This window comes from Marivita cryptomonadis, from assembly GCF_002115725.1.
Classification (GTDB): domain Bacteria; phylum Pseudomonadota; class Alphaproteobacteria; order Rhodobacterales; family Rhodobacteraceae; genus Marivita; species Marivita cryptomonadis.
The window spans coordinates 1-230,024 of record NZ_JFKD01000001.1 but is presented as its reverse complement, the minus strand read 5'-3'; the positions used below and the strand labels follow the sequence as shown (position 1 = coordinate 230,024).

At 57.2% G+C, this 230,024-nt stretch carries 218 protein-coding genes and 2 tRNA genes (1 of these 220 running past the window's edge); 114 read left to right on the top strand and 106 right to left on the bottom strand.

Annotated features, from left to right (window positions below; genetic code table 11):
* Both MCRY_RS01095 and MCRY_RS01090 read left to right on the top strand, forming a co-directional pair.
* On the top strand, window positions 1–34 hold the 3' portion of the coding sequence (locus MCRY_RS01095) for an ABC transporter ATP-binding protein (protein ID WP_085627609.1). 1,022 nt of this gene lie to the left of the window's left edge; 34 of the gene's 1,056 nt are visible here — the last part of the coding sequence; the start codon falls outside the window, past its left edge; it ends in the stop codon at window positions 32–34.
* Between the two features lie 24 nt (window positions 35–58).
* Window positions 59–685: a glutathione S-transferase family protein gene (locus MCRY_RS01090; protein ID WP_085627608.1), complete on the top strand. Its 627-nt coding sequence runs from the start codon at window positions 59–61 to the stop codon at window positions 683–685.
* Between the two features lie 24 nt (window positions 686–709).
* On the opposite strand, the gene MCRY_RS01085 is transcribed toward MCRY_RS01090, so the two are convergent.
* From MCRY_RS01085 to ectA, 4 genes are read right to left on the bottom strand one after another with little or no spacing between them, the layout of a single operon-like run.
* A complete protein-coding gene (locus MCRY_RS01085; RefSeq protein WP_085627607.1) occupies window positions 710–2,134 on the bottom strand; it encodes an aspartate kinase in 1,425 nt (474 codons plus the stop codon).
* 1 nt (window position 2,135) lies between these two features.
* Complete coding sequence (locus tag MCRY_RS01080) at window positions 2,136–2,537, bottom strand: ectoine synthase (RefSeq protein WP_085627606.1); 402 nt, start codon at window positions 2,535–2,537, stop codon at window positions 2,136–2,138.
* Between the two features lie 5 nt (window positions 2,538–2,542).
* Window positions 2,543–3,832: a diaminobutyrate--2-oxoglutarate transaminase gene (gene ectB / locus MCRY_RS01075; RefSeq protein ID WP_171046056.1), complete on the bottom strand. Its 1,290-nt coding sequence runs from the start codon at window positions 3,830–3,832 to the stop codon at window positions 2,543–2,545.
* Window positions 3,833–3,881: 49 nt separating this feature from the next.
* Complete coding sequence (ectA, locus tag MCRY_RS01070) at window positions 3,882–4,415, bottom strand: diaminobutyrate acetyltransferase (RefSeq protein ID WP_085627605.1); 534 nt, start codon at window positions 4,413–4,415, stop codon at window positions 3,882–3,884.
* 230 nt (window positions 4,416–4,645) lie between these two features.
* Here ectA and MCRY_RS01065 point away from each other — a divergent pair, with 230 nt between their 5' ends.
* Window positions 4,646–5,143: a MarR family winged helix-turn-helix transcriptional regulator gene (locus tag MCRY_RS01065; RefSeq protein WP_085627762.1), complete on the top strand. Its 498-nt coding sequence runs from the start codon at window positions 4,646–4,648 to the stop codon at window positions 5,141–5,143.
* Here MCRY_RS01065 and MCRY_RS01060 read toward each other — a convergent pair.
* The 6 genes from MCRY_RS01060 to MCRY_RS01035 are packed head-to-tail and all read right to left on the bottom strand — an operon-like array spanning window position 5,140 to window position 11,032.
* Window positions 5,140–5,514, bottom strand: a complete 375-nt coding sequence (locus MCRY_RS01060) for a Na+/H+ antiporter subunit G (RefSeq protein WP_085627604.1) — start codon at window positions 5,512–5,514, stop codon at window positions 5,140–5,142. The genes MCRY_RS01065 and MCRY_RS01060 overlap by 4 nt on opposite strands.
* A gap of 11 nt (window positions 5,515–5,525) precedes the next feature.
* On the bottom strand, window positions 5,526–5,795 hold the full coding sequence (locus tag MCRY_RS01055; protein ID WP_085627603.1) for a K+/H+ antiporter subunit F: 270 nt from the start codon (window positions 5,793–5,795) through the stop codon (window positions 5,526–5,528).
* A complete protein-coding gene (locus tag MCRY_RS01050; RefSeq protein ID WP_085627602.1) occupies window positions 5,792–6,283 on the bottom strand; it encodes a Na+/H+ antiporter subunit E in 492 nt (163 codons plus the stop codon). Before MCRY_RS01050 ends, MCRY_RS01055 begins: the two co-directional genes overlap by 4 nt.
* Before the next feature lie 3 nt (window positions 6,284–6,286).
* A complete protein-coding gene (locus MCRY_RS01045; RefSeq protein ID WP_085627601.1) occupies window positions 6,287–7,819 on the bottom strand; it encodes a monovalent cation/H+ antiporter subunit D in 1,533 nt (510 codons plus the stop codon).
* Window positions 7,816–8,169, bottom strand: coding sequence for a Na+/H+ antiporter subunit C (locus MCRY_RS01040; RefSeq protein WP_085627600.1), 354 nt, complete (start codon window positions 8,167–8,169; stop codon window positions 7,816–7,818). Before MCRY_RS01040 ends, MCRY_RS01045 begins: the two co-directional genes overlap by 4 nt.
* A 1-nt stretch (window position 8,170) precedes the next feature.
* Window positions 8,171–11,032 (bottom strand): monovalent cation/H+ antiporter subunit A, encoded by a 2,862-nt coding sequence (locus MCRY_RS01035; protein ID WP_085627599.1) that lies wholly within the window; start codon window positions 11,030–11,032, stop codon window positions 8,171–8,173.
* 401 nt (window positions 11,033–11,433) lie between these two features.
* On the opposite strand from MCRY_RS01035, the gene MCRY_RS01030 reads away from it, so the two are divergent.
* The gene (locus tag MCRY_RS01030; protein ID WP_085627598.1) at window positions 11,434–12,729 is read left to right on the top strand and encodes a sensor histidine kinase; all 1,296 of its coding nucleotides are present in this window, start codon (window positions 11,434–11,436) and stop codon (window positions 12,727–12,729) included.
* A gap of 87 nt (window positions 12,730–12,816) precedes the next feature.
* Here the strand turns inward: MCRY_RS01030 and katG are convergent, their stop codons facing one another.
* On the bottom strand, window positions 12,817–14,997 hold the full coding sequence (katG, locus tag MCRY_RS01025; protein WP_085627597.1) for a catalase/peroxidase HPI: 2,181 nt from the start codon (window positions 14,995–14,997) through the stop codon (window positions 12,817–12,819).
* A 117-nt stretch (window positions 14,998–15,114) separates the two neighbouring features.
* Here katG and MCRY_RS01020 point away from each other — a divergent pair, with 117 nt between their 5' ends.
* The 7 genes from MCRY_RS01020 (at window position 15,115) to urtE (ending at window position 22,898) form a co-directional block, all read left to right on the top strand.
* Entirely contained in the window at window positions 15,115–16,014 is a 900-nt protein-coding gene (locus MCRY_RS01020) for a hydrogen peroxide-inducible genes activator (RefSeq protein WP_085627596.1), read from the top strand.
* Between the two features lie 104 nt (window positions 16,015–16,118).
* The gene (locus MCRY_RS01015; protein WP_139834080.1) at window positions 16,119–16,577 is read left to right on the top strand and encodes a hypothetical protein; all 459 of its coding nucleotides are present in this window, start codon (window positions 16,119–16,121) and stop codon (window positions 16,575–16,577) included.
* A gap of 304 nt (window positions 16,578–16,881) precedes the next feature.
* Window positions 16,882–18,162 carry an urea ABC transporter substrate-binding protein gene (gene urtA / locus MCRY_RS01010; RefSeq protein ID WP_085627761.1) on the top strand — a complete coding sequence of 427 codons (1,281 nt, stop codon included), beginning with the start codon at window positions 16,882–16,884 and terminating at the stop codon, window positions 18,160–18,162.
* A gap of 86 nt (window positions 18,163–18,248) precedes the next feature.
* Window positions 18,249–20,207: an urea ABC transporter permease subunit UrtB gene (gene urtB / locus MCRY_RS01005; RefSeq protein WP_085627594.1), complete on the top strand. Its 1,959-nt coding sequence runs from the start codon at window positions 18,249–18,251 to the stop codon at window positions 20,205–20,207.
* Between the two features lie 3 nt (window positions 20,208–20,210).
* Window positions 20,211–21,464 (top strand): urea ABC transporter permease subunit UrtC, encoded by a 1,254-nt coding sequence (urtC, locus tag MCRY_RS01000; protein ID WP_085627593.1) that lies wholly within the window; start codon window positions 20,211–20,213, stop codon window positions 21,462–21,464.
* The gene (urtD, locus tag MCRY_RS00995; protein ID WP_085627592.1) at window positions 21,461–22,201 is read left to right on the top strand and encodes an urea ABC transporter ATP-binding protein UrtD; all 741 of its coding nucleotides are present in this window, start codon (window positions 21,461–21,463) and stop codon (window positions 22,199–22,201) included. The genes urtC and urtD overlap by 4 nt, the downstream gene beginning before the upstream one ends.
* Window positions 22,191–22,898: an urea ABC transporter ATP-binding subunit UrtE gene (gene urtE, locus MCRY_RS00990; protein ID WP_085627591.1), complete on the top strand. Its 708-nt coding sequence runs from the start codon at window positions 22,191–22,193 to the stop codon at window positions 22,896–22,898. Before urtD ends, urtE begins: the two co-directional genes overlap by 11 nt.
* A gap of 52 nt (window positions 22,899–22,950) precedes the next feature.
* Here the strand turns inward: urtE and MCRY_RS00985 are convergent, their stop codons facing one another.
* From MCRY_RS00985 to cuyA, 7 genes are all read right to left on the bottom strand, one after another.
* Window positions 22,951–23,775 (bottom strand): DUF2189 domain-containing protein, encoded by an 825-nt coding sequence (locus MCRY_RS00985; RefSeq protein WP_085627590.1) that lies wholly within the window; start codon window positions 23,773–23,775, stop codon window positions 22,951–22,953.
* 87 nt (window positions 23,776–23,862) lie between these two features.
* The gene (locus MCRY_RS00980; RefSeq protein WP_085627589.1) at window positions 23,863–25,449 is read right to left on the bottom strand and encodes an ABC transporter permease; all 1,587 of its coding nucleotides are present in this window, start codon (window positions 25,447–25,449) and stop codon (window positions 23,863–23,865) included.
* Entirely contained in the window at window positions 25,442–26,479 is a 1,038-nt protein-coding gene (locus tag MCRY_RS00975; protein WP_085627588.1) for a quaternary amine ABC transporter ATP-binding protein, read from the bottom strand. Before MCRY_RS00975 ends, MCRY_RS00980 begins: the two co-directional genes overlap by 8 nt.
* Window positions 26,480–26,576: 97 nt before the next feature.
* Window positions 26,577–27,539, bottom strand: coding sequence for an ABC transporter substrate-binding protein (locus MCRY_RS00970; protein WP_138487785.1), 963 nt, complete (start codon window positions 27,537–27,539; stop codon window positions 26,577–26,579).
* 30 nt (window positions 27,540–27,569) lie between these two features.
* A complete protein-coding gene (gene cuyB / locus MCRY_RS00965; protein ID WP_171046057.1) occupies window positions 27,570–28,313 on the bottom strand; it encodes a cysteate racemase in 744 nt (247 codons plus the stop codon).
* A complete protein-coding gene (locus tag MCRY_RS00960) occupies window positions 28,313–29,515 on the bottom strand; it encodes a DegT/DnrJ/EryC1/StrS family aminotransferase (protein WP_085627586.1) in 1,203 nt (400 codons plus the stop codon). Before MCRY_RS00960 ends, cuyB begins: the two co-directional genes overlap by 1 nt.
* Window positions 29,516–29,524: 9 nt before the next feature.
* Window positions 29,525–30,559, bottom strand: a complete 1,035-nt coding sequence (gene cuyA, locus MCRY_RS00955) for a D-cysteate sulfo-lyase (RefSeq protein WP_085627585.1) — start codon at window positions 30,557–30,559, stop codon at window positions 29,525–29,527.
* Between the two features lie 105 nt (window positions 30,560–30,664).
* Between cuyA and MCRY_RS00950 the strand changes: the two genes are divergently transcribed.
* Both MCRY_RS00950 and MCRY_RS00945 read left to right on the top strand, forming a co-directional pair.
* Entirely contained in the window at window positions 30,665–31,558 is an 894-nt protein-coding gene (locus MCRY_RS00950) for a LysR family transcriptional regulator (protein WP_085627584.1), read from the top strand.
* A gap of 135 nt (window positions 31,559–31,693) precedes the next feature.
* Window positions 31,694–32,983, top strand: a complete 1,290-nt coding sequence (locus MCRY_RS00945) for a methyl-accepting chemotaxis protein (RefSeq protein ID WP_085627583.1) — start codon at window positions 31,694–31,696, stop codon at window positions 32,981–32,983.
* Between the two features lie 145 nt (window positions 32,984–33,128).
* On the opposite strand, the gene MCRY_RS00940 is transcribed toward MCRY_RS00945, so the two are convergent.
* The 7 genes from MCRY_RS00940 to ltnD form a co-directional block, all read right to left on the bottom strand.
* Entirely contained in the window at window positions 33,129–33,887 is a 759-nt protein-coding gene (locus MCRY_RS00940; RefSeq protein WP_085627582.1) for a hydroxypyruvate isomerase family protein, read from the bottom strand.
* Complete coding sequence (gene otnC, locus MCRY_RS00935) at window positions 33,884–34,534, bottom strand: 3-oxo-tetronate 4-phosphate decarboxylase (RefSeq protein ID WP_085627581.1); 651 nt, start codon at window positions 34,532–34,534, stop codon at window positions 33,884–33,886. Before otnC ends, MCRY_RS00940 begins: the two co-directional genes overlap by 4 nt.
* Entirely contained in the window at window positions 34,531–35,793 is a 1,263-nt protein-coding gene (gene otnK, locus MCRY_RS00930; RefSeq protein ID WP_085627580.1) for a 3-oxo-tetronate kinase, read from the bottom strand. Before otnK ends, otnC begins: the two co-directional genes overlap by 4 nt.
* Window positions 35,794–35,821: 28 nt before the next feature.
* Window positions 35,822–37,318, bottom strand: a complete 1,497-nt coding sequence (locus MCRY_RS00925) for a tripartite tricarboxylate transporter permease (RefSeq protein ID WP_085627579.1) — start codon at window positions 37,316–37,318, stop codon at window positions 35,822–35,824.
* A 9-nt stretch (window positions 37,319–37,327) separates the two neighbouring features.
* Window positions 37,328–37,777 (bottom strand): tripartite tricarboxylate transporter TctB family protein, encoded by a 450-nt coding sequence (locus MCRY_RS00920; RefSeq protein ID WP_085627578.1) that lies wholly within the window; start codon window positions 37,775–37,777, stop codon window positions 37,328–37,330.
* Between the two features lie 65 nt (window positions 37,778–37,842).
* A complete protein-coding gene (locus MCRY_RS00915) occupies window positions 37,843–38,799 on the bottom strand; it encodes a tripartite tricarboxylate transporter substrate binding protein (RefSeq protein WP_085627577.1) in 957 nt (318 codons plus the stop codon).
* Window positions 38,800–38,858: 59 nt separating this feature from the next.
* A complete protein-coding gene (gene ltnD / locus MCRY_RS00910) occupies window positions 38,859–39,755 on the bottom strand; it encodes an L-threonate dehydrogenase (protein WP_085627576.1) in 897 nt (298 codons plus the stop codon).
* Window positions 39,756–39,946: 191 nt separating this feature from the next.
* On the opposite strand from ltnD, the gene MCRY_RS00905 reads away from it, so the two are divergent.
* The gene (locus MCRY_RS00905; RefSeq protein ID WP_085627575.1) at window positions 39,947–40,927 is read left to right on the top strand and encodes a LacI family DNA-binding transcriptional regulator; all 981 of its coding nucleotides are present in this window, start codon (window positions 39,947–39,949) and stop codon (window positions 40,925–40,927) included.
* Between the two features lie 200 nt (window positions 40,928–41,127).
* Here MCRY_RS00905 and MCRY_RS00900 read toward each other — a convergent pair whose 3' ends face one another.
* Window positions 41,128–41,814, bottom strand: coding sequence for a fumarylacetoacetate hydrolase family protein (locus MCRY_RS00900; RefSeq protein WP_085627574.1), 687 nt, complete (start codon window positions 41,812–41,814; stop codon window positions 41,128–41,130).
* A gap of 180 nt (window positions 41,815–41,994) precedes the next feature.
* On the opposite strand from MCRY_RS00900, the gene MCRY_RS00895 reads away from it, so the two are divergent.
* The 14 genes from MCRY_RS00895 (at window position 41,995) to MCRY_RS00830 (ending at window position 55,398) form a co-directional block, all read left to right on the top strand.
* Complete coding sequence (locus tag MCRY_RS00895) at window positions 41,995–42,684, top strand: FadR/GntR family transcriptional regulator (RefSeq protein WP_085627573.1); 690 nt, start codon at window positions 41,995–41,997, stop codon at window positions 42,682–42,684.
* Between the two features lie 83 nt (window positions 42,685–42,767).
* Window positions 42,768–43,745 (top strand): ABC transporter substrate-binding protein, encoded by a 978-nt coding sequence (locus MCRY_RS00890; protein ID WP_085627572.1) that lies wholly within the window; start codon window positions 42,768–42,770, stop codon window positions 43,743–43,745.
* A 74-nt stretch (window positions 43,746–43,819) separates the two neighbouring features.
* Window positions 43,820–44,581: an ABC transporter permease gene (locus MCRY_RS00885; RefSeq protein ID WP_085627571.1), complete on the top strand. Its 762-nt coding sequence runs from the start codon at window positions 43,820–43,822 to the stop codon at window positions 44,579–44,581.
* The gene (locus MCRY_RS00880) at window positions 44,568–45,368 is read left to right on the top strand and encodes an ABC transporter ATP-binding protein (RefSeq protein ID WP_085627570.1); all 801 of its coding nucleotides are present in this window, start codon (window positions 44,568–44,570) and stop codon (window positions 45,366–45,368) included. The genes MCRY_RS00885 and MCRY_RS00880 overlap by 14 nt, the downstream gene beginning before the upstream one ends.
* A 10-nt stretch (window positions 45,369–45,378) precedes the next feature.
* On the top strand, window positions 45,379–46,131 hold the full coding sequence (locus MCRY_RS00875) for an ABC transporter permease (protein ID WP_085627569.1): 753 nt from the start codon (window positions 45,379–45,381) through the stop codon (window positions 46,129–46,131).
* A gap of 22 nt (window positions 46,132–46,153) precedes the next feature.
* A complete protein-coding gene (locus tag MCRY_RS00870) occupies window positions 46,154–47,146 on the top strand; it encodes a substrate-binding domain-containing protein (RefSeq protein WP_203276012.1) in 993 nt (330 codons plus the stop codon).
* A 1-nt stretch (window position 47,147) separates the two neighbouring features.
* Window positions 47,148–47,933, top strand: a complete 786-nt coding sequence (locus MCRY_RS00865; protein ID WP_085627568.1) for a sulfite exporter TauE/SafE family protein — start codon at window positions 47,148–47,150, stop codon at window positions 47,931–47,933.
* 85 nt (window positions 47,934–48,018) lie between these two features.
* Window positions 48,019–49,014: a tripartite tricarboxylate transporter substrate-binding protein gene (locus MCRY_RS00860; RefSeq protein WP_171046058.1), complete on the top strand. Its 996-nt coding sequence runs from the start codon at window positions 48,019–48,021 to the stop codon at window positions 49,012–49,014.
* 75 nt (window positions 49,015–49,089) lie between these two features.
* Window positions 49,090–49,602: a tripartite tricarboxylate transporter TctB family protein gene (locus tag MCRY_RS00855; RefSeq protein ID WP_085627566.1), complete on the top strand. Its 513-nt coding sequence runs from the start codon at window positions 49,090–49,092 to the stop codon at window positions 49,600–49,602.
* Window positions 49,595–51,109 carry a tripartite tricarboxylate transporter permease gene (locus MCRY_RS00850; RefSeq protein WP_085627565.1) on the top strand — a complete coding sequence of 505 codons (1,515 nt, stop codon included), beginning with the start codon at window positions 49,595–49,597 and terminating at the stop codon, window positions 51,107–51,109. Before MCRY_RS00855 ends, MCRY_RS00850 begins: the two co-directional genes overlap by 8 nt.
* Complete coding sequence (locus MCRY_RS00845) at window positions 51,106–52,365, top strand: LVIVD repeat-containing protein (RefSeq protein WP_085627564.1); 1,260 nt, start codon at window positions 51,106–51,108, stop codon at window positions 52,363–52,365. The genes MCRY_RS00850 and MCRY_RS00845 overlap by 4 nt, the downstream gene beginning before the upstream one ends.
* Window positions 52,362–52,841 (top strand): OsmC family protein, encoded by a 480-nt coding sequence (locus MCRY_RS00840; protein ID WP_085627563.1) that lies wholly within the window; start codon window positions 52,362–52,364, stop codon window positions 52,839–52,841. The genes MCRY_RS00845 and MCRY_RS00840 overlap by 4 nt, the downstream gene beginning before the upstream one ends.
* On the top strand, window positions 52,838–53,293 hold the full coding sequence (locus MCRY_RS00835) for a (2Fe-2S)-binding protein (RefSeq protein WP_244897869.1): 456 nt from the start codon (window positions 52,838–52,840) through the stop codon (window positions 53,291–53,293). Before MCRY_RS00840 ends, MCRY_RS00835 begins: the two co-directional genes overlap by 4 nt.
* Window positions 53,290–55,398, top strand: coding sequence for a molybdopterin cofactor-binding domain-containing protein (locus MCRY_RS00830; protein ID WP_085627561.1), 2,109 nt, complete (start codon window positions 53,290–53,292; stop codon window positions 55,396–55,398). Before MCRY_RS00835 ends, MCRY_RS00830 begins: the two co-directional genes overlap by 4 nt.
* Window positions 55,399–55,497: 99 nt before the next feature.
* Here the strand turns inward: MCRY_RS00830 and MCRY_RS00825 are convergent, their stop codons facing one another.
* The 5 genes from MCRY_RS00825 to MCRY_RS00805 all read right to left on the bottom strand — a co-directional run bounded on the left by MCRY_RS00825 (window position 55,498) and on the right by MCRY_RS00805 (window position 60,731).
* Complete coding sequence (locus MCRY_RS00825) at window positions 55,498–56,601, bottom strand: GlxA family transcriptional regulator (RefSeq protein ID WP_238939585.1); 1,104 nt, start codon at window positions 56,599–56,601, stop codon at window positions 55,498–55,500.
* Window positions 56,602–56,781: 180 nt separating this feature from the next.
* Window positions 56,782–56,857 (bottom strand) — tRNA-Thr (locus MCRY_RS00820).
* A gap of 87 nt (window positions 56,858–56,944) precedes the next feature.
* The gene (locus MCRY_RS00815; RefSeq protein ID WP_085627559.1) at window positions 56,945–58,447 is read right to left on the bottom strand and encodes a heme biosynthesis protein HemY; all 1,503 of its coding nucleotides are present in this window, start codon (window positions 58,445–58,447) and stop codon (window positions 56,945–56,947) included.
* A 12-nt stretch (window positions 58,448–58,459) separates the two neighbouring features.
* On the bottom strand, window positions 58,460–59,935 hold the full coding sequence (locus MCRY_RS00810; protein WP_085627558.1) for a COG4223 family protein: 1,476 nt from the start codon (window positions 59,933–59,935) through the stop codon (window positions 58,460–58,462).
* 61 nt (window positions 59,936–59,996) lie between these two features.
* Window positions 59,997–60,731 carry a uroporphyrinogen-III synthase gene (locus tag MCRY_RS00805; protein WP_171046059.1) on the bottom strand — a complete coding sequence of 245 codons (735 nt, stop codon included), beginning with the start codon at window positions 60,729–60,731 and terminating at the stop codon, window positions 59,997–59,999.
* A 74-nt stretch (window positions 60,732–60,805) separates the two neighbouring features.
* Here MCRY_RS00805 and tsaD point away from each other — a divergent pair, with 74 nt between their 5' ends.
* Genes tsaD through MCRY_RS00780 form a run of 5 tightly spaced genes read left to right on the top strand, consistent with a single transcriptional unit; the run spans window position 60,806 to window position 63,944 of the window.
* Complete coding sequence (tsaD, locus tag MCRY_RS00800) at window positions 60,806–61,876, top strand: tRNA (adenosine(37)-N6)-threonylcarbamoyltransferase complex transferase subunit TsaD (RefSeq protein ID WP_085627556.1); 1,071 nt, start codon at window positions 60,806–60,808, stop codon at window positions 61,874–61,876.
* A complete protein-coding gene (locus MCRY_RS00795; RefSeq protein ID WP_244897868.1) occupies window positions 61,873–62,832 on the top strand; it encodes an NAD(P)H-dependent glycerol-3-phosphate dehydrogenase in 960 nt (319 codons plus the stop codon). Before tsaD ends, MCRY_RS00795 begins: the two co-directional genes overlap by 4 nt.
* Window positions 62,833–63,108, top strand: coding sequence for a YciI family protein (locus MCRY_RS00790; protein WP_085627555.1), 276 nt, complete (start codon window positions 62,833–62,835; stop codon window positions 63,106–63,108).
* Window positions 63,105–63,524: an EVE domain-containing protein gene (locus tag MCRY_RS00785; RefSeq protein WP_085627554.1), complete on the top strand. Its 420-nt coding sequence runs from the start codon at window positions 63,105–63,107 to the stop codon at window positions 63,522–63,524. The genes MCRY_RS00790 and MCRY_RS00785 overlap by 4 nt, the downstream gene beginning before the upstream one ends.
* A 24-nt stretch (window positions 63,525–63,548) precedes the next feature.
* The gene (locus MCRY_RS00780; protein WP_085627757.1) at window positions 63,549–63,944 is read left to right on the top strand and encodes a DUF1761 domain-containing protein; all 396 of its coding nucleotides are present in this window, start codon (window positions 63,549–63,551) and stop codon (window positions 63,942–63,944) included.
* A gap of 221 nt (window positions 63,945–64,165) precedes the next feature.
* Here the strand turns inward: MCRY_RS00780 and MCRY_RS00775 are convergent, their stop codons facing one another.
* Window positions 64,166–64,507: a DUF2853 family protein gene (locus tag MCRY_RS00775; protein ID WP_085627553.1), complete on the bottom strand. Its 342-nt coding sequence runs from the start codon at window positions 64,505–64,507 to the stop codon at window positions 64,166–64,168.
* Window positions 64,508–64,690: 183 nt separating this feature from the next.
* Here MCRY_RS00775 and lysM point away from each other — a divergent pair, with 183 nt between their 5' ends.
* Window positions 64,691–65,110 (top strand): peptidoglycan-binding protein LysM, encoded by a 420-nt coding sequence (lysM, locus tag MCRY_RS00770; protein ID WP_085627552.1) that lies wholly within the window; start codon window positions 64,691–64,693, stop codon window positions 65,108–65,110.
* Between the two features lie 130 nt (window positions 65,111–65,240).
* Here lysM and MCRY_RS00765 read toward each other — a convergent pair whose 3' ends face one another.
* A complete protein-coding gene (locus tag MCRY_RS00765; protein WP_138487787.1) occupies window positions 65,241–66,101 on the bottom strand; it encodes a hypothetical protein in 861 nt (286 codons plus the stop codon).
* Window positions 66,102–66,320: 219 nt separating this feature from the next.
* The gene (ahcY, locus tag MCRY_RS00760) at window positions 66,321–67,709 is read right to left on the bottom strand and encodes an adenosylhomocysteinase (RefSeq protein ID WP_085627550.1); all 1,389 of its coding nucleotides are present in this window, start codon (window positions 67,707–67,709) and stop codon (window positions 66,321–66,323) included.
* A 124-nt stretch (window positions 67,710–67,833) separates the two neighbouring features.
* On the opposite strand from ahcY, the gene MCRY_RS00755 reads away from it, so the two are divergent.
* Together MCRY_RS00755 and MCRY_RS00750 are read left to right on the top strand one after the other, a co-directional pair.
* The gene (locus tag MCRY_RS00755) at window positions 67,834–68,430 is read left to right on the top strand and encodes an HD domain-containing protein (RefSeq protein ID WP_085627549.1); all 597 of its coding nucleotides are present in this window, start codon (window positions 67,834–67,836) and stop codon (window positions 68,428–68,430) included.
* Window positions 68,427–68,915: a GNAT family N-acetyltransferase gene (locus MCRY_RS00750; protein WP_085627548.1), complete on the top strand. Its 489-nt coding sequence runs from the start codon at window positions 68,427–68,429 to the stop codon at window positions 68,913–68,915. Before MCRY_RS00755 ends, MCRY_RS00750 begins: the two co-directional genes overlap by 4 nt.
* Here MCRY_RS00750 and MCRY_RS00745 read toward each other — a convergent pair.
* Both MCRY_RS00745 and MCRY_RS00740 read right to left on the bottom strand, forming a co-directional pair.
* A complete protein-coding gene (locus tag MCRY_RS00745) occupies window positions 68,912–69,466 on the bottom strand; it encodes an ActR/PrrA/RegA family redox response regulator transcription factor (RefSeq protein WP_085627547.1) in 555 nt (184 codons plus the stop codon). The genes MCRY_RS00750 and MCRY_RS00745 overlap by 4 nt on opposite strands.
* 79 nt (window positions 69,467–69,545) lie before the next feature.
* A complete protein-coding gene (locus tag MCRY_RS00740; RefSeq protein WP_085627546.1) occupies window positions 69,546–70,169 on the bottom strand; it encodes an SCO family protein in 624 nt (207 codons plus the stop codon).
* Window positions 70,170–70,286: 117 nt separating this feature from the next.
* Here MCRY_RS00740 and regB point away from each other — a divergent pair, with 117 nt between their 5' ends.
* From regB to hslU, 10 genes are all read left to right on the top strand, one after another.
* The gene (gene regB, locus MCRY_RS00735; protein ID WP_085627545.1) at window positions 70,287–71,672 is read left to right on the top strand and encodes a sensor histidine kinase RegB; all 1,386 of its coding nucleotides are present in this window, start codon (window positions 70,287–70,289) and stop codon (window positions 71,670–71,672) included.
* A gap of 255 nt (window positions 71,673–71,927) precedes the next feature.
* Window positions 71,928–73,262, top strand: coding sequence for a PAS-domain containing protein (locus MCRY_RS00730; RefSeq protein WP_171046060.1), 1,335 nt, complete (start codon window positions 71,928–71,930; stop codon window positions 73,260–73,262).
* A gap of 51 nt (window positions 73,263–73,313) precedes the next feature.
* Window positions 73,314–73,787 (top strand): tRNA (adenosine(37)-N6)-threonylcarbamoyltransferase complex ATPase subunit type 1 TsaE, encoded by a 474-nt coding sequence (gene tsaE, locus MCRY_RS00725; protein WP_085627543.1) that lies wholly within the window; start codon window positions 73,314–73,316, stop codon window positions 73,785–73,787.
* Window positions 73,784–74,752: an aminoglycoside phosphotransferase family protein gene (locus tag MCRY_RS00720; protein ID WP_171046061.1), complete on the top strand. Its 969-nt coding sequence runs from the start codon at window positions 73,784–73,786 to the stop codon at window positions 74,750–74,752. The genes tsaE and MCRY_RS00720 overlap by 4 nt, the downstream gene beginning before the upstream one ends.
* Window positions 74,749–75,429 (top strand): nucleotidyltransferase family protein, encoded by a 681-nt coding sequence (locus MCRY_RS00715; RefSeq protein WP_085627541.1) that lies wholly within the window; start codon window positions 74,749–74,751, stop codon window positions 75,427–75,429. The genes MCRY_RS00720 and MCRY_RS00715 overlap by 4 nt, the downstream gene beginning before the upstream one ends.
* Window positions 75,422–78,367: a double-strand break repair protein AddB gene (gene addB / locus MCRY_RS00710; RefSeq protein WP_085627540.1), complete on the top strand. Its 2,946-nt coding sequence runs from the start codon at window positions 75,422–75,424 to the stop codon at window positions 78,365–78,367. The genes MCRY_RS00715 and addB overlap by 8 nt, the downstream gene beginning before the upstream one ends.
* Window positions 78,364–81,756 carry a double-strand break repair helicase AddA gene (gene addA / locus MCRY_RS00705; RefSeq protein ID WP_085627539.1) on the top strand — a complete coding sequence of 1,131 codons (3,393 nt, stop codon included), beginning with the start codon at window positions 78,364–78,366 and terminating at the stop codon, window positions 81,754–81,756. The genes addB and addA overlap by 4 nt, the downstream gene beginning before the upstream one ends.
* Before the next feature lie 48 nt (window positions 81,757–81,804).
* Window positions 81,805–82,125, top strand: a complete 321-nt coding sequence (gene trxA, locus MCRY_RS00700; RefSeq protein WP_085627538.1) for a thioredoxin — start codon at window positions 81,805–81,807, stop codon at window positions 82,123–82,125.
* A gap of 114 nt (window positions 82,126–82,239) precedes the next feature.
* Complete coding sequence (gene hslV, locus MCRY_RS00695; RefSeq protein ID WP_085627537.1) at window positions 82,240–82,797, top strand: ATP-dependent protease subunit HslV; 558 nt, start codon at window positions 82,240–82,242, stop codon at window positions 82,795–82,797.
* 38 nt (window positions 82,798–82,835) lie between these two features.
* Window positions 82,836–84,146 carry an ATP-dependent protease ATPase subunit HslU gene (gene hslU / locus MCRY_RS00690; protein ID WP_085627536.1) on the top strand — a complete coding sequence of 437 codons (1,311 nt, stop codon included), beginning with the start codon at window positions 82,836–82,838 and terminating at the stop codon, window positions 84,144–84,146.
* 72 nt (window positions 84,147–84,218) lie between these two features.
* Here the strand turns inward: hslU and MCRY_RS00685 are convergent, their stop codons facing one another.
* The 5 genes from MCRY_RS00685 to pip form a co-directional block, all read right to left on the bottom strand.
* A complete protein-coding gene (locus tag MCRY_RS00685; protein WP_085627756.1) occupies window positions 84,219–85,763 on the bottom strand; it encodes an ABC transporter substrate-binding protein in 1,545 nt (514 codons plus the stop codon).
* Window positions 85,764–85,825: 62 nt separating this feature from the next.
* Window positions 85,826–87,472 carry an ABC transporter ATP-binding protein gene (locus MCRY_RS00680; protein WP_085627535.1) on the bottom strand — a complete coding sequence of 549 codons (1,647 nt, stop codon included), beginning with the start codon at window positions 87,470–87,472 and terminating at the stop codon, window positions 85,826–85,828.
* Window positions 87,469–88,671 (bottom strand): ABC transporter permease, encoded by a 1,203-nt coding sequence (locus tag MCRY_RS00675; protein WP_085627534.1) that lies wholly within the window; start codon window positions 88,669–88,671, stop codon window positions 87,469–87,471. The genes MCRY_RS00680 and MCRY_RS00675 overlap by 4 nt, the downstream gene beginning before the upstream one ends.
* Window positions 88,668–89,663: an ABC transporter permease gene (locus MCRY_RS00670; RefSeq protein WP_085627533.1), complete on the bottom strand. Its 996-nt coding sequence runs from the start codon at window positions 89,661–89,663 to the stop codon at window positions 88,668–88,670. Before MCRY_RS00670 ends, MCRY_RS00675 begins: the two co-directional genes overlap by 4 nt.
* 82 nt (window positions 89,664–89,745) lie before the next feature.
* Window positions 89,746–90,717, bottom strand: a complete 972-nt coding sequence (gene pip, locus MCRY_RS00665; protein ID WP_085627532.1) for a prolyl aminopeptidase — start codon at window positions 90,715–90,717, stop codon at window positions 89,746–89,748.
* 56 nt (window positions 90,718–90,773) lie between these two features.
* On the opposite strand from pip, the gene ubiG reads away from it, so the two are divergent.
* Window positions 90,774–91,511, top strand: coding sequence for a bifunctional 2-polyprenyl-6-hydroxyphenol methylase/3-demethylubiquinol 3-O-methyltransferase UbiG (gene ubiG, locus MCRY_RS00660; protein ID WP_085627755.1), 738 nt, complete (start codon window positions 90,774–90,776; stop codon window positions 91,509–91,511).
* 77 nt (window positions 91,512–91,588) lie between these two features.
* Here ubiG and MCRY_RS00655 read toward each other — a convergent pair whose 3' ends face one another.
* The 4 genes from MCRY_RS00655 to MCRY_RS00640 are packed head-to-tail and all read right to left on the bottom strand — an operon-like array spanning window position 91,589 to window position 93,890.
* On the bottom strand, window positions 91,589–92,038 hold the full coding sequence (locus MCRY_RS00655) for a MarR family winged helix-turn-helix transcriptional regulator (protein WP_085627531.1): 450 nt from the start codon (window positions 92,036–92,038) through the stop codon (window positions 91,589–91,591).
* Window positions 92,038–92,868 (bottom strand): carbon-nitrogen hydrolase family protein, encoded by an 831-nt coding sequence (locus MCRY_RS00650; protein ID WP_085627754.1) that lies wholly within the window; start codon window positions 92,866–92,868, stop codon window positions 92,038–92,040. Before MCRY_RS00650 ends, MCRY_RS00655 begins: the two co-directional genes overlap by 1 nt.
* A 5-nt stretch (window positions 92,869–92,873) precedes the next feature.
* On the bottom strand, window positions 92,874–93,131 hold the full coding sequence (grxC, locus tag MCRY_RS00645; RefSeq protein ID WP_085627530.1) for a glutaredoxin 3: 258 nt from the start codon (window positions 93,129–93,131) through the stop codon (window positions 92,874–92,876).
* Between the two features lie 30 nt (window positions 93,132–93,161).
* Window positions 93,162–93,890 carry a ComF family protein gene (locus MCRY_RS00640; protein WP_085627529.1) on the bottom strand — a complete coding sequence of 243 codons (729 nt, stop codon included), beginning with the start codon at window positions 93,888–93,890 and terminating at the stop codon, window positions 93,162–93,164.
* A 14-nt stretch (window positions 93,891–93,904) separates the two neighbouring features.
* On the opposite strand from MCRY_RS00640, the gene MCRY_RS00635 reads away from it, so the two are divergent.
* Entirely contained in the window at window positions 93,905–94,726 is an 822-nt protein-coding gene (locus MCRY_RS00635) for a methyltransferase domain-containing protein (protein ID WP_085627753.1), read from the top strand.
* Window positions 94,727–94,782: 56 nt separating this feature from the next.
* Window positions 94,783–95,847, top strand: coding sequence for a ferrochelatase (hemH, locus tag MCRY_RS00630; protein ID WP_085627528.1), 1,065 nt, complete (start codon window positions 94,783–94,785; stop codon window positions 95,845–95,847).
* An 80-nt stretch (window positions 95,848–95,927) separates the two neighbouring features.
* Here hemH and MCRY_RS00625 read toward each other — a convergent pair whose 3' ends face one another.
* Entirely contained in the window at window positions 95,928–96,119 is a 192-nt protein-coding gene (locus tag MCRY_RS00625) for a ferrochelatase (protein WP_085627527.1), read from the bottom strand.
* Window positions 96,120–96,266: 147 nt separating this feature from the next.
* Window positions 96,267–96,866 (bottom strand): L,D-transpeptidase, encoded by a 600-nt coding sequence (locus MCRY_RS00620; protein ID WP_085627526.1) that lies wholly within the window; start codon window positions 96,864–96,866, stop codon window positions 96,267–96,269.
* A gap of 172 nt (window positions 96,867–97,038) precedes the next feature.
* Here MCRY_RS00620 and dalA point away from each other — a divergent pair, with 172 nt between their 5' ends.
* On the top strand, window positions 97,039–97,593 hold the full coding sequence (gene dalA / locus MCRY_RS00615; protein WP_085627752.1) for a divisome-associated lipoprotein DalA: 555 nt from the start codon (window positions 97,039–97,041) through the stop codon (window positions 97,591–97,593).
* 65 nt (window positions 97,594–97,658) lie between these two features.
* Here the strand turns inward: dalA and MCRY_RS00610 are convergent, their stop codons facing one another.
* The 9 genes from MCRY_RS00610 to hslO form a co-directional block, all read right to left on the bottom strand.
* Entirely contained in the window at window positions 97,659–98,144 is a 486-nt protein-coding gene (locus tag MCRY_RS00610; RefSeq protein WP_085627525.1) for a L,D-transpeptidase family protein, read from the bottom strand.
* An 86-nt stretch (window positions 98,145–98,230) separates the two neighbouring features.
* Window positions 98,231–98,995, bottom strand: a complete 765-nt coding sequence (locus MCRY_RS00605) for an ion transporter (RefSeq protein WP_085627524.1) — start codon at window positions 98,993–98,995, stop codon at window positions 98,231–98,233.
* Between the two features lie 12 nt (window positions 98,996–99,007).
* Window positions 99,008–100,228 carry a class I SAM-dependent RNA methyltransferase gene (locus tag MCRY_RS00600; RefSeq protein ID WP_085627523.1) on the bottom strand — a complete coding sequence of 407 codons (1,221 nt, stop codon included), beginning with the start codon at window positions 100,226–100,228 and terminating at the stop codon, window positions 99,008–99,010.
* Between the two features lie 39 nt (window positions 100,229–100,267).
* The gene (locus tag MCRY_RS00595) at window positions 100,268–102,097 is read right to left on the bottom strand and encodes an ABC transporter ATP-binding protein (protein ID WP_085627522.1); all 1,830 of its coding nucleotides are present in this window, start codon (window positions 102,095–102,097) and stop codon (window positions 100,268–100,270) included.
* Window positions 102,094–103,950, bottom strand: coding sequence for an ABC transporter ATP-binding protein (locus MCRY_RS00590; protein ID WP_085627521.1), 1,857 nt, complete (start codon window positions 103,948–103,950; stop codon window positions 102,094–102,096). The genes MCRY_RS00595 and MCRY_RS00590 overlap by 4 nt, the downstream gene beginning before the upstream one ends.
* On the bottom strand, window positions 103,950–105,794 hold the full coding sequence (locus MCRY_RS00585; RefSeq protein WP_085627520.1) for an ABC transporter ATP-binding protein: 1,845 nt from the start codon (window positions 105,792–105,794) through the stop codon (window positions 103,950–103,952). The genes MCRY_RS00590 and MCRY_RS00585 overlap by 1 nt, the downstream gene beginning before the upstream one ends.
* A 141-nt stretch (window positions 105,795–105,935) precedes the next feature.
* Entirely contained in the window at window positions 105,936–107,081 is a 1,146-nt protein-coding gene (locus tag MCRY_RS00580; RefSeq protein WP_085627519.1) for a CCA tRNA nucleotidyltransferase, read from the bottom strand.
* Complete coding sequence (locus tag MCRY_RS00575) at window positions 107,078–107,674, bottom strand: CoA pyrophosphatase (RefSeq protein ID WP_244897867.1); 597 nt, start codon at window positions 107,672–107,674, stop codon at window positions 107,078–107,080. The genes MCRY_RS00580 and MCRY_RS00575 overlap by 4 nt, the downstream gene beginning before the upstream one ends.
* The gene (hslO, locus tag MCRY_RS00570) at window positions 107,667–108,656 is read right to left on the bottom strand and encodes an Hsp33 family molecular chaperone HslO (protein ID WP_085627517.1); all 990 of its coding nucleotides are present in this window, start codon (window positions 108,654–108,656) and stop codon (window positions 107,667–107,669) included. The genes MCRY_RS00575 and hslO overlap by 8 nt, the downstream gene beginning before the upstream one ends.
* A gap of 86 nt (window positions 108,657–108,742) precedes the next feature.
* Between hslO and MCRY_RS00565 the strand changes: the two genes are divergently transcribed.
* Complete coding sequence (locus MCRY_RS00565; protein ID WP_085627516.1) at window positions 108,743–109,207, top strand: NUDIX domain-containing protein; 465 nt, start codon at window positions 108,743–108,745, stop codon at window positions 109,205–109,207.
* On the opposite strand, the gene MCRY_RS00560 is transcribed toward MCRY_RS00565, so the two are convergent.
* On the bottom strand, window positions 109,175–110,440 hold the full coding sequence (locus MCRY_RS00560; protein ID WP_085627751.1) for a PP2C family protein-serine/threonine phosphatase: 1,266 nt from the start codon (window positions 110,438–110,440) through the stop codon (window positions 109,175–109,177). The two genes, MCRY_RS00565 and MCRY_RS00560, sit on opposite strands and share 33 nt — an antisense overlap.
* Before the next feature lie 151 nt (window positions 110,441–110,591).
* Between MCRY_RS00560 and MCRY_RS00555 the strand changes: the two genes are divergently transcribed.
* Window positions 110,592–110,924 (top strand): Hpt domain-containing protein, encoded by a 333-nt coding sequence (locus MCRY_RS00555; protein WP_085627515.1) that lies wholly within the window; start codon window positions 110,592–110,594, stop codon window positions 110,922–110,924.
* Here MCRY_RS00555 and MCRY_RS00550 read toward each other — a convergent pair.
* Genes MCRY_RS00550 through MCRY_RS00540 form a run of 3 tightly spaced genes read right to left on the bottom strand, consistent with a single transcriptional unit; the run spans window position 110,921 to window position 113,759 of the window.
* Window positions 110,921–111,733 carry an SDR family NAD(P)-dependent oxidoreductase gene (locus tag MCRY_RS00550; RefSeq protein ID WP_085627514.1) on the bottom strand — a complete coding sequence of 271 codons (813 nt, stop codon included), beginning with the start codon at window positions 111,731–111,733 and terminating at the stop codon, window positions 110,921–110,923. The two genes, MCRY_RS00555 and MCRY_RS00550, sit on opposite strands and share 4 nt — an antisense overlap.
* Window positions 111,733–112,959 carry a threonine ammonia-lyase IlvA gene (gene ilvA, locus MCRY_RS00545; RefSeq protein WP_085627513.1) on the bottom strand — a complete coding sequence of 409 codons (1,227 nt, stop codon included), beginning with the start codon at window positions 112,957–112,959 and terminating at the stop codon, window positions 111,733–111,735. The genes MCRY_RS00550 and ilvA overlap by 1 nt, the downstream gene beginning before the upstream one ends.
* Window positions 112,960–112,997: 38 nt before the next feature.
* Complete coding sequence (locus MCRY_RS00540) at window positions 112,998–113,759, bottom strand: hypothetical protein (protein ID WP_244897865.1); 762 nt, start codon at window positions 113,757–113,759, stop codon at window positions 112,998–113,000.
* Window positions 113,760–113,852: 93 nt separating this feature from the next.
* On the opposite strand from MCRY_RS00540, the gene MCRY_RS00535 reads away from it, so the two are divergent.
* Window positions 113,853–115,076 carry an argininosuccinate synthase gene (locus MCRY_RS00535; protein ID WP_085627512.1) on the top strand — a complete coding sequence of 408 codons (1,224 nt, stop codon included), beginning with the start codon at window positions 113,853–113,855 and terminating at the stop codon, window positions 115,074–115,076.
* 55 nt (window positions 115,077–115,131) lie between these two features.
* Here MCRY_RS00535 and MCRY_RS00530 read toward each other — a convergent pair whose 3' ends face one another.
* Entirely contained in the window at window positions 115,132–115,545 is a 414-nt protein-coding gene (locus MCRY_RS00530) for a DUF7282 domain-containing protein (RefSeq protein WP_085627511.1), read from the bottom strand.
* 66 nt (window positions 115,546–115,611) lie between these two features.
* Complete coding sequence (locus MCRY_RS00525; protein WP_085627510.1) at window positions 115,612–116,343, bottom strand: sulfotransferase-like domain-containing protein; 732 nt, start codon at window positions 116,341–116,343, stop codon at window positions 115,612–115,614.
* 160 nt (window positions 116,344–116,503) lie between these two features.
* On the opposite strand from MCRY_RS00525, the gene msrA reads away from it, so the two are divergent.
* Window positions 116,504–117,166 (top strand): peptide-methionine (S)-S-oxide reductase MsrA, encoded by a 663-nt coding sequence (msrA, locus tag MCRY_RS00520; protein ID WP_085627509.1) that lies wholly within the window; start codon window positions 116,504–116,506, stop codon window positions 117,164–117,166.
* On the opposite strand, the gene MCRY_RS00515 is transcribed toward msrA, so the two are convergent.
* Complete coding sequence (locus MCRY_RS00515) at window positions 117,163–118,038, bottom strand: ribokinase (protein ID WP_085627508.1); 876 nt, start codon at window positions 118,036–118,038, stop codon at window positions 117,163–117,165. The two genes, msrA and MCRY_RS00515, sit on opposite strands and share 4 nt — an antisense overlap.
* Window positions 118,039–118,041: 3 nt before the next feature.
* Window positions 118,042–120,297, bottom strand: coding sequence for an NADP-dependent malic enzyme (locus tag MCRY_RS00510; RefSeq protein ID WP_085627507.1), 2,256 nt, complete (start codon window positions 120,295–120,297; stop codon window positions 118,042–118,044).
* Window positions 120,298–120,412: 115 nt separating this feature from the next.
* Between MCRY_RS00510 and mutS the strand changes: the two genes are divergently transcribed.
* Window positions 120,413–123,040, top strand: coding sequence for a DNA mismatch repair protein MutS (gene mutS, locus MCRY_RS00505; RefSeq protein ID WP_085627506.1), 2,628 nt, complete (start codon window positions 120,413–120,415; stop codon window positions 123,038–123,040).
* On the opposite strand, the gene MCRY_RS00500 is transcribed toward mutS, so the two are convergent.
* A complete protein-coding gene (locus MCRY_RS00500; protein ID WP_085627505.1) occupies window positions 123,037–123,603 on the bottom strand; it encodes a nucleotide exchange factor GrpE in 567 nt (188 codons plus the stop codon). The genes mutS and MCRY_RS00500 overlap by 4 nt on opposite strands.
* 4 nt (window positions 123,604–123,607) lie before the next feature.
* Window positions 123,608–124,648 (bottom strand): heat-inducible transcriptional repressor HrcA, encoded by a 1,041-nt coding sequence (hrcA, locus tag MCRY_RS00495; protein WP_409643799.1) that lies wholly within the window; start codon window positions 124,646–124,648, stop codon window positions 123,608–123,610.
* A 135-nt stretch (window positions 124,649–124,783) separates the two neighbouring features.
* On the opposite strand from hrcA, the gene rph reads away from it, so the two are divergent.
* From rph to hemW, 3 genes are read left to right on the top strand one after another with little or no spacing between them, the layout of a single operon-like run.
* Complete coding sequence (gene rph, locus MCRY_RS00490) at window positions 124,784–125,497, top strand: ribonuclease PH (protein WP_085627503.1); 714 nt, start codon at window positions 124,784–124,786, stop codon at window positions 125,495–125,497.
* Complete coding sequence (rdgB, locus tag MCRY_RS00485) at window positions 125,494–126,105, top strand: RdgB/HAM1 family non-canonical purine NTP pyrophosphatase (protein ID WP_238939588.1); 612 nt, start codon at window positions 125,494–125,496, stop codon at window positions 126,103–126,105. Before rph ends, rdgB begins: the two co-directional genes overlap by 4 nt.
* Window positions 126,098–127,243: a radical SAM family heme chaperone HemW gene (gene hemW, locus MCRY_RS00480; RefSeq protein ID WP_238939589.1), complete on the top strand. Its 1,146-nt coding sequence runs from the start codon at window positions 126,098–126,100 to the stop codon at window positions 127,241–127,243. The genes rdgB and hemW overlap by 8 nt, the downstream gene beginning before the upstream one ends.
* On the opposite strand, the gene MCRY_RS00475 is transcribed toward hemW, so the two are convergent.
* Genes MCRY_RS00475 through rho form a run of 6 tightly spaced genes read right to left on the bottom strand, consistent with a single transcriptional unit; the run spans window position 127,244 to window position 134,014 of the window.
* A complete protein-coding gene (locus tag MCRY_RS00475) occupies window positions 127,244–128,155 on the bottom strand; it encodes a ParB/RepB/Spo0J family partition protein (RefSeq protein WP_085627501.1) in 912 nt (303 codons plus the stop codon).
* 9 nt (window positions 128,156–128,164) lie between these two features.
* Window positions 128,165–128,977, bottom strand: coding sequence for a ParA family protein (locus MCRY_RS00470; RefSeq protein WP_085627500.1), 813 nt, complete (start codon window positions 128,975–128,977; stop codon window positions 128,165–128,167).
* On the bottom strand, window positions 128,970–129,557 hold the full coding sequence (gene rsmG / locus MCRY_RS00465) for a 16S rRNA (guanine(527)-N(7))-methyltransferase RsmG (protein WP_085627499.1): 588 nt from the start codon (window positions 129,555–129,557) through the stop codon (window positions 128,970–128,972). Before rsmG ends, MCRY_RS00470 begins: the two co-directional genes overlap by 8 nt.
* Window positions 129,554–131,437 carry a tRNA uridine-5-carboxymethylaminomethyl(34) synthesis enzyme MnmG gene (gene mnmG, locus MCRY_RS00460; RefSeq protein ID WP_085627498.1) on the bottom strand — a complete coding sequence of 628 codons (1,884 nt, stop codon included), beginning with the start codon at window positions 131,435–131,437 and terminating at the stop codon, window positions 129,554–129,556. The genes rsmG and mnmG overlap by 4 nt, the downstream gene beginning before the upstream one ends.
* Window positions 131,438–131,440: 3 nt before the next feature.
* Window positions 131,441–132,724, bottom strand: a complete 1,284-nt coding sequence (gene mnmE / locus MCRY_RS00455; protein ID WP_085627497.1) for a tRNA uridine-5-carboxymethylaminomethyl(34) synthesis GTPase MnmE — start codon at window positions 132,722–132,724, stop codon at window positions 131,441–131,443.
* 21 nt (window positions 132,725–132,745) lie between these two features.
* Window positions 132,746–134,014, bottom strand: coding sequence for a transcription termination factor Rho (gene rho / locus MCRY_RS00450; RefSeq protein ID WP_085627496.1), 1,269 nt, complete (start codon window positions 134,012–134,014; stop codon window positions 132,746–132,748).
* 509 nt (window positions 134,015–134,523) lie between these two features.
* Here rho and MCRY_RS00445 point away from each other — a divergent pair.
* From MCRY_RS00445 to dnaQ, 4 genes are read left to right on the top strand one after another with little or no spacing between them, the layout of a single operon-like run.
* Entirely contained in the window at window positions 134,524–135,123 is a 600-nt protein-coding gene (locus MCRY_RS00445) for a Maf family protein (RefSeq protein WP_085627495.1), read from the top strand.
* On the top strand, window positions 135,120–135,953 hold the full coding sequence (locus MCRY_RS00440) for a shikimate dehydrogenase (protein ID WP_085627494.1): 834 nt from the start codon (window positions 135,120–135,122) through the stop codon (window positions 135,951–135,953). The genes MCRY_RS00445 and MCRY_RS00440 overlap by 4 nt, the downstream gene beginning before the upstream one ends.
* A complete protein-coding gene (gene coaE / locus MCRY_RS00435; RefSeq protein ID WP_171046062.1) occupies window positions 135,950–136,543 on the top strand; it encodes a dephospho-CoA kinase in 594 nt (197 codons plus the stop codon). Before MCRY_RS00440 ends, coaE begins: the two co-directional genes overlap by 4 nt.
* On the top strand, window positions 136,536–137,225 hold the full coding sequence (dnaQ, locus tag MCRY_RS00430) for a DNA polymerase III subunit epsilon (RefSeq protein ID WP_085627492.1): 690 nt from the start codon (window positions 136,536–136,538) through the stop codon (window positions 137,223–137,225). The genes coaE and dnaQ overlap by 8 nt, the downstream gene beginning before the upstream one ends.
* A 3-nt stretch (window positions 137,226–137,228) precedes the next feature.
* Here dnaQ and secB read toward each other — a convergent pair whose 3' ends face one another.
* Window positions 137,229–137,735 carry a protein-export chaperone SecB gene (gene secB / locus MCRY_RS00425; protein ID WP_085627491.1) on the bottom strand — a complete coding sequence of 169 codons (507 nt, stop codon included), beginning with the start codon at window positions 137,733–137,735 and terminating at the stop codon, window positions 137,229–137,231.
* A 66-nt stretch (window positions 137,736–137,801) separates the two neighbouring features.
* Window positions 137,802–138,296 (bottom strand): FxsA family protein, encoded by a 495-nt coding sequence (locus tag MCRY_RS00420; RefSeq protein WP_085627490.1) that lies wholly within the window; start codon window positions 138,294–138,296, stop codon window positions 137,802–137,804.
* Window positions 138,297–138,400: 104 nt separating this feature from the next.
* On the opposite strand from MCRY_RS00420, the gene MCRY_RS00415 reads away from it, so the two are divergent.
* From MCRY_RS00415 to MCRY_RS00405, 3 genes are read left to right on the top strand one after another with little or no spacing between them, the layout of a single operon-like run.
* Window positions 138,401–139,063, top strand: coding sequence for a Tim44/TimA family putative adaptor protein (locus tag MCRY_RS00415; protein ID WP_085627749.1), 663 nt, complete (start codon window positions 138,401–138,403; stop codon window positions 139,061–139,063).
* A complete protein-coding gene (gene mltA, locus MCRY_RS00410) occupies window positions 139,060–140,103 on the top strand; it encodes a murein transglycosylase A (protein WP_085627489.1) in 1,044 nt (347 codons plus the stop codon). Before MCRY_RS00415 ends, mltA begins: the two co-directional genes overlap by 4 nt.
* A complete protein-coding gene (locus tag MCRY_RS00405; protein WP_085627488.1) occupies window positions 140,100–140,684 on the top strand; it encodes a Smr/MutS family protein in 585 nt (194 codons plus the stop codon). Before mltA ends, MCRY_RS00405 begins: the two co-directional genes overlap by 4 nt.
* On the opposite strand, the gene bchO is transcribed toward MCRY_RS00405, so the two are convergent.
* Genes bchO through crtA form a run of 4 tightly spaced genes read right to left on the bottom strand, consistent with a single transcriptional unit; the run spans window position 140,651 to window position 144,942 of the window.
* Entirely contained in the window at window positions 140,651–141,526 is an 876-nt protein-coding gene (gene bchO / locus MCRY_RS00400) for an alpha/beta fold hydrolase BchO (RefSeq protein ID WP_238939590.1), read from the bottom strand. The genes MCRY_RS00405 and bchO overlap by 34 nt on opposite strands.
* Window positions 141,516–143,204, bottom strand: a complete 1,689-nt coding sequence (locus MCRY_RS00395) for a magnesium chelatase subunit D (protein ID WP_085627487.1) — start codon at window positions 143,202–143,204, stop codon at window positions 141,516–141,518. The genes bchO and MCRY_RS00395 overlap by 11 nt, the downstream gene beginning before the upstream one ends.
* Window positions 143,201–144,205: a magnesium chelatase ATPase subunit I gene (bchI, locus tag MCRY_RS00390; RefSeq protein WP_085627486.1), complete on the bottom strand. Its 1,005-nt coding sequence runs from the start codon at window positions 144,203–144,205 to the stop codon at window positions 143,201–143,203. Before bchI ends, MCRY_RS00395 begins: the two co-directional genes overlap by 4 nt.
* Window positions 144,202–144,942, bottom strand: coding sequence for a spheroidene monooxygenase (crtA, locus tag MCRY_RS00385; RefSeq protein WP_085627485.1), 741 nt, complete (start codon window positions 144,940–144,942; stop codon window positions 144,202–144,204). The genes bchI and crtA overlap by 4 nt, the downstream gene beginning before the upstream one ends.
* A 90-nt stretch (window positions 144,943–145,032) precedes the next feature.
* Here crtA and MCRY_RS00380 point away from each other — a divergent pair, with 90 nt between their 5' ends.
* Genes MCRY_RS00380 through tspO form a run of 3 tightly spaced genes read left to right on the top strand, consistent with a single transcriptional unit; the run spans window position 145,033 to window position 148,108 of the window.
* Entirely contained in the window at window positions 145,033–146,583 is a 1,551-nt protein-coding gene (locus MCRY_RS00380) for a phytoene desaturase (RefSeq protein ID WP_085627747.1), read from the top strand.
* Window positions 146,580–147,620 (top strand): 15-cis-phytoene synthase, encoded by a 1,041-nt coding sequence (gene crtB, locus MCRY_RS00375; RefSeq protein WP_085627484.1) that lies wholly within the window; start codon window positions 146,580–146,582, stop codon window positions 147,618–147,620. The genes MCRY_RS00380 and crtB overlap by 4 nt, the downstream gene beginning before the upstream one ends.
* 5 nt (window positions 147,621–147,625) lie before the next feature.
* Window positions 147,626–148,108, top strand: a complete 483-nt coding sequence (gene tspO, locus MCRY_RS00370) for a tryptophan-rich sensory protein TspO (RefSeq protein ID WP_085627483.1) — start codon at window positions 147,626–147,628, stop codon at window positions 148,106–148,108.
* Here the strand turns inward: tspO and crtC are convergent.
* The gene (crtC, locus tag MCRY_RS00365) at window positions 148,105–148,977 is read right to left on the bottom strand and encodes a carotenoid 1,2-hydratase (protein ID WP_085627746.1); all 873 of its coding nucleotides are present in this window, start codon (window positions 148,975–148,977) and stop codon (window positions 148,105–148,107) included. The genes tspO and crtC overlap by 4 nt on opposite strands.
* The gene (crtD, locus tag MCRY_RS00360) at window positions 148,932–150,524 is read right to left on the bottom strand and encodes a 1-hydroxycarotenoid 3,4-desaturase CrtD (RefSeq protein WP_238939847.1); all 1,593 of its coding nucleotides are present in this window, start codon (window positions 150,522–150,524) and stop codon (window positions 148,932–148,934) included. Before crtD ends, crtC begins: the two co-directional genes overlap by 46 nt.
* A 72-nt stretch (window positions 150,525–150,596) precedes the next feature.
* Here crtD and MCRY_RS00355 point away from each other — a divergent pair, with 72 nt between their 5' ends.
* The 13 genes from MCRY_RS00355 to dxs all read left to right on the top strand — a co-directional run bounded on the left by MCRY_RS00355 (window position 150,597) and on the right by dxs (window position 163,645).
* Complete coding sequence (locus MCRY_RS00355; protein WP_085627482.1) at window positions 150,597–151,472, top strand: polyprenyl synthetase family protein; 876 nt, start codon at window positions 150,597–150,599, stop codon at window positions 151,470–151,472.
* Window position 151,473: 1 nt separating this feature from the next.
* Complete coding sequence (locus MCRY_RS00350) at window positions 151,474–152,616, top strand: methyltransferase (protein ID WP_085627481.1); 1,143 nt, start codon at window positions 151,474–151,476, stop codon at window positions 152,614–152,616.
* A gap of 147 nt (window positions 152,617–152,763) precedes the next feature.
* A complete protein-coding gene (gene bchC / locus MCRY_RS00345) occupies window positions 152,764–153,702 on the top strand; it encodes a chlorophyll synthesis pathway protein BchC (RefSeq protein ID WP_085627480.1) in 939 nt (312 codons plus the stop codon).
* Window positions 153,702–154,706: a chlorophyllide a reductase iron protein subunit X gene (locus MCRY_RS00340; RefSeq protein ID WP_085627479.1), complete on the top strand. Its 1,005-nt coding sequence runs from the start codon at window positions 153,702–153,704 to the stop codon at window positions 154,704–154,706. Before bchC ends, MCRY_RS00340 begins: the two co-directional genes overlap by 1 nt.
* A gap of 45 nt (window positions 154,707–154,751) precedes the next feature.
* Window positions 154,752–156,326, top strand: coding sequence for a chlorophyllide a reductase subunit Y (gene bchY, locus MCRY_RS00335; RefSeq protein ID WP_085627478.1), 1,575 nt, complete (start codon window positions 154,752–154,754; stop codon window positions 156,324–156,326).
* Window positions 156,320–157,786: a chlorophyllide a reductase subunit Z gene (gene bchZ, locus MCRY_RS00330; RefSeq protein ID WP_085627477.1), complete on the top strand. Its 1,467-nt coding sequence runs from the start codon at window positions 156,320–156,322 to the stop codon at window positions 157,784–157,786. The genes bchY and bchZ overlap by 7 nt, the downstream gene beginning before the upstream one ends.
* Complete coding sequence (pufQ, locus tag MCRY_RS00325) at window positions 157,783–158,010, top strand: cytochrome PufQ (RefSeq protein WP_085627476.1); 228 nt, start codon at window positions 157,783–157,785, stop codon at window positions 158,008–158,010. The genes bchZ and pufQ overlap by 4 nt, the downstream gene beginning before the upstream one ends.
* Window positions 158,011–158,130: 120 nt before the next feature.
* On the top strand, window positions 158,131–158,280 hold the full coding sequence (gene pufB / locus MCRY_RS00320) for a light-harvesting antenna LH1, beta subunit (RefSeq protein WP_072778079.1): 150 nt from the start codon (window positions 158,131–158,133) through the stop codon (window positions 158,278–158,280).
* Window positions 158,281–158,295: 15 nt separating this feature from the next.
* Window positions 158,296–158,451: a light-harvesting antenna LH1, alpha subunit gene (gene pufA, locus MCRY_RS00315; RefSeq protein ID WP_085627475.1), complete on the top strand. Its 156-nt coding sequence runs from the start codon at window positions 158,296–158,298 to the stop codon at window positions 158,449–158,451.
* 133 nt (window positions 158,452–158,584) lie between these two features.
* Window positions 158,585–159,424: a photosynthetic reaction center subunit L gene (pufL, locus tag MCRY_RS00310; protein ID WP_085627474.1), complete on the top strand. Its 840-nt coding sequence runs from the start codon at window positions 158,585–158,587 to the stop codon at window positions 159,422–159,424.
* Window positions 159,425–159,426: 2 nt separating this feature from the next.
* Complete coding sequence (gene pufM, locus MCRY_RS00305) at window positions 159,427–160,410, top strand: photosynthetic reaction center subunit M (RefSeq protein WP_085627473.1); 984 nt, start codon at window positions 159,427–159,429, stop codon at window positions 160,408–160,410.
* Window positions 160,411–160,412: 2 nt separating this feature from the next.
* Complete coding sequence (gene pufC / locus MCRY_RS00300) at window positions 160,413–161,528, top strand: photosynthetic reaction center cytochrome PufC (protein WP_085627472.1); 1,116 nt, start codon at window positions 160,413–160,415, stop codon at window positions 161,526–161,528.
* 191 nt (window positions 161,529–161,719) lie between these two features.
* Window positions 161,720–163,645, top strand: a complete 1,926-nt coding sequence (gene dxs, locus MCRY_RS00295; protein ID WP_085627471.1) for a 1-deoxy-D-xylulose-5-phosphate synthase — start codon at window positions 161,720–161,722, stop codon at window positions 163,643–163,645.
* A 3-nt stretch (window positions 163,646–163,648) separates the two neighbouring features.
* Here the strand turns inward: dxs and MCRY_RS22760 are convergent, their stop codons facing one another.
* The 7 genes from MCRY_RS22760 to MCRY_RS00260 all read right to left on the bottom strand — a co-directional run bounded on the left by MCRY_RS22760 (window position 163,649) and on the right by MCRY_RS00260 (window position 171,351).
* Complete coding sequence (locus MCRY_RS22760; protein WP_138487789.1) at window positions 163,649–165,046, bottom strand: DUF4214 domain-containing protein; 1,398 nt, start codon at window positions 165,044–165,046, stop codon at window positions 163,649–163,651.
* A gap of 88 nt (window positions 165,047–165,134) precedes the next feature.
* Window positions 165,135–165,683 (bottom strand): isopentenyl-diphosphate Delta-isomerase, encoded by a 549-nt coding sequence (idi, locus tag MCRY_RS00285; protein WP_085627470.1) that lies wholly within the window; start codon window positions 165,681–165,683, stop codon window positions 165,135–165,137.
* The gene (locus tag MCRY_RS00280; RefSeq protein WP_085627469.1) at window positions 165,680–166,864 is read right to left on the bottom strand and encodes a geranylgeranyl diphosphate reductase; all 1,185 of its coding nucleotides are present in this window, start codon (window positions 166,862–166,864) and stop codon (window positions 165,680–165,682) included. Before MCRY_RS00280 ends, idi begins: the two co-directional genes overlap by 4 nt.
* A gap of 2 nt (window positions 166,865–166,866) precedes the next feature.
* A complete protein-coding gene (locus tag MCRY_RS00275; RefSeq protein ID WP_085627468.1) occupies window positions 166,867–168,147 on the bottom strand; it encodes a BCD family MFS transporter in 1,281 nt (426 codons plus the stop codon).
* A complete protein-coding gene (gene chlG / locus MCRY_RS00270) occupies window positions 168,147–169,052 on the bottom strand; it encodes a chlorophyll synthase ChlG (RefSeq protein ID WP_085627467.1) in 906 nt (301 codons plus the stop codon). The genes MCRY_RS00275 and chlG overlap by 1 nt, the downstream gene beginning before the upstream one ends.
* Before the next feature lie 92 nt (window positions 169,053–169,144).
* The gene (gene ppsR, locus MCRY_RS00265) at window positions 169,145–170,566 is read right to left on the bottom strand and encodes a transcriptional regulator PpsR (protein WP_085627466.1); all 1,422 of its coding nucleotides are present in this window, start codon (window positions 170,564–170,566) and stop codon (window positions 169,145–169,147) included.
* Window positions 170,566–171,351, bottom strand: coding sequence for a cobalamin B12-binding domain-containing protein (locus tag MCRY_RS00260; RefSeq protein ID WP_138487790.1), 786 nt, complete (start codon window positions 171,349–171,351; stop codon window positions 170,566–170,568). The genes ppsR and MCRY_RS00260 overlap by 1 nt, the downstream gene beginning before the upstream one ends.
* A 294-nt stretch (window positions 171,352–171,645) precedes the next feature.
* Here MCRY_RS00260 and bchF point away from each other — a divergent pair, with 294 nt between their 5' ends.
* From bchF to MCRY_RS00180, 16 genes are all read left to right on the top strand, one after another.
* Window positions 171,646–172,155 (top strand): 2-vinyl bacteriochlorophyllide hydratase, encoded by a 510-nt coding sequence (bchF, locus tag MCRY_RS00255; protein WP_085627464.1) that lies wholly within the window; start codon window positions 171,646–171,648, stop codon window positions 172,153–172,155.
* Window positions 172,152–173,438, top strand: coding sequence for a ferredoxin:protochlorophyllide reductase (ATP-dependent) subunit N (locus MCRY_RS00250; RefSeq protein ID WP_085627463.1), 1,287 nt, complete (start codon window positions 172,152–172,154; stop codon window positions 173,436–173,438). The genes bchF and MCRY_RS00250 overlap by 4 nt, the downstream gene beginning before the upstream one ends.
* Window positions 173,435–174,991: a ferredoxin:protochlorophyllide reductase (ATP-dependent) subunit B gene (bchB, locus tag MCRY_RS00245; RefSeq protein WP_085627462.1), complete on the top strand. Its 1,557-nt coding sequence runs from the start codon at window positions 173,435–173,437 to the stop codon at window positions 174,989–174,991. Before MCRY_RS00250 ends, bchB begins: the two co-directional genes overlap by 4 nt.
* The gene (locus MCRY_RS00240; RefSeq protein ID WP_085627461.1) at window positions 174,981–178,550 is read left to right on the top strand and encodes a magnesium chelatase subunit H; all 3,570 of its coding nucleotides are present in this window, start codon (window positions 174,981–174,983) and stop codon (window positions 178,548–178,550) included. The genes bchB and MCRY_RS00240 overlap by 11 nt, the downstream gene beginning before the upstream one ends.
* 175 nt (window positions 178,551–178,725) lie before the next feature.
* A complete protein-coding gene (gene bchL / locus MCRY_RS00235; protein WP_238939601.1) occupies window positions 178,726–179,544 on the top strand; it encodes a ferredoxin:protochlorophyllide reductase (ATP-dependent) iron-sulfur ATP-binding protein in 819 nt (272 codons plus the stop codon).
* Complete coding sequence (gene bchM, locus MCRY_RS00230) at window positions 179,544–180,215, top strand: magnesium protoporphyrin IX methyltransferase (protein ID WP_085627459.1); 672 nt, start codon at window positions 179,544–179,546, stop codon at window positions 180,213–180,215. Before bchL ends, bchM begins: the two co-directional genes overlap by 1 nt.
* Window positions 180,212–181,651: a PucC family protein gene (locus MCRY_RS00225; RefSeq protein WP_085627458.1), complete on the top strand. Its 1,440-nt coding sequence runs from the start codon at window positions 180,212–180,214 to the stop codon at window positions 181,649–181,651. Before bchM ends, MCRY_RS00225 begins: the two co-directional genes overlap by 4 nt.
* Before the next feature lie 26 nt (window positions 181,652–181,677).
* Window positions 181,678–182,457, top strand: a complete 780-nt coding sequence (gene puhA / locus MCRY_RS00220) for a photosynthetic reaction center subunit H (protein WP_085627457.1) — start codon at window positions 181,678–181,680, stop codon at window positions 182,455–182,457.
* 52 nt (window positions 182,458–182,509) lie between these two features.
* Complete coding sequence (gene puhB, locus MCRY_RS00215) at window positions 182,510–183,148, top strand: photosynthetic complex putative assembly protein PuhB (protein WP_085627456.1); 639 nt, start codon at window positions 182,510–182,512, stop codon at window positions 183,146–183,148.
* A 12-nt stretch (window positions 183,149–183,160) separates the two neighbouring features.
* Window positions 183,161–183,628, top strand: coding sequence for a photosynthetic complex assembly protein PuhC (puhC, locus tag MCRY_RS00210; protein ID WP_085627455.1), 468 nt, complete (start codon window positions 183,161–183,163; stop codon window positions 183,626–183,628).
* 18 nt (window positions 183,629–183,646) lie between these two features.
* A complete protein-coding gene (locus MCRY_RS00205) occupies window positions 183,647–183,943 on the top strand; it encodes a hypothetical protein (RefSeq protein ID WP_085627454.1) in 297 nt (98 codons plus the stop codon).
* Window positions 183,940–185,091 carry a magnesium-protoporphyrin IX monomethyl ester (oxidative) cyclase gene (gene acsF / locus MCRY_RS00200; protein WP_085627453.1) on the top strand — a complete coding sequence of 384 codons (1,152 nt, stop codon included), beginning with the start codon at window positions 183,940–183,942 and terminating at the stop codon, window positions 185,089–185,091. The genes MCRY_RS00205 and acsF overlap by 4 nt, the downstream gene beginning before the upstream one ends.
* A gap of 88 nt (window positions 185,092–185,179) precedes the next feature.
* Window positions 185,180–186,001 carry a putative photosynthetic complex assembly protein PuhE gene (puhE, locus tag MCRY_RS00195; RefSeq protein WP_085627452.1) on the top strand — a complete coding sequence of 274 codons (822 nt, stop codon included), beginning with the start codon at window positions 185,180–185,182 and terminating at the stop codon, window positions 185,999–186,001.
* Entirely contained in the window at window positions 185,991–187,205 is a 1,215-nt protein-coding gene (gene hemA / locus MCRY_RS00190; RefSeq protein WP_085627451.1) for a 5-aminolevulinate synthase, read from the top strand. The genes puhE and hemA overlap by 11 nt, the downstream gene beginning before the upstream one ends.
* A 107-nt stretch (window positions 187,206–187,312) precedes the next feature.
* Window positions 187,313–187,762: a c-type cytochrome gene (locus tag MCRY_RS00185; protein ID WP_085627450.1), complete on the top strand. Its 450-nt coding sequence runs from the start codon at window positions 187,313–187,315 to the stop codon at window positions 187,760–187,762.
* Between the two features lie 132 nt (window positions 187,763–187,894).
* Window positions 187,895–189,211: a UDP-glucose dehydrogenase family protein gene (locus MCRY_RS00180; RefSeq protein ID WP_085627744.1), complete on the top strand. Its 1,317-nt coding sequence runs from the start codon at window positions 187,895–187,897 to the stop codon at window positions 189,209–189,211.
* Window positions 189,212–189,668: 457 nt separating this feature from the next.
* Here the strand turns inward: MCRY_RS00180 and MCRY_RS00175 are convergent, their stop codons facing one another.
* Window positions 189,669–190,235: a TlpA family protein disulfide reductase gene (locus MCRY_RS00175; protein ID WP_085627449.1), complete on the bottom strand. Its 567-nt coding sequence runs from the start codon at window positions 190,233–190,235 to the stop codon at window positions 189,669–189,671.
* Between the two features lie 23 nt (window positions 190,236–190,258).
* Here MCRY_RS00175 and argH point away from each other — a divergent pair, with 23 nt between their 5' ends.
* From argH to MCRY_RS00155, 5 genes are all read left to right on the top strand, one after another.
* Window positions 190,259–191,650, top strand: coding sequence for an argininosuccinate lyase (argH, locus tag MCRY_RS00170; RefSeq protein WP_085627448.1), 1,392 nt, complete (start codon window positions 190,259–190,261; stop codon window positions 191,648–191,650).
* Window positions 191,647–191,820: a hypothetical protein gene (locus tag MCRY_RS22755; protein WP_171046063.1), complete on the top strand. Its 174-nt coding sequence runs from the start codon at window positions 191,647–191,649 to the stop codon at window positions 191,818–191,820. Before argH ends, MCRY_RS22755 begins: the two co-directional genes overlap by 4 nt.
* Window positions 191,820–192,137: a DUF2834 domain-containing protein gene (locus MCRY_RS00165; RefSeq protein WP_085627447.1), complete on the top strand. Its 318-nt coding sequence runs from the start codon at window positions 191,820–191,822 to the stop codon at window positions 192,135–192,137. Before MCRY_RS22755 ends, MCRY_RS00165 begins: the two co-directional genes overlap by 1 nt.
* Window positions 192,138–192,289: 152 nt before the next feature.
* Window positions 192,290–193,555: a diaminopimelate decarboxylase gene (lysA, locus tag MCRY_RS00160; RefSeq protein WP_085627743.1), complete on the top strand. Its 1,266-nt coding sequence runs from the start codon at window positions 192,290–192,292 to the stop codon at window positions 193,553–193,555.
* A gap of 36 nt (window positions 193,556–193,591) precedes the next feature.
* A complete protein-coding gene (locus MCRY_RS00155) occupies window positions 193,592–196,198 on the top strand; it encodes a TIGR02302 family protein (protein ID WP_085627446.1) in 2,607 nt (868 codons plus the stop codon).
* A 75-nt stretch (window positions 196,199–196,273) separates the two neighbouring features.
* Here the strand turns inward: MCRY_RS00155 and arfB are convergent, their stop codons facing one another.
* The 6 genes from arfB to MCRY_RS00125 form a co-directional block, all read right to left on the bottom strand.
* Window positions 196,274–196,696: an alternative ribosome rescue aminoacyl-tRNA hydrolase ArfB gene (arfB, locus tag MCRY_RS00150; protein WP_085627445.1), complete on the bottom strand. Its 423-nt coding sequence runs from the start codon at window positions 196,694–196,696 to the stop codon at window positions 196,274–196,276.
* Between the two features lie 251 nt (window positions 196,697–196,947).
* The gene (locus MCRY_RS00145) at window positions 196,948–197,577 is read right to left on the bottom strand and encodes a queuosine precursor transporter (RefSeq protein ID WP_085627444.1); all 630 of its coding nucleotides are present in this window, start codon (window positions 197,575–197,577) and stop codon (window positions 196,948–196,950) included.
* A gap of 90 nt (window positions 197,578–197,667) precedes the next feature.
* Window positions 197,668–198,513: an esterase-like activity of phytase family protein gene (locus MCRY_RS00140; protein WP_085627443.1), complete on the bottom strand. Its 846-nt coding sequence runs from the start codon at window positions 198,511–198,513 to the stop codon at window positions 197,668–197,670.
* A gap of 6 nt (window positions 198,514–198,519) precedes the next feature.
* Window positions 198,520–199,443: a penicillin-insensitive murein endopeptidase gene (gene mepA, locus MCRY_RS00135; protein ID WP_085627442.1), complete on the bottom strand. Its 924-nt coding sequence runs from the start codon at window positions 199,441–199,443 to the stop codon at window positions 198,520–198,522.
* Window positions 199,440–200,780, bottom strand: a complete 1,341-nt coding sequence (locus tag MCRY_RS00130) for an MFS transporter (RefSeq protein WP_085627441.1) — start codon at window positions 200,778–200,780, stop codon at window positions 199,440–199,442. Before MCRY_RS00130 ends, mepA begins: the two co-directional genes overlap by 4 nt.
* Before the next feature lie 54 nt (window positions 200,781–200,834).
* Complete coding sequence (locus tag MCRY_RS00125) at window positions 200,835–201,386, bottom strand: thioesterase family protein (protein ID WP_085627440.1); 552 nt, start codon at window positions 201,384–201,386, stop codon at window positions 200,835–200,837.
* 137 nt (window positions 201,387–201,523) lie between these two features.
* On the opposite strand from MCRY_RS00125, the gene MCRY_RS00120 reads away from it, so the two are divergent.
* The 3 genes from MCRY_RS00120 (at window position 201,524) to yaaA (ending at window position 204,771) form a co-directional block, all read left to right on the top strand.
* Window positions 201,524–201,817, top strand: a complete 294-nt coding sequence (locus MCRY_RS00120) for a YggT family protein (RefSeq protein WP_085627439.1) — start codon at window positions 201,524–201,526, stop codon at window positions 201,815–201,817.
* Between the two features lie 84 nt (window positions 201,818–201,901).
* Window positions 201,902–203,956, top strand: coding sequence for a DNA helicase RecQ (recQ, locus tag MCRY_RS00115; protein ID WP_085627438.1), 2,055 nt, complete (start codon window positions 201,902–201,904; stop codon window positions 203,954–203,956).
* Between the two features lie 35 nt (window positions 203,957–203,991).
* On the top strand, window positions 203,992–204,771 hold the full coding sequence (gene yaaA / locus MCRY_RS00110) for a peroxide stress protein YaaA (RefSeq protein ID WP_085627437.1): 780 nt from the start codon (window positions 203,992–203,994) through the stop codon (window positions 204,769–204,771).
* Here yaaA and MCRY_RS00105 read toward each other — a convergent pair.
* The 3 genes from MCRY_RS00105 to MCRY_RS00095 all read right to left on the bottom strand — a co-directional run bounded on the left by MCRY_RS00105 (window position 204,756) and on the right by MCRY_RS00095 (window position 209,242).
* Window positions 204,756–206,561 (bottom strand): ATP-binding protein, encoded by a 1,806-nt coding sequence (locus MCRY_RS00105; RefSeq protein WP_085627436.1) that lies wholly within the window; start codon window positions 206,559–206,561, stop codon window positions 204,756–204,758. The genes yaaA and MCRY_RS00105 overlap by 16 nt on opposite strands.
* Window positions 206,562–206,659: 98 nt before the next feature.
* Window positions 206,660–207,838, bottom strand: coding sequence for an acetyl-CoA C-acyltransferase family protein (locus MCRY_RS00100; RefSeq protein ID WP_085627435.1), 1,179 nt, complete (start codon window positions 207,836–207,838; stop codon window positions 206,660–206,662).
* 69 nt (window positions 207,839–207,907) lie between these two features.
* Window positions 207,908–209,242 (bottom strand): mechanosensitive ion channel family protein, encoded by a 1,335-nt coding sequence (locus tag MCRY_RS00095; protein ID WP_085627434.1) that lies wholly within the window; start codon window positions 209,240–209,242, stop codon window positions 207,908–207,910.
* A 455-nt stretch (window positions 209,243–209,697) separates the two neighbouring features.
* Between MCRY_RS00095 and leuC the strand changes: the two genes are divergently transcribed.
* From leuC to MCRY_RS00060, 7 genes are all read left to right on the top strand, one after another.
* The gene (gene leuC / locus MCRY_RS00090; RefSeq protein ID WP_085627433.1) at window positions 209,698–211,101 is read left to right on the top strand and encodes a 3-isopropylmalate dehydratase large subunit; all 1,404 of its coding nucleotides are present in this window, start codon (window positions 209,698–209,700) and stop codon (window positions 211,099–211,101) included.
* A complete protein-coding gene (leuD, locus tag MCRY_RS00085; RefSeq protein WP_085627432.1) occupies window positions 211,101–211,706 on the top strand; it encodes a 3-isopropylmalate dehydratase small subunit in 606 nt (201 codons plus the stop codon). The genes leuC and leuD overlap by 1 nt, the downstream gene beginning before the upstream one ends.
* Window positions 211,707–212,007: 301 nt before the next feature.
* Window positions 212,008–212,844 carry a hypothetical protein gene (locus tag MCRY_RS00080; RefSeq protein WP_244897864.1) on the top strand — a complete coding sequence of 279 codons (837 nt, stop codon included), beginning with the start codon at window positions 212,008–212,010 and terminating at the stop codon, window positions 212,842–212,844.
* Between the two features lie 35 nt (window positions 212,845–212,879).
* Window positions 212,880–213,809 carry an endonuclease/exonuclease/phosphatase family protein gene (locus tag MCRY_RS00075; RefSeq protein WP_085627431.1) on the top strand — a complete coding sequence of 310 codons (930 nt, stop codon included), beginning with the start codon at window positions 212,880–212,882 and terminating at the stop codon, window positions 213,807–213,809.
* Window positions 213,810–213,866: 57 nt separating this feature from the next.
* Entirely contained in the window at window positions 213,867–214,973 is a 1,107-nt protein-coding gene (gene leuB, locus MCRY_RS00070; protein ID WP_085627430.1) for a 3-isopropylmalate dehydrogenase, read from the top strand.
* Between the two features lie 20 nt (window positions 214,974–214,993).
* Window positions 214,994–215,974 (top strand): DMT family transporter, encoded by a 981-nt coding sequence (locus MCRY_RS00065; RefSeq protein WP_085627429.1) that lies wholly within the window; start codon window positions 214,994–214,996, stop codon window positions 215,972–215,974.
* Window positions 215,975–216,061: 87 nt separating this feature from the next.
* Window positions 216,062–216,138 (top strand) — tRNA-Pro (locus MCRY_RS00060).
* A gap of 19 nt (window positions 216,139–216,157) precedes the next feature.
* On the opposite strand, the gene MCRY_RS00055 is transcribed toward MCRY_RS00060, so the two are convergent.
* The 9 genes from MCRY_RS00055 to mutM form a co-directional block, all read right to left on the bottom strand.
* Window positions 216,158–217,180 (bottom strand): phosphotransferase, encoded by a 1,023-nt coding sequence (locus MCRY_RS00055; RefSeq protein WP_085627428.1) that lies wholly within the window; start codon window positions 217,178–217,180, stop codon window positions 216,158–216,160.
* The gene (locus MCRY_RS00050; protein ID WP_085627427.1) at window positions 217,177–218,406 is read right to left on the bottom strand and encodes an acyl-CoA dehydrogenase family protein; all 1,230 of its coding nucleotides are present in this window, start codon (window positions 218,404–218,406) and stop codon (window positions 217,177–217,179) included. Before MCRY_RS00050 ends, MCRY_RS00055 begins: the two co-directional genes overlap by 4 nt.
* A gap of 168 nt (window positions 218,407–218,574) precedes the next feature.
* The gene (gene gyrB, locus MCRY_RS00045) at window positions 218,575–220,992 is read right to left on the bottom strand and encodes a DNA topoisomerase (ATP-hydrolyzing) subunit B (RefSeq protein WP_085627426.1); all 2,418 of its coding nucleotides are present in this window, start codon (window positions 220,990–220,992) and stop codon (window positions 218,575–218,577) included.
* 107 nt (window positions 220,993–221,099) lie between these two features.
* Complete coding sequence (recF, locus tag MCRY_RS00040) at window positions 221,100–222,209, bottom strand: DNA replication/repair protein RecF (protein ID WP_085627425.1); 1,110 nt, start codon at window positions 222,207–222,209, stop codon at window positions 221,100–221,102.
* A 29-nt stretch (window positions 222,210–222,238) separates the two neighbouring features.
* A complete protein-coding gene (dnaN, locus tag MCRY_RS00035) occupies window positions 222,239–223,357 on the bottom strand; it encodes a DNA polymerase III subunit beta (RefSeq protein ID WP_085627424.1) in 1,119 nt (372 codons plus the stop codon).
* A 154-nt stretch (window positions 223,358–223,511) separates the two neighbouring features.
* A complete protein-coding gene (gene dnaA / locus MCRY_RS00030) occupies window positions 223,512–224,897 on the bottom strand; it encodes a chromosomal replication initiator protein DnaA (RefSeq protein ID WP_085627423.1) in 1,386 nt (461 codons plus the stop codon).
* 470 nt (window positions 224,898–225,367) lie between these two features.
* Entirely contained in the window at window positions 225,368–225,631 is a 264-nt protein-coding gene (gene rpsT, locus MCRY_RS00025; RefSeq protein WP_085627422.1) for a 30S ribosomal protein S20, read from the bottom strand.
* Window positions 225,632–225,787: 156 nt separating this feature from the next.
* Window positions 225,788–226,564 (bottom strand): enoyl-CoA hydratase, encoded by a 777-nt coding sequence (locus tag MCRY_RS00020; RefSeq protein ID WP_085627421.1) that lies wholly within the window; start codon window positions 226,562–226,564, stop codon window positions 225,788–225,790.
* 65 nt (window positions 226,565–226,629) lie between these two features.
* Window positions 226,630–227,481 carry a bifunctional DNA-formamidopyrimidine glycosylase/DNA-(apurinic or apyrimidinic site) lyase gene (gene mutM, locus MCRY_RS00015; protein WP_085627420.1) on the bottom strand — a complete coding sequence of 284 codons (852 nt, stop codon included), beginning with the start codon at window positions 227,479–227,481 and terminating at the stop codon, window positions 226,630–226,632.
* A gap of 85 nt (window positions 227,482–227,566) precedes the next feature.
* On the opposite strand from mutM, the gene ubiE reads away from it, so the two are divergent.
* Window positions 227,567–228,319 carry a bifunctional demethylmenaquinone methyltransferase/2-methoxy-6-polyprenyl-1,4-benzoquinol methylase UbiE gene (gene ubiE / locus MCRY_RS00010; protein WP_085627419.1) on the top strand — a complete coding sequence of 251 codons (753 nt, stop codon included), beginning with the start codon at window positions 227,567–227,569 and terminating at the stop codon, window positions 228,317–228,319.
* 1 nt (window position 228,320) lies between these two features.
* Window positions 228,321–229,853 carry a 2-polyprenylphenol 6-hydroxylase gene (gene ubiB, locus MCRY_RS00005; RefSeq protein WP_085627418.1) on the top strand — a complete coding sequence of 511 codons (1,533 nt, stop codon included), beginning with the start codon at window positions 228,321–228,323 and terminating at the stop codon, window positions 229,851–229,853.
* Window positions 229,854–230,024 lie beyond the last annotated feature (171 nt).

Genomic DNA, 230,024 nt, shown 5'->3' with positions numbered 1-230,024 from the left:
CTTCGATGCAGCGACGGGTGAGGCGCTGCGCTGAATTCAGGACGAAAGGCAGGGCAAAATGATTGATCTATACACATGGACCACGCCGAACGGGCGTAAGGTGTCTATCCTGCTGGAAGAGCTGGGTGTGCCTTACAACGTGCATGCCATCGACATCGGCAAAGATGACCAGTTTGCGCCGGATTTCCTCAAGATTTCGCCGAACAACAAGATCCCTGCGATTGTCGATCAGGACAACGGTCTGTCGTTGATGGAGAGCGGGGCAATCATGCTTTACCTTGCGCAGAAGCACGGGCGTTTTCTGGCCGAAGGCGACGCCTATTGGCAGATGATGGAATGGCTGATGTGGCAGATGGGCGGTTTTGGGCCGATGCTTGGTCAGGCGCATCATTTCCTGAAGTTCAACAAGGGCACGTCGGACTATGCCGAGGCACGCTATGGGAAAGAGGCGCAGCGGCTGTATTCGGTGCTGAACACACAGCTCAACGGGCGCGATTTCATCACAGGGGACTACACGATTGCCGATATGGCAATCTTCCCGTGGGCCGCGCGGTTCGAATGGCAGGAGATCGACTTGAACGATTTCCCCAATGTCAGAGACTGGTATCTGCGGATTGCAACGCGGCCTGCGGTGCAGAAGGGGTATCAGATTCCGAAATTCGTGACAGATATTCCGATGCCCTGAACCGGGCACCGGAGTTTCTTTGACTCACGCCGCGCGGGACAATCGCGTGGGGGCGTTTTCGATCAGCTCTGCATGAAGCGCCTTGATCACGGTCTCGGACGAGGCGCGGTCCATCACGAATTGTACATCGACATTGCGCGGGCCTTGGCTTGCGCCGATGGCTTCGCATCCGGCTGCGGCGATGGCTTGAAGGCCACGGGTGAGAACCGACAAGCCGTTCAGGTCGCGTCCGATCACAGACACCATCGCGAGGCGACGGCTGGTGATTTCGGCGGCCGGAAACAGCTTGGCAATGTCACGTTCTACCCGGCGCATCGTCTTGAGCGAGGCGTCAAGGTAGTGGGTTATCGTGTTGGCGTTCGAGGTCTTGGACACGATGCGGACATTGTGGCGCTTGAGAATTTCGAGAATGCCTGCGTCATAGCCTTTGACACCCACCATGTCCTGCTCAAAGACCTCTAGCGTCACAATATCGAGGCCCGTGACAATTTCAGCCGCCGCGGTGTCAGCGGGCTGATCGTCGATCAGTGTGCCAGGGTCACCGGGATCGAACGCGTTGGTCACACGGAGCGGCACGCCTGCCTGACGCAGGGTCTTGGCCGCTTTGGGGTGAATAGCCTCCATCCCCATGTTCGACAGTTGATCTGCGACATCGTAATTCGTGCGGCCCAGTTTGCGCACAGCGCCTTCACCGACCAGTTTTGGATCGGCAGAGGAGAGATGGAATTCCTTGTGGATGATCGCCTCGCGCGCGCTGGTCAGCGCAGCAAGATGGGAGAACGTGACTTCGGAATAGCCACGGTCAAATTCGTTCATAAGGCCTTCGACACATTGCGCATAGCCGGTGACGATGGGCATCTCGGTTGCGGGGTCGATACCGTCAAACGCGCTGGTGATGCGCTTTTCAAGACAGACATCCCCTTCATCGCGCCATCCGGACAGATCGACAAAACGGGCTTCGACACCGCTGCGCTGGAGCATCAAAGTCGTGACGAAAGCTGAATGTGCCTCGCCCAGACCAGACAACAGTTCACGGATATGGCCCATATGCTCCGGCAAGCGGAAATGACCGTAGGAACACAGGCGTTGCAGGTCTATCAGGCAGTTGCGCGCGCCGAGGATGCGCTCATCGACGAAAAGATCGGCCTGCTGGATATCGCCTTTGTGGGTCAGGATCTCTGACTGTGCAGCTTTCATAGCTTCTGCCACTCGGTCGAGCGCATCCTGCCATTTATGGTTACTGTCATCATTCGCGAAAAGCGCGTAGACGCCCGGCTCGCCTGACTTTTTATGTTCCAACAGGAGGTTGGTGATCCCAGCAAAGGCAGAGACCACGAAGACACGGTTGTAGACCTCGGACGTTGCGCGGTCTCCTATGAAGAGCGTGTCGCGCAATTCCGCGAGGCGGGACATGGATGTCCCTCCGATTTTTTCGACAGTGTGTGTCATATCAGGCGTCCTCTGTCTCCGGCGCAGCGTAAGACCCGTCTTCGCGGTGCACTTCGGTGCCGGTCACCGGCGGGTTGAAGCAGCAGGCCATGACCAACTCTTCCTCGGCCCGAAGAACGTGGCGGTCGTGCTTGTCGAGCGCATACATCACCCCCGGTACGATCTCGTGGGTTTCGCCGGTGGCCAGATCGGTGATCGCGCCTTTGCCCTTCATGCAATACACACTTTCAAAGTGGTTCTTGTATTCGAACGTGTGTTCGGACCCTTCTTCGAGGAAGGTAATGTGGAATGAAAAGCCCATATTGTCGTCCGCCAGAAGCATTCGGACGCTTGTCCAGTTGGCATCCGACACGACGCGGTCTTTTTCGTTCTCGACGATCTTGTTGAAGTCTCTGACGATCATGCCTGTTACTCCGCAGCAATTTTGTTGGGGGCGGACAGAACGTCGTTTGCGGCGTCGAGGAGGATGTTGAACCCTTTGCGCAGCGTATCCTTCGATGTGGTCAGCGGTGCGAGAACCTTGATCACCTGATCTTCGCTGCCCGAGGTCTCGATGATGAGACCCTTGTCATAGGCGCGCGCGCAGATCTCGCCTGCCAGATCACCAGAGCCGACATCGACGCCTTGCATCAGGCCACGGCCTTTGAGGTAAGCGTCCGGCACCATCGCGGCCAGATCAGCCAACGCATCGTGGATCAGTTGCGATTTCTCGGTCAGATCTTGTTGGAAACTGTCATCAGACCAGAATTTTTCGACCGCGACTTTGGCCGTGATAAAGGCGTGAGTGTTGCCGCGGAACGTGCCGTTGTGTTCGGCCGGGCCGAAGATGTCGTATTCCGGGCGAACAAGCAGCATGGCCATCGGCAAGCCAAAACCGGACACGGATTTCGCCATCGTCACGATGTCGGGCATGACGCCCATTTTTTCGAACGAGAAGAACGTGCCGCAGCGGCCGCAGCCGGCCTGAATGTCGTCAATGATCAGCAGCGCGCCGTGGTCTTTGGCCAGCTTTGCGATTTTCTTGACCCATTCCGGGCTTGCGGCGTTCAGACCGCCTTCGCCCTGCACGGTTTCCAGCAGAATCGCTGCGGGTGCATCAACACCGCCGGATTTGTCCTTGAGCATGGCGTCAAGGAATTCTGCCGTATCGGTTTCGCCGGGGAAGAAGCCGTCGAAGGGCATACGTGTCACGCCGTTCAAGGATGTTCCCGCGCCGCCACGGTGATAGCCGTTGCCGGTGGCCGACAGCGCGCCAGTGGTCACACCGTGAAACCCGTTGGTAAAGGCGATGATGTTGGTGCGACCTGTCACTTTGCGGGCGATCTTCATCGCCGCCTCAACCGCGTTGGCACCGGTCGGGCCAGTGAACATCACACGGTGATCCATTTCCCGCGGTTCGAGGATGTGTTCTTCGAACGCTTCGAGAAATGCGGCCTTGGTGTTGGTGTGCAGGTCCAGGCCATGTGCAATCCCGTCATTCGAGATGTGCTCGATCAAGGCCGCCTTCATGTCGGGATCGTTGTGGCCATAATTGAGCGACGAACAGCCAGCGAGAAAGTCGATGTAGCTCTTGCCGGTGTCGTCGGTGATTTCCGACCCGCTAGCGGTCGTAAACGTGGCAGGCATGCCACGGCAATATGAGCGGGCTTCGCTTTCGCGACGTTCGAAGATGGAAATAGTATTCATGTCCTTGGGCATCATGTGTCCTTTCAAGGCAGTGAAATTTAAATTGTGAGGAGAGCGCAGCTTAGGCAGCGCGCTTGAGGTCGCTTGCAGTTGGAAGCGTGATCGACACCATGTGTTCGGTGGCGTGACGACCTTCGAAGTGATCATCGCGTGTGAAGTGCGGCGCATCTGTCAGGTCACCGCCGATGCGGCGGGCAAACCCCCGGAACAGCGCCCATGAGGCGGCATTGTCGCGGGTGATCGTCGTTTTTAAGTGCTTGGCGTCGTCGCAGGCATCGCGCTCGATCAGGTCGAGCAACATCTTCTTACCCAAACCCATGCCGCGGGCTTTCTCACTGACCGCGACCTGCCAGACAAACAGCGCATCTTGGTCGGGAATCATGTGGCCAGAAACCCAGCCGACAATGTCGCCATCAAGTTCGGCCACGATACAGGTGTCGCGGAAATGATCAGCCTGAACCAAGTTACAGTACATCGAATTCTCGTCGAGAGGCTTGCACTCCTTCACAAGCTCCCAAATGGCAGCCCCGTCCGTCGCTTCTGGTTTGCGCAGACGGGGCGTTCGCGTTCGAGGAATGTCACTGTGTTTTGGCATCTTTTCTGACCCTTTGTTAGTTCGTCTAACTAAGTAATGTATCACGGCTTGCTTTTCAATGTTTAACTTACGGCACGCTCATAGCGTATTTTCTGCCGTAAAGTACTGGCAGTTGCGTGTTGGTTAAGCGCACAAGCCGTGGATTGGTTCCCATTTTATTTAGCTAAGCTAAATTATTAGATTTCCAAGCAGATTGCAGCTGATCTGGCTTTCGTGCGATGTTTTCCGCCATGACCACAGATGCCAATGCCCGCATGGATGACAGCCTGATCGCGTTGCGCCGCATTCTGCGTGCGACCGAGCTCTATGCGCGAGATCTTGCCGGTTCAGTGGGGCTGACCCCGGCACAGTTGCGCGTGCTCCAGATCGTGGATGAACGCGACAGCGTCACGCCCAAGGCACTGGCGACACAGATGGGTGTAAGCCAAGCTACAGTGTCTGCCCTTGTCGACAAGCTGGTCGCACAGGGGTTGGTCGAGCGTGTTCCGTCCCAACAGGATCGGCGGCAGACCAACGTGACCGTCACCAAGGACGGGCATGCCAGATTGGAGCGCGCACCGGACGCCTTGCAGCAACGCTATGTGCGGGCCTTTCTCGAGATGGCGGATTGGGAGCAGGCACAGCTTGTCGCGACACTGGAGCGCGTGGCCGACATGTTGGATGCCCGCAGTCTGGACGCCTCCCCCGTTTTGACCACGGGCGAGATTCAGGGCAGCAAAAAGGTTTAAGAGCCCGGACGCGACTCGGGTGGTTCGTCGTAGATCGACCAACCGCAGGTGCTTTGGCTGTCCGGCAGATCAGGACGCTTGAGATTGCGCGCCATGTAGGTCTTGGCGATAAAGTTCGCCGTGATCGGAGCGGTCAGCAACAGGAACACCGAAATCAACAGCTCGTGGACTGAGAGGTAGCCAGTCTTAGCGTAGAAATAGATCATCGACGCCACAAGCACCCCACCGACACCAAGAGTTGTCGCCTTGGTGGGCGCGTGCAGCCGCTGAAGACTGTCCTTCAGTTTGACCAGACCATACGAGCCGACCAACCCGAAGACGCCACTGATGACGAGCGAGATAGCGATCAGAAGTTCAACGACAAAGTTCATAGTGCCCGCCCTTACTCGATGATGTCGCCGCGCAAAAGAAAGCGGCAATAGGCGACAGTGGACACAAAGCCGACCATAGCGACCAGCATCGCGGCTTCGAAGTAAATCGCTGTACCGCGCCAGACGCCGTAAAGCACGAGAAGCGCGATCACATTGATGACCATCGTGTCCAGCGCGAGAATGCGGTCGGCTGCGTCCGGACCTTGCGCGATACGCCAAAGGTCGAGCAGTAGGGCAATGCCATAGCATGCGGCTGCAAACAGAATTGCTGCTTCGATCATTGGAAAATCTCCTTCAGCAGCCGTTCATACCTGTTCTTGATCTCGTCACGTACTGCATCCGGATCATCGGTGTGCAGGCAATGGACAAGGATGCTCCCGCCATCTGCGGATAGCATAGTCGAGACAGTTCCGGGTGTCATAGTGATCGTCCCGGCGAGAACCGTAATCGCCTCGGCAGATGTCACATCAAGCGGGACGACAATCCATTGCGATCTGATGTCCTTCTCGGGCTTGAACAGGATGATGGCGGCGACTTGAACGTTGGCAACGACAATGTCCCAGAGGACGATGAGGATGTATTGCAGCCCCTTCAGCGGACGGCTGATTTTCGGGCGATCCGGCCAATACGGCGCTGTGAGCATCGGGATGACGATGCCGAACAGGATACCCAACAGCAGGTTGCCCAATGTGAATTTGTTGACCAGTGCCAACCAGACGAACACCAGCGTCAGGCTTAGGAACGGGTGGGGGATCAGGCGTTTCAGCATCACTCAGCCCTCCGCAACCGGCGCGAGCACGGCCGAGATATATCCCGACCGATCGAACAATTGGTTCGACGTCTGTTCCAGATAGGCCGCCACAGGGCCAGCGAACACCGACAGCGCGACAAGGACAGCAAGGGTGAGCATGACAGGTGCAACCTGCAGCACTGTTGCGTTGTTGTTCGGAATGGCTGCTGACATGTCCGATGTGGGCGCTGGAATTGCGGTGGATTTCCAGAACAAAGCGCTGCCCGCTCGGGCAAAGCCGACAATGGTCAGCAACGACCCAACAAGAATTGCCGTCCATGCCCAGACGATAACATCCGGACCACGCAGCGCATCCAGCACGAGAAGCTTGCCGAGAAACCCGCTCAGCGGCGGCATCCCGGCCATAGCGATGGCAGCGGCAAAGAAGATCGCCGCGAAGAGGCCGTTCTGTACGGTGGCAAATGTGGGTGTCAGCGAGTCGCCACTACGACGGCTGACCACCAGATCAGCGATCAGGAAAAGGCAGGCCGCGGCAAAGGTCGAATGCACCATGTAATAGAGTGCTGCTGTGGTCGCGACCGGCGAGAACACGGCGACAGCAATCAAAAGCGTCCCCATTGAGCCGATGACCGAGAAGCTGATCAGCGGCATAAGGCGCTTTGCACCAAGCACGCCGAATGCACCCAAGGCGATCGTGACGATCGCAGCCGGGAAGAGCCAGGCGTCAATCATGCCTTCAGTTCCAGCAACGCCAGGACCAAAGACCACGGTGTGCACCCGCAAGATGGCGTAAGCGCCGACCTTGGTCATGATCGCAAATAGCGCTGCCACGGGGGCGGGTGCGTTCGAATAGGTGGCGGGCAGCCAGAATTGAACCGGGAACAAGGCCGCTTTGACCGCGAAGACAATCATCAGAAGCATTGCCGCGACACGGACCAGCCCAGCCTCATCGGCGGGGATCAACGGTATCTTGGCGGCAAGGTCAGCGATGTTGAGTGTGCCGGTGCTAGCGTAAAGTGTACCCAGCGCAAACAGGAACAGTGTTGATCCGGCAAGGTTCATCACCACGTATTGCAGCCCGGCGCGCATCCGTTCACGGCCGCCCGAATGGATCATCAGGCCGTACGAAGCGATCAGCAGGATCTCGAAAAAGACGAACAGGTTGAAGATGTCGCCTGTGAGGAACGCTCCGCAGATGCCCATCAATTGGAACTGAAAGAGCGCGTGGAAGTGTTTTCCGCGATCATCCCAGCCTGTGGCCATGGCATGTAACAGCACCATCAGCGCCAGCACAGACGTCAGAAGCACCATCAGCGCCGACAACCGGTCGAGGACCAGAACAATGCCGAAGGGAGCTGGCCAGTCTCCCAATCGGTAGATATGGGTCGTGCCGTCCATCGCCATGCTGACCAGCACAAAGGAAATGGCCAGCAAAAGCACCGCACCCACTGTTGATGTGACGCGGGCCAGTACGATGTCGTGCCGCATCATGAAGCCGATGATCGGCGCAAGCATGGCGGGCAGGACGACGGGAAGGATGATCCAGTGGCTCATTTCGCAGCATCCTCGTCGGTGTCGGCCTGATCTATATCGATGCTGTCAGTGTCGGATTCCAAAAACGCACCTAGAGAGATCATCACCAGAACCGCCGTCATCCCGAAGGAGATCACAATCGCGGTCAGGACCAGCGCCTGCGGCAGCGGGTCGGTATAGCTTGCCTCGCCGTATTTCGACAGGATTGGCGACATGTCGATGGCCAGACGCCCGCTGGAAAACAGGAACACGTTGACCGCGTAGGACAGGAGCGCCAAGCCCAGGATCACCGGAAAGGTGCGCAACCGAAGCAGCAGGTAGACGCCGCCTGCGGTCATTGTGCCGATGGCGCTTGCAACAAGAAGTTCCATGTCAGCGTGCCTCCGGTGTGTCTTCGACCCGACTGCTTGGGTCATAATCCATTGGGTCCACGTTGACCGTGGTCCCAGCATAGCGCGCAATGCGCGACAGGCTGTAGAGCATGAGCATCACGGCACCGAGAACCGTCAGGAACACGCCAAGGTCAAAGAGCATGGCTGTCGCCAGTTCGAACTCCTCGATCGGGGGTAGGTGCACATAGGTGTAGGAACTGGTCAGGAACGGCACGCCAAACACCCACGCGCCTGCCCCGGTCACACCGGCGATGATAACGCCGAACCCGATAAGTGTGTGGTATTCGATGCGCTGACGGTCCTGAGTCCAAGCGAAACCCGACGCCATGTATTGCATCAGAAGGGCAATCGCGACCACGAGGCCCGCCACGAAGCCACCGCCCGGCTGGTTGTGCCCACGCAGGAAGATGTAAATGCCGACCATCAGCGCAATTGGCATAAGAACCCGTGTGACGACCACCATCATCAGCGGGTGACGGTCCTTGGAACGGTCCTGTGCATAGTCGGCATTGCGCAGACGACGCGCGGCGGGGCCTTCGAGGAGGGCGTGCATGAGCGCGTAGATCAGCAGACCAGCGATGCCGAGAACAATGATTTCGCCATAGGTGTCATACCCACGGAAGTCGACAAGGATCACGTTGACGACGTTGGTGCCGCCACCGCCTTCGTAACTGTTTTCGACATGGAAGGACGAAATCGTCGAGATGTCCCGTTGCATGAAGGCATAGGACAGGCCACCAACACCGGCCCCCGCGGCAACAGCAATGATCCCGTCACGGACCTTGAGCCCGAACGGGCTTTCCTTTGGGGTTTCCTTGGGCAGGAAGTGCAGTGCCAGAAGAAGCAGCATAATCGTGACGGTTTCGACCGAGATCTGTGTCAGCGCAAGGTCGGGGGCTGACATGTAAACAAAGCCCGCCGAGATCGTGAGGCCAATGATCCCGATCAGCACCAACGCCCGGAACCGGTGATGGTGCATTGTCACAACCGAAATCGTGGCAACGACCAACATCACCCAACCGACTGCGATAACCGCTGGGACGGGCAACATTTCGCGGGTTGGTGCGGACAGACCACCGCCCATGAAGGCGATAGCCCCCAGAACAACCGAGCTTACTGTGAATATTGCGAGATAGCGGCTGATCGAGCCGTTGTGGGTGGTTGCGGTAATACGCTGTGTCAGGGCAACGATCGCGGCGATCAGCTGATCGAAAATGGCTTTCGCCTCGGGACGGGGGGCTTTGATCCACGCACGATCCAAAGGCGTGTGCATGGCAAGCAAAACCGCACCGCCGACAACAGCGATGATCGACATGAACAGCGCTGGTGTGACGCCGTGCCAGATCTTGAGATGTGGATCGAGTTCGGCCCCCGTGACAGCACTGGCCGCTGCTGCGACAATGCCGTCGGCAAGGAAAGGCATCACGCCGATCAGGACAACCAGAACGACCAGCAAAGCCGGAGCGGCCCACAGGCCAAAGGGAGGATCATGCGGCTTGGCCGGGTAATCGTCGCGCACCGGACCGAAGAACACATGGCTGATGAACCGGAAAGAGTAGGCAACGGACAAGAGCGCGCCAATGGTGGCCAGCACCGGCACGGCATAGGCGCTTCCGGCCCAATAAGTATGCGACGCCTCTTCCAGCATCATTTCCTTGGAGAGGAACCCGTTGAAAAGCGGAATTCCCGCCATCGACAGCGCCGCCACCGTGCCGATGAAGAAAGTGATCGGCATCAGGTGCCTTAGTCCGCCCAAGCGTTTGATGTCGCGAGTGTGGGTTTCGTGGTCGATGATCCCGGCGGTCATAAAGAGTGCCGCCTTGAACGTCAGGTGGTTGATGATGTGGAACACAGCCGCCACCGCCGCAGCCTCGGTGCCGAAGCCAAGAAGCATGGTCAGCAGGCCAAGATGGCTGACCGTCGAAAACGCCAGAAGCGCCTTGAGGTCGTCTTTGAACAGCGCGATCAGCGCGCCGAGCACCATCGTGACCAACCCGGTGGTTGCGACAATATAGAACCAAGCATCGGTGCCCGAAAGCACCGGCCACATGCGGGCCATCAAGAAGACACCGGCTTTCACCATCGTCGCAGAGTGCAGATAGGCTGACACAGGCGTCGGAGCGGCCATCGCGTGTGGCAGCCAGAAGTGGAACGGGAATTGGGCAGACTTGGTGAAAGCGCCCAGCAAGATCAGGATCAGCGCAGGCAGATACCATTCAGACGCGCGGATCGCGTCGCCGGCTTGCAGGATGTCGGTCAGATTGTAGCTGCCCGCGATATTGCCAAGGATAAGCATACCGCCAATCATCGCCAGTCCGCCGGCACCAGTGACTGTCAATGCCATGCGCGCGCCTTGCCGACCTTCGGGCAAGTGTTTCCAGTATCCGATCAACAGGAAGGACGAGAGCGACGTCAGTTCCCAGAAGACAAGAAGCAGCAGGATGTTGTCGGACAGAACAACACCCAGCATCGCACCCTGAAACAGCAGGAGATAGGTATAGAATTGCCCAACAGGATCTTCGCCAGACAGGTAGAACCGAGCGTAGAGCGTGATAAGCAGGCCGACGCCAAGGATCATACAGGCAAAGAGTAACCCCAGACCATCCAGGAAGAAGGACGCGGACAGCCCCAATTGCGGCAGCCACTCCACCTCGGCTTGAATAACCTCGCCATCCATCACGGCGGGCGCAAAAGTCAGCAGCAGGATCAGTGCAATCGCAGTTGGAACGGCAGTGAAGCTTGCACAGGCGTTGCGCCCAGCTCGAATCATCAGGCCGGGAACAAGTGCTCCGATGAACGGCAGCAAAGCGATGAGAATGAGAACGTTGCCCGTGGTGTTCATATCAGCTGTTAGTCCAACCCGATTTGCCTCGAAGCGCAATATCGTTAAACGCAGGCGATGTAAAAGCCTCGGTGCTGAAGTCAGGCGCTTTGCGGATCAGGGTCGTGACCGGGTAATCTGTTGATGGTGAGAATTTAGAGTTTATCTGTTGGTTTTCGCGGGTCAAATGCGGTCGCGATACCCCTTTACCACAGAGGGCGTTACACGAAACCTGTCTTTGGATAAGGCGCGCTGTCAATCCGGGCGACAGCTGATCCAAAGATAGGGTAAGACACGCTGCTACAGGCGCGATCTGCGGCGTGCATTTGAAAATAGAATAAGAAACGTGGGATATCTCGACGAGATTTCGCGCGCATAGATGACGACAGAAAGATGATTGAGGGGACGGAAATCAAACGCCCATGCTGATGAAAAACGCCTCCCCTGCTGCACGAGCCACCCTGGACCAGCGGGTTCAGTATTCAAAGGTCTTCGTCAAATTCGTCACACCCTTTGCATTTGGGTGGCTGGTCGGCGCGATCTTTCTGGACGCAAAACTCTTGTCGCTTGCCGCCGCCATAGCAACGTTGGGATTTCTGTCGGGAATCGCGTTACACGCATACGACAAGCACCTGGCTGCACGTGTGGTCTGGTTGGGGGCGGCAAATATCGCAGTTGGTTTGGCTGCGTTCGTAACACCGCCTGAAGGTCACATGTCGTTCATCCTTGTGGCGATCGCGATCGGTCCGTTTGTGATGTTTTCGGCACGAACAGAATTCGTCTGGCTTGTCGGGCTTGGTATTGTGCCGATCTTTCTTTGGTTCCTAAGCTGGGCAACAGGTGATGCGCTGTTTGGGACGTTCGAAGTTTCCTCGTCCATCGCCCATTCGGTTCTTGCACCAGCAACCGCGGTCACCCTTTTTGGAACAGTGTTGTTTGTCATCGCGTATTTTGTTCGCGCCACGCGTCTGCACGCAACTTGGCTGCTCGAGGCGCAGCAACAGTCTGAACAAGCAAGCGAAGCCAAGAGCAAATTGATGCGCAGCGTCAGCCACGAGATGCTGACGCCGCTTCATGCGATATCCGGCTTTGCCGAATTTTTGCATGCCGATGCAAAAGCCGGGCGGGAAATCAGTGCCGATCAGATCGAATCCTACTCTCGGCAGATCGTCCAATCATCTACAGCGCTTCGGCGGATCGTCGAAAACATCTTTGATTTCGCAAATTGGAGTAGCGAAGACGCCTCGCCCGAAAAGATGCAGGTTTCCGTGCAATCGTGCCTGCACCCCGTGACCGGACGGTTCGCGAGCGCATTGTTGGACAAGCAATTGCACCTTGACCAAAATGTGGATGCAGAGCTGTTGGTCGTGGCGAACCCCGTTTGGCTTGGCTCGATTTTCAAACAAATTCTGGACAATGCGATTAAATTCTCGGGGCCAGGCGGCACGATTTCAATCGACGCGTCTGTGATAGAGGGCAAGATGGTCGATATCTTGTTCAAGGATTCCGGTCCCGGCTTCCCCAAGGATACCGCAACAATCGCGTTTGAAGCTTTCGAGCGCTTGGGGCAGGAAAACGGCACGACATCCGGCGTCGGTATCGGTTTGCCACTGGCCCGCACCTTTGCCGAGGCGATGGGAGGAAAGATCGTGATCGACGACGACACATCCGTCGGCGCACGCGTGCATGTCATCCTGCCTTTGGCACAAGGTCAGTGATCCGGGCTTGGCACACCACAACTGACGACGGGTAGATATGAAAGCTCCCGGGCATCATGGATGCCCGGGAGCGGTTTAAACGGTTAATCAGGCGACCAGATCGAAACGGTCCGCGTTCATCACCTTGGTCCACGCGTCGACGAAATCACGCGCGAATTTCTCAGCGTTGTCGTCTTGGGCATAGACTTCGGAATAGGCCCGCAGGATGGAGTTTGAACCCAGCACAAGGTCGATGCTTGTCGCGGTCCACTTGACCTCATTGGTCTTGCGGTTGCGGATCTCGTATGTGCCGTCTTCCATCGGAACCCATGTGTAGGTCATGTCGGTCAGATTGACGAAGAAGTCGTTCGTCAGCTGACCAACACGGTCGGTGAACACGCCATGCGCGCTGCCGCCGTAGTTGGTGCCCAGCACACGCATGCCACCGATCAGAATGGTCATTTCGCGGGCAGTCAGACCCAGAAGCTGTGTCTTGTCGAGCGTCAGCTCTTCCATCGACACGGCATACTTTTCCTTCTGGAAGTTGCGGAAACCATCAACCAGAGGTTCGAGAACTTCAAAGCTATCCGCATCGGTCTGCTCGGCTGTGGCGTCGCCGCGACCCGGCGCGAAGGGCACGTCGATGTTGTGACCAGCGGCCTTGAGCGACTGTTCCAGACCCACGTTGCCAGCCAGAACGATCACGTCCGCGACGGATGCACCGGTTGCTGCTGCAATCGGCTCGAGGATGCCCAGCACTTTGGCCAGACGCTCGGGTTCGTTCGCAACCCAGTCTTTCTGCGGGGCAAGACGGATACGGGCGCCATTGGCACCGCCGCGCTTGTCCGACTGACGATACGTGCGGGCACTGTCCCACGCGGTTGCGATCATTTCGGCAGAGCTCAGGCCGCTGTCGGCGATCTTGGCCTTTACCGCAGCCACATCGTAGGAGGTGCTTCCCGCCGGGATCGGGTCTTGCCAGATCAGGTCTTCCGCAGGCACGTCTGTACCGTAGTAGTTCGCCTTAGGACCCATGTCGCGGTGGGTCAGCTTGAACCATGCGCGGGCAAAGGTGTCGGCGAAATACTCGGGGTCTGCGCGGAATTTCTGACAGATCTCGTTGTAGATCGGGTCGACCTTCATCGCCATGTCGGCATCGGTCATCATCGGCATGTCCCGCTTGGACGGATCCGAGGCGTTCACTGGTTTCTTGTCTTCCGGCATGTCTACCGGTTCCCACTGGTTTGCACCGGCGGGGGATTTGGTCAGACGCCATTCGTAGTTAAAGAGGTAGTCGAAATAGCCCATGTCCCACTGCGTCGGGTGCTGGGTCCATGCGCCTTCGATCCCGGATGTGAACGCATTGGCTGCCTTGCCCTGATGGCCCGGGTTGTCCCAACCAAAGCCTTGGGAGTGGACCGGGCAACCTTCAGGCGCATCACCGATGCTATCAGCCATGCCGCCGCCACCATGCGCCTTGCCGACGGTGTGTCCGCCACAGGTCAGCGCAGCAGTCTCTTCGTCGTTCATCGCCATACGGGCGAATGTTTCGCGCACATGCAAAGCAGTACGGGCCGGATCGGGTTGGCCATTCACGCCTTCGGGGTTCACATAGATCAGACCCATGTGCACCGCGGCGAGCGGGTTATACATGGTCGCCGGTTCATCCAGATCGCCATAGCGGTTCTCGGACGGTGCCAGCCATTCTTCTTCGACACCCCAGTTCACGTCTTCTTCGGGCGCCCACACATCTTCGCGGCCAAAACCGAAGCCAAAGGTTTTCAGACCCATCGACTCATAGGCCATATTGCCCGCGAGGATGATCAGGTCAGCCCAGCTCAGCGCGTTGCCGTATTTCTTTTTGATCGGCCACAACAGGCGACGCGCTTTGTCGAGGCTGGCGTTGTCCGGCCACGAATTGAGCGGCGCGAAGCGGATGTTACCCGTACCAGCACCACCGCGACCGTCGCCCATACGGTAGGAGCCCGCCGAGTGCCATGCGAGGCGGATCATCAGACCACCGTAGTGACCCCAGTCCGCGGGCCACCAATCCTGACTTTCGGTCATCAGCGCCTGAACATCAGCCTTCACCGCATCATAATCGAGGCCCTTGACGGCATCGCGGTGGTTGTAGTCGGGGTCCATCGGGTTGGTCCGTGCGCCGTGCTGGTGCAGGATGCCGAGGTTGAGGGCACTGGGCCACCACTTGGTCACGCTGTTGCCGGTGCCGGTGTTGCCACCATGCATGATGGGGCAGGCCCCTTTTTTATCGAGATTGTTGCCGTCCATGATCTTTCTCCCTCGCAGTGAATCAGATGGGCAAGAACGCCCGTTCTAGAATGGTTCTAACCATGGGGATCAATAATTTCCAATTGGATATTCAAAAAGAAATGATAAGTTTTCCAAATGATAGGATTGACCATCAAGCAACTCAGATATTTTGATGCTTTAGCCCGGCATCAGCACTTTGGTCGCGCCGCCGAGGCTTGCGCAATTTCGCAACCCGCATTGTCTTTGCAGATCAAGGAATTGGAAAACATGGCCGGGGCCACTTTGGTGGAGCGCGGTTCGCGCACGATACGCCTGACCGCCATTGGAGAAGATTTTGTCGCCAAGGCGCGGCAAGTCTTGTTGGGCATTGATGAACTGGAAGACCTGATGCGCGCCTCTCAGGGGCCGTTTGCCGGGCGGTTCCGGCTTGGTGTTATTCCGACGGTTGCGCCGTACCTCTTGCCCGACACGATCACGGCATTGACTGGACGGTTTCCTGATATCGACCTCGAACTGCGGGAATCGGTGACAAAGTCCCTTGTCGCGGACTTGCTCGAGTCGCGGCTGGATGCGGCTATTGTCGCGCTGCCGATTTCGGAACCCGCGTTACGGGAGTTTGCGCTGTTCCAAGAGGACTTCGTTCTGGTTCGGCCCAGCAAAGACGAGGACAAACCTGTGCCAAGCGCAGACATGCTTAAGACGATGCGCCTTTTGCTGCTTGAGGAGGGGCATTGTTTTCGTGATCAAGCCCTGTCGTTCTGCGAGATCACCAAGACACAACCCAGACAACTCATGGAGGGCAGTTCACTTTCGACCTTGGTGCAGATGGTTGGAGCGGGCATGGGTGTGACCCTGATCCCCGAAATGGCGGTCGCGCTGGAAACGCGGAACGCAAAAGTTTCGGTTGTGACGTTTGACGCCCCCAAACCCAGCCGAACGATCGGCATGGTGTGGCGGAAATCCAATCCGCTTGCTGATCAACTCATGGAAGTAGGCGCGATTGTGCGTGGAGTGGGGCAGCGGATCAGGCAATAGATAGCCCTGCTGCATTAATGACTCACTCACCAAAAAAGCTCATTCTTCGCTTAGGTTAACTTGCGAGATGATAAATCGTGCTACACGCTCAAAATATGGGCGTTTTGAAAACTCTCGCATATGCAGCCAGTTTCACCTGCCTCGCCACCACGGCGGCGAAGCCTGACGAAGACCTTTTGCGCCGCGTGACAGACTGTGTTGGCCGATTGTCCGCGCAGATCGAACACCACTGGTTGCTGTCCGACAAACCGACCGAAGAGATCGAAATCCAGCGGGCGCATCTCGTCGATATTCTTGATGCGTTGGTCACGCCGAATAGCGCGACACAGATCCTGTCTAAACGGATCGACGCCAAGATGGCACACGCCACTCTTTTGACCCAAGCAGCGTTCTCGGAGGATGAACGGCGGGCGGCATGGGCTGAAAAACGGGCGAAACAGGAATTGCTCCAGTGCGGCACGATCCTGTTGCAGCCGAGCCGCGAAAGCGTTGCTATTGCGGGCAGTACCCATGTTTCCAAGATCGAATCCGTGAATCAGGGGGCATGGCAGGCGTCGCAATAGCGCTTTCACACCCCGCCTTTTTGCCCAAAAATCAGACGAATTTGTAAATACAGCGTAAAACTTGTGCGTTTAGGCCGTGGATCGCTATCCCGATGAACGACACATTTCCTGCCGTGAAAATCTGCGGCCTAGATACCGGCGGCTGATGCGCGTCATCAGTTGATCACGTGCGATGAAGCCGGCCGTTCAACTCCAGGCTCCACCGCACTTCGCAATAGACTTGCGTTAGCGATATCTGGGGCCTTGCTCTGCTCTTGGCAACCTTCGCGGCGCAAAACGTACAAAGGACGTTTGCATAATGTCGATGAAATTTCTCAGCACTACAGCGGCTGCCGCGCTTCTGGTTTCAACACTCCCTGCCCTCGCGCAGGACGTAAGCTGCCCAATCAAAGTGGGTGTTCTGCATTCGCTCTCCGGCACGATGGCGATTTCCGAGACCACGTTGAAAGACACGATGGAAATGCTGGTCGATATCCAGAACGACAAAGGTGGTCTGCTGGGTTGTGAGCTTGAAGCGGTTGTCGTGGACCCCGCGTCCGACTGGCCGCTTTTCGCTGAAAAGGCGCGCGAGCTTCTGACTGTTCAGGAAGTTGACGTGATCTTTGGATCATGGACTTCGGTGTCGCGCAAATCTGCCCTGCCGGTTCTGGAAGAACTCAACGGCCTGATGTTCTACCCGGTTCAATATGAAGGCGAAGAAAGCTCCAAAAACGTATTCTACACCGGCGCCGCGCCGAACCAGCAGGCGATCCCGGCCACCGATTACTTCCTCGAAGAACTCGGCGTCGAGAAATTCGCGCTTTTGGGCACCGACTACGTTTACCCGCGCACCACGAACAACATTCTCGAAGCCTACCTGAAGGACAAGGGCATCGCGGAAGAAGACATCTTCGTGAACTACACGCCCTTCGGTCACTCTGACTGGTCCAAGATCGTCGCTGACGTTGTGGCGCTTGGCGCAGACGGCAAGAAAGTCGGCGTGATCTCGACGATCAACGGCGACGCAAACATCGGCTTTTACAAAGAACTGGCTGCTGCGGGCATCTCTGCTGACGATATCCCGGTTGTGGCCTTCTCGGTCGGTGAAGAAGAACTCTCCGGTCTCGACACAAGCAACCTTGTCGGTCACCTTGCTGCCTGGAACTATTTCCAGTCCGCAGACACTCCCGCCAACGAAGAGTGGGTCGCCGCATGGAAAGCCCGCATGGGTGAAGAGCGCGTGACCAACGACCCGATGGAAGCGCATTACATCGGCTTCAACATGTGGGTAAACGCGGCCACGGCAGCTGGCACCACAGACGTTGATGCGGTTCGTACGGCAATGTACGGGCAGGAATTCCCGAACTTGACCGGCGGCACCGCCGTGATGCTGCCGAACCACCACCTGTCCAAGCCGGTTCTGATCGGTGAAATTCAGGACGATGGCCAGTTCGACATCATCAGCGCAACTGATCCGGTACCGGGCGATGCATGGACCGACTTCCTGCCGGAATCGGCTGTTCTGACATCGGATTGGAAAGACCTCGGCTGTGGTATGTACAACACCGAGACATCGACCTGCGTGCAGATCAAGTCGAACTACTAAGCCAATGAGCGGTGCGTGGGAAACCACGCACCCCACCCTTCCCGTAAGGTACGCGTTCGCGCGTTCCAATGACGACGGATATCCAAATGCTGCGCTTTGTCGCCACTTTCCTTGCTTGCCTGACACTGGCGTTTCCCGCCACAGCACAGCAGGCAGATGCCCCCATCCAACAACTGCTTCAGTCGCAACGCGACATTATCGTTGAAAGTTCGCGCCGGACCATTGGACCCGCGATTGACGCGCTTGCCAATAGCGGGCTGCCCGAAGCGCAGGTGGTCATGGACAAATGGCAAACACGCCAGATGTGGGTGAACACGGAAACCGGCCTGTTCGTCTACGCCGAAGAAGTGGACCGGGACACACTGCGGATATTCGATTTTGCGGATGGCACAGAGATCGGAGAGGTTCCCGATGACGGGTTCGATCAACTCAAACCGAACTCTGGCATTCGCGGATTGATCGGTACGGCACTTGTCCAGTTCCAACTCAGCGATCCTGACCCCGACACGCGCCGCCGCGCGCTGGATGCGATTGAACGTGGGGCTGAGGAAAGCCATTTGGCCGCGCTGCGTGCCAGCCTTGAAAATGAAACGGACACGCAGATCCTCGCCCGCAAGCAGCGTTTGGAACGCTTGCTGACCATCGCCTATGGCGAAACGGATGCCGAGCGGATCGAGGCGATCCAGAGCTTTGACGGGGATTTGGGCGTCGACGTCCGCGCCGCCCTGAACCCGCTCTTATCAGTGCGGGTCGAAGCCGCAAACGTGTTGCCGACAGACCCGGATATCGGCCAGATGCTTGACCCCGGATCAGAACAATTGTCGCGTGATGACGCCTATGCGCTGCTGGTGTCCGCTGATCTTGCCAAGCCCCGGATCAGTGTTGAAGACCAACGCAATGCATTGATTGAGAACATTGCCGATGGGCAGGTGGCGGGCATTCAGGTCGCCACGCTGAACAGTCAAGATGCGCGCGATATGGCCTATGCGGCCTTGGCAGAACAGGGCGTGGTGACCGCTGTTGCAACCGAAGCCGAGGTCGACCAGCGTCTTGCCAATCACGTCTTTTACGAACGCTATGTGGGTGCACCGCCCGAAGTGGTGTTTGCTGCCCAAGCCGCGCTGAATGCGATAGAAAACAAGGTCGCGATCAACCAGATGTTCGACCTGTCGCTGGACGCGCTGTCCTTGGCGTCGATCTATTTCTTGGCCGCAATTGGGCTTGCCATCACCTTTGGTGTGATGGGCGTCATCAACATGGCCCACGGCGAATTCATCATGATGGGCGCCTATACCGGCTATGTCGTGCAGTTGTTCATCCCCGACTACACGCTGTCCATTCTGGTCGCGATCCCGCTGGCGTTTGCCATCACTTTTGGAGCAGGCGTGGCGATGGAACGGCTGGTGATCCGCTGGCTGTACCACCGTCCGCTGGAAACGCTGTTGGCGACCTTCGGGATTTCCATCGCGCTGCAACAGATTGCCAAGAATATCTTTGGCACACAGGCACGCCCCCTCACCGCGCCGGGTTGGCTGGATGGATCGCTGGTGATCAATGACATCGTTTCGATCAGTTATATCCGGATTGCGATCTTCGTGCTCGCATTGCTGTTCCTCGCGCTGTTCCTGTTCGTGATGAACCGCACGCGACTTGGTCTGGAGGTACGCGCGGTAACGCAGAACCCGCGCATGGCAGCCTCGATGGGCATCAACCCAGACAAGATCAACATGCTGACCTTTGGGTTTGGGTCTGGCATCGCGGGCATCGCTGGGGTGGCTATCGGACTTTATGCCAAAGTCACCTCCGAGATGGGCAGCGATTACATCGTGCAGTCCTTTATGACCGTTGTTGTTGGCGGTGTAGGCAACATCTGGGGCACACTTTTGGGGGCCACGATGGTTGGCTTCCTGCAGAAAGGGATCGAGTGGTTCAACCCGTCCAACACGCTGGCGGCGCAGACCTACATGATCCTGTTTATCATCCTGTTCATCCAGTTCCGGCCAAAGGGCATCATCGCCCTCAAGGGCCGCGCGGCGGAGGCGTAAGACATGACTGACGCTGCCCTCCCCCGCCGCCAGCCTTTCGCGCTACGCTTTCCGTCGGTGATGATCTTTCTCACCATCCTCGCGTTGTTCACAGTTGGGGTCACAGTCCTGTCAGAAGGGTTCGGGATCGGCGTGATCTCGACCAGCTTCATCAAGACGTTGGGTAAGACGCTTTGCCTGTGCCTTGTGGCTTTGGCGATGGACCTTGTCTGGGGCTATTGCGGGATCCTGTCGCTGGGGCACATGGCCTTTTTCGGGCTTGGCGGCTACGCCATCGGCATGTGGCTGATGTATGCCCGGACCGAGATCATCGTGCTGGAAAGCCTGTCCGCCGCCGCACTGCCCCCGACACCGCAAGAGGTCTCAGACGGGATTGCCACGCAAATCTTCGGCGTTGTCGGATCGTCAGAATTTCCGCCGATCTGGGCGTTCGCGCATTCGCTGCCCCTGCAGCTGGCCGCCGTTGTTCTCGTGCCCGGCCTTCTGGCGCTGATCTTTGGCTGGCTGGCGTTCCGCAGCCGCGTGACGGGTGTTTACCTGTCGATCCTGACCCAAGCGATGACCCTCGCCCTTTCTCTGCACCTGTTTCAGAATGACAGCGGTTTGCGGGGCAATAATGGGTTGTCCGGACTGCAAAACCTGCCGGGTATGGGCGACACACCGCAATCCATCGTGTCGCTCTGGTTCTTCTGGGCCTCGGCGCTGGCGCTGGCGCTCGGCTATCTGCTGTGTGCTTGGATCGTATCAGGCAAGTTCGGATCGGTCATTCGGGCCATCCGCGATGACGAAGCACGGGTCAGGTTTCTTGGTTACCCGGTCGAGGCGTTCAAGCTGGTGATCTTCACCCTGACCGCCGTAATCGCCGGTATTGCGGGAGCGCTGTATTATCCGCAGGCGGGCATTGTGAACCCGGCAGAAATCGCGCCAATCGCATCGATCTATCTGGCCGTTTGGGTCGCCATCGGCGGACGCGGGAGGCTATATGGAGCGGTGATTGGTGCGGCATTCGTGTCGTTAGTATCGACATGGTTCACCGGAGGTCAGGCACCGGACATCAACCTTGGCTTCTACACGATCAGCTGGGTTGACTGGTGGACTGTGCTGCTGGGCCTGTCCTTTGTTTGTGTGACGCTATTCGCGCCCAAGGGCATCGGTGGATTGGTGGACATCTTGATCGATCGCAAAAGCCCGAACCGTCACGGTGCTGACCTTGGTCCCGATCACGGCGCGCTGCGGGAACAGGAGGCCGAGAAATGAGCACACTTCTCGAGGTTTCGGGCGTGTCGGTGTCCTTTGATGGGTTCAAAGCCATCAACAACCTGTCCTTCCAGATCGCCGATCGCGAATTGCGCGCAGTGATCGGGCCCAATGGCGCGGGCAAGACGACCTTTATGGACATCATCACGGGAAAGACGAAACCCGATGAGGGCCGGGTGATCTATGGAGACAAAAGTGTTTCTCTGCTCAAGATGTCGGAAAGCAAGATCGCGCAAGCCGGAGTTGGCCGAAAATTCCAACGCCCAACCGTGTTCGAAGATCAGAGCGTTTTTGACAATCTGATGATGGCATTAAAGAAAACGCGCGGCCCGCTGGCAGTTTTGTTCTTCAAGCAAACTCAGGAGGACAGCGACAAGGTGGCGGACTTGGCAGAACAGATCGGACTGTCGGGCGCGTTGCACCGAAAGTCGGGAGAGCTGAGCCATGGGCAAAAGCAGTGGCTCGAGATCGGGATGCTACTGGCCCAAGACCCCCGCCTTTTGTTGGTCGATGAGCCCGCTGCAGGGATGACCCCGGCGGAACGCGAACACACCACCGACATCCTGCGCGAAGCTGCAAAGACACGAGCGGTGGTGGTGGTGGAGCATGACATGGAATTTGTGCGCCGCCTGAACTGCAAGGTGACGGTGCTGCACGAAGGGTCGGTGCTGGCCGAAGGATCATTGGACCACGTGACGAAGAATGAACAGGTGATTGAGGTGTATCTTGGCCGATGAAGTCCTGAAAACCGAGGGTCTGACGCTGCACTATGGCGGCAGTCAAATCCTCAACGGCATCGACATGGCCGCCGCCAAGGGCGAAATCACCTGCGTGATGGGAACCAACGGTGTAGGCAAGACATCATTGCTCAAGGCGATCTCAGGTACACATGCCTATTCAGGTGGATCGCTGTCGCTGAACGGCGAGGCGATTTCCCATGCTTCGGCGCATGCGCTGGCGCAAAAAGGTGTGGCCTACGTTCCGCAAGGCCGCGATATCTTTCCGCTGCTGACCGTGCGCGAGAACCTTGAGACAGGGTTTGCCTGCCTGCCAAAATCCGAACATAACATCCCTGATCATATTTTTGAGCTGTTCCCGATCCTCAAGGAATTCCTCAACCGTCGGGGTGGCGACCTGTCTGGCGGGCAACAACAGCAACTTGCCATTGCGCGGGCGCTGATCACCAAGCCGAAGCTATTGCTACTGGACGAACCGACCGAGGGCATCCAGCCCAACATTATCCAACAAATCGGTCGGGTGATTGCCCTGCTGCGCGAACAGGCGGACATGGCGATTGTGCTCGTCGAGCAGTATTTCAGCTTTGCCTATGACCTTGGCGACCGCTTCTACGTTCTCGAACGCGGCGCGGTAAAGATGAGCGGACAAAAGGCGGAGCTGGATCGGGATGCGCTATTGGCAGGCGTGTCGGTGTAAAGCTACAAATACCGCGTGCACATTTTGATGGACGCAGGCGAGGCCTTATCCATCAGCCGTTTGCCAGAGTCGGAGTCACCGCGCGCTGGTAAAGGTGCCACGTGGTGTGCCCCAGAATGGGAAGCGTGAAGATCAGGCCCAGAAACGCTGGCACCAGCGACAGAAGCATGGTGACCGTGATGATCGCAGCCCAAGCCAGCATAACCGCAGGGTTCTCTGTTACGACACGGACAGAGGTCAGCATCGCCGTGATGAAATCGATGTCGCGATCCAGAAGCATGGGCATCGCGACAACGGTGAATGAAAATAGAACAGCCGACAGAAACGCGCCGACGCAGGTGCCTATGGCCAGAAAGGTCCATCCTTCGGAGGTGAAGAAAGCGACTCTGAAAAAGCCCTCCAAATCCGAGAAAGATGAATCCTGTAGGACGATCACCAATACCGTGCGGAACTGGTAAAACCATATCCAAAGGATGAACAAGGTTACGAAAGCCATCCAGCCCATCTCGCGTTTTCGCTGGTTGGCCATGACGGTGAGGATTTCGGACCAGCCGAAGCTTTCGTTGCGTTGCAAACGGCGGGACATTTCGTAAAGCCCGGCCGCCGCGAAAGGCGCGATCAAGGGAAAGGCAACGGCAGCTGGGAGGACCATCCAGACCTTTCCCAGCCAGACCAAGCACCAGACAAACAAGATTCCGAAGACCGCATAGAAGAGACCGAAGAAACCACTCATCATCGGTCGGGACACGAAGTCCGAGAACCCTGCTTTCAGCGATGCCTTGATATCGTCCGCCGTGACGGTGTTGACGGTGTAGGTCGTCCGCTGCTGCGACGCGACAGTGTTGAGCGGCTTTGAACCTGCCGTTTCCGTTGCCATCACACGTTCCTCCCAAGGCAAATCTGCCTCAGGTCACGCAACATAACAAGTCAAGCGTGTCGCGTTTGGTCGTGTGATCGGGCAGACCTACTTCTGATCTGCCCGTTTGAACGCGCCCTGAACAATGCGGTCCATGACCATCGCGAGGAACAGGATGGCGAAGCCACCTAGCAAACCCGGGCCTTTGGCCGCAAATTGCAGCGCTTCGAGGATCTCCTGCCCCAGACCACCGCCACCGATAAGCGAGATGATCACCACCATTGAAAGGCACATCAGGATTGTCTGGTTCACCCCGGCCATGATCGACGGCAAGGCAAGTGGGATTTCAACATCCTTCAAGAGCTGCCACTTGGATGCACCAAAGGCCACGGCAGCTTCTTTGATGCTGTCAGGCACACCCCGCATGCCCAGCGCTGTCAGGCGAATGACCGGTGGCATGCCAAAGATGATCGTTGCCAAAATACCCGGTGGGTTGCCAGTACCAAAGAACGCAATGATCGGGATCAGATAGACAAAAGCGGGCAGCGTCTGCATCAGGTCAAGCACAGGTTCCGCCATGCGATAGGCGCGCCGCGATTTGCCGAACCATACGCCCAATGGGATGCCGATGATCACACACAGGATCACTGCAGCCCCAACCAGAGCGACCGTTTCCATCGCCAGCGCCCAATAGCCGAGCAACGCCGTATAGGCCATGGCCGCTATCGTAAAGATCGCCACGCGCGGACCGGCAGCGCGATAGGCGGTGACGGCAATCACCAGCATCACCACCGGCCAAGGCGAACCGTTCAGGGCCAATGTCAGGCCGTCCAAAACCGTTCGAACACCCGCGACGATCCCGTCGAACACGTCACCCCCGGCGGTGGCAGCTGCATCAATGCGCGCCTCCATCCACGAGGCGACCGCACCAAAGAGCGTGCCTCCGCCTTCACCAAGCACTGCTTCGGAAACCTGTCTTTCAGGGAATTCGTCAAGCAGAGCGAGTGAATTGCTGACGGTGAACTTGTAGATGATGAGCGGCGCAACAGCCGCGGTCAGAACCGCGCCCAAGACCAGATTTTTGGTCGAACGACCGCTTTCCGTGCCAGTCGGATCAATGCGCCAACGCGAATACTGCTTTTCGTAGGCCACATTGGCGTATACCCCCTGAACGAATTTGAAGACCAGCAGCAGCATCAGACCAGTCACCAGGATGCTCATGCCCTCGGCTTGTGCGGCTTCGGCCCGTTCAATGTTCTGGTCGATGGCACGCTGCATGTTGCCGGCCAGCGTTTCGAACCTTTGGCGGCTTGTTTCATCTGCGGCTGCAGCAGCCTGATCCAGCCGTTCTTGCATGCGCACCTGCTGCTGGGCTGCACGGTCAAGAAACTCAGCGCCAAGATTGCCCCAGAGCCCGCGTCCGATCTGCACCCACGCGATGATTTCCAGGATGAGAAAGGCCCAGAACATTCCCCAGATTGCCCGCGACGAAGCCCAAACTGGGCCAAGAAGTGCTGCTGCCATATTGAAGGTCTTGGGAATGATGCCCGTGCTGTCGTGGATTGTATGAAACGCACGCACATAGTAGTCGCCATTGGGCCCGGCAAAGTCCTTGATGGATCTGTCCAGCGCTTCGCGGTCGACCTCGATATCCGAGGCGGCGGTGACTTTCACATCTGTGGTTGCGTCACTCATCTTTGCCCCCCTGAATGCCGCGCAGCAGGCGCGGCTTTGTAACTATTCCGATATCCGTGCTGTCCTGAGTGATGACCACGGGAAGGTCGGTTCCGACGGCAAGGTCGATCAGTTGGTCCAGATCGGCACCCTCATCGGCACGGGGCGCGCCATCGAGCGAGCCTTGATAGCTTGCCATCGGCTCCATGATAGAATGGGCCTTCACGAGCTTGAGCTTGGAAATACCTTGTACGAATTCACGCACGTAATCATCGGCCGGGTTCATCACGATGTCTTCTGGTGTGCCGATCTGCACGATCACCCCGTCTTTCATGATGGCGATGCGGTGACCGATGCGGATAGCTTCATCGAGGTCATGCGTGATGAAAAGCGTGGTTTTCTTGAGCTGCGCAACAAGCGCCTTGAACTGGTCCTGAAGCTGCAAACGGATGAGCGGATCAAGCGCTGAAAACGGCTCGTCCATCAAGAGTATCTCAGGATCGGATGCCAAAGCGCGGGCGATACCAACGCGCTGTTGCATGCCGCCAGACAATTCGCGCGGCAGACGATCCTCATAACCGGTCAGATCGACTAGCCCCAAAGCGTGATCGGAAATCGCCCAGCGTTTGGACTTGGGCACTTTTCTGATTTCCAATGGATAGGCCACATTATCCCGCACTGACCTGTGCGGCAGCAAAGCCATGTGCTGAAACACCATCCCGATCTGCTGCGCCCGGATGCGCCTCAGTTCGGTTGCTGAAATTGCAGAAACATCCTGCCCAAGTATTTCGATCTTGCCCGCCGTTGGTTCGATCAGCCGGTTCACGTGACGCACGAGCGTTGACTTGCCCGAACCAGACAGGCCCATGATGCAGAAAATTTCACCACGTGCGACTTCGAAACTGGCGTCCTGCACACCGACGACGCATTTGAAACGCTCAAGAACTTCCGGCTTGGTCAGCCCTTCGTTCAAGACGGCGTTCATGGCCTCGTCACTGCGCTCGCCAAAGATCTTCCAGACATGTTCGAGCTTTACGACAGGGTCGTTCATATGCCTCTCCCGTTGGGTATGCGTACCCTGCGCGCGCAGCACGGAGCACATGGGAACAGGGCCGCAGCAGCATCACTGCGACCCTGATACGAGAGGCTTAGTTGGTCAGCCAGTTGATGACGGTGTCTTCGTTGTCCGCAACCCACTGCTTGGCGAAAGTGGCTGCTTCAACGCCATCAACGGCAAGGGCTTTGCCCATGGCGCTCAGGTCATCACCGGTCATCTGGTAGTTCTGGAACAGCGCCGCAACTTCGGGATAGGCCTCTTCCAGTTCCTTGGCATAGTGCAGATGCAAGGTGGCACCGTTCCAAGCGGTCGACGCTTCGGATTTTTCGAGCCAATCGGGATCATCGGTCGGCTGCACGATGGTCCACGTTGCCGGATCATGCGCGGGTTCTTCCAGCACATAAAGATCCTGAGTTACGAAGATATAGTGTGGGCTGTAGCAGAACCCGATCCACGGCTCACCCGCAGTTGCCGCATTGGCAAGGTTGGCATAAGCGATGGTTTCTTCGTACTCGGTGAGTTCGAACATCTGGTCATAGCCGTACGACTTTGCACGGATCTTTTCGACCACGGTCGACGCCCAGCCGGGTGCGCCGATCCAGACTTCGGGCGTGCCATTGCCATCTGTGTCAAAGATCGCGATCTTATCCGGGTCACTTAGATCGTCGATGGATTTGATATCGTATTCTTCAGCGATTGCGGCAGGCACACACATGCCCTGCTCGGCCTGCACCGGGTTCGTGTTCATCACAACCGAGCCTTTGTCTTGGACATAGGTGTCGTGGAGGTTTTGCTGGTTCGGCATCCACACCTCGGGGTGTACATGCATGGAGCCACTGTCCATCGCCTCGAAAACGATTGGGTTCGTGCCGTTCTGCAGCTCGACATCCAGACCGAGGTTATCCTCGATCACCACTTCCAGAACATGCGCCGTCGCATTGACAGACGCCCAATTGGGCACGCCGATTACGATATCCGCAGCCTGAGCCGCGCCACCGGTGCTAAGAGCCACGATGGCTGATGTCGTTAGAGCCCGTGTCTTGGTCATCTTCATAGTGTCGTCCTTTCCCTGTTGATTGATTTTTCAGGGGGAAGCGGCACATGTCAGTGCGACATCCCCCTCTCTCCCGCCGGGTGAGGACACACCCGATCGTGAATACTCGACCGCGGCGCTGACAAGCACCTGCAGCGCATCGAACATCGGCACGTTCGCCGCAATGTCTGATGCCAATAATGAAAACTCTGTGCAGCAGATACAGATCACATCCGCGCCATCTTCGACCATCTGGGCACAGATATCCGACAGCGTATGCGCTGCAAATTCGGATGGACCCTGTGCCTTGATCGAGCGGATCGTAGCAAGGGCACGCCCCTGCTCTTTTGCGTAGACAGGAGCAAGACCAGCCTGAGCCAAAGCAGCTTCGAACACACCCACCTGTTGCAATGCCGGCGATCCCAGCAGCCCGACCTTGCCACCGGGTGCGATGCGGGCCGCTTCTGCGCAGGACATCTCGACCATATTCAAAAATGGCCTGTCCGTTGCTGCCGCCACTTGGTCTGCGTAGTAATGTGCCGTGTTGCACGGCATCACTAGCGCCTCGGCACCTGCAGTAACCAGCCCCTTGGCCATATCCACAAGGACCGGCCCGGGGTCTTCGCCTGTACCTTCGAGAATGGCTTTGATGCGCGAGGGCACTTGCGTGTTGTTGTCGACCAAAAGCGGGATGTGATCCGCGTCATCGCCCGCCTGTACCGCAGCGACAACCTGCTGCATGAAAAAGATCGTCGCCTCCGGGCCCATACCACCCAGCACACCAATACGCCGCATCAGGCTGCTCCTTTTTGCAAGGCATGCCCTACCACATGGGCAATAATGTCAGCCACATGGGCGCAATCCTCAAGGCTGAACGTCAAGGGAATGCGCATATCGAGCAATCCTGCGAGAATTGCATCCGTTTTGGGCAAATTCTGCGGTGTTACGTAGCGCCAGCTTTGGTGGTTGGACGTAAACCCAACCGGGCTGTCCGCGCCGAACCACTTGAGTTCGACGCCCAGCGCTTTTGCTCCAGTAACCACCTGCTTCATTGTCTCTGTGCTGGCGGTCGGCATTAGGAATTGGAACGACGAACCGACATATCGCTCTTCTTTGGGGCGGTGGGGGACATAGACATCAGGCATCGCGCGAAGACGGTCTGCCACCAGATCATGCCGGGCATTCCAACGGTCGATATTCGTCTCTAAACCGCCCAATTGGGTCAAAAGGATCGACGCCCGCAGGTTGTCCATCCGCCCCGACATGTTAGGCGTGTCGAGCCGGATGTCTTTGAACACCTCGGGCGCAGGCCCAGCGCCGTGCCGTTCATAGAGCATGTAAGATCCCGACAGCATAATCGCACGCGCCATGAATTCGGGATCATCCGAAGTCAACAACCCGCCTTCGCCGCTGTTCATGTGTTTGTAGGTCTGGGTCGAAAAGCATCCTGCGATGCCAAAGCTGCCGGATTTGCGCCCATTCCACGAAGCGCCCATCGTATGGGCGCAGTCTTCGATCAGTGGCACACCATGACTGTCAAGAACCGCCATCAGCGCATCCATGTCACACAGATGCCCACGCATGTTCGACAGCAGCATCGCCTTGGGCTCTGATGCGACGATCTTTGCCTCAAGATCTTCGAGATCGATCACCAGATCTGATGTGATCTCGACCAGCACCGCTTCGGCCCCTACGGCTGCAATCGATCCCGGCACAGGGGCGAGAGTGAAGCCATTTGTTAAAACCCGATCACCGGCGCCCACGCCCAGCGCGCGCAGCGCTGTCGCCATCGCGTAACCGCCGGATGTACAAGCAAGGCAATAGGTCGACCCCTGATAAGCTGCATAAGCCTTTTCAAGTTCGGCCACCGGGCCAAGCTCATCGCCGACCGTGTTGTAGCGATGCAGCCGTCCACTGCGCAGTACCTCAACAGCTGCCGCAATCGCGTCATCCGCGATGGGTTCCTGTTGCGTGAAACTGCCGGTGAATGGCTGCATCGGTAAGGGTTACTCGGCTGCGGCGGGTGACGAAACTGGCGCATCATAGTTGAAAGCCGCCGTGTAGCCAAAGAGCCCGACACCACCGCCAGTGTGGAGAAATACGATGTTCTTGTCGTTCTTGAACTCTTCTCCCTTGCGGATCAGATCGATCATCCCCGCAGCACCTTTGCCGGAATAGACCGGATCAAGAAGCAAGCCTTCAAGTTGCGCAAACATTTCAATCGCTTCAATCCCACTTTCGGTTGGGATGCCGTAACCCTGACCTACGTAGTCGGTGTTCGCCACCACATCTTCGCGCGATACGACACCCGGGCAGCCCAGCTTCTCGGCTGTCTTGACCGCGAGATTGAAGACGTTTTCCTCTTGCTTCGGCTTGGGCGCACGTGTGCCAATCCCCAAAAGCGGGATATTCGCGTTGATCGCTTTCAATCCAGTAATCAGACCCGCTTGTGTGCCAGCACTTCCTGTAGCGTGCACAATACGGTCGATCTCCAATCCCATTGCGTTGGCTTGGCTCACAATTTCCATTGCTGCGTTGGCATAACCAAGCGCACCTGTCGGATTTGATCCACCACCCGGAATAACATAGACTTTGCGTCCTTTGGCGCGGTGCTCTTCGGCACGTGCCTCCATCAGACCGGGCATATCCGCGCCGCCGGGATGCTTTTCAGCAGTCGCGCCATGCAGAAAATCAAGGAAGACGTTGCCGTTCTCATTGTAGTTCGGGTCGTTTGATCCCGTCCGGTCCTCCAAAAGGATATGGCAATCCAGACCAAGACGCGCCGCAAAGGCGGCCGTCTGGCGGGCGTGGTTCGATTGGGTCGCACCTTGGGTCATTACCATGTCAGCGCCCTGCTCAAGCGCTTCACCCATCAAAAACTCGAGCTTGCGGGTTTTATTCCCACCCGTCGACATGCCGGTGCAATCATCGCGCTTGATCCAGATACGCGGCCCGCCAAGCTCTTTGGACAGGCGGTCCATCGGCTCCAGTGCGGTGGGCAAATGAGCGAGGTTAACGCGGGGGAATCGGGAAAAGTGCATAACAGCATCCTTTGATGGGTTCACAGCATAAGTTCTGCATGTAACCGGCCTCGTCAAATAGAAAAACGGGCGTTATTATGCCGTTTGTGCATAAAGAGGCTCAAAATGCGCATTGACTGGATCGAAGACCTTGTTGCGCTTCTTGATAGCGGTGGCGTTGCCGACGCCGCCCGCTTGCGCAATGTAACACAACCGGCGTTCTCACGTCGCATCAAAACTCTGGAAGACGTTTTGGGGATCGAATTGATCGACCGAAGCGTCAAGCCCAGTGGGCCATCGCAGGTCCTGCGCGACCGAGAAACCGAGATGCGAAAGCTTGCAGCGGAACTGCGCCTCTTGCTTTCGGACATGAGGCAAGAGCAAAGCACAGGGCTGCGCCAGCTTGTGATTGCCAGTCAGCATGCGATCACCACATCCATGGGTACGCAGATCATCAATTCGGTAGCTGAGCCCAGTCGCACGCATATTCGCCTTCGGTCGGCCAACCGCGACGAATGCGAGACCTTACTGATCCGCAGGCAAGCCGCTATTTCGCTCACCTACAGAATACGATCGGAACCCGTCACCGAACTCGCGTCGTTCCTGTTCGAAGCTGTCATCGGAGAGGAAACACTGATCCCGGTTCTTGGCAGTACACACGAACAGGACCTGACCCAACGCTTGCAGAATGGGGTGCTGCGCATCATCGGCTACCCTGCGGATGTCTTTCTTGGAGCCGCACTGAACCGACATATCCTCCCGGCGCTGGAGGGTCGATGCACGGTGAGCGTGGTGACCGAAACAGGTCTGTCGACAGCAGCCATGCAATTGGCCCAATCCGGCCTTGGCGTGGCATGGGTTCCCGCGGCGCTGGCGCAACCCGATCTTTTGCGCGGTGATCTGATCAATCTGCAAAATGATTTGGGATTTATTCAAATGGACATCGTGGCGCAACGATGGGCTGCAACGTCAAATCTGGCGACACTGGAAGCGTGGACGCGCCTCGTATCCCCTGTCTAAAATTCGAATATCCAAAAATTGAAAAAATGCCACCAATCGCATTGCCCAGACCACTAAGCGATCTGGGCGCGTGCGAATTTCTAAAACTCTCGTGTTTTTTGTCGTTGATCTTTTCAGCCACAAGGGGATGAACGCATGTTAGATACTGCAATCGACGTCGAGATTGATGAAGGGCAAATCGCTTTGCTCTCTATGGTAGAGCGGACACAAGCCGTCATTCATTTCACAGTGGATGGCATCATCCTTCACGCGAACCAGAATTTTCTTGCGGCGCTGGAATACAGCGCAGATGCGGTCGTTGGTGAACACCATCGCATTTTTGTCGACGCAACCTATGCCAGAAGCAATGAATATTCAAAGTTCTGGCAAGATTTGAAATCTGGCAAAACTTTCACCGACCAGTTTCCGCGCCGCACGCGCACGGGTCGTACAATCTGGATTCAGGCGACATACGCGCCGATGTTCGATGCAAACGGTGACGTCACGCGTATCGTGAAAATCGCAACCGATATCACCGCGCGTCAGGAAGCGATCAAAGCCATTGCAGACGGTCTGGAATACCTGCGCACAGGTGATTTGACACATCGCATAGAGGTCAGCGAACTGCCCGAAATGGCTATAATTGGCGATGGATTCAACCGCACGATGGACGATTGGAACGCGCTGCTTGGACGGGTCTCGACTGTGACCGGAGCAGTTCAAACCATCGAACAGACCCTTTCGGCCTCGTCGGAAGAGCTGTCAAATCGCAGCGCGTCGCAAGCGTCTGCACTGAGCCAGACCGCACAAGCTCTGAACCAGTTGAATGAAACGGTCCGCACCGCAGTAGACGAAGCACAATCCACAGACGGCATCGCCAAGGAAACTCGCGTTACAGCCGAAGGGAATGCAAAGCTGGTAGAAGACATGATGGATGCCATGGTGCTGATCCAGACATCGTCAGCGCGTATCTCAAAAATCGTCAACACGATCGAATCCATTGCGGTTCAAACCAACCTTCTCGCATTGAACGCAGCGATCGAAGCCGCGCGCGCAGGGAACGCCGGTCGTGGCTTTGCCGTTGTAGCAACGGAAGTGCGGCAGCTTGCACAACGCAGTTCGGAATCTGCCCGCGAGATCGGCGGGCTGGTCGCTGAAAGTGAGACCCATGTCTCGAACGGTGTGTCTCTGGTCAATCGGGCTGGCACGGACCTGAACAGCTTTTTCGAAGGCTTTGAAAGTCTGACCAAGACTGTGGAACGGATCGCGGACGGCATGACCACGCAATCGGCCGCGCTCTCTCAGATCACTGAGGCGGTCAGCCATATGGAACATATGACTCAAGAAAACGCTCAGATGGCTACAGAAACGACCTCTGCCTGCAAAAGGCTTGCAGACGCATCCGACGTGCTTGCCTCTGAAGTTGCGACCTTCCAAACGAACTGACCTTACTCAAACTCGCACGTCAGTCGCCCTTTGATTTGGCAGAAGGCGCAACCCATTAGTTGCGCCTTTTTCGCATCGTCCGAGCGGCAGCGTGTGATCCGAACTTAGAACGCCACGCACGACACTGGCGCACGCAAGACCGCGCTCACCCAGCAGAAAATGTCTGCATCCATCCAAGGGTCGCGTCTGTATCACCGCCTGGTTTGTATTCCGCCCCCAAGGGGCGAGACCAGCCAGCCGCAGCAATCCTCCTGAACACAAAATCGAAATTCACTTCGCCCTGATCCGGAGCCGAACGGTCTGGAACCGAGGCAAACTGGACATGGCCAATCACGGGCATCAGCGCCAGAAACCGGGTGACAATATCCCCTTCGGTGCGACCGACATGATAACAGTCGAACATTATCTTGACGCCGGGCAAATTAAGTTGACCAATCAGGTCCGCCGCCTGGCCGGTGGTCTTGAGAAAATAGCCGGGTGCATCGTGCCTGTTCAGCGGTTCGATCAAAAGCGTGATGTCATCAGGACACTGCTTTCTTGCGTAAGCCAGGTTTTCAAGAAACGTCGCCTCTGCCGTTTGCCCTTCGGAAAACCCGGCCATGACATGGATCGCTTTAGCGTCGATCGACACGGCATAGTCGATAGCCTGATCAATCGCCGCGCGGGCTTCGGCCTCGCGCCCCGGCAGTGCTGACAAACCGCTTTCCCCAGCCTTCCCGCGCACCGTGTTCAAGCCAAGCATCGACAGACCGGTTTCCTCAAGCGCCGCTTTGACACCCGAGGCCGGTGTATCGTAAGGCCAGTGGCATTCAACAGCAGCAAATCCCGCCGCCCGCGCGGAACGAATCGCGTCCGGCAATGCTCGATCCGTCCAGAGAAACCCAAGATTTGCTGAATACATCACCCTTCCCACTCCACGTCAAATTTCTGGACAACTTCCATGACCTGCGCGTCGGTCAACGCTCTGGGCATCAAGCCACGGGTCATCATCGCGAGGCGGGCCGTATCTTCGAGCTCTTCAATGGCATTGCACGCCGCCTCCAGATCGCGCCCTGCGACGACCGGGCCATGGTTGGCCAACATGACCGCAGTCCGCTTGCCCGCAAGACCCCGAACTGCCTCGCCCATGGCAGGATCACCGGGCAGGAAGAACGGTAACAGTTTAACCCTTCCCAGCTTCATCAGACCGTACGGGGTCAAAGGCGGCAGAAAGTTGTCCGAATCCACATCGGGCATCATCGAGAGCGCAACGGAATGGCATGAATGCAGATGCACAACAGCGCCAGCCGTCGAGCGCGTTTCATAAAAAGCGGAATGCAGCGGCATCTCCTTTGTAGGCGCATCACCGTCGATATGCCGACCCGACGGATCGAACCGGCTCAACCGACCCGGATCAAGGCGACCAAAGCTTGTCCCGGTTGGTGACACAAGCAGCCCTCCTTCCGGCGTGCGGGCGGAAATGTTGCCAGTACTGCCATGGGTCAGACCCCGGTCGAACAAAGACCGTGCCAACGTACAAATCTGTTCTCGAAGGCTGGTTTCAAGGGTCATATTGCGCTCAAGGCGTCTGTGAAGAAGCTCTCGGCTCCAAAATTGCCAGACTTCAGGGCCAAGGCAAGCTGATACCCGTTGCTGACGCAGAACGTCCAAGGCACACCCGGCGCGATCTCTTTGCCGATATCGAGGCGATCCACGTCCAGCGCTTTGGTCACTGCACCGGAGGTCTCTCCGCCCGCGACAATGATACGACGAGCACCGGCATCACGGGCAGCAATCGCGCAAGCCGCGAGGACCTCTTCGACTATTTCACCCGCACGGGTGCGGCCAAGTTCGTTTTGCGCCGCGCGCACCGCGTCCGGTTCAGCCGTGGCATAAATCAACGGAACGTGTTCCAGATCCTGAGCCACAAGCCAGTCGAGAATTGCCTGAGGCCCCAGTTTTGCCAAAGTCAAAGGGTCAATCCGATAAGCGGGCGCTCCGGTTGCCAGATACTGCGCGACCTGTGCGTTAGTCATAGCCGAGCAACTGCCCGAAAGAATGATACCGTCTGACGCAATCTCAGGCGGCTGGTTGGGCGCAAAGGTCGTGTCGAAGGCATCCATCGCCTTGTAGAGGGCCGGCAAGGGCATCGCCAAGGCACTGCCCCCGGTCATCAGACGCATATCGCGGCAGGCGGTTGCGATGGCATCAAGGTCTTGCTGCGCAACAGCATCGATCACGACATGCGCGATGCCTTGCTCTGAGAGCCGCGTCAATTCTGACAGTATGGCCTCCGGCCCCCGTGCGACGCAAAGCCGGTCGATGAGGCCGACGGACTTGGTAACCTGTGGTTCGAGAAGGCGCATCAGGTTCGAATCCCGCATAGGTGTCAGCGGGTGATCCTTCATCGGACTTTCTGCGAGAGGCTCGCGACCAACAAACAGGTTGCCCATGAACACCGACCGCCCGTTTTCGGGAAAAGCCGGGCAATAGACTGTTTGATGAATGCCAAGCGCCGCCATCAGTGCCTCGGAAACAGGGCCGATATTGCCATCGGGCGTGGAGTCGAAAGTCGAACAGTACTTCCAATAGAACCGTTGTGCCCCTGCGCGCTGCAACCAGTCCAAGGCTGTGCGGCACTCCGACACTGCCTCCTGTGCCGGGAGGTTTCGGACCTTCAAGGCAATCACTTCGAACGCGGCTGTGTCGGTCGGCGGTTCTGACGGAACACCAATGCGAAGGGACACTGGAACTCCGGAACGGGCCAACAGACCGGCGAGATCCGTCGCCCCGGTGAAATCGTCAGCTATGCATCCCAATATCGTCGTCATCGCAATCGCACCTTCAGAAAAACCAAAGTCATGTGTCTTCTGTCGTCCGTTTTGCTCGCGCTGCAGTGATCACCGGCAATGACAGCATTCCGACCGCACAAACAGCCAGAACAAGCGCGATGGGATGACCACTGAAGAACGCAAGAAAGCTGCCATCGGTTATGATTAAGCCCTGTCGCAGACTGATTTCGAGCGTCGGGCCGAGCACCATGCCGATCACCAAGGGGGCCATCGGCATGCCTTGCCTGCGCAAGACAAACCCAAGAATGCCAGCGCAACCCATGACCATCAGGTCAAACGGATTCCCTCGCACGAAATAAACTCCGACGCTGCACAAAAGCACGATCAAAACAAGCATATAGCCCTCTCGCAAGCGCAAGAGGGGCGCTGCCCCTTTGGCAACGATCATGCCCATCGGCAAAAGCATCAGGTTGATCACGAAAAACCCGGCGAAGATGGCGGTAATCAGGACAGGATTGTCGGTCATCAGACGAATGCCCGGCGTCACACCATGCAAGGTCAAGGTGGCAAGCATCACCGCAGTGATGGCATCGCCGGGAATCCCAAGCGCCATTGTCGGCACCAAGGCGCCGCCGGTCACGGCATTGTTGGCGGACTCTGATGCGATCAGACCGTCTGGCTCGCCTTTGCCAAAATTCTTGCGATTGGGCGAAGAGCGTTGCGCCTCGGCATACGAAATGAAGGCGGCCGTGGCGGCACCTGTCCCGGGTAGGATCCCAATGCCATTGCCAATTGCGACGGATTTGGCGAGCACCTTCCAGCGACCGCGCCACGCAGACCAAGCGGGCAAGACGATGCCGGAAAAGGACACCAGATTGGTGCTTTCTTCGTGTTTCGCTGCCGCGCGGATCAATACCTCAGACAAGGCGAAGACGCCGATCACGACTGCCAGCAGATTGAACCCCGAGATCAGCTGGAATTGACCGAAGGTGAAACGCGCCTCTCCGGTGATGGGGTCACCTCCGACACAACCAAGGAAAAGCCCGATGCTTCCCGCGATCAGGCCTTTGATCAACGACCCTTCGGAAACGGACACGATGCAGGTCAAACCCAGCAGGATCAGTGCAAAGGTTTCAATCGGACCGAAGTTCAGCGCCAGCTGCGCAAGTTGAGGTGCAGCCATGAGAAGAACGACCGCCGAGACAAGTCCACCAATTGTAGACGCGATGGTGCTCCATCCTAGGGCCAGACCTGCCTCACCCCTCTGGGCCATCGGGTAACCGTCAAGGCAAGTTGCGGCAGATTGTGGCGTTCCGGGTGTGTTAATCAGGATGGCCGAAATCGAACCGCCATAGACCGAACCAGCATACACCGCGAGCAGCATCAGAATGGCTGGAGCTTGGCTCATGGTGAGAGTGAAGGGCAGGATCATCGCAACCGCGACAGTTGATCCGATCCCCGGAAGCGCTCCGAGGATTACGCCCAGCATCGTGCCAAGCACAAGCACCCCGATCCCTTCGAAGGTGAATATCAAATCGATGGCCTGTGGCAGCAGTTCGATCATGTCAGATCCTCAGAACCACCAGGTGAACGGCGATGTGGGCAATGGCAAAACAAGCAGATGATTGAAAAGCGCCACCAGCGCAGCCGGCACTCCTACCCCGACAGCCAGTATGGCAAGTGGATTTCGCAAACCCAGAACGACCAGCGAAGTGATCGAGAAGGGTACAGCCGAGAGGAAGAACCCCAGGCGCGTCATTCCGTAAAGAAACAAGAGCGTTGCCAAACCCATGAATGACACTCGCATCAATCGCGGATGATCCGAGCTTGAACTGCGTCGCAATTCGGAAACCACATCAAGCGCGGCCACCGCGACCCAGAACCCGAGTACGATCTGGGGAAAGAACATCGGGCTGAATGCACCAAGACCGGAATAGGCCTGCCCGAAAGTCTGCGACAAAAGCGCAGCCGCGATCAGAAGCACGATCAAGGAAGTGACCCGCCGTTCTGTCACTGCACCCATTTGCCTTACCTTCACAGCTGGTTTGAAAATGCCGGGGGCCGAACCAGCCGACCCCCGGAAAGACCTCAGAGACCTGCGGCCTCAATGATCGCCGTGTTTCCATCATACTGTGCACGATAGAACGCATCGAACTCGGCTGAGTCCCGATATTTGAGCGTGGTCTGGGTATCCGCCGCGAATGCCGCAAACCCGTCGGATGCAACGGCTGTACCGCAGGCATCGGACAGCTTTTGCACGACATCGGCAGGCGTTTCCGCTGGTGCGAACAAACCACCCCAGAGATACAGCTCGTTCAGCGGCGGCGCGATGCCCACCTCGGTGGCTGTCGGAACATCTGGATAGGCCGCAGACCGCTCATCTGCAAAGATCACCAACGGGGTGAAGTCACCGCGCTGCATCAGGATCTCTGTATCGCCAAAGAACTGGATCGTACCGGCAGCCATCGCCTGCAAAGCTGGACCCGAGCCCTGAAACGGAAGATGCTTGATCTTGTCAATCACGCCCAATCCCTCGAACGCAGCCACCGTTGTGAGATGCGTCATGGCGCCCGGACCCGATGATCCAAACAGGTACTTTCCGGGTTCGGCTTCGATCGCAGCTTTGGCATCCTCGATCGTTTCAATGCCGTTGCCCTTATTCGTGAACAGCATGGTGGGGGATGCGGCGACCGAACAAATGGGCTCCCAACTGTCGATGCCGTAGGGCACATCCTTGATCTGCGGCTGCACCGTGGCAACTGTGACAGACCAATAGCCAAGCTGATACCCGGAGGGACGCTGTCCCGCCAAAGCAGCGGCAGCCACAGTGCCAGATCCGCCTGCCATGTTCGACACGAACACGTCACCGCCAACAGCTTCGGCAAAATGAGCTGCAAAACCGCGCACCAACAAGTCAGTGCCCCCACCGGCATTGAATGGCACCACTATGTTGATGGGTCGTTCCGGAAATTCCTGCGCAGCGACGGGTGCCGCAGCCAAGAAAGTCAAAGCCAACGCATTGACGATTTTTGTAGTCAGTTTCATGTCAGTCCTCCCGATTGATCTTTCAGTGACTCAAGCCACAGCACGGCGTGTGCCCCAGCTCAGTCTTGTTTGTTTGGCAGCGTCACACCGGCATTTTCTGCGTAAACCTTGGTGACGGCAGCATCATCTTCCGCGCCGAGACCCATCTCGACGGCAGCCGTGTATTGCGACAGAGCGGCACGGGCGATTGGGGCATCAAAGCCGACGGATGACGCGACTTCCAAAACGATGCCTAGGTCCTTGGGCCAGATGTTGATTTGGCTTTTGGGGCTGTAATCACCAGCCACCACATGCGGTGCGCGATTTTCAAGCATCCAACTTGATCCGGCACATTTACTGATGACGTTCAGGAACTGATCCGGGGCAATCCCCTGAGTCATTCCGAATGTCAGCGCTTCGGCCATGGTTGCGATATGAACGCCTGCCAAGAGCTGGTTGACCGCCTTCATGGCCGAACCCGGGCCTGCCGTTGCCCCGAGTGTGAACACAGTTTCAGCGCAAGCATCCAGAACCGGCGCGGCCGCGTCAAACGCCGTTGCGGTTCCCGACGCCATGATCGTCAACTTGCCCTGTGAAGCCTTCACCGCACCGCCTGAAATCGGCGCATCAAGGTAATGTACGCCGTGGTCTGTGCACCGAGCCTCCATCCTGCAGGCAAATTCCGGAGCAACGGTGACACAGGAAAGGACAATAGCCCCGGACGACAAGGTCGGCACAATGCCTTCATCTCCGAACAGAACGGCTTCGGCTTGCGCCGCGTTCAGGACAACCACGACCACAGCATCCAAATCGCGCGGCAAGTTGCCTGGCTCACCTCCCTCGGCCTTAAGGCGGTCAACAGCTTCAGGATTTATGTCCACACCCCATACCTGATGCCCCGCGCGCAGACAGGAAAGTGCCATCCCGTATCCCATGGAGCCAAGCCCAACGACGGCCGTCTTCAAGACGCGTGTCATGGTGTTCCCCCCTGACCACCAAACGGCCCTCAACAAAGCGGGCGCATATGTTTACGTAAACATCAGGCTTTTTTATCAGTGTTTACGTAAACACTTGTCAAGAACATTCTTTTCAGTTCAATTTAAACCCATAAGAATATGGCCGTCAGGAGGCCGGTGCAGTGACAGGCAAAGTCGATTCGCGACCAACAATGGACGACGTCGCGATCGAGGCTGGCGTGAGCCAGATGACCGTGTCACGTGTAATGCGCGGAACCGGCCAAACATCAGAGCAAGTCCGCCACCGCGTTGAACAAGCCGCGCGCAAATTGGGGTACGTCCCAAACCGGCTTGCCACTTCGCTCCGGGACGAAACCACCCCTTTGATCGCGGTCGTTCTGCCGACGCTTGGGAACCGCGTGTTTTCGGAAGTTCTGGATGGCATCACCGCCACTCTGTCTGGCCGTGGCTTGCAGCCGGTGTTCGGCGTAACGGAATATTCTGAAGCCACAGAAGAGGAACTTGTCCGCGATCTGCTGTCATGGCGCCCGCAAGGTATAATCCTGCCGGGACTGGAACACTCCGACGCAACACGCATTGCCATCCGCGCGGCAGGGGTTCGCGTTGTCGAAGTGATGGACATTGATGGCGATCCGATCTCCATCGCGTTTGGGCTGTCACAGTATGCAGCGGGTCAGGCAACTGCTCGATATATGTTAACAAAGGGTTATCGTCGCTTCGGCTATATCGGCAGTCAGGGCGCCCGCGACTTGCGGGCAGTCAAACGCTTCAATGGCTTCCGGGACGCTGTCCGCGACAGCGGTGGACAGATTTTGGTCGAGCATGTCTCGGACGGCCCCTCGTCGATGATTGAGGGGCGTCGCGCCACCGCGACAGTCTTATCCGCGCCCGACAGACCGGAAGCGATCTATTATTCGAATGATGATCTGGCGGCAGGCGGTATTATGCATTGCCTGAGCCACGGGGTGACAATGCCGACAGACGTGGCACTTGCTGGCTTCAACGGGTTGCCATTCCTCGAAGCATTGCCCATTCAACTTACAACGGTGGAAACTCCCCGGCTCGAGATGGGAATCCGCGCTGCCCAGCATTTGATTGACGACCACGACACGTCAGAAGTGCCACGCGTCATTGATCTTGGATTTCACCTGATCCCCGGACAGACGAGCTAAGCAGCTCTCGCCGTCTTGGCGGGTTCGCAGTCCATACATCCATCCGGATCCCATCGGCCTGCGCCACTGCCAAAAAAGAATGCCGCGCCCATGGGCGCGACATGTCAATTAAAACGCTGAACTTTGCTTGGTCAGCTCTACCGTGAGCAAAACACGCCCCCTCAATTGGGCGACCATCCAGTACACATCAAACTGCGGCTTTACCCGACAACGACGCTCAATGAGCCCAACCCGTCGATCGACAGTTCCATCTTGTCACCTTTGACGACCGGACCCACGCCAGACGGGGTACCCGAGAGAATGACGTCACCGGGGGCAAGTTCAAAATACTCGGACAAGTACGAGATCATTTCAGGCACTTTCCAGATCATCTGGTTCAAGTCACCTTCCTGACGCACCTCATCGTTGACCTTGAGTTCAACTCGACCCTGATCGAGATGCCCCACTTTTTCCACCGTGTGAATCGGTCCACAGGGCGCGGACTGCTCGAACGCCTTACCGATCTCCCAAGGGCGTCCAGCCTTCTTGGCGATTCCTTGCAGGTCACGCCGTGTCATATCAAGCGCTAGGCCGTAGCCGAACACATGGTCCAGGGCCGAGGAAACCGGGATGTTTGTTCCGCCCGTTTTCAACGCCACAAGCATCTCTGCCTCGTGGTGCACATCCGACGTGTGCGGCGGGTACGGGAAGGTGTCAGACGTGGTCAGATTGTTAGGGTTTTTCTGAAAGAAAAACGGATCTTCCCGATCCGGATCATGACCCATCTCAATGGCGTGCGCCGCGTAGTTGCGACCGATGCAGTAAATCCGGCGGACCGGGAACAACGTATCCTGCCCGGCCACGGGAAGTGCCACGACAGGCGGTGTTTCGATTGCGTATTGGGTCATGCAGTTCTCCGGAATTTTTATTGGCTTAGGGTGGATTAGCTCAGCGCGATACGTAAATCAATTCTCGACCAACTCTTGAATTGCAAGAAAAATCATTGATTGATCGCCCAATTTAGGCTTAGCCTCGTGTCAAACCGCCGCCATTGGCGGAAATTGGTTGACCAATATGAGGGCCAATTCATGCTGATGAACTCTGTCACGGTGGATACAGATGACGTGGTGTCAAAGCTGCGGTCCTATATCGCCGAGGGCGGGTATAAGCCCGGGGACCGGCTCGAATCAGAGCGTGATCTTATCGTGCGACTGGATGTGACCCGCGCACGCTTGCGCAAAGCTCTGGACACTCTGGAACATGAAGGCGCGATCTGGCGGCATGTCGGCAAAGGCACGTTTATCGCATCGCCAAATGTCACGTCTGGCCCCAGCAATCTTAAGCTGCTCAGCCAGCAAGTCACGCCTGTGCAGCTGATGCGCGCCCGCCTGTCGCTGGAGCCTGCCATCGCACGTGAAACTGCCCTGCACGCGTCGGAAGAGGCTGTTCGACACTTGAAGCACTCCCGCGACTTGGCAACCGAAGCGCCGAACTGGGACGAGTACGAGGCGCAAGATGACAATTTCCACCGTGTTCTGGCCGAAGCCACGGACAACGTGCTTTTGCTGTCGCTGTTTGACCACTTGAACGCGGTACGGCGTGCTGTGGCTTGGAACATGGTGGTCCGCAGTTCCGACAGACCTTCGCGCACCCATTCGAGCTTCGCTGAACATGACGCCATCGTGGCAGCCATCGAAGCACGCGATCCAAAGGCGGCCCAAGATGCCATGCGCGCGCATCTTGGTTCAGTCTCCGCACGCCTGTTCGGGGAGGTTTGACAGAAAGAAGCACAAACCGCGGGGCACCAAGCACAACAACGCCCGCAAAGACGACGATCAACACGATCTCAGGGAGGAGACACATGTTTCGTTTTATCAAGGCAGCCGCAGTCGCGGCCCTCGTACTGCCCGCAGCCATCGGCCTTAGCGCCGGTCCGGCACAGGCCGAGAAAATCCGTATCGCTCTTGCGGAAACCCCATCCGATGAACTCGCAGCGTTCTTCGTCGCACTGGACCGGGCCAAGGCGAATGGCTTGGATTATGAATGGACGGCGTTCTCGGACGAAGAGCTGGCGATCCAATCTGTACTGAGCGGTCAGATGGATATCGGTTTCGGCACGCCCTACGCAGCCATGCAGCGCTCCAAAGCGCCGCTGCGGATCATCTTTCAGCTGTCAAAGCTCAAGTTCTTTCCAGTGACGACCCAGAAATACAATTCGCTGGAAGACATGAACGGTGAGCCGATCCTGCTGCACTCGCGAGGTGGTGGCACCGACTCGATTGCAAACGTGATCGAAGAACGGGTTGGTATTACCTTCGGCGAACGGTCCTATGTTCCCGGTTCGTCAAATCGGGTCGCCGCCCTTCTGGGCGGACGCGCAGATGCCACCATCATCGACCTGTCCAACAAGAACAAATTGATGCGCAGTGCTGCGGGTGCCGACTTCAATGTTCTCGAAATGTTTGAAGTCGATGCGAGCGATGAGGCCCTGTTTGGCAACCTGAACTGGATTCAGGAAAACGAAGAAGACGTGTCGATCTTTGTGAACGCCCTGGTCAGCGTCTGGCAGGACATGGCCAAAGACCCGACGATCATCCGTCGCGAAACCAACCCCGACGGACCCATTGGTCAACTCCCGGCAGAAATCCTCGCAGAACTCGACGGGTTCTATGCGGATGCGGTCGAAGGTGGACTTTATGATCCAAACGGTGGCGGTCGCAAAGCCGCGCAGGCCGATATGGAGTGGTACTCTGCTGCAGGCCAGCTCGAAGGCACACCGGACGAGTTGAACATCGAAGACTTCTGGTATCTCGCCCCACTTGACGCCGCGATGAACTAAGCTTTTTGCACTGCCGCTGCGCGGGATGCCCGCGCAGCGACTTTTTCTCATTGCAGTCCGAAAGATACCGCCACATGCCAAACCGCGCCCTGCTTCTCAAACTGCTTTCTGCCGTGATCCTGTTCGGCGCGTGGGAAATCGCGGGCCGTGTGCCCGTCAGTTTCGCATTCCCGACCTTTCTCGAATCCATGAGCGCGCTGCTGTCGATGACGCTTGATGGCACAATCTTCGATGCCTACGCCGAAACGCTGAAACCGCTAGCTATTGGGGTCGCCATATCGGCAGTCCTTGGCATCGCCATCGGTCTCTGGGTCGGGTTAAGCAAGACATTCGACTGGCTGTTCTCGCCGATCTTCATCGTGATGCAGGCGGCCCCTTTGGCAGCGCTGATCCCGTTGTTGGTTTTGGCCTACGGCATCGGTCTGACGTCCAAGGTGCTGGTCGTCTGCATCATGGCGATGCCTGTAATCGTGCTGAACACCAGCGGTGCGGTTCGCAACACGCCTGAATCTTTCAAGGAAATGGGACGGTCATTCCTCGCATCCGAAACGTCCATCATCCTGCGCATCATTATTCCCGCCGCGTCGCCGGTGATCTTTGCCGGTTTGCGGTTGGGCATTTCCGCCGGTTTCATCGGCGCGATCCTGTCCGAGCTGAAAATCACACCCACGGGCGTTGGGGACATCATCACCTACAGCCGCTCTATCGCGGACTACCCCAGTATGTACGCCGCCATCTTCTCGATCATCCTGCTCGCGGTTCTGTTCCTGAACCTGCTCGAAAAGATCGAGGTCACTCTCTTCAAAGGAAATCAACGTGGCTATGTCTCAGATTAAGGAACCGCTTGCGCCGACACCGGCTGCCGAGTTCGAAAGTGCGGTTTCCGCCCGAAATATCTCGAAGAACTACGGTGACGTGCAAGCGCTTCAGAATATGTCGCTTGAGTTTCCGCGCGGGCAGTTGACGTCGCTTTTGGGCCCGTCTGGCTGCGGCAAGACCACGTTGCTCAAGATCATTGCGGGCCTGCTGGAACCGACCTCAGGTGAAGTCGAAGTGAACGGCAAACGCGTCACCGGCCCTGGTCCCGACCGCGCCTTCGTGTTCCAGGATTTCGCGCTACTGCCTTGGGCGACTGTTCTGCGCAACGTGGCATTCGGGCTTGAGATGCGCGGTGTCGCTGCATCCGAGCGCGAAGCGCGCGCCGAGAAATACATTAAAGAAGTCGGCCTTGCCGGGTTCGAACACAGCTATCCGCACGAACTGTCCGGCGGCATGCGTCAACGCGTGGGCCTTGCCCGTGCCCTGGCCGTGGATGCACAAGTGTTGCTGATGGACGAGCCGTTCTCGGCCGTTGACGAACAGACTCGCCGCAAGTTTCAGGAAGACCTGCTGCAACTTGTGCAGAATGAAAACAAGACCTTCATCTTCGTGACCCATTCGATCGAAGAAGCGGTCTATGTATCCGACCAGATCGCCATCCTCTTGCCGCGCCCCAGCCGCGTGTCCGAGATCATCCGCCCGTCCAGCTTCCGGAACAAAGGCGTCGACAACATTCGCCGCGACCCGGAATACCTCGATATCGTAGATGAGATCTGGGCGTCGCTCAGAACCTACGTGGAATGAGGCGGGCATCATGACACTGTTCGGATACCGCCTTCCTGGAATGTCGTCACTTCTGCTCTGGGGTCTCTTGTGGGAGATCGTGGGTCAGGCCGGGCTGACATTCTTCATACCACCGCTGAGCGAAGTTCTTGGCACGCTGTTCGAAATCCTTGGAACTGCAGCGTTTCAGAAAGCGCTGTTCGAGACCGCCTACGCGTTTCTCGCGGGTGTGTTTTTTGCCATCGTGATCGGCATCCCCACAGGTATCCTCATGGGCAAGAGCCGCCTTCTGGACGAATTGCTCCTGCCTTGGGTCAACGTGTTCCTGAGCGCACCACTGACCGCGCTGGTGCCGGTTCTGATGGTGCTGTTCGGCTTCGGCATGAAGTCCATCATCATCACCACGACGCTGTTTGCGATCTGGATCATCATCCTCAACTCGCGCGCCGGGGTCCGTCAGATCAACCGGTCGCTGGTGGAAATGGCGCACAGCTTTGGCGCGTCGCCAACAGATGCGTTCTTCAAGATCTACTTCTGGGCAGCCCTTCCCGAAATCCTCGGCGGTGTACGCATTGGCGTCATCCGGGCAGTCAAAGGTGTGATCATCGGGCAATTGCTGATCTCAATCGTGGGCTTTGGTGCGTTGTTCGAACTTTATTCGGCCAACTTCCTGATGGGACACTTCTGGGCGGTCTTGATCGTGCTTTTCGCGCTGGCGTTCACGATATCGGAATTCCTCGCGTACCTTGAACGGCGCGTCTCCTACTACGCGGCCAAGCGGTGATCGGCATGGAGGCAACAAACGCGTGAGCCATCTGACCCTGACACTGGCAACATGGGACCATGATCGCGTGATGGCATTGCATGACGGGCGCGTCACGGTGCCCGGCGTCATGCTCGAAAGCCATATTCACCCGACCTCCAAACTTTTCCCCTGGGCGGTTCAAGAGGCGCGGTTTGACATCACCGAGATGTCGGTATCCAGCTACGTTTTGCAACTGTCGCGTGGCGGGTCGGATTACACGGCAATCCCTGCCTTTGTCAGCCGGGCGTTCCGACACAGCGGGTTCTTTGCCCGCGCTGGTTCCGGAATCGATAGCCCGGCTGATTTCGCGGGTCGCAAGATTGGCGTGCCGGAATACCAAATGACCGCCGCTCTTTGGATGCGGGGCATTCTGGCGGATGAATACGGCGTCGCTTGCGACGACATTCATTGGCGTACAGGCGCACTGGACGAAGGCGTGCGGCGCGAACGGCTGGAACTGGCGCTGCCCAAAGGCATGGTGGTCGAACCGATCACAGAAGGTGACACACTTCAGGACATGCTCTTGCGCGGTGAGATTGACGGGCTTTTGGCCCCCAAACCACCGCAGGCGTTTCTGGAAGGAAATCCAGATCTCGTACGCCTGATCCCTGACTTCGAGACGGCAGAACAGGCCTATCACGCCAAAACCGGATTCTTTCCCATCATGCACCTGATCGGCATCCGCAAAAGCGTGGCCGAACAATACCCAGACCTGCCGCGCGCGCTCTATGATGCGTTCGTGCAATCCCGCGACCTCGCGATGGCGCAGCTCCGGTCCATCTGGCTGGGGAACGCGAACCGGATGACTCTGCCTTGGCTCAATTCCGCGATGGAACGGACGCTGGCCAGCATGGGGCCGGATTATTGGAGCTATGGCTGCACCGCCAACATGGACGAGATCAACGCGATCTGCCGCTATTCGCTGGATCAGCACCTCGCAGCAGGTCCGGTCGCGCCGCAATCCCTGTTCCACCCTTCGGTTCTGGACGCCTGAGATGATGGAAATGTGGCACGCAGGATTGGGATGGCCGACAGCGATAACGCTTCTGGCGTTCAGCTTTCTTGGGTCTTTCATCACCATCGCCTTCGGCATCGGCGGTGGCGCGGTGATGCTTGCCGTGCTTGCCACGCTCCTGCCCGCGCCCGCGATCATCCCGGTACACGGGCTGGTTCAGCTTGGCTCAAACGCCGGGCGCGCCGCGATAATGACCCGCTACATGAGGTTCGATCTGCTGGGCCCGTTCGCGGGCGGCGCGCTTGTCGGCATCCTGATCGGCGGATCACTGGTTGTCCAATTGGAGCCCGGCTGGATCCAGATGGGTGTCGGGCTGTTCATCCTCTGGTCGGTTCTGACCAAGCCACCGGCTTTCCTGCGCCGCTCTGGCGCGGTGACCGGCACGGTGTCCAGTTTCCTGACGATGTTCTTTGGCGGAACAGGCCCCTTCGTGGCCACCTATGTGAAGGCGCAGGGCCTCGACCGCCATGCCCATGTCGCCACACACGCGATGTTCATGACGCTGCAGCACCTGCTCAAGACGATCATGTTCGGCATCCTCGGCTTTGCCTTCAGCATCTGGGCCGGGCTGATCGCGCTGCTGATCGCTGCCGGAGTGCTGGGCACGCTGGCCGGGCGGCTCATGCTCGCCAAGATCGACGACCGCCGCTTTGGCATCGTGCTGACCGTGGTACTGTCGCTGCTGGCCGTGCGCCTGATCTATGCCGGGGCCAGCGACGTGTTCTTTGCCGCTGCCCCAGAGGCACCGACAGGAGGAACCAACTAAGCCGCCGGGCAAGTGCGCGACCCCGGCAGTGGACCATCATCCGCGCAGACGAATTTGAACATGTAACTGGGAGGAAACCATGTCCATGAAACAGACCATCAACCGCCGCACCCTGCTTGGCACCGGTGCTGCAGCCGCAGCCCTGACCCTTGCCACTCCGGCACTGGTCCGGGCCAACACGTTCCCCGACCGTAATATCAGCGTCTATGTCCCGACTTCTGAAGGCGGTGGTGCCGACCGCAACTTCCGCGCCTTTTCGAGCGTGTGGAAGGAAAAGCTCGGCACAGATTTCGAACCCGGTTTCTATCCGGGCGCGTCGGGCCGTGTGGGCTACGAGATCTACATGGGTAAGGCCGAGCCCGATTGCTACAACCTGATCTTCGGCAACATGGGTCCCGAGGTTCTCAACTGGGCGATGCAGGAACCCAGCTTCGACGTGAACGACTACTTCTATTTCGGCCAGGTCGACAAGGACCCGTGCTGCCTGTTCGTGGGCGCCGAAAGCCCGCTGCAAACGATGGATGACATCATCGCAGCGGCCAAGACACGCCGTCTGAATGTCGGCACAAGTCGCATGGCGCACCCGGCCTCGATCGGGCTGCTGGCACTGGGCGACAAGCTGGGCGTCGACTTCAACCTGATCCCGCTTCAGGGCGGCAAAGGCACCGTGGCCGGCGCCGTGACCGGCGAGGTCGATTTCTCGGTCCTGACATCCGGCTCGGTGATTGCGGCGGGTGACAGCGTCAAGACGCTGCTGGTCTTCGGCGACAACATCGTCGGCGAGGCGCTCGACAACGCGCCCAGCATCAATGACGCTTATGACATGGACCTGCCCGAAATGCTGTCAGCACGGGCGTTCGGCATCCACCAGAAAGCCGCGGACGATTTCCCGGACCGGTTCGAGCTGCTGACCTCGACATTCCGTGAGACATTCGACGATCCAAAGCTGATGGAAGCTTATGTCGCCCAAAAGGGCCAGCCGGAATACCTGCAATATGCCGGTATCGAGGAATGCGCGGCCTTCAAACAATCCATGCTGGAACTGGGTGCCCGCTACAAATCGCTTCTGACCGGCGCGTAACCGCGCTCTTGACCGGCAGCGCATGGATCGTTGCCGGTCACACCCCACCCCATTCGCACACAGGACGGCCTGCCCATGCCCTCGGACCACCACAAACCGCCGCGCCAGATCGGTGGAGAGCTTGTCATCCCCATCCTCGCGGTGGGCTTCACGATCTACTTCTTCTCGACGATCTGGAACTCGCCATGGACCGCACAGGTTAGCGCCTTCATCGTCGGAGGCATCCTGCTTCTGGTCTGCGCGATCTTCTTCGTGCGCGCCGGGATCTGGCTTGTCCGCGGTGAAGGCACGCTCGGGGTCGGCAACCTCTTCACGATGGACGACATCCGCACCGGGCGCATCGGCCTGCTGGTGACCACCATCGCCTACGTGATGTTCATCGACACGCTGGGTTTTACGCTGATGACCTTTCTGTTCCTTGCGGCCAGCATGCTGATCCTCGCCAAGGGCAAGAACGCCGGTTTCATCACGATGATCTCGGCGGCGATGGCGCTTACCGGCTGGGCAGTGTTCATCTGGGCATTCGACACGCGGTTTCCGCGCGGCTGGTTCGAAACGACCATGAAAGCGGTACTGGCAAATGGATAGCAGCACAGCCTCCATCCTGGTCGAGGTGTTCTTTGAAACCATCGGCTATTGGTACATCATCGTCCCGACGATCCTTCTGGGCCTGATCGTCGGCGGCATTCCCGGCTTTTCGGCCGCCAACACCATCATCATCCTGATGCCGCTGACACTGGCACTCGATCTGCAATCGGGTCTGGTGTTCATGATTTCGCTTTATTGTTCGGCCCGCATGGGCGCGGGCATTCCGGCGATCCTCGTGAACATCCCCGGCACGGCGGGGGCAGCGGCCACACCGCTGGACGGCTACCCGATGGCCAAGCAAGGCAAGGGACAGCAGGCACTGGCGATCTCATTTGTCGCCTCCTGCATCGGCGGCCTGCTGACGACGATCATCGCGCTGGCCACCATGCCGATCCTCGCCCGCGTCGGCTTTTACATGCATTCGGTCGAGATGATCGTGGTCATGCTCTTCGGCATTTCCCTGATCGCGTCGATCGCAGCACAGGACATGGTCAAGGGACTGATCGCGGGCTTTCTGGGCCTGATGATCGGCTCCATCGGCACAGATGTGGTCTACGCCACGCCGCGCGGGACCTTCGGCATTCTCGAGCTCTACGACGGCGTGCCGCTGATCCCGGCGCTGGTCGGCCTCTTCGCGGTCTCCGAAGCCTTCGTCATCATCGAAAAACGCGTGATCGTGAACCACGACGGCGAACCCAAGACCCCCAATTGGGGCGATACCTTTGACGGGGTGCGCATCGCGCTGAAGCGCTGGGTGCACATCGTTTGGACCTCGATCATCGGTCTGGTGATCGGCGTGATCCCGGGTGCAGGCGCATCCATCGCCAGCTTCGTGGCCTATCAGCAGTCGCGCAGCTTCTCCAAGACGCCGGAACTCTACGGCACCGGTCACCCCGAAGGCCTGATCGCGCCCGAGTCCGCCAACAACGGTGTCACCTCGGGCACGCTGGTGCCGCTTCTGGTGCTGGGAATTCCCGGTGGGGCCACTGCGGCGATCATGCTGGTGGTGATGCAGTTCCACGGTGTCAGCTTTGGCCCGTCCCTGTTCGAGAACCAGCCCAAGGTGGGTTACGGCATGTTCATGGCAATGGCGGTCAGCTACGTGATCATGTTCCTGACCATCCTGCCGCTCAGCCGCTACATGAGCCACGTCACCACGATCCCGACGATCTACCTTGCGCCGATGATCATCGCCTTCACGCTGGTCGGCGGCTTTGTTCCGCGTGAATACATGTTCGACATGTACCTCGCGCTGGCCTTCGGTGTTCTGGGCTATATCGCGCGGCGCACTGGCTACCATGTCGCCGCGATCCTGATCGGGGTCATCCTTGGTCCGCTTCTGGAAAAATACTTCCTCTGGTCGCTCAAGAAATCCGATGGCGACATCATGGTTCTCTTCTCGTCCACGCTGGGCAACATCCTCTGGGTGGCCTTCGCACTGTCCATCATCCTGCCCATTGTCTTTGGCATGCGGCGCAAACGCAAATTCGAGGTGCCTGCGGAATGAAACGTGAAGTCGAATATGATCTGGCGCGCAATATCCGCCGACTGGGTCATCTGGATATCGAAGGCGGTGGCGAAGTGGTCGTGCGGGGCAGCTATGCCTATGTCGGGCATATGAAACCGCCCATGGGCACGTCGATCATCGACGTGTCAGATCCCGCTAATCCCACGGTTGTGTCACATGTCGCCCCGCCGGATGAGTGGTCGCATACCCATAAGGTCAAGGTGGTCGGCGATCTGATGATCACCAATGTGGAAATGGACCGCCGACATTTCCTGCGCAAAGGCGATAAGATCGCGGGCCTGCGCGCCGAGGGACTGTCGGACGCCCAGATCGCCGAGCGCCTGTCTGTCAAACCATCGGACATCCCTGTTCTGGAAGAAGCGTTGCAGCGTGGGTATCACAGCGGCGGGTTCCGTATCTGGGACATCTCGGACAAGACCGCGCCAAAGCTGCTGTCCTACGTCAAGACGCACGGGTTCGGCGTGCACCGCTTCGATATGGACGCGAATTACGCCTATATCTCGACCGAGATGGAAGGCTATGTCGGCAACATCCTTGTCATCTATGACCTGTCTGATCCCACCAACCCGACCGAAGTATCGCATTGGCATATGCCGGGGCAGCACGTGGCCAATGGCGAGACCCCCACAGGTGTCGGCTACAGCCACCGCCTGCACCACGCCATGCGCTGCGGCGACGAGCTTTGGGCGGCGGTCTGGCATGCCGGGTTCCGGGTGCTGGACGCCAGCGACATCACCCATCCGACGGTCAAGGGCAGCTACCGCTTTCCCAAGGCGATCCCAGAACCGACCCACACGGTCATGCCTCTGGAACGGTTGATCAACGGCAAACGCTATGCCGTCGTGATCGACGAGGAACATGACCACAAGCCCGGTCGCCTGCACGGCTTCATCTGGATCATGGACGTGACCGACCTGAACAACATGGAACCCGTCGCGGCATGGGATCTGTCGGAACGGTTCTGTCCCTGGGTCGGCGAAGAGGGCGTGCGCTTTGGCGGACATCAGTTCCGCGAAAAGCTGGACAGCACACAGATCTACGCGACTTGGTTCGCGGGTGGTCTGCGGGTGCTCGATGTGGCCGATCCGCACCTGCCCGTCGAAGTGGCGCATTTCATGGAGCCCGGACCCACCGGCGCTCCACCCCAATCCAATGACGTCGACGTGGATGACAACGGCCTGATCTATGTGTTGGACCGCAACCGTGGCCTCGACATTCTGGAGATGACGCTATGAGCGATCATGACCTGCTGCCCCCCAGCGTCGATCCCAACACCAAGGCGCTGGGCATCCGCCGCGTCAGCGCCCGAAACGAGGCATCGACCCGGTCGGTCATGATGGTGCGCGATCACATCGTCATCACCGACGAAAAAGAAAGCAACACCGGACCGACGCCGCTGGAAATGACGCTGTCGTCGCTGTTGGGTTGCGAAGGCGTCATCATCAACCGCTGCGCCGAAGCGATGCAATTCGCCTACACCGCCGTCGACATGGAGGCAGATGGCGAGGTCGACCAGCGCGGCAGCCGCGGCGTGCAGGGCGTGCGGCCCTATTTCAACTGGGTCAAACTGCGCATCCGGGTCCATACCGAGGAAACGCAGGATCGGTTCGACCGCCTCACCCGCAACGTCGAATACCGCTGCCCGGTGATGAACCTGTTCAAATCAGCGGATGTGGACGTTCAAATCACATGGGAGCGTGTCACGCCGTGAACCTGAGGCTGAAGATCAACGGAATACAGCATGACATCAGGTCGGACCCAGACACCCCGCTGATCTATGTCCTGCGGGACGAGTTGAAACTGAAAGGCACGAAACTGGGCTGCGGCCTCGAACAATGCGGGGCCTGTGCAGTGTTGGTCGATGGGAAGGCCGTGCTGTCCTGCGTGACGCCGGTTGAGGTGTTCGACGGTCAAGAGATCACCACGATCGAAGGCATTTCCGAAACGGAAGTCGGCAAGCGGGTACAACAGGCGTTCATTGCACAAACCGCCGCGCAATGCGGCTACTGCACCTCTGGTCTTGTGGTTGCCGCAACCGCACTATTGTCCAAGAGCCCTAAGCCAGACGAAGCGACGACCAAGGCCGCACTGACCCCGCATCTTTGTCGCTGCGGATCCCACCCGCGCGTGCTTAGGGCTATCAAAGAGGCCATCGCAGAATGAGTCTTGGTGCGTATCCACTTGTCTCGGATTGGATCACCATGGACGGCGACCGCCTGCTGGTCCACACCGGCAAGGTCGATATTGGGCAGCGTATTTCGAACGCGCTATTGCGGATTGTGCAAGAGGAACTGGCGGTGCCTCTGTCGCTTGTGGAGATCGCGACAGTCCGCACCGGAACTGCACCGGACGAAGGTATCACCTCGGGCAGCAATTCCATCGAACAATCTGGCCGAGCTGTAGCTTCTGCCTCTGCGACCCTTCGCAAGTATCTACTTGATGCGGCTATGGCCCAACATGGCGGTGATCTTTCTGAATGGTTGCTTGTAGATGGCTATGTGGAGCGAGCGGGCACCAATCTACGCCTTGCTCTGACTGATCTTGCCCGCGACCTACCCTCGAACTTGCCCGTTGATCCCACCCTGCCCCGACATGTTCCTGAAAGCGCTCCAGCCCCCACGATGCGCGGCATCACCGAGATGGTCGCAGGTCGGTTCACCTATATACATGACCTTGACCTACCTGGAATGTGGCACGCCCGCCGCGTCAGCCCACCGCACGCCAAAGCGACGCTGCGCGATATCGATCAGACTTCATTCGACCGGATGAAAGCCAAAGGGCTGCACATCATCCGTGATGGCAGCTTCCTTGCCGTAGCTGGCCCACGCGAGTGGGATGTGGTCAAGGCATCCACCAGCCTTGGCTTTGCCTGCTCTTGGGATATGGGCGGTGGCTTGCCTGAAACCGACGTTTTCGCGCAATTCACCCCTGACAACGCTCAACGCTTCCCGGTGATCAGCGGCACACCGCAAAAAGCCCCCGTGCCCGACCGGCTGCCCACACCCGACCTCAGCGCCCGGTTCGAACGCCCTTACCAAATGCATGGCGCATTAGCGCCTTCGGCCGCTTTGGCGGAATGGACGGACAATCGCCTTTTCCTGAAAAGTCACAGCCAAGGCATCTATCCACTACGCGAGGCGATTGCCGACAGTCTTGGCCTGTTACTGGAACAGGTTGAGATCACTTATGTTCCCGGCTCTGGCTGTTACGGCCACAACGGTGCCGACGACGCGGCATTTGAGGCCGCACTGATCGCGATGGCGCATCCTCACACGCCGATCTTGTTCAAATGGTCGCGCGAGGATGAACACGCATGGGAACCTTATGCCCCGGCGATGGCTGTTCAGGTCGATGCGACCTTGAACAACGGCCATATCACTGCGCTGTCAGCCGAAGCCTTCAGCGACACGCATCGAGGCCGCCCGCGCCCCGGCCCCAACCGCGCCGGTCCCGCGAAACTTCTGGCAAACCGGTTCCGTGCCGATGCGCTCGCGCCTTACGTATCGCCACCGAATATGGGCAACCATGCCGGGATGCATCGGAACCTTGATCCGATCTACGACATTGCGGAAACTCGTCTGGTCAAGAACCTTGTCCAAGGTCTGCCTCACCGCACCTCCGCGATGCGTTGCCTTGGCGCTGTCACCAATATCTTTGCACTGGAAAGCACGATGGACGAGGCCGCGCATTCTGCCGGTATCGACCCGATCTCTTTCCGCCGCGCCCATCTCAACGACACCCGCACCATAGCCCTGCTGGACGCATTGGAGCGCCGCCTATCAGCCCTGCCGCCGCTGGCCGAAGAGATGGGACGCGGCATCGCCTATGCCCAGTACAAGAATGTCATGACCCGAGTTGGCCTGGCCGTTGACTTGACCGTGACCGACACCGCCGAAGTGAAGCTTCATCGCGTCACACTTGTTGCCGATGCAGGCCGCGTGATCGACCCGGACGGACTGACGGCGCAGCTTGAAGGTGGTGTCATGCAAGCGGCAAGCTGGGCACTCTGCGAAGAGGTCACATGGGACCGTGACGGCATCACCTCACGCGATTGGGACAGCTACCCGGTGATCCGCTTTGACAATGTACCGATCATCGACACTCACCTGCTCGGCAACACTTCGGATCCGTCCGTCGGTGCTGGAGAGGCGTCGCCAGGTCCCACTGTAGCAGCGATCGCCAATGCTATTCGAAATTGCACAGGCCTTCGGATGCAGCGCATGCCGTTCACAGCAGATGCTTTACGAAGAGCCGCCCTTGAAGGATGAGAAGGCAGAGGGGCGAGCACAGCCCCTTCAGTTCATGAATTTTTCAGACACTGCTTCGGGCTGTCATGTTGGTCAAGGAAATCACCTTCGTACCCGCCGTCAAATTTTCCGGGACTTTCCGTATGGGGTTTCACCATAGCGTGCCTTGTAATGGCGTGTCAGAATGCTGGCAGAACTGAACCCCGTCGCAGCCGCAACGGCGATCACCGACAGATCGGTTTCAGCCAATAGGGCTCGCGCCTTATCCAGCTTGATCTTCCGATAGGTGGACGCCGGTGCTTCGCCCAGCGCCTTGGTAAACATTCTTTCCATATGGCGGCGCGACACACCTGCGCTTTCGGCCAATTCCTCCAGTAGCAATGGCTCTTCGATATTCGCATACATCTCGCGCAAAATGTGCAGGAGCTTGGGATTGCGAGAATCTATCGCTTTGGCGATCGATGACCTTTGATCACGCTTCGGGTCACCGGATAGGGCGTTCAAGCACATATCCGCGACCGCAATTGCGAAGTCCTCACCATAATCATCCTTGATAATTCTCAACATCATTTCGGTCGCAGCAGACCCCCCACTGCATGTCAGAAGACCCCCATCCTCCTCTACAAGCGAACGTCTTGGGATGAGGTCGGGAAAGGTTTCTACGAAGCCAGGCTGGTTTTCCCAGTGCAACGTAAACCTCTTGTTCTTCAACAAACCCGCACGCGCCAATGTGCTGGCCCCAGTGCAAATGCCACCGACTTGTCCACCGAACCTCGCGTGGCGCCTTATTGCGGAAACCACGTTATCCGTAGCCGCCCGCACACCGTTGTTTCCCGAGCAGACAAACAAGGTAAGGCTCTTGTCCAACTGCTCCAAGCTGTCATGAACACTGACGTCGAGGCCGGAAGAGGAGGCCACCGGCGCGCCGGTCTCAGAAAGGACCCACCACCCATAAAGCGGTTTTTGCGCAAGTTGATTGGCGATCCGCAACGGATCAAGGGCAGAACTGAAGGCAAGCAATGTAAATTCGGGCAAAAGAAGGAACCCAAACCAGCGTGTCGCTTTGCAATGCGCAATCGGATAACTAAATGCCCCATCAGGAACAAGCGCTTTGGGTACACCCTTTTGATGTGTCCTGTGTTCCATCTGCCGTTCCGTTTGTGACCCGTGCTTGGCGTCTGGACGTGCAACCCTGTCGTCACGTTTATGCACATGTTGCAGCATAGCTTACGTCATAGCTGAAAGGTCTAAAGTCACAGCCAGCCGCCAAACTAGGGACAACTGTGCTACGCTCGATAGTCGTCGCAGCGGTCTTTTCGATCAAAACACAATTCAATCAACAGACGTGGATCGGTCATCGGCCAGCCCAGTCGCCAGCGCCTTCCGCCACCCATTGAATAACACTGGTGCCGCTGAAGGGACTCGAACCCCCGACCCCATCATTACGAATGACGTGCTCTACCAGCTGAGCTACAGCGGCCAATCCGATGATACAAACGCGTATCAGAAGCGGATTGGCCGGGCTGTTAGCACCGCCCGCTGCGCAGGAAAAGTGTTATTTGACCTTTTAAGGTTCCGGCGCGCTAGTCGCTGTTGCTTCATCGGCGTCGACTTCGGAAGACGCCGCATCCGTGCTCTGCGACGGCTCAGGATCAATGACCTTGGCTTGTTCAATCGGCTCGGATTTGTCTTCGATCGACCCTACGATAAGCGGGAGCATTTCGGCACCGGCGGGAAGCACCGTTTCGCTCTGCGGTGGGGTGGTCCAACTTAGCGTGTCAAAGCTCTCACAGGTGTTACAGACCGGGGTCCATTCGCCGTGGATGGTCTTACAATTGTCGCACACCCATTGTGGCCCTCTGGGTGCCGTCAACGCGCGCGCCAGCCAGCCACGAACAACTGCATCCGATGCACCCTCGCCGCGCTCAATCGCAGCTGCGATAGCTAGAACCCGCGTGTCCGGCTGGGTTTCAGCAAGGTCGCCCATAGAACGTCGCGCTTCGGGAAAGTCCTCGGCGGCAAGGTTCAGTTCTGCCAAAAGCAACTTTGTTTCGCGGTGTTCGGGCCGCATAGCGGTCATTTGCTTGAAACGCTGCAACCGCGCCTGAGGTGCTTCATTCGGTTCGATCTCGGCAAAGGCGGCTGCAAGATCGGGATGTGGCTGTACCTGCCACGCTTTCTTGAGGATACGAACCGCGTATTTGGAACGACCCTGCGCAATATGGCTACGCGCTGCCATGGCAGCGGCTGGGATAAGGTCAGGCGAGGATTTGTTGGCGGCAATCGCAGCCTCCTGCGCCTCAATGGTCTTGCCCTCGTCAAGAATGCCCTTTGCCTCGGACAAGGCCAACACGGCATCGCGTCGCTTGTGCACATCACGCGGCAAGGCGCCGTGCTTCAGCTTTGCGTTCAAGGTCTTTCGGGCTCCTGACCAGTCGGCATTTTTTGCCTGAAGGCGCAGCAGCGTGTCCTGCACTTCTTCATGTTTCGGCTTGATGGCAAATGCACGTTCGGCCAACTTCAGCGCGGTGTCGGTATCCCCGGCGTCGAGCTTTTGCTTCATCAGTCCGCGCACACCAACAAAGCGGGTGGCTTCGTTTTGAACCAGCCGCTTGTACACCTCTTCGGCTTTCTTCCGGTCGCCCGTCATTTCAGCAGCCTGCGCTGTGATCAGATCGGTCAATTCAGGCTTGTGAAGGTATTTCTCGGCCTTCGACGCCTTAGCCATCGCAAGACGCCCTTCCCCTGAAGCAAGTGCCATCAGGCCTTCACTCAGGGCTTGAAAGCCTTTGCGCTCCCGGTTGCGGTCGAAGTACCGCGAAATCGCGGTTTCGTCGCCGTTGATGAACTTCAGCGTGGCAATCAACAGCGCAAAAAGCTTAAGGAACAGCCATACAACCAGGATCGCGACAAGGGCCGCAATCACGGATTGAAGCGGCCCCAAGGTGAATTCAGTGCCCCCGGCGGTGATCTGGATTCCACCGTTGCTTTCCATGAGAAAGCCGGCGCCCAGTGTCAAAGCAGCGACGATGACGACAAAAAGTACGATCTTGAAAAGAGACCAAAGCATCGGACGCCTCCCTTATTCCTGAAGCAGTTGCTGGACGAGTTCGTCCGCAGCGGATGTCGCCGCGAGGCGGGTTTCTGCGCGGGCCTGCCAGTCGGCGAGGGCTTCTTGTGCGACGTCAGGCAATCCAGACAATTCCGACAAAGCAGTGCTCAAATCGCCGGATCTCACAGCAGCTTCAGCGCGGGAAAGCACGGCGTCGGGATCATCACCCTCTTTTGGCGCGACAGATCGCGCTCCAAGCTGGTTGGCAAAGAACGTCGTGACCCGACCAATGCCTTCGGCGCCTTCGGTATCTATACTCCGCGCAGCACCTAGTGCGGCTCGGGCGGCTTCTGGGAACGTCTCGTTCAGGCTGGTTTGGGTCGGCACACCTTGATCTGCCAGTGATGCGATGGCCTCTGGCACCACCACCCCGTTCGTTTCAAGAACTGCCACGGCGCCTGAGTATGATGCTCCGTTATTCAGCGCGGTTGTAAGCTCGGCCAAGGCCGCACGAGAGGCTGCCAATAGCGCTTTTTCCTCAGCGTTTTCTTCAGCCGCAACAGCGTCCTGCGCCATTTGCGCCACTTCGACACGTTGCGTTTCGATTTCGGCCTGCAGGTCTGCCAATGCACGCTCATAGGCGGCAATGGCCTCTTCCGAAACCGAGCTTTCAAGCGGTTGGCGTTCGAGTGTGTCAATCCGAGATACGATTTCATCAAGCCGCGCTGTCAAGTCTGCAGCCGTAGCCTGAACCGCAGCGATCTGATCCTGGACAGGGGTCAAATCAACGCTTGGCGGTTCCATCCCTTCCAGTGACGACAGCCGCGCACCAAGATCGGATAGCGCACCGTCTTGTGTGGTCAGCGCACCGCGAACCTCGTCTTCGAAAGACGTGTCTGTCGCCGCATCGAATGGCCAGACAGCCTGAGATGAATAAGCCGCAACACCATATCCCAACACGGCAGCCGCTGCGCCACCAACCAACATCGGAACCAAGCCACCTTTGCGTTCAACGGTTGTTTCCTTGATCACCTGTGGCGCAACAGGCGGTGTTTCTGGTTCGGCCTCTGTCTTGGGCTCATCCGGATGACCTTCAACGGACTCGGCTTCTTCGATCAGTTTTTCCGCTTCTTCTTCGGTCAGATGATTGTCAGCGGCAGCCCCATCGACGGGTTTGTTGTCCGGGTCAGCTTCTGCAGATTCGGCATCGACCTCGGTTTGCGCAGGCGTTTCTTCTGGCGCGTCATCCTTGGGCTCAGCCTGCTCTATTACGTCGTCCGTGACTGTCGGCGCTACGTCGGCAAGGGCGTCTTCCTGTGCCGCTTCAGTCTTGGTCGTGTCGTCGGTAGGAGCATAAACCTCAACTGCTTCAACGGCTTCGGCGGCAACCTCCAAATCCGTTGGTTCTTTTTCCGAAGCGTCTGACTGATCTGGCGCGCGATCCGTTTCGACCTTTTGGTCGGTTTCGTCTTTTGAGGTTTTGTCCGTGCTCTTGCGTTTCGCCACCGGTTAATCCTTCAATCTGTCAAGTTTGCGCGACAGCTATGTCAACTTTACCTTACAACCGTCACAGCCGACGCTCAAGACTCGCGGTGTCCGTGATCATTTCCTTCACCAACTCCACCATCCCGTCGCGATCCGGCCGCCGCGATATTCTCGTTCTCTGTGCCGCATCTTCGGGCAGCACATCTGCAACGGCACGACTGATCGCAGCAAATCGGATGCAGTCAATGCCTATCGATTCGCGACCAAGCTGTCTTGCCGTCCTCGGCGAGAATACCGGTGCTATGATCGGTCTGTCTTGCGACAAAGCCTCCCGAGTCGCCGCAGAGAAGGGTTCAAGCTTCTGTGTATATAGAACAGCTTCCCGGGTTTCCACGCCCGCCGCGTTCAGACGATGCGCGACGTCTCCAATCGCGTTGTCACCGCGCAAGTGAAGCAAAGGGCCTGCGTAGCCGTGTTTCAGTACGTGTTCGATCACTTGCTCTGCCGTCCCCCCTGCAACATCCGCCCTAAAACCAAACGCCTGTATCGCTGCACCCGTCGCAGGCCCAACGGCAATCGCGGGTATATCAAGCACCGGCCCCCCCAAAGTCGCATAAGCATCAAGAGCGTTTGCAGATGTGAAGATCAACCCGGTGACCCCAGAGAGATCGGGCAATGGTCCCGATACATGGATCGACAAAAGAGGATTGATTAAAAAATCTGCAGAATTCCGAGTTTCCTCTGGAAGAGCGGCCCAAAACGCCTCTGATGACGCCTGTGGGCGCGTCAGAAGCAGAAGAGGGCGTTGATCAGCCATGTGCATCCGGGATTGTTGTGAGCAGCAACCAAGGGTGGTAACTGCTGAGCCTCATAGGTGCAACGGAAACTCGAATGGGTCGCGATATCACCATTTTGGGGCTGGAAAGCAGCTGCGATGATACCGCCGCCGCAGTGGTGCGTGGTCGTGGGATCTTGTCTTCGGTTGTGGCGGACCAAACCGCACTTCACGCAGCCTACGGGGGCGTCGTACCCGAAATCGCCGCAAGGGCGCATGCGGAAAAGCTGGATATCTGCATCGAACAAGCGCTGACCGAGGCAAAGGTCGCGCTGAGCGATATCGATGCGATTGCAGTCACAGCGGGACCGGGATTGATCGGAGGTGTGCTGTCGGGAGTGATGATGGCCAAGGGCTTGAGCGCGGCGACTGGCAAACCGCTGATTGGGGTCAATCACCTTGCCGGACACGCGCTGACACCACGGCTTACCGACGGGATAGAGTATCCTTATCTTATCCTTCTGGTGTCCGGCGGACATTGCCAATTCCTGCGCGTCGATGGGCCAACATCGTTTGTGCGACTTGGCAGTACAATCGACGACGCACCGGGCGAAGCCTTCGACAAAACCGCGCGCTTGCTTGGATTGCCCCAGCCGGGTGGCCCATCAGTTGAAACATCCGCACTGTCCGGCGATGAAACGCGATTTGTCTTTCCCCGGCCACTGTTGGATCGCCCGGGATGCGACCTGTCCTTTTCTGGTCTCAAGACAGCATTGCTCCGCCAGCGCGATCAACTTGTTTCAAATCAGGGCGGCTTGCATGCACAAGATATCAGCGACCTTTGTGCTGGATTTCAGGCTGCCGTCCGCGATGTTCTGGTCGAGAAATCGCGACGCGCTTTGACCGGCTGCACCGGCATCACGGGGTTTGCCGTGGCCGGGGGTGTTGCTGCCAATACACAACTTCGGGCAGCTCTAGAGACACTTTCCAACCAGAACGGCTTGGCCTTCGTGGCGCCTCCGCTCGCGCTCTGCACCGACAACGCCGCGATGATCGCTTTCGCCGGAGCCGAGAAATTCGCACTCGAAGGCGCAGATGACCTGACCTTGACCGCGCGCCCCAGATGGCCACTTGACAGGGTGGCCCCGGCGGCGCTGGGCAGCGGTAAAAAAGGGGCTAAGGCGTGATCAGTATCATGGGCGCCGGCGCATTCGGCACGGCGTTGGCGATCGCGCTAGCAAAGACCGGGCAGCCTGTCACATTGTGGTGCCGCACTTCTGAACAGGCACGGAATTTGGACAAGGTGCGGTGCAACAGTGCCTATTTGCCTGATGCAGTTTTCCCAGACAGCCTAAAGGTTGCGCAGGATCTGAGCGCCATCATGGGTGGCAAAGCCCTCTTGATCGCCGTTCCCTTGCAGCACATGCGCGCAGCGATCTCGATCCTTCCGCAAAAGACCGAAACACCTTGGGTGGCCTGTTGCAAAGGCATCGAACTAAGCACCGGTCTTGGCCCGACGGGCGTGCTAAATGACGCTTCACCCAATGTGACGACCGCGATCCTCACTGGCCCCAGCTTTGCTGCCGACATTGCCATCGGCCGCCCCACCGCGCTAACGCTCGCATGCAAGGATGCAACGTCCGGCGCTAGACTGCAGGCTGCTCTGACGACGCCCACTCTTAGGCTTTATCGCACAACCGACACCGTTGGCGCCGAACTGGGCGGCGCGTTGAAAAACGTCATGGCCATCGCCTGTGGTGCCGTGATTGGTGCTGGTCTGGGCGACAGCGCACGGGCGGCGACAATGACCCGCGGCTTTGCAGAAATGCAAAGGATAGGACGAGCTCTGGGCGCGCGCACCGACACTCTTGCAGGACTGTCCGGTCTTGGAGACCTTGCCCTAACCTGCACTTCCGACCTGTCACGCAACTACCGTCTTGGGGTGTCCCTCGGTCGCGGCGACGCCTTTGATCCGAAAATCACCGTGGAAGGTGCTGCGACGGCGCAGGCCATGTCCAAGATCGCGCGCCAGAAAGAGATCGACACACCGATCACCAACATCGTGGCCAGACTTGTCGAGGGTTCAACGACGGTCAAGGATGCCATAGACTCTTTGATGACCCGACCACTGAAGGAAGAATAAATGCTTATCGCCCTGATCGCGCGCGACAAACCTGGCGCTTTGGAAATCCGCAAAGCCAATCGGGAGTCCCATCTGGCCTATATCGACGCCACGGGCGTGGTGAATCAGGCCGGGCCACTGCTGGATGACGCCGAGCAGATGATTGGATCTCTGGTGATCCTGGACGTGGCCGATATGGCCGCCGCGCAAGACTGGGCTGACAACGACCCCTATGCGAAGGCGGGACTGTTCGAGAGTGTCGAGCTTATCCCCTGGAAGCGTGTGATCGGCGGATGAGATACTGGCTGTTCAAGTCCGAACCGTCCACTTGGTCTTGGGACGATCAGGTCGCCAAAGGCGATGCCGGGGAAGAATGGGACGGCGTGCGTAATTACCAAGCCCGCAATTTCATGCGCGAGATGAAGATCGGCGATCAAGGCTTTTTCTATCATTCGCAATCCGAAAAAGCGATTGTCGGCACTATCGAAGTGATTTCCGAAGCCCACCCAGACAGCAAGACGGATGACGACCGCTGGGAATGCGTGGACATCAAGGCATTGGATGCCGTGAAAACGCCCGTCACACTTGATCAGATCAAGGCGGATGAACGGTTGTCCGACATGGTGCTCGTGAACAATTCGCGCCTTTCCGTACAGCCCGTTACGGACACGGAATGGCGGATCATTTGCGATCTTGCTGGTTTGGCTGGGTAACGCGCGCAAAATGGAGGAATGGACATGCCCATACTCCCAATAATTTTAGCTGGTCTTGCAGGCTGGGCGTTTGGCACGGCGTGGTACAGCATCTTTGCCAAACCGTGGATTGCCGTCTCGGGTGTTGCAACCGATGCCACAGGCAGGCCCGCCAATCTGAAAACCGCGCTGCCGTATGTGATCAGTATCACCTCGGCGATGGTCGTTGCGGCAACCATGTATTATGCCTTTGACATGCTGAACATCGTCACTGTTGGCAAAGGGTTTACTTCTGGCCTTGGCATCGGGGCATGTTTTGCAGCTCCGTGGCTTGCCACCAATTACGGGTTTGCGGGTCGGCCGTTCAAGTTGACGCTGATCGATGCAGGTTATGCGGCTTTTGGATCGGCAGTGATCGGCGCCGTGATACCCCTGTTCTGAAAATAAACGGAGGGCTCGGCCCGTGCCGAAACCCTCCGTCCCCGCGCTCCCAAGTCACCACGCGCGTAAACTGAATATGGTTTCGGTCATCCTGACCGTCATTGTCTAATCTACGTCACTGCGTGCAACTTTCCAAACGCGAAGTCTGGTGCATTTGTCTCAACTCCAAAGAATAAGGGCGCTCCTAAAGGAACGCCCCATCTTGATTCTTTGCCGATGGATCAACCGTACACGGACTCTTTGCCGAAATGCTTGGTCAGCATGTAATAGACCACCGCCCGATACTTGTTCCGCTCGGACTTTCCATAGGTCTCGATGACCGAATTGATCGCGTCCATCAATTCCGGGCCGTCCTTCAAACCAAGCTTTTTGACAAGGAAATTGGTCTTGACCGTTTCAAGCTCGGACGCCTGCGATCCCGCGACAGTCGACGCGTCGTCGTTGTAGATGGCTGGTCCGCAGCCGATGGTCACCTTGGTCAAAAGGTCCATGTCCGGTGTCATGCCGCACTTGTTCTTCAGGTCGTCCGCATACTTTGCGATCAAATCGTCTCTCTTACCCATCACTGTCTCCCTGTGAAGTCTTGGTTCCCCGGAGGACCGGCCCCCAACAAGTGGAAAGGTGGCAAAAACCAAAGGATCCGGCAACGATTAATCACATTTTGCGTTTCGGCGGCGTGTTTTCCCCCTAGAGTGGGTTCGAAAGCCACGGGATTATGGCTGGAATAACAGACATTGGAGGGGCGTATGGGCCTTTGGAATTTTGTGAAATCGGCTGGCCGCAAGTTGGTCGGCAAGGACGACCTGCCGACAGCGGCCATTCTTGAAAAGGAAGTTGCCGATCTGGGACTCGACACCAAAGGTGCCGAAATCAAGGTCGACGGTGACAAGGTCATGGTCTCGGGCGGGGACATGACCCAAGAAGAACGTGAAAAGGTCATCCTGGCCGTTGGCAACGTCGAAGGCGTTTCTGCAGTCGAGGCAGACACGACGGACGAACCGGTGTTCCACGAGGTCGTGAAGGGCGACACACTTTGGGCAATTGCCGAGAAAACGATGGGCAATGGCTCAAAGTACAACGCGATCTTTGAGGCAAACCGCCCAATGCTTAGCCATCCGGACAAGATTTATCCGGGTCAGGTTCTGCGTATTCCGCAAGAAGCATAGGATAGATGCCTGGAGGTCTCTTCAGGCATCTCGCTTTCTTGACGAATAATGGCAGCGGTTTGCCCGGTCCGAAAGCTTCGGAAAGACCAGCAAACCGCTACTAATTCGTGTTTGCTCATGTTGGACGAAACTATTCACCGGCGGCAAATGTCGACATAGGCTTGGTTAGGATCAAAGTCTGCGCTTTTGACTTTCCAATCTCGCGCAAATACCAGACTTCTTTACCTTTTTTCTTGCTGGGTGGCTCTGAAACAATTTTGTAGGTTGATATTCTGGGGCCTACATTTGAGCCGTGCTGACAAACAACCACCTCATCGTTCAGTACATGGTCAATCACCCCGATATGAGCGTGATGGTCCGGCCCTTTGTGACCGTTTGGAATAACTTCCCAAACATCTTTTTTCTGGTCGTCCGACACTTTCGGGCGCGCCCACAAAACGACACTGTCGTAGTCAATATCATACCAACTATGCGCGACTCCTGCGATCTGCTTGTACTTGTTGTGATAGTGAATTGGTTTCTCAAGAAAACAGCCGATGGCTGTGTAATAGGCATTGGTAAATCCATTGCAATCCAACCCGATCTCCTGATCTTGGTCGATCCAAGCCTGCAAACGATCTGCCGAGACAAGGCCCGCCTTCAACGAGAGCTCGCATAAAAGCGAGATTTCCTCGAGTGTCGCATGTCCACAAAATGCCATCCGTATTCGATGTTTTGAGACATCCAGCCAATTCTTAGCGTGCTTGTTCTTTTTGACTTCCGAGTTCTTTTGCAATTGCCCTCTGAGCGTCCCTGCGCGTTTGTAAGCGCCCCCTCCAGTGCCTGACTTGTAGCGCGTGATGGCGACCTTTTTCACACCTCCTCCCGGCAGTCGCACCGGAAGGGCATGGCAAATTTCAACAAATTCCGAACACCACAGCTCTGGCTTGAACCTCGGGAAGTTGGCGTTTCGAATTTCCTTGATCGCCGGATGGTCGCGGTAATTGCCCATCTCAACCTCAAATGAAAAATGAATAGTAGCGAATGGGTGTATGAGACCACGCCGCCGCGATTCCTCAAAAGCCTTTCGTCGTCAGCATCAGTCTCTAGCGCGCGCTTTTTTCCGACTAGGATTGGATTGGAGCACTACGTGCCTGACAAAGAATGAAAAAAGGCCCGGACATTCACGTCGGGCCTTTCCTGTTCAATGCGCTAGTTCTTGCCGATTGGCTTAGTACCGATAATGCTCCGGCTTGAACGGACCTTCGGGGGTGACGCCGATGTAGGCCGCCTGTTCCGGAGACAATTGGGTCAGTTTGACTCCGATGCGGCCTAAGTGCAGACGTGCGACTTTTTCATCCAGATGCTTTGGCAGGATGTAAACTTGGTTCTCGTATTGGCCGCCGTTCTTCCACAGCTCGATCTGCGCTAGCACCTGATTGGTAAAGCTGGCTGACATCACGAAGGACGGGTGGCCCGTGGCATTGCCGAGGTTCAGCAGTCGACCTTCGGAGAGCAGGATGATGCGGTTGCCCGAGGGCATCTCGATCATGTCTACCTGCTCCTTGATGTTCGTCCACTTATGGTTACGCAGGCTTGCCACCTGAATTTCGTTGTCGAAGTGACCGATGTTGCCGACGATGGCCATGTCCTTCATCTCGCGCATATGCTCGATACGGATCACATCCTTGTTGCCGGTTGTGGTGATGAAGATGTCCGCGCTGTCGATTACGTCTTCGAGCAGAACAACCTCGAACCCGTCCATTGCCGCCTGAAGCGCACAGATCGGGTCGGCCTCGGTCACCTTCACACGGGCACCGGCACCAGACAGCGACGCGGCCGAACCTTTGCCCACATCACCATAGCCACAAACCACAGCGACCTTACCCGCCATCATCGTATCGGTGGCGCGGCGGATGCCGTCGACCAGCGATTCCTTGCAGCCGTACTTGTTGTCGAATTTCGACTTCGTGACGCTGTCATTCACATTGATCGCCGGGAACGGCAGCTGACCGTTCTTGTGCAATTCATACAAACGATGCACGCCTGTCGTCGTTTCCTCGGACACACCTTTGATCGCATCGCGCGTCTTGGTAAACCAACCGGGGGTTTCTGCCATCCGCTTAGCGATCTGCTTTTTGATCACCTCTTCCTCTTCGGATTGGGGCACCGGAATGATCTCTTCACCCGCTTCGGCGCGTGCGCCCAGAAGAACATAGAGGGTCGCGTCGCCGCCATCGTCGAGGATCATGTTCGCGCCTTCAGGGAACATGAACGACTTGTCGAGGTAATCCCAATGCTCTTCCAGCGTCTGACCTTTGATCGCAAAAACAGGCACGCCCGCCTCTGCAATCGCAGCCGCCGCGTGATCCTGGGTCGAGAAGATGTTACACGACGCCCAGCGCACATCGGCACCCAAAGCGGTCAGCGTTTCGATCAGCACAGCCGTCTGGATCGTCATATGCAGGGACCCGACAATGCGCGCCCCGGACAGTGGCTTTTCGGCACCATACTCTTCGCGCAGCGCCATGAGCCCCGGCATTTCGGTTTCCGCAATATCCAGTTCCTTGCGGCCGTATCCGGCCAGCGCGATGTCCTTGACGATATAATCTTTGGCCATTCCCGGCACTCCACATGTCAACCTTGATTGCGAAGGCAGGTAGCACGTGCTCCCTGCCCCGGCAATGCACGGTTGTTTACAACCAGCCAGCAGCATTCTACCCAAGACAAAAACGAGGCGCATCATGGCAAAACCACCACGCGCGTGGCAACGCATGCTTTCGGGCCGACGGCTTGACCTGCTGGACCCGACCCCAGTCGATATCGAGATCGAGGATATCGCCCACGGACTGGCCTTTGTCGCGCGCTGGAACGGTCAAACCTTCGGCGACTATGCCTATTCGGTGGCCGAGCATTCGCTGCTTGTTGAAACCCTGTTTGCGCGGCTCTGCCCCAAAGCAACCGCCGCAGAACGGCTAACCGCACTTTTGCATGACGCACCGGAATACGTGATCGGTGATATGATTTCGCCCGTGAAGGCAGCGGTAGGGCCGGGATATGGAGCGCTTGATGATCGGTTAACGGCGGCGATTCATATACGGTTTGGCTTGCCTGCCATGACCCCGGCCAAGCTCAAGAAGCAGATCAAGAAGGCAGACCGGATCAGTGCATGGATGGAAGCGACCCAAATCGCAGGATTCACCCGCTCGGAAGCCGACAAATTCTTTGGCGCACCTGATTTGGACTTGATTGCTGACCTGTCGATTGTGCTACGGGCCCCGGTCAATGTACGAAACGACTTCACCTCGCGCCACTCCACACTGATCGGAGAAATGGTGTGATCACAATTCGTCGTGCCGGGGCTTTGGATGCCCGGCAAATGGCGGAACTTTTGGATGCCATCGTCAAAAAAGGCGGGACCACGGCGCATACAAAGCCCATATCGCGAGACATCATTCTGGAATGGATGGGTCGCGACCCGGACAGGTCGGCATGGCATGTTGCGGAGGACGACGCAGGGCACATCCTTGGGTTTCAGTTTCTCGAACCGCACCCCGATCTTCCGCCCGAGGCCTGTGACATTGCGAGTTTTGTGCGATTGGGAAAAACTGGTCTTGGCGTGGGCTCAAAGCTGTTCGAGGCATCTAAAACAGCCGCAAAATCCCTGGGATATCGCTGGATCAACGCAACGATCCGCGCCGATAATGGCGGAGGATTGGCCTATTATCAAAGCCGTGGGTTCGAAGACTACGCACATCACCCAAAACAGCAGTTGGGCAATGGCGCGTTGGTAGACAAGGTCAGCAAACGCTACGATCTGACTTAGCGCGGCGACCGTTTTGCAAGGATGCGCTGCAAAGTGCGGCGATGCATGTTCAAGCGGCGCGCTGTCTCCGACACGTTGCGATCACAAAGTTCGTAAACACGCTGAATATGCTCCCAACGAACGCGATCCGCGCTCATCGGGTTCTCTGGTGGCGGGGGAAGATCGTCTCCCTTGGCCAGCAAAGCGTTTGTGATATCCGTCGCGTCTGCGGGTTTGGACAGATAATCCGTAGCGCCGATCTTGACCGCTGCCACAGCCGTGGCAATCGCACCGTATCCGGTCAGAACCACAACCCGACTGTCCGGACGCTTGTCTCGAATGACCTCGACCACATCAAGGCCGTTCCCATCCTCCAATCGAAGATCGACAACGGCGTAAGCAGGGGGACGCGCAGTTGCTATGGCAGAGCCTGCCGTGACCGATTGGGCTGTTTCCACCTCGAAGCCTCGCTTCTCCATCGCCTTGGCCAGCCTGCGCAGAAACGGCTCGTCGTCGTCCACAAGAAGCAGGCTCTTGTCGTCACCCAGATCGTCGATGGTACGCTCGCTCACCGTGGTTCCCTCCCGTCGCGTTTGCGTTATCCGCCAGTATTACCGGCGAATTTTCCAACATCAACGCACAAATGACCCGCTAACTTGCGGCGTCAAGAAAGCACGATGTCCGTTCGGCGACCTGTTCGGGGGTTAGTTCGCGGCGAAAGAACTCGACAAACCCATCCTCCGGCATGACGAGATAGGTGAAGGTCGAGTGGTCGACGAGGTAATATTCATCGTCTGCCGGCTGTGCGCGGAAATAGGTGCGGTAAGCTTGACTGGCTGCCTGTACCTGTTCTTCAGAGCCGGTCAGTCCGATCATGTTTTCATGCAGATTGGCTGCAAAGTCACCGACGACTTCGGGCGTATCACGCTTGGGATCGATCGAGATAAAAACCGGCGTGACCTCATTGCCCTGCTCGGCCAGAAGATCAACCGCCTCGGCATTCCGAACGGTATCCAGAGGGCACACATCCGGGCAAAACGTATAGCCGAAATAAATCAGCGACGGCTTTGTGATCACATCTTTGTTGGTGACGGTCTCACCCGTTGAATTTACCAAGGTAAAGGGTCCACCTATCGTGTCCGACCCACCCGCGACCTGCGTATTGCGGCAGGATGCGTACTTGTCCTCCCCTTCAGAAGGCTGGCTTGCATACCAAACCCCGCCCATCAGCGCGACGATTGCCACGCCAGCCGAAATCGCTGCCAAACGTACCATGGGATCTCCTTCGCATGTGCACGAACAAAGCCTTTCTCATCAGAATTGGCTTGCCTATGCTCTGACGGTGTTGAGGTAAGGATTTTGAAATCCGGGGCAAGAGGCGAAAGGGCGCAGATGACGGAATCCGAGTTCGGTATCTTCCAGGAACGCCAGCGCGGCAGCTTTATTCGCCTGCGAACCATGATTTGGTTGCGGTGGTTCGCCATCGTTGGACAACTGGCGGCAATCACACTGGCGCAAAAGCTTTACAACCTGCAACTTGAACTCGGCCTGTGCTATTTGGCCGTCGGCGTCTCGATTGTCGGCAACTTGATCGCCATTTTCGTCTTCCCAGAAAACAAGCGTCTGAACGAGGCCGAGAATTTTCTCATGGTCCTGTTCGACCTGTTGCAACTGTGTTTCCTCCTGTATCTGACAGGTGGTCTGCACAATCCGTTCACGATCCTGATCCTTGGGCCAGTGATCGTGTCAGCGACGATCATGACCCTCAGATCAACGATCATCATCGGAGCGACAGCTTTGACTCTGGTGACGCTGATGGTGTTTTTCCATTTGCCGCTGCGCACCGAACAAGGATTCATCATGCGCATCGCAGATGTGTTTGTTTTCGGCCAATGGATTGCGATCACCATCGCGGTAGTCTTTTTGTCGCTTTATGCACGCCAGATCACCGAGGAAATGAATTCAATGGGTGACGCTGTTGTGGCAACCCAGATGGCGCTCAGCCGGACGCAGATGCTCAACAATCTCGGCGGCGTGGTTGCGGCCGCAGCGCATGAGCTTGGCACACCGCTGGCCACGATCAAACTGACAAGCGCGGAACTGATTGAAGAACTGTCCGATCAGCCAGACCTGCAAGAGGACGCACGGCTCATCCGCGAACAGGCAAACCGCTGTCGCGATATCCTGCAATCCATGGGGCGTGCAGGCAAACAGGATCTCCAAATCCGGTCTGCGCCTTTGATGGAGGTGATCCGTGAAGCTGCCGAGCCCCATTTAAGTCGCGGGAAAGACGTTCTCATTGAACCTCATGGCACGGAAGAAGACTTTGATCCGCCGCTGGCCTTGCGGCGCCCCGAAATCATCCACGGTCTCCGCAACCTGATCCAGAATGCTGTCGATTTCGCCCGCGCAACCGTTTGGGTCGAAGCGCATTGGACCGAAAATACCGTCTCCATTCGCATTTTGGATGACGGGCCGGGTTATCCAACGAACATGCTTGGCCGGATTGGTGATCCGTTCGTCAGAAACCGAAAAACCGACCGGGACCGCAAGGCGCGCCCGGAATACGAAGGCATGGGGCTTGGGTTGTTCATTGCCAAGACCCTGCTTCAGCGCTCGGGTGCGGAATTGAGCTTTGCCAACGGCGGAGATCGCAATAACGGTTCCACACAGCGCCGGGGTGCCATCGTCGAGGTGGTCTGGCCGCGCGACGCAATTGTGCCACCAAGTTTGCCAAAAGGCGAAGGCATTGGCGAAAACCCGTCTTTCCAGCTCTGAAAGTCTACAGTCGCATTAACCTGCGGTTAACCTTGCGGCCATTGAATGGCGTATGGCCGAACCGGGGGACTTTTGATGAATGCAGCATATGTAACCGCGGCCATCATCGCGGTGGCCAGTGTCGCTTTGGCTGTCAGGGTGCGTCTCCTCCGAAACAGACCCAAGCCCCAACTTTCTTCGCCAGAGACAACTCACCCCATAACACTCGTGTTTCAGGACTCCCTCCTCGTGGATGCCGACGACAGGGTGTGGTCAATGCTATCTGCTTCGGACGAACCACAGTCGTGGCAAGTAATCCACCGTCTGCTCTACCCAATGATGCCCGATCTGCCCGAAACACTGGTCGAGCTAAATCGCACATCCCAAGATGGCGAACTTCATGTCGATATTCACCGTACCGAAGATTGTTTTCGCCTTACCCTAAGGCCAACAGCCACCAATCAGATAGACTGGTTCAAGGCAAAACAGACAGCCATCCTGTCGAAACAACGCTGCGATGCGGTGAAACATGCACCCGATCTGATCTGGTTCACGTCCCGCGACGGTGTTCTGCTCTGGAGCAACGATGCTTTCTCGCACTATGCAGAGTCGCATAACGGCCCTGCAGCCTTTTGCGATCATCTTGCGCAAATCCTATCGGACACCAACCTGTCCAAGCCAACTCGTGTCAAAGTAGCCCTTGCTGACACGCGGCCTGATCTGAACCGCTGGCTGGAAGTGACCCGTCAGGACACAGACAACGGATGCGTTTTCTTTGCGACCGGGATCGACGGAATGGTGCATGCAGAAGCAGCCCAGCACAATTTTGTCCAGACACTGTCCAAGACATTCGCAAACCTGACAACAGGACTTGCAATTTTTGATCGGGATCGACGTCTGATGCTGTTCAATCCGGCCCTCGTCGATCTCAGCCGCGTTCCAATCACATTCCTCAGCGCGCGCCCCACCCTGTTCGAATTCTTTGACAAATTGCGCGAGTGCCGTGTCATGCCGGAACCCAAGAGCTATGACGATTGGCGCGAACGCCTTGCCAAGCTGGTTGCCGCGGCAAGCGATGACAGGTTTCGCGAAACCTGGACGCTCGCTAGCGGACAGACCTTCGACATCACCGGCCAGCCCTATCCCGACGGTGCCATTGCGTTCCTGTTCAACGACATCACTGCCGAAGTGTCTTTGACACGGGGCTATCGGGTAGAGCTTGATACGCTTCAATCCGTGATCGACATGATCGAAGACGCGGTATGTGTCTTTGATTCACAGGGAATTCTGACCCTGTGCAACACAGCGTACGCGACACTCTGGAACACTGATCCTGACGCCGGTATTCCCGAGACAACGATACTCGATGCCACGCAAACCTGGAAATCGGCGTTTCATCCCAGCCCTCTTTGGCCGGAACTGCGTGATTTCGTTACCAACACAACTGAAAGGGCGAGTTGGGACACCGATTTGCGCCGCAAGGACGGACGAGAACTGGTGTGTCGGATAGACCCGATTTGCCACGGCGCAACTCTCATACGCTTTTGCCACCGCACTCAGCAGCTTGACACCCACAAGGGTACCGAGGGGCTGCAGATCGTTTCTGCCTGAACGCAGGTTTCAAATCTTGCAGCCCCCGACAGGGCAGGTAAACATGCTGGCATGACCCAAAACTGCGCGGAATTCATTTCAACATCGCCTGATGAAACCGCGCGACTTGCCACAAGGTTGGGGGCTGCCCTGCGTGCTGGCGACACGCTTTTGCTTGAAGGTGAGATTGGTGCCGGAAAAAGCCATTTCGCACGCGCGTTGATCCTATCACGTCTGTCAGTGCCCGAAGATGTGCCGTCTCCGACCTTTACCATCGTTCAGGTCTACGATCTGCCAGATTGCGAGCTCTGGCACGCTGACCTCTATCGTCTTGGCGGTCCCGATCAAATCGTCGAACTTGGGCTTCATGATGCGTTTGAAACCGCGATATGCATCGTCGAATGGCCGGATAGGCTGGATGATTTGCGGCCCGCACAGGCGCTGACCATCCGCCTCGACGACCCCGAAAAGACCGATACGCGACAGATCAGTATCACATGGTCGGATCGTGCTTGGGCGGACCGCATCGCGAGGATACTGGAATGATCTTCGACTCGTTTTTGGATGCCAACGGCTGGGGGGATGCACGTCAGGAACCGCTGGCCGGTGACGCATCGTCTCGCCGTTATATAAGGCTCTATTCAGGCGAAAAACGTGCTATTTTGATGATTGACCCACAAGGCGACACCGCCTGCTTTGCACACCTCGCGACACATCTGCGCGAAGTCAATTTGTCGGCGCCTGAAATCTATGACCATACGTCCAACCTGATGTTGCTGGAGGATCTCGGTGATGCGCAATTTGCGCGGGTCGCCAAGGATCAGCCAGACATGGAATGCACGCTATACGCAGCCGCGACCGATGTACTGTGCCATCTGGAAACTCGCCTCGCCCCAAGTGACCTGACGTCCGCGACACCCGAACATTTAGGGCGCATGATCGAGCCTGCGTTCACCCACTATCTGCCGCTCCTAGGCCAAAACGCAGGCGCAAGCGCATCGGAAATTCAATTGAGGCTGACGGATCTGCTGTCACGTCACCTGCCAGCGGATAGGGTACTTGTGCTTCGCGATTATCATGCCGAGAACCTGATATGGCTACCTGATCGAGACGACGTCCGCCGCGTCGGATTGCTCGATTTTCAGGACGCGCTTGAAGGACCGCCAATCTACGACCTCGTTTCCCTGCTGCAAGATGCGCGCAGAGACGTGAGCGATAACTGTTACGCTGATACCCTAGCACGGTACATCGACCAATCCGGTCGTAGTGAATCCAACGTTCTACCCGCGTTTCACCTTCTTGGTTTGCAGCGAAACCTTCGCATTTTGGGAATCTTCGCGCGACTGGCGATGGAACAAGGAAAACCATCATACCTTTCCCTGATCCCAAGGGTCTGGCGGTACATAAAAACCAGTCTTGCTGCGCCAATTGCACGTGAGGTCGAACCCTTGATCACCGACCTGTTCCCAGAGCCAACGCCAGAACGTCTGACACCGCGAGCTTTGTCATGACCGATGCCGTGATGCTTTTCGCCGCCGGTTTCGGGACGCGCATGGGCGCCTTGACCAAGGACAGGCCCAAACCCTTGATCGCAGTTAACGGAACACCTTTGATCGAGCACGCCATGACATTCGTGCGCGACCTTCCATCCCCACGGGTGGCGGCCAACGCCCATTACTTGTCAGAACAGATCGTCGATCATTTTGCCGGAAGCGATGTTCAGGTGTCGGTTGAAGCACCAAACATCTTGGACACCGGAGGCGGGCTGAAGGCAGCACTTCCCCTGCTAAAGAGCGATGTGACTTTTACGATGAACACAGACGCAGTATGGGATGGCCCCAACCCGCTTCAGGTGTTGAAGTCTGCTTGGTCCGAGGGCATGCACGCGCTTTTGTTGTGTGTGCCCAAGAACCAAACAATCGGTCACACGGGCCGTGGCGACATCGACATTCTTGCCGACGGACACGCGCAATGGGGCACCCAAACCGTGTTTTCCGGAGTGCAAATGATACGCACAGAAATCGTCTCTGACACACCGCAAAACGTGTTTTCCTTGAAAACCGTTTGGGAGGCGTTGGAAGCCAAAGGCGCGCTGCACGCCGTTGCGTATCCAGGTCGGTGGTGCGACGTCGGACATCCAGACGGCATATCGCTTGCCGAAGCGATGCTTGGGTCTGCAGATGTTTGATGTGACCGACAAGCCACGGGTCTTTGGTTTGCCGCCCGGCGCAGATTTCGCACAGGATTTGGTGTTAGGCCTGACATTACGCATGGCCGGCCAGTCACCCGAAGCAATGGCCCGTGTCGACCTGTACGTGAACACTCGGCGTATGCAACGTCGCATTGAAACAGTGTTTGCCAGTCTTGGCGCAGGCTTCCTGCCTCGGATTAGGCTGATCACGGATCTTGCCGACCCATTGGATCGCATACACCTGCCAAAGCCCGTGCCGGCCCTGAAGCGGCAGCTTGAGCTTGCAGAGCTGGTCAGGAAATTGATCGAGGCAGATCCCGGTCTGGCGCCTCGATCTGCCGTCTACGATCTTGCAGAAAGCCTTGGAGCGCTGTTGGACGAAATGCAGGCCGAAGGCGTCACCCCGGACGATATAGCTGCGCTGGATGTGACGGATCAATCGGGGCACTGGGAGCGCGCCCAGCGCTTCCTGCAGATCGTCACGCATTATTTCGACCCAGACAGAGACACGCCAGATGCCGCGGCGGTGAACCGCTTGGCACTCCGCATGAAGCTTTCCCGTTGGGAAGATGTCCCGCCCCAAAATCCGATTATCATCGCCGGGTCGACCGGATCACGCGGTTCCGCGTTTCAGTTGATGACGGCCGCAGCAAAATTGCCCCAAGGCGCAGTGATCCTCCCGGGATTCGACTCTGACATGCCGGATTCGACCTGGGATGTTTTGCGCAACGATGTCCGCAACACTGACGCGATGCAGGGCGAAGACCATCCCCAATTCAGGTTTGCGCGCTTGCTGGACAGGTTGCACATGCGCCACAGCGATGTTGCGCGTTGGGCACCCACACCGCCACCCAGCGCTGCCCGCAATGCGCTTGTCTCGCTTGCCCTGCGCCCCGCGCCGGTCACTGACCAATGGCTGAGCGACGGTCCAAATCTGCCACCTTTGGCCGAGGCGACTCAGTCACTCACCCTGCTTGAAGCAGCATCTCCACGCGATGAAGCCCGCGCCATTGCAATGCGGTTGCGTCAGGCTGCAGAAGATCAGACCACCGCCGCCCTGATCAGTCCGGACCGCATGTTGACGCGCCGGGTCAGCGCCCTGCTGGATCGGTGGGGCATTTTGCCAGACGACAGCGCCGGCACGCCTGCACAGCTCACCGCGCCGGGCCGGTTGCTTCGGCACATCGCACAATTGCGGGTCAACGGCCCAACTGCCGATCAATTGCTCACTCTCCTGAAGCACCCGCTCTGCCACAGTGGCGCGGACCGTGGCCAACACCGTCTTTGGACATCGGAGTTGGAGCTTTTCATCCGAGGAAAAGGTATTCCTTACCCCGATTTACCACAGTTGATGGCGTGGAAGGGGGCTGACGACGCTCAGGAATGGCTTGACTGGATCGATCGCTGCTTTCTTCAGCCTGCCTTGATGACACAACAACCGCTTGGTGAGCATGTCACGCAGCACATATCACAGGCCCAATCCATATGCGCGGGGTCCAAAAGTGACGATGCGTCGGAACTCTGGAACAAGAAGGCGGGTGAAACATGTAAGGGCGCTTTCGACACACTTATCGAAAACGCAGGTTTCGGCGGAACAATCTCGGCGCGCGATTATGCCGATCTCGTAGACAACCTTTTGCGCAGCCACGAGGTGCGCGACCGCGATGCACCGCACCCCCATATCCTGATCTGGGGCACCATCGAGGCGCGCGTGATGGGCGCGGACCTTGTGATCCTTGGTGGGCTGAACGAACAGTCGTGGCCGGGGTCTCCTCCTGCCGATCCATGGTTGAACCGTCGTATGCGCCAAAACGCGGGTCTGTTACTGCCCGAACGGCGCATTGGCCTGTCCGCACATGACTTTCAGCAGGCTGTCGGCGCAAAGGAAGTCTGGCTGAGCCGGGCAGTGCGATCCGAAGATGCCGAAACCGTACCCTCCCGTTGGCTGAACCGTCTGACCAACCTGCTTCGAGGTTTGCCAGACACCGGCGGCCCTCATGCGCTGAACGAAATGCAAGCCCGCGGTCACGTCTGGTTGACGTTGGGAAGGGTTTTGGAAAAGCCAATTCCAACCCCGGCAGCACCCCGACCGTCGCCCGTGCCACCGGTCAGAGTACGTCCCGTCGAATTGTCAGTCACGAACATCGAAAAGCTGATCCGCGACCCCTACGCGATCTATGCGTCCAAGATACTGCGCCTCCGGCCATTGCACCCCATCCAACACGCGCCAAACCCGATGCATCGCGGCACGGTGATTCACAGGGTGTTTGAAGAATTCGTCTCTGACACGGCCAAAAACCGTGTTCCAATCTCGGAACAGACGCTGCTTTCCACAGCGCGTCGTATCCTTGATTCCGAGGTGCCGTGGCCGACGGATCGTATTCAGTGGCGTGTCAGGATCGAAAAGATTGCGCATTGGTTCATCGAAAACGAATGGGCCCGGCAATCGGCTGCGGCCCCTGTTTTGTTCGAATCCCAAGGCGCGATGGATATCGCGGACCCGCCGTTCCGCATCACCGCCAAAGCCGACCGGATCGACCTCAACGACCGCTCAGAGGCATTTGTCTACGATTACAAGACCGGGACAGCGCCCACCAAGAACCAACAGCTTCAATTCGACGTGCAGCTGCTTGTGACAGCGGCCCTGATCCTTGAAGGCGGGTTCGACGGGTTTAGCCCCCGTTTTGTAAGCGAAGCGCGTTACATCTCTCTGTCTGGCAATGGTAGCGAAGTGCCAGCACCTTTGGATGAATGCCCACCGGATCGCACACTCGGCATGCTAAAGTCTCTGATCCAAGCCTACCGAGACCCTGATACCGGCTATACGGCCCGAAACAGGGCACACAAAGACTCCTTCAGTTCAGACTATGACCAGTTGTCCCGGTACGGCGAATGGACAGCCGCGGACCCCGCCAAAAAGGTCTTTCTGTCGTGATCCGTAACGATGCAACCGAAGCACAGGTGCGGGCTGCCGATCCTTTTGCATCGACATGGCTGGGCGCGAATGCCGGATCAGGCAAGACCCGCGTGCTGACCGACCGGGTGGCCCGACTGCTGCTGCGGGGAACGCGGCCAGAGCATATCCTGTGCCTGACCTTCACCAACGCGGCTGCAAGCGAAATGCAAAACCGCCTGTTCAAACGATTGGGTGAATGGGCCATGTTGGAAAACAATGCCCTGTCGGCACAATTGGAGGAATTGGGCGAACCCGTAGACAGCTTGTCCACAGATTTTCTGTCCCGCGCCCGGACCCTGTTTGCCCGCGCCATCGAAACACCAGGCGGGCTGCGCATTCAGACGATCCACGCGTTTTGCGCCTCAATCCTACGGCGGTTTCCACTCGAAGCCGGAGTCAGCCCACAGTTTCAGGAAATCGACGACCGGACAGCACAATTGCTTCGCGAACAAATCCTCGATCATATGGCCAGTGGCCCAGAGGCCGATCTGATCGGCGATATCGCGCGGATCGCATCGAACGAACCGTTGCAGACACTGGCTGAATCGATTGTCGGCCAACGCGATGGGTTCATGCCAGCTTTGACCCGCAACGATCTCATGAACCGTTACGGACTTGCGCCCCATCAGACGCTCAATACCCTGCCATCCGAGGTCTTTCCCGGTGACGAATTATCATTTCTGGCAGGGTTAGTCTCTGATTTACAGTCTGGTGGCGCAACCGACAACAAGCTTGCAGATGCGATTGCTCAGGCGCAAACCGGCGGTCTAGACGCAGTGCTCGCGCTTGAGAGCGTGGTGCTGACGCAGCAAGGTACGATCAGCCAACGCGTGCCTCCGACCGGCAAACTGCGCAAAGCCGCACTGGCGACCAGCGTGAACCGGCTTGAAGCTCTATACAAAAGGATCGAAGCGGCACGCGACACGCGGCTGGCGCTCGATGCGGTGGATCGAGATACTACACTCCACCGTTTTGCCGAGGCGTTCCTCAACCGGTACGAAAAGACGAAACAGGCGCGCGGCTGGCTTGATTTCGACGATCTTATTACCCGGACAAGAACGCTTTTGACCGATCGGCAGCAGGCGCAATGGGTGCTATACCGACTTGATGGCGGCATAGACCACATTCTGGTGGACGAGGCACAAGACACCAGCCCAGCGCAATGGGACGTGATCAATAAACTTGCTCAGGAATTCACTTCTGGCGAAGGCGCACGCAGCAAAGTGCGCCGTACGATCTTTGTTGTCGGCGACAAGAAGCAGTCAATCTATTCGTTCCAAGGTGCCGATCCCCGTGAATTTGACACGATGCGGAGTGCATTCCGCGATCAGATGCAGGCGACTGATGCCCCCTTGCAGGATGGGCAGCTCAGCTATTCGTTCCGTTCCTCCGTTCCAATCCTCCGCTTGGTGGACGAGGTGTTCAAAGGGCGCGGCGATGCAGGTTTTCTGCCTGATCAGAGCCACATATCCTTTCACGACCACATGCCGGGCCGCATAGATTTGTGGCCACTGATCACACCTGCCGAGGAAGAAAAAGACGACCTTCCTTGGGACACACCTGTCGACCGGGTCAGCCCAACGCATCATCATGTCATCTTGGCCAAGCGCGTGGCAGGGTTCATTCACCAAACGCTTGAGAACAAGACTGCGATTCCTACCGGGGAAAAGAACGGTGTTGTGACGGCACGGCGCGTGCACGCCGGGGATTTCCTGATCCTCGTCCGCAACCGCGGCGGTCTTTTTCATGAGATCCTCAAGGCGTGCAAGGCGCTGGACCTGCCGATTGCGGGAGCCGACAAGCTCAAGGTAATGGCAGAGATTGCAGTCAAGGATCTGCGCGCGCTCTTGTCGTTCCTCGCCACGCCCGAGGACAGCCTGTCGCTGGCTTCTGCGCTGCGATCCCCGCTTTTCGGTCTCGACGAACAGGGAATTTTCGATCTCGCTCATCGGCGTAAGTCACCCCACCTTTGGGAGGAACTGCGACATCGCAAAGACGAATTTCCAGCTGTCTTGGAGGTGCTGGATGATCTCCGGGACCAGGTGGATTTTCTCAGACCTTATGACCTACTGGAACGTGTTTTGATCCGCCACAAGGGCCGGCAAAAACTGATCGGACGTTTGGGAGAAGAGGCTGAAGACGGGATAGATGCTTTGCTCAATCAGGCTTTGGCCTATGAACAGACGGATATCCCAAGCTTGACCGGGTTCCTCCACTGGATGGAGACCGACGACATCGAGATCAAGCGCACGGTCGACAGCGCAGGCGCACGAATTCGCATCATGACGATTCACGGTGCAAAAGGTCTGGAAGCGCCGATTGTCATCCTGCCCGATACCCACAAAAAAGCTTCGCATTCCGGCAAGGAGACCTTTGTAAAGTTCGACGGCACTGCGCATTGGCGAGGGTCCGACAAGACGCGTGCGGCGTATCAGCGTACTGCCTTGGAACTGGCTCGGCAGGCCGAAGAACAGGAACAGGACCGGCTTCTTTATGTTGCCCTGACCCGTGCAGAACGCTGGCTTGTCGTAGCGGCGGCGGGTGCGGCGGACAAAGCAGAAGAAAGTTGGCATGACCGTGTCAAGGCAACGCTGCAATCAGTTGGCGGCGTTGGCTGTGACTTTGGCTTCAATGACGACGGACCGAATGAGGGTTTGCGCCTTGACCACGCCGATTGGCCTACCCCAATTGCCGACGCCCCGGTTAGTACGCCAGAGCCCGAGCCTTCGCTTCCTGCGTTCTTCGAAAGGCGCGCGCCCGAACCACCAAATATGCCCGACGTTCTAAGCCCGTCTGATCTTGGGGGAGCCAAAGCGTTGCCCGGAGCGGATGGAGACCTGTCGGAGGTCGCCAAGGAGCGCGGGACGCTCATACATCTTCTTTTAGAAACCTTGCCTGCCCTTGCCAGAAATGACCGCGAAGCTGCCGCACGTGCTCTTGTCGGCGCCCACCCGTTGGCCGAGGACATGATCAGCGAAGCCATTACCGTGCTCGGGTCACCCGAACTAGAGGTGTTTTTTAGGGAAACCGCGTTGACCGAAGTCACGATCACCGCAACGGTCGACGCCTTGCCACGTGCCCGCTTGCACGGCGTGATCGACCGACTGTTGGTGACCGATGACGCCGTGATTGCCGTGGATTTTAAAACCAACCGCACCGTTCCTGCCAGCGAAGAGCAAACGCCAGAAGGTCTTTTGCGCCAAATGGGCGCGTATCACGCCATGTTGGCCAAAATTTATCCCCACAAGCAGATCGAGACAGGCATCCTATGGACACGGACAGCCACCTATATGCCGTTGTCGGAAAACCGTGTGACACAAGCACTCGTGAGAGCGCGGCACCTTGACGGCCCATCTGAGGCTACATAGTCTCTCGTTCCGATTGACCCATGCGCCCGAGCCTCAAGGAGAGCCCTAATGCCCACCGTCGCCGTGACCGATGAAACCTTCGATGCCGAAGTCAAAAACTCCAGTGTTCCCGTAGTCGTGGACTTCTGGGCCGAATGGTGTGGCCCGTGTAAGCAGATCGGCCCAGCGCTTGAAGAGCTGGCCGCTGAATACGGCGATGCCGTCAAGATCGCCAAGGTCGATGTCGACAGCAATCCAAACTCGGCCGCCGCGATGGGTGTTCGGGGCATTCCGTCGCTGTTCATCTTCAAGGATGGTCAGGTTGTGTCCAACAAGACCGGCGCCGCCCCCAAAGCGGCCCTGAAGGGTTGGATCGACGAAAGCATCTGATCTTTCAAGGTTTTACAGCAAACGCCCGGCCTCTAGCGCCGGGCGTTTTGCGTTGCGGGGCTTGTGTGGAATGACCGTTCAGCCCATATCGGGACAAAGCGAAAAGGACGAGATATGGCTGACAACGACTTTCCCGGCTGGCACGGCACCACAATCATCGGCGTTCGCAAGGGCGGCAAGGTGGTGATCGCGGGCGACGGACAGGTCAGCCTAGGCCAGACCGTAATCAAGGGAACCGCGCGCAAGGTGCGCCGCATTTCTCCCGGAGGCTATGATGTGGTGGCCGGGTTCGCGGGGTCCACTGCCGACGCCTTTACCTTGCTGGAACGGCTCGAAACCAAACTAGAGGCAACCCCCGGCCAATTGCAGCGCGCAAGTGTTGAATTGGCAAAGGATTGGCGCACCGACAAGTACTTGCAAAAGCTGGAGGCGATGCTGATCGTCTCCGATGGTAAGGACCTTTATGTCATCACTGGCGCGGGCGATGTGCTCGAACCGGAACATGACGTGACCGCGATTGGTTCGGGCGGGAACTATGCCTTGGCCGCGGGCCGCGCGCTCATGAACACGGATAAGGACGCAGAACAGATCGCACGTGAAGCCATGTCGATCGCAGCCGACATCTGCGTTTACACCAACGGCAACCTGACGGTCGAGACGATCAGCGGGTAAACCGCTGTTTCTCTCCCGTAGCTGAATAGGACATCGCAATGACCGACCTCACCCCCCGCGAAATCGTGTCGGAACTGGACCGTTTCATCATTGGCCAGAACGATGCCAAGCGTGCCGTAGCCGTGGCCTTGCGCAACCGCTGGCGGCGCAAGCAACTGAGCGATGATCTGCGCGAAGAGGTGTATCCCAAGAACATCCTGATGATCGGACCGACCGGCGTCGGTAAAACCGAGATCAGCCGCCGTCTTGCCAAGCTGGCCAAGGCGCCGTTCATCAAGGTCGAAGCCACCAAGTTCACCGAGGTGGGTTACGTTGGGCGCGACGTGGAACAGATCATCCGCGATCTGGTGGATGCGGCCATCGCGATGACCCGCGACCACATGCGCGAGGACGTGAAAGCCAAAGCCCATGAGGCAGCCGAAGAGCGTGTCATCGAAGCCATCGCAGGCGAGGGTGCGCGGGAAGGCACGCGGGAGATGTTCCGCAAGAAGCTCAAGGATGGCTTGCTCGACGATACGATGATCGAACTTGAACTTCAGGACACCTCCAGTCCGTTCCCCACGATGGACATCCCCGGTCAGCCTAACATGGGCGGCGGCGGCATGATGAACCTCGGGGATCTGTTCGGCAAAGCCTTCGCTGGGCGCACCACCCGCAAGCGCTTAACTGTCGCAGAGAGCTACGAAATTCTGATCGCAGAAGAAGCGGACAAGTTGCTGGATGACGAACAGGTCAAGACTTTGGCGCTGGAAGCGGTCGAACAGAATGGGATCGTGTTCCTTGACGAGATCGACAAGGTCGCGGCACGGCAGGAAACCCGTGGCGGTGACGTGAGCCGCGAAGGCGTGCAGCGCGATCTGCTGCCGTTGATCGAAGGCACGACTGTCAGCACCAAACACGGGCCTGTCAAAACAGACCACATCCTGTTCATCGCCTCCGGCGCCTTTCACATCGCCAAACCATCGGACCTTTTGCCTGAATTGCAGGGCCGGTTGCCGATCCGTGTGAACCTTCGTGCACTGACCGAAGAAGACTTCGTACGCATCCTGACAGAGACTGACAACGCTCTGACGCTGCAATACACGGCGCTTATGGCGACCGAGGAAGTAGCTGTCAGCTTCACGGAAGATGGCATCGCAGCCCTGGCCAAGATCGCTGCAGATGTGAACCAATCCATCGAAAACATCGGCGCGCGGCGGCTTTACACTGTGATGGAGCGCGTGTTCGAAGACCTAAGCTTTGAAGCGCCCGACAGGTCAGGTGACCAAGTGGTCGTCAACGCGGACTTTGTTGAAAAGCATCTGGGCGAGTTGACCAAATCCACCGATCTGAGCCGCTACGTCCTTTAGTGATCACTATAATGCTTTGACAAAAAAGCCCCGCCAAATCGGCGGGGCTTTCTTGTTTCCGGGTAGCGGCGCTTACGCCATCCACCACCGCTCGGCCATACGGCCATTGTCCATCTGCCAGAGGTTGCCCACCGTTTCGGACGTAGCGATCTTGGTCGACACAGCCTGCACATAGTTGGCGAACATCGGGATGATAACACCACCATCGTCACGCAGGATCTGCTGCATCTCGAAATACATCTCGCGACGCTTGTTGCTGTCCAGTTCAGCGCGTGCCGTCAGCAGCAGCTCCTGGAAGCGTGGCTGATCCCACTGGCTGTCGTTCCACGGCACACCGGCTTCGTAGGCGGTCGCGAACATCCAATCCTCGGTCGCACGGCCCGAAAAGTAAGACGCGCAGAACGGCTTTTTCAGCCAGACGTTCGACCAGTAGCCATCGGCCGGTTCCTGCACCACGTTAATGTTGATGCCCGCGCCTTTGGCCGATGCCTGATAGAGCTGTGCAGAGTCGACAGCGCCGTTGAACGCCGCATCCGACACGTTGAGGTCAATGTTGAGCTCGGTCAGGCCCGCTTCCTTGAGGTAGAACTTGGCCTTGTCGAGATCGTAGGTCAGCGGTTCCATCTCAGAATGGAAATACTGGTTGGCCGGGCCGATCGGGGTATCGTTGGCAGCCATGCCGTGACCCAACAGGATCTTGTCCACCAGTTCCTGACGGTTGATACCGTACTTGAGCGCGCGGCGGACGTTCACGTCGGTGAACGGGTCAACCTTGGTCAGCATCGGGAAGGTGTAGTGCTGGTTGCCCGTCACTTCCTGAATGCGGATCATCGGATTCGCCTTAAGCAGCGCCTCGGTCTTGAAGTCGATCCGGTTGATCGCATCCACCTGACCCGTCATCAGGGCGTTCATACGCGCTGTGGAATCGTTGATCGCGATATACTCGATCTCGTCGAAGAAACCGGCGCTGTCGCCCTTGTAGTGGCTGTCCACCCGCTTGGCCGTCATGCGCACGCCTGGCTCAAACGAGGTCACGGCGTAAAGGCCCGTACCGATGCCCTTGGCAATCGCTTCTTCGATCTGGCCTGCCGGGTACATCAGCAGGTGATAGTCGGACATCAGGTAAGGGAAGTCGGCGTTACCAGCTTCCAGCGTGAACTGAACCTGATGCTCGCCGGTTTTCTTCATCTCGCTGATCGCGGCAACAATTGGCTGCGCCGCGGATTTCGCGCCTTCGGCCACGTGCAGTTGCAGCGACTCGAGCACGTCGTCCGCGCCGAATGCCTTACCGTTGTGGAAGGTCACACCCTGCCGCAGGTTGAACGTCCATGTCTTTGCGTCGGGCGTCGCTTCCCAATCGGTCGCAAGTTCGCCGATCAAGGAACCGTCTGCCGCCACTTCGGTCAGACTGTCGAACACCGCGCCCTGCGCAGAGGCGATCATGTACAGGTCGGAATGGGTCCGACCATCCCAGCTGTCCGAGGTGTTGGCACCGTTCAGACCAACACGAAGCCGACCACCACGCTTTGCCTGAGCAAACAACGGCAGGCCGCTGGCTGCCAATACACCGGCAGCAGCACCGGTTCGGAGTAGTCCACGTCTTGAAATGCGAGTCATCATCGTCTCCCTGTGATTATGAGCGGTCTTTGGCCGCCTGATGGTCCTTCATGGACCGATTCTCATGACATCTTATCAACGGCTGCGTCGCCGATGTTATCAACTCCACGTTCATTGAGTAGATTCGTAAGCCAATCCGGGTCCATTTCGGGCACCGAACTGAGCAATAAGTCCGTATAAGGATGGTGCGGTGGCACGAACATCTCTTGTTTCGGCCCCTGCTCCACCACTTTTCCTTCTTTCATCACAACCACTTCGTCCGCGATGGCTTTGACCGTCGCAAGGTCATGGGTGATGAACATATAGCTGAGCTTAAGATCATCCTGCAGGCGCGCCAGCAGTTTCAAAATACCCTCGGCCACAAGCTGATCCAACGCGCTGGTAACCTCGTCACAGATGATGAACTTTGGCTCGGCGGCAAGCGCGCGGGCAATGCCGATACGCTGTTTCTGACCACCGGAAAGCTCGGACGGCAAACGATCGATGTACTGCGCAGCAGGCATTTCGATTTCTTCCAGCAGCTCTTCCACGCGACGACGCTTCTGCTTGCCGGTCAGACCCATGTAAAACTGCACCGGTCGTCCTATGATATCGCCGATGGTGGTACGCGGATTCAGGGCAGTGTCCGCCATCTGGTAAATCATCTGCGCCTGTCGCAGTTGATCCTTGTTGCGGCTCTTGTAATTAGCCGGAAGCGCCTTTCCGTCGAATTCGATCACACCGGCGCTCGGAGGTAGCAAGCCGGTGATACAGCGCGCCGTGGTGGATTTGCCTGAACCGGACTCACCAACGACAGCAACAGTGCGCCCTTCGTGAATGTCAAAACTGACATCATGCAACACAGGAATTTTGCCATAAGCGGCGGACACGTTCTGCACCGACACCACGGGCGTCGCGTTGGTATGAACGGCGGGCTTTTGCGGGCGCTCGAACGCGCGGACGGCCCAAAGGCTTTTGGTGTAGTCCTCTTTCGGATGGGACAGCATCGTGCGGGTGTCGGCCTCTTCGACCTCGTCACCCTTGAGCAGCACCTTGATGCGGTCAGCCATTTGCGCCACCACGGCAAGGTCATGCGTGATGTAAATCGCGGCTGTGTCGAACTGCTCGACGATGTCGCGGATCGACGCCAAGACTTCGATCTGCGTCGTTACATCCAAAGCGGTGGTCGGTTCATCAAAGATGATCAAGTCAGGCCGACAGGACATCGCCATCGCCGTCATTGCCCGCTGAAGCTGACCGCCAGAAACTTGGTGCGGATAGCGGAAACCGATTTCCTCAGGGTTGGGTAGGCGCAATCGACGGTACAACTCGATTCCGTCTTCCACACTGTCAGAGCGCGACATGACCCCGTGCTGCACCGGACCTTCGGTGTGCTGCTCAATCAGCTTGTGCGCGGGATTAAAGCTGGCTGCGGCGGATTGCGCCACATAGGCAATACGCTTGCCCAAAAGCTCGCGCTTTTTGGCGGCAGAGGCTGTGATCAGGTCAATGCCGTCGAACATGACCGACCCTTTGGAAATACGCACGCCATCGCGGGTAAACCCCATCGCAGCAAGACCAAGTGTCGACTTACCCGCACCAGATTCGCCGATCAGGCCAAGAACCTCGCCCTTTTTCAAAGACAGGCTCGCACCATTGATGATTGGCGACCAAATTTCGTCACTGCGCCCTTCGATCCAGAGATCGCGGATTTCGACAAGCGCGCTCATTCCTTGAGCCCCGAACTTCTATGAAGCATCCAGTCCACCACGAAGTTGACGCCGACCGTCAACAACGCAATCGCACCGGCCGCCAGCAACGGCAATGCAGCCGTCAGCGGCGAGAAGGCCGCGAAGTTGATGAACTGAGCCGAGTCGCGCACCATCGTGCCCCAGTCGGCCAAGGGCGGCTGGATGCCGACGCCAAGGAAGGACAACGAGGCGATCGTCAGGAAGACAAAGCAGAACCGCAGACCAAACTCAGCGAGCAACGGGGCGGTCGCGTTGGGCAGGATTTCCTTGAAGATCAGGTAACCAAGTCCCTCGCCCCGCAGCTTGGCTGCTTCGATATAATCCATCACTACGATGTTAAGGCCCACCGCCCGTGCCAATCGGAACACACGCGTGCTGTCGATCACAGCAATGATAAGGATCATATAGACCGTCAGCAGCCACCGCTCTGACCCGGCCCATGCGCTTGCGATGGTCATCAGTAGCAGAGCAAAGATCAGCGACGGAATTGCCATCAGAACGTCAACAGCACGGCTGAGAACCTGATCCAGCCAGCCTTGAAGGGTGGCCGCAAGAAACCCGAGGGTTCCACCCAGGAAAAACGCAAGACAGGTCGTGACAAAGGCAATCCCGACGGTGTTCTGCGCTCCATAGATCAGACGGCTGAGCAGGTCACGTCCGATCTGATCGGTGCCCAATGGGAACAGTGGATCACCACCAGTGGCCGCATTACCGCCGGGCAGAACGTTGACCTTGGCAAAGATCGCCTCTTGCCCATGTGGCGCGAGCCACGCGGCAAAGATTGCAGTAAAGGCATATAGAATGACCACAAGCACGCCAAAGCTGGCAGTCAACGGCATCTGGCGAAACAGCTTTTTGCTTCCTCGCGTGCCCACAGTTCGGCCCAGTGCCCGAAACAGGAAGGCGGCAATTGCAGAAAGTATGAAAAACTGAACAGCCCATCTAAAGAACACGACACCGGCATTCGGAACGCCTGCCTCTGTGACGGTCGGTTGAAAGAAGTACCAGACGGAAAACATCAAAAGACACGCGCCCAGCACATATCCAAAAGCAACAGCGTATGGCATGTCGCGGAACATGGGCGCGTTGCCAGTGGCCTTTTGACCGGCAAACCGTAACACCCAGCCACCTGCCGCAACACCCAGTAGGATCAGAACCAATGTCAGAAGCGTGCTCATTTCGGATGCCTCAGACGTGGGTTGGACAGAATTGACATGATGTCCGCCGTCAGATTCAGCAGGATGTAGGCCGCGGCAAAGATCAGGCAGCAGGCCTGCACCACTGGAATGTCACGGATTTTCACACTGTCCACGAACAGCTGACCGATGCCGGGGTAGACGAAGACCACTTCGACCACGACCACTCCGGTAATCAGGTAAGCAAGATTGAGCGCCACGACATTGATGATTGGTGCAAGGGCGTTGGGCAACGCGTGCTTCACGATCACCCGCATCGGCGACATCCCCTTGAGCCGCGCCATCTCGATATAAGGCGAGGCCAGAAGGTTGATGATCGCAGCTCGCGTCATCCGCATCATGTGCGCAGTCACAACAAGCGTCAGCGTCAAAGCGGGCAACAGCGTCTTTTCCAGCCGCTCTCCGAACGACATGCCCTCAAAGATATTGGACAATGATGGCAGCACCGGGTTCAGCACAGCAAGAAAAAGGATCAACACGTAGGCCAGAAAGAACTCGGGCGACGAGATTGAGGTCAGTGTGGTGACATTGGTCGCGCGGTCAAAGACCGAATTGCGGAACAGCGCGGCGAGAATGCCCAACACAAGCGAAACCGGAACAGCGATGCAGGCGGTGACCGCAGCAAGGAACATGGTGTTGGCAAAACGCGGCGCGATCTGCTGCGCGACGGTGGTGCGCACGCCGCTGTCCGCGCCAACAAAACTGGCAAAATTCGCTTGCGCAAAGGAATTGCCCAAATCGCCCTGCACAGCGCTGCCAAGCCATTGGAAATAGCGCGTGATCGGCGGCTGATCGAGGCCAAGGTCGCGGCGGATCGCTTCCACCGCATCCGGCGTTGCGCCCTGCCCCAGAATCGCCTGCGCAAAGTCGCCCGGCAGCATGTTGACCGCTGTGAATATGACGATGGATACGACGAAAAGCGTGAGCAACCCGAGCGCAAGCCGCTGAAGAATGATGCGAAAGACAGATTGCAACTTGTGGCTTAACCTTGGTTCCCGTCGTTTGCATACGTTAACAAGAGCGGGCCTTGTGTAAACATCTAATAGCGATCAAATGCTAAGATGTTGAGATTCCGTCCATAATTCTTACCAATTCGGCACTGATACCCGGTTCAGACAAGGCATGACCGGCATTGCGGACCATGCGCAGGTCACACTCGGGCCAAGCCCGCGCCAATTCCCATGCCCGAACGGGGGGACAGATCATGTCGTACCGGCCTTGAACAATCGCGCCGGGAATGCCCGATAGACGGTCCATGTTGTTCAGAATCCAACCGTCTTCTTGAAGAAAGCCATTGTTGATGAAGTAATGGTTTTCCAATCGCGCAAAGGCCCGCGCGTAATCACCGGGAGACTCGCTGCCCGATCCGCTGGAATAGACCGAGGCGAGCGCGTTCTCCCAAGCCGACCACGCCCGTGCAAACCGTGTTTCTGTGCGCAGGTCTCCACAAAAGAGCCTTCGGTGATACGCCGCGATCAAATCATCTCGTTCGTCCTCGGGGATCATGTCGACAAAACGCGCCCAGGTTTCGGGCCAGAATTGTCCAGCTCCCCCGCCATAGAACCAGTCCAACTCGGCCTTGGTCATCGTGAACACACCGCGCAGAACCAGATGGCGCACGCGGTCCGGGTGGCTGATCCCGTAAACAAGAGCAAGCGTTGCCCCCCAACTGCCGCCAAAGACGATAAACTGGTCAATACCCAGCGTTTCGCGGATCAGTTCAATATCGGCGACAAGATCCCATGTCGTGTTGTTGCTGACGCTGGCATGTGGCCGCGACCGCCCGCAGCCGCGCTGATCAAACAGAACGACGCGGTACACCTTGGGGTCGAAATAACGCCGCATCGACGGGCTGCAGCCACCACCGGGCCCACCGTGAAGGACAATCACAGGAATGCCGTCCTCAGCGCCGCATTGTTCCATATAAACGCTGTGACCCTCCCCCACCGACAACATGCGCTGGTCGAAGGGGTCAATGGGTGGGTAAAGATACTGCACTGCGCGCTTTTGGCTCGGGAATTTGTCCATACCCACTCTATATTGGCAGCAATTACCAAAAGACCATGGGGAAATGTCTCGTGACCATGACGACAACCGTCGATCCGTCTGAAATCGCCAAGTTCGAAGCAATGGCTGCTGAATGGTGGGATCCGAACGGCAAGTTCAAACCCCTGCACATGATGAACCCTATTCGGCTAGATTATATCACTGCACAGATTGCCGTTGAATTCGACCGAGACCTCGCACAAGCCAAGCCATTTGCAGGGCTGCGCATACTGGATATTGGCTGTGGTGGGGGTCTGTTGTGCGAACCCATGGCGCGGCTGGGTGCGACCGTTGTGGGTATTGATGCAGGAGGCAGTAATATCCCTGTGGCGCAGGCTCACGCAAAACAATCCGGGCTGACGATCGACTACCGCCACACCACGGCCGAAGCTGTCGCAGAATCACACGAAGAGTTCGACGTGGTTCTGACAATGGAAGTGGTAGAACACGTCGCTGATCCGCTTGTCTTTCTTGCGGCGTGCCAGCGCTTGTTGAAACCCGGTGGGCTTCACGTGTGTTCGACGCTCAATCGCACCACCAAGAGCTTTGGTGCAGCCATCGTCGGGGCCGAATTCATCATGCGCTGGCTTCCAAAAGGGACACATGACTGGGCGAAGTTCATCACGCCCGACGAATTGTACGGCATGCTGCGGCAAGCCGGACTCGACCCCGTGGACCGCAAGGGATTTCAATTCAACCCGGTGTCATGGAAGTGGCGCCTGTCCGACCGCGACCTGAGCGTGAACTATGTGACCACGGCGCTGAACCCAGCGTGACGGTCAAGCGTGTCCAAACACGCTTACGACATGGTTTTGAAACAACGCGCCCAAGGCCCTTCGAAGGGCCTTAGCGCCTAGCTTCGACTGTCCGGCTCCTCGAGCTTCACACGCAACTCCCGCAGCACAGGGATTGCCGCGCGCACCTTGGTCTCGCCCAGTTCCTTGACCATCTCGTTGATCAGGGGGGTGATCGCCGCAATGGCAGCATCCCGCGCCGACAGACCGGCAGGGCTGATCGACACTTGCTTGCGGCGCGCATCATCCCAATCGGGACGAATGTGTACATATCCCGCAGCCTCAAGCTTGCCCAAGGTGTTGGTCATTGCGCCTCGCGTTACGTGAAAGGTCTTGGCCAGTTGCGCAGGTGTTTTCTCAGACCCGCCCCGCGCCAATTGATTCAACACCGAGAAATGCGAAATTTCCATTTTGTTTGGCAAAACGCGCGTCAGCCGGTTCCGCAGCAACTGGTCTGCGGTCAGCAATTCGCTGAAAAGCGAAATGGCAAGGGGGCTGCTGTCATTCATCAAGGACCAGAGAATTCTCTATCATGCTGTAAAGACGGAATTTTATGTCGTGCTTGTGCCACGTGGGTCATATCAAGGTCAACAAGATGCACCCCTGGCTGCTGCCCGGCATCCAAAAGCACCTCGCCCCAAGGCGAAACCGCAAGGGAATGCCCATGTGTTGTGCGGGGTTTGCCCGTGCTGACCGAATGCTGTCCAACCTGCGCCGGTGCAAGAACGAAACACCCTGTTTCGATCGCCCTAGCACGCAACAACGGCTCCCAGTGCATTGGCCCCGTAGCGGGAGAAAATGCAGCAGGTACCGTCAGGATATCTGCTCCTGCCTGTGCCAAAGCACGGTGAAGGCTGGGAAAGCGCACGTCATAGCATACCGTCAGGCCAACAGTGCCAAAGGGCGTCTTGGCCAACACCGCACGATTGCCTGGTGCAAATCCTGCCGATTCACGAAACGTCTCGGTTTCCGTGACCTGCACGTCGAACATATGCAGCTTGTCATATTGAGCAGCAATCGAACCATCAGGCGCGATCAGAAAAGACCGGTTCGCAAATCTCTCCTCCGGCGGCTCGGCCTTGAGCGCAAGCGATCCGATCAGAATCCAAACACCCAAACGCGCGGCCTCGTTCCGCAAGCCAGCAAGCGTCGGGTCATCTTCTTGATGCATCAGAACGCTGCGCTGATGACTGCGGCTGTTGCTGATACAATTGGTCACTTCCGGCGTGAGGATGAAGTCTGCGCCATCCTTGGCCGCGGCGCGGACCAGTCCAGTGGTGACCTGTAGATTGGCAATTGGGTCATCCGAGGATGTCAGTTGAAGCAGCGCGGCGCGCATGGGCATCAGGCCGCCAGCAGCGGATCGAGCTTGCCCGTCCTGTCCAGTGCATAGAGATCATCGCACCCGCCGACATGGGTTTCCCCTATGAAAATCTGCGGCACGGTTCGACCTCCGTTGGCGCGCTGGATCATCTCGGGCTTGCGATCCGGATTAGCAAGCACGTCGATCTCGGTGAAGGTCGCGCCCTTTTGAGTCAAAAGCCTCTTGGCCGCGTGGCAGAATCCGCAAAGAGGTGAAGTGTAGATTTCAATCTGTGGCATTGTGTGTCCCCTTGAGTGTTTGTCAGGGATTTAAGCAGCCTTTGCAACGCGTGCCAGAACCACGACATAAATCTCTCGGGACTGTGCATCATGACAGGCCTGTGCACAGGCAGCCAAGGTGGCACCAGACGTCATCACGTCATCCACCAGCAAAATCGGGCGATTTCGAAGCTGCCCCACCTTACTGGACCGAACAGCGATGGCATCTGCCAACTCTGCAAAGCGCGCATCTCGCGACTTTCCGTCAAGTGATACGGTGCGCCGCTGCCGGACAAGACTGTCCGGGCAAAACTCAAGACCCATCCGATTGGCCATCGCCTGAGCCAGAAGTGCAGATTGGTTGTACCGACGTGAAACCAGTCGAAAAAGATGCAAAGGCACGGGTAGCACGATGGCATCGTTGGGCACATCAGGCGGGCAGGCGCCCACCATCCAATCTGCAGCCATACCCACGATCTCGTGCCGATCCCCATGTTTGAGCCCAAGAACCAGCTTGCGGGCCACACCTTCGTATCGCAACGGTGCGCGGCCTTGAGACCAAGGGCGTCCAATAGACAAGCAGTCGTCGCAATGCACCGCGATGTCGGAATTACCGGGCAACGTGATGCCACACAAATCGCAGACCAGACCTGAGATAAAGGGTGTCTCGGCGAAACAGGTCGCACAAAGGCCGTGATCCTGATCGACCAGCCCACCGCAGCCAAGACAGCGCGGCGGGTAAATCATGCGCAGTGCGGTTTGCAATCCAGTCCGCAGCATCCTATCTGCCGTTCATGTCTGAAATTCCCGCTCTAACCGACCGGCTTGCCTTGGCGCGTCATCGTGACCGCGCACGGAGATCCCCGGCACTTTTTCTGCATCAGGAGGCGCTTGCCGATGTGCAGGATCGGCTCGCATTGGTTAACAAATCCTTTACGGCACCAGCCATCGTGACACCTTTCCCCGACCTTTGGGAAAGTGCCTTCCCTAATGCGCATCTCGTCTCTGATGATGACGTTCTCGACCTGACAGAATCCGCACACGACCTGATCGTGCATGCGATGACTTTGCATTGGGCGAATGATCCTGTCGGACAACTCATCCAATGTCGTCGCGCCCTGAAACCGGATGGCTTGCTGCTCGTGGTGGCACTTGGGGGGCAGACACTTCACGAATTGCGCGCCGCTCTTGGACAGGCCGAAATTGAGATCACCGGCGGGTTGTCCCCCCGCATTGCCCCAATGGGAGAGATTCGCGATCTGGGTGCCCTGTTGCAGCGTGCGGGTCTGGCCTTGCCCGTCGCCGACAGTGCCGTTCTCAGAACCAGCTATGCAACGCCTCTGCACCTGATGCACGATCTACGCGCAATGGGCGAAACCAATGCCATGACTTCCCGACTCAGACGCGCGACACGCAAGAGCGTATTCCTGCGTGCAATGGAGCTTTACGCAGAGGCCTACTCAGACGGCACAGGCCGGATCGCAGCAACTTTCGAACTAATCACCCTCACCGGTTGGTCCCCCGATTCCTCTCAACCGCAGCCTTTGCGACCCGGATCTGCGGCGCAACGGCTGGCCGACGCATTGAACACGGTGGAAACACCGCTCAAAGATTGACCTGACCGGTATAGAGGTTAGTTAGCCCGCTAAACGAAGTTAAGGATGCAGGCCCGATGTTGGACGCGACAAAAACAGCTCAACGCCCGACCCACGCCCCGACAGACCACCCTAAGGTGTCTGCGGAACGTGTCGGGATTCTTCTGGCCAATCTTGGCACGCCGGATCACTACTCGTACTGGCCAATGCGCCGATATCTCAACGAGTTCCTGTCGGACCGCCGCGTGATCGACTATAGCCCTTGGCTGTGGCAACCGTTGCTGCAGCTGATCATCCTGACCAAGCGACCCTTCAGCTCGGGCGAAGCCTATAAGTCGATCTGGAACGAAGATCAGGGCGAAAGCCCGTTGATGACGATCACCAAAGATCAGACCGCGAAAATCACCAAGTCGATGCAGGATCGGTACGGCGATCAGGTCATGGTTGATTTCTGCATGCGCTATGGCAACCCGTCCACAAAATCCAAAGTCCGCGCGATGGTCGAGGCCGGCTGCCGCAAGATACTGTTTTTCCCGCTTTATCCGCACTATGCGGGGGCCACATCAGCGACCGCGAACGACCAGTTCTTCCGCGCCCTGATGGATGAAAAGTGGCAACCCACCGCACGCACGGTCGATCCCTACTATCAGCACCCGATGTATATCGAAGCCTTGGCGCAATCCATCGAACGCGCCTACGACAAGCTCGAGAAACGCCCCGATATCCTTGTTTGCTCCTATCACGGGGTGCCCAAGCGCTACCTGATGGAAGGTGATCCGTACCATTGCCAGTGCCAGAAAACGACACGTCTCCTGAAGGAACGCCTGGGCTGGGAAGATTCCGAGATCAAGACGACCTTCCAGTCGAAATTCGGCCCAGAAGAATGGCTCAAGCCCTACACCGTGGAAGAGGTCGCGCGTCTGGCCGAGGAAGACGGCAAGAAGAACATTGCTGTCTGTGCGCCTGCGTTTTCAGCCGACTGCATCGAAACGCTGGAAGAAATCAACGAAGAGATCAAGGAAAGCTTTGAAGAAGCTGGTGGGGAGCATTTCACCTATATCCCGTGCCTCAACGATGACGATGCCCATATCGCGGCACTGTCTGCAGTGATCGAAGAGAATCTGAATGGTTGGCTTGACTGATGACCGTCTTGCCACCTGCCAGGCAACAAAAAAGGCGGTGCACATGCACCGCCTTTTTCGTTTAGACAATCCGACGTGGATTAGTCAGCAGCTGCAGCAGCCAGCAGGGCGATAACGACCAGCGGGATGATGAGACCTGCGGACGAGGAGCTTGCTGCGGCTTCTTCAACCACAACTACCGGCTCCATCATCACGTCGTCTTTTGCGTAAGAACCGGCCATTGCTGTCGAAGCAGCACCAGCGAACGCAGCGGCGAGAACGAGTTTCTTCATATTAACCTCCAGATATTTGCATGTCGGCGCGCAATAGCATCACACGACAGGCACCCAAGACTTACCTCGTAAGACTCTCTAACCAGTATATCGTGCCAAATGCAAACCTATCTTATCGCACAACTTTCCGGCTTCACCGCTATGTCGTCAAATTAGCAACACCTGCGTGCCAACTTTCGCCAATTCGTAAAGTTCTTCGATATGCTCGTTGTAAAGCCCGATGCAGCCGTTCGAAGAACGACGCCCGATCTTGCGCGTGTCATGCGTTCCGTGAATGCGATAATACGTCCAGCTCAGGTGCAAAGCGCGTGTACCAAGGGGATTGTCTGGGCCCGGCCCGACGTAATCCGGCCATTCAGGGTTGCGGATCTTCATCGACGGCGTTGGGCGCCAGTCGGGCTCGGGATCCTTGAACGTCACCTGCGTCCGACCGCGACGCGTCAGGTCCTCGGTCAGCGGCACCGATGACGGGTAAAGACGGTAATTCCCGTTCTCTTCCCAGTAATGCAGCGCGCGCGAATCGATATCTACAAGGATCGCGCCATTGTTCAGGTTGCTAAAATACGGCTGCCAATCGAGCGTCCGAAAGCTCGAAACATTGCGCCGTACGGCCTGAGACAGATCACGCTCGATCTCAACCGTAGAGCCGTCATTGACGTCTTGCGCGACAGCCGGTGACGCAACAAGCGCAGCGGTCCCGGCAAGAAAATGACGGCGGTTCAGGGAAAAACGCGGAGTATTTGCCATTTTATGGCCTCTTCGTCAGCAAAAGGTTATGGAAGCTTATCTATTCTATATGGCGTGAATGCCTCAGTCGCAATTCAAAGGAATGTCATATCGGCAAATCTCGGCTTTGTGTGTTTGCTCCTCCCCATCACAAGGGCTAAGCCCGGAGGCGACCAAACTTGGGTGGCTGATGATGAAGCGTTCGACATTTCTCTTGGGTGCAGCTGCACTGACCCTGACCGCCTGCGCAGGAGCACCGCCCACGCCGACATTGGGCCCGGATGGAAAACCGCTTCCAAAAGTTTATCGAATCCGGTCGACCGATACGGGTCGTATCCAGTTTCGCATGCTCGACGCCATCAACGCTCTGCGTCAGGCTTCCGGTGCGCCTGCTCTCGAACTGAACGCCAGACTGAACGCCGCCGCGGCAACGCATGCTCGAGACATGAGCGTCCAGAACCGCCCGTGGCATTTCGGTTCCGATGGGTCGTCCCCGATCACTCGCATTCAGCGCGCAGGATATTCCGGCCGCCTTGTGGGCGAAGCGATCTCTGAAACCTATGAAACCGAGCTTGAAACGCTGGGGGCATGGATGGAAGCGCCGAATACGCGCACCGTCATTCTGGATGCGTCCGCCCGCGAAATGGGCTTCTCGTGGTTTCAGGAACCAAACGGCAAAATCTGGTGGAACCTTGTTTTGGGCGCGCCCGACGAGATCGGTTTCACACCAGTGAACGCCCCGTCGTGATATAGGTCCGCGTCGGACCCATTGTTTCGCGTGCGAAACATTGGGTCAGCATCACTGCCCCAATATCATGGATTAATAGTAATCGGCGTGCCGTTCTTAACCATCGAATAGATCTCGCGCATTTCCCTGTTGGTCACCGCGATACAACCCCATGTCCAGTCGCGCCCACCCTTCCGGTTTTTCCAAGGACGCCCGTGGATAAAAATGTCGCCACCAGGTGACTTACCCATAGCCCGCGCTGCAGCAACGTCATGCGGTCTTGGATAATCAATACCGATGGACAGGTAAAAGCTGCTGTTGGGATTACGGCGGTCGATCAAATACTCGCCTTCGGGCGTCCGACCGTCACCCTCGATCTGCTTGTGCCCTTCGGGCGCGAATCCAAGTCCAATATCATAGGATTTCAGCACCGCGTTATGGTGCAGCAGGTACATCTTGCGATCCGCCTTCTGCACAACAATCCGAGTCACCTCGGGCCCGGTATAAGTGGGAAACTTCCCACAGGCTGTCACACCCAGAAGAAGCGCCAGTAGACACAAGAGTCTAAACATTGGAAACACTGCCCGATTTGTTTTTTGTCAGTGTACCAGACAATCAGATCGACAGGAAAACGAAAGCGTGAGTCTGTATCGGCGGATCAGCGCTGATCCAGCCGCTTTTCGATGGCCTCCAACCGCGCCAGAACCTGATCACGGTATGCGTCAGTCTTTTCGTTCGATTCCTCGGCATGCGCATCCTGCATGGAGTTCACGATCAAACCGACAAGCAGGTTCACCACCGCAAATGTCGTGACCATGATGAAGGGCACGAAAAACGCCCAAGCCCAGGGGAACACCTCCATCACTGGACGCACAATACCCATCGACCAAGATTCGAGAGTCATGATCTGGAACAACGAATAGGCGGACCGACCCAGATCACCGAACCATTCGGGGAAAGAATCGCTGAACAGCTTGGTGGCCATCACAGCCCCGATGTAGAAAATCAGCGCCATCAATAGAAACACGCTTCCCATGCCGGGCAATGCCGTGATGAACCCTTCGACCACCCGACGCAGACGCGGTGTTGCTGAAATCACCCGCAGCACCCGCAGGATCCGCAGCGCCCGCAATACCGAGAACCCTTGCGTCGCCGGAACAAGTGCAATGCCGACGATCACAAAATCAAAGATGTTCCAGCCACTTTTGAAAAAGCGCCAACCGTGGGCAAAAAGCTTGAGCGCGATCTCAAGGACAAAGACGGCCAGGCACAGGCTGTCGAGCGCGAGAATCAGCGGACCGGCGGTTGCCATGACCGCGTCAGACGTCTCTAAACCCAACAAAACAGCATTGAACAGGATGACCCCGATGATGAAATTCGTCACCCAAGCCTGTTCAAGAAACGCTGCCACCTTGTTCCGCATTACCCTGCCTCGTCAGCTATTTCGGCGCAGAAGCGCCACCAGTTCCACATGGGTGGACCAGCGGAATTGATCAACCACCTTCACCCATTCAAGGTCATAGCCCGCCCGGATCAATGTGGCGGTGTCCCGCGCAAAAGTCGCGGGATTGCACGAAACATGGGCAATGCGGGGAACCTTCGACTGTGCCAGCTCCGCCACCTGTGAAGCAGCCCCGGCGCGCGGCGGGTCGATGACCACAGCATCGCACTTGGCAAGCTCTTCGGGCTGCAACGGATTTCGGAACAGATCGCGCACCTCATGTGTGATGCGCTTCAAACCGTCTGCATTCCGCCAACCGTGATCAAGAGCGCGGATCATCTCGCGTTCGCCTTCAACGGCATGCACCATGGCGTCCTTGGCAAGCGGAAGCGCGAAAGTTCCGCATCCGGCAAACAGATCAATCACGCGCTTTGCGCCGAATAGAGCCTGTTTAACGGCATCAATCAGAGCCGTTTCGCCGTCTTTGGTCGCCTGAAGAAATGCGCCGGGTGGCGGTGTGATATCAGCGGGACCAAGGCGAAGCACAGGTGTGCGGCGTTGCAGCGCGATCTCGTCATCCCATGTAATGCGGGCAAGATCGTACTCTCGTGCCAAGTCGGACAAGGCTTGGTGCAGGTCCAGATCCATCTCTTTGCCGCCGGTCACGGCAACATCCAGCCCGGTATCCGTGCGCGTGACCAGAACAGACAATTCACCCTTGCGCGAGGCCCCCAGAATGCCCAGCGCCTCGAGCATTGGCAAAGCCGCAGTCAGGTCTGGGTGCACAAGCTGACACTTGGGAACCGAAATGATCGTATCCGAGCCTTTCACATGAAACCCGGCCAACGCGCCTTTCTTGGTCCGCCGAACCGAAAAAGCCGCCCTGCGACGCGACTGCTGAGGTGAGGTGTTTGGCAGCTCAAGATCAATGGCAATCCCGTGAGCCGCCAACGCCTGACGCACCACGTCACGTTTCCAGTCTGCTACAAAGGCATCGGATGCGTGCTGCAACTGACAGCCGCCACAGGATTTCGCGTGGCTGCAGGGCGGTTTCACGCGCATGTTCGAGGGAGTGTCGATTTTGGGATCACGCAGATGCTCGCCGTCCAGCGTGCCGCTCACCACTTCGCCGGGCAGTGCACCAGCCACGTAAATGGGACCGTCGGCAATGCCGTCGCCCAAATGCCCCAATCGTTTTATCTTGACCGTTGTCATGCTGCGGCTTTTGCCCCAGCCAATGCCATTGGTCGAGGGCTATTCGGCAGCCTCGGTCCCGATAAACCCACCGGATTGCCGATCCCAGTACCGGGCATAGAGCCCGCCTTTCGCCAAAAGCGCGTCATGTGTGCCCACTTCGACGATCCCCCCGTCATCCATCACGACAATCCGGTCCATGCTGGCGATGGTCGACAGGCGGTGAGCAATCGCCAATACGGTCTTGCCCTGCATCACCTGTTCGAGCGCTGACTGAATCTCGGCTTCGACCTCGGAATCCAAAGCACTTGTCGCCTCGTCCAGCACAAGGATCGGAGCGTCCTTGAGAATGGCGCGTGCCAACGCGATTCGCTGTCTTTGACCACCTGACAGCTTGACCCCCCGTTCGCCCAGATGCGCGGCATAGCCGGTGCGGCCCCGGTGATCAGTCAGGCCCAGAATGAATGAATGCGCAGATGCGCGACGTGCCGCCTCGAACACCTCTTCTTCCGAGGCCTCGGGCCTGCCATATCGGATATTTTCCATGGCGGAGCGGTTGAACATCGACGTTTCCTGACGCACGACCGAGATATCCGTGCGAAGAGCAATCTGTGTCACGTCACGAATATCCGTCCCGCCCAGAGTGATGCGCCCCTTTTCCACGTCATAGAGCCGCAATAGCAACGACACGACCGTGGATTTCCCGGCACCCGACGCGCCAACAAGGGCTACTCTCTCACCCTCGCTTATCGTGAGATCAAAATCGGTCAGGGCTTGCGTCGCGCGTCCATAGCCAAAGGACACGGCGTCGAAGCGAATTGCACCTTGGGGAACAATGCTCTGCGCGTTTGGGCGATCGGTGATTCCATGCTCGGGTGTCAGCGTACCGATCCCGTCCTCAACCTCGCCGATATTGGTAAAGATCGACATGGCGACCCGCCCCAGACGGTTGGTCAGCATAGACAGACGAGTTGTGATCATCGCGGTCATCGCGATATCGCCAGCAGTCGCGCTGCCCGCACTCCACAGCCACAAGGCGCCAAGAATGGCAAAAAGCGGCAAGACGCCACCTAACGTCATCAGGACCATTCGAAAGACAGCCGACAAAGTTCCAAACTCAAGCGACCGATCCCGATAAGCATCCAAGGCGGCACGGGTTGCGCTGTCTTCATCCGCATCACGGGCAAAAAGTTTGACCGCGGCGATGTTGGAATAAATGTCCACGACCTGCCCGGTGACTTGAGTTCTTGCTCCGGCCCGCGCTTTGGAGCGCTTTTGAACGCGGGGGATGAAATACCGCAATGCAGCTGCGTAAAAGACAGCCCAAACGACAAACACCAGCAATAACCGCGCGTCGATCATCAACATCAGAATGAAAGCTCCGATGAACATCGCGACCGAATAGACCACGACATCGGATACTTCGATCACCAGATCAGTCAGCGCCCGCGCGGTCTGAAGCGCTTTCTGGCTCAAACGCCCGGCGAAATCGTTTTCGAAAAACTGCATCGAATGGCCCAGCGTGTGCTGGTTCAAACGGGCAAGGACCATTGGGTACAGGTTCGGCCCCAACAGAATGCTGGTCACCCCGGCATCCATGACAAAGATCAGCGGGCGAATCACAAGAAAGAACGCCACTCCCACAATGACCACAGGCCAGAAGGTTTCCCAGAACGCGCCCTGCTCAACGACCGCCGTCTGGTCGATCACCCAGCCAGTAAACCGCGCCGCCACAAGCTCAGATATGCCGGTGACAAACGTCACGGCAAAGGCAAGCAGGATGGCGCGCTCAGCACCCCGAAGTGCCCAGCGCATGAAGGGGAGGATCGCCTGTGGCGGTGGGCCTTCTGCCGGGTCGAACGGGCGGATCAGACGCGCGACAAGGTTCATTCCGCCGCCTGTGCGCCAATGAACCCGCCCGATTGCCGATCCCAGTAGCGCGCATAAAGCCCATCTTTGGCCAAGAGCGCATCATGCGTGCCGACTTCGGCAATACTCCCGGCATCCATGACAATGATCCGGTCCATGCTCGCAATCGTCGACAGACGGTGCGCGATGGCCAACACTGTCTTGCCCTCCATCACGTGCTCCAACGCCGACTGAATCTGCGCTTCAACCTCGGAATCAAGCGCACTTGTCGCCTCATCCAGCACGAGGATCGGAGCGTCCTTGAGAATGGCACGCGCCAGAGCGATACGCTGCCGCTGTCCCCCGGACAGCTTCACGCCCCGCTCGCCCAGATGAACAGCGTAGCCAGTGCGACCACGATTGTCCTCAAGGCTCAGAATGAACTCATGCGCTTCGGCCTTTTCAGCAGCGCGGATGACCTCGGCCTCTGTGGCGGACGGTCGGCCATAACGGATGTTGTCGAGCGCAGACCGATTGAACATCGCCGTTTCCTGCGTGACCATACCGATCTGCTGTCGCAAGCTGTCCTGCGTCACCTGCGACAGATCCTGACCATCAATCGTGATTCGGCCTTTTTCGGTGTCATAGAGCCGCAACAACAGTGACACGAGGGTCGATTTCCCTGCACCTGACGCACCGACAACGGCAAGTTTTTCACCTGCCGCAATGTCCAATGTCACATTGTCGATCCCGCCTTCGCGTTGGCCATAGGCGAATGTCACGCTGTCGAACTGGATACGCCCATCGGTAACCACAAGATCCGATGCGCCCTGTGCGTCCTCGATACGTTGCGCCGGAGCCAAGGTATTCATCCCGTCCTCAACTTCGCCCACATGGCTGTAGATCACCATGATCGTGTAGCTGATCCAGCCCGTCATTTGAGACAGACGAATTCCAACTGCCCCCACCGCCGCAATGTCGCCGGGGGTCACGTTGCCGGTGCTGCGCATTGCGATGGCCATACCCACCAACACAACCGGGAGCGCGCCAGCGATAAACATCAATCCGAGGCGGAACAGGGTCTGAGCTTCGCCAAACCGCAAGGCTGTTCTGCGCAAATGCTCCATTGCGCCAAGCGCCTTGCCATCCTCGTGCTGATCCCCGGCAAACAGCTTGACCGTTTTGATGTTGCTGATCGTGTCGACCACTTGCCCGGTGACTTGCGCTTTTGCCTCGGCCCGAGCCGCAGAGCGGCTACGGATGATCGGCAACATGACACGCAGGAAGGCCAAATAGACGGCAAACCAAAGCACCAGAGCAAGGATCATCCACGGACTGACCGCACCGACAAGAAAAGCCGTGCCCAGTACCGTGGCCAGACCAAAGGTGACCGCGTTGACCGTTTCGATGACGATCTCAGTCAAAGAGTTCGATGCCTGCATCTTCTTTTGTGCCAGACGCCCGGCAAAATCATTGTCAAAGAAGGTGACGGATTGGCCCAGCGTCCAGCGGAACATGCGAGCCATGACCTGCATCCCGATATTCGGACCAATCATCACCGACTGCGTCAGAGCCAAACCGCCGAACAACAACGGCCGCGCAACCAAGAGGACAAAGATGCAAATAACAACCAAACCGGCATGATCAGACAGAAACGACTCAGACGGTGTGGTTGCCACGGCATCCACCACATTCCCAAGTAGCTGCATCGACACAACTTCGGTCAATCCCGCCAAGACAGAAATAGCGATGCCCAGCCACACAACACGCCAGCCGCCTCGGAGACACCACGCCATGAACGCCCGAAGCTGAATCGGTGGCATGCCCAATGCCGGTGCATCGGGGTCAATCTGATTGCCTGCCCGTAAGACCAGGTTTTGGTAGAACTGCCGCATTATTCCGCCGCCTTTGTATCGGGATCAAGGAATCCACCAGATTGGCGCGCCCAGAACCCGGCATATAGCCCGCCTTTCGCCAAAAGCGCGTCATGGGTGCCTTGTTCGACAATCCGTCCTTGGTCCATGACCAGAATTCGATCCATATGCGCGATGGTCGACAGGCGGTGCGCGATGGCGATTACCGTCTTGCCTTCCATCATCCCGTACAGCGTGTCCTGGATCACCGCTTCCACCTCGGAATCCAGCGCACTGGTCGCCTCGTCCAAAAGCAAGATCGGCGCGTTTTTCAGGATGACCCTTGCCAGTGTCACGCGCTGACGCTGACCGCCTGAAAGCTTGACTCCACGTTCGCCGACTTGCGCGTCATAGCCCGCACGCCCCTGTGGATCTTGCAAGTTGAGAATGAACTCGTGCGCCTGCGCTTGCTTGGCGGCGGCGACCATCTCGGCCTCGGTCGCATCGGGACGACCGTAAAGAATATTGTCCCGCACGGACCTGTGCAAAAGTGAACTGTCCTGCTGCACCATACCGATCGCATGCCGCAGACTGTCTTGTGTGACGCCCGCGATGTCCTGCCCATCAATGACGATCCGACCGCGCTCAATGTCGTAGAACCGAAGCAGAAGCTTGACCAAAGTCGACTTACCTGCGCCGGATCGCCCGATAAGGCCTACTTTTTCCCCCGGCTGGATGGTCAGATCAATAGCGTCAAGACCACCCGTGTCGCGCCCATAATGGTGTGATAGAGACTGAATCTCTATTTTTCCTGTTTTCAAATCAAGCGGCTTCGCTTTTGGCTGATCAACCAACGTGATTGGCTGGGCAATGGTTTCCATCCCTTCGGCCACAACCCCCAATTGGCGAAAGAACGAGGTCAGCGCCCACATGATCCAACCGGTCATCGCGTTCAGACGCAGCGTCAGTGCGGTGGCGGCAGCCACCACCCCGACACTGGCTTGCCCTTGCATCCAAAGCCAAAGAGCCCATCCGACAACGGCCACGATCAGAAGGCCGTTCAGAGTAACAAGCACCACGTCCATGATGGTGAACAGCCGCATCTCGTACTGGAACGTACGGCGCGTGTTCTCAATCGCGTCCTTGGCATACGTCAGTTCCGTGTCATTGTGGGCAAACATCTTGACCGAATGGATGTTCGTGTAGCTGTCAACGACACGACCAGTAACCTCGGACCGGGCATCAGAGGCAGCCTGAGACGCGGGGCCAATCCGTTTCACCGTCCAAATGACCAACGCCCCGTAAAGGAACAACCAACCAACCAAAGGAATAGCCAAACGTGGGTCAGCCTGTCCCAACAGAACAAGCGCACCGATCACATAGGCCAGAGAAAAGGTGATCGCATCGAAGACCTGAAAGACCGCTTCACCGGCGGCTGGCGGCGTCTGCATGATGCGGTTCGCGATCCGCCCGGCAAAATCATTCTCAAACCAACCCACGGATTGCCGCAGTACATGCTTGTGGGCCCGCCACCGGATCAGCGTGCCGAAATTCGGCAGGATCGTGTTGTTCAACAATAGCACATCCAAAGCCTGCAGCGCAGGCCGGATCAACAAGATGAACACCGCCAAAGCAATAAGCCATCCACCGTAGGCATCCCAGACCTCGGTTGGATCTCCGGCAAGGATATCGACCACCCAACCCATCGCCCAGATGAGGCCAATCTCGATAGACGCAACAACGATTGACATGATTGTCGCGTATACAAAGATCCGTTTGAAGGGCTGCGCATAGTCCAACATGAACGGCAAAAGACGCGACGGAGGCGTATCCTTTTCGTCGTAGGGACCGTATGGATCAACGAGATTTTCGAAAAAGCGGAACACCGAACGGTCTCCTCAAGGAATAGGCGACGGGCAGACACCACGCTGAAGCGCGTTAGGCCCATGGCGACAGATAAAACAATGTTCGGTATTGTCCGTATGACATCGCAATCTTAGCGCGGGTTTTTTGTAGAGGAAACCCGCCTAAGCCAGAAGATCGGATTTGCTCAGACGGAAGCCCGACTCGATCCACTTGTCTTCGATGTCCCGCAGTTTTTCGCCCAGCGCTGCACCTGAATAGTCAGGCATCAGGTCTCCGGGTTTGACCGGGCATTTCTGCCGTGATCCCACCACAGCAGCGGACAAGGCATCTGCATCAAGCGGCATTTCAAAAAGCGCAGCACGCAACAACACAACATCCCGAGCCACGTCAGCACCATGCCGATAGCCCAGTTCGGCGGGGCCCTCGGACGTCGAAATCAGACTCTGATACTGCTCAAGGCGCCTTTGCTGCTTTTTTGACAACCGCAAACCGTCGCTATCCAACGCCCCAAGACCGGCAAGCCTGCGGATCGCATCCGAGGTCACTGCACTTGTCTGTTCAAGGTGAACAAGAGGTGCCAATCCCCGTGTCGAGCTGCCGGGCAAAATAGCGTGCAAAACGCCGGTCTGCTCCATTGACCCGACCGCAGGCGCCGGATCTGGCGCGGACAAAAGCTTGATCACCTCTGCGCCGATCCTCTCGCGCGACAGGCCAGCTAAACCGTCAAGGCTGTCCGCGATGGCTGCCAGTGCGTCTTCATCAAAGCCAAGGTCGGGATCGCCATACCATGCGGCGAACCTGAAGAACCGCAAAATACGAAGGTAGTCTTCTGCAATCCGGTCCTGCGCTTCACCAATGAACCGAACCCTCCGCGCTTCGAGATCAGGTAATCCCCCAAGGGGGTCAACCACCTGACCGGCAGCATCCGCATACAGCGCATTCATGGTAAAATCGCGCCGCGCCGCATCTTCCCTCATATCGGTGGAGAACCGGACAACCGCATGCCGCCCATCGGTTTCGGTATCGGCGCGAAACGTGGTGACCTCGTACCCGGTTCCCTCGGCCACAACAGTGATTGTGCCGTGCTCGATCCCTGTCGGCACGGATTTGAGACCCGCCGCTTTTGCAAGCGCCTGTACGGTTTCAGGGTTCGCGTCCGTAGCGATGTCCACATCCGTCACAGCGACACCCATCAACGCATTGCGCACGCACCCGCCAACGGCAAAAGCGCTGTGCCCTTCAGCTTGCAATGCGGCAAAGACCGCCTGCGTGCCACCTGCTGTTAACCAGTCGCCCGTAACCTTCATACTGCCTCCATCCGTTGGGCCAGCCCACGTAGGATACGCGCTGTCGCCCCCCAAATGTAGTAGGGGCCAAACGGAACGGTGTAGTAGTGTCGACGTGTGCCACGCCAACGCCGGGATTGAATGGTATAAAGCTCAGCGTCTGTTACGTGGGCCAAAGGCACACGAAACACCTCGGCCACCTCACCGGGTTCAGGCAACTCATCGAAACCGCGTTCGATCCAGCCAACCACCGGCGTCACAAGAAAGCCCGTTACCGTTTCATGGGTCGGAAGTGTGCCAAGAACCTCCACATGGGTCTTTGGCAGCCCCACTTCTTCTTCAGCCTCGCGCAACGCTGCGGCGATGACATCGATATCGCCTTCGTCTTGTTTGCCACCAGGAAAGGCGATCTGACCGGGATGGTGTTTAAGCCGCGACGATCGCTTGGTGAGAAGAACTTCGGTGCCCTGAGCGCCTACGATCACGGGCACCAAAACACCAGCGGGGCGCAATTTGCGCCCCACCGGAAGAACCACGTCGGGGTTCAGATCGAAATCAGACGACGCTGTACTGTTCTGTTGCAGCGCCGCTTCAAGCCGCGAGCGCTCATTCACCCGACACCTCTTTTGCCTCGAACCCCACGGTCGCCGGGTCGAGGTCATAATGGGCCCCGCAGAACTGGCAGTCCGCAGTTACCCGACCCTCTGCAGTGGTCATCGTAGCGATGTCCTTGGCCGAATAGATCGACAGGCTTTGACGTACACGGTCTTCGGAACAGGTGCAGCCAAAGCGCACCGGCAACGCATCGAACACGCGCGGACCTTCTTCGTGGAAGAGGCGGAACAAGAGGTCCGTCGCCGGAAGGGATGGTCCGATCAGCTCCATGTCCTCGACCGTCGCCAAGTGAAGGTTCGCTCGGTTCCAGTGTTCGCCCTCATCCTCATCCAACAGATCGTCGGCATGCAGCAGACCGCCTTCTCCCGACCCGCCATCGGTGGCAAACGGCGATGCCTTGGGCATGTGTTGGATCATGATCCCACCCGCGCGCCAGTGCTGCGGAACACCGGGTTCGGTGGACTGGCCAAAACTCAACGAGAATTTCGTTGGCAGCTGCTCAGATTGGGCAAAGTACGCTTCGGCACAACTGGACAAGGTTGTGCCGGTCAGCGGCGTGATCCCCTGATAGGGCTGCATGCCCTTACCCTGATCCATCAGGATCGCAAAATACCCGTCTCCGATCTGCTCCATCGCAGGTCCGTCTGTAATCCGGTCGGGATCAAAGCTGGCATAGGCGCGGATGCGCGCGGGCTCACCTTCTGCCTCAGGTGCATAAAAGTCTGTCGCGATCATGCGCACCGCACCCTTGGACTGGATCTGCAAAGATAGCTTCCAACGCAGCTTGATTGTCTGCCCGATCAACGCGGTCAGCAATGCCATCTCGGCAACCAACGCCTCGACCGGGGCGGGATAGTTGTGCTGCTTGAGAATACCGCTCAACACCCCGTCCAAACGGGCCACACGGCCACGGATGTCCGAACGGTCAAGTTGAAATGGCAGGACAGTGTCGTCCCAAGCGATTTTCGATCCGAGTGTCATGGAATTTCCTTGCTTGCCGCCCTCCGGCATGTTCGGGACTATATAAGGGACGATCCGGCAGGTCCAAGGGGCAGAAGGGGAATGACATGATACGCAGGTTTGGCGACGCACCGGAATCCGGGCGCTCGTACACGCTTCGCACCGGTGCATATGCCATTTTGCCCCACGGAGATGGTCTCTTGCTCACCCGTCAGGATGCACCCGGGCCCGAGGTCCAATTGCCTGGCGGAGGCGTTGATCCCGGCGAATCCCCGGTTCAGGCGTTGATTCGCGAAGTCTACGAGGAAACAGGCTGGCGCATCACACGCGCCCGGCGGTTGGGAGCGTATCGACGGTTCACCTACATGCCGGAATATGATCTCTGGGCCGAAAAGCTGTGTCTGATCTACATGGCCGCTCCGGTGATGCGATATGGCGATCCACTCGAGCCGGGGCATACTGCACTTTGGATGGATGTGGCTGAAGCGATGACCACATTGGCCAATTCCGGGGACAGGGATTTTGTAGCGCGTTTTGCGTCACATCTCCCCGTATTCCAGAAGCGCCGCTGAGATATCGTCGTCAAACTCTGCCATATCACCAAGTTTTGCCTTCAGCGCATCGTAAAGTGCGTCCAAAAACTTCGGTCCCTTCAGATCGGGGGGGATGGACATCACAAGCGCCAAAAGCCCGTCGTTGTCCAACATGGTTCCATCAGGTAGCTCCGCCTCGGTAAAACCATCCGTGTAAAGCAAAAGTCGATCACCCGGCGAAAGCGCAATCTTGTGTTCTTCAAACCGAGCATCATCGATCAGGCCAATCGGCAAACCACCCAACCCAATGAATTCGGCCCCGCCGGATTTGCGCAACAAAAGCGGCGGCGGATGACCGGCCTGAACGAACCGCGCCAAACCATTGGTCTGAGACACATGAACATAGGCAAGCGTCAGATATTCCGAGACACCTTTTTGCCAAACCATACGCGCGTTCAACCGCTCTGCCATTTGGTGCGGTGGAAGGAAGTCGAAACCATCATCCTCCCGTTTCAAAGCAAGGTTTTCGTCAAGATGTTCGGCGCTCAGATGCCCGGCAACCCGCGCCGTCATCATCGCAGATGTGATGCCATGCCCCGAAACATCGAGACTGAAGAGGCCGAAATCGCCGCTGGGAACCGAGAACATCCCCGCAAGATCACCGCCGACATGGCCGCAGGATCGTAACAAAAGGCTGACCCGACTTTGCCCAAAACAGGCCGAGCGCACCGGCATCAATGACTGCTGCAAGACGCGCGCCTGCTGAAGATCCTTATCGATAACCGCATGCACTGATTGCAGTTCGGCCAGTGTTTCGGCGATCACGCTGTTCTTTGACCGAAGTTCTTGCTCCATCGAAAGAATACGCGCACCGGCGTTGATCCGGGCCCGCAATTCATCACCATTGACCGGCTTGGTCAGAAAGTCATCCGCACCTGATTCAAGCCCGGTGGTGACAGCCGCTTTTTCAGACTTCGATGTCAGCAGGATGAAATAGCCATAGGACGCGCGCGGTTTGGCCCGAAAGGCAGCGCAGAACTCGGGCCCGCTCATTCCGGGCATCACCCAGTCAGAAATGATGAAGTCGGGCTGAAACACCTCGCACAAATCAAGTGCGCATTCCGCATCTTCGGCTTCGGCGACGATATACCCCCAGCGTTCCAGCATAAGGGTGAGGATCCGGCGCTGCACGCGACTGTCATCAACAACCAATACACGACACAGATGACCATCTTGCACATCGGGGAACGCAAATTTTGCGTCTTGAAACATAACCATTCACCAACCCAAACGCCGGCCCCCGTGCTTCTGTTAGGCGCCAAGTGTTAAGATGGTATGAAACCCCACCAGTTTCGTGTCGTCTGCCCACTGTTGCAGTTTCTTCATCTTTGCTTGCTACGCCAAACCAGTGATGGAGGTTCCCATGATTGACTGGACACGCGTTGCCGAACTGCGCGATGAAATCGGCCCCGAAGACTTTTCTGAAGTGGCAGAACTGTTCTTGATGGAAGTTGAAGACACGCTGTCACGGCTGCCTTCGGCGCGGAATGATGCACACCAGATGCAGGAGTTGATGCACTTCCTGAAAGGCTCGGCACTCAATCTCGGATTTGCCAACCTCGCAGAAACATGCAGCGCAGCGGAAATTTCGGTCACCAACGGCGATTGCGATATGGATGTCCAGTCCATGAAACAAATCTATGCGCAATCCCGCCAACTGTTCGAAACAGAATTTGCCCAGCGGTTTGCGTCCTAGATGAATCGGTGAATAACCGCCGGATCAGTTCCATCTGTCTGCTCCAATACACGCGCCCTAAGCCGCGTCATCCCCGACATCCAGCGGTCGGTGTCGGCTGCGCGCTGCGCGAAAAAGGTTTGGGCATCCGGATGGGGAAAGATCATGAACCGACCTTCGGCAACACCCGTCAATGTTGAATCAGCGACGTCTTCAGCACTGATTACACCCGGTGCACGTATCGTAGCGGGATCATCATACCCCAACAAAGGCGTGGCCACATAAAGCGGACAAACAACCGCGACGTGAACACCGTCGGCCCCGTGTTCGATCGCCAATGACTGCGCAAGGCTGACCGCTGCATGTTTCGTGGCGGAATACGCGGCATCTCCGATTTGGGACAACACGCCTGCTGCAGAGGCGACATTGACCAGAACACCGGACCCACGCGAAACCATTTGGGGAACAAGCAGTCGCGACGCTCGCAAATGCGCCATGACATGCAAATCCCAGCTTTTCTGCCAATGCGAATCCGGGCACGATGTCGGCCCATCGGGTTCGCCCAGCGCAAAACCAGCATTGGAAAACAGCATGTCGACCTTGCCAAACTTTGCATTGGCCAAGTCGATCATTGCTGCAATCACGGTTGGGTCGCAAAGGTCTCCGTCATGCGGAACACCCCCAATCTCATCGGCAATCCGGATCGCCAAATCCTGCGACAGATCAGAGACAAGAACCCGAACGCCCCGAGCTGCAAGGGCACGCGCCAATGCCGCCCCGATGCCCTGCCCGGCGCCGGTGACAATCGCCGTTGCGCCGTCGAACTTCATCAGATCACAAATTGCGACAGCAGGTCGTCGTCGGTGATGTCTTGGTAGGTGAAACCAGCCGCATTCAACTGCGCAAACAGCTTGTCAAAGTTTGCAGCGTTGCGTGTCTCGATCCCGATCAGGACAGAGCCATAATTGCGCGCCGACTTCTTGAGATACTCAAACCGCGCAATATCGTCTTCAGGACCAAGAAAATTCAGGAAGTCCTTAAGGGCGCCGGGCCGCTGCGGCAGCCGCAGAATAAAGTACTTCTTGAGCCCAAGGTATTTCTGCGCCCGCTCTTTGACTTCTGGCAGACGCTCGAAATCGAAATTGCCGCCGGTGGTCACACAAACAACCGTGCGCCCCCTGATCGACTGACCCAGATCTTGCAACGCATCCACCGACAAAGCGCCTGCAGGTTCCAGAACAATCCCTTCGACATTCAACATCTCTAGGATTGTCGTACACAGCCTATCCTCCCTGATCGTCAGCGTGTTCGCCAAGCCGATCCCGTTCAGACGCGCAAAGGTCTTTTGCCCGATCTGCCCCACCGCAGCACCGTCAGCAAAGGTATTCACATGATCCAAGCGCACAGGTTTGCCCGCCTCCAAAGCGGCGCGCAGACAAGCGCCACCCGCAGGTTCAACAAACGTGTATTGGCAGTCCGTCCCGAGATAGCTGAGCATCCCCGCTGACAATCCGCCGCCACCGACCGGTAGCACGATATGATCAGGCATTTTGCCCAATTGCTCAGTGACCTCGACCGCAACACTCGCCTGCCCTTCGATCACGTCATCATCGTCAAACGGTGACAGAAAATGCCCACCCGCTTCGACGCAAAACGCCTGCGCGGCGGCCAGAGTGTCGTCGAAATAGTCCCCCGTAAGGCGGATCTCGATGCTGTCTCCCCCGAACATCGCAGTTTTCTGGATCTTCTGCTGTGGCGTCGTCACCGGCATGAAAATCACGCCGGTTTTGCCGAAATGTTTGCACATATAGGCCACGCCCTGCGCATGATTGCCTGCGCTGGCGCAAACGAACAGCTCTGCCTCGGGCCGCTTGCGCATCGCATTGAACGCGCCGCGCAGTTTGTAGCTGCGCACCGGAGACAGGTCCTCGCGCTTCAGATAAATATCCGCGTCATACTGTTCGGACAGATGCGCATTGCGCAACAGCGGCGTTTGCGGAAACACCTCGCGCATGGCTTGGGTCGCATTACGCGCGGATTGGGCAAAATCAGTCATACATCCCCCTCGGGGCAATAGCACATGGGCACACGGAGTCAGTCAATGGGGCGGTTTTCGACAAAATGCCCATAGAGCGTGGTCAGAACCGAAATCCCGATGATCGTCGCAAACCAGTTGACGACAAGCGAATAAACCACGTTGATGATCGACGACGGGTTGTCGTTGAACCATGACGGCAACTGGATGATCACGCTCGCTCCGACAACGATCAGCGCAAGCACCAGAATTATGCTGCTGCGCCCCTTGGTGACGTCCCATGTTTCGCCAAGCGTCAGTTTTTCTCCCAACGCTGCGGCAGGCAGCATGATGCCAAGTCGGAAAAACAAATAGGCCGCCGCGCCAATCAGAATCAGCGACATGATCCCCGCAAGCCCCGGCAATCCAATTGAGATGATGCCAATTGGAATTGACAGAACCATCACCCCAAGAACCACAAGCACGCCAATCAGGATCGATCGCCCTAGATATCCCATGACGGCAGATCCGTGAAACTGCGGCAGCCAGCCAGAAGTGCTTTCTCCGGTCAGCGCAAATCGGTGCCAAGCAACGGCGATCCACAGGCTGGCAATCACCGCGAGAAGACCCAGCACAATCGTTGGAAAGATCGTTTCCGGAGACATGATCGGAACTTGCGTGCCTTCGAGATCCATCATCTGCGGCGGGTTAAGAAAACTGTAGACGGTGTACGCGCTCTGAATGAGGTACAGGACCAGCGAAAGACGGAAGGCTTGTTCAAGATTGGCCATCACAAGATTGAACGAATGTTTGAAAATCTGCCAACCTGTTATCGCACCCACTGTCCTGTCTCCTTTGCCTTGTTCTCAGGCCACTTCTTGCCCCTGCGCATAAAAACAAGTAATCGCCCCGGCAAACCCGTTAAAGGAAAACCCATGTCTGCGCCCAAAAAAGTTGTGCTGGCCTATTCCGGTGGCCTCGATACCTCGATCATTCTGAAATGGCTGCAAACGGAGTATGGTTGCGAAGTCGTGACCTTCACCGCTGACCTAGGCCAGGGCGAAGAACTGGAACCGGCTCGCGAAAAGGCGGTCATGCTTGGGATCAAGCCCGAGAACATCTACATCGAAGACGTGCGCGAAGAATTTGTCCGCGATTTCGTGTTCCCGATGTTCCGCGCCAATGCGTTGTATGAAGGCCTGTACCTACTTGGCACCTCGATCGCGCGTCCGCTGATTTCCAAGCGTTTGGTCGAAATCGCCGCCGAAACCGGGGCCGACGCCGTGTCCCACGGTGCGACCGGCAAAGGCAACGACCAGGTCCGCTTCGAACTGGCGGCCTATGCGCTCAACCCCGACATCAAGGTGATCGCACCTTGGCGCGAATGGGATTTGTCCTCGCGAACCAAACTGTTGGCCTTTGCTGAACAGAACCAAATCCCGATCGCCAAGGACAAACGCGGCGAAGCGCCGTTTTCGGTTGATGCGAACCTGCTGCACACCTCGTCCGAGGGCAAAGTTCTCGAAGACCCGGCGCAGGAAGCACCCGATTACGTCTACCAGCGCACCGTGCACCCCGAAGATGCACCGGACACGCCAGAAATGGTCGAGATCACCTTTGAAAAAGGCGATGCCGTTGCGATCAATGGCGAGGCGATGAGCCCGGCCACGATCCTGACAAAGCTGAACGAACTGGGTGGCAAACACGGAGTGGGCCGTCTGGACCTCGTGGAAAACCGATTTGTCGGAATGAAGTCGCGCGGCATTTATGAGACACCCGGCGGCACCGTTCTGCTCGAGGCGCATCGTGGGATCGAACAGATCACACTTGATTCCGGCGCGGGCCACCTGAAAGATTCGATCATGCCGCGGTATGCAGAGCTGATCTACAATGGCTTCTGGTTCAGCCCGGAACGCGAAATGCTGCAAGCCCTGATCGACAAGAGCCAAGAGCATGTCACCGGCACAGTTCGCGTGAAACTCTACAAAGGATCGTGCAACACGGTTGCCCGCTGGTCGGACCATTCGCTCTATTCCGAAGCGCATGTAACGTTTGAGGAAGACGCGGGCGCCTACGACCAGAAAGACGCGCAAGGCTTCATCCAGCTTAACGCGCTGCGGCTGAAATTGCTGGCGGCGCGGAACCGTCGTTTGAAGTAAAACAATCTCTGTTCAAGCTAAAAGGCCCGCCAAACTGGCGGGCCTTTTTCGTATCTCAGTTGGCTGTAACGACCGTCATCACCAGCTTTTCGTCTACCCGGATCGGGCCGTCTTCCTTGGCGCCCAGCGTGTATTCGAACACGCCAGTAGACATGCCGCCATCTTCGCCGTGAACCATCAACATGAGCATGTCACCCGACGCGACCTCTTCCTGAAGAATCGCGGCAACATCCATGTTCTCGCCTTCCTTAAGCGCGGCATAACCCACAACCGGTCCAGGCTTCATCTCGGCGTCGGTGCGGTGCACGACCAGCCAGCCATTGGCCGGGGCGACAACACTGGACGCGGTCACGGTGCCGCCGGACACATCTTGATCCATCGCGTCAACGGACGGTGCCAACGAATGGCCAGCCGCCATCAGCGCGGTTGCGGACAGTGCGAAAATTGTGGTCGAGAGTGCAAATTTCATGGTCAGTCTCCTGTTTGGTGCGGGCTTTGACCCCCGCGGACACCAACAGCCACGGACACCAACCGTTCAGAGTTTCATGCTTTGCGAAATTTTTTTGGTTTCTAACGCGCGATATGCGGGCATTGTCCGCGCTACCAATTCTGCCAAATGCCCATTCAGGTCGGGCAATGGCCCCTCGGGACCGGCAAATCCAGTTGTTGCATGAAGCGACGTGTACCAATGCGGCGCCCAAACCCCGTCATAAGGCTTTGGTCCCACGGGCCATGACAACATCGCGGGATCGAACTCCAACCCAATTGTTTCACACAACCCCCGCAGCATGCCTTCAGGATCATCGCGGATGTCGGCGCTGTCGATCACGACAGGCGTTTGACCAAGCGATCGAACGTGATCAAATAGTTCAGCCTGAGCATCAAAGCCGATATCGTCCGCCGTCAGGTCGGGATAGCCTTTGGCAAAGCTCGCAACCACACGCGCCGGATGACGAATCAGAAAGACGTTCACACACTCCGCCATGAAGCTACGGGGGATTCCGTCGATCATGTGTTGGCACATATGCTTGTGATACGCGTGCGGCTTGCCGTCTGGAACAGGATCCATCAGGGACTGTTCCACCTCAATGGCATCTTTTCTACGATCACCAAGAACCTCGCTGCGCATTGGATGATCTAACCCCGTCAATCGAAGATACGGTCCGTAGAAAGGTTCATCCAAAACTGCGAAATCGGCGCGTTGCGCGAAAGAATACATCATCGCAGTCGACAGATTGCGGGGTCCAGACCACATCGCCACCTTCATCGTCCAAGCCCCTTGATAGGTTAATTTTGCCCGGACGGTATCGCGTCAGAGCCGTCGCGCAAGCGGTAACTCCATTTCACCTTCGAGTGAGATCCCAAGACAAAAATTGCACCCTCCGTGCCTTTCATCGCAGTTTGATTTCAGATTTTTGGAGGTTCCTATGCGCCCACTTCGCCGCACTCACCCGATTGCCCTTACACTCGCCATCCTTGCCGGGGTGTTCCTGCAAACCAGTAACGCAAGCGCGGGTGAGACTCGCCAGATTGTTGTCGCCGGCGGCTGCTTCTGGTGCGTCGAAGCCGATTTCGAACGGGTGCGCGGCGTCAAGGAAGCGGTGTCTGGCTACACCGGTGGCACAGTGGCGAACCCGACCTACAAAGAAGTTACACGCGGCGGCACTGGCCATTTTGAAGCGGTGAAAATCACCTATGACAGTGGCACTGTTGACCGCACGCAGCTTTACGATCTGTTCTTCAGGTCCATCGACCCAACGGATGCCGGTGGCCAATTCTGCGACCGGGGACAAAGCTATGCCACAGCTATATTCGTCTCTAACTCGGCCGAACGTGCCGCTGCGGAAAAGGCCAAAGCCAGCGCACAAGCCGCGTTGGGCCGCAAGATCGTCACGCCAATCCTAGACGCAAAAGCCTTCTACGATGCCGAGGATTACCATCAAGATTACTACAAAGGCACCAATCGTGTGCTGACACGGTTCGGCGCGATCCCGCAGAAAGAGGCATACAAACGCTACCGCCAAGGCTGTGGACGCGACGCCCGAATCGAACAGCTTTGGGGCAGCGACGCGCCGTTTATCGGCAATTAAGAAAACCGGGCGTCTTCGATATCTTTCAGATCGGGAATCACGTCGGCCGTTCCGTGGCGCGTGACCATGATCGCGCCCGCCTGCTGACCCAATGAAATTGCCTGCTCCATCGGTAATCCGCGATCAAGTCCAGCAACCAAGAACCCTGTAAAGGTGTCGCCCGCGCCCGTCGTGTCGACCGGGGTGACGGGAATGGCTGGAAACGTCTGGTCTGTACCGGCATCCGTGTTGATCCACCGGCAACCTTCACCACCCAACGTCACAATCACATCGCGCACCGGAAGCGCGCCCAACGTCATGCCCAGCGCATCTGTCAATTGCTGCGCCTCAACTGCGTTCATCACAAGGATGTCCAACATCGGCAAAACTGCCTCGACCGCCTGCGCATCAAAGGGGGCTGCTGCGTAGACCACCCGCATTCCCTTGGCAGAGGCCAGCGTTGCGCCCTCGATCTGGGCAGAGGTTTCGTTCTGGAATACGAACGTGTCTGCTTCGGTTGCGGCCATAAGCGCTGAGGCAATATGTTTCTCTGTTAAGGCCCGATTGGCACCCGGAAACAACAAAATGGCGTTTTCGCCGTGATCGTCGACCATGATCACCGCATGGCCAGTTGGCACATCCAGTTCCACAATATTCCGGGTATCGACGCCGTATTCCAACAATCTCTCGACCGCCCATCGCCCGTCGGCCCCAACCGCGCCGATATGCACGGCCCGTGCGGCGGCACGGGCAATGGCGACCGACATGTTCGCCCCCTTGCCACCCAACCCACGACTGTGTTGCGTTGAGGCCAGTGTTTCACCGGGCGCAAGCAGATGCGGCACCTGATAAAACAGATCCGCATTGATCGAACCAAGGTTAAAAACGGCCATGGTTTACCGCCCCTTGCACGCTGCCAGAACAGCCATGTTCAGAATGTCGCCCGCCGTCATGGAGGTCGAGCAGATCTGGATCGACTTGTCGACACCTGCCAAAATGGGACCGATCACCGTCGCCCCGGCCATTTCCTGCATCAGCTTAACCGAAATGGATGCGGAATGGCGTGCAGGCACCACAAGAATGTTCGCAGGGCCGGTCAGACGCTGGAACGGATAGAACTTCTGCGCATTCCGGTTCAGCGCCACATCGACGGTCATTTCTCCTTCGTATTCGAAGTTCACACCGCGTCGGTCCAGAACACGCGGCGCGATGTGCATCTTTTCGGCACGTTCTGACACCGGGTAGCCAAAGGTCGAGAACGACACAAACGCGACACGCGGCTCAAGCCCGATCAGACGCGCAACCTCAGCGGCACGCTCTGCGATATTGGCAAGGTCTTCCTCATCTGGCCATTCATGCACAAGCGTATCCGCCATCAGCACAATCCGACCCTTGACCAAAAGCGCCGTAACACCCGCCGCACCATGCGATGCGTCTGCGTCGAACACGTGGTTGATCAGCTCCATCACATGAGCCGATTTCCGCGTCGCCCCGGTGACAAGCGCATCACCATGCCCCTGCTGCAACATCAGCGCGCCAAAGACATGCCGATCCCGCGCCGCAAGGCGGTGAATGTCCTGATGGTCATACCCTTTACGCTGAAGGCGTCCGTACAGCACATCTTTGTACCGGCTGAGATGCTGCGTGTTGGCCGCGTTCACCACTTCAATCTCGCGTACCGCATCGCCCAATCCGGCCTCTTCCAGCTTGGCCTTCACATCCGCCTCACGCCCCACAACCAAGGCTTTTCCGAACCCTGACCGTTGGTACATGACCGCAGCACGCAACACGCGTGGATCGTCGCCTTCGGCAAAAATCATTCGCGCCTGCGCCTTGCGCGCCCGTGCATTGATCCCGCGCAAGATGCTTGCCGTCGGATCCATCCGCGATTTGAGAGATTCCTCATACGCAACAAGATCAATGATCGGCCGCCGCGCAGCACCCGTGTCCATACCCGCCTTCGCCACTGCGGGCGGAATGCGGTGTATCAGTCTCGGATCGAAGGGCGTGGGAATGATGTAATCGCGGCCAAATGTCAGGCTTTTGCCATAGGCCAGCGCCACCTCATCCGGTACATCCTCGCGCGCCAAATCGGCCAAGGCCTGCGCACAGGCAATCTTCATTTCGTCATTGATCGCCCGCGCATGAATGTCCAATGCGCCCCGGAACAGGTACGGGAAACCGAGCACGTTGTTCACCTGGTTCGGATAGTCGCTGCGCCCAGTGGCCACGATGGCATCCATCCGCACTTCGTGCGCCTCTTCAGGCGTGATCTCAGGATCGGGATTAGCCATCGCAAAGATAACCGGGTTATCAGCCATCGACCGAACCATGTCCTGCGTGACCGCACCCTTCACGCTCACCCCAAGGAACACATCCGCGCCGACCATCGCCTCTTCCAGTGAACGCGCGTCAGTTTTGACCGCATGCGCCGATTTCCACTGGTTCATGCCTTCGGTACGGCCTTGGTAGATCACACCCTTGGTATCCGCGACGATACAGTTGTCATGCCGCGCACCCATCCGCTTGAGCAGTTCGATACAGGCAATGCCCGCCGCGCCTGCCCCGTTCAGGACGATTTTCACATCTTCGATTTTTTTACCCGAAATATGCAGCGCGTTCAGCAGCCCCGCCGCACAGATCACCGCCGTCCCGTGTTGGTCGTCGTGAAAGACGGGGATATCCATCTCTTCCTTGAGGCGCTGTTCGATGATGAAGCATTCCGGCGCCTTGATGTCCTCAAGGTTGATGCCACCAAAGGTTGGCCCCATTAGACGCACCGCTTTGCAGAATTCGTCGGGGTCTTCGGTATCCAGCTCAATGTCGATGGAATTCACGTCGGCAAAGCGTTTGAACAGAACAGCTTTGCCCTCCATCACCGGCTTCGATCCAAGCGCGCCAAGATTGCCCAGACCCAGAACCGCCGTCCCGTTCGAAATCACCGCGACGAGGTTGCCCTTATTGGTGTAGTCATATGCCAGACCGGGGTCTTTCGCGATGTCTTCACAGGGCACGGCCACACCCGGGGAATAGGCCAGCGACAGATCGCGCTGTGTGGTCATGGGGACGGTGGCCTGCACCTCCCATTTGCCGGGGGTCGGCTCAAGGTGGAAGGCAAGCGCTTCTTCGCGGGTGTATTTCGGGTTGGACATGCGTCAGAGGCCTCATACGTCAAAATCGGGTTTTCCACCCGGGTCGGTCGTCTTAATGTCACGCCATAGCACCGAGGGGAAGCTTGTGAACGCGAATAAATCACCCGTCACACCCATGATGGCGCAATATCTGGAAATAAAATCCCAGTATGCGGACGCTTTGTTGTTCTATCGCATGGGTGATTTTTACGAATTGTTCTTTGACGATGCTGCAGCTGCATCCGAGGCGCTGGACATCGCGCTTACCAAACGCGGGAAACATGACGGTGACGACATCCCGATGTGCGGTGTGCCCGTTCATGCTGCCGAAGGGTACTTGCTCACGCTGATACGAAAAGGGTTTCGCGTCGCGGTTTGCGAACAAATGGAAAGCCCGGCCGAGGCAAAAAAGCGGGGATCGAAGTCCGTCGTCAACCGTGATGTGGTGCGCCTTGTCACACCCGGAACGCTGACCGAGGAAACGTTGCTTGAGGCGCGGCGTCACAACTTTTTGGCCGCATTGGCCTGTGTCAGAGACGAATGGGCGCTGGCTTGGACCGACATCTCGACCGGTGCGCTCCATGTTTTGCCGCTGTCATTGGCCCGCGTGGGTCCCGAACTGGCACAACTCTCTCCAGCCGAGATCCTGATGGCCGAAGGCACGGAAACCGTAATTGCCAACGTCCTCGACGATCTAGGGCTGGACCCAACATGGCTCAGCAAATCAAGCTTTGACTCAACAGGCGCGCACACCCGCCTGACACAACAATTCGGTGTGTCATCGCTTGACGCTTACGGCCAGTTCTCGCGCGTTGAACTATCAGCCATGGGCGCGCTAATCGAATATCTGGATCTGACACAAAAAGGCCGTCTGCCTTTGCTCCGAACGCCACAGCAGGAAAAGCTTGGTAATTCGATGCATATCGACGCCGCCACGCGTCGGAACCTAGAATTGACCCACTCCCTGCAGGGCGGTCGTGCCGGATCGCTTTTGTCCGTCATTGACCGAACGGCCACCGCAAGCGGCGCGCGCCTTTTAGAACGGCGACTGTCCACGCCATCGCGCGACCTGACGGTGATCCGCAACCGGCAAGAGGCGATTACGTGGGCGATCTCTGATCCGATGTTGGCCCGGCAAGTTCGCGATGCGCTCAAACGTGTTCCTGACCTGGATCGCGCGCTTTCGCGCCTTGGGCTTGAGCGCGGCGGGCCCCGAGACATGGCGGCAATCCGCAATGCTCTGGCGCAATCAGAGACAATTTCAGGTGCGTTGGAGACATATAACCTGCCAGACATGCTCAGTGATGCGGTTAGAGCCTGCAAAGGCCACGACGCCTTGATCGCACTTCTGGACGAGGCATTGATCGCTGAGCCACCGCTATTGGCCCGAGATGGAGGGTTTATCGCCCCGGGCTATGATGCGGCTTTGGACGAGGCGCGAAAGCTCCGAGATGAAGGCCGCGGTGTAATCGCAGGCCTTCAGGCACAATATTCCGACATGGCGGGCGTGTCGTCGCTGAAGATCAAACACAACAACGTGCTGGGGTACTTCATCGAAACCACCTCGACCCACGCGCAAAAGATGATGGCCCCACCGCTGAATGAAACCTTCATCCATCGACAGACGACCGCGAACCAAATCAGATTCACTACCGTGGAATTGTCCGAACTCGAACGCCGCATCATGAACGCCGGCGGTGAGGCGATCGAGATTGAAAAGCGGCTCTACTCCACCCTAAGTCGCGCAATTTTAGACCAACAGCCAGCACTGAATGCCCTTGCAACGGGTCTGGCTGAACTTGACCTCGCAACAGCGCTTGCTGATCTAGCCAGCGATCTGGATTGGTGCCGCCCTAAGGTTGATGAAAGCCGCAGCTTCGAGATTGAGGGCGGACGTCATCCAGTGGTTGAGCGGTCGCTCAGGGCGCAAGGCGAAACAGGGTTTGTTGCCAACGATTGTGACTTGTCGGCCCAGAGCAACAGCGCGGCAATCTCACTTTTGACTGGTCCGAACATGGCCGGTAAATCGACATACCTGCGCCAGAACGCATTGATTGCTCTTCTGGCGCAAATTGGGTCGTACGTTCCTGCAAAATCGGCGCATATCGGACTGGTCAGTCAAATCTTCAGCCGGGTTGGCGCGTCCGACGATCTGGCGCGTGGTCGGTCGACCTTTATGGTGGAAATGGTCGAAACTGCCGCTATCCTGAACCAGGCCGACGACCGCGCTTTGGTTATCCTGGATGAGATTGGTCGGGGAACGGCAACGTATGATGGCCTATCCATCGCTTGGGCCACGTTAGAGCATCTGCAATCCGTTAATAAAGTCCGCGCGCTCTTTGCCACGCATTACCACGAACTAACCGCGCTCGCGAACAGTCTGGACGGCGTCAAGAACGCAACAGTCGCGGTGCGCGAATGGGAGGGCGAGGTGATCTTTCTGCACGAGGTACGCGAAGGCGCCGCAGATCGGTCTTACGGCGTTCAGGTTGCCCAACTTGCCGGTCTGCCACCAGCGGTTATCACCCGTGCACGGTCAGTTCTGGACGCGCTGGAAAAAGGGGAACGCGAGAAAACCTCGCCTAAGGCGTTGATCGACGATCTTCCGCTGTTCTCGGCTGTCGCAAACACCCCGCAGCCAACAAAGCCCGCGACCGAAAGCAAGATCGAGGCACAGATCAAAGATCTGCACCCCGATGAAATGACGCCGATGGAGGCGTTACAGGCTCTGTATAGTCTGAAATCGTTGCTGAAAGACGATTAGGACTTCGGCATCGAGCTTACGCCAACCTGCGCCGGACGCAGCAGACGATCATACAGCATGAAGCCCTCGGTCGAGACCTGAATGATCTCGCCTGCGATTGTACCCGGTACCGGTGCCTCGAACATCGCTTCGTGCATCTGAGGATCGAACTTGTCACCCACTTCAGGCTTGATCGCGGTAACGCCGTGCTTGCTAAAGACATTGAGCAATTCACGCATTGTCAGCTCGACACCTTCGATAAAGGCTTTGGACGCCTCGCGTTGCTCTTCTGGAATGGAAGCAAGTGCACGCTGCAAATTGTCATAAACCGGCAGGAGGTCGCGCGCCAAGCGTGACCCACCATACTGTTGTGCTTCGCGGCGATCTTTATCCGAGCGCTTACGCGCATTTTCGGCTTCCGCCAACGCGCGCATGAACTTGTCTTTCAGATCATCCCGCTCGGCACGCAAAGAATCCAGATCAGCGTCTTCATTGCTGATCTCTTCTTCAAGAGCTTCGTTTTCCTCTGCCTCGGCCTCGGCCAGGCTGTCGAGAAAATCCTTCGTGTGATCCGTTTCGGCCATTTCGTTACCCTTGGTTGCGGTCGCCGAGCAATTTCCCGACGAGCTGCGCTGTGTAGTCCACGATCGGTACGATCCGTCCATAATTCAAACGGGTCGGGCCTATAACCCCCACCGCACCGATAATTTTACGATCAGCGTTCATATATGGAGACACCACCAAAGAGGAACCCGAAAGTGAGAAAAGTTTATTCTCAGAACCAATAAAAATGCGCACACCGTCGCCTTGTTCGGTCAGTTCGAGAAATTCCGCGATGTCCCGCTTGCGCTCCAGATCATCGAACAATTCCCTAATGCGCTCCAACTCTTCGGCATGGGTGTCTTCTGCCAAAAGATTCGCCCGCCCGCGCACAATCAAACGACCGGACGTGTCGGCGTGTTCGTCCCAAATCGCCAAGCCTTGCTCGACCAATATCGCGGCAAGTGAATCCAACTCACGGCGCTTGCGGGCCATGTCGTCTTTGATCGTGCGACGCAGATCAGACAGTGTTTTTCCTTCAACCAAAGCATTCAGAAAATTCGCCGCCTCTCGCATCGAGCTTGGTGTTTGTCCCGGAGGGGGCGTGAAGAGACGATTCTCGACATGCCCATCGGCAAAAACCAAAACCACCAATGCCTGATCCCCGCCGACAGGAACAAACTCGATATGTTTGATAGCTGCTTCATGTTTGGGCGTGAGAACGAGGGACGCGCCGTGCGTTACACCGGACAAAGCAGATCCAACCCTATCCAGAATGGTACCAACATCCTGACTGTTGCTTGTCACAGTTGCATCAATCTTCTGTCGATCATCGACATCAAGATCACGCACTTCCAAAAGGCCATCCACAAACATACGCAAACCAAGCTGGGTCGGGATACGGCCTGCGCTGATATGGGGGCTGTCCAACAGACCAAGAAACTCCAGGTCTTGCATCACGTTCCGAATGGTCGCCGCAGATACCTTTTCCTCAAGCGTACGCGTCAACGTGCGCGAGCCCACAGGTTCACCGCTAAGAAGGTAGCCTTCGACAACCTTACGGAACACTTCCCGCGACCGGTCGTTCATTTCGTCCAGAAGTTTGGTCCCGTCGCTCAATCACTCACCTCATATCGCAAATCACGGTCACACTGGTTCAGACTATTGGCTTGCGAAACCAGAAAGCCTGCCTGTATCCGTACACGGCAATCAAGGGGATATACCATGCGACCGTCAGGACGGAAATTAAGCGAAATGCGAGCGGTTTCAATCGAAACCGGGATCAGCAAACATGCAGAAGGCTCATGCATGATCCGCATGGGGGATACCCACGTGCTCTGCACCGCCACCATCGAGGACCGTGTGCCGCCGTTTATCAAGGGATCCGGACTGGGCTGGGTCACTGCCGAGTACGGCATGCTGCCCCGTTCCACGACAAGTCGGATGCGCCGCGAGAGTGCCGCGGGCAAGCAACAGGGTCGCACGGTCGAGATTCAGAGACTAATTGGGCGCAGCTTGCGTGCTGGCGTCGATCGCGTGGCACTTGGCGAGCGTCAAATCACCGTCGATTGTGATGTCATTCAAGCTGATGGCGGCACGCGTTGTGCGTCGATCACAGGCGGTTGGGTCGCGCTGCGTCTGGCCGTAAATAAGTTGATGAAAGCCGGTGACGTGAAGAGCGATCCGCTGATTTCTCCGGTGGCTGCTGTCAGCTGCGGTATTTATGCCGGCCAGGCCGTTCTTGACCTCGACTATCCAGAAGATTCCGAAGCCGGTGTTGACGGCAACTTCATCATGCGCGGCGATGGGCAGTTGATCGAAATACAAATGTCAGCCGAAGGATCGACCTTTTCGCGCACGCAGATGACCGAACTGCTTGATCTGGCGGATGCCGGTGTGCAGGAACTGGTCGCTCTGCAGCTCAAGGCTGCGGAATGACTCGCAAATTCGAAGGAACCCGGCTTCTTGTGGCAACCCATAACAAGGGCAAGCTGGAAGAGATCGCCGATCTTTTGAAAGACTATGGGGTCTCGGTCGTTGGCGCGGCCGAGATGAACCTGCCGGAACCTGTCGAAGACGGAACCACTTTCGTCGAAAACGCTCAGATCAAAGCACATGCCGCGGCCAAAGCGACTGGCCTCCCTGCCCTATCTGATGACAGCGGGCTTGAGGTTGACGCATTGGGCGGCGCGCCCGGCGTCTATACAGCCGATTGGGCCGAAACAGAGACGGGTCGTGACTTTGTCATGGCAATGACCAAGACCAACAAAGCGCTGCTAGACTCTGGGGTTGAGCCCCCTTGGACGGGACGGTTTTGCTGCACATTGGTTCTTGCCTGGCCCGATGGACATGACGAAGTGTTCCCCGGCACGATGGAAGGACACATCGTCTGGCCCATGCGTGGCGAGCAAGGACATGGATACGATCCGGTGTTCCAACCCAACGGGTACAGCATCACCTTTGGCGAAATGGACCGCTGGGAAAAGAACAAGATCAGCCACCGCGCCGACGCCTTCCGCAAATTTGTGGCAGGATGCTTTGGCTGAGCTTTGGCAAGACCGCGGGTTCGGGCTTTATGTTCACTGGCCCTTTTGTGCAGCAAAGTGCCCATATTGCGATTTCAACAGTCATGTCCGATCTGCCGTCGATCAGACAAAATGGGCAGACGCCCTTGCGCAGGAAATCCTGCGGACCGGGGGTGAAACCGGGCCCAGGGTCCTTACGTCCATCTTCTTCGGCGGCGGCACCCCCAGTCTGATGGAACCAGAAACGGTAAAGACCGTTTTGGATGCCGCCCGTGAGGTTTGGGTTTTCGCGAATGACATCGAAATCACGTTAGAGGCAAATCCCACCTCAGTCGAAGCCCATCGATTTGAAGGATACGCCAATCATGGCGTGAACAGGGTTTCCTTGGGCGTTCAGGCGCTTGATCCCGATGATCTGAGGGCATTGGGGCGCCTTCATACGGTTGACGAGGCGCAGACCGCGTTTCAGACCGCCCGCACATTCTTTGATCGCGTGAGTTTTGATCTGATCTATGCACGGCAAAACCAGTCACTTGATAATTGGGAACGCGAGTTGACGACCGCCCTGAACATGGCCGTGGATCATCTGTCGCTCTATCAACTGACCATCGAAGAAGGCACCGCATTCTGGGATCGCGCCCAACGCGGGATTCTGCGTGGATTGCCGTCTGACGATCTTGGCGCAGACCTTTACGATCTAACGCAGCGCCTGTGTGATGATGCGGGATATGAGGCTTATGAAGTCTCGAACCATGCCAAATCTGGGGCCGAATCCAAGCATAACCTGCTTTACTGGCGGGGTGGCGATTATGCCGGTATCGGTCCGGGTGCACATGGTAGGTTGACGCGCGACGGTCAACGGATGGCCACAGAGTGCTGGAAACAGCCAGAAGCTTGGCTGAAAGCGGTGACAGAGGGAACGGGTATCAAAGATGCGCTTCTGCTACCGCCTCTAGATGTTGAGGATGAACGCCTCATTATGGGGTTGAGACTAAATGAAGGTCTACTGATTGACGATGTGACCGCTATAATCGACAGGGCCCGACTGGAAACCCTGACAGTCGACGGCTTGATCTGGCAGCAGGACAGCCGCATTGGCGCAACACCAAAAGGGCGGCCTGTCCTCAACTACCTGATTGCTCAGCTTGCCAAAAGCTGATCAGCGCGTCGCACTAAGGGCTGAGCACAGAAGATCAAGGTCTTCTAGCGTGTCATAGCTGATCGTAACGCTGCCCGTCTCTTTGCCTGCGTTGTGATTAATCGAGACCTTCATTCCCAAAGCCGCTGACAAATCGCCTTCCAGCGCCTTTGTATCCGCATCTTTGGCCTCATTCCCCGACGATTTCGCAGACCTTTTTGGCTTTGCGTCGCCTTCGGGATTTTGTGCTTCACGGACCAGGCGTTCAGCTTCGCGTACAGACATGCCATGACGAACAATCTGCCCAGCCAACAAGACGGGATCAGGTGCAGTGATCAAGGCCCGCGCATGCCCGGCAGAAAGCTTGCCATCGACAACAGCATTTTTAACCACGTCTGGCAGGTTGAGAAGCCGAAGAAGGTTCGCAATGTGACTGCGACTTTTGCCAAGCGCTTGCGCCAATTTTTCCTGCGTATGCCCAAAACGAGACATCAACTGTTCATAACCAGCCGCTTCTTCAATCGGGTTGAGATCGGCACGTTGGATGTTTTCGATGATTGCGATTTCCAGAACATCCTCATCTGAAAACTCACGAACGACCACTGGAACTTCGTGAACGCCTGCGGCCTGCGCAGCACGCCAGCGCCGTTCCCCTGCCACGATCTCATATTGGTTTTCGGCAGTGCCACGCGGTCGCACAATCAAGGGCTGGATCACGCCCTTGCTTCGGATCGACATTTTTAATTCATCCAGTGCGTCCGCATCAAACTGTCGGCGCGGCTGATCTGGATTCGGAAAAAGTTGATCAACAGGGAGTGTCCGCACAGCGCGTTGTTGTGGCGGCGCGCTGGCTTCAGAGTTGGGTTCAATATCGGCCATCAAAGCAGACAATCCTCGGCCCAGCCCGCGTCTTTGTTCTTTTTTCTCTGCCATCTGCTCAACCTACGCTGCTGTCATTGTTTCGTTTTTCCCAAGAAACTCTCGGGCAAGCGCCCTGTATGCAAGAGCGCCCTTGGAATTCGTATCATACTCAAGAACCGGCATCGCGTATGACGGCGCCTCGCTCACGCGCACATTGCGCGGGATTACCGTTTTAAAAACAAGGTCTCCAAGATTGTCGCGCGCATCAGTCTCGACCTGCTGCGACAGGTTGTTGCGCGCGTCGTACATCGTCAAAACAACACCTTCGATTCGCAGCGCGGGGTTTGCAGATTGGCGCACCTCCCGAATGGTTAGCATCAATTGGCTGAGGCCTTCCAATGCGAAGAATTCGCTTTGAAGTGGAACAAGGACAGAATGCGCGGCGACCATCGCGTTGACAGTCAGAAGGTTCAACGACGGGGGGCAGTCTATAAGAATGAAATCAAACCCAAATTGATCCATATCGGTTTGGCGCAAAGCATCGTGGAGCAGGTAGCTGCGCTTTTCATTAGCGATGAGCTCAATATCAGCCGAGCTGAGGTCTGTAGTTGAAGGCACAAGGAACAGGTTGTCTTGCCCTGTTTTGCAAATAATATCCGAGAGCGGAAAATCGTCTAGTAGCAGATCATATGTCGTTGCGTTGCGGTCATCTGGCATCAGGCCAAGCCCCGTGGATGCATTGCCTTGAGGATCAAGATCGACCACCAAGACCTTTTGACCGATTTCGGCCAACGCGGACGCAAAATTGATGGCCGTTGTTGTCTTTCCAACGCCACCTTTTTGATTTGCGATCGCTATGATTTTTGGACCAACTGGGCGTGTGGGATCATACACGAGAAAGGTCTCCAATCTCCATAACGGCAGCGTCAGGGTGTGTCACACTTGTATGCGCTTCATAAGTGAATCGCCACTTTTTTTGAGCATCCGTAACCTCATTCCGCCAAGTGCCGCCCTTCATGAAAAGCGAGATTCCGCCGCCACCAACATGTCGTTCTGTGTACGTCAAAAGGTCGACCAAAGGAGCTAGTGCTCGGGCGCTGACAACATCTGACTGAAGTGGATCGACCGCCTCGATGCGGTTTGCAAGGACGGTGAACGGTGTATTTGTTTCACGTGAAACACTACGCAGAAAGGCTGCCTTGCGTTGATCGCTTTCAATCAGCGTCACCATCAAACCTTTTTCTCGCAGCGCAATCGCCACCACGGCACCAGGAAAACCACCGCCTGACCCCAAGTCTACCCATGTTTTCGCTTTTTTTGGGCATAGAGATGCTACTTGCAAAGAATCATCAAAATGCCGCCGAGCGGCTTCTTTTAAGGACGATGGCGAAACAAGATTAATTTTTGGTGACCACTTACGAAGAAGCGATAGGTAGACATCCAATCGCTCTGATGTTTCACGTGAAACATTCATACAGCGGCACGCGCTTTGTGAACAGACGCACGGATTTTAGACAAGATCAGCATCAATGCCGAGGGTGTCATACCATCAATCCTGGCCGCCTGAGCCACATTAGCTGGCATTGCTTTTCCAAGCTTGGTCTTCAATTCATTAGACAGGCCTTCGATTGAGTGGAAATCAAAATCCTCAGGAATTGTTTGCGCTTCGTCTCTACGCAGAGCTTCGATGTCTTTCTGCTGACGTTCAATATAATTCGCATAAAGGGCATCTTTGGAAAGCTGCTCGCGTACCGCCAGATCGATAGACGACAAAGTTGGATCAATCGACATTAATGCATCCCAAGACACCGCCTCAATCGCCAAAGCCTCAAACCCTGACCGCTTTGCGCCATCCTGCGATATCGTCACGCCGACATCGACCAGCTGACGAGAGGTCACGGTTAGACTATCCAACTTTTTCCGACCGGAATTCATCGATGACATTTTATTCTCAAAAACGCTCTGACGTTCTTCGTTCACACAGCCAATCTCAATCGCCTTTTGCGTCAGACGTTGATCAGCATTATCCGCGCGCAAAGACAGGCGATATTCAGCGCGTGAGGTGAACATTCGATACGGCTCCAGAACTCCACGCGATGTTAGATCGTCGATCATTACGCCAATGTAACTATCCGAACGGCTGAAGGTGACTGGCGGAAGTCGCTTTGATCGACGGGCCGCGTTTAATCCAGCAACAAGCCCTTGCGCCGCGGCTTCTTCGTAGCCGGTTGTCCCATTGATTTGGCCAGCAAGATAAAGTCCTGTCCGACCCTTAAGCGACAAATCAAGATTCAGCGCGCGCGGATCAACGTAGTCATATTCGATAGCATAGCCCGGCTGCAGAATCTCTGCCGCCTCGAGGCCATTGATCGAACGGACGTATTCCAGCTGGATATCTTCAGGCAAAGATGTGGAGATTCCATTTGGATAAATCGTGTGGTCATCAAGACCCTCTGGCTCAAGAAAGATCTGATGCGACGACTTATCCGCAAACCTGACAACCTTATCTTCGATTGAAGGACAATAACGCGGCCCAACGCCTTCGATATGACCTCCATACATCGCAGACCTGTCCAAATTTGTGCGGATGATGGCGTGTGTTTTTTCATTTGTATGCGTGATCGCACAAGATACCTGTCGGGCCGTCGGGCCCTTGGATAGAAACGAAAACATAACGGGTTCGTCATCACCCGGCTGTTCATCCAATCCACCCCAGTTGATGGTCCGCCCATCCAGACGCGGCGGTGTACCCGTTTTCAAACGACCCAGCGGCAATTCGAAGGACGCAAGTGTATTTGCCAAATCGTTAGATGGCCGTTCCCCCATGCGACCACCAGCAATCTGGCGATCACCAATATGAATAACACCACGCAGAAATGTCCCCGTGGTTAGAATGACAGAAGTTGCCGTCAGCCTACGATCTACATCAAGAACCACACCGCTGACTTCGCCGTTATGCACGATGAGGTCAGTTACTTCACCAGTAACCACCTCAAGGTTTCTTTGCGCTTTGGTCGCAGCCAGCATCTCTGATTGGTAAATTCTACGATCCGCCTGGGCGCGAGGACCTTGCACGGCCGGGCCTTTCCGACGGTTCAATAGACGGAACTGGATACCTGCTTTGTCTGCCACGCGCCCCATGATGCCGTCAAATGCATCAATTTCGCGAACCAAGTGACCTTTGCCAAGTCCCCCAATCGCCGGATTACATGACATAACGCCAATGCCAGCTTCGGACAGAGTGACCAAAGCCGTACGTACACCCATCCGTGCCGATGCATGCGCGGCTTCGCAACCCGCATGTCCGCCGCCAACGACGATGACATCGAAATCAAATTGTTTCACGTGAAACACTCCTTACTTTCCGATGCAAAAACTTGAGAAGACCTTGTCTAACACATCCTCAACATCGACACGACCCACAAGCCTTTCAAGCATGAAAATTGATGCGCGAAGTTCCTCTGATCCCAGGTCATACATCGCCGGGCCAGAGCGTACAAAATCCAACGCTTTCGACATCGACCTTCGTGCCAGCACGAGAACTTCCTTCTGGCGTTCATGCGAAACCAATCCAGCAAAAGTTGCGTAGGACAAAAGGTAATCTTTCACATCTTCTACAAGCTTTTGAATGCCAACCCCAGTCAGGCCAGACACACCTTGTCCATCGGATCGTAAATCGGACTTTCCATCGATTACAATGTCATGCTCGAGTGGTTCAAGGTCGGAAAACTGCCCCTCCCCTCGAAGGAACACGCGTAGATCCGCAGCTTTTGCTCTTTGAATCGCGCGCTGGATGCCAATCGATTCGATTTCATCCGTTGTTTCCCGTAGACCTGCTGTATCAAGAAATGTAACTGGCAAGGTTCCCAAGTCCATCCGCACTTCGATTACGTCGCGCGTGGTGCCTGCTATTTCAGACGTGATCGCAGCATCCCGGCCAGCAAGAGCATTGAGAAGTGTAGACTTTCCTGCGTTCGGCGGACCCACAATCGCCACTTCAAATCCGCTTCTGACACGCTCCGCTACGCCAAAACCTGAGATTTCGCGGTCCATTGTGTCCAACACTCCGGTAAGAAGACGCTCAACATCGTCTGACACATCGACTGGGACCTCTTCATCCGCGAAATCAATAGTCGCCTCAAGTAAAGAAAGGGCGTGGATAAGATCGCCACGCCAGCTTTCCGACTTTTCGCGCAGTCTGCCGGTGAAACCTTTTAGCGCCTGCTTGCGCTGCATCTCCGTTTCCGCGTCGATCAAATCGGCCAGAGCTTCGACCTGCGTCAGGTCCAGACGACCATTATTTAGCGCCCGCCGCGTGAATTCACCTGCCTCGGCAGGTCTGAAACCTTGCACCTCTGTAAGGCAATCCAGGACCGTGTTGATGATCGCCACACTGCCATGCACATGAAATTCGACAACATATTCGCCGGTAAAGCTGGCGCCTTCTGTGAAGGTCAGAACAAGTGCTTCATCAAGGAAACCTCGATCTTTGTGCACCAGACGACGCAGGGCAGACAGTCTTGGTTCTGGCGGAGAGAAACCGAAAACATTGCACGATTGGAAAGCGCTTGGCCCAGACACCCGGATCACAGCGACGCCAGATTTTCCCGGCACAGTGGCTAGGGCAAAGATCGTGTCCATGACGTTGCGCGCCCGCCAGGTTTACGAATTCATGGAGTCGAAGAATTCCGAATTCGTCTTGGTTTGCTTGAGCTTGGATATCAAGAACTCAATTGCGTCCGTGGTCCCCATAGGGTTGAGGATACGGCGTAGAACAAAGGTTTTCTGAAGATCAATCTTGTCGACCAAAAGCTCTTCTTTCCGTGTCCCGGACTTGAGAATATCCATCGCCGGGAACACGCGCTTATCTGCAACTTTGCGGTCCAGCACGATCTCCGAGTTACCAGTGCCCTTGAATTCTTCGAAAATAACTTCGTCCATACGACTGCCGGTGTCGATCAACGCAGTTGCAATAATAGTGAGTGATCCACCCTCTTCGATGTTACGCGCAGCACCAAAGAAGCGTTTGGGCCGTTGGAGGGCGTTTGCATCTACACCACCAGTCAGAACTTTACCCGACGACGGCACAACAGTGTTAAATGCTCTACCAAGTCTTGTGATGGAATCAAGAAGGATAACAACATCTCGCTTGTGCTCGACCAAACGCTTGGCCTTTTCGATCACCATCTCGGAAACAGCGACGTGACGAGTTGCCGGTTCATCAAAGGTAGAAGACACAACCTCACCCTTTACTGAACGTTGCATGTCGGTAACTTCTTCGGGACGTTCGTCGATCAGCAGCACAATCAGATAGCATTCCGGGTGATTGCGTTCGATCGAATGCGCGATGTTCTGGAGAAGAACTGTCTTACCCGTCCGCGGCGGAGCCACAATCAGCGAGCGCTGGCCTTTACCAATCGGCGCAACGAGATCGATGATGCGTGCAGAGCGATCCTTGATGGTGGGATCTTCGATTTCCATATTCAAACGCTCATCAGGGTAGAGCGGTGTCAGGTTATCAAACGCGATCTTGTGACGGGCACGCTCAGGATCCTGGAAGTTGATCTGGGTGCAATCCATCAAGGCGAAGTAGCGTTCATTGTCTTCTGGTGCCTTGATTTCACCGTCAATGGTGTCCCCCGTCCTGAGCGAAAATTTCCGGATCATCTCGGGAGAGACATAAATATCGTCGGGACCGGGAAGATAGTTTGCTTCTGGAGAGCGAAGGAAACCAAACCCATCCTGCAAAACCTCGAGAACGCCGTCCCCGAAAATGGTCCAACCTTCATCCGCACGTTCGCGCAGGATCTGGAACATGATCTCGCCTTTACGCATGGTCGATGCGTTTTCGATCTCAAGGTCCTCGGCCATTGCCAAAAGGTCTTTGGGGCTTTTTGCCTTCAGATCGGCAAGGTTCAGCTTTTCGGTCATGAAATATCCCGGACTGCGGCATTAGGCAGTCGTCTCATCGTTGTCTCAGGAAAGTCGCGTCCAGAACAGGACTGTGCTGCTCTTAGCTGAGGGGAGGGAAGCTGTCAAACCAGAGCTAATCTTTAAATAAGTAAGTTTAAAAAAAGGATTTTGATAATTGTAGTCCAGCGAAACGCTTGTGGATTAACGATCTCTACACAAACTGCCCACAAGGTTCAGATATGTGGGCAGATCTGTGTATAACCGATGATATTTCAAAAATATTCATCTAAATTATTGATCTTAAATGAATAAATATAAATCTCTGCGGGGATAAGTGATCAGAAAGGCCGCTTCGTCCTGTTGATGTGCCAACTTGTTCCCAAAGAGCACTTATCCTTTTCACATGGAGAACAAACCACCCTGGAGCCAAGAACAACTTGCCGAGATTTCTACATGCTTGCTGATGTGGTCAGATTTCCCCAAAACACTCCAAGAAAGAAACAGAACTTGTTCCAAGAGTTGTCCACATGAATCCTCATCTTGTCCTTGCCTCTGGGTCTCAGATTCGCGCCGATCTGCTGCGCAACGCGGGAGTTCGATTCGAAGTTCAGGTTGCTCGAATCGATGAAGACGCGATCCGGCAGGCCTTGGAGGCTGAAAAGGCTTCACCGCGAGACATTGCAGATACTCTGGCCGAGATGAAGGCGCGCAAGGTGTCGGACAAGATGCCCGGTAAGCTTGTCTTGGGATGTGATCAGGTGCTTGCCATCGATAAGACCGTTTTTGCCAAACCATCAAATCCGGACGAAGCGCGGGATCAGCTTCGGGCATTGCGAAACAAATCGCACATGTTGATGTCGGCGGCCGTTCTTTATGAAGGCGGTGAGCCGAAATGGCGCCATGTCGGTGTGGTGCGTCTCAGGATGCGCGATGTTTCAGACAGCTATCTTGAGGCTTATGTTGACCGAAACTGGGACAGCATTCGGCACTCTGTCGGAGCTTATAAACTCGAGGAAGAGGGTGCGCGGCTGTTCACACAGGTGCAAGGCGACTATTTCACGGTGCTGGGACTTCCGTTACTGGAACTTCTGAACCACCTTACTTTGACCGGACGGATTGACGGATGAGTGACAGTAAAATTCCTTTGGCCGCTGTTATTGGCCATCCTATCGCCCACTCTAAAAGCCCAAACGTACATGGCTACTGGCTGCGTAAGTACGGGCTAAAGGGGCATTATATCCCGATGGACATCGAGCCTGATAAGTTGCCCGATCTCTTGCCGCGCTTGGCAGATCTTGGGTTTGTTGGGGCCAATGTAACGATCCCCCACAAGGAAAAGGTGATGGAGATCGCGGATCTGATCACTGATCGCGCGACGCTCATCGGGGCGGCAAATACGCTGATTTTCCGAAAAGATGGACGCATCCATGCGGATAACACGGACGGATATGGATTTATCGAGAACATCCGACAGTCCATTCCGGATTGGAACCCGAAATCGGGACCCGCGGTCGTGTTTGGTGCCGGCGGGGCAAGCCGCGCAGTCTTGGCGTCGCTGTTGGATGTTGGTGTTCCGAAGATCATGCTTACAAACCGGACACGGGTCCGGGCGGAAAAACTGCGCGAGGATTTTGGCAATCGCATCCAGGTGATTGAATGGGTTCAAGCGGGCAACGTGCTGGAGGATGCTGATTTGGTGGTGAACACGACGTCTTTGGGAATGACCGGCAAGCCCGAGATGCGTGTGCCTTTGGACGGGCTGCGGCCCGGAGCGATCGTGAACGACCTTGTCTACACGCCGCTAAGGACGCGCCTTTTGGCAACAGCCGAAGACAGGGGATGTCGCGTTGTTGATGGGTTGGGGATGTTACTGCACCAAGCGGTTCCCGGCTTTGAGCGTTGGTTTGGGAAACGGCCTGTGGTCGACGAAGATGTGCGGGCGGCGGTTCTGCGTTGATGTTCAAACTTGGCCTCACCGGATCGATAGGGATGGGGAAATCCACTACAGCCCGTTTGTTCGCTGAAGAAGGATGTGCCGTTTGGGATGCTGACGCAGCCGTTCACCGTCTTTATGCAGAGGGCGGCGCAGCCGTACCCCCTATTGGGTCGCTGTTTCCGGATGCGATTTCCGGCGGTGCGGTGGATCGTGGCGCGTTGCGGGAGATCATAAGTGACCGACCGGATGCGTTGCAGATGATCGAAGGAATTGTTCACCCTCTGGTCAAAGAAGACCGCGCCCGTTTTGCCGCCAGTGCCGATGCTGATCTGATTGTCTTTGATATCCCCCTGCTGTTCGAAACAGGCGGTGAGGTCGAGATGGATGCTGTTGTATGTGTCACTGTTTCACCCGAAGTACAGGAAAAACGAGTCATGGAACGTGGAACAATGACACGTGAACAATTCATGGCGATCCGGGCAAAACAGATGCCAAATGACGAGAAATGTGCGCGCTCTGATTTCGTGATCGAGACCGATACGCTTGAACACGCACGCGCGCAAGTTCACGATGTGTTGGAGCTGATCAGGAAACGAATGACCGATGCGTGAGATTGTTCTCGATACAGAAACAACCGGCTTTGAGCCGGAACAAGGCGACCGGATTGTCGAGATCGGGGCTGTTGAGCTGTTCAACCACGTGCCGACAGGCAAGACCTATCATCAATACATCAATCCCGAACGCGCAATGCCGCAAGAGGCATTTGAGGTGCACGGGCTGGGCGATGATTTCCTGGGCGATAAGCCGGTTTTTGCAAATGTGGCGCAGGCGTTTGTCGATTTCATCGGTGACGCCAAGCTGGTGATCCACAACGCTGCGTTCGATATGAAATTTTTGAATGCAGAGCTGTCTTGGGTCAAACGCGCGCCGATTCCCTTTGATCGTGCGGTGGATACGCTGATGATTGCCCGGCGCAAGTTCCCCGGGTCACCAGCATCTTTGGATGCATTGTGCCGTCGGTTCGGGATTGATAACTCGTCGCGGACATTACACGGCGCATTGCTCGACTCTGAAATTCTCGCAGAGGTTTATCTTGAACTGATTGGGGGCAAACAACCCGACTTCGCGTTGAATGTGTCACAAGACAAATCCGCGACTGGAGAAGGTGCCGCGGAGTGGCGGCCCGAGCCGCGCCCTACTCCGTTACCGGCGCGTCTGTCGGAAAGCGAAAAGGCGGCTCACGCCGCCTTTGTCGAAAAGCTTGGGGATGCCGCCCTATGGAAGCGGCTGTAACGCTTAGGCGTTCGCTGTTTCTGCTTGCTGTGCGCTGGCGCGACGGGCCAGTTCAGTGCGATAAAGCTGAAGGAAATCAATAGTTTCCAAGTTCAGTGGCGGGAATCCACCGTCACGTGTGACGTCGCTGACGATCCGGCGCACAAACGGGAAAAGCATCCGCGGGCATTCGATCAACAGGAACGGATGCAACTGGTCATCCGGTACGTTTTCAACTTGGAATACACCTGCATATTCAAGCTCGAGAACGAAGAGCGTGTCGCCGCTTTCTTTGGCCTTGGATGTGACCTGAAGCTTGAGGATCACTTCGTACTGATTGTCGGCTGTACGTTTCTTGGCATCCAGATTGACCTGAAGCTGAACGTCAGGCTGCACTTCACCCTGAACGCCCTTCTGGGCAAGGATGTTTTCGAACGACATGTCGCGCACGAATTGCGCAAGGACGTTCATTTTGACAGGCGCTTGTTGCGGGGCGGCGCCATTGCCAGCGGTTTCCGGCGTATCAGCCATGTGTCTCTCCCTCGGATCGAGCATTTGTAAAAGTTGGACGTTGCTTAGCAGCCGGAGACGTCAGCCTCAATGCTTCGTCCAGCCAGAACCTTGATGCGTCGGTTTTTTGGCGTTTGACACCTCATGGTAGTCGCCATCAATGATAGTATCGTTCGGCTTGCGAGGGGCGTCTTGTGCATAGGGATCAGGTTGCGGCCCCATTTCAAAGCGCTGAACCTTGATGTGTTCGCGCATGTAGGCGATCAGCGACGACCGGACCGGCGGTGCCAAGAGGGCAAAGCCCACGGCATCCGTGAAGAACCCCGGTGTCAAAAGCAGCGCTCCAGCCAGAAGGATCATTGCGCCATGGGCCAACGGCTCGGACGGATCTTCGAGTCGCGAGAATGATCCCCGCAGTTTGTCGAGCGCCATCAGGCCCTGGGAGCGGACAAGATATGTTCCAAGGATCGCCGTCAGGACAACGATACCCAAGGTAGGCCACAACCCGATCCAACCGCCAATTTGTATGAACAAACCGATCTCGATCAGGGGAACGAGCAAAAAAGCCACAAACAGCCACATATCAGGGCACTCCTTTCGCTGGGCGTGCGGTGGACTATGCACCACCCAACCCCTACATAAGGATGCAACAACGACGTTTCCACTTTGGTCTGGGCGAGGTCCTGATGAATTCTCCGCTGATACAGCTTCTGGTGCTTGCTGGCATTGCCGTGTTTTTGATCCTGCGATTGAAAAGCGTTCTTGGCACACGGGAAGGTTTCGAAAAGCAGCCGCTTCCCCGGCAGCAAGAACCCCATTCATCGACACGTCGTGACTTTGAAGTGATCGAAGGCGGGCCGGATCACGATATCATCGATCATGTTGATGCTGATAGCGATGCGGCAGATGCTCTGGCCCGAATGAAGCGAGCCGAGCCATCTTTCGGCGTCGCTGATTTTCTTGGCGGCGCGCGCGGTGCCTACGAGATGATCCTGATGGGATTTGAACGGGGCGATCTGGCCGAAATCAAACCATTCCTAGCCGAAGATGTGTATGAAACCTTTGCCGAGGGTGTTGAGGCACGTGAAGAGCAGGGTTTGACCATCGAAGCCGAGTTTGTTGGTGTTCGAGAATTGAGTCTCGTGGAGGCGACATTCGATGACGACACCGCCATGGCCGAGATTACAGTCAAGTATATCGGTGAGCTGACATCCACGGTTCGTGACAGTTCCGGTGAGATCATTGAAGGGTCGCCGACCCAGGTTAAGCGGCAAAAAGACGTTTGGACCTATGCCCGTCGTATGGGTGTGGATGATCCGAACTGGCAGCTTGTCGCCACGGGCGAATGATCCGACGGCTGGGCGCAGCCATAACCTTTGGTGTTCTGATGGCAGGACCAGTTGTGCCCAATGAGCCGGATCCGCAATACGCAATCCTTGGGTTTGAGGATTTGAACGGCTGGGCCGACGATGATCATGCGTCGGCCTTGGCGGTGTTCAAGAACACCTGTGCAGATCTTGATGAACCGGATTGGGCGTCACTCTGTGCGCTTGCGTTCGATGCTTCGGATGCGCGGCAGTTTTTCGAGCTATTCTTTCGCCCCATTCTTATTACCGACGGCAAAGAGCCCTTGTTCACCGGGTATTTCGAACCGGAACTGTCAGGTTCGCCTGTGCGCACCGCGCGGTACAGGCACCCGATTTACAAGATGCCACCTGAAGCGAATGACCGTCGCCCGTGGCTCAGTCGCCGGGACATTCTGACCAGTGGTGTGATGGAAGGGCGCGGACTCGAGATTGCGTGGGTCGATGATCCAGTAGAACTGTTTTTCCTGCAAGTGCAGGGTTCGGGCCGCGTGCGCTATCCGGATGGGCGCATGATCCGGGTCGGGTATGGTGGTGCAAACGGTCACAACTACAGGTCCATCGGACAAGAGCTGGTGCGCCGCGGTGTCTACCAGCCGCATCAGGTGTCAGCGGATGTCATCAAGAACTGGGTGCGGCGCAACCCGGCCGAAGGCGAAGACCTGCTGTATCACAATGATTCCTACGTTTTCTTCCGTGAAGTCAGCCAAGTTCCTGCAGAACGGGGCCCGTTGGGAGCGATGAACCGGTCCATCACGACTCTTCGTTCAATTGCGGTCGATCCGGCTTTTACGCCGTTGGGCGCTCCTGTCTGGATCGAAAAGGAGGGCGCAGATCCGCTGCGCCGTTTGATGGTCGCACAGGATACCGGCTCTGCAATCAAAGGCGCACAAAGGGCTGATGTGTTTTATGGCACGGGCGACGACGCGGGCCGTCAGGCTGGGCGGATCAAAGATCCGGGGCGCATGGTTGTGCTGATGCCCATTCAGCGGGCCTATGCGTTCCTGCCCGAGGCGTACCAATGAGCCGGCGCAAGCTTCGCCCAGAGGAGAAAGAACTTTGGCAGAAGGTTACACATTCCGCGACACCCCTGCCCCAAGCGCTGCGCCGTGCGGCTGAGCCTGTAAAACCGACGGTCCGGCCGAAGGTAGAACCAGAACTCATGGATTTGCCCAAAGCGTTCGGGATCGGGGCAAAGGCGAACTCCACTGGTCCTTCAGTATCCAAGCCGCAGACTGCCTCTCAGCCCAAGCCCATCATGGATACCAAGATCTACGGCAAGATGCGACGGGGAAGGCTGGCGCCCGAAGGCCGGATCGATCTGCACGGCATGACGCTTGATCAAGCGCACCCAGCGCTGACGCGGTTTATCCTCACATCCTATTCGCGCGGATTTCGTCTTGTTCTGGTGATCACGGGCAAGGGGCAGCGTGACGATCCGCACGATCCGATCCCCCGACAGCGGGGTGTTCTGAAACGTCAGGTGCCGATGTGGCTGCGCATGGCCCCGCTGAACACCGCTGTTATGGATGTGTCAGAGGCGCATATTCGCCACGGTGGTGGTGGAGCCTATTACGTATATTTGCGCAGAACTGCGCGAAGCTGATCAGCAATAAGGCCAGGCGCCTCTTCATGCAGAAGATGGCCATAGCCTGGATAGGTTAAAACCGCGGCGTCAGGCATCCGTTTTGCGCTTTCCTTGACTGAAGAAGGCGGCACCGCCTTGTCGTTTTCCCCGACAAGAAAGGTGCAGGGAACAGTGATCTTGGGCAGATCGGCCACCAACCCGTCAAGCTTCCATTGCGCCATCATCAACAGGGTTCCGTCTAGGTGCGCGTCACTGCGAAACAGCTTGGCATAGAGGTTCAAACCTTCGGGAGAGATCTTTGACCCCGTGGTTTCCAAGAGAGAGACAACCTGCCCCGGTCCTGACATCCTGCGTTTGAGCATCTTGGCCATGATTGGGCTGAGAGCGACGACACGGGCGGCAATCGGGAAAAGCACACCGGCCATACCCTTGAACGGTGTCAGCGCGGGGTTGACTGCAACCAGTGGCGCTTTGATGCCTGACGCTTGCAACAGGCGGAGGCCCAAGGCGGCCCCGGCGGAATGGGCGATGATCGCCGTGACGGTCCAGCCTTCGTGGTCGATCAGCGCCTGAACATCTTGCGCCATCAGCGGCAGCGATGATCTTTGGCGCGATCCAAGCTTGGTTTGCCCATGACCGGGAAGGTCGATTGCGACAACGTGGTGATCCTTTGCAAGGTCTGTCATCACGTCGCGCCACGAGTGGGTCGATCCGCTGGCGCCGTGCAGCAAGAGAAGGGTCTTGCCCTGCCCCATTTCCTGAACATGCCAGCGATGCGGGCGCACATCGACAAAGCGAGAATGCTCCGCGTGGGGCCAAGCCGTCAGGGTTTCAACCGCTCCCATGATGTCACGCGCCAAGCGCGGTTTCGATGGCGCGGCTCAGCCCCTTGGCATCGGCGCGCGGCAGCGGGATGTATTTCGCGTTCATCACATCGCAGAGCGTACGGAGGTCGCGGTGTGGCCGTACGGAAGTGTCGATCATCGCGCTGGGAATATTCAGCGACCGCACATGGCGGGCCATCGCCTGAGCATCGTCGTTTGCGGCAGCGCGGCCGGTTTTGCCCGGAAGCGGGACATTCGCGCGACCGTCGGTCAGGACGGCAATGGACGGGGAAAGCCCTTGGGCGCGCACGCGCTGGGCGAGGTCAGCGGCGGCCTTGAGGCCAGAGGCAAGCGGTGTGCCGCCGCCGCCGGGCAGGCCCGCCAAGCGGCGTTTGGTTTGCACAAGCGATCGAGTTGGTGGGAGGATCAGCTCAGCGCTTTCGCCCCGGAACGCGATCAGCGCCACGTGATCGCGTCGGGCATAGGCATCAGCCAACATCAGTTCGACAGCGCCTTTCGCCTCGGACAGTCGGGCGACTGCAGCAGAGCCTGATGCGTCGACGGCAAAGATGACCAGACGGTCGGACACCTCTTGAAACACTTTCACGTGGATATCGGACGGGCGGATCAGAACGCCGGTTCGGTCTGGGTTCTGCTTGCGGCGGATGGTCTGCCACGGCACGGCGGCGCGCAATGTGGCAACCAGATCAATCCGGTTGCCGCCATCCAACCTCCCTGCCCGCGAAGGCAATGGCCGCCCGCGTCGATTGCCGCGCTTTTTTTGCCCCGCGCCGCTGCTGCCAGACGCTGCCTTGATCCGTCCAGCCCCTTCGAGCATGGCAAGCACGTCGAAAGGCAAAACCGCTTTGACCGCGTCGATCAGCAATTCGTCGGGCAGGTTGAGGTCAGACTCGTCCTTGTCTGGGCTTTGCGTGTCGGGTGTGTCGTCGGGTTGGGTATTGTCTTCGTGCTCTTCCTCTTCGTCCTCGACCGGCATCTGTGTGGCGCGGTGGGCGTAGACCAGTTGAACGGCAATCTGAAGATCATCCTGATTGATCGTTTTCCGGTTGTTCAGAGCTGCATTTGCGCGTGCGGCTGCCAAGGCGATCAACGGCGCGCGCAGAGAATCGATGCCGAAGCGAATGGCGGTCACGGCCAGCGCTGTCGCTGCGTCGTCGGGAATTTCGACTGCGGTCAAACGGGCCTGTGCGGCGGTGACGTCGGCCTCATCCATGACCATGTGCACGAGATCGACATGGCGCATTCCGTCCAGATCTACGCGAAAGGCAAGCCGTTCGGTCAGGGTGGTTGGTGCGATCTCGTCATCCTCGGCGCCTTCGTCGAGCAGGATCAGAGCGTGACCTATGTCGGAATCCAGAGCTTGTGCCAATCTTGCGGCCAGACCGGGTTCGCAGCGTTCGGCCATGGTAAAGACCAGCGGTGTCGGCGTTTCAAGAATGCCTTTGGCGCGGATGATCTGACCGCGTGTCAGAGTTTCGCCGATATCGACGCCGCCAAACAGCTGGAGATCAGAGATCGAGGGCGCAATGCGGCGCGCCTTTGGAAAGATCGTCTTGATCGGAGCGCAGAACATGTCGCGTACCGGTCCGGCGCGGGCGCGCAGGTGCAGACCCCCCAACCCGGCCGGATCGACCGCCAGAAGCGTCAGGGCCAGTTGGCCTTGGACGTTTACGGCAGTTGGGTCTTCTTTCATGCAAAGACTTCCTCGACCGTGCGGTCGACGCGTGTGGAGGATCCTGCATCATCCAGCGGATCGCGGCGCAAACGGTGGCTGAGCGCCATGGAGGCCACGGCGCGCAGATGATCGCGGGTAACACTTTCGCTGCCCTTGTACGCGGCAAGAGCGCGGGCGGCGCGCAGCAATGTCAGTTCTCCGCGCAGTCCGTCGGACCCGATGGCAACGCATAGACCGGCGCAATCGCGCAGCGTGTCGTCTGGGGCATCGACAGTCTTGAGGGCGTGGCGGGCCGCAAGGATCGCATCGCGGATCTTTGTGTCCTCGACCGACCATTTTTCGACAAAGGCATCGGGATTGGTGTCAAACGCGGCGCGGCGTCGGATCACTTCGACCCGTTCTTCGATATCGTTCGGCGACCGAACCTCGACGGATAGGCCAAACCGGTCTAGCAGCTGTGGGCGCAGTTCACCTTCTTCGGGGTTGCCAGAGCCGACGAGCACAAAGCGCGCGTCGTGGCGGATCGACAGACCTTCGCGTTCGATGACGTTCTCGCCGGATTGCGCCACGTCGAGCAGCAGATCGACCAGATGATCCTCGAGCAGGTTCACTTCGTCGATATAAAGGTACCCGCGGTTCGCTTTGGCCAGAAGGCCAGGCTCAAACGCTTTTTCCCCGCGGCTGAGCGCGCGTTCAATGTCGAGTGCGCCGACCAGCCGGTCTTCGGTTGTGCCAAGGGGCAGATCGACCACGGGTGTCGGCACGTCGATCATATTGCCGGATACGGGGTCCGCCCAGTCAGGCATTTCGGCGGGGGTGGCGGCGTTTGTCGCGCTGCCTTCGAGTTTCGAAATCCGTGGCAGCAGCGCAGCAAGCGCGCGAACGGCGGTGGATTTACCGGTGCCCCGATCGCCAAAGACCAGAACGCCACCGATGCCCGGATCGATTGCGGTGAGAACCATGGCGAGCTTCATCTGGTCCTGGCCGACGATGGCGGAAAAGGGGAACTGATGTCTCATGCGGCGATATCCTTGAGAATGCGGGGGGATTGGCCTTCCCAGCTGCCGATCTCGTCGGCAACCCGGAACCGGGCATAGAGTTCTTCGCGGAACCAATTGCCGTCACGCACGGCACGGATGGCCTCCGCGTGGGGGCCGTTGTTGCGGGCGAATGCGGCCATGGATTGGGAATCGGGCCAGATGGAAAAGGTGATTTGCTGGAAGAGCGGAACCTCTCCGATGCCAATCTTGAACAGGACGTTTTGATCCCTGCCAATGACGCCACTGATGTCAGGTACGTGTTTCCAGAACTGCGCAGCGACGACAGGTCGAACGGTGGCTCGGGTCAGGGCCGCGATCGGCCCGGTTTGTGCCGGGCTTTCTTCGATAAATGGGGATTGGCCTGACCACGCGCCCCGAGCTGAATAGGGGGTCAGGAACAGCGTCCAGTGTTCCGATGCCTTCGCTCTATAGCGATGAAAGATGGATTCCTGCGTAACCGCCTGCTTTGCGCGGTCGAGGTCAGACCAGACTGTCAAGATTGCGTAGACCGAGGTGTTGGGAATCGGCGTGAAGCCTTCACCTGTGCCCGAACCGCAGAGCTTCCAGAACTGAAGACCGTCGATTCGCGGCAGAGACAGGCGCGCTACGCCCATCATTGTCAGCGCCCACATCCGCGAAAGCGGTGTGGCAAAGCGGTAAAAGCTCAGGCTCACGGTCTGCATTTCGGTTCCCATAGTGTCAACTAAGTCTGACATATTATCATCAGACAGGGAAGATATTAAATAATTTGACGCACCCCAGCGGCAAAATATTGTAAAGTAAAGTTGACAGTATATCATGGAATGATGATGACAAAACTTGATACGGCCCTTGCGGCACATTCCGACAAGCTGACTTCGGCCCATGCCGTCGTGATCGGTGCCGGGCTAGGTGGTCTTGCTTCGGCCATGCGATTGGGTGCGCTGGGTTACCGCGTGACCGTGATCGACAAACTGGATGTTCCGGGTGGGCGCGGGTCGTGCATCTGGAAAGATGGACACCGGTTCGATTTGGGGCCAACGATTGTGACCGTGCCTCAGGTTTTCAAAGAGTTATGGGCGGTCTGCGGTAAAGATTTCCACGAAGAGGTCGATCTGAGGCCGCTTGATCCGTTCTATGAAATCCGGTGGCCCGATGGGTCCAAATTTACCGCTCGTCAGGACACCGAAGCAATGCGCGAAGAGGTGCGTCGCTTGTCGCCGGGCGATGTTGCCGGGTACGATAAATTCTTGCGCGACAGCGAAGAGCGGTACTGGTTCGGGTTCGAGGATCTGGGCCGTCGTTCCATGCACAAATTGGGCGATCTGATTCGCGTCCTGCCCCGTTTTGCGATGCTGCGCGCGGACCGGTCAGTTTACGCGCATGCTGCCAAGCGCGTAAAAGATGAGCGGTTGCGGATGGCTCTGTCTTTTCATCCGCTGTTCATTGGCGGTGATCCGTTCAACGTGACCTCAATGTATATCCTCGTGTCGCATCTCGAAAAGGAATTCGGGGTGCACTATGCGATGGGTGGTGTCGCTGCGATTGCCGAGAACATGGCCAAGATCATTGGCGAACAGGGTGGCACGCTGCGCATGGAAACCGAGGTTGACGAGATCCTCGTCAAGAACGGTCAGGCGCGCGGGGTCAAGCTTGCGTCTGGGGATATGCTCACGGCTGATATCGTCGTGTCGAACGCCGATGCGGGACACACCTATGATCGCCTGCTTCGAAATCAGCCGCGTAAACGGTGGACGCCGAAAAAGCTGAAATCGCGCCGTTGGTCGATGGGGCTGTATGTCTGGTATTTCGGCACCAAGGGCACCCGCGATATGTGGAAGGATGTGGGGCACCACACCATTCTGAACGGTCCACGCTACAAGGGTCTGGTGCGTGACATCTTCATGAAGGGCAAAGTCTCGGATGACTTTTCGCTTTATGTTCACCGTCCCACGGTAACCGATCCAAGTGCCGCGCCCGAAGGCGACGACACCTTCTATGTGCTGAGCCCCGTGCCCCATCTGGGACATGCGGATTCTGCAGATTGGAAAGACATTGAACGCCAATACCGTGTGCGGCTGACGAAGGCGTTGGAAGAACAGCTTTTGCCGGGGTTCTCGAGCAGGGTCACCGCAAGCGAGGTGTTTACACCCGAAACCTTCAAGGACCGGTATCTGACGCCTTATGGATCGGGGTTCTCGATCGAACCGCGAATTCTTCAAAGCGCTTGGTTTCGACCTCATAACGTGAGCGAGGAACTCAAGGGTTTGTTCCTGACTGGTGCTGGTACGCATCCCGGTGCGGGTTTGCCCGGTGTGATTTCATCGGCCGAGGTGCTGGCGCAGCTTGTGCCTGATCCCGCGTTGGTGCGCGGATGAGCTGTTATGAAAGCGATATGGAAGCCTGCCGCGAGGCGATCCGTCATGGGTCACTGTCGTTCCATGCGGCGTCAAAGCTGTTGCCTGCGTCTGTCCGTGATCCGTCGCTCGCGCTTTATGCATTCTGCCGGCTGGCGGACGATGCGGTTGACCTTCAGCAGGAAAAAGCCGCTGCGGTTCTAAGACTGCAAGACCGGCTGGAACGGATTTACGACGGCCATCCTGACAATGCCGCAGCGGATCGGGCGTTTGCCCGCGTGGTCGAAGAGTTCGACATGCCGCGTGCTTTGCCGGATGCATTGCTTGAAGGTCTGGCGTGGGATGCGATGGGCCGTCGTTATGAGACCCTGTCGGAACTCTTTGACTACTCGGCGCGAGTCGCATCTGCCGTTGGCGCGATGATGTGCGTTCTGATGCGCGTGCGGGACCCGAACGCATTGGCACGTGCCTGCGATCTTGGTGTCGCGATGCAGTTGACGAACATTTCTCGCGACATTGGCGAAGACGCATTGGAGGGACGTATTTATCTTCCCCTCGAATGGCTGGATGAAGCAGGGCTGAGCCCAGATCGGTTCCTTGCCAACCCGAAGCCGACCAAGGCCATTCGACAGATGACCCGCAGGCTCGTGATGCAAGCGAACCGTCTTTATATGCGATCCGAAGCAGGCATTGCGGCATTGCCCATGTCGTCGCGCACCGGCATCTATGCCGCGCGGTTCATCTATGCGGGGATTGGCGGGCAAGTTCAGCGGAGCGGATACGATTCCATTTCGTCGCGGGCGCATACGTCAAAAGGACAAAAATTGGGTTGGGTTTCCGTGTCTGCGATGAAGGCTGCCCTGACTGTCGTGATGCCGAAATCCGCTGTTTTGTATGCGCGCAGTCTGCCCGAAACCGAGTTTCTGGTTCAGGCAGCTAGTCACGAAGATACTCGCAGGTCTCGGTCGGATGCTGTGTTCGAAGCACTTACCCAGGTCGCGCAATGCGAGCGAGAGCAACGTGAAGCCTTGAATGGTTTGCACGGTCGGCTTACCTAATCTTTATGTTTTGGCTATTGTTCGGCATTTTCCTATTGGCTTGCTTTGCGGCGGGTGCAACTGGCGGTCTGTTTCCGCCGGGGCCTTGGTATCGTAATTTAAACAAGCCTTCATGGACACCGCCGGATTGGCTGTTTCCTGTGGCGTGGACCACGCTTTACCTGTGTATGTCTGCTGCAGGAGCGCGCGCTGCGATGAGTCCGGACAATGCTGTGGCAATGGCGCTTTGGTCATTGCAGATTGCGTTGAACGGTCTGTGGACCCCGGTTTTCTTTGGCTTGAAGCGGATTAAGTTGGGGATGTTTGTCTTGATCGCCCTGTGGACGTCCGTCGCGGCGACGATCTATGCACTCATCCAGGTTGATCTGATCGCGGGTTTGTTGTTCATGCCTTACTTGCTCTGGGTGACCATTGCTGGTGCGTTGAACCTTAGCGTCTGGCGTTTGAATCCTGATGAAGCCAAGAAACGCACCCCCGTCGTCAGTTAATTGAACGACCAGTTTCGCCGTCTTGGAACGCGGACCGCCAGCATTGGTTTGAGCAGTGGCGATCGGAAGCGGGTCAGATCAAGCGCCTCGTGAACGCCAACAGTCTTTTCTCCGTTCAGCCGCGTTTCAACCATTGAGCGGGAATAGAACGGAGCGTCTAACATATTCATCACTTGCCGTGGGCGAAAACCATAGTCGCCACGTGTTTCTCGTCGGACCGCCCAAAGCGAGCGTTTGAATTCAAGCTGTGGGGGAAGGTCAATTTCGGTCGCTGTGCCATCTGGGTCGAAATGAAAACCCGACCCCAGTTCAGACCCATCGAGCCGGGTAGCATCGTAAAAGCAGGTGCTGCCGCCTGCCGCCGGATATCTTCCCCACGTCCAGTAGGAAAAATCCTCCTCTAGCGCACGGGTTCCGAAGTTGGCGTCAAAGTAACCGTGACCGTCCCATTGCCAGCCGGGCGCTCCAAGATCGACGGAAATGTCCGAGACCGGGCCAAAGGGACGCCAGACATGCGCGCCATCCTCGGTCAACGGCAGCTCGACCGATGTGATGGCGCTGGGCGTGACCGTGATCGTACCGCGCACGCGACTGACCAATGGCGGGCCAGAAATTTCGTTGATGTCGATCACCAGCTGGCCATTCACCCAACGCATTGACGACGGGCCAACGGTGAATGTGTCGGCGGTTTGGCGCAGGGCAGGGGTGCCACGGTCAGTCATGGTGAACCGCCCGCCAGGACCGTAAGTCGCGACGTTTATGCAGACATGGTCTTCAGGGTTCTTGCGTCCTGACCAACGATACCAAGGTGAAAAGACAGACCCTATGAATCCAATGACCGATACGGCACGTTTTCCGTCACCGCTGATCCCATCGACGTACCACCACGCGTAACCGTTTTCCGGGACTTTGAGATTGAAGTTCGGTCCGTCACAATCGCCGCGGCCGCGTGCCTGCCGGAGAGCGCCGCCATCGGGACGCCCGCCCCCGGATGCGTCCCGCCGCCCGCCAGATAAAGACCCTGTATCTGCGTTCGTGCCGTCGGACGCTCCAAACCGGCTGTCATCCCGTGCGGGGTCTGCCCGTAAAGCGAACCGGCGCTGCCGGGAAAGAGAGTGTCGAAGCTCTTTGCCGTTGTCAGGGCGTCTGGTCCCGGTTCCGGTGAGAAGCTTAGACCAAAGCGGCGAAGAGTTGGGAACGTCCGTGTGTGACATATCTCGTAATCCTCGGGCTGGGCCGCGCGCTGGGTCAGCGGCGGAGTATTCATGATGATCTCGAAACGCTCAGTTTCGGGGTGTGGCGTGCCTTGCCCCCGGTCTTCGGCGCAAAGGTACAATGTGGGATCGGACGGGATGAACCCGCGCTCGATCTCGGCAAATTCGTTTTTTGTGGAATCGCTGAAAAAGACGTTATGGTGCACCAAAGGCATGTCTGATGGCGTCGCAGCAAAGCTCCAGACATTGGCCGAATGGCTGCGTGCACGTTTTGCGGTGATTGATGCAACAGGTTTTGTAGCCTCGCCCAACAGACCCAGCGCAAGGGCTCGGGGATCTCCGTTGAAGACGATCTGGTCGGCATAGACCGTTTCGCCTGATGTGAGCGTAACGCCAGACACGCCGCCAAACGCGGTGTTGATCTTTTTCACTGTCGCGTTGGTGCGGATTATGCCGCCTTTGGCTTCGATCAAGGAGGCAATCGCTTTTGCAAGCGCGCTCATTCCACCTTTGACGCACCATACGCCACGGGCTTCCGCCTCCCATATCAGCGCTAGCAGAGCGGGTGACCGATCCGGCGACCCTCCGACATAGGTTGCGTATCTGCCAAAAAGCTGACGGAGGCGTGGATCTGTGAAGGAGGTTGCGAGTAGTCGTTTGAGTGTCTGACCGACACCCATATCACGGATCAACGCAGGGTATTTCATCACATGTGTGGTGAGCCCTACGAGTGACGGTTCGGCATGTTGCATCATTGGATCGCTGAAGCCGTCAAACAGCCGCGCGGCGCGTTCGGCAAAGGCAAGAAATTCGGCCTTTGCCTTGGGTCCAGCAAAATCACCAATTGCCTCGGCGCTTTTTCCGCGGTCTTGGAATAGATCGAGCGGATCGCTGTCAGGCCACCAATGGCGTGCAAGAGTGTCTTGCGGGATCAAGGTGACATGATCGGCAAGCGTTTCACCCGCATCTTCGAACATCGACTCGAACACGTTGAGCATTGTCAGAACGGTTGGTCCGGCATCGACACCGTTCACCTGACGCATTTTCCCGCCGGGCACCGATTGACGTTCAAGGACAGTGACATCGAATCCACGGTGCACAAGGGGCAGGGCGGTTGCCAACCCCCCGATACCCGCACCAATCACGATGACGCGTCCAGAACTGTGTCGTGGCTTTTTCATCATCGAATTGTTGACTCGCATTTGCCAAGTGTCCAGTATGGTTTACACTAGTGTGTCAGATCAAGATGACAACACATTGTTTAGGAGTGTTCGATGGGACTTCATACCCGGATAAATTCTGCAGTTGAGGCAGCAATTCGCATCGGACAGGGTGGAACCCCACCTGCCAAGCTTTCGGAAGCGTTGCATTATGCCTGTACTCCGGGCGGCGCGCGTATCCGTCCCACGATCCTTATGTCGGTTGCGATGGCTTGCGGTGATGATTCGCCCAAGATGGCCGACGCCGCCGCTGCCGCGTTGGAATTGATCCATTGCGCGAGCCTTGTGCATGATGATCTGCCGTGCTTCGACAACGCAGATATTCGCCGCGGCAAATCGACGGTGCACCGGGCCTATTCCGAACCTTTGGCAGTGCTTACCGGCGACTCGTTGATCATTCTGGCATTTGAAATCCTTGCGCGTTCCGCAGAACACAACGCTGACCGTGCGATCAAACTCATTCGAGTTCTGACGCGGCAGTCAGGTATGCCGTTCGGGATTTGCGCTGGGCAGGGCTGGGAAAGTGAACCCAAGATCGACCTGTCCGCTTATCACAAATCCAAAACTGGTGCGTTGTTCATCGCCGCAACCCAGATGGGCGCCATTGCTGCCGGTCAGGACGAAGAGCCGTGGTTTGAACTTGGTGCCCGCATTGGCGAAGCGTTCCAAGTGGCTGACGACTTGCGCGATGCGCTTTATGATTGCGAAACGCTGGGCAAGCCGGTTGGTCAGGACGATCTGCATGGTCGCCCTAATGCGGTAACGGTTTTGGGTGTCGATGGCGCTCAATCGCGACTGCGGGATATTCTGAGTGGCGCGATTTCATCAATCCCCTCGTGCCCAGGAGAAGCGCAATTGGCTGAAATGGTCCGGATGCAGGCCGAGCGCCTGACACCGGTTCCCCAGGCCCGTTCCGTCAGAGCGGGATAGAATGACGCTTGCTTCAGACAGTCCGCACATTGGCCTTCCGTCAAAACCGGGTTTCCGCACACGCTTGATGCGTTTGATCGCAAGACCTGGTTTTCAACGGTGGGCCTCGGCGTTCCCCCTGACAAGGCGCACCGCTGCAAAGGATGGCGCAGAGCTGTTTGATTTGGTTCAGGGGTTCGTGAAATCTCAGGTGCTGTTTGCGCTTGTAGAGCTTCGGGTCATGCACCGCCTGATGGATGGGCCATTGTCTGCAGAGATGCTTGCCCAGACTTGCGGAATGCGCAGCGATCGCATGGAGCGCCTTATGATGGCTGCCTCTGCGATGAAACTTACGAAACGCGATCGCACCGGGCGTTATCGTCTTGCCCGGTTGGGTGCCGCGATGGTTGGGGTTCCCGGCCTAGATGACATGATCCGCCACCATTCTGCTTTCTATCGGGATCTGAACGACCCAGTCGCCCTGTTGCGCGACGAAGTCGACACCGAACTCTCTGCATTCTGGCCTTATGTCTTCGGCGCAGCACATGCGACTGACATGGACACGGCGAACCGATACTCAGATCTCATGGCTCGATCGCAGCAGATCGTGGCAGCCGATACCCTTTCTGTGGCCGACCTCAAAGAGACGCGACATCTGCTGGATGTTGGCGGCGGTTACGGCGTGTTTGCCGAGTCGGCTGCTTTGAGACATCCAAATCTGCAAGCAACCGTCTTCGATCTGCCGGCAGTTGAAACGCAAGCTGTGGCCTTGATGCAGAAGTCCAAGGCGCAGGATCGGTTGCGGTTTGTGCCCGGGTCATTCCGAGACGACGCCTTGCCGGAAAAGGCAGATACGATTTCGTTGATCCGCGTTCTTTATGATCACGAGGACCAGACGGTCGAAGCCTTGTTGTCCAAGGTTTTTGACAGTTTGCCCGAACGGGGAAGCCTGCTGATCTCGGAGCCGATGTCCGGTGGCGCAAAGCCCGAGATCGCGGGCGATGTCTATTTCAGCTTTTACTGCCTGGCGATGAATACAGGAACCGTCCGCAGTGCCGCGCGCATCGCTGAGATGTGCAGGTCTGCAGGGTTTTATTCAGTGAAAACATATCCCGTGCGTCGTCCGTTTGTCACGACAACCTTGATGGCGAAGAAATCGTCCTGAAGGCGTGGATACTAAGTTTACAAGACAAAGTGTCTATTATAGTTGACAGATGAGTGTGTAAGAATAAACTGACACTACGAAGAGACATGCAAGAGATTCCGAGGTCGATTCTTTAGCTCTGAGTCCACGAAACCGCAGGAGGTTGAGATGCAAACAAACGCCGTCGTGCTGAATGCACCAAAAACCCTTGCGCTGGAGACTGTTCAGCTCACTGATCCCGGACCCGACGATCTCGTCGTTGATATCGCGTATTCGGGAATTTCGACCGGCACAGAAAAACTGTTCTGGACGGGTGACATGCCTCCTTTTCCCGGGATGGGGTATCCGTTGATCCCCGGCTACGAAGCCTCAGGTGAGGTTGTCGAGGCGGGTTCGAACACCGGTTACAAGGTCGGTGACCATGTCTTTGTTCCCGGTGCCAACTGCTATGATGGGATCTTCGGCCTGTTCGGTGGCGCCACGCGCCGTCTGGTTACAGCGCAGGACCGCGTTACGCGCATTGACCCCGGTCTTGGAGCTCAGGGTGCGTTGCTTGCGCTCGCGGCGACCGCACGGCACGCCATGGCTGGGTTGGACAAAGCGGTTCCCGATCTGATTGTCGGTCACGGTGTTCTGGGTCGTCTGCTTGCCCGTTTGACCATTGCCGCTGGCGCACCCGCGCCGACGGTTTGGGAAATCGACGCGGACCGCATATCCGGTGCCGATGGCTACGAAGTTATTCACCCGGATACCGACGACCGCCGCAATTATCGCTCGATCTATGACGCGAGTGGCAACGGCGGCCTGTTGAACGATCTGGTTGGACACATCGCCAAAGGTGGCGAAATCGTGCTGGCTGGCTTTTACACCCAACCGCTGCAATTCGCCTTCCCCCCTGCCTTCATGAAAGAGGCTCGGTTCCGTGTTGCCGCCGAATGGGCGCGTGATGATCTCGCGGCGACCCGCACGCTGGTCGAGAACGGCGCGCTCAGCCTCGACGGCCTAATCACACATCAAGCGGCAGCAACGGATGCGCCGACTGCCTATAGCAAGGCATTCGAAGATCCGACCTGCCTGAAAATGATTCTCAATTGGGAGACGCAGTAATGAAAGATGAAGTTCCAAACCTGAAGGACTTCGACCAGCGACTGCGTGACGAGGCGAACGAAGAGCATACGCTCGAAGTGCCGCATGCAGAGCCAACGTCCAAGACTCAGATCATTGCGATCTACGGCAAGGGCGGGATCGGCAAATCCTTCACGTTGGCAAACCTCAGCCACATGATGGCCGAACAGGGTAAGCGCGTTCTGCTGATCGGTTGTGATCCGAAATCCGATACGACAAGCCTGCTGTTTGGCGGCAAGGCCTGCCCGACGATCATCGAAACCTCGACCAAGAAAAAGCTGGCCGGGGAAGAAGTGAAGATCGGCGATGTCTGCTTTAAGCGTGGTGGCGTCTTCGCGATGGAGCTTGGTGGGCCCGAAGTCGGTCGCGGCTGTGGTGGTCGTGGGATCATCCACGGGTTCGAGCTGCTGGAAAAGCTGGGCTTTCACGACTGGGACTTCGACTACGTACTGCTCGATTTCCTGGGAGACGTCGTCTGTGGTGGCTTTGGTTTGCCGATCGCCCGCGACATGGCGCAGAAGGTGATCCTTGTTGCGTCAAACGATCTTCAGTCGCTTTACGTGGCGAACAACGTCTGTTCGGCAGTCGAATACTTCCGCCGTCTTGGTGGCAATGTCGGCGTGGCTGGTCTGGTCATCAACAAGGATGACGGATCGGGCGAGGCGCAGGCCTTTGCTGAAGCGGTCAAAATCCCGGTTCTGGCCTCGATCCCACAGGACGACGACCTTCGCAAGAAATCTGCAAACTACCAGATCGTTGGCACAGATCAGTCCCAATGGGGTGCGCTGTTTGCTGAGCTGGGCGTGAACGTGGGTGAGGCGCCGCCCGTGCGCCCTGCGCCGTTGACACAAGACGGTCTGCTCGAACTGTTCGACGGGTCTGAAACCGGCGCAGGCTACACGCTTGTACCGGCGACCGACTTGGACATGCGCGGCAAGAACGCTGCCCCGCAGGAATCCTTGGAAGTGATTTACGACGAAGCGTGACGGTTAGCCCCCGGAACGCCCTTGGGAACGAAAGAAGAAGAACACGTGACGAACGAAGCAACATACGACGAGACGGCAGAGGTTGAAGTGATCCGTGGGGAACCACGGGTCGACGCCCCCGATGCGCCTGTGCTGGCGGATGGGCTTGGGTGTCACTCTGGTTCCGAGATGGAAAAGGCCGCGCGACTTGCCGGCAATTCCGAGATGCTGGATCAGTTCGCCAAGGATTATCCGAAAGGTCCGCACGACCAACCGCAAAGCATGTGTCCCGCCTTTGGGTCGCTGCGCGTTGGATTGCGGATGAAGCGCGTGGCCACCGTTTTGTCTGGCTCTGCGTGCTGCGTGTATGGTTTGACGTTCGTGTCTCACTTCTACGGTGCGCGTCGGTCGGTAGGGTATGTTCCGTTCAATTCGGAAACGCTCGTGACCGGTAAGCTTTACGAAGACATCCGGGAAAGCGTGCACGAAATGGCCGATCCCGAGCGGTTCGATGCCATCGTTGTCACCAACCTGTGTGTTCCGACAGCGTCGGGCGTTCCGCTCCGCCTGCTTCCAAAAGAAATCAACGGTGTCCGTATCGTCGGAATCGACGTTCCCGGTTTTGGCATTCCAACCCATGCCGAGGCGAAAGATGTGCTTGCTGGTGCAATGCTCAATTACGCGCGCCAAGAGATCACGGCCGGTCCGGTTCAAGCGCCCGCTGGCGGCAAATCGGATCGACCGACCGTCGCTCTTTTGGGAGAGATGTTTCCTGCTGACCCGATGATGATCGGCGCCATGCTTGCCCCGATGGGTCTTGCTGCTGGTCCGGTTGTACCCTGCCGTGAATGGCGCGAGCTTTATGCTGCGCTTGATTGTGGTGTCGTTGCGGCGATCCATCCTTTCTACACAGCGGCGATCCGTGAATTCGAAGCGGCTGGCCGCAAGATCGTTGGCTCTGCCCCGGTAGGCCATGATGGCACAGCAGCTTGGTTGGCGGGCATCGGTGATGCCTACAACATTCCTGCTGGTCAAATCGCGGCTGCCCAAAACGCGTTCCTCCCGGCGATCAAAGGTGCGCTTGCTGCGACACCGATCAAAGGCACAATCACACTGTCCGGCTACGAAGGCTCTGAACTTCTGGTTGCGCGTCTGTTGGTCGAGAGCGGCGCTGATCTGCGCTATGTCGGTACGGCTTGTCCGCGCACGAAATGGTCCGAACCGGACCGCGAATGGCTGGAAAGCAAGGGCATCAAGGTCACCTATCGCGCGTCGCTTGAAGACGATTGCGCGGCGATGGAAGCGGTGAAACCTGATCTGGCCATCGGCACGACCCCGGTTGTGCAAAAGGCCAAAGAGATGGGTATTCCCGGTCTCTACTACACCAACCTTATTTCCGCCCGTCCGCTGATGGGCCCGGCTGGTGCAGGTAGCCTTGCCGAAGTGATCAATGCCGCCATCGCGGGCAAGTCCCGTATGGACGACATGAAAGCCTTCTTTGAAGGTGTCGGAACCGGTGACACTGCTGGCGTTTGGGAAAAATCTCCGAACCTGCGACCCGACTACCGTGCGCAAAACCTCAAAAAGCTCGAGCGCGCCGAAAAGGCCCGCGTCGCAGCGAACGGAGGTGTAAAATGCTGATCCAAGATCATGATCGCGCAGGTGGCTATTGGGGGGCGGTTTACGCCTTTACAGCAGTCAAAGGCTTGCAGGTGGTTATCGACGGTCCGGTGGGTTGCGAAAACCTGCCCGTGACGTCCGTACTTCATTACACAGATGCGCTTCCGCCGCACGAACTCCCTATCGTGGTTACTGGCCTCGGTGAGGAGGAGCTGGGTCGAGAGGGGACCGAGGGGGCGATGAAACGCGCCTGGGGTGTGCTTGACCCAGCTCTGCCGGCGGTTGTTGTTACAGGGTCCATTGCCGAAATGATCGGTGGTGGCGTGACTCCCATGGGCACAAACCTGCAACGGTTCCTGCCGCGCACCATTGACGAAGATCAGTGGGAAAGTGCGGATCGTGCGATGACGTGGATCTTTACCGAGTTCGGCATGACCAAGGGTCGGATGCCGCCGGAAAAGAAACGCGAAGAGGGCGCCAAGCCGCGTGTGAACATTCTTGGCCCGATGTACGGCACGTTCAACATGCCTTCGGACCTCGCAGAAATCCGGAGACTGGTCGAAGGCATGGGTGCCGAGGTCAACATGGTGATGCCGTTGGGCGCCCATCTTGCCGAGATGCGGAACCTTGTGAATGCCGACGTCAACATCTGCATGTACCGCGAATTCGGTCGCGGCCTGTGTGAGTGTCTGGGCAAGCCTTATCTGCAAGCGCCGATCGGGATGGATTCGACCACGAAGTTCCTGCGCAAGCTGGGCGATATGCTGGGCCTTGATCCAGAGCCGTTCATCGAACAAGAAAAGCATTCAACGCTCAAGCCCGTTTGGGACCTGTGGCGTTCCGTGACGCAGGATTTCTTTGCGACAGCATCCTTTGGGATCGTGGCGAACGAAACCTATGCCCGCGGAATCCGTAACTATCTCGAGGGTGACTTGGGTCTTCCCTGCGCCTTTGCTGTCGCCCGTGTTGCCGGGTCAAAGACCAACAACGAAGAAGTGCGGTCGCTTGTGCACAACAAGAAGCCGCTCGTTCTGATGGGGTCGATCAACGAAAAGATGTACCTTGCTGAAATGAAGGCAGGGCATGGCCCGCAGCCAACATTCATGCCGGCCAGTTTCCCGGGGGCTGCTATCCGCCGCCATACCGGAACGCCGATGATGGGATACGCGGGAGCGACCTATCTGCTGCAGGAAGTCTGCAACGGGCTTTTCGATGCGCTGTTCCACATCCTGCCGCTGGGCAGCGAAATGGACAAAGTGGATTCGACCCTCACACCGCTGCGTCGAGATTTCCCGTGGGATGCCGATGCCCAGTCCGAACTGGACCGGATTGTATCGCAGCATCCCGTACTGACCCGAATTTCTGCCGCCAAGAACCTGCGCGATGCCGCAGAGGCGGCAGCCCTGAAACAAGGTGCTGAACGTGTCGTCGTCGAGACGGTTCAGGCTCTTGCAAATTCCCAAGGAGGACCGACCACATGACGGATTTCACCTCTTCTGACACGCGCTCGCACAAGCACGGTCACACAAAACGCGGAACCGAGTTCCTGGTTTATTTCAGTATCATCTTCATCGTCGCGATCCCGTTCGCAATGGTGATCTGGATGCTCGAAGTGTTCCAGAAACAGACGCTCAACATGCGCGGCCCACTGGCGCGTGCATGGTGTGAAGCGGATCGGATCACGCCCCTCATTTTCTCGGCCTGAACAAGGTCGAGAATCCAAGACTGGCCACCCGGCGGGGTGGACAGGACCTGCGGAGCTTTGGCTCCAAGGGACCCGGCCGCAGGGAGTGCGGCGTCAGCATAACATTCCGGAGGAAAGTTCATGGCTGATAATACCGACCTGTCATTCACAGGTCTTACTGACGAGCAGGCCCAGGAGCTGCATTCCGTCTACATGAGCGGCCTTTGGCTGTTCTCGGCGGTTGCAGTGGTTGCACACCTGGCAACCTTCATCTGGCGCCCCTGGTTCTAAGGAAGGATCAATATAATGGCAAAGTTCTACAAGATCTGGCTCATCTTTGATCCCCGTCGCGTGTTTGTCGCGCAGGGTGTCTTCCTCTTCCTGCTGGCTGCAATGATTCACCTCGTGGTGCTGTCCAACGGCATCAACTGGTTCGAAACCGCAGCAGCCGCTGGCATGTAAGCCAGTCAGCTCGGAAGAGCTAACAATATCGCTGCGGGCGGCAGACCATCGCCCCGCCCGCGGCAAAACCAAACTTAAACATGACGGCTGAGTCTCTTCGAGGGATGCGCCGGCAAACGCGGAGATAAAGAAGATGGCGCTGCTCAGCTTCGAAAAAAAGTACCGCGTCCGCGGAGGGACGCTGATCGGCGGCGATCTGTTCGACTTCTGGGTTGGGCCTTTCTACGTTGGCTTCTTCGGAGTCACGACCGCCTTTTTCGCTCTGCTTGGCACGATCCTCATTTTGTGGGGAGCGGCTGATCAAGGCACATTCAATCCATGGCTCATCAACATTGCGCCGCCCGACCTAAGCTACGGTCTGGGCATGGCACCCCTGATGGAAGGCGGACTGTGGCAGATCATCACGATCTGCGCGGTTGGTGCCTTCAGCAGTTGGGCGCTCCGCGAAGTCGAAATATGCCGCAAGCTGGGTATCGGGTACCATGTTCCCTTCGCCTTCAGCGTTGCGATTTTCGCCTATGTGACGCTTGTTGTATTCCGCCCACTCTTGATGGGCGCATGGGGCCACGGCTTTCCATACGGGATCTTCAGCCACCTCGATTGGGTGTCGAATACGGGCTATGCCTACCTGCACTTCCACTACAACCCGGCCCACATGCTTGCGGTGACGTTCTTCTTCACCACAACTCTGGCGCTCGCGTTGCATGGCGGTCTGATCCTGTCGGCAGCCAACCCTGAAAAGGGTGAAGAAATGCGAACCCCGGATCACGAAGACACGTTCTTCCGCGATTTCATCGGCTATTCGGTCGGCACTTTGGGTATCCACCGTGTTGGTCTTCTGTTGGCGCTGAATGCCGGGTTCTGGTCCGCGATCTGTATCATCATCTCTGGCCCCGTTTGGACAAAGGGCTGGCCTGAGTGGTGGAACTGGTGGCTCGAACTGCCCATCTGGGGCGCCAATGTGGGGATGTAATCATGGCTGAGTATCAAAACATTTTCACACAGGTCCAAGTTCAGGGGAAACCTGAATGGGGCATGGCCACCGAGAACGCCGAGTTCGAACGCACACGAAAAGCCGGCTTTTCCACCCTGATCGGTTGGATCGGTAACGCGCAGCTTGGCCCTGTTTGGCTGGGTTGGACAGGGATGGTGTCGCTGGCGACAGGTATCCTCGCGCTGAACATCATCGGCCTGAACATGCTTGCGCAAGTTGGCTGGTCTGTCCCCGAGTTCATCCGGCAACTTTTCTGGCTCGCACTTGAGCCGCCAAGCCCGGAATACGGGTTGCGCATGCCACCGCTCAACGAAGGCGGTTGGTACATCATCGCAAGCTTCTTCTTGCTGATCTCGGTGATGAGCTGGTGGGCACGAACCTATCTGCTCGCGATGGAACACAAGATGGGAAAACACGTCTTCTGGGCGTTTGGTTCTGCCATCTGGTTGTTCCTTGTCCTAGGTCTCTTCCGTCCGATCCTGATGGGATCATGGTCAGAAGCCGTGCCTTACGGGATCTTCCCGCACCTTGACTGGACCACGGCTTTCTCGATCCGCTACGGCAACCTCTACTACAACCCGTTCCACGCACTTTCGATCGTGTTCCTCTATGGCTCTGTCCTGCTCTTTGCGATGCACGGCGCGACCATTCTGGCGGTGACCCGTTACGGCGGTGACCGTGAATTGGAACAGATCGTCGACCGGGGTACTGCCACCGAACGTGCCGCTTTGTTCTGGCGCTGGACCATGGGCTTCAACGCCACGATGGAAGGTATTCACCGCTGGGCGTGGTGGTTCGCGGTCCTGACCCCGATCACCGGCGGCATTGGCATCCTTTTGACCGGCACTGTGGTGGACAACTGGTTCATCTGGGCACAGGAGCATCACTTCGCTCCGATGTATGACGGCTCTTACGGGTACGAAGCATACGGTTCCTATGAGACCTTTATTGGACAGGAGAACTGATCATGTTTCCCAAATGGTTCGATAAATGGAACAATGAGAACCCGACCAACATCTACGGTCCGGCCATTCTCATCGGAGTTGTGGGGACGGCTGTTACAGTAGCGGCATTCCTCGTGGTGGTTGGCCAGCCGTTCAAGACAGACAGTCTTCAGACCGGCCCACGCGGAACGGGGATGTCACGGCCAGAGTTCGTCTCTGATCTTGCCAAACCCGACCCGTCGATCGAGGTCATGTACACCGAAGCGCCCTATGTGCCGGAAGGTGGCGAAGCGAAAGCGTCCGAGATTTATCAGAACGTTCAGGTTCTGGGCGATCTCACCGAGGACAATTTCAACCGCCTCATGTTGGCCATGACGGATTGGGTCGCGCCTGACCAGGGCTGTGCGTATTGCCACGGCGATGTCGAAATCGAAGAGTACGGCAATGATGACCTTTATACCAAGGTCGTCGCGCGCCGGATGATCCAAATGACCCAGAACATCAACGAAGGTTGGGATGGGCACGTCAACGTCAACAAGCAGGTCGGCGTCACATGCTATACCTGCCACCGTGGACAAAACGTGCCGTCCGACATCTGGTTCAAGATGGGTGCAGTCAACGAAGCAGCCGGCGGTTGGGCGGCGGTTCAGAACCGGGTGACGGTGCAAAGCCAGTACACGTCGCTTCCTTCTGATGCTTTGGAGACGTTCCTTCTGGATTACGGCCGCATCGGGGTTCACGATCTTGAAGCCCATGTTGCCGCCTATCCGACCGAGGAAGGCTATCCGACTTGGCAGGATACGGAACGCACGTTCAGCCTGATGAACTATGTGTCCAATTCCTTGGGTGTGAACTGCGTGTTCTGTCACAACAGCCGCGCGTTCTATGATCCCGAGCAGGTGACCCCGCAATGGTCGACCGAGCAGCTAGGTATCGGCATGGTTCAAGAAATGAACAATGAATACCTTGTTCCGCTTGAGGATGTGTATCCGCCGGAACGCCTTGGTCCAGTCTTTGCCGACGCGCCGAAAGCCGCCTGCAAAACCTGCCACAAAGGTTACCAGCAACCGCTGCAAGGGACGAATGTCATCGCTGACTGGCCCGAGCTCGCGACAACAGGTGCGCCTGTTTACGAATGATGGGTTGGGGCGGTGCGCCGCCCCTGCCATCCGCCAGATCCGGTTTTGACAGGTTCCCAAAACGCAAAACCGGATACGGGGCTCAACACCCCGGTTCCCTTCCTGTTGGCTACAGGAACTGGCGTCACGTTTCTAGGCACACCCTGGCAAACGTGACGCCTTCTTCCCTCTGTCCCCGAGGAGACTGCCACATGACACATTCCCTTACCCCCAATCTTGATCGGGTCGCTGGACCTGCTGATCTGCGGAACATGGACGATGCGACGCTGACGAAAGTCGCGCACGAAGTCCGATCCGAAGTGATTTCCGCCGTTGCGCAAACGGGAGGGCATCTTGGATCGAGCCTTGGTGTGGTCGAATTGACTGTGGCAATCCACGCGGTTTTTAACACGCCAATGGACAAGTTGATCTGGGATGTGGGGCATCAATGCTACCCGCATAAAATTCTGACTGGCCGCCGTGAACGCATGAAAACGCTGCGCCAGAAAGATGGGCTGTCTGGCTTTACCAAGCGGAGCGAGTCTGAATACGATCCCTTCGGTGCTGCGCACTCGTCGACCTCGATTTCCGCCGCGCTTGGATTTGCCGTTGGCCGCGACATGGGCCGCCCGACCGGAGACGCAATTGCCGTAATCGGAGATGGGTCCATCAGTGCTGGCATGGCCTACGAGGCGATGAACAACGCGGGCCACGAAGGCCGTCGCCTGTTCGTCATTCTGAACGATAATGAAATGAGCATCGCGCCACCTGTCGGCGCCATGTCATCCTACCTGAGCCGGATGTACGCCAATGAGCCTTTGGCCAAGGTGAAATCGCTTGCCGAGGGGTTCGAGGCTGCGTTGCCTGCGCCAATGCGTGAAAGCGCAAAGCGCGCACGCCAGCTTGTCACCGGAAATTTGCAAGGGTCCGGAACGCTCTTTGAAGAGTTGGGTTTTGAATATATCGGCCCGATCAATGGTCATGACATGGGCCAGCTTTTGCCAGTGTTGCGCGCTGCGCGCGCGCGCGCGACGGGACCGGTTTTGATCCATTGCTGTACGGTCAAAGGCAAGGGCTATGCCCCGGCCGAGAACAGCGCCGACAAGTATCACGGCGTGTCGAAATTCGATGTGGAATCCGGCACCCAAGCCAAATCAAAACCCAATGCACCCAGCTATACCAAGGTGTTTGGCGACGCGTTGACCGAAGAAGCGGCCCGCGATCCGAACATTGTCGGTGTCACGGCTGCCATGCCCGGCGGAACCGGGATCGACATTCTGGCCGACCGTTTCCCATCGCGCGTGTTCGACGTTGGAATTGCCGAACAGCACGCTGTTACATTTTCTGCGGCGATGGCCGCGTCCGGTCTCAAACCGTTTTGCGCGATCTATTCGACGTTCCTGCAACGGGGGTACGACCAGATCGTTCACGACGTTGCCTTGCAGAATTTGCCGGTGCGTTTTGCGATCGACCGTGCTGGATTGGTCGGTGCCGATGGTGCCACCCATGCCGGGTCGTTCGATGTTGGATACCTTGCAGCTTTGCCCAACATGACGGTGATGGCAGCGGCGGACGAAGCCGAGCTCAAGCACATGGTCGCAACCGCTGTTGCACATGATAGTGGGCCAATTGCGTTTCGCTACCCGCGCGGGTCTGGCAACGGTGTCGAAATGCCGGAACGTGGAGAAGTGCTCGAGATCGGCAAAGGGCGTGTCCTGCAAGAGGGCAGCGATGTCGCGTTCCTGAGCTTTGGCGCGCATCTGGCCGAGGTCGAGGCCGCCACCCGCTTGCTCGAAAAGGACGGTCTAAGTGTGACCATTGCGGACGCGCGTTTCGCCAAGCCGTTGGATGTTGATCTGATCCTTAAGCTGGCAAGAACGCACAAGGCGCTGATCACGATAGAACAGGGGTCGCGAGGCGGTTTTGGTGCGATGGTCTTGCACGAACTGGCGGACCGTGGTGCGCTTGATCGGGGTCTGAAGATCCGCACAATGACTTTGCCGGATCGGTTCATCGATCAAGCGTCGCCAGACGAAATGTATCACGATGCGGGTATGACCCGCTTTGACCTCTACAAGATGGCGGTCTCGCTGACGTCGAAAGATGGAAAGGTCGTGCCACTCACCAAAGGGGCGTGAGTGTCAGACCCAATCCAAAGCGTCATCAACAAGGCCGGTCACGCTAATCGTGAATTCGGACCCTTCGGCGGTATCCACCAAGGCTGAATGATCGTCGATAAGCTCTTTCGCCTCAACGACCGAAGCAATGGTGCCGTCGAATGTTTGCATGACGGTGTTGGCAACGCTCACGTTGTTCAGGCCGTTCACGACCGCATAGTATGCGCCAATCTCCGCCTTGGTTTCGAGGTATTGCGCGTCCGCCGCACTTCCGGTGGCAGCTTTGGCACCATCGATCATCGCAAGGATGAATTCTGATCGTTCCCTTACACCGCTATCAAGGATGTTGGTCCAATAGTCGAACCCATCTGCATCGGGCGCGCGACCCAAAATGTTCGAGTAGACGGCGGTCACGAAGTCGCCTGTGCTGCTAGAGCCTCCATAAAGCGCCTGAGTTTCCGGTTGATCAAAGAACTCACGCGCGATGTCGTTCATTGCCATGCCATCGGCTAGCGCTGATCCCCAGAACAACAGGCCCGTCGAATCCGGTGCACGGTTGAAATACGCGACGTAGAGCTCGCAGAACGCCAGCATGTCCGCATCGGTCAGCGTGCTCACGTTGGTGAAACGACTGAGTTCGAAAGGCGTGCCGTCGAATTCGAGGATCTCGATACTGTTGAGCGTGTCGGTGCCGTCGCCACCACTGCGATCTTCAATGACGATTGTGCCGTTGCTGACTGTCAGGCCATAGTTGGATATGTCGGCCATGTAGACAGCCGTATCCGTTCCGCCTTCACCCGACAGGATGTCATTGCCACCAGAGCCGGTGATCCGGTCATCTTGGTCTGTACCGATCAGGTTTTCGGCAGTTGCAGTACCCACCAGCACGCCGGGGGCTTCTGGCTGTGGGTCAGTGCTTGGCGGAGCGGGCATGGACTGCTCGATCACATCCGGTGTGGTCTGACCTCCGGTCATCGCAAAATTCTGCGTGACCATCACCGAATAGTACGTACCAGAGTCATATGTATACGCTCCGGTCTGAATGCCGATTCCGACGACTTCAAGCTCCGGCATGAGAATATTCTCGCGGTGGCCCGGGCTGTTCATAAGGGCGACGTGAAGATCATACACGTCATCAAACAGGCCTTCGGCCCCCCGCTCGCTCTGGGCGGCGATGTTCTCGGCAGTTCGCCATGATCCAGACAGATCAAAGCCTTCCGCCGTCATACGTTGAGTCGGCGTAGATCCAGCCACGCCGGTGTGACTGAAGACATTGTTTTCAAGCATCCACAAGGAATGCGCATCAGCGGACGCGTTCAAGACCTGATCGAGAACAAGAGCGTCCAAGCCGTGGCTTGTGCGTTCCTCGTTCACGAGATCCAACATGTACCGCTCCAGATCACTGGCGGTGGCAGCAGACATCTCAAACTCCCCAGTTCGAGCCCCAAATAGATGTCTAAGGAGCGACTAGGGCAAGAAACAGGAGCGAATGTGTTTAAAATTTGCTATTTTATGCCGGGTTTACGCAGGAAATCGCCATCTCTCCGAAGATTTGTGGCGCGTATGTGTCAAGATAGATGCGTAACCAGGGGGTAAAGCGGCTAGGTTCCTTAACCACGTCCTGCACCAAATCGCCATAACGCACCCATCGAGTCGCCATGACTTCGTCGGGATTGAGCGCAAGGTCCAGTGAACCGTCAACTTCGGCGACAAAGATGTCCACCACTTCGTGTTCGATAAGACCGCCACCTACATCGGCGCGGTATTCGACGCGGTCGCGATATTCCAGAGCGAGCCCGGTGATGCCAAGCTCCTCTTTCAAACGCCGGTTGGCGCAATCAAGGCTGCTTTCCTTCCAGTTCGGATGGGTGCAGCACGTATTCGCCCACATGCCCGGCGTGTGGTATTTCCCCATTGCCCGACGCTGAATCAGGATCTCGTCCCCGCGCAGAACGAACACCGAAATCGCTTTGTGTTTGAGGCCCCGAACATGGGCATCCAGCTTTTCAACGGGTTCCAGTGTGTCGCCACACCATGCGGGGATAAGAGTCTGGGTCATACATGCGTCTCCCGCACCAGCCCCAACAAATGACGTGCGTTCTTGAAGCCGATCTTCAGATGCGCAAGGGGCCGTGCTTTCACGAGCTTTTTGTTCATATACGCTTCAAAGGTCAGCTTTTGAACATCGACATCGTGACACAGGGACACGAACCGTTCGCGGCGCGAGTCGCTTTTGTAATAGGCGTCCTGCATCTGGCCAAGAACACGGAACACCGTCTTATGCTCTTTCATGAACAAACGGCGGGCCAGCGCCAGATCGGTGATCCTGCCGGATTTCAGCGTGGCGGCGCAGGCTGTTGCGGCAACCCGCCCACAGACCATCGCATAATAGATACCTTCGCCACTGGAGGGTGCCACAACGCCAGCCGCATCACCGGCCAAGACCACATCGCGCGCATTGTCCCAGAACCGCAATGGCTTGAGAGGGATCGGCGCGCCTTCCTTGCGCAGGGTTTCGCAATCGGCCAGACCCGAGGCTTGGCGCAGGGCAGCGGTGGCCTCTTTCAGGTTTACGCTTTGTATATAGGTGCCCATGCCGACCGATGTGGTGCCGCCATGTGGAAAGACCCAACCATAGAAATCCGGGCTGATTGCACCGTCATAGATCACGTCGCAGCGCATCGGATCGTAGAGGTCGTTCTTTTCGGGCGCGGCGATGATCTCATGATACGCAAAGACCAGCGGAACCTTGTCGCCACCGGGGATTTCATCACGGGCCACGCGGGAATTCGCGCCATCCGCGCCGATGATCAGCCGGGTTTCAAGCTGACGCTCTTCGCCGGTTTCCTTGTCACGGTAGACCACCCAGCGTTTTTTGGCCTTCTTGTCGCGATCGATCCGTACGAATGTTCCCGTGAACCGTACGGCACCGGCAGCTTCGGCACGTGCGCGGAGGAACGGGTCAAAATCCTTGCGGTCGACCATGCCGACGAAACCGTTTTCAATCGGGATATCCACATGGCGCCCGGTGGGTGAAATCATCCGAGCGGTATTCACCTTGGCAACCAGTTGGTCTTCACCAATGTCAAAGTCCTGCATCAGGCGTGGAGGAATTGCCCCGCCGCAGGGTTTGATCCGGCCTTCACGATCCAACAGTGCAACCCGGTGCCCGGAGCGTGCCAAATCCTCGGCAGCGGTTGCACCGGATGGGCCACCGCCCACAACAACAACATCATACATGGTCACTCTCCTGCGATCAGTTCGGCTTGTGCAGGGCTGCCCTCCATGATGCGCAACGCCATGACGGCAGCGCACAGGAACAACCCGGCTTCAAATACAAAGACGGCCCCAAAGGCCGGCGCGTCGGTGGTCATAGTCCGCATCACGTCAGCAGCAGCAGCGCCGGTCAGACCGCCAAAGCCTGCGGCAATCGCTTGTGCTGCGCCCCAAAGGCCCATGCGCGTGCCTTCGCGTTTTTCCCGGCCTTCACCGGCCAGTGCCATCATCGACCCGATGGCAGCGACCGCGAAGGCGCCATTGAAAAAGCCCAAGGCAAAGACAGCTGGCAGCAAAGTATCGGGCAGTGCATAGCCGCCCAGAATGGCAATCACACACAGGCTGGCCGCTGATCCAAGGCAGCCGCCAATCACCCAGTTGCGTAAGCAACCAAAGCGCAGAGCCGTTGCAGCGATGCCAACGGTCAACATGCCAAGGAAAACGCCGCCGTTCTGGATGCCGGACAATGTGGTGCTTTCACCAGGAGTGAAGCCAAACACGAGACCTGCATAGGGCTCCAAGATCAGCTCTTGCATGAAATAGGCGGTCATCGACAGGAAGACGAAGATCGTGAACATCCTTGCCTTGGGTTCGGCCCATACCTCGGCCAAGCCTTCACGGAAAGGAACGGGGTCAGGCTCGGGCGCGGCCTCGACGCCACGTTCGATGTGCCAAGTTGCAAGCACAGTGATCGCCAGAGCTGTCAACGCGACTCCGATCACGACTTCGATCAGAACTGCGGGTGTGTATGGATCAAGCAATTGGCCGACCACGCCGGCGGTCATCGCGATGCCGAAGATCATCATCAGCCATGTGATTGTTGCCGCAGCGGCCCTGCGGTGCGGCGCGGTTGCCGTGGCGAGCAGTGCGAGAACAGACGTGCCCGCAGCCCCGGCCCCAAGGCCGATCAGCGCGTACGCAAGAATCGACATCGCCAAGCCCACGGAATAGCTGTTCGCCATTTCGACAACACCCAGCGCGGCCAAGACACCACCCGCAGCAAGGATAACCATCCCTCGCAAGATCCAGCGGGTGCGATTGCCGCCTTTGTCCGAAAGAAAACCCCAGTTGGGTCGCGTGATTTGGATGCCATAGTGAAGACCAACCAACATGCCCGGCAGAACGGCGGGTAACGCCAGTTCGACGACCATCAATCGGTTCAGCGTGGATGTTGTCAGCACAACGATGGCACCGAGCGCCATTTGCACCAAGCCCAGTCGGACGATAGCGAGCCAGCCCAAGGTCATCAGATGGCTCCTACAGCGCGTAGGGCAAAGGCCGAAACCATCATGCCCGACACGTACATCAAAACTCCGGTCGCATTGTACCAAGGGGCTTTTGCCTTTGGGTCCTTGAGCATAACGGACATGGCCCAGATCTGCCCAAGAACCAGCGCAAGCACGATCGACGCGTGTGTCGACTGCCCCCATTTGGCCAGCGCGAGAATGACGAAGACCTGTGGAACAAGCATTACGATACAGGCAACCTTGGCTGCTTTTTCTGGGCCGAGCGTCACAGGCAGGGAGTTCACTCCCATCTGCGCATCACCTTCTAACGCCTTGAAGTCGTTAAGCGTCATGATCCCGTGCGCGCCGATCCCATAGAGTAACGCGATCAGGATGATTGGTCCCGATGGGAGCGTCTGACTGAGAACCGCAGCTCCGGTGAACCACGGCAATGATTCATAGGACAAGCCAACCAATCCAGGTCCGAACCAGCCCGACCGTTTCAGTCGGATCGGTTCGACCGAATAGGCCCATGCCGCGATCACTCCGACAACCGTTGCGATGAATCCCCAGGTGCCCAAGGTCGCGCCTAAAGCCAACGAAAGCGCCGACATCGCAAGTGCGATCCATAATCCCCATCGCCCCGGGATACGACCGGACGGAATCGGCCGGTTTGGTTCGTTGATCGCATCAACGTGGCGGTCGCACCAATCGTTGGCGGCCTGACTCATTCCGCAGACCACGGGACCGGCAAGGATCACACCAACGATCAAAAGGCCAATATGTTCGGTGATGGCCACACCCGAGGCCACGGCCCCGCACGCATAGGCCCACATCGGCGGGAACCATGTGACGGGTTTGATCAGCTCCAGCATTGCCGAAGGGGCAGGGTAGCGATCTTGGTGTAAACTTACGCTGACAGTCATGTGTCAACTAGACACGACAATTCGATTCACATCAAGCGAAACAGAACGATCACAGTTGGATTTGAACAGGGCGAAATGACGCTATTCGCGCCTCATTCGCCATCGCCGTCCTTATTGAGCAAGCCATACTTGCGCAGCTTTACATAAAGGCTCTGCCGCGACAGACCCAACATCTCGGCCGCTGCAACGCGGTTATTGCGAGTCAGGCTAACGGCCGTTTCGATACACATCTTTTCGACCACATCCGTTGTCTCGGACACGATTTCCTTGAGCGTCGCAGACCCAACAAGCTCCATCACGTTGCGGCTTGATTCCTCGGACGTTTGCAGTGGCGCTTTGCGCATTGCATCGACGCGGCTGATATCCCGGATGATGAAGCCCAAAGTTGGCTCGTTCCGATCTTCGAAGAAGGTAACTGACATTTCGACCGGCGTTTTTGCCCCGAAATCGTTCAGGAGCTTGGTCGAATACATCCGCATCTGACCCGTGCGCCGCGCATTTTCGATCAGCACGCTCATGTCGATCTGACCCCGACCAAGGAAGTCTGCCAAACTGCGACCACGTACATCAACGGCATGTGCGGCATCTACAAGATCGAGGAACGCGTCGTTGCACGCCTCGATAGCGCCGGTCGCCGACGTAAACACGAATGCGTCCGCGCCTTTTTCGAACACTGCCGAAAGATTGGAAGACAAGTTGTCGAACCGGGCATGTGCCTCGTCTGCGGTGGACAGCCGACAGATCAGAATTCGCTCGCCTGCAGCACGGAACACCTGTGGCGTGACCATGACCCGCTGACGTCCCCGGCGAGACTGAACTTCAAGACCCGAATTGTTTTCCGAAATCGAAGCATTGATCAAAGCCTCGGTAAACTCCTCGGGCCGTTTATCCCGAAATTCCTGCGCGAACGAGGACCCGATCAAGTCATCGCGACTGGATTGCAAAAGCGCTGCCGCAGGGTCGTTCAAATCTTTGATCTTGCCGTCATTGACCGACACGAAAACGACCGCATCTCGGACCGTCCGGAGGAGCAACCGATACCGTGCATCGAATTCGCGACGCGCCTCATACCCTTGTTCCAAAGACATCTGCGCCTGAACAAGCTGTTGTTGCGTTTCGGCGATGGGTCGCAAGTCACGACCAAGCATGAGGAAAGAGCCGTCAGATCCAAACGGATGAAAACTATACCGGACAGGGAATTCCCAAACGGCATTGTCTGTATGGTTCAATTCAACAGAGCGCGACGGCGTTTCGCCCTTTTCCATCAGTTCCATGACGGCTTCGATCTTGGGACGGCTTTCGCGAGTCAGAAAATCCATCAGCGGACGCCCCTCCCAATGGCTCAACTTGCCAAAGGAGGTTTCATTGGGGTTGATCAAGACAGACAGGATTTTACCGTTGTGGGACACCACAAGCGCAATATCGGACGCAACTGTGATGATACTCGACAGAACTTCTGCGTCGATAAGTGGTACGGAGCCGCTGCTCCAAAAACTGGACCCACTTGTATTCATTACCGCGTCAAAGACCTGCTTCTGGACTTGTTCTTTTCGCACAGCTTCAGTGCAACCTTCACATCGTTTGTCACCAGATCGACATCGGTCTTCTCTTTGACGCCATCCGCGAGGTTCAGAACAATGCCTCCCAGAACGAGAGGTGGTGGAGCCAAGACACTGGTTCTAATGCGTTTAACCAACTTTGCGATTGATGCAAGCGCGTCGGGACGTGAGCCCGAAAACAGAACCATATCGTAACTTTCTTCCGACAGCGCTTTGACGATCGTTTCGTCACGAGCGCCGAACAGAATTCTAACAGATGCTCCGGCGCGCCGCATCTGGGCCGTCGCAACGTGTGGCCCAAGGGTGTGACTGTCATTGCCCTGCAGCAACATCAGCACATTCACGCCATTAGCGATCTCTGATGGCTTGGCCGCCCATGGTGGCGCCAGAAGTGTGAGCAACCCTTGCAGTCGCGCGGTCGCGATTGTGACCTTTGCAAAACCGATAACATCGGCAGACCACATCCTGCCCAACTCGCGGGCGGCTTGCGGAATATAAATGTCGACAATCTGGTCAGCGCTGATGCGACGATCCTTCAGATCTTCGAGCAGGGCCTCGGAGTTGAATGCACTGGTCTGGAGGGCGACATCGACAAGTTTCTGCACGACGCTGCTGCGGATCGTCTGGGCGCCTTCTTCTCCCTTGTCGCTTAGCACAGAGAGTACAGTCGATGCCAAGGCCGAAATATCGAGCCGACTGTCCTCCGAGGACGTGCGATCGTCGGTATGGTCGTTTGCCATTGTCAAACCCTCGTAACCGATAATGCGCGACACATGTCAGGCATATCAGACAGCACCAGTCTCTGATTCTTGCTCTGGAATGTCCAAGATAATTGACACTAAGTCCGGTTAGGCTTTTCTTTCAAGGCGGTAAAGACCAAAAAATCCCTGAAAAATTATGAGTTATCCGTATTTTTGGAGAATCATTGGAGATTCAGACATGCGGTGGATAGTACCGCCCAAGTGTGTAAGTTTTAGTTGACACTTGGGGTCTCGCGTAGATACTTTTTGGAGAACAAGAACGGAATCGTAGACATGGCAGGATCGGAACGCGCCGCTGGGAAATCAGCATTTCTCTATACAGAGGAACAGCGCGCACGTCGGGACAACAGCATCTGGACCACCATCCAGGGGGTGCTTGCGCCGCTTCAATTCCTTGTTTTTCTTGTCTCTTTGTCGCTTGTGGTACGGTATCTCATCACTGGTGCGGGCTATGATGCGGCCACGATTTCGATCCTGATCAAGACGGTTTTCCTGCTCACCATCATGGTGACGGGGGCGATTTGGGAAAAGGTCGTGTTTGGGCAATACCTCTTTGCGCCTGCATTCTTCTGGGAAGACGTCTTTTCCTTTCTCGTGATCGCCCTGCACCTCGCCTATGTCTGGGCGCTCTGGACGGGTGTGCTTAGCTCGAACGATCAGATGTGGCTCGCGCTAGCGGCTTATGCCGCCTACGTGATCAATGCTGGTCAGTTCCTCTGGAAATTGCGGGTTGCGCGCCTCGAAGCAGGCAAAGCCAACCCAACCAATGAGGTCACAGCATGACCGAACAGTTCGCACCTCCTCCGTCCCGCGGGTGTTCCAACACGCCTGTTCTCAAGCAACGCGGCCAGCACGAGGTGTTCTGTGGCTTGACCGGGATCATCTGGTTGCATCGCAAGATGCAGGACGCGTTTTTTCTAGTCGTCGGAAGCCGGACCTGCGCGCATCTTCTCCAATCGGCTGCGGGTGTGATGATCTTTGCCGAGCCACGTTTCGCTACGGCGATCCTTGAGGAAACCGATTTGGCCGGCATGGCCGACGCTCAGAGAGAGCTCGACCGCGTGGTCAGTGAATTGTTGGCGCGTCGCCCGGATATCAAGCAGTTGTTTCTTGTCGGGTCCTGCCCGTCCGAAGTGATCAAGCTTGATCTCGCCAAGGCCGCTGAGCGCATGAGTGCGCAATTTGCGCCCAACGTTCGTGTGCTGAGCTACTCAGGCTCGGGCATTGAAACCACCTTCACCCAAGGCGAAGACGCTTGCCTTGCCGCGATGGTTCCGGTTCTGCCGGAAACAGATACGCGGGAGCTACTTCTCGTTGGTGCGTTGCCGGATGTGGTCGAGGAACAAGCCATTGGACTGCTCGAGGCGATGGGCATTGGTCCGATCCGGGTTTTGCCTGCCTCGCGTGTGAATGACGAGTACGGGATCGGAGCCAACACGCTCTATGCCCTGACTCAGCCATTTCTGACGGACACACACGAAGCGCTGCAGCGCCGTGGTGCCAACCATATTGCAGCGCCTTTCCCGTTTGGCGAGGAAGGCACAACCCAGTGGCTCCGGACGATTGCGGATCAATTTGGCGTTTCGGATGCCAAGTTTGCAGAAGTCACCGAAGCACCGCGCGCCCGCGCTCGCAAGGCTGTCTCGCAGGCCTCCGAAGCACTTAAGGGCAAGACAGTATTCTTTTTCCCGGATAGCCAATTGGAAATTCCGCTGGCGCGATTCCTGACACGCGAATGCGGGATGGAGGCCATCGAGGTGGGTGCACCTTTCATCCACAAAGCCGTTATGACCCCCGATCTTAATCTGCTGGCCGAAGGCCCGGTCATTGCCGAAGGTCAGGACGTCGACAAACAGCTTGACCGCTGTCGTGCTGCGGCCCCCGATCTTACCGTATGTGGCCTTGGCCTTGCCAACCCGCTCGAGGCGGATGGGTTGACCACCAAGTGGGCCATCGAACTTGTCTTCACCCCGGTACATTTCTACGAACAAGCAGGCGACTTGGCCGGACTGTTCTCGCGTCCTGTCCGTCGCCGCGACCTCCTCAAGCTGGAGGCGGCAGAATGAAGCTTACCGTCTGGACATATGAAGGTCCGCCGCATGTCGGCGCGATGCGCGTCGCCACTGGCATGACGGGTTTGCACTATGTGTTGCACGCGCCTCAGGGCGACACCTATGCCGACCTTCTGTTCACCATGATCGAACGGCGCAATCACCGCCCGCCGGTAACGTATACGACGTTTCAGGCGCGTGATCTTGGTGCCGATACTGCGTATTTGTTCAAGGATGCCGCCACCGCCGCTTATGAGCGGTTCAAGCCGGAAGCGATGATCGTAGGCGCGTCTTGCACGGCAGAGCTGATTCAGGATGATCCCGGAGGTTTGGCGGAAACGCTGGGCCTGCCCATTCCGGCCATTCCATTGGAACTGCCAAGCTATCAGCGCAAAGAAAACTTTGGCGCGGATGAGACGTTCTTTCAGATTGTCCGGCACCTTGCGAAGCCGATGGAAAAGACCGCACGGGTGACTGCCAACCTGATCGGCCCAACAGGACTTGGTTTCCGTCACCGCGACGACATTGTCGAGGTGACCGGTTTGCTGATGGATATGGGGATCGAGGTGAATGTCGTGGCGCCGATGCCTGCTTCGCCGTCCGAGATCGCCAAAATGGGTCAGGCGCACTTCAACGTGCTTATGTACCCCGAAACTGCCGAAACCGCCGCCCGTTACATGGAGCGCGAGTTTGGTCAGCCCTACACCAAGACCGTACCCATCGGCGTTGGTGCTACACGTGATTTCGTTGCCGAAGTCGCAAAACTGGCAGGAATAGAGCCTGTTTTGGACGAAAGCCGCCTGCGGTTGCCCTGGTATTCGGCAAGCGTTGACAGCACGTACCTGACTGGCAAGCGCGTATTCCTGTTTGGTGATGGCACACATGTCGCGGCCTGCGCCCGCATCGCGCGCGATGAGATGGGGTTCGAAGTCGTCGGGATGGGTTGCTACAACCGTGAACAGGCCCGGATGCTTCGGAGCGTGGCTAAGGAGTTCGGCGTCGAGCCTCTGATCACTGACGACTATCTTGAGGTCGAGCGTCGGATCGAAGAGCTGGCTCCCGAGCTGATCCTCGGAACGCAGATGGAACGCCACATCGGCAAGCGCCTTGGTATTCCCTGTGCGGTGATTTCCGCGCCGGTCCACGTTCAGGACTTTCCTGCCCGATACAGTCCCCAGATGGGCATCGAAGGCGCAAACGTGATCTTCGACACATGGGTTCATCCGCTGGTCATGGGTCTGGAAGAGCATCTGCTCACCATGTTCCGTGAGGATTTTGAATTCCACGATGATGCGGGCGCCAGCCATCATGGTCACAAAGCCAAGCCGCGCGAAATCGGTGCCCTCGAAACCGCCGAACCAGAGACTGATCTCGCCCAATCAGCCTCTGTTAACACCGACGCGTTCGAGATTGTCTGGCTTCCTGCAGCCGAAAAAGAACTTAAGAAAATCCCGTTTTTTGTGCGTGGCAAAGCCAAGCGCAACACTGAGACGTTCGCGTCCGAACGGGGTGTCTCCGAGATCAGCGTCGACACGCTTTACGAAGCGAAGGCCCATTATGCGCGATAGTTTCACCGAAGCCCGGGCGTATAACATCGCCATCATCACGTTGGACAGCCACGCGGCTGGTCCTGTGGCGCGGGCTTCCGTGAACCTTGCGCGCGATTTCCCCGGTTTGAACGTGTCTGTTCATGCCGCTGCGGAGTGGGCGGAAACGCCCGAAGCCCTGACCGAGGCGAAGGCCGCGATTGCCAGTGCCGATATGGTTGTGGCGAACCTGCTTTTCCTTGAAGAACACATCAAGCCAATCCTCGACGATCTGCATGCGGTGCGCGACAAGGTTGACGGTATGGTCGGCGTCATCGCCGATGCCGAGATCATCAAATTGACCAAGCTGGGCAAGCTCGACATGAGCAAACCGGCATCAGGTCTGATGAAGATCCTCAAGTCGCTCAAGCCCAAGTCCACGGAGTCCGAGGTCGAAAAGGGTGAAAAGCGGATGCAGCAACTGCGCCGCCTGCCCAAGATGCTCAAGCTGGTTCCCGGCAAAGCGCAGGATCTGCGGTCGTGGTTCCTTGTCATGCAGTATTGGCTGGGTGGCTCTGACGACAACATCGAAGCAATGGTGCGCTATCTGCTGGGCAAATATGCCAAGGGTCGTTCCGAGTGGCTGGGTGCCGTTGCGGAAGCACCGATCGAATATCCTGATGTGGCTCTGTATCACCCGGACTTGCCGCAACGTATCACGACCAACCTAGCCGATCTGCCCCGTCCGTCCGAGGTCAAGGCGACCGTTGGTTTGCTGATGATGCGGTCCTACGTGCTGGCGAATGATACTGCGCATTACGACGCGGTCATCCGCGCATTCGAAGCCAAAGGCATGGCCGTTGTTCCCGCTTTTGCAGGCGGCCTTGATGGCCGCCCCGCGATTGCCGAGTTTTTCCGCAAGGACGACCGCACCAATATCGATGCAATGGTGTCCCTGACCGGGTTCAGCCTTGTTGGTGGCCCTGCGTATAACGACAGTTCCGCCGCGGTTGAGGTTCTCAAGGATCTCGACATTCCCTACATCGCCGCACACCCGCTTGAATTCCAGACATTGGGCCAGTGGGCCAATGGTGACCAGGGTCTTGGCCCGATTGAAACCACCATGCTCATCGCGTTGCCGGAGCTTGACGGTGCCACATGTCCCACAGTGTTCGGTGGTCGCCACGGACCTGACGGCTGCAACGGATGCCACTACCAGTGCCCGTGTGATACCGCGAGCAAGGCTATGGCCCCATGCCGTGAACGGATCGAAAGCCTTGCGGAAAAAACTCTGCGGCAGGCCACGCTGCGGCGTAAGCAGAACGCGGACAAGAATGTCGGCATCGTTCTGTTTGGCTTTCCACCCAATGCAGGCGCTGTTGGCACCGCCGCCTACCTCAATGTGTTCGAGTCGCTGTTCAACACGCTGCATGCGATGAAAGCTGACGGCTATGATCTGGAGCCGCCAGAAACCGTGGCCGCCCTGCGTGCCGCCGTTCTTGAGGGCAACGCCAAGCAATACGGCCAAGAGGCCAATGTCGCTGCCCATGTGAGCGCCGATGACATCGTCCGCAACACGCCGCCGCTTAAGGCCATCGAAGCGGTCTGGGGTCCGGCCCCGGGCAAGATTCAATCTGACGGGCGTGGCGTGTTTGTATTGGGTGCGCAGTTCGGCAAGATTTTTGTTGGTGTGCAACCGACCTTTGGGTACGAAGGCGATCCGATGCGCCTTCTGTTCGAAAAGGGCTTTGCCCCGACGCATGCCTTCGTTCAGTTCTATATGTGGATGCGCAACACGTTCTGTGCGGATGTGGTGCTGCATTTTGGGATGCATGGCGCTTTGGAATTCATGCCGGGCAAGCAGGCCGGTCTGGGTGCGCGCGATTGGCCGGATCGGCTGATTGGCGAAATGCCCAACGTCTATCTTTACGCGTCCAACAACCCGTCCGAGGCGTCATTGGCCAAGCGGCGCTCTGGTGCTGTCACCGTCACGCATTTGACCCCACCCTTGGCGCAATCGGGTCTTTACAAAGGTTTGCAAGAGCTGAAGGACAGCCTGACGCGCTGGCGCTCGCTTGGTCCGGCAGACCATGAGCGGGCCGATCTGGAAGCACTGATCGCGGAACAGGCTGAAGCCGTCGATATGGAAGGCGTCGCCCCGGAAGCGCTTTGGCTTAAGCTGCTTGAAACCGAAGACGCGCTGATCCCCGATGGCCTGCACATTGTGGGTAAGACCTTTAGCGATGCTGCGCGTGCCGAATATCTCAAGCTGATCGAAACCGCGGACGCCGAAACCAAGGCGCGTGTTGATGCGCTGTTGCAGGAAGAGACCGAACTGGCGGGTCTTCTGCGTGCCATGGCCGGACGGTATACGCCACCGGTTCCCGGTGGGGATTTGATCCGGTCCGCCGACGTTCTACCGACTGGTCGCAACATCCACGCGTTCGATCCTTTCCGTATGCCGACCGAATTCGCCTGTCGCGATGGTGCTAAGCAAGCAGAGCTATTGCTTGCAACACACAAGTCCCTGCCGCGTACCGTCGCGCTGGTGCTTTGGGGCTCGGACAATATCAAATCCGATGGCGCCCCCTTGGCACAGGCGCTGGCCCTGATCGGCGCCAAACCGCGCTTTGACAGCTTTGGTCGGTTGTCAGGTGCGGACCTAATTCCGCTTGAGGAGCTCGGCCGCCCGCGCATCGACGTTGTGATGACCCTGTCCGGCATCTTCCGCGATCTTCTGCCGTTGCAGACGCGGATGCTGGCCGAAGCCGCCAAGAAAGCGGCAGAAGCGGATGAGCCGCTGGAACTGAATTACATCCGGGCGCATGCTTGGGTCTACGCGCAGGAAAACGGTGTCGATCTTGAAACCGCGGCGCTGCGTGTCTTCTCGAATGCCGAAGGCGCATATGGGTCCAACGTCAACGCCTTGGTCGACAGCAGCGCATTCGGAGATGAAGACGAACTCGCTGATGCCTACGAGGCACGCAAGTCTTTCGCGTATGGCGTCAACGGCAAAGCAGCGGCTAACCACGCGCTGCTGCAGGAAACGCTGAAAACCGTTGATGTCGCCTACCAGAACCTCGAATCCGTCGAGCTGGGTGTCACAACGGTTGACCACTACTTCGACACGCTGGGCGGTATTTCCCGCGCGGTGAAACGTGCTCGCGGTGGTCAGGAAGCGGCGATCTACATTTCCGACACCACGCGTGGCAATGGCAAGGTGCGCACGCTTCAGGATCAGGTCGCACTTGAAACCCGGTCGCGCAGCCTGAACCCCAAGTGGTTCGAAGGCATGCTGAAGCACGGGGCCGAAGGTGTGCGCCAGATCGAGGCGCAAGTCACAAACACGATGGGTTGGTCCGCCACCACCGGCAAAGTGGAACCGTGGGTCTATCAGCGCCTGAGCGAAACCTTCGTTCTGGACGAAGACATGCGCGCACGTCTGGCCGATCTCAATCCGACTGCATCGAGCCGCATGGCCAACCGCCTGCTCGAAGCACACGACCGCAACTACTGGCATCCCGACGCCGAAACTCTGGCCGCGTTGCAAGACGCTGCCGACGCTCTGGAAGATCGCCTTGAGGGGATCGCCGCAGAATGAGCGCCAACACCTATAATCGGAGGCCCAAATGAGCCCACTTGACGCAAAAAGCCCGCCCGCCGCCCGCGCCGCACTTCGCGAAGCCGCAGGTCTGGAAGCGCGCGGCCTGTCCGCGCCGCCTATCCTCAAGGGACAGGATGGCGAAGGATCGGTGCAGGTGCATCAGGACAATTCGATGAAGATCGAAGGCGCCAAGGTGTTCGCCGTGTACGGCAAGGGCGGGATCGGCAAATCGACCACCTCTTCGAACCTGTCGGCCGCCTTTTCGATGTTGGGAAAGCGCGTACTGCAGATCGGCTGCGACCCCAAGCACGACAGCACATTCACGCTGACCGGCAAACTTCAACCAACGGTGATCGACATCCTGAAAGAGGTTGATTTCCACGCCGAGGAACTGCGCCCTGAGGATTTCATGGCCGATGGTTTCAACGGTGTGAAATGCATCGAAGCTGGTGGTCCGCCTGCCGGGACCGGCTGCGGTGGCTACGTGGTTGGTCAGACCGTCAAACTGCTCAAGCAGCATCACCTGCTGGAAGACACTGACGTCGTTCTGTTCGACGTGCTGGGTGACGTCGTATGCGGCGGCTTTGCCGCGCCGCTGCAACACGCTGACCGGGCCGTGATCGTGACGGCCAATGATTTCGACAGCATCTATGCAATGAACCGGATCATTGCCGCCGTTCAAGCCAAATCGGCCAACTACAAGGTGCGGCTCGCGGGCTGTGTCGCGAACCGGTCCAAGGACACGGACGAGGTGGATCGCTACTGCAACGAGGTCGGCTTCAAGCGGATCGCGCACATGCCCGATTACGACGCTATCCGCCGGTCACGGCTCAAGAAGAAGACTCTGTTCGAAATGCCGGACGAGGAAGACATCGTCATGGCCCGCAAGGAATACATCCGCCTTGCCGAGACGCTGTTCAACAGCACCGAGTCGATGGCGCCTCAACCGCTCGAGGATCGGGACATTTTTGAACTGCTGGGGTTCGATTGATGAGCTACGACGCCACACGCGATCGGGTCGAGCATTATTTCGACCGCACGGCGACCAAGGTTTGGGAGCGTCTGACTTCGGACGCCCCGGTCAGCCGTATTCGTGAAACGGTCCGCAAAGGCCGGGACCAGATGCGCGACAAGCTCTTGTCGGCTCTGCCGTCGGATCTAAACGGTGTCCGCGTACTGGACGCCGGTTGTGGCGCAGGGCAAATGACGCAAGAACTGGCCCAACGTGGTGCCGAAGTGGTTGCTGTCGATATCTCGCCGTCGCTGGTCAAGATAGCGCGCGACCGCCTACCCGAGCATTTGCAGTCTCATGTGACATTCGCCAGCGGCGATATGCTGTCGGCGGATCACGGCACGTTCGACCACGTGATCGCGATGGACAGCCTGATCTACTACACGGAAGCAGACATCCGCTCGGCGCTGGCCAAGTTGGGAGAACGCACACGGGGTTCGGTCGCGTTTACCGTTGCTCCGCGCACGCCCTTGTTGATGACGATGTGGTACGCCGGAAAAGCGTTTCCGCGCTCGGACAGGTCACCCGTGATGATCCCGCACGGGCCGTCACGTTTGTCGAAAACAGTCTCTGATATTGGCCAACTTAACGATTTGGGTCGGGTGAATTCCGGCTTTTACATAAGCCAAGCCTTGGAGTTACGTCCATGATCGTAAGCCGCTCTCAGGTGAAGTCCTTGGGCATGAGGATGCTTCCGTTTTCGGACGCGGCATCTGATGATCTGCCTTTGGGCCAACTGTTGCGGCTTGCCTTGTTCCAAGTGTCGGTCGGCATGGCGGGTGTCATGCTGCTGGGCACATTGAACCGTGTCATGATCGTAGAGCTTTCGGTCCCCGCGACCCTTGTTGCGATCATGGTTGCGTTGCCGGTTCTGATTGCGCCCTTCCGGGCCTTGCTTGGCTTCAAATCAGACAATTATCGCTCAGCCATCGGATGGAAGCGCATCCCGTACCTTTGGTTCGGAACGCTGTGGCAGTTCGGCGGACTTGCGGTCATGCCAGCCTGTCTCTTGGTCCTTGGCGGAGATGTGACCCACGATGTGCCCTTTGCGGGGGAAGTCCTAGCGGCGCTCGCCTTCATCATGACGGGTTTTGGGATGCACATGACCCAAACCGCTGGTCTTGCGCTGGCAGCCGACCGCGCGACGGACGAGACGCGCCCGCGCGTGGTGTCGTTGCTCTACGTCATGTATCTTGTTGGCATGGGTGTTTCCGCCATCGTGATTGGTTGGCTGCTCCGCGATTTCTCGGGTGTTCTTTTGATCAGCGTCGTTCAGGGCTGTGCCGTTGCAACGCTCGTGTTGAATGTGATCGCGCTTTGGAAACAAGAGCGCGTGCGTCCTATGACAAAAGAAGATCGCGAGGCACCGCAGCCGTCTTTCAAGGATGCTTGGGCTGACCTGACGGCCGGGGGAACAGCGGGACGTCTGCTGGCAGTGGTTTTCCTTGGTACGATGGCCTTCAACATGCAGGACGTTTTGCTGGAACCCTATGGCGGCGAAATTCTTGGCCTGAGCGTATCATCGACGACACTTCTCACGGCGACTTGGGCGCTGGGTGCGCTGCTAGGTTTCGCCTTGGCGGCGCGTGTTCTGGCCAAAGGCGGTAACACCTACCGCATGGCGTCTGTCGGATTGCTGGCTGGGGTCGCAGCCTTTTGCATCGTAATTTTTGCAGCGCCGATGAATTCGACATTTTTGTTTTTCCTCGGCGCTGGCCTGATCGGGTTTGGCGGAGGCTATTTCGCAATCTCGACCCTGACAGCGGCCATGACGCTCCCCTCTGATGGACTTGCCGGGCGCGGCCTTGCGCTGGGCGCTTGGGGTGCAGCTCAGGCCACGGCGGCTGGTTTGTCGACCCTTGTCGGAGGCGCCACCCGTGACGGCGTCAACATGGTCGCAATGTCCGGGAATCTAGGCGAAGCGCTTGCCACTCCGACAACCGGATATTCCGTCGTTTATCATATCGAAATCGGACTTCTGTTCGCGACGCTCATCATACTGGGTCGTCTTATCAGCCAGAACAGAAGTATCCCCACTCTCAACCAGAAACCGACAGGGCTGGGCCTTGCCGATTTCCCAACCTGACCAAGGCCCATCAAGGAGCACTAAAGATGACCGAAGACTACATCCTTGGAAACCTCGACCTCGCGAGTATTTCGCTCTGGTTGTTTTTCATTTTCTTCGTTGGACTCGTGATCTGGATTCAGCGCGAGAACCAGCGTGAAGGCTACCCGCTTATGGACGAAGACGGCAGCCAAGCGGATGCCGGCAGCGTGTTTCCAAATCCGTCGGACAAGACCTTCCTTCTGCCGCATGGCCGTGGCGAATACACTGTTCCGTCGGGCCAGACACCCGAGCGCACGGATATCGACGCGAAACTGACGCGTCAGTTCGACAGCGGCGGATTCCCCTTTGATCCGGTGGGTAACCCGCTGGCAGATGGCGTTGGTCCGGGTAGCTGGGCACCGCGCCGCGACGAGCCGGAACTGGATGGCCACGGTCATCCGAAGATCATCCCGATGTCGGGCAGCGAACATTTCCGCGTCTCTGCGGGTCGCGATCCGCGCGGTTTGCCAGTTGTGGCTGGCGACGGTGCAATTGTCGGCAAAATTACAGACATGTGGGTCGATGAGCCGGAACAGATGGTGCGCTATCTTGAGATGGAACTGGATGCCGAATACGGCGGCGGGTCGCGCCTTGTGCCGATCACCTTTACCCGTATCTGGGGCAACCGCGTGAAAGTCCGTTCGATCTTTGGTGAACACTTTGCAGGAGTTCCGCAGATCGCATCGCCGCAGCAGATCACCAAGCTCGAGGAAGAAAAGGTCAGCGCCTACTACGGCGGCGGCACGCTCTATGCGAGCAAGGAACGCCAAGAGCCGCAAATCTGATCAAGACAAGAACCAACAGCCGCAGCCACGGCTTTAGGAAAGGGAACCCACCATGCCGCACGACGATTTTCAGGTAGAACCGGTCAAAGGTCTTCCAGAGACACCTCCCGAGGGGGAGGTGATCCTCTGGCAAGGCAAACCGGATTGGTGGGCCCTGTCCAAGGAATCGCTGAACTTGCTCTGGGTCGCTGGGTACTTCGTGTTCCTTGCAGCCTGGAGGTTTGTGGCGGTCATTGACCTCATGCCGCTTGGGCAGGCGATCTGGGCATCTGTGCCTTTCCTGATCTTGGGTGTCATCGTCTGTGCCCTGCTGATGGGAATTGCCTGGGCGCAGGCGCACTACACTGTCTACACAGTCACCAACCGTCGGATTGCGATGCGGATCGGTGCGGCTTTGACGGTGACGCTGAACCTGCCGTACACTCAAGTTGGTTCAGCCAATCTGGACCTGCGCAAGTCTGGCACGGGAACCATTGCCTTTGATCTTCTGGGAGACACACGGATCAGCTATCTTGTATGCTGGCCGCATGTTCGCCCGTGGCGCGTGTCGCCGACGCAACCGGCGCTGCGCTGTATTCCCGAAGCGGAAAAGATCGCTGCAATGATTTCCGAGGCTGCACAGGCACGCGTTTCGACCCCGCAGGTGGAACGCACCAGCAATGTGGCACCGTCCGCAGTCGCGGCGGAATAGAGAGGGCCTGTAATGCAAACGCAAACTGTCGACAAAGCCCGCATCCACGCCACAGAACGTGAGCTCGTCCCGCGCCTTTTTGTGCGCGCGATGTTCGGCATGGTCATGATCTGCCTTATCATGGTGAGTGCCTATCGCTGGATGGATGGACCTGTGCAGTACACCGCGCCGGACTCTCCGGTGGTGATCGAGAAAACGCTTTTCCTTGAAGGCGCCATGAGCGGTGCCGCAAAGGTATTTGCCGAGGATGGCACATTGGTTGCCGAGTATTCGCCGGAAGAGGGTGGGTTTCTGTCCGGCATGTGGCGCGTTCTACAACGGGAACGCACCAAGGCACGTGTTGATCTGGATGGTCCGGTGATCATTCGCGCACGTGAGAATAACCGTCTTGAGATCTTTGATCCCAGCACGGGATGGGGCGCCGACCTTATGGGTTTCGGCGCTGACAACTCGGCGGCCTTCGCCAGGCTGCTGAAATAACCGAAAGGGAATCGGACAATGGGTCTGTTGACAAAAGAAATCGAAAGGGCGCCGTGCACAGTGGAAATCAGCCACTGTTTCGAGAGCCTTCATGCACATGTGCGTTTCAACAATGGCGCCGTGATCTACCCCGGTGACGAGGTAAAGGTTCAGGGGCCAGAAATTATGGCCGCCTTCGGAGAGGTCGTGTCTGAAGATCGTGAAGCGATCATCGTTCGCGCCTCCAAACTCGAACAGATTTGGACCCGCCTCACAGGTGACTTCGAAGTTATGGAACTTTGCGAATTCTCGTTCTCTGAAGAGGTGACGCTATGAACATGCAAGTGCCCCAAAATTCGCGCACCTCTGGTGCGACGCACACCGCCGACGCGACCACGGTCGAAGAAAGCCTTGCGATCCAAGAAGAGCAGGCGAAGTACGACGACAATTTCGCAACCGAAACCGCGATGGCGAACACGCTTCTTACGCCGCGGTTCTACACCACGGATTTCGACGAGCTCGACGCGATCAATGTCGATGGTATCCGCGCTGAATGGGACGAGCTGATCGCCCAGATGGAGGCGGACCCGAACAAAGGCCATTTCAAGAAGAACGAAGACTGGGACCATGTCGATTGGGAGAACATGGAGCCGCAGCTGAAAAAGGAATTCATCGACTTCCTGATCTCAAGCTGCACTGCCGAGTTCTCGGGCTGCGTCCTTTACAAAGAAATGAAGCGGCGCGGCAACAACAAGGATATCACTCAGCTGTTCCAGTTGATGGCGCGCGACGAGGCGCGGCATGCCGGGTTCATCAACGACGCTCTGCGTGAAGCCGGGCTTCGCGTGAACCTTGGTTTCCTGACGCAGTCAAAGAAATACACCTATTTCCGGCCCAAGTTCATCTACTACGCCACCTACCTGTCGGAAAAGATCGGCTATGCGCGGTATATCACGATCTTCCGCCACCTTGAGGCGAACCCGGAACTTCGGTTCCACCCGATTTTCAAGTGGTTCGAAGAGTGGTGCAACGACGAGTTCAGCCATGGCGAAGCTTTCGCGTTGCTGATGAAGACCGACCCGAAGCTGACCAGCGGTCGCAATGTCTACTGGATCAAGTTCTTCCTGACGGCGGTATACGCCACAATGTACGTGCGCGATCATCAACGACCGGCCTTCCACAAGGCGCTGGGCGTGGACCCTGACTGGTACGCGCATGAGGTGTTCACCAAGACATCCGAGCTGACCAAGCAGATCTTCCCGATCACCTTGGATATCGACCATCCGCGCTGGCAGCCGACGTTGGAACGCTTGCAACGGGCGAATGTGCAGATTGCTACTGGTAAAAAGCAAGGTGGTCTGGGTGGCAAGCTCAAGGAACTTGTGGGTTCCGCCAAAGCGGCGTCGTGCTTTGTCTCGCTCTACTTCATTCCGGTGAAGACACATAAAGTACCCGCCGTGACGCGACTGGTGCCGTCCTACTGATCTGGTTTCGCCGCCTTCGGGCGGCGACCATGTGGGGGCCAGCCCCCACACCCCCGGCATATTTGAAAAAAGAAGAAGGACAAAACGCGTGTTAAGTGACCCTTGGATTGCCGCCCTTGTGGCGCTTTTTCTCTGGTGGTTTTCCACCGGAGTGATCCTGATGGTCGTGAAATACGCTGACCGGCGCGGGTTGCGTTTCGGTCAGGTCCTAACATGGCTTGCGCTTCCGATCTTTTTTCTTGGTGCCTACGGCATAGGAATGACCGCGCATCTCGAAAGCCATATATCGGCTTACTATTCATTCCTTGCGGCACTTGCGCTTTGGGGTTGGATCGAATTGGCGTTTCTGACCGGAACGATTACCGGTCCCAACCGTCTTGTTTGCCGCGGAGATGTACCTGAATGGGAACGGTTCATCCGGGCATGGGGTACGATTGCCTATCATGAGATGCTGCTTGCTGGCACGCTGATCGTGCTTTGGCTGTTTACGCAAGACGCTGTGAACAGCTTTGGGTTCTGGACATTCGCTGTCCTGTTCTTTGCCCGTGTGTCGGCCAAGCTGAACCTGTTTCTGGGTGTTCCCAAGATCAACACTGAATTCCTGCCAAAGCCGCTGGCGCATCTTCCCAGCCATTTCCGGTATGCGAAGATGAACTGGCTGTTTCCGATTTCGGTCAGCGCTCTGACCTTTGCCGTCGCGTGCTGGCTCGAGCGGATTTATTCCGCGCAGTCTGTGGCGGATACGATTGGATTTGCCCTTCTGGCCGCACTGACCGCGCTCGCGTTGCTTGAGCACTGGTTCATGGTGTTGCCGTTGCCCGACGAGAAACTCTGGCGCTGGATGCTTCCCGCGCCCAAACCAAAACAACAAGACAAGACGATACGAACGGAGGACGCCCATGGACTTTGACAGCTTGTTCAACGCCCAGCTTGATACCCTGAAAGAAGAAGGGAACTACCGCATATTTGCAGAGCTGGAGCGCAAATGTGGCGCGTTCCCGAGAGCAAAGTCGCATGATGACGACTGCCCGGACGAAGTGACTGTTTGGTGCTCGAATGACTATCTTGGCATGGGACAGCACCCCGATGTGATCAAGTCGATGCAGCACGCCGTCGGTGAGAATGGCTGTGGGGCAGGTGGCACACGCAACATTTCTGGCACCAACCACCAGCACAAACTGCTTGAGACCGAACTTGCCGATCTGCATGGAAAGGAATCAGCACTGCTATTCACGTCGGGGTACGTATCCAATTGGGCCGCACTGTCGACTCTGGGTGCGCGACTTCCGGATGCGGTGATCTTGTCGGATGAGTTGAACCACGCATCCATGATCGAGGGCATACGCCATGCGCGGTGCAACAAGGTGATCTGGAAGCACAACGATCCAGAAGATCTGGACCGCAAGCTTGCTGCGTTGCCTTCGAATGCGACCAAAATTGTAGCGTTCGAGTCGGTTTATTCGATGGACGGTGATATCTGCCCGATGAAGGAAATCGTCGAAGTGGCCGAAAAGCACGGCGCAATGACCTATCTCGACGAAGTGCATGCCGTTGGCATGTATGGCGCGCGCGGCGGCGGTGTATCAGAACGCGAAGGTTTGGCGGACCGCATCACCCTGATTGAAGGAACGCTTGGTAAGGCGTTCGGCGTTATGGGTGGGTACATCACCGGGTCGGAAGCGATGTGCGATTTCATCCGCTCTTTTTCATCCGGGTTCATCTTCACAACCGCGCTGCCCCCAGCAGTTGCGGCGGCAGCGCGCACGTCGATCCAGCATCTCAAGAAGAGCGATACGGAGCGGAAGCAACAGCAAGTGCAGGTTGCCAAGTTGCGCAAACGGTTGGATGACATGGGAATTCCACATATTCAGAACCCGAGCCATATCATCCCTGTGATGATCAAGGATCCAGTCAAATGCCGGATGCTCGCGGACATTCTGATGCAGGACTATGGAATCTATGTGCAACCAATCAACTACCCAACGGTGCCAAAAGGGACAGAGCGTCTGCGTTTCACGCCGGGGCCGCTACATTCGGACGCAGATATCGAACATCTAGTTCAGGCGCTCGCAACCCTTTGGAAACAGTGTGCTATTGCGCATCAGGTCGCTTGACTTCACCACGCCTCCGGTTACCTGATTGGGGAACCAAACGGGTTTGCTATTGGTTAACATCGCAAGAAAGCGCTAGTTTGCGCCGAACACGAGAGAGGAGTTCAACAATGAAGTTGATGATCGCAACTGCGGCCATGATGCTGGTCGGGTCGGGTGCAGCTTTTGCACAAGACGCCGCTGCCGGTGAAAAAGAATTCAACAAGTGCAAATCCTGCCACATGATCGTGGCGGCAGATGGCACAGAAATCGTTAAAGGCGGCCGCACCGGACCGAACCTGTACAACATCATCGGTCGCACAGCTGGCACCGTTGAAGATTTCCGTTACGGTGACAGCCTTGTCGCTGCAGGCGAAGCGGGTCTTGTCTGGAACGAAGAGACTTTTGTCGCCTACGTGCAGGATCCCAAGGGTTTCCTTGCTGAGTACTTGGATGACAGCGGTGCTCGGTCGAAGATGTCCTATCGTCTGCGCAGCGGCATGGAGGATGTCTACGCGTATCTTGTGACTGTAAGCCCTGATGCAGACACCGTGCACGACGGCACAGGTTCCGGGTCGTAATAAACCCGAAACAGACATGAGAGGGGCGTGCTGCAACAGCGCGCCCTTTTCTTTTGCGCCATCGACTTCGCAGAGTTGACCGATCTGTGTGGCTCGCGCAAAACGTCGCGCAAGAATAACAGGGGCAGTGCCATGAAGATTGCGATGATCGGGACCGGGTATGTTGGTCTTGTTTCCGGTGTGTGTTTTTCCGACTTCGGTCATACCGTCGTGTGCGTCGATAAAGATCCGCGCAAGATCGAAATGCTCGAACGGGGCGAAGTGCCGATTTACGAGCCGGGCCTTGATGCTCTCATGGCTAAGAATGTCGATGCAGGACGATTGAGTTTTACATTGGATTTGCCGGCCGCGATTGAGGGCGCCGAGGCTGTATTCATCGCGGTCGGCACACCGACACGCCGGGGCGATGGCCATGCAGATCTGACATACGTGATGGCGGCTGCCGAAGAGATTGCAAAGGCGGCAAAGGACTATGTGGTCATTGTCACCAAATCGACAGTTCCGGTCGGGACGAACCGCAAAGTGCGGGATGTCGTCGCCGCTGCCAATCCCGGTCTCGATTTCGATGTTGCTTCCAACCCCGAATTCCTGCGCGAAGGCGCCGCAATCGATGATTTCATGAAGCCGGATCGCGTTGTGGTCGGCGTTGAGAATGATCGCGCTGCAAAGGTCATGAGCGAAATTTACCGACCGCTTTATCTCAGGGATTTTCCGATCGTGACGACCGATCTCGAATCCGCGGAGATGATCAAATATGCTGCGAATGCATTTCTGGCGACCAAGATCACGTTTATCAACGAAATTGCAGCGCTGTGCGAAAAGGTCGGCGCGGATGTGAAACAGGTGTCCAAAGGCATGGGCATGGACAACCGCATCGGCAACAAGTTCCTTCATGCAGGACCGGGATATGGTGGGTCATGTTTTCCGAAGGACACCAAAGCGCTTGCGCGCATCGGGCAGGAACATGCCAGCCCGATGCATATCACCGAAGCCGTGATCGCCGTGAACGAAGACACAAAACGGCGGATGATCGGAAAGTTGCAGGACCTTTGTGATGGCAAGTTCAACGGCAAGACGGTTTGTGTTCTGGGCGTGACGTTCAAGCCGAACACCGATGACATGCGGGATGCACCGTCGCTCACCATCGTGCCCGCGTTGGTTGGTGGCGGTGCCAAGGTGAAGGTTTGCGATCCGCAAGGCCAGCACGAGGGTGAAGGACTGCTGCCGGGTGTTCAGTGGCATGACGATCCCTACGACGCTGCCAAAGGAGCTGACCTGCTGGTTCTTCTGACCGAGTGGAACGAATTTCGCGCCTTGGATTTGAACAGGATCGCCCAAGGCATGTCACGTGCCGTGATGGCCGACCTGCGCAACATCTACAATGCGAACGTGGCCCGTGACGCTGGCTTTGTGGCGTATGAAGGCGTTGGACGCATCGGGTATGTCTGACGAAAGACGGCCAGCATTGATTCGCCGCGCACAATGAGCGTACGTTCATCTGTGGCGGAAATGTGGCGAAATTAGGCGGCTTCGATCGGACAAAAACCGCGGTTATCTGGTTATTGTTCCTGCATAGGTGGCGATGTGGTTCAATTGCGGCAAAAAGCTTTGCAGCGCGCCACATTTCGGACAAAAACGCTCTTGTCGGGCGGGGGCTCGAACACCGGTGCGGCCATGCGTCAGGTCTCTGACATTGTCCACTCTCTCGAATTGCTCACGGACTGCGCGCTGCGCGGGAACAAGATGCAGGTCGGTCGCACCGAAACAGTACAGGAGCTTCGGACCTGAGGTCTCGATACGGTACACACGGGGGCGCGGATGGCAGCTACAACCATTCAACGAGGTGAAGCGCTGTGTGCCAATCGAGAATTAACTAGGTCCGAAGCACCTGCTGACTGCTAAAAAATTAGCCAGCGATGTCTTGACCAAGTATCGTTTTCAAGATGTTTTTTGCATTGTCGGACGCCCAGTCCGCATCGCCTCGCATCCGCGCGATCTCTTGACCTTCGGGATTGAGAATAACCGTGATGGGAAGACCAAGAACACCCATCTCTCGGGCAAGCCCTGACTTTGGATCACGATGAAGCGGCAGATTGTCGACGCCGATTTCGTCGAAGAATGACTGCATAGCCGGAGGCGGATTGCGCCCGGTTGCAACTGTCACAACTTCGAATTCGCCGCCGCCGAACTCTGTCTGAAGTTCGGACAACATCGGCATTTCCTTCCGACAAGGCGCGCACCAAGTGGCCCAAAAGTTCAGCAGGACCCATTTGCCCTTGTAAGACTCAAGCGACAGTGGCGCGCCGTCGAACGTGGTAAATTCTGCTGTTCCGGCGGCTTGCGGGGTGCTGTGGAAGGTCAGCTTTTTCATGTCGCCTTCGCGCATCGCCTCGGCTTTGGTGAGATCGGCCAGCGCTGGGTTTGCAAGCGTCACGAGGCCCGTATAGAGGATGGCGGCAAGAATTTTCTTCATTTTCCCTCCGAAGGGGTAAGACCATGTCCGACAAATCCTCGAACCAAATGTGGGGTGGCCGTTTCGCCGCTGGTCCAGACGCGATCATGGAGGCAATCAATGCCTCAATCGGGTTTGACAAACGTATGGCGTCACAGGACATCGCCGGTTCAAGGGCCCACGCCGCAATGCTCGCGGCGCAAGGTATCGTAACACCTAGCGATGCAGAGGCGATGCGGGAAGGCTTGCTCACCGTTTTGTCAGAGATTGAAACAGGCGAGTTTGCCTTTTCGACGGCACTTGAAGACATCCACATGAATGTCGAGGCGCGTTTGAAAGAGGTGATCGGGGAGCCTGCGGGCCGTCTGCACACTGGCCGGTCGCGGAACGATCAGGTCGCCACGGACTTCCGCCTTTGGGTGCGGGACCAATTGGATGCGGCTGTCTCTGGACTTGAGGCGTTGATGCGCGCGTTGCTCGCACAAGCCGAAGCCGGGGCTGATTGGGTGATGCCGGGCTTCACGCATCTACAAACCGCGCAGCCGGTCACATGGGGGCATCACATGATGGCCTACGTCGAAATGTTCGCCCGCGATCTGAGCCGCGTGCGGGACGCGCGTGAACGAATGAACGAATCGCCTTTGGGCGCTGCCGCGCTGGCGGGGACGTCTTTCCCCATTGACCGCGAAATGACGGCAGAGGCGCTGGGTTTTGACCGTCCGATGGCAAACAGCCTTGATGCTGTGAGCGACCGAGACTTCGCGCTCGAATTCCTGAGCGTCGCCAGCATCAGCGCCATGCACTTGAGCCGTTTTGCCGAGGAGTTGGTGATCTGGTCCTCGGCTCAATTCCGCTTTGTGACCCTGTCTGACAGGTTCTCGACTGGATCGTCGATCATGCCGCAGAAAAAGAACCCTGACGCGGCAGAGCTGATCCGCGCCAAGGTCGGACGCATCTTTGGGGCCAACGTCGCACTTATGATGGTGATGAAGGGTCTTCCGCTGGCCTATTCCAAAGACATGCAAGAAGATAAGGAACAGGTCTTTGATGCCGCCGACAACTGGATGTTGGCGCTGGCCGCGATGGAAGGCATGGTCAAGGACATGACTGGCAATCGTGCGAACCTCGAAGCGGCGGCCTCGGCCGGGTTTTCAACCGCGACCGATCTTGCGGACTGGCTTGTCCGCACGCTCGGCCTACCTTTCCGGGACGCGCACCATGTCACCGGATCTCTGGTGGCACTGGCGGAACAGAAGGGATGTGATTTGCCCGACCTGAGCCTTGAGGACATGCAGTCGGTACATGCGGCAATCACTGCCGATGTGTTCGACGTGTTGGGTGTTCACAATTCGGTCGCCAGCCGTACCAGCTTTGGCGGAACTGCGCCGGTTCGGGTGCGTGAACAGATCGCACTCTGGAAAGAGGTATTGGGATGAAAACTGTCACGCTGATCGCGGGCTTTGCCTTTCTGGTCGCCTGCGGTGCGGATGGTCCTCCGATCACACCATCGGTCAACACGACGGTGTCGGTCGGAAGTGAGGGAGTTCGAACGTCAACGGGTGTGACCGTGCGCTCTGGACCGGTGACCGTGGGGGCGAGCTTCTGATGACGCCGATGCGCTGGATTTACCTTGCCCTAGCGATCTGGGGCGCAATTCACCCAATGTATTATTTTATGTCGTACCTTGCGGCGAATGAGTGGAGTCTCGGCGCACTGATTGATGCGTGGTATGTCAACGACTCAACCACTGGACTGACGTGGGACCTGACGATTGCGGCTGTGACGCTGACCATTTGGATCATTGCAGAAGTCGCCGTACGACGGAACTGGGTGGCCCTGATCGCAATCCCTGCCACCTATTGCATCGGTGTGAGCTGTGGATTGCCGCTATACCTTTTCTTGCGGTCCAAGCCGATCACCTGACGGCTTTGGATTCAGGTAACCGAACAAGCAAGCAAAACCGGAGACACGTGCTTTGAACGGGTCATTCGTGCCTAGTTTCGAAGAAAAGAAGCAGGGGGTGGCGCAAAACATTGGGCTGCGCTACTGCATCGCGGTCTGGTCTGGAGGCGGGTGTGGATCATTTTCTTTATCGTAACGGCGAACTTTATGCCGAGGATGTGTCGGTTGCGGATATTGCCGCTGCTGTCGGAACGCCATTCTATCTTTATTCGACGGCCACGCTGACGCGGCACTATCAGCTTTTCGATGATGCTCTGAACGGCATGGAGCACATGGTGTGCTACGCGATGAAGGCGGCATCGAACCAGGCGATTCTAAAAACGCTTGCCGATCTTGGTGCCGGTATGGATGTCGTTTCGGGTGGCGAATACGCCCGGGCCAAAGCCGCCGGTGTTCCGGGAGAGCGGATCGTGTTTTCCGGCGTGGGGAAGACTCGCGGCGAAGTTCGTGCTGCCCTTGAAGGTGGGATTCGCCAATTCAACGTCGAAAGCGAACCTGAATTGCTGGTGATTTCCGAGATTGCTTCAAGTCTTGGCAAAATCGCGCCGATCACCATTCGGGTGAATCCTGATGTCGACGCAAAGACACATGCCAAGATTTCGACCGGGAAGTCGGAGAACAAATTTGGAATTCCGATCTCCAAGGCGCGCGCAGTGTATGCCGAAGCTGCCGCTTTGCCCGGGATCGACGTCATTGGCATCGATGTGCATATCGGGTCGCAATTGACCGAACTTGAACCTTACGAACTCGCCTATCGCAAAGTTGCCGAACTGACCGAACTGCTGCGGGCGGATGGCCACAATATCCGGCGGCTTGATCTGGGCGGTGGACTTGGGATTCCGTACACACGCTCGAACGAAGCGCCGCCGCTGCCATCGGATTACGGCGCATTGATCAAGCGCAGTGTGGGCCATCTGGGCTGTGAGATCGAGATTGAGCCGGGCCGTCTGATTGCGGGCAATGCAGGCATTCTCGTGAGTCGGGTGATCTATGTAAAGCAAGGCGAGGACCGACAGTTCTTGATCCTGGACGGGGCGATGAACGACTTGATCCGTCCGGCCATGTATGACGCGCATCACGACATCGTGCCGGTTCTCGAACCGGACGCCGGGGTTGAGCAGCAGCCCTACGACATTGTTGGCCCGGTCTGCGAATCCGGCGACACATTTGCCAAGAATCGTATGATGCCTCCGCTTGCCGCTGGTGACCTTGTTGCCTTTAGATCAGCCGGAGCCTACGGCGCTGTGATGGCCAGCGAATACAACACCCGTCCACTTGTGCCTGAAGTTTTGGCAAAGGGCGATCAATTCGCTGTCATTCGTCAGCGTCCTGACTTTGACGAAATCATAAACCGAGATACCATTCCTCCGTGGCTGTGAGGTATTCCCCTGCGGTCAACGAACCGGGAGATCGGAATGACCGCACGGGAAGACCTGCCCAAGGAGATTGATGCCGCGTTGCGTTGGCCGCTTTTCCTGACCCGTTTGGGGATGGGAGCCGAAGTGATCGTGCGCGCGTTCTGGCCGTTGTGGTCGGTGTTGTTCGCCGTCTTGGCGTTTCTCATGCTTGGACTGCAAGACTATCTTCCCATGGAGGCGGTTTGGGTCGTTTTGGCGGTGTCCGGTCTGGCGGCCGCGTGGGCGCTGGTGCGAGGTGTGCGCAGGTTCAGCTGGCCATCGCAGGCATCGGCCCTCGCGCGCTTGGATGCGACACTGCCCGGAAACCCCATTCTGGCCGCTATGGACAGCCAGGCCATTGGTGCCAGCGATCCTGCGTCTTTGGCCGTTTGGAACGCACACCAAGCGCGGATGGCGGCCCGATTGAAGGATGCCAAGGCAGCCGAACCCGATCTGCGCGTGTCCAAGGCGGACCCCTTCGCCCTTCGGTATGTTGCCGTTCTTGCCTTTTTGGTCGCGGCCGTTTTCGGATCGGTTCTCAAAGTTCAGACCGTGTCCGCAATGGGGCCCTCTGGGTCTGATCTTGCCTCTGGCCCGACATGGGAAGGTTGGCTGGAGCCGCCGCACTACACTGGTCGGCCCTCGATCTATCTCAATGACATCAGGGATGCGCGGCTCGACACTCCGGAAGGCAGCCGAGTTACTCTGCGGTTCTATGGCGAAGTCGGTGTGCTCAGCGTTACGGAATCGGTGTCGAACAGGACAGCGCCGATCGCAACACCTGAAGACCTTGTCGAGGCATCCACGAATACCGCTCAGGAATTTACTGTCACGCGATCAGGGCAGCTTGCGATCGAAGGGCCAGGTGGTCGAGCATGGGAGATCGTTGCAACGCCAGATCGCGCACCGGAAGTCATGCGTGATGGCGAGATCGAGGTCAGCTACGAAGGTGAAGCGCAAATTCCTTTCACCGCCAACGATGACTATGCGGTGGCAACCGGGACAGCACGCATTGCGCTTGCGTTGACCGACGTTGACCGCCGCTATGGCCTTCGGATCGATCCGGAGCCGCGTGCCACAATCGAATTACCCTTACCGATGCCGATTGCGGGTGATCGGTCGGAGTTCACAGAAACCCTCGTGGACAACTTTTCGGAACACCCTTGGGCCAACCTGCCTGTCACAATCAGCCTGACCGTCACCGATGAAGCAGAGCAGATTGGAGAAGCCGTGCCTGAAGTGATCGACCTGCCGGGCCGTCGCTTCTTTGATCCCATGGCCAGTTCGATCATTGATCTGCGTCGGTCGCTGTTGTGGAACCGGGACAATGCGGCGGATGTTGCCTTGTTGATGCGCGCTGTTTCGCATCGCCCAGACGATGTGTTCCGATCGAGCACCGATTTCCTCCGCCTGAGGACGATCATGCGCCGGATCGAGGCCTTGTCGCGTGTCACGATGACCGATGACCAACAGGCCGAGATTGCACAGGCGATGTGGGATTTGGCGATCCGGTTGGAAGAAGGCGATCTGGAAGACGCGTTGGAACGGTTGCAGCGCGCTCAGGATCGCTTGTCCGAAGCGATGCGCAATGGCGCGTCCGATCAGGAAATCGCTGAGCTGATGCAAGAATTGCGTGAGGCGACCGATGACTACCTGAGGCAGCTTTCGCGCCAGGCACAACAGGATCAACAGAACGACCCTGATCAGGAAATGACTCAGAACCAGAACATGATGGAGATGAGCCAGAACGATCTGCAAGAGATGATGGACCGCATTCAGGAACTGATGGAGCAGGGCCGCATGGCCGAGGCGCAGGAAGCGCTCGAACAACTGCGCCAGATGATGGAGAACATGCAGGTCACGCAAGGCCAAGGCCAACAAGGTCAATCGCCCGGCGAACAGGCTATGGAAGGCTTGGCAGAGACATTGCGTGAACAGCAGGGTCTTTCGGATCAGGCGTTCCGCGACTTGCAGGAGCAATTCAACCCGGGTCAGCAAGGGCAACAGGGCCAACAGCCCGGTCAGCAGCCGGGACAGCAGGGGCAAGGCCAAGGACAGCAGCAGGGCCAGCAACAAGGCCAAGGGCAACAGCCGGGTCAGGGGGGGCAGAATGGCGAAGGCCAAAGCCTCGAGGACAGCCTTGCTGAACGGCAGCGTTCTTTGCGGCAAGAGCTGAACCGACAGTCACAAAACTTGCCCGGCGCTGGCACCGAGGCTGGAGATGCCGCACGTGAGGCACTGGACCGTGCCGAGGGAGCAATGGAAGGTGCTGAAGATGCGCTGCGTGAGAATGATCTTGCAGGCGCCATCGACAATCAGTCCGAAGCCATGGAAGCGCTGCGCGAAGGCATGCGCAATCTAGGCGAGGCAATGGCGCAGCAGCAACAGCAAGGGCAGGGCCAGCAAGGCATGGCGGATGGTGCGGATCCCGGCCAGCAGCGCGATCCTCTCGGCCGGAACGTCGGCTCGAACGGCCAGATCGGGTCGAACGAGAACCTGCTGCAAGGCGAGGATGTTTACCGTCGGGCCCGTGAATTGCTGGACGAGATCCGGCGTCGTTCGGGTGAGGGCGAACGCCCTGAGGAAGAACTGGAATACCTCGAGCGACTGCTTGATCGGTTCTGATCTTGCGCGTTTGTGTCAACGCAAACGGATGCTGCTTTAGCGCATCTTTTGGCCGTTGCAGCCAATGCGCCCGGATCAGGTGTCGGGGTCAATCTTGCCGCGCAAGGATTTTACCTCGCCCCGCACCTTCTTTTCCTTGAGCCTGCGCTTCTTGGAACCAAGCGTGGGTTTGGTGGGCACCCGTCGCTTCGGTGCGGTAAGCGCAGCGACAATCATCTCTTTCAATCGCTCCCGTGCGATGTCTCGATTTCTGGCTTGTGATCGGGTTTCATCGACCTGAACAATAACGGCACCATCCTTGGTCCATTTCCGCCCGGCGATCCGCCGCAGACGGGTTTTGACGGGGCTCGGCAAGTTGGGGGATCGATCCGCCTCGAACCGCAATTCAACGGCCGTCGACACCTTGTTGACGTTCTGACCGCCGGGACCGGATGCGCGGATGAACTGCTCGGTCAGTTCCCAATCTTCAATGCTGATCTTGTCTGAAATCTGTAGCATCAGGATTCACTTAGCTCATACAAAAAGGGTCGCCACATGGGCGACCCTTCGAGACTTACGGAGGCGGGGTCCGGTTAGGTTCCACACCAATTCGATGGGTTCGTCACCCAGGGTTTGCCCTAGATGTGTGCCTCTCGAACTGTTCCGACACCTCTCTCCAATACCTCTCTCGACACTGGATCACCTCCTTTCAGCTGTTGATAAAACGCACCCTCAGCGTGACAGGCTTTCCGTATCGCGCAACTGTTTTCTTACGTCAGAGCCGCTTTTTCACGAAAACGTAAAACGATGAGTCGAAAAGGTATCAGTGCGAGCAACGCGAGTGCGATTTTGACCATCCAGTCGGCAACTGCCAGCGATACCCAAAGCGGCGCAACCGGTCCGGCACCCAGCATGGGAAGCATTTCCCCTGCCCAAGAGACGTCGTTGGACGGTTCGATAAAGCTAAGCCCGCCAGAGAATGCGATACTGAAAAACAGCGCTGTGTCTACAGACGCACCGATCAGCGTTGATGCCAACGGAGCGCTCCACCAAGCACCTTCGCGCATCTTGTCAAAGATTTTGACGTCAAGAAGCTGTGCAGTCAGGAAAGCTATGCCCGAACCAAGGGCGATGCGAAGGGTGACCAGAGGGCCGAATTCGCCTTGGATTTGCGTACCAATCAGCGAGCAAACGACGCCTACGATAAAGCCTGCGAACACCACTTTGCGTGCAGCGCTGGGCCCGTAGAGCCGGTTCATCAGGTCAGTGACAAGAAAGGCGAGTGGATAGGTGAAGGCACCCCATGTCAGCCAATTCCCGAACAGGAACTGAACAAGGATGTTTGAGGCCAACACGATGAGGGCCATGGCGATAATGCCAGGAATATGAGCGCGGGTCATTGTGACTCCCGTTTTGCCAAGGTTGCGGGGACTTGATTCCCATCTCAGGGAATGGCGCGGTGCATATAGCGCTGCATCTGGACAGACAAGCTATTTGGCCAAGGCGTATTCGACGATCTCTGTTTTCTGCAGGAAAAGGAAATTGTCGTCCGACACCATGGTCAGCCGCAACGTCCCGTCCGGGGCGCTCCAAACCGCAAGTCCTTCTAGGTTGTCGTGACGGCGCGGTTCGGTCGTAAGCAGCGTTTCTCCATCAAGGTTTGAGCCTTCTGAAATTCTGAAACGCCGAACGCGCGAGGAAAAGCCAAATCCGCCAAAACCGCGTTCCAGAACATAAAGCTGCTCATCAGGGCCGATATCCGCTCCAACGGGAAGAAACCCGTCGCTTCGGGAAATCGACATTGGCTGATCCCAGCCGGCGTCGACCCGAAAACGAAAGACCGGAAAGGGGGTATTCAGGCCCGAAGAGGTTTCGGGTAGCGCATATACCGTGTTGTCAGGCGAAAGAGCCAAGGCTTCCAGTCCGCGATTGAGCGGCAGGGCGTCGATGGCTGGATATCTGGGCAAAGCGGCCCATATCCCATCGATATCACGTCGCAGGACGCGGTTCTCGCTTTCGACCGAAACATATAGACGGCCATCAGTATCAAGCGCCAAGCCTTCGGTGTCCCGCACAGATGGCTGCGCGAATAAGTCATCGGGCAGGTCAAGTGGCGCCATCTCCGCGCTTCTCACCCCGATGATCTTTCCGTCATGACGAAAGATGGTGCCTTCAATAAGATGCGCCCGGTCACTGATGATGACAAATCCAGCGCCATCAGGCGTCAGCGAAATACCGGAATACCCGCCAAACCCTTCGCGTTCCTTTGTCCAATGATAGGACGACAGGAAACGAGCTGTCTGAATATCCTCGGCCAAACCGGTGTCAGGACTCAAAGTGCATCAATTGGCCGACAGTACAGTCGCGCACTGAGCGGGAAGATCGCCAAGCGTAAGTTCGCGTCGTGGTGTTGGTTTCGGTGCGTTGGGGTTGGGCGGCGGTGGATTGAGAATGTTGTTCACCCATTGCTGTGCGTCGTCACATCCATCGCCCCGCGGCGGCGCATCCTGATCGACACATCCCGACATTCCCGGAGGACAGGCCAAGCGGACATGGAAATGATAGTGGTGGCCGTACCACGGACGGATTTTGCGCAGATACTGACGGTTTCCGGTTTCGGCATTGCACATGGCGACCTTGGCGCCGGGAAACACAAAGATACGCGCCACCCGTGGGTCGCTGGCAGCGGCCTTTATGATATTATGATGTGCTTTCGTCCATTGATCGTTGGTGAAAGCTCCGTTCGAGCGGCGCATCGAAATCGACGAGATGTTTTCGCGCTCTGTCTGGCTCAGGTTCAGCCGGTCTACAGGTCGCATCCAGATATCGGCATCAAGGCCGATCTGGTGGCTGGCGTGACCCGTCAGCATCGGTCCACCACGCGGCTGACTGATGTCCCCAACATAAAGACCGTTCCAACCTGGTTGTTGCGCCGCGATGCGCGACAGATCCTGCAGAAAATCAACTGTGATCGGCAAGCCCCAATTGCGATTCCGCGACAGGCGCATCGCCTGCCACGTCGGGCCGGTTTCCGGCAATTGCACCTGCCCGGCAGCACAGCCCTTGGCGTAGCTGCCAAAGGCGGCTGGAGATTGAGTGGAGGCGTTCTCCATTCCACCGAAAAGCTGCTTGGCCTGCCGCGTGCTGAGGACACTGGTCACGCGGGGGGCGCTGGTGGCAGATGTTTCTGCATTGCGCGATCCGCTGTCATCGCCACAGGCGGTCAGAAAGAAGGCGAGACCGAGGATAATCGAAAACCGTTTCATGATACTGCCTGTTTCCCGTTTGGGTTGACCCAGAGTAACAACACAAGGCCGATCAGGAAAAGGCCTATCACGGGGCTCACACCCAATTGTTGTGATCCAGTGGCATAGGTGGTGATCCCGATAAGCAAAGGTGCCAGAAAACTGGTCGCTTTCCCTGCGAGCGCATACAAGCCGAATGCTTCGGTCATGCGCGCAGGATTGGCCTGTCGCACCATCATGGTTCGGCTAGCCGATTGAATGACACCACCGGCGGCACCGATGACGGCACCAATCACGTAAAACGCGATGTCGGGCAGCGTGGATCCTTCTGGGAGTGCAATACCAAACATCGACTCGCGCGAAATCAGGACAATGGCCACACCAACCGCAGTCAGCGCAATTATACAGGCGGCGATCACTGGCTTTGGTCCAAAACGCGAATCCACCATGCCACCCAGCCACGCCGCCAAGGCACCCGCGATGATGGCGATGATGCCGAAGATGCCAACGTTCTGAACGCTCCAACCCAAGACTCCAGCGGCGTAGATGCCGCCAAACGCGTACATCCCGTTCAATGCGTCGCGGTAAAACATGGCCGATCCAAGGAACGCAAAAAGTGACCGATCCTGAGGCAGTCGTTTCAGGGTCGACTTGAGGTCATTAAGCGCCAGTTTGACCGCGCCTTTCGGCGCTTTTTGTCCTTTCGGTTCTCGTACGAACAGGAAGAACGGGATCATGAAAACAACAAACCAAATCGCTACGAGCGGACCGACAAAGCGGGTACCTTCGCGTGCCTCTGGGTCAAGACCAAATACTGGCTCCAAGCCGATCAAGGTGCGCCCGGTTGTGGCATTGTCGGCAAAAAACAGCAGCATGATCACCAGTGCGAACAGGCCGCCAACATAGCCGAACGCCCAGCCATTGCCGGAGATACGTCCGATCTCGTCGGGAGTGCCCAGATCAGGCAGCATCGAGTTGGTGAAGGTCGTCGCGAACTCCATGCCGATCATTCCGATGGCAAAGAAAGTCAGGATCAGGATCAGGCTGAAATCGCCGGGTGCAGCGTACCAGAGACCTGCCGCACCAACCACGTACATGATCGAAAAAAGCCAAATCCAGCGCATGCGGTTTCCGCCCGTGTCAGCCAGTGCGCCTAAAACCGGCGCAATAACCGCAATGACAATGCCGGCAGCCCCGATCCCGAACCCCCACGCAGATTGCGCGGTGGTGCCATCGCCCACCAATTCCTTGATGTAGGGGGCGAAAATGAAGGTAATCAGAAGCGTATTATACGGTTGACTGGCCCAGTCGAAAAAGAACCAGCCCCAAATCCGTTTACGCAAAGACGCGTTCGCCATGCCAAATCCCCCTGCCGAGGTTATGGGTGCGAAATGTCAAAGCGGCAAGCGCAGTCAGGCAGATACCGCGTCTTGCATCGGCGGCCATGGACGCGCGTCTTCTGCGCGCAGCCAATCTGCCACCCAATCGGGCATTTCAGGTGATGGCGTGTGCTCCATTCCCATGGCCGCAATGACCCGGTCGGTTGCAACAATCCCGTTCCGGTCAGTGACTGCAGAGCGATAGACTGCATGGTTCGCGCATTCGCCATTCTGTTTCCACATCGACTGTTCGATGTAGAGAAACCGCGCGTCCCAGCACAGAAGTCGGCTGCGCATTTCGAAGCGTTCAAACGTACGGATGCGGCGTCTGTACCGTACGACAACACCTGCCATCGTCAGTCCCCACCGTTCCTGGCGGATCATACCCATCAGACCGTTCACCTGAGCAAGAGGAATGCGTCCAAGGTCGTAAAGCGTCAAAGTGCGACCGTTGTTCAGCTCCATCCACATGTCGATGTCCCACGGCCAGCAGCGATGCTGCGACACGTAGGTGGCGAATGGCCCAAGTTTCGGGGCTTTGCGCGCTTTCCAGATACCAAGCGCCATGCGGATGAAAGGATACATCGGATTCTCCTGTTGCCCGCTTAGTTGACCTGACGCCCGATCACGTCAACCGCGACCTCGCGGCAAGTGCTCTGACTTGTTCTTCGGCGCGCTTGCGCCTACCTGTTGTCAGATCACTGCCAAGGGAATTCCGTCCGATGCAATCGCTCTACCAGATCCTGATGCTGCTTCTCGATATCGTGTGGTTCTTCATCATTGCCCACGTCATCATGAGTTGGCTGATCAATTTTCAGGTCTTAAACCTGCGTCAGCCCATCGTCGCGCAGATCTGGGACGCTCTGAACCGTATTCTGGAACCGATGTATTCGCGGCTCCGGCGTATTCTGCCGCCGATGTCGGGGATCGACCTCGCGCCGCTGGTCGCCTTGATCGGGGTCTATATCCTGCGCATCGTGCTCTCGAACAATGCTGGATTCTTCTACGGGTTTTGACCCGACCTAAGGCTTGTTCACGCATCCTTAGTATGAGACTGTCAGGTTAAGAGCAGATATAGTTAAGAACCTGACAGGTCACTCATGCCCCGCGATATGTCTGACGCAGACGCCATTCTGCGCGATATCTTTGGATTCGACAGTTTTCGCCCCGGCCAGTCCGAGATTGTAGAGGCTGTCTCGCATGGGGAAAACGTGTTGGCCATCATGCCGACCGGTGGCGGCAAGTCGCTTTGTTTTCAGTTGCCTGCTTTGGTGCGCCACGGAGTCACCGTCGTAATTTCCCCGCTCATTGCCCTGATGCGCGATCAGGTGCGCGGGTTGCGCGAAGCAGGCGTCGCCGCGGGGGCGCTCACCTCGGCCAATACGGACGAAGAAAACGACGCCGTTTGGGATATGCTGCATTCTGGCGCTCTGAAGCTGCTGTATCTTGCCCCGGAACGCCTTGCCTCAAGCGGCACGCAACGGATGCTGCAACAGGCGGGCGTGTCACTGATCGCCGTGGACGAGGCCCATTGCGTCAGCCAGTGGGGTCATGATTTCCGCCCGGATTATCTTCGCATTGGTGAACTGCGCCGTGCGCTGGATGTGCCACTAGCCGCCTTCACGGCCACGGCGGATGCCGAAACGCAGGAAGAGATTGTCACGCGCCTGTTTGATGGACATGCGCCAACCACGTTCTTGCGGGGGTTTGACAGGCCCAACATCCATCTGATGTTCGCACCGAAGAACAAGCCGCGTGAGCAGATCCTGAAGTTTGCAGCCGCGCGCAAGGATCAATCTGGCATCGTCTATTGCGGCACGCGCGCGAAGACCGAAACTCTTTCGCAGGCACTTAATGCCGAAGGTCACACCGCGTGTTTCTATCATGGCGGGATGGACCCTGATGCGCGCCGCAGCGTCGAGGCGCGCTTTGCCACCGAAGACGGACTGATCGTCGTCGCGACAGTTGCCTTTGGCATGGGTGTCGATAAGCCCGATATCCGGTGGGTGGCACATGCCGATCTGCCGAAATCCATCGAAGCCTATTATCAGGAAATTGGTCGCGCTGGGCGCGACGGGGCACCTGCCGAAACACTGACACTCTACGGGTCTGACGACATTCGCCTGCGTCGGTCCCAGATCGACGAAGGGCTTGCACCGCCCGAACGCCGTCATGCCGACCACGGACGTTTGAACGCGCTACTGGGGTTGGCGGAAGCTCTTGAATGCCGCCGCATGACGCTGCTTGGCTATTTTGGTGAAGCAGACATCACCTGTGGAAATTGCGATCTGTGCGACAAACCGGCCGAGGTGTTTGACGGCACCGAGGCAGTACGAAAAGCGCTGTCCGCTGCGCTGCGCACGGGTGAAAGTTTCGGTTCCGGGCACCTGATCGACATCCTGCTTGGCACGAAAACCGAAAAGGTGTTGGCCCGCAGCCACGACACATTACCAACCTTTGGCGTTGGCAAAGATCTTAAGCGGGGGGAATGGCAGGCGGTATTTCGGCAGATGATGGGCCATGACCTGATGCGCCCGGATGCCGAACGGCATGGGGCGTTGGTGATGACCGAAGCCGCCCGCCCGATTCTGCGCGGTGAAGCGACGATCAACCTGCGCCGCGATAGCCTTGAAGCGGCCAATGAACGCCGCCCTCAAGTTCGGACTTTGGTCAGCGACGAAGACGCGCCGCTGCTTTCTGCGCTCAAGGCCAAGCGTCGTGCGTTGGCCGAAGAACAATCGGTCCCGGCTTATGTGATTTTCCCGGATAGAACGCTGATCGAGATGGTCGAGAACCGTCCAAAGACGCTTGACGATATGGCACGGATCAACGGCGTTGGTGCAAAAAAGCTGGAACGCTATGGTCGGGCTTTTCTCGAGGTGATGGCAGGGGATGTCCCGGACATACATCCCGCCCGACGAAAACTGGCCGCAAGCGATGCGGGTGGCATCTTTGATGCGCTATTGGCCTCGCAGGCCCAATTGGTCCGTGGGTCATGTGGAACGATGAAGCCGATGTCCTGCAATGCCGGGCAACTGGCGAAAATTGCCCAGAGCAGACCGCGCGATGAAACCGCCATTGCCCGCATCATCGGCGATCGCCATGCAGAACGCTTTGCCGAGAGCTTTCTGGACGTTTTGCGGACAGCGGACTAAATCAGCCGGAACCGAGATATAGAAAAGGTGTTGCCATGCTCGTCGTGATTTCCCCAGCCAAACGTCTTGACTGGTCCGAGCGTGAAGTGACCATGACCGAACCGGTGTTTCAGAACGACGCGAACCGCCTCTCGAAATCGGCGCGCAACCTAACGTTAGGCAATCTCAAGGCGTTGATGGATCTTAGCGATGATCTTGCCAAGCTGAACCGCGACCGTTTTCGGGATTTTGAAGACCAGCCCGATCAAGATGATCTGCGCCCGGCTGCACTGGCCTTTGCCGGCGACACCTATCAAGGGCTTGAGGCCAGCACGCTGGATGCAGATGAAATGCGCTGGGCGCAGGATCATCTGCGTATCCTGTCGGGTCTTTATGGTGTTCTGCGCCCATTGGATGGCATTCAGGCCTATCGCCTGGAAATGGGCAGCCGGTTGAAAACGCGGCGCGGTGGCAACCTTTATGACTACTGGCGCGATCAGATCGCCAAAGAACTCAAGGCGCAGGCGGCAGACCTGAACACCGACACGCTCGTCAACTGTGCCAGTCAAGAATATTTCGGGGCGGTGCCGCCGAAACCGCTTGGCCTGCGGATCGTCACGCCCGCCTTCATGGAAGACAAGGGCGATGGCAAAGGGCCGAAGATCGTCAGCTTCTTTGCTAAGAAAGCGCGTGGTTCTATGGCGCGCTACATCATTCAGCGGCGGCTTACTGATGCAGAGGGTTTGCTCGATTTTGATTTGGGGGGGTATGTATACCGCGAGGACCTGTCCGAAATGAATAAGCCGGTATTCGTGCGCCCCTACGACGCAAGCTGAAGCTGCGGACAATAGAGCGTCAGCTTTTCAATCAGCGCGTCTTTACGCAATGGTTTGGTGAGATAGTCTGTCAGCCCGGCCGCGATCACCATTTCCCGATCACCATCAAGTGCATGCGCGGTGACTGCGACGATCGGAACATGGGGTCCGTCGCCCTCAAGTGCGCGGATGCGGGCAGTTGCTTCTTTTCCATCCATACCGGGCATTGAGATATCCATGAAGATCACGTCGGGACGTTCGTCCTGGAACGCCTGAAACGCCTCAAATCCGTTGCTCGCAGTGCGCAGGTCAATATCGAGTTGACCAACCATTTTCCGAAAAACCAACTGATTGGTCCGGTTGTCCTCGGCAAGAAGTACCTTGGGTGTGCGGTTGCTGGCAGTATCCTCTGACAGGGTGCTGTCTTGTGCCTCTGCATGTCGGTACGATTCATGCGATACGACGGCAAACTGATCGCTGTCCACCGGCAGGGTAATGCGGAAACCAAAGCAGCTTCCGACGCCTTCCTTTGACTCGACCCAGACATGCCCCTGCATCATCTCGATCAGTCGTTTGGTGATCGCCAGACCAAGCCCGGTGCCTTCAAACTGGCGGTTGCGGTCGTCTTCGACTTGATTGAATTCCCCGAACACATGTTCGACTTTTTCCGGGGCGATGCCGATCCCGGTATCTTCTACCGTGATCTGTAGCGTTGTGCGCCTGCCATCTTCGGGAGTCCCTACAACACGCAAGAAAACTTCGCCCTGAAGCGTGAACTTGACCGCGTTCCCCATGAGGTTGGTCACAATCTGCCGAATGCGTCCCGGATCACCGACGAACAAGGTCGGGACGGACCTGTCGTAATCGGTCTTCAACGTCAAACCCTTGCCGCGCGCTGTGGGCTGCAAAAGCATCACCACCTCGTTCAGTGTTTTCTCCAGATCGAAAGGTTCGGGATGGAGCACCAGTTTGTCGGCCTCGATCTTTGAGTAATCCAGCACGTCGTTGATAATGACCAACAGTGCCTCGCCTGAATGTTTGATCGTATCGACAAACAGGCGCTGTTCGCTGTTGAGATCGGTTTCCGTCAGCAGATCAGCCATTCCCACGACACCGTTCATCGGGGTTCTAATCTCGTGGCTCATATTTGCGAGAAATGCGGATTTCGCGCGGTTGGCCGCTTCGGCACGTTCGCGGGCGTCGTGGAGTTGTTCTTCGTAGCGTACACTGGAAGTGATGTTGAGTGCGAGGCTCACTACGTCTCCTGAGGGACCACGTCGATCAAATATCCGGATGTGCTCACCGTTCCACAATTGGATTTCCATTGGTTCCGGATCGTCCTGTTGCCAACGATCCTGCATCCGCGCGCGCCAATCTGGGGGTGGTTCCTGCCCGATATTGACGATCCCTTCCTCGGTTAAAAGCTGGAGAATACGGGGATAGGTGATGCCGGGCTGCACCTCTTCCAGATCCTCGAACACGGCGAGGTAAGCACGGTTTGCAACGATCATGCGGTTGTCAGGATCGAAAAAGGCAAAGCCGTCCTGAATGGTCTCGATCGAATGCCACAGCCGACGTTCCGCGATCTGGATCTTTTCGTTGGCGACGCCCAGTTCGGTTTTGACCCGCTGATTTTCGCCGCGCACCATCGCCACCTCGGCCCGGGTTTCGACGATTTCATTGTTGAGTTGCTGAGCATGGCTGCCAAGCTTGCGATTTGCAGCGAACAGTTCGGCCTGTTTAAGTTCCAAAAGGCGTTCCGCTGCCAAGCGGGCACGTCGTTCCTCGGCCAGCTTGTTGGCGAGACTCATCCAGACCTCCGTAATTCGGTATCGGGACTGTCCGGGATCATGGTGAAGAATGAATTAACCCGGCTGAAGTTGCTCAGCCGGGTTTTCAGGCAAGGCTGTTACAGGCGTTCAATGGCCAGTGCGATGCCCTGACCGCCGCCGATGCACATGGTGATCAAAGCTTTCGATCCGCCGATGCGCTCAAGTTCATAAAGCGCCTTGATGGTTATGATGGCTCCGGTCGCGCCAACCGGATGCCCCAACGCAATCGCGCCGCCATTCGGGTTGACCTTGGCCGGATCAAGCCCGAGCCCCTTGTTGACGGCAAGAGCTTGTGCCGCAAAGGCTTCATTGCTTTCGATCACGTCGAAATCGGTGATTGCCAAGCCGGTGCGCTTCAGCAGGTTTTCGACGGCAGGGACGGGGCCAATGCCCATGACTTCGGGCCGCACACCGGCATGGGCATAGCCTAACACCCGCGCCTTGGGCGTCAGACCTGCTTTTTGTGCAGCGCTGGCAGTCGCCAGCACCAACGCGGCGGCACCGTCATTGATGCCCGATGCGTTCCCAGCGGTCACAGTGCCATCTTTCTGGAACACGGTCTTCAGGCCTCCCAGCGCGTCCATCGTGGTCGCTTTGGGATGCTCATCGGTGTCGAATGCAACCATGTCACGCTTTTTGCGCACTTCTACCGGTACGATCTGGCTGGCGAACCGGCCTTCCATAATTGCAGCGGCTGCGCGGTTCTGGCTTTCGAGTGCAAACGCGTCCTGATCGTTTCGGGTCACATCATGCTCGGCTGCGATGTTTTCAGCCGTCACGCCCATATGGCCTGTGCCGAATGGGCAGTTCAGCGCCCCCAACATCATATCAAGCGTGCGGATGTCGCCCATCTTGGCGCCCCAGCGCTGGTCTGGAATGATAAAGGGTGAACGGCTCATGCTTTCGGCTCCGCCGGCAAGCGCGAAATCGGCGTCGCCCAGCATGAGGGCCTGCACCGCAGACACGATGGCCTGCGCGCCCGAACCGCACAGGCGGTTCACGTTCATTGCTGGGGTGGTATCTGGGATGCCCGCCTGCATAGCGGCAACGCGGCTTAGATACATATCGCGGGGTTCGGTGTTGATGACATGGCCGAACACTACATGCCCGATCTGGCCGCCCTCGACGCCGGACCGTTCCAGCGCGGCCTTTGCGACAGCCGTACCCAGTTCGATGGGAGGCGTCGCGGCCAGCGATCCGCCAAATGTGCCGATTGCGGTGCGTGCACCGTCCAGAAGTACGATATCGTCTGCCATATGAGCCTCCCTTGGTCAGTCCGCTGCACTATGAGCGAGCGTTTGACGAGTGTCAGCCGCTACGTCCCGTCAGTCAGAGAGACCTTTTGTCGCCAGTTGCGACCCTTCCAGTAGTTTCACCTCGCGCTGCGGGAACGGGATCGAGATGCCGTGTTCATGGAACGCATCCCACAAAGCCAGATACACGTTGCCCCGGATGTTCGTGAGGCCGCCCGTGGGATCTCGGATCCAGAAGCGCAGGATGTAATCGACCGAGCTGTCTCCGAAACCGACGATGTGACAAACCGGAGCCTTGAAGCTGAGCACGCGATCCACCGACTTGGCAGCATCGATTGCAATTTCGCGGACCTTATGAGGATCGTCCGAATAAGCCGTACCGAAATAGATATCCAACCGTACGAATTCGTTGGAGTGCGACCAGTTCACAACCTGACCGGTGATCAGGTCTTCGTTCGGAATCAGATATTCCTTGCCATCCCGTGTGACCACGCTGACATACCGCGCGCCAAGGCTGTTGATCCAGCCGAAGGTGTCACCCAAAGAGATCACGTCGCCCGGTTTGATCGACTTGTCGAGTAAGATGATGATCCCCGAAACAAGGTTCGACACGACCTTTTGCAGACCAAACCCGAGGCCGACACCGATCGCCCCTGACAATACGGCAAGCCCGGTCAGGTCAAAGCCTACAAGTCTTAGGCCAAGGAAAAAGGCGGCTCCAAAAAGCAGAACCTGCAGGAACTTGATCGCCAGTACCTGCATCGACGGCGAGATGTCTTCATTGCGTCGTATGGTGGCGGCTGTGGTGCTGCTGATCAGACGCGCGCCTGTCAGCAGCGCTGCAAGGATGACAATGGCCTGAATCACCAGCCAAAGGGATAGTCTTGTCTCACCAACCGTGATCGCTGCGCTGTCCAGAAGCGACTGTGCTTCGTCGGAAAGACCGGTGATGGAAAGTGTGACCCATATCCACGCGCCGTAGCGGACTATTCCTCGAAGAAGCGCGTTCTTGATAAGTCGTGTGGCGAACGCGATGAAAAGCCAGGCTGTCGACAGATTGGCAATGATCGCCAACAGATAGGACCGCGATGGCCAAGTGAGTTCGCGCATCAATCCGACGACCAGCCAAATCAGGCTGACGAAAAGCACCATGCGCAGGCGTCTTTGTACCACGACAAGGGCGCGCATGCGCCATTTCGGCCAGCCTTCAAGACCGCGCATCCAGTCATACATGCGGGGCTTGAACACCGCCGCCAGCACATGAGCGGATAGGAATACGGCTAAGGCGATAAGCAGTTGGTAGGCATTCCACGGCCGCAGAAGGCTGGCAAGGAAAGCTTCGGCCCACATGAAAAGATCACGTGTGACCTCGGTCAGTGTTTCAGGCGAAACGACGTCCGGACCCATTCCATTCCCGTGTGACTGTGTGTCGTCAGGGTCGCACTGCCGAGCGTGGAGTGCAACAAGTTAAGAATCGGTGAAAGGAAGCGCAATCACGACGGGGCGCAGATCGGTGTCGGCACCGGCAGCATGAACTATCAGTCCCGCGCACAAGATCGCGATAAGCCCCAAGTTCAGAATATTCAGTTTTGTCAGCATTTTGCCCCTCTAGCATCCAATACGGCGCGAGTTAGCTTTTGGATCACATCTTTCTCGCGCTGGGCGGAGCGCGCCGCACTTGCGGCAAGACGGGGCTATGCTGTAAGGCACCGGATATGGAAATGGTTTTCGACCTCGATGAACGCGCGCGGTTGCGGGAGCGTTTTTTCGGTGCGACGCACACGGTGCTGGCGCGGCTATAAACCTGCGCCTGAACCGACCCACCCCACACTCAAAGTTTCGACACGCAAGGGAGAGGACCGATGTCCCCCAAAACGCTCTACGATAAAATCTGGGATGCCCATGTCGCGCATGAAGCCGACGATGGCACCTGCCTTTTGTATATCGACCGCCACCTCGTTCACGAAGTGACAAGCCCGCAAGCCTTTGAGGGGCTTCGAATGGCGGGTCGTTCGGTGCGTGCGCCGGACAAGACCATCGCGGTTCCGGATCACAACGTCCCTACGACTCCGGGTCGTGAAGACCCCAAGAACATGACCGAAGACAGTGCCATTCAGGTGGCTGCCTTGGACAAGAACGCCAAGGATTTCGGCATCCATTACTATCCGGTTTCCGATGTCCGTCAGGGCATTGTTCACATCGTCGGCCCGGAACAGGGCTGGACCCTGCCGGGTATGACGGTGGTTTGTGGTGATAGTCACACCGCGACGCACGGCGCGTTTGGCGCGCTGGCGCATGGTATCGGCACATCCGAGGTCGAGCATGTTCTGGCGACCCAGACGCTGATCCAGCGCAAGGGCAAGAACATGAAGGTCGAGATCACCGGGAAACTGAGCCCCGGTGTGACAGCCAAGGACATCACCCTGTCGGTGATCGGCAAGACCGGCACCGCCGGTGGTACGGGCTATGTCATTGAGTATTGCGGCGAAGCGATCCGTAATCTGTCGATGGAAGGCCGTATGACTGTTTGCAACATGGCCATTGAGGGCGGTGCCCGGGCAGGTCTGATTGCACCGGACGAAAAGACTTTCGAATACGTCAAAGGCCGCCCGCATGCCCCAAAGGCCGCTCAGTGGGAGGCTGCACTTGCATGGTGGAATACGCTGTTCTCTGACGAGGACGCGCATTGGGACAAGGTCGTTACGATCAAGGGCGAAGACATCGCACCGGTTGTGACATGGGGCACCTCGCCGGAAGACGTGCTGCCGATCACCGCAGAAGTCCCGTCTGCGGAAAGCTTTGACGGCGGCAAGGTTGGCGCGGCGCAGCGCTCGCTTGACTACATGGGTCTGACCCCGGGTCAGAAACTCTCGGATATCGAAATCGACACCGTGTTCATCGGATCGTGCACCAACGGTCGTATCGAAGACCTGCGCGCGGCTGCCGAGATCCTCAAGGGCAAGAAGATCGCCGTGAAGCGTGCGATGGTCGTGCCGGGCTCTGGCCTTGTGCGGGCGCAGGCCGAAGAAGAAGGGCTTGCAGATATCTTCAAGGAGGCCGGGTTTGAATGGCGCCTTGCGGGTTGTTCCATGTGCCTTGCGATGAACCCCGACCAATTGGCCCCGGGCGAGCGTTGTGCAGCCACGTCGAACCGTAACTTCGAAGGCCGTCAAGGTCGTGGTGGGCGGACGCATTTGATGTCGCCTGCAATGGCAGCGGCTGCGGCAATTACCGGAAAACTCACCGACGTTCGGGAGATGATGTGATGGATAAGTTCGAAAAACTCACTGGGATCGCGGCGCCCATGCCGCTCGTGAATATCGACACTGATATGATCATTCCCAAGCAGTTTCTGAAGACAATCAAACGCTCGGGCTTGGGTGTGAACCTGTTCGACGAGATGCGTTATGATGATAACGGTAACGAGATCCCTGATTTCGTGTTGAACAAATCGCAATACCGCGATGCAGAGATCCTTGTTGCTGGCGAGAACTTTGGCTGTGGTTCATCTCGTGAACATGCGCCTTGGGCGCTCAAGGATTTCGGGATCAAATCAGTGATTTCGACCTCTTTTGCGGACATCTTTTACAACAACTGCTTCAAGAACGGCATTCTGCCTATCGTGTTGCCGAAAGAAGCGGTCGATGTGTTGATGAAGGACGCGGAGAAGGGATCGAACGCGCGGATGACTGTCGATCTGGAGAACCAGACTGTCACCAGTTCGGATGGCGAGAGCTTTTCCTTTGAACTCGACAGCTTCAAAAAGCACTGCCTGATGAACGGCTTGGACGATATTGGCCTGACCATGGAAAAAGCGACGGCCATCGATAGCTTTGAAACGCAGGCAGCACAGGCGCGCCCCTGGGTGTGATCCTTTGCGCCAGTGACATGATCGGGCCGTCCTTTGGGGCGGCCCTTTTTTTGCGCCTACCAGATTTTGTAGTGATTTCAAAAGTTGCCATATTTCGCAGCACCTGCTGATGTAAACGCGCACCAGTCCTATCGTGAATCCAATGGTTTCACAGGGATAGGCCCACACCAGAGTTGAGCCCTTCTGCGAACTTGGGCAAAACTGGGGCAATAATGAGGCAGTCCGCCATAACCCGGCGGCACAAATTTGGAATAAGGTCGCGGCATCGTATCGCGTCCATCCGATTTGAAGGGAAACCAGAGTGGTCAAGCGGATCATCGGATCAGCTGTGCGCGCCCTTTTGATGGCGTTGCTCGTCGTGATACCGTCATTGGTATTGCCGGGAACGTCGAGTGACGCGGCGCAAATGGCGGCTCTTGTCGCGCTTGTGGCTGCTGTTGTGACCTTCGCCGAATACGCAAGCGAATATCCAACATTCCTTGAGTTCAGGAACGCGCCGCCCTTTAACCGCCTCAGGTTTCTTGCTCTTTTCTTTTGCGTGTTGTTTGCATCTCTGATCTTGGCATCCGGCCAGCAAGACCCGGCTTTGCCGCCCACCGTACTGCAATCCTTGGCGCGCGATGCTGCGTCGCTTCTTGATTTTCCGTATTCACCCGTGCGGTTGATGTCGATTGCTTACGCCGATGTGCCTGTCTGGTTCGATACGCAAACAGCCATCGACATTGCCAGCCTGCTGCTTTTCGTGACGCTGATCGCTTTGCTTTTGTTCTGGATCCACGCGCGTTTCATCTTCTGGCCAATCCGTAAAACTGCCTTCAATTTCTGGATAAACCTGCCCTTGTTCGACCCGACCTCAGGCCGAGATGTTCTGTTCCGTCTGAAGCGGGACGCGCATTTTAACCTTGCGTTAGGGTTTTTGCTGCCATTCCTGATCCCGGCTTTGCTGCGAATGTGGATTGGTGCGTTCGATGCCTCCATGCTGGCACTGCCGGAGATCCTGATCTGGGTGCTGTGCGCGTGGGCCTTTTTGCCACTGACGTTGATGATGCGGGGGATCGCGCTGTTCCGAGTGGCTGCGCTGATCGAGGAAAAACGTCGCCGCGCTTATGCCCAGCAAGACGAATTGCAAATCGTCTGATTTGGCTTGCGCTCGCACTTGCTGCGACGACCCAGATGGCGCAGGCTCGTGACCTGCGGGTAGCACTTTGGCATGCGCCGCTGACTCGCAATAGCCCCGGATTGCTGTTGCGAGACCTGACCGAAGGCGAAGGGTCTGTCGCGGCTTTTGCATCGGCAATCGCCGACACCAATGCGGATATCATCGTCCTTACTCGATTTGATTATGATGCAAGTGGTCAGACGCTTCGCGCCTTTTCGGCGCTTGTGAACGGCGCGCATACATACGTTATGCCGTTAAGATCGAATGCCGGTATTCCCACTGGCATTGACATGGATGGGGATGGGCGTCTGGCCGAACCAGAGGACGCACAGGCCTATGGGCGCTTTCCCGGTCAGGAGGCCTTGGCCGTCCTGTCGCGGTTTCCGATCCTTGGCGATGATGTGCAAATGCACAATGATTTCTTTTGGCGGGATTTGCCCGGAGGGCTTCTGAAGGCGTCCGATCATGGTGGCAGCAGTCAGCGTCTGTCGTCGGGTGGGCATTGGACCGTACCAGTAGAGTATACTCTACGCGAACAAACACATCGCATAACGTTATTCATCGGGCATGCCGGACCGCCGGTGTTTGATGGCCCAGAAGACCGAAATGGGCGGCGCAACCGCGACGAGCTGCGCCTTTGGGAGACGATCGTCGAACTAACGGACCGCCCCTTTGTCTTCATGGCCAATACCAATCTCGACCCCGACAGGGGCGAAGGATACCGGGATGCAATGGCGCAGTTCCTGTCAGAGCAGGACATCGTCGATCCACTGGCAGGTCAGGTCACCGCTCATTGGGACTCCCCGGGTCCGATGCGCGTGTCCTACATTCTACCATCCTCAGATTTCTCGGTCGGTGCAGCAAAGGTTTGGCCAGTGCTGGAAGGCCAGCAACACAGCTTGATAACCGTCGACTTGACGCTTCCCGATGCGGCCTTGCCTTGACCATAGAGGCCTGCGGGTCTACGCGAAGCAAACTCCAGTTGATCAAAGGAACCCATGATGAGCAACGCTTCGCTTTTGATACTGCCCGGCGACGGGATTGGCCCCGAGGTGATGGCCGAGGTGCGCAAGATCATTGATTGGTATGGTGCCAAGCGCGACCTGACCTTCGACGTGAGCGAAGACCTTGTTGGTGGTGCGGCTTATGACAAGCATGGCACGCCGCTCCATGATGATACGATGGCAAAGGCACAGGAAGTGGACGCCGTTCTTTTGGGTGCCGTCGGCGGTCCGAAATACGACAGTCTTGATTTTAGTGTGAAACCGGAACGCGGTCTTCTGCGTTTGCGCAAGGAAATGGATCTTTTTGCGAACCTCCGTCCTGCACAGTGTTTTGACGCACTTGCCGACTTTTCGTCGCTCAAGAAGGACGTGGTCGCGGGTCTGGACATTATGATCGTGCGCGAATTGACGTCTGGTATCTATTTCGGAGAACCGCGCGGTATCTTCGAGGAAGGCAACGAACGGGTTGGTATCAACACCCAGCGGTACACCGAATCCGAGATCGACCGCGTTGCCCGCTCTGCATTCGAACTGGCGCGTCGTCGTGGCAACAAAGTCTGTTCGATGGAAAAGGCCAACGTCATGGAGTCGGGCATTCTCTGGCGCGAAGTCGTGCAGAAAGTACATGATGAAGATTACCCCGATGTCGAGCTGTCTCATATGTATGCCGACGCAGGCGCGATGCAGCTTTGCCGCTGGCCCAAGCAGTTTGATGTGATCGTCACAGACAACCTGTTCGGCGACCTTCTGTCTGATGCGGCCGCTATGTTGACAGGCAGCCTTGGCATGCTGCCCTCGGCGAGCCTTGGATCTCCGATGGCAAATGGCCGTCCGAAAGCGTTGTACGAACCTGTACATGGCTCCGCACCGGACATTGCTGGTCAGGGCAAGGCGAACCCGATCGCCTGTATCCTTAGCTTTGCGATGGCGTTGCGCTATAGCTTCGATCAAGGCGATGAGGCCGCGCGCCTTGAAGCGGCGATCGAGAAGGTGCTCGCCGACGGTGCGCGGACGGCCGATCTCATGGGGCCTGAAGATGGCGCGCCAATGTCGACGTCTGAAATGGGCGATGCCATTGTCGCTGCTCTCGACGCGAGCCTTTAATATCTGGAAAGGGGCCAGCCATGTCTTCGAATGTCAAAGGCGCAGTGCTGGCCCTTATTGCCTTTGGGCTCTATTCGACCCACGACGTGTTCATCAAGATCCTCGGCGCCAGTTATTCGCCGATACAGATCGTGTTTTTCAGTGTTCTGCTGAGCTTTCCATTGGCGACCATCATGCTCATGCGCGATGCCACCCCTGGAACGCTGGTTCCGGTCCATCCGTGGTGGATGGCGGTACGCACCTTGGCTGCAGTTGTGACTGGCGTCTCCGCGTTCTATGCGTTTTCGGTACTGCCACTGACGCAAACCTATGCAATTCTCTTTGCAACTCCGCTCATTATCACGGTTCTGTCGATTCCCATCCTTGGTGAAACGGTCCGGCTTCGGCGTTGGATGGCTGTGATCGTCGGTCTGATTGGCGTCATGGTCGTCTTGCGGCCCGGATCAACCGAGCTGAACCTCGGTCATCTGGCTGCAATTCTTGCGGCCTTCGGGGGTGCGTTTGCCTCTATTGTTGTGCGCAAGATTGGCGCTGAGGAGCGGACCGTCGTTATGCTGCTGTATCCTATGGTTGCCAATTTCGTGCTGATGGGGCTCGCCTTGGCGTTTGTCTACAAGCCGATGCCAATCGAACATATCGGAATGCTTGCGGTCATCTCAATCTTGGCGTGGATCGCTGGACGCATCATCATTTCCGCGTATCGAACCGGTGAAGCGGCGATTGTCGCACCCATGCAGTATTCTCAGATTCTTTGGGCAACCGGTTTCGGACTGCTGTTCTTTGGTGAAACTACAGATATTTACACCGCTGCTGGCGCTACAATCATCATTTCCTCCGGCATCTACATCGTCTTCCGAGAAAGCCGTGGAGGAACGTCAAGAACCACGCCGGTCCTGCGCACCCGAACACGCTTTGCAACGCCTTCGATGCCACGTCTTGGTGACATGATGCGCTCGGGGCGGTTTCGCGATGAGCCGATGAACAGAGGCGGGCGTGAATAGTCTGTGCCCGCACGAAATTTGAGACGCGCTTTGCTCAAAACAACACTTGTCAAATCCCCACGCGGGCAGTAGGTCCCCGGTCACGGTCGGGCTGTAGCGCAGCCTGGTAGCGCACCTGCTTCGGGAGCAGGGGGTCGGAGGTTCGAATCCTCTCAGCCCGACCAGTATCCAAACATCTCAGGTTCAGATGGTGTCGACAGCCTTTAGTCCGCCCTTGGCGAAGGCAGGCACATAGGAACCAAGCTCCAGCGCCTTTGCCGGGTTCGAGGCATTGCCGTCCATCGCGCGGCGTTTGACGCCCTGCAGGATAGACGCCATACGGAAATAGGTGAAGGCAAGGTAGAACCCGAACCGGTCGATGCCTGGCAGGCCCATACGCTGGCAGTAGGCGTCGATAAACGCCTGATCTTCTGGAATACCCAATGGTGCACGGTCGACGTTGGCAAGCCCACGCCCCACATCGCCTGGCGGCAGGCCCCATTGCATGATGACGGCGGCAAGATCTGCAAATGGATGACCCAGCGTTGACAACTCCCAGTCAAGCACCGCCACACATTCAGGTCGGTCAGGCGCGAAGAGCAGATTGTCGATCCGGTAGTCGCCATGCACCAGCGTGACGCGCCCATCATCCTCGGGAACATTGCGGGCAAGCCAGTCGATCAGCGTGTCCATATCGGGAACAGGATCGGTTTCGGTTGCGCGGTATTGCTTGGTCCACCGGTCGATCTGTCGCTTGAAGTAATTGCCCTGCGGTCCGTAATCCAGCAGTCCCGCTGCAGAAAGATCAACGGAATGGATCGCCGCCAAAACGCGGTTCATGTCGTCAAAGATCTCCCTCCGATCCTCTGGTGCGACACCTGGCAGGCGCGGGTCGACAAAGGTTCGACCGAGCACGTGGTCCATCACGTAGAACATCGACCCGATCATGGCCTCGTCTTCGCATAGGGCATACATCCGCGCGACAGGTACATCGCTGCCCTCAAGGGCGCATTGGACCCGGTATTCGCGGTCAACCGCATGGGCTGACTTCAAAAGTTGCCCCGGTGGCTTCCGGCGCAACACATATGGGCCCGATGCAGCGGTAAGCTTGAACGTTGGGTTGGACTGCCCGGTTGCGAATTTCTCAACCGAAATCGGCCCTCGAAAGCCGGGAACATTCGCAGCCATCCAGACCTCGACAGCGGCTGTGTCGAATGAAGCGCTCATCCGTTGGTGTATTTGCGCAATTCGGCGCGCGCCACCTGACGGCGGTGCACGGCGTCAGGACCGTCAGCGAACCGGAGCGTGCGCAGATGTGTCCACATCCGCCAGAGCGGTGTGTCCTGACTGATCCCCGTGCCGCCATAAAGCTGCATCGCCTCGTCAACGACCTTGAGGGACATGAGCGGAGCAATCACCTTGATCTGGCTGATCCACGGTTGTGCCGCCCGCGTGCCCTGCGTGTCCATCATCCATGCAGCTTTAAGGCACAAGAGGCGCGCCTGTTCGATCTCCATGCGGGCGTTCGCAATGATGTCGTAGTTGGCCCCGAGTTCCACCAATGGTTTGCCGAACGCCTCGCGGTGCAACCCGCGCAGACACATCAGTTCCAGCGCTTTTTCGGCCAGCCCGATGGAGCGCATGCAGTGGTGAATACGTCCCGGTCCCAAACGCCCTTGCGCCACTTCGAACCCGCGGCCTTCGCCCAGCACGATATTCTGACCGGATATCCGCACATTGGTGAACCTCAGATGCATATGCCCATGTGGCGCGTCATCCTGCCCAAAAACATGCATGGGGCGAAGCACGTCGATGCCGGGTGTATCCGCATCCATCACGAACATGGTATGACGGCCGTGCTTGGCCGCTTCGGGGGCGGTACAGGCCATCAGAATGTAAAGCTGGCAGCGCGGGTCTCCTGCACCAGAGATCCAGTACTTCTCGCCGTTCAGTATCCAATCATCACCGTCACGTGTGGCTTCGAACGCAAGCTGCGCCGCGTCAGATGATGCGACATCCGGTTCGGTCATCACGTAAGCCGAGCGGATTTCGCCATCGAGCAGCCGTGTCAGCCACCGATCCTTCATCCACGGATCGCCGTAGCGTTCGAGGACTTCCATGTTGCCAGTGTCAGGCGCATTGCAATTGAACACCTCAGCGGCGAGATGCACCTTACCCATTTCTTCGGCGAGGTAGGCATATTCGACCGTTGTCAGCCCATGCCCTTTGTCGCTGTCGGTGAGCCAAAAATTCCACAGCCCGCGTTCTTTGGCTTTCGCCTTGAGCCCATCGAGGATCTCAAGCTGCCGGTCTGTATGCTGAAACCGGTTTCCCGACGGGTGTTGGCCCACTTCGTCATGAAATTCGCTATCCAGTGGTGCAATTTCGGTCTCAACCATATTGCGCACCTGCTCAATTAGCGTGCGCACCCGATCGGATACTCCCAAATCCATCGCGTCCTCCCTCCCGTCTGCTTTGTTACCGGATCGTAGGACCGTGCCCGACAATCCGCCAGAGCCGAAAAGCATAGAGATTGGTGTTTCTTTGGGCCGAAAATACCTCAGGGGGTTTGGGGGACTGGTCCCCCAAATAGTCGGATTGGCGAAGCCAATCCGAACCAATCAAAAATCCAGGTTTTCGACACTCAGTGCGTTCTGCTGGATGAATTCCCGGCGCGGTTCGACGACGTCTCCCATCAGCTTGGTGAAGAGGTCATCCGCTTCGGTCATGTCATCCACCTTGACCTGCAACAATGTCCGCGCGTCCGGGTCCAATGTGGTTTCCCACAGCTGGTCGGGGTTCATTTCGCCCAAGCCCTTATAGCGTTGCAGGGTCAGACCCTTTTCGCCTTCTTCAAGGATCGCATCCAAAAGGTCGAGTGGGCCATGTATCCACTGCTTGCGGTCCTTGCGCACCAGCTGAGCCGGTTTGTCGTAGACGGCTTGCAGGCTTTCCGTAAAGCTGCCGGTCTTGCGCGCCTCACCAGAGCGCAGCATCGGGCCATCCAGTGTACGTACCTCTTCGACGCCGCGTAGGATACGGGCCAGACGGAACCCGCGGTCCTGGGTGATCCGGCCTTGCCAGCCGCGCTCATATTCCAGAGCGATCAAGTCCAACCGCGCCGCCACCTTGTCGGCCACGCCCTGAAGGTCGGCATCAACGGCGCCTGGAACAAATGCGCCTGCAATGGCGGACTGTTCAAGGATATGTCGGGGATAATGTGTTGGGAACGCGTCCAGCACGCGTTTGAGTTGGCGTGCCTCTTCGACCACGCGGACAAGGTCCTGCCCAAGGATCGTTTCGCCATTGCCTTGCAACAGTTGTGCGCCATCGGTGCCTTGCTGGATCAGGTATTCTTCCATTGCGGCCTGATCCTTGAGATAGACCTCGGACTTGCCGCGCATGACTTTGTAAAGCGGTGGTTGGGCAATGTAGAGGTATCCACCATCGATCAGTTCAGGCATCTGGCGGTAAAAGAAGGTCAGCAGAAGCGTCCGGATATGTGCGCCGTCCACATCGGCGTCCGTCATGATGACGATCTTGTGGTAGCGCAATTTCGCGATGTTGAATTCATCGCGGCCGATCCCGGTGCCAAGAGCCATCACAAGGTTGCCGATCTCCTGACTGCCTAGCATCCGGTCGAAACGCGCGCGTTCTACGTTCAGGATCTTACCCTTGAGGGGCAGAATGGCCTGTGTGCGACGGTCACGTCCGGTTTGTGCCGATCCCCCGGCGCTATCACCCTCGACAAGAAAAAGTTCGGTTTGCGACGGGTCTTTTTCCGAACAATCCTTGAGCTTGCCAGCAAGGAAGTTCACATCCATAGCCGTTTTGCGTCGCGTCAGTTCGCGGGCTTTCCGGGCGGCCTCGCGCGCCAGTGCCGCTTCGACGATCTTACCGACAATGCGTTTGGCATCGTTCGGGTTCTCTTCGAACCATTCGGCCAGCTTTTCGTTCACAAGGCTTTCGACGGCAGGACGTACTTCGGACGAGACCAGCTTGTCTTTCGTCTGGCTCGAGAATTTCGGGTCCGGTACCTTGACCGACAGAACACAGGTCAGGCCTTCGCGGGCGTCGTCGCCGGTAAAATTGACCTTTTCCTTTTTCGCGATTCCGGACGACTGCGCGTAGTTGTTGATCGTACGGGTCAGCGCACCGCGAAAGCCCGCCATGTGCGTGCCGCCGTCGCGCTGTGGGATGTTGTTGGTGAAGGGCAGGACAGTTTCGTGATAGCTGTCGTTCCACCACATCGCTACTTCGACGCCAATCCCGTCGCGGTCCCCGACCATGAAGATCGGATCGGACATGACAGGCGCTTTGGAGCGATCAAGGTATTTTACGAATTCCCGCACGCCACCTTCGTAGAAAAGTTCCGACCTGAGCGGTTCAGCGGGGCGTTCGTCTTCGAGGATGATACGGACGCCCGAATTCAGGAAGGCCAATTCGCGCAGACGTTTTTCAAGCGTGTGAAAATCGTATTCTAGGTTCGAGAAAGTCGTGAGCGAGGCGAGAAAGCGCACTTCGGTGCCTTTGTTGCCATCCGCATCGCCGACCACTTCGAGGTGCTTGACCGTATCGCCGCGTTCGAACCGGGCGATGTGTTCCTTTCCATTGCGCCAGACGCGCAGTTCCAGCCAGTCCGATAGGGCGTTTACAACAGACACGCCCACGCCGTGCAGGCCGCCGGATACCTTGTAGGAGTTCTGGTCGAATTTGCCGCCTGCGTGCAGCTGGGTCATGATGACTTCGGCCGCCGATACACCTTCGCCTTCGTGAATATCGACGGGAATCCCGCGTCCGTTGTCGCGCACAGATACGCTGTTATCGGCGTGGATTTTTACCTGAACGAAATCGGCGTGACCGGCCAAAGCCTCGTCGATGCCATTGTCCACGACCTCGTACACCATGTGGTGCAGACCCGAACCATCGTCCGTGTCGCCGATATACATGCCCGGACGTTTGCGAACAGCTTCCAAGCCCTTGAGAACCTTGATGGAATCCGCGCCGTATTCTTCCGGTGCCTGTGCGGGGTCTGCCATGAATTTACCCTTTGTTTTTCTGCTGATTTTATACGCCAAAGCCGCAGGGTTGTCACGTGACTGACACAAGATTTAGCGGTTTAAGGATTTGCCCGGCGGACAGATTGTCAGGGCGATCGAATCGGCGAAATGGCGGTACCGTGTTCTGCCTCTGTCACTTCGAAATACTGCGCCCGTTCTTCCAGCTCGCGAAACAATTCCGGGCCAGTCCCCGTCATCCACGCCTGAGCACCCAAGGCACAAATCTCGTCATAGAGGGCCGCACGGCGTTCTGCATCCAGATGGGCCGCCACCTCGTCCAGCAAGACTATTGGCGGTGCGCCAAAGTCTTCAACCAGAGCGCGGGCATTGGACAGGACGAGCGAAATGAGAAGAGCCTTTTGTTCGCCGGTGGAACTGTCGGCCGCAGGCACACCCTTTGCAGCGAAAACACCGTACAGGTCGGCGCGATGAGGGCCGACCAGAGTTCGACCCGCCGCAAGATCACGAAATCGGCTTTCCTCGAATGCGGTGCGCAGGTCAGCTTCGGTTTCCGGCATTTCGCCTTCGGTCTGGATCAGGTCAAGTTCCGCAGCAGGGAATTGGGTACTGGCCTGATCCTGCGCGCTAGCGATCCTTTTCAAGGCACGCACACGGTTGGAATGGATTGCGGCACCGGATTGTGCCATTTGCGCCTCAAGTGCCTTATACCACATCGGATCGCGGACCTGATCTTTAAGCAGCCGATTGCGTTCGCGCATTGCCTTTTCGTAAGTCAGTGAGACATCACCGTGATCTGGAAAAAAGCTGAGGGTCATGCGATCCAGAAACCGCCGCCTGCCCTCTGCCCCTTCAATCCACAACCTGTCCATTGATGGAAGCAACCACAAGAGCCGCACCAGTTCGCCCAGCCGGGATTGTGGGGCAGGTTTGTCGTTTATCTTGACTAGACGAGGTGCGCCCTGCTCGGACTGAAAGGCAATATCCTGTAGTCCCTCTGGGGTTTGGACAAGTCCACTTACCTTCCAGCCAAGACCTTCAGGACGACGCGTCATGTCTTGCGCGGACGCGCGCCGCATGCCGCGTCCAGGTGAAAACAGCGACACTCCCTCGATCAGGTTTGTCTTGCCAGCGCCATTTGGACCAAACAGCACAACGGGCCGTGGATCGGGGGAAAGCGATACATGCAAGTGAGAGCGGAAATGTGACAGCGTGAGGCTGTTGATATGAAGCGGCAACAGCGCCCCCGTTTACAGGCGCGGAGTCGTCACACCCGCATCGGCATGACGACGTAAACTGCGCTGGTATCATTGCCTTCGCGCATCAAGGTCGGATCACCCGAAGAATTGAACATGAATACGGCGTTTTCGCGGTCCACCTGGCTGGCGATTTCGAGCAGGTACTTCGCGTTGAAGCCGATCTCGAGTCGATCATCGGCATAGGCGACGGCAAGCTCTTCTTCGGCGGCACCGCTGTCAGGCGCGTTAACCGACAGGATCAGGCGATCCTCGTCCAACTGCAGCTTCACCGCGCGCGAGCGTTCGGAGGACACGGTTGCAACCCGATCCACAGCCTTGGCGAACTCGGCCGCGTCAACTTCAAGACGGCGGGTGTTGCCCTGAGGGATGACGCGCGTGTAGTCGGGGAACGTCCCATCAATGACCTTGGATGTCAGCGTGATGTCGGGGGTCGCAAAGCGCACTTTTGTTTCCGACACCGACACAGCGATCTCCATATCGTCATCGTCAAGCAGTTTGCGCATCTCGCCTACGGTCTTGCGGGGAACGATCACTCCGGGCATGTCAGAGGCGCCATTCGGCAACGGTGCGTCGATCCGGGCCAGACGATGGCCGTCAGTGGCGACACAGCGCAGAACCTTGCCACCTTCGCCATCGGCGACGTGCATGTAAACGCCGTTGAGGTAATACCGGGTTTCCTCGGTAGAGATTGCAAACTTCGACTTGTCGAACAGGCGACGCAAAACAGGAGCCGGGGCCGAGAAGTTCGCGCTGTATTCGGACGAGGCCATCACCGGGAAATCTTCTTTGGGCAGGGTCGCAAGCGAGAAATTCGATCGGCCCGCCTCAACGGTCAGGCGACCGGACGCGCTGTCCTCGGAAAGCGACACCAGTGCTCCGTCTGGCAACTTACGGACAATTTCGTGCAGTGTCACGGCAGACACGGTGGTCGCGCCTGCGCGTTCAACCTGTGCTACGGCTCGGTCAACCACTTCGATATCGAGGTCAGTTGCGCGGAATTGGACCTTGTCGCCTTCTGCTTCGATCAGGACGTTGGCCAAGATTGGAATGGTGTTGCGACGTTCGACAACGGATTGCGCTTGCGACACCGCCTTGAGCAGCGTTCCGCGTTCCATGCTGAATTTCATGCTTTCATCCCCCGACTGGCCGGACGCAGACAGTAACCCGCTTCAGGGCCTCTCTCCAAGTCCTTGTTTTGCAATTTCTTGGCCGGATTGTGCGCAGGGTCAAGGGCAGGCGTGCAGTAAGACACGCAACTGCCCGTTTTGTTGTCTCTGGGACTCAGGCTTCGAGCGACCGACGCAGCAATTCCACGTCCTCGGCGATTTGTGCGTCCTGTTTCCTGAGTTCTTCGATCCGGCGGACACCATGCATGACTGTGGTGTGGTCACGACCTCCGAAATGCCTGCCGATCTCGGGGAGCGACCGTGTGGTCAACTGTTTGCATAAATACATCGCGATCTGACGCGGGCGGGCAAAGGTGCGTACCCGCTTTGGACCAACTAGGTCGGAGTGACGAATGAGATAGTGGTCTGCGACTTTGCGCTGGATCTCTTCAATGGAGACCTTGCGTTCCGAAACGCGCAGAATGTCGGTCAGGCATTCCTGAGTCAGATCCATCGAGATGGGCTTGCCGACCAATGATGCAAAGGCGAACAGCCGCGTCAGGGCGCCTTCAAGGATGCGCACATTGCTGACGATCCGGGCTGCCAGAAATTCGAGGATTCCGCGTTCCACTTCGAGTCCCGGATACATGCGCGAGTACATTTCGGATTTCGACTGTAGAATGCCAAGTCGCAGTTCGTAATCTGTGGGGTGCAGATCCACCACAAGCCCGCTTTGCAACCGCGAACGGATACGGTTTTCAAGATCCTTGATCTCGTCCGGAGCGCGATCGGCAGAGATAATGATTTGTTTGTGCTGGTCCACAAGTGCGTTGAACGTGTGGAAGAACTCTTCCTGTGTGCTGTCCTTGCCGGCAATGAATTGGACGTCGTCGACCATCAAGACATCGACGGACCGGAACAATTCCTTGAAGTCCATCATCTTGCGGTCGCGCAAAGCTTGCACGAAGCGGTACATGAATTGTTCTGCCGACAGATTCAGAACATTTAGATGTGGATGGCGTGTGCGCAATTCCCAAGCGATGGCGTGCATCAGGTGCGTCTTGCCGAGGCCGACGCCACCATAGAGGAACAAGGGGTTGAAGGTCACCGGCCCGCCCTCTGCCACTCGACGAGCTGCGGCATGCGCCAATTCATTCGGCTTGCCGACAACAAAGGTGTCGAAGGTGAATCGCTTGTCGAGCGGTGAGCCGTTCAGGCTGTCCGGCTTGGCGGATGATTTCGTGTGCACTTGCGGCACTGCCAGCGGGGCACCCGTAGCATCGGCTGCTTCTTTTCTCTGGGCTGGCGCGTCTTGCGACACAGTGACGGTGTCAAACACGATCCGTCTTACGGAAGGGTTCATACGCGTGATTTTGGACAGCAGCATATCACCGTAGTTCTGCGAGACATAGTTGCCGAGAAAGTTCGTTGGAACATTGAAACGCGCGATACCGCCGTCGGTCCCGACATAGATCAGTGGTTCTATCCAGCTTTGAAAGCTGTTCGCTCCCATCGTTTGATGCAACTCATTCCGAATCGAACCCCACTGGTCTTGCGTCATTTGTCCCTGTTCCACTGTCTAAGTGTGAAGTCACACACTGTCCCCTGTTTGGAAGGCATCTTCATGACTTCCCCGAGTCACATTTGGGAAAAGATGACCAGGGCTCTTCGGACCGAGTCCGGACAGCCAAGTAAAGGGTCAGGAACGCCCGGCAAATGGTGTTCGCTGTAGCCCTTGCATCAATATGGACGAGGCGGTTGATCTTATATCAATTATGCCCCCAGGCCAAAATCAAGATATTCTTCGGTCTCAATTCTGAACTGGAGGAGCCTGTCCCCCCAAGCGATGTGACTCGCAGCCCTGATTTATAAGGGTGGATGAAGGTGCTTCAACTGAACTTCGTTATTGACTCTAACAATGTCTGAAAAGAATCTCTGACCGGTGCAGAACTGCGCAAGCACAACAAAAAACGCCGCCCCAAACGGAGCGGCGTCTTGATTTTATAAAGTTGCTTTGCCAGCCGACGATTCTCAGCCGAGGGCTTTGACGCGGGATGCCAGACGGGACACTTTGCGGGATGCAGTGTTCTTGTGGAACACGCCCTTTGTCACGCCGCGCATGATTTCGGGCTGAGCAGCGCGCAATGCAGCAGCTGCCGCGTCCTTGTCGCCGGATGCGATTGCCTCTTCGACCTTGCGAAGGAAAGTACGAATGCGCGAACGACGCGCTTTGTTGATGGCGAAGCGCTTGTCGTTCTGTTTTGCGCGCTTCTTGGCCTGGGGCGAATTTGCCATGTGATCTATCCTGGTTCGTTTCGTTCAAATCGGGTTGCATATGAAAGCACGCCCGGAACCATCGACCGGATCGAATCTTGCCTAAGCGGGCATCACACGCATGTATCGCGGCGCTATACCGTTAGAACGCCGCGATGAAAAGACTTGATTTCCAATCTACCGGTCTCGGAACTGTGCTGTTCGTTTCTCGAGGAAAGCAGCCATGCCTTCTTTCTGGTCCTCGGTCGCGAACAAGGAGTGAAAGAGGCGCCGTTCTAGTAAGAGCCCCTCGCTCAGCGTGGTTTCATACGCACGATTGACAGCTTCTTTCACGGCAAAGGTCGCAAGCATCGACTTTTCCGCGATCTTTGCGGCTGCCGATTGAGCTTCTTCCATGAGGGATTTCGCAGGCACGACGCGGCTGACAAGGCCAGACCGTTCGGCTTCCTCGGCGTCCATGAAGCGACCTGTCAGATGCATGTCCATGGATTTGGACTTACCAACAAACCGCGTCAGTCGTTGCGTTCCGCCGATTCCTGCGACGACCCCCAGATTTATTTCGGGTTGGCCGAACTTGGCCGTGTCCGAGGCAATGATGAAATCGCACATCATCGCCAATTCGCAGCCTCCACCCAGCGCGTAGCCAGATACGGCTGCGATGACGGGTTTGCGCACGCGGCAGACGGCCAAGGATTCTGATCCGAAAAAGTCCGACAAGAACATGTCGACAAAGCTTTTTTCGGACATTTCCTTGATGTCTGCACCAGCAGCAAAAGCCTTGGGCGATCCGGTCAGGATGATGCAACGGACTTTTTCGTTGCCATCAGCGTCTTCAAGCGCGCTTGCGAGTTCGCTGAGCAATTGGCTGTTCAACGCATTCAAAGCATCCGGCCGATTCAGTTTGATGGTGGCGACGTGATCTTCGATTTCGACGATAATCGTCTCATAAGCCATGAGTGAGGGCTCCGTTCGGTGATCTCAGGCGTGCAGCCTTACGCATCTCATCCAAAGCGTTCAAGTTATCTTTGACAGGTCGGGCAATAGAAGGTCGACCGTCCGGATTGCACAATCCTGCGAATGGTTGATGTACAGCCCGTGCTGCGGCAGGGGGCACCTTCTCGTCCGTACACATCGAAGCTGTGTTGGAAATATCCAAGCTCTCCATCGGCTTGGCGAAAGTCGCGCAACGAAGAACCACCCGCTTCGATGGCATCAGAGAGCACCTCTCGGATAATCGGAACAAGGCTTGCGATGCGGTCTTTCGAAACACGTCGCGCGGGGCGCGTGGGATGAATTTTTGATCGGTAAAGCGCTTCGCAGACGTAGATATTGCCAAGACCAGCCACCAATTTTTGGTCAAGAAGCGCCGATTTCATCGGAGTGTTCCGGCGTGAAAGCGCCTCGACAAGATAGTCTTCGTCGAAAGCATTGCCCAAGGGTTCAGGTCCGATCGATATCAAAAGCGGGTGTGATTCGCCTGTAGCGGTGGTGAAGAGATCCATCGCACCGAAGCGGCGTGGGTCGTTGAATGTGATGCGTGCGCCGTTTTCCATATCGAACACAACATGGTCATGCTTCTCTGGCGCAGGGTGTGAATGAACAAACTGACCAAGTGGGTCACCTGACACCAACATTCGCCCAGACATGCCCAGATGAATGAGCGCGGTTTCTCCGCTGTCCAGGTCGGCAAGAATGTACTTCGACCGCCGCCGCAATTGCAGCACCCGCTTTCCGGTCAGTCGATCTGCCATGTTTGCAGGAAACGGCCATCGCAGATCGGGGCGGTTGACCTGCGCGCGTGCGATCACGAATCCCTCCATTGCGGGGGCCAGCCCGCGTCGTACCGTCTCAACCTCTGGCAATTCGGGCATTCCGGGTGTCCTGTCTCGTGTCGTCGCATTGTAACGCCGGTTGGGCGCTCTATAAGAAAGTCTGGCACAAGAAACGACAAGGCTTATGGCAGACGAAAATCAATCCACCACACATTTCGGGTTCCAGGACGTTCCGGAGAACGAAAAAGCGGGCCGCGTGCAGGGCGTGTTCAGCTCTGTCGCGTCGAAATACGATGTCATGAATGACGCCATGTCGCTCGGAATACATCGCATCTGGAAAGATGCCATGATGGATTGGCTTGCGCCACGCCCGGGTCAAAAGCTTCTGGATGTGGCGGGTGGCACCGGTGACATTTCTTTCCGGTTTCTGAAACGCGCCGGTCGTGGTGATGCGACGGTTCTCGACCTAACTGAGCCAATGTTGGTCGAAGGACGCAAGCGGGCCGAAGCCAATGCCATGAGCGACAGTCTGGATTGGGTAGTCGGCGATGCGATGCATCTGCCCTTCGAGAACAACACATTCGACGTTTACACGATTTCTTTCGGTATCCGAAACGTCACGCGCCCGCAGGAGGCCCTGAACGAGGCGTTTCGCGTGCTGCGCCCTGGTGGTCGTTTGATGGTATTGGAATTTAGCCAGATTCCGAACGAGTTAATGCAAAAGGTGTACGATCTCTATTCGTTCAACATCATTCCGCGGCTGGGGCAGGCCATCGCCAATGACCGCGATAGCTACCAATACCTTGTCGAGTCGATCCGGCAGTTCCCAGATCAAGACACGTTCTTGGGCATGGTCCGGCAGGCCGGGTTTGAGAATGCCAAGTACCGTAATCTGAGCATGGGTATCGCGTGCCTACATTCGGGTTGGAAAATCTGACGTGAGAGGCCCACACAACATTCTGCGCCTGATCCGTACGGGCGCGACGCTGGAACGTACGGGTGCAATGGGCGTCGTGCTTGATGCGTTTGATGCGCCCAAGCCGCTCAGACTGGCTGCTCGTCTCCTGGGGTGGCCGTTCAAATGGCTGGGGTACTATGGTGATCCCAACATGCCGCCTGCGCCGCGTGCCCTGACGGCCTTGGGTCCGGCATACATCAAATTTGGACAGGTTCTCAGCACGCGCCCGGATGTTGTGGGTGATGAAATGGCGACGCAATTGCGCGTGTTGCAGGACAAGCTGCCGCCGTTCTCGGTTTCGGAAGCCAAGCGCATGGTCGAATCCGAATTGGGAATCGCTGTCGATTCCCTCTTCGCTGAATTCAGTGAGCCGGTTGCTGCTGCATCGATTGCCCAAGTCCACAAAGCCAAGTTGGCGCAAGGCGGCGAAATCGTTGCAGTCAAGGTTCTCCGCCCGAATGTGGAGCGGGATTTCCGAAAAGACATTGATGCCTTCTATCTGGCGGCCAGCATGATTGAGCTGTTGTCGCCCTCTTCTCGCAGGCTGAGGCCGATGGACGTTATCACCCATTTCGAAGGTGTCGTGATGGGTGAGCTTGACCTCAGGCTCGAATCTGCTGCCGCCTCTGAATTTGCGGCCAACACGTCAAATGATCCTGGCTTTCAATTGCCCGAGGTAAAATGGGAGTTATCCGGTCGACGCGTGATGACCCTCGGTTGGGCCGAGGGCGTTCCCTTGGGCGACAACGACGCGCTTGATGCGGCGGGTCATGATCGTGTCGCGCTGAGCGAGCGGGTCTTGCAGCTATTCCTGCAGCATGCCCTGCGTGACGGGTTCTTTCACGCCGACATGCATCAAGGTAACCTTAAGGTGGCTCCGAACGGGGACATCATTGCACTTGATTTCGGAATCATGGGGCACATCGACGAATACACCCGTCGGGTTTACGCCGAGATTCTCTATGGTTTTATCCGCCGCGACTATAAACGCGTGGCAGAGGTGCATTTCGAAGCAGGGTATGTGCCGAATAATCGTGACGTAGACGAGTTTGCGCGGGCCTTGCGTGCTGTCGGAGAACCCATCTTCGGCATGGATGCGACCCGAATTTCCATGGGTCGGCTGCTCAGCTACCTGTTCGAGGTGACGGAACGCTTCGGCATGGAAACCCGGACCGAGTTGATACTTCTTCAGCGCACTATGGTGGTCGTTGAAGGTGTTGCCCGGTCACTGGATCCTAAGATGAACATCTGGAACGTCGCCAAACCCATTGTCGAGGACTACATCAAAAAAAGCATTGGTCCTCTCGCTTTCGGCAAAGATCTTGGAAAGACGGCGTTGGTGTTGGCGCGTTTTGGTCCGCGTTTGCCCGGTTTGATGGAGCAATTGCTGATTGCTCAAGCTCAAGGAACGCCTGAACCAAGGTCGAATACGCTCAAGATCGCTGTTGTTTGGGCGACGCTTGGGGCTGTTGCCGGTGGCGGCATTGTCGCCGCGATCGAGGCTTTTCTCTGATCCATTTTATGTTGTCGTAACCGAATCCTAACCTTCTGCTTTCTACTCTGTGCTCAACCGCAGAATGCGAGGGTCACGAGTTGAATGAGATTCGGTCAGGTTTTTCTGTCTTTGGGATTTTGATCCTGACCGCCAGCGCTTCAGCGTCGTGGGCCAGCGTTTGTGACTCAG

Excerpts from the sequence above, each read along its gene's own strand:
- MCRY_RS01090 (WP_085627608.1), top strand. The coding sequence starts at position 59 with ATGATTGATCTATACACATGGACCACGCCGAACGGGCGTAAGGTGTCT.
- MCRY_RS01085 (WP_085627607.1), bottom strand. The coding sequence starts at position 2,134 with ATGACACACACTGTCGAAAAAATCGGAGGGACATCCATGTCCCGCCTC.
- MCRY_RS01080 (WP_085627606.1), bottom strand. The coding sequence starts at position 2,537 with ATGATCGTCAGAGACTTCAACAAGATCGTCGAGAACGAAAAAGACCGC.
- ectB (WP_171046056.1), bottom strand. The coding sequence starts at position 3,832 with ATGCCCAAGGACATGAATACTATTTCCATCTTCGAACGTCGCGAAAGC.
- ectA (WP_085627605.1), bottom strand. The coding sequence starts at position 4,415 with ATGCCAAAACACAGTGACATTCCTCGAACGCGAACGCCCCGTCTGCGC.
- MCRY_RS01065 (WP_085627762.1), top strand. The coding sequence starts at position 4,646 with ATGACCACAGATGCCAATGCCCGCATGGATGACAGCCTGATCGCGTTG.
- MCRY_RS01060 (WP_085627604.1), bottom strand. The coding sequence starts at position 5,514 with ATGAACTTTGTCGTTGAACTTCTGATCGCTATCTCGCTCGTCATCAGT.
- MCRY_RS01055 (WP_085627603.1), bottom strand. The coding sequence starts at position 5,795 with ATGATCGAAGCAGCAATTCTGTTTGCAGCCGCATGCTATGGCATTGCC.
- MCRY_RS01050 (WP_085627602.1), bottom strand. The coding sequence starts at position 6,283 with ATGCTGAAACGCCTGATCCCCCACCCGTTCCTAAGCCTGACGCTGGTG.
- MCRY_RS01045 (WP_085627601.1), bottom strand. The coding sequence starts at position 7,819 with ATGAGCCACTGGATCATCCTTCCCGTCGTCCTGCCCGCCATGCTTGCG.
- MCRY_RS01040 (WP_085627600.1), bottom strand. The coding sequence starts at position 8,169 with ATGGAACTTCTTGTTGCAAGCGCCATCGGCACAATGACCGCAGGCGGC.
- MCRY_RS01035 (WP_085627599.1), bottom strand. The coding sequence starts at position 11,032 with ATGAACACCACGGGCAACGTTCTCATTCTCATCGCTTTGCTGCCGTTC.
- MCRY_RS01030 (WP_085627598.1), top strand. The coding sequence starts at position 11,434 with ATGCTGATGAAAAACGCCTCCCCTGCTGCACGAGCCACCCTGGACCAG.
- katG (WP_085627597.1), bottom strand. The coding sequence starts at position 14,997 with ATGGACGGCAACAATCTCGATAAAAAAGGGGCCTGCCCCATCATGCAT.
- MCRY_RS01020 (WP_085627596.1), top strand. The coding sequence starts at position 15,115 with ATGATAGGATTGACCATCAAGCAACTCAGATATTTTGATGCTTTAGCC.
- urtA (WP_085627761.1), top strand. The coding sequence starts at position 16,882 with ATGAAATTTCTCAGCACTACAGCGGCTGCCGCGCTTCTGGTTTCAACA.
- urtB (WP_085627594.1), top strand. The coding sequence starts at position 18,249 with ATGCTGCGCTTTGTCGCCACTTTCCTTGCTTGCCTGACACTGGCGTTT.
- urtC (WP_085627593.1), top strand. The coding sequence starts at position 20,211 with ATGACTGACGCTGCCCTCCCCCGCCGCCAGCCTTTCGCGCTACGCTTT.
- urtD (WP_085627592.1), top strand. The coding sequence starts at position 21,461 with ATGAGCACACTTCTCGAGGTTTCGGGCGTGTCGGTGTCCTTTGATGGG.
- MCRY_RS00985 (WP_085627590.1), bottom strand. The coding sequence starts at position 23,775 with ATGGCAACGGAAACGGCAGGTTCAAAGCCGCTCAACACTGTCGCGTCG.
- MCRY_RS00980 (WP_085627589.1), bottom strand. The coding sequence starts at position 25,449 with ATGAGTGACGCAACCACAGATGTGAAAGTCACCGCCGCCTCGGATATC.
- MCRY_RS00975 (WP_085627588.1), bottom strand. The coding sequence starts at position 26,479 with ATGAACGACCCTGTCGTAAAGCTCGAACATGTCTGGAAGATCTTTGGC.
- MCRY_RS00970 (WP_138487785.1), bottom strand. The coding sequence starts at position 27,539 with ATGAAGATGACCAAGACACGGGCTCTAACGACATCAGCCATCGTGGCT.
- cuyB (WP_171046057.1), bottom strand. The coding sequence starts at position 28,313 with ATGCGGCGTATTGGTGTGCTGGGTGGTATGGGCCCGGAGGCGACGATC.
- MCRY_RS00960 (WP_085627586.1), bottom strand. The coding sequence starts at position 29,515 with ATGCAGCCATTCACCGGCAGTTTCACGCAACAGGAACCCATCGCGGAT.
- cuyA (WP_085627585.1), bottom strand. The coding sequence starts at position 30,559 with ATGCACTTTTCCCGATTCCCCCGCGTTAACCTCGCTCATTTGCCCACC.
- MCRY_RS00950 (WP_085627584.1), top strand. The coding sequence starts at position 30,665 with ATGCGCATTGACTGGATCGAAGACCTTGTTGCGCTTCTTGATAGCGGT.
- MCRY_RS00945 (WP_085627583.1), top strand. The coding sequence starts at position 31,694 with ATGTTAGATACTGCAATCGACGTCGAGATTGATGAAGGGCAAATCGCT.
- otnC (WP_085627581.1), bottom strand. The coding sequence starts at position 34,534 with ATGACCCTTGAAACCAGCCTTCGAGAACAGATTTGTACGTTGGCACGG.
- otnK (WP_085627580.1), bottom strand. The coding sequence starts at position 35,793 with ATGACGACGATATTGGGATGCATAGCTGACGATTTCACCGGGGCGACG.
- MCRY_RS00925 (WP_085627579.1), bottom strand. The coding sequence starts at position 37,318 with ATGATCGAACTGCTGCCACAGGCCATCGATTTGATATTCACCTTCGAA.
- MCRY_RS00920 (WP_085627578.1), bottom strand. The coding sequence starts at position 37,777 with ATGGGTGCAGTGACAGAACGGCGGGTCACTTCCTTGATCGTGCTTCTG.
- MCRY_RS00915 (WP_085627577.1), bottom strand. The coding sequence starts at position 38,799 with ATGAAACTGACTACAAAAATCGTCAATGCGTTGGCTTTGACTTTCTTG.
- ltnD (WP_085627576.1), bottom strand. The coding sequence starts at position 39,755 with ATGACACGCGTCTTGAAGACGGCCGTCGTTGGGCTTGGCTCCATGGGA.
- MCRY_RS00905 (WP_085627575.1), top strand. The coding sequence starts at position 39,947 with ATGGACGACGTCGCGATCGAGGCTGGCGTGAGCCAGATGACCGTGTCA.
- MCRY_RS00900 (WP_085627574.1), bottom strand. The coding sequence starts at position 41,814 with ATGACCCAATACGCAATCGAAACACCGCCTGTCGTGGCACTTCCCGTG.
- MCRY_RS00895 (WP_085627573.1), top strand. The coding sequence starts at position 41,995 with ATGCTGATGAACTCTGTCACGGTGGATACAGATGACGTGGTGTCAAAG.
- MCRY_RS00890 (WP_085627572.1), top strand. The coding sequence starts at position 42,768 with ATGTTTCGTTTTATCAAGGCAGCCGCAGTCGCGGCCCTCGTACTGCCC.
- MCRY_RS00885 (WP_085627571.1), top strand. The coding sequence starts at position 43,820 with ATGCCAAACCGCGCCCTGCTTCTCAAACTGCTTTCTGCCGTGATCCTG.
- MCRY_RS00880 (WP_085627570.1), top strand. The coding sequence starts at position 44,568 with ATGTCTCAGATTAAGGAACCGCTTGCGCCGACACCGGCTGCCGAGTTC.
- MCRY_RS00875 (WP_085627569.1), top strand. The coding sequence starts at position 45,379 with ATGACACTGTTCGGATACCGCCTTCCTGGAATGTCGTCACTTCTGCTC.
- MCRY_RS00865 (WP_085627568.1), top strand. The coding sequence starts at position 47,148 with ATGATGGAAATGTGGCACGCAGGATTGGGATGGCCGACAGCGATAACG.
- MCRY_RS00860 (WP_171046058.1), top strand. The coding sequence starts at position 48,019 with ATGAAACAGACCATCAACCGCCGCACCCTGCTTGGCACCGGTGCTGCA.
- MCRY_RS00855 (WP_085627566.1), top strand. The coding sequence starts at position 49,090 with ATGCCCTCGGACCACCACAAACCGCCGCGCCAGATCGGTGGAGAGCTT.
- MCRY_RS00850 (WP_085627565.1), top strand. The coding sequence starts at position 49,595 with ATGGATAGCAGCACAGCCTCCATCCTGGTCGAGGTGTTCTTTGAAACC.
- MCRY_RS00845 (WP_085627564.1), top strand. The coding sequence starts at position 51,106 with ATGAAACGTGAAGTCGAATATGATCTGGCGCGCAATATCCGCCGACTG.
- MCRY_RS00840 (WP_085627563.1), top strand. The coding sequence starts at position 52,362 with ATGAGCGATCATGACCTGCTGCCCCCCAGCGTCGATCCCAACACCAAG.
- MCRY_RS00830 (WP_085627561.1), top strand. The coding sequence starts at position 53,290 with ATGAGTCTTGGTGCGTATCCACTTGTCTCGGATTGGATCACCATGGAC.
- MCRY_RS00825 (WP_238939585.1), bottom strand. The coding sequence starts at position 56,601 with ATGCTGCAACATGTGCATAAACGTGACGACAGGGTTGCACGTCCAGAC.
- MCRY_RS00815 (WP_085627559.1), bottom strand. The coding sequence starts at position 58,447 with ATGCTTTGGTCTCTTTTCAAGATCGTACTTTTTGTCGTCATCGTCGCT.
- MCRY_RS00805 (WP_171046059.1), bottom strand. The coding sequence starts at position 60,731 with ATGGCTGATCAACGCCCTCTTCTGCTTCTGACGCGCCCACAGGCGTCA.
- tsaD (WP_085627556.1), top strand. The coding sequence starts at position 60,806 with ATGGGTCGCGATATCACCATTTTGGGGCTGGAAAGCAGCTGCGATGAT.
- MCRY_RS00790 (WP_085627555.1), top strand. The coding sequence starts at position 62,833 with ATGCTTATCGCCCTGATCGCGCGCGACAAACCTGGCGCTTTGGAAATC.
- MCRY_RS00785 (WP_085627554.1), top strand. The coding sequence starts at position 63,105 with ATGAGATACTGGCTGTTCAAGTCCGAACCGTCCACTTGGTCTTGGGAC.
- MCRY_RS00780 (WP_085627757.1), top strand. The coding sequence starts at position 63,549 with ATGCCCATACTCCCAATAATTTTAGCTGGTCTTGCAGGCTGGGCGTTT.
- MCRY_RS00775 (WP_085627553.1), bottom strand. The coding sequence starts at position 64,507 with ATGGGTAAGAGAGACGATTTGATCGCAAAGTATGCGGACGACCTGAAG.
- lysM (WP_085627552.1), top strand. The coding sequence starts at position 64,691 with ATGGGCCTTTGGAATTTTGTGAAATCGGCTGGCCGCAAGTTGGTCGGC.
- MCRY_RS00765 (WP_138487787.1), bottom strand. The coding sequence starts at position 66,101 with ATGGGCAATTACCGCGACCATCCGGCGATCAAGGAAATTCGAAACGCC.
- ahcY (WP_085627550.1), bottom strand. The coding sequence starts at position 67,709 with ATGGCCAAAGATTATATCGTCAAGGACATCGCGCTGGCCGGATACGGC.
- MCRY_RS00755 (WP_085627549.1), top strand. The coding sequence starts at position 67,834 with ATGGCAAAACCACCACGCGCGTGGCAACGCATGCTTTCGGGCCGACGG.
- MCRY_RS00740 (WP_085627546.1), bottom strand. The coding sequence starts at position 70,169 with ATGGTACGTTTGGCAGCGATTTCGGCTGGCGTGGCAATCGTCGCGCTG.
- regB (WP_085627545.1), top strand. The coding sequence starts at position 70,287 with ATGACGGAATCCGAGTTCGGTATCTTCCAGGAACGCCAGCGCGGCAGC.
- MCRY_RS00730 (WP_171046060.1), top strand. The coding sequence starts at position 71,928 with ATGCTATCTGCTTCGGACGAACCACAGTCGTGGCAAGTAATCCACCGT.
- tsaE (WP_085627543.1), top strand. The coding sequence starts at position 73,314 with ATGACCCAAAACTGCGCGGAATTCATTTCAACATCGCCTGATGAAACC.
- MCRY_RS00720 (WP_171046061.1), top strand. The coding sequence starts at position 73,784 with ATGATCTTCGACTCGTTTTTGGATGCCAACGGCTGGGGGGATGCACGT.
- MCRY_RS00715 (WP_085627541.1), top strand. The coding sequence starts at position 74,749 with ATGACCGATGCCGTGATGCTTTTCGCCGCCGGTTTCGGGACGCGCATG.
- addB (WP_085627540.1), top strand. The coding sequence starts at position 75,422 with ATGTTTGATGTGACCGACAAGCCACGGGTCTTTGGTTTGCCGCCCGGC.
- trxA (WP_085627538.1), top strand. The coding sequence starts at position 81,805 with ATGCCCACCGTCGCCGTGACCGATGAAACCTTCGATGCCGAAGTCAAA.
- hslV (WP_085627537.1), top strand. The coding sequence starts at position 82,240 with ATGGCTGACAACGACTTTCCCGGCTGGCACGGCACCACAATCATCGGC.
- hslU (WP_085627536.1), top strand. The coding sequence starts at position 82,836 with ATGACCGACCTCACCCCCCGCGAAATCGTGTCGGAACTGGACCGTTTC.
- MCRY_RS00685 (WP_085627756.1), bottom strand. The coding sequence starts at position 85,763 with ATGACTCGCATTTCAAGACGTGGACTACTCCGAACCGGTGCTGCTGCC.
- MCRY_RS00680 (WP_085627535.1), bottom strand. The coding sequence starts at position 87,472 with ATGAGCGCGCTTGTCGAAATCCGCGATCTCTGGATCGAAGGGCGCAGT.
- MCRY_RS00675 (WP_085627534.1), bottom strand. The coding sequence starts at position 88,671 with ATGAGCACGCTTCTGACATTGGTTCTGATCCTACTGGGTGTTGCGGCA.
- pip (WP_085627532.1), bottom strand. The coding sequence starts at position 90,717 with ATGGACAAATTCCCGAGCCAAAAGCGCGCAGTGCAGTATCTTTACCCA.
- ubiG (WP_085627755.1), top strand. The coding sequence starts at position 90,774 with ATGACGACAACCGTCGATCCGTCTGAAATCGCCAAGTTCGAAGCAATG.
- MCRY_RS00655 (WP_085627531.1), bottom strand. The coding sequence starts at position 92,038 with ATGAATGACAGCAGCCCCCTTGCCATTTCGCTTTTCAGCGAATTGCTG.
- MCRY_RS00650 (WP_085627754.1), bottom strand. The coding sequence starts at position 92,868 with ATGCGCGCCGCGCTGCTTCAACTGACATCCTCGGATGACCCAATTGCC.
- grxC (WP_085627530.1), bottom strand. The coding sequence starts at position 93,131 with ATGCCACAGATTGAAATCTACACTTCACCTCTTTGCGGATTCTGCCAC.
- MCRY_RS00640 (WP_085627529.1), bottom strand. The coding sequence starts at position 93,890 with ATGCTGCGGACTGGATTGCAAACCGCACTGCGCATGATTTACCCGCCG.
- MCRY_RS00635 (WP_085627753.1), top strand. The coding sequence starts at position 93,905 with ATGTCTGAAATTCCCGCTCTAACCGACCGGCTTGCCTTGGCGCGTCAT.
- hemH (WP_085627528.1), top strand. The coding sequence starts at position 94,783 with ATGTTGGACGCGACAAAAACAGCTCAACGCCCGACCCACGCCCCGACA.
- MCRY_RS00625 (WP_085627527.1), bottom strand. The coding sequence starts at position 96,119 with ATGAAGAAACTCGTTCTCGCCGCTGCGTTCGCTGGTGCTGCTTCGACA.
- MCRY_RS00620 (WP_085627526.1), bottom strand. The coding sequence starts at position 96,866 with ATGGCAAATACTCCGCGTTTTTCCCTGAACCGCCGTCATTTTCTTGCC.
- dalA (WP_085627752.1), top strand. The coding sequence starts at position 97,039 with ATGAAGCGTTCGACATTTCTCTTGGGTGCAGCTGCACTGACCCTGACC.
- MCRY_RS00610 (WP_085627525.1), bottom strand. The coding sequence starts at position 98,144 with ATGTTTAGACTCTTGTGTCTACTGGCGCTTCTTCTGGGTGTGACAGCC.
- MCRY_RS00605 (WP_085627524.1), bottom strand. The coding sequence starts at position 98,995 with ATGCGGAACAAGGTGGCAGCGTTTCTTGAACAGGCTTGGGTGACGAAT.
- MCRY_RS00600 (WP_085627523.1), bottom strand. The coding sequence starts at position 100,228 with ATGACAACGGTCAAGATAAAACGATTGGGGCATTTGGGCGACGGCATT.
- MCRY_RS00595 (WP_085627522.1), bottom strand. The coding sequence starts at position 102,097 with ATGAACCTTGTCGCGCGTCTGATCCGCCCGTTCGACCCGGCAGAAGGC.
- MCRY_RS00590 (WP_085627521.1), bottom strand. The coding sequence starts at position 103,950 with ATGCGGCAGTTCTACCAAAACCTGGTCTTACGGGCAGGCAATCAGATT.
- MCRY_RS00580 (WP_085627519.1), bottom strand. The coding sequence starts at position 107,081 with ATGAAGGTTACGGGCGACTGGTTAACAGCAGGTGGCACGCAGGCGGTC.
- hslO (WP_085627517.1), bottom strand. The coding sequence starts at position 108,656 with ATGACACTCGGATCGAAAATCGCTTGGGACGACACTGTCCTGCCATTT.
- MCRY_RS00565 (WP_085627516.1), top strand. The coding sequence starts at position 108,743 with ATGATACGCAGGTTTGGCGACGCACCGGAATCCGGGCGCTCGTACACG.
- MCRY_RS00560 (WP_085627751.1), bottom strand. The coding sequence starts at position 110,440 with ATGTTTCAAGACGCAAAATTTGCGTTCCCCGATGTGCAAGATGGTCAT.
- MCRY_RS00555 (WP_085627515.1), top strand. The coding sequence starts at position 110,592 with ATGATTGACTGGACACGCGTTGCCGAACTGCGCGATGAAATCGGCCCC.
- MCRY_RS00550 (WP_085627514.1), bottom strand. The coding sequence starts at position 111,733 with ATGAAGTTCGACGGCGCAACGGCGATTGTCACCGGCGCCGGGCAGGGC.
- ilvA (WP_085627513.1), bottom strand. The coding sequence starts at position 112,959 with ATGACTGATTTTGCCCAATCCGCGCGTAATGCGACCCAAGCCATGCGC.
- MCRY_RS00535 (WP_085627512.1), top strand. The coding sequence starts at position 113,853 with ATGTCTGCGCCCAAAAAAGTTGTGCTGGCCTATTCCGGTGGCCTCGAT.
- MCRY_RS00530 (WP_085627511.1), bottom strand. The coding sequence starts at position 115,545 with ATGAAATTTGCACTCTCGACCACAATTTTCGCACTGTCCGCAACCGCG.
- MCRY_RS00525 (WP_085627510.1), bottom strand. The coding sequence starts at position 116,343 with ATGAAGGTGGCGATGTGGTCTGGACCCCGCAATCTGTCGACTGCGATG.
- msrA (WP_085627509.1), top strand. The coding sequence starts at position 116,504 with ATGCGCCCACTTCGCCGCACTCACCCGATTGCCCTTACACTCGCCATC.
- MCRY_RS00515 (WP_085627508.1), bottom strand. The coding sequence starts at position 118,038 with ATGGCCGTTTTTAACCTTGGTTCGATCAATGCGGATCTGTTTTATCAG.
- MCRY_RS00510 (WP_085627507.1), bottom strand. The coding sequence starts at position 120,297 with ATGTCCAACCCGAAATACACCCGCGAAGAAGCGCTTGCCTTCCACCTT.
- mutS (WP_085627506.1), top strand. The coding sequence starts at position 120,413 with ATGATGGCGCAATATCTGGAAATAAAATCCCAGTATGCGGACGCTTTG.
- MCRY_RS00500 (WP_085627505.1), bottom strand. The coding sequence starts at position 123,603 with ATGGCCGAAACGGATCACACGAAGGATTTTCTCGACAGCCTGGCCGAG.
- hrcA (WP_409643799.1), bottom strand. The coding sequence starts at position 124,648 with ATGAACGACCGGTCGCGGGAAGTGTTCCGTAAGGTTGTCGAAGGCTAC.
- rph (WP_085627503.1), top strand. The coding sequence starts at position 124,784 with ATGCGACCGTCAGGACGGAAATTAAGCGAAATGCGAGCGGTTTCAATC.
- rdgB (WP_238939588.1), top strand. The coding sequence starts at position 125,494 with ATGACTCGCAAATTCGAAGGAACCCGGCTTCTTGTGGCAACCCATAAC.
- MCRY_RS00475 (WP_085627501.1), bottom strand. The coding sequence starts at position 128,155 with ATGGCAGAGAAAAAAGAACAAAGACGCGGGCTGGGCCGAGGATTGTCT.
- rsmG (WP_085627499.1), bottom strand. The coding sequence starts at position 129,557 with ATGAATGTTTCACGTGAAACATCAGAGCGATTGGATGTCTACCTATCG.
- mnmE (WP_085627497.1), bottom strand. The coding sequence starts at position 132,724 with ATGGACACGATCTTTGCCCTAGCCACTGTGCCGGGAAAATCTGGCGTC.
- rho (WP_085627496.1), bottom strand. The coding sequence starts at position 134,014 with ATGACCGAAAAGCTGAACCTTGCCGATCTGAAGGCAAAAAGCCCCAAA.
- MCRY_RS00445 (WP_085627495.1), top strand. The coding sequence starts at position 134,524 with ATGAATCCTCATCTTGTCCTTGCCTCTGGGTCTCAGATTCGCGCCGAT.
- MCRY_RS00440 (WP_085627494.1), top strand. The coding sequence starts at position 135,120 with ATGAGTGACAGTAAAATTCCTTTGGCCGCTGTTATTGGCCATCCTATC.
- dnaQ (WP_085627492.1), top strand. The coding sequence starts at position 136,536 with ATGCGTGAGATTGTTCTCGATACAGAAACAACCGGCTTTGAGCCGGAA.
- secB (WP_085627491.1), bottom strand. The coding sequence starts at position 137,735 with ATGGCTGATACGCCGGAAACCGCTGGCAATGGCGCCGCCCCGCAACAA.
- MCRY_RS00420 (WP_085627490.1), bottom strand. The coding sequence starts at position 138,296 with ATGTGGCTGTTTGTGGCTTTTTTGCTCGTTCCCCTGATCGAGATCGGT.
- MCRY_RS00415 (WP_085627749.1), top strand. The coding sequence starts at position 138,401 with ATGAATTCTCCGCTGATACAGCTTCTGGTGCTTGCTGGCATTGCCGTG.
- mltA (WP_085627489.1), top strand. The coding sequence starts at position 139,060 with ATGATCCGACGGCTGGGCGCAGCCATAACCTTTGGTGTTCTGATGGCA.
- MCRY_RS00405 (WP_085627488.1), top strand. The coding sequence starts at position 140,100 with ATGAGCCGGCGCAAGCTTCGCCCAGAGGAGAAAGAACTTTGGCAGAAG.
- MCRY_RS00395 (WP_085627487.1), bottom strand. The coding sequence starts at position 143,204 with ATGAAAGAAGACCCAACTGCCGTAAACGTCCAAGGCCAACTGGCCCTG.
- bchI (WP_085627486.1), bottom strand. The coding sequence starts at position 144,205 with ATGAGACATCAGTTCCCCTTTTCCGCCATCGTCGGCCAGGACCAGATG.
- crtA (WP_085627485.1), bottom strand. The coding sequence starts at position 144,942 with ATGTCAGACTTAGTTGACACTATGGGAACCGAAATGCAGACCGTGAGC.
- MCRY_RS00380 (WP_085627747.1), top strand. The coding sequence starts at position 145,033 with ATGATGACAAAACTTGATACGGCCCTTGCGGCACATTCCGACAAGCTG.
- crtB (WP_085627484.1), top strand. The coding sequence starts at position 146,580 with ATGAGCTGTTATGAAAGCGATATGGAAGCCTGCCGCGAGGCGATCCGT.
- tspO (WP_085627483.1), top strand. The coding sequence starts at position 147,626 with ATGTTTTGGCTATTGTTCGGCATTTTCCTATTGGCTTGCTTTGCGGCG.
- crtD (WP_238939847.1), bottom strand. The coding sequence starts at position 150,524 with ATGCGAGTCAACAATTCGATGATGAAAAAGCCACGACACAGTTCTGGA.
- MCRY_RS00355 (WP_085627482.1), top strand. The coding sequence starts at position 150,597 with ATGGGACTTCATACCCGGATAAATTCTGCAGTTGAGGCAGCAATTCGC.
- MCRY_RS00350 (WP_085627481.1), top strand. The coding sequence starts at position 151,474 with ATGACGCTTGCTTCAGACAGTCCGCACATTGGCCTTCCGTCAAAACCG.
- bchC (WP_085627480.1), top strand. The coding sequence starts at position 152,764 with ATGCAAACAAACGCCGTCGTGCTGAATGCACCAAAAACCCTTGCGCTG.
- MCRY_RS00340 (WP_085627479.1), top strand. The coding sequence starts at position 153,702 with ATGAAAGATGAAGTTCCAAACCTGAAGGACTTCGACCAGCGACTGCGT.
- bchZ (WP_085627477.1), top strand. The coding sequence starts at position 156,320 with ATGCTGATCCAAGATCATGATCGCGCAGGTGGCTATTGGGGGGCGGTT.
- pufQ (WP_085627476.1), top strand. The coding sequence starts at position 157,783 with ATGACGGATTTCACCTCTTCTGACACGCGCTCGCACAAGCACGGTCAC.
- pufB (WP_072778079.1), top strand. The coding sequence starts at position 158,131 with ATGGCTGATAATACCGACCTGTCATTCACAGGTCTTACTGACGAGCAG.
- pufA (WP_085627475.1), top strand. The coding sequence starts at position 158,296 with ATGGCAAAGTTCTACAAGATCTGGCTCATCTTTGATCCCCGTCGCGTG.
- pufL (WP_085627474.1), top strand. The coding sequence starts at position 158,585 with ATGGCGCTGCTCAGCTTCGAAAAAAAGTACCGCGTCCGCGGAGGGACG.
- pufM (WP_085627473.1), top strand. The coding sequence starts at position 159,427 with ATGGCTGAGTATCAAAACATTTTCACACAGGTCCAAGTTCAGGGGAAA.
- pufC (WP_085627472.1), top strand. The coding sequence starts at position 160,413 with ATGTTTCCCAAATGGTTCGATAAATGGAACAATGAGAACCCGACCAAC.
- dxs (WP_085627471.1), top strand. The coding sequence starts at position 161,720 with ATGACACATTCCCTTACCCCCAATCTTGATCGGGTCGCTGGACCTGCT.
- MCRY_RS22760 (WP_138487789.1), bottom strand. The coding sequence starts at position 165,046 with ATGTCTGCTGCCACCGCCAGTGATCTGGAGCGGTACATGTTGGATCTC.
- idi (WP_085627470.1), bottom strand. The coding sequence starts at position 165,683 with ATGACCCAGACTCTTATCCCCGCATGGTGTGGCGACACACTGGAACCC.
- MCRY_RS00280 (WP_085627469.1), bottom strand. The coding sequence starts at position 166,864 with ATGTATGATGTTGTTGTTGTGGGCGGTGGCCCATCCGGTGCAACCGCT.
- MCRY_RS00275 (WP_085627468.1), bottom strand. The coding sequence starts at position 168,147 with ATGACCTTGGGCTGGCTCGCTATCGTCCGACTGGGCTTGGTGCAAATG.
- chlG (WP_085627467.1), bottom strand. The coding sequence starts at position 169,052 with ATGACTGTCAGCGTAAGTTTACACCAAGATCGCTACCCTGCCCCTTCG.
- ppsR (WP_085627466.1), bottom strand. The coding sequence starts at position 170,566 with ATGAATACAAGTGGGTCCAGTTTTTGGAGCAGCGGCTCCGTACCACTT.
- MCRY_RS00260 (WP_138487790.1), bottom strand. The coding sequence starts at position 171,351 with ATGGCAAACGACCATACCGACGATCGCACGTCCTCGGAGGACAGTCGG.
- bchF (WP_085627464.1), top strand. The coding sequence starts at position 171,646 with ATGGCAGGATCGGAACGCGCCGCTGGGAAATCAGCATTTCTCTATACA.
- MCRY_RS00250 (WP_085627463.1), top strand. The coding sequence starts at position 172,152 with ATGACCGAACAGTTCGCACCTCCTCCGTCCCGCGGGTGTTCCAACACG.
- bchB (WP_085627462.1), top strand. The coding sequence starts at position 173,435 with ATGAAGCTTACCGTCTGGACATATGAAGGTCCGCCGCATGTCGGCGCG.
- MCRY_RS00240 (WP_085627461.1), top strand. The coding sequence starts at position 174,981 with ATGCGCGATAGTTTCACCGAAGCCCGGGCGTATAACATCGCCATCATC.
- bchL (WP_238939601.1), top strand. The coding sequence starts at position 178,726 with ATGAAGATCGAAGGCGCCAAGGTGTTCGCCGTGTACGGCAAGGGCGGG.
- bchM (WP_085627459.1), top strand. The coding sequence starts at position 179,544 with ATGAGCTACGACGCCACACGCGATCGGGTCGAGCATTATTTCGACCGC.
- MCRY_RS00225 (WP_085627458.1), top strand. The coding sequence starts at position 180,212 with ATGATCGTAAGCCGCTCTCAGGTGAAGTCCTTGGGCATGAGGATGCTT.
- puhA (WP_085627457.1), top strand. The coding sequence starts at position 181,678 with ATGACCGAAGACTACATCCTTGGAAACCTCGACCTCGCGAGTATTTCG.
- puhB (WP_085627456.1), top strand. The coding sequence starts at position 182,510 with ATGCCGCACGACGATTTTCAGGTAGAACCGGTCAAAGGTCTTCCAGAG.
- puhC (WP_085627455.1), top strand. The coding sequence starts at position 183,161 with ATGCAAACGCAAACTGTCGACAAAGCCCGCATCCACGCCACAGAACGT.
- MCRY_RS00205 (WP_085627454.1), top strand. The coding sequence starts at position 183,647 with ATGGGTCTGTTGACAAAAGAAATCGAAAGGGCGCCGTGCACAGTGGAA.
- acsF (WP_085627453.1), top strand. The coding sequence starts at position 183,940 with ATGAACATGCAAGTGCCCCAAAATTCGCGCACCTCTGGTGCGACGCAC.
- hemA (WP_085627451.1), top strand. The coding sequence starts at position 185,991 with ATGGACTTTGACAGCTTGTTCAACGCCCAGCTTGATACCCTGAAAGAA.
- MCRY_RS00185 (WP_085627450.1), top strand. The coding sequence starts at position 187,313 with ATGAAGTTGATGATCGCAACTGCGGCCATGATGCTGGTCGGGTCGGGT.
- MCRY_RS00180 (WP_085627744.1), top strand. The coding sequence starts at position 187,895 with ATGAAGATTGCGATGATCGGGACCGGGTATGTTGGTCTTGTTTCCGGT.
- MCRY_RS00175 (WP_085627449.1), bottom strand. The coding sequence starts at position 190,235 with ATGAAGAAAATTCTTGCCGCCATCCTCTATACGGGCCTCGTGACGCTT.
- argH (WP_085627448.1), top strand. The coding sequence starts at position 190,259 with ATGTCCGACAAATCCTCGAACCAAATGTGGGGTGGCCGTTTCGCCGCT.
- MCRY_RS22755 (WP_171046063.1), top strand. The coding sequence starts at position 191,647 with ATGAAAACTGTCACGCTGATCGCGGGCTTTGCCTTTCTGGTCGCCTGC.
- MCRY_RS00165 (WP_085627447.1), top strand. The coding sequence starts at position 191,820 with ATGACGCCGATGCGCTGGATTTACCTTGCCCTAGCGATCTGGGGCGCA.
- MCRY_RS00155 (WP_085627446.1), top strand. The coding sequence starts at position 193,592 with ATGACCGCACGGGAAGACCTGCCCAAGGAGATTGATGCCGCGTTGCGT.
- arfB (WP_085627445.1), bottom strand. The coding sequence starts at position 196,696 with ATGCTACAGATTTCAGACAAGATCAGCATTGAAGATTGGGAACTGACC.
- MCRY_RS00145 (WP_085627444.1), bottom strand. The coding sequence starts at position 197,577 with ATGACCCGCGCTCATATTCCTGGCATTATCGCCATGGCCCTCATCGTG.
- mepA (WP_085627442.1), bottom strand. The coding sequence starts at position 199,443 with ATGAAACGGTTTTCGATTATCCTCGGTCTCGCCTTCTTTCTGACCGCC.
- MCRY_RS00130 (WP_085627441.1), bottom strand. The coding sequence starts at position 200,780 with ATGGCGAACGCGTCTTTGCGTAAACGGATTTGGGGCTGGTTCTTTTTC.
- MCRY_RS00125 (WP_085627440.1), bottom strand. The coding sequence starts at position 201,386 with ATGTATCCTTTCATCCGCATGGCGCTTGGTATCTGGAAAGCGCGCAAA.
- MCRY_RS00120 (WP_085627439.1), top strand. The coding sequence starts at position 201,524 with ATGCAATCGCTCTACCAGATCCTGATGCTGCTTCTCGATATCGTGTGG.
- recQ (WP_085627438.1), top strand. The coding sequence starts at position 201,902 with ATGCCCCGCGATATGTCTGACGCAGACGCCATTCTGCGCGATATCTTT.
- yaaA (WP_085627437.1), top strand. The coding sequence starts at position 203,992 with ATGCTCGTCGTGATTTCCCCAGCCAAACGTCTTGACTGGTCCGAGCGT.
- MCRY_RS00105 (WP_085627436.1), bottom strand. The coding sequence starts at position 206,561 with ATGAGTCTCGCCAACAAGCTGGCCGAGGAACGACGTGCCCGCTTGGCA.
- MCRY_RS00100 (WP_085627435.1), bottom strand. The coding sequence starts at position 207,838 with ATGGCAGACGATATCGTACTTCTGGACGGTGCACGCACCGCAATCGGC.
- MCRY_RS00095 (WP_085627434.1), bottom strand. The coding sequence starts at position 209,242 with ATGGGTCCGGACGTCGTTTCGCCTGAAACACTGACCGAGGTCACACGT.
- leuC (WP_085627433.1), top strand. The coding sequence starts at position 209,698 with ATGTCCCCCAAAACGCTCTACGATAAAATCTGGGATGCCCATGTCGCG.
- leuD (WP_085627432.1), top strand. The coding sequence starts at position 211,101 with ATGGATAAGTTCGAAAAACTCACTGGGATCGCGGCGCCCATGCCGCTC.
- MCRY_RS00075 (WP_085627431.1), top strand. The coding sequence starts at position 212,880 with ATGGCGCAGGCTCGTGACCTGCGGGTAGCACTTTGGCATGCGCCGCTG.
- leuB (WP_085627430.1), top strand. The coding sequence starts at position 213,867 with ATGAGCAACGCTTCGCTTTTGATACTGCCCGGCGACGGGATTGGCCCC.
- MCRY_RS00065 (WP_085627429.1), top strand. The coding sequence starts at position 214,994 with ATGTCTTCGAATGTCAAAGGCGCAGTGCTGGCCCTTATTGCCTTTGGG.
- MCRY_RS00055 (WP_085627428.1), bottom strand. The coding sequence starts at position 217,180 with ATGAGCGCTTCATTCGACACAGCCGCTGTCGAGGTCTGGATGGCTGCG.
- MCRY_RS00050 (WP_085627427.1), bottom strand. The coding sequence starts at position 218,406 with ATGGATTTGGGAGTATCCGATCGGGTGCGCACGCTAATTGAGCAGGTG.
- gyrB (WP_085627426.1), bottom strand. The coding sequence starts at position 220,992 with ATGGCAGACCCCGCACAGGCACCGGAAGAATACGGCGCGGATTCCATC.
- dnaN (WP_085627424.1), bottom strand. The coding sequence starts at position 223,357 with ATGAAATTCAGCATGGAACGCGGAACGCTGCTCAAGGCGGTGTCGCAA.
- dnaA (WP_085627423.1), bottom strand. The coding sequence starts at position 224,897 with ATGACGCAAGACCAGTGGGGTTCGATTCGGAATGAGTTGCATCAAACG.
- rpsT (WP_085627422.1), bottom strand. The coding sequence starts at position 225,631 with ATGGCAAATTCGCCCCAGGCCAAGAAGCGCGCAAAACAGAACGACAAG.
- MCRY_RS00020 (WP_085627421.1), bottom strand. The coding sequence starts at position 226,564 with ATGGCTTATGAGACGATTATCGTCGAAATCGAAGATCACGTCGCCACC.
- mutM (WP_085627420.1), bottom strand. The coding sequence starts at position 227,481 with ATGCCCGAATTGCCAGAGGTTGAGACGGTACGACGCGGGCTGGCCCCC.
- ubiE (WP_085627419.1), top strand. The coding sequence starts at position 227,567 with ATGGCAGACGAAAATCAATCCACCACACATTTCGGGTTCCAGGACGTT.